184 protein-coding genes and 1 tRNA gene are annotated in these 221,148 nt (G+C 59.1%); 79 read left to right on the top strand and 106 right to left on the bottom strand.

Annotated features, from left to right (window positions below; all coding sequences use genetic code 11):
• Positions 1-462 (top strand): hypothetical protein (locus GSQ82_RS22335; protein ID WP_158794493.1); only part of this gene is annotated, 462 nt, incomplete at its 5' end.
• 65 nt (positions 463-527) lie between these two features.
• Complete coding sequence (gene cysK / locus GSQ82_RS22330) at positions 528-1,586, top strand: cysteine synthase A (RefSeq protein ID WP_158794492.1); 1,059 nt, start codon at positions 528-530, stop codon at positions 1,584-1,586.
• 89 nt (positions 1,587-1,675) lie between these two features.
• Here the strand turns inward: cysK and GSQ82_RS22325 are convergent, their stop codons facing one another.
• The gene (locus GSQ82_RS22325; RefSeq protein ID WP_158794491.1) at positions 1,676-5,074 is read right to left on the bottom strand and encodes a carboxypeptidase regulatory-like domain-containing protein; all 3,399 of its coding nucleotides are present in this window, start codon (positions 5,072-5,074) and stop codon (positions 1,676-1,678) included.
• 281 nt (positions 5,075-5,355) lie between these two features.
• On the bottom strand, positions 5,356-6,108 hold the full coding sequence (locus tag GSQ82_RS22320; RefSeq protein ID WP_158794490.1) for a DUF4386 domain-containing protein: 753 nt from the start codon (positions 6,106-6,108) through the stop codon (positions 5,356-5,358).
• A 256-nt stretch (positions 6,109-6,364) separates the two neighbouring features.
• Between GSQ82_RS22320 and fabZ the strand changes: the two genes are divergently transcribed.
• Both fabZ and lpxA read left to right on the top strand, forming a co-directional pair.
• Positions 6,365-6,844 (top strand): 3-hydroxyacyl-ACP dehydratase FabZ, encoded by a 480-nt coding sequence (gene fabZ, locus GSQ82_RS22315; RefSeq protein WP_254061914.1) that lies wholly within the window; start codon positions 6,365-6,367, stop codon positions 6,842-6,844.
• Positions 6,841-7,638: an acyl-ACP--UDP-N-acetylglucosamine O-acyltransferase gene (lpxA, locus tag GSQ82_RS22310; RefSeq protein WP_254061855.1), complete on the top strand. Its 798-nt coding sequence runs from the start codon at positions 6,841-6,843 to the stop codon at positions 7,636-7,638. Before fabZ ends, lpxA begins: the two co-directional genes overlap by 4 nt.
• Positions 7,639-7,641: 3 nt before the next feature.
• On the opposite strand, the gene GSQ82_RS22305 is transcribed toward lpxA, so the two are convergent.
• From GSQ82_RS22305 to GSQ82_RS22290, 4 genes are all read right to left on the bottom strand, one after another.
• Entirely contained in the window at positions 7,642-8,037 is a 396-nt protein-coding gene (locus tag GSQ82_RS22305) for a nuclear transport factor 2 family protein (RefSeq protein ID WP_158794489.1), read from the bottom strand.
• A gap of 163 nt (positions 8,038-8,200) precedes the next feature.
• Entirely contained in the window at positions 8,201-8,749 is a 549-nt protein-coding gene (locus tag GSQ82_RS22300; protein ID WP_158794488.1) for a DinB family protein, read from the bottom strand.
• A 65-nt stretch (positions 8,750-8,814) separates the two neighbouring features.
• Positions 8,815-9,921 carry a Gfo/Idh/MocA family protein gene (locus GSQ82_RS22295; RefSeq protein WP_158794487.1) on the bottom strand — a complete coding sequence of 369 codons (1,107 nt, stop codon included), beginning with the start codon at positions 9,919-9,921 and terminating at the stop codon, positions 8,815-8,817.
• 108 nt (positions 9,922-10,029) lie between these two features.
• Positions 10,030-10,776, bottom strand: coding sequence for a hypothetical protein (locus tag GSQ82_RS22290; protein WP_158794486.1), 747 nt, complete (start codon positions 10,774-10,776; stop codon positions 10,030-10,032).
• Between the two features lie 147 nt (positions 10,777-10,923).
• Here GSQ82_RS22290 and GSQ82_RS22285 point away from each other — a divergent pair, with 147 nt between their 5' ends.
• Positions 10,924-12,069: a Gfo/Idh/MocA family protein gene (locus tag GSQ82_RS22285; RefSeq protein ID WP_158794485.1), complete on the top strand. Its 1,146-nt coding sequence runs from the start codon at positions 10,924-10,926 to the stop codon at positions 12,067-12,069.
• 62 nt (positions 12,070-12,131) lie between these two features.
• Here the strand turns inward: GSQ82_RS22285 and GSQ82_RS22280 are convergent, their stop codons facing one another.
• Complete coding sequence (locus GSQ82_RS22280; RefSeq protein WP_158794484.1) at positions 12,132-12,491, bottom strand: hypothetical protein; 360 nt, start codon at positions 12,489-12,491, stop codon at positions 12,132-12,134.
• A 435-nt stretch (positions 12,492-12,926) separates the two neighbouring features.
• Here GSQ82_RS22280 and GSQ82_RS22275 point away from each other — a divergent pair, with 435 nt between their 5' ends.
• Both GSQ82_RS22275 and GSQ82_RS22270 read left to right on the top strand, forming a co-directional pair.
• Positions 12,927-13,793, top strand: coding sequence for an LpxI family protein (locus GSQ82_RS22275; RefSeq protein ID WP_158794483.1), 867 nt, complete (start codon positions 12,927-12,929; stop codon positions 13,791-13,793).
• Positions 13,794-13,914: 121 nt separating this feature from the next.
• Positions 13,915-14,463 (top strand): peroxiredoxin, encoded by a 549-nt coding sequence (locus GSQ82_RS22270; RefSeq protein WP_158794482.1) that lies wholly within the window; start codon positions 13,915-13,917, stop codon positions 14,461-14,463.
• Positions 14,464-14,696: 233 nt separating this feature from the next.
• On the opposite strand, the gene GSQ82_RS24805 is transcribed toward GSQ82_RS22270, so the two are convergent.
• Both GSQ82_RS24805 and GSQ82_RS22260 read right to left on the bottom strand, forming a co-directional pair.
• Positions 14,697-15,533, bottom strand: coding sequence for a hypothetical protein (locus GSQ82_RS24805; protein WP_216847157.1), 837 nt, complete (start codon positions 15,531-15,533; stop codon positions 14,697-14,699).
• A gap of 152 nt (positions 15,534-15,685) precedes the next feature.
• Complete coding sequence (locus GSQ82_RS22260; RefSeq protein WP_254061854.1) at positions 15,686-17,572, bottom strand: transglycosylase SLT domain-containing protein; 1,887 nt, start codon at positions 17,570-17,572, stop codon at positions 15,686-15,688.
• 371 nt (positions 17,573-17,943) lie between these two features.
• On the opposite strand from GSQ82_RS22260, the gene lepA reads away from it, so the two are divergent.
• Positions 17,944-19,746 (top strand): translation elongation factor 4, encoded by a 1,803-nt coding sequence (lepA, locus tag GSQ82_RS22255; protein WP_158794481.1) that lies wholly within the window; start codon positions 17,944-17,946, stop codon positions 19,744-19,746.
• Between the two features lie 397 nt (positions 19,747-20,143).
• Here the strand turns inward: lepA and GSQ82_RS22250 are convergent, their stop codons facing one another.
• Complete coding sequence (locus tag GSQ82_RS22250) at positions 20,144-20,824, bottom strand: OmpH family outer membrane protein (RefSeq protein ID WP_158794480.1); 681 nt, start codon at positions 20,822-20,824, stop codon at positions 20,144-20,146.
• Between the two features lie 150 nt (positions 20,825-20,974).
• A complete protein-coding gene (locus GSQ82_RS22245) occupies positions 20,975-21,661 on the bottom strand; it encodes an OmpH family outer membrane protein (RefSeq protein WP_158794479.1) in 687 nt (228 codons plus the stop codon).
• A gap of 1,018 nt (positions 21,662-22,679) precedes the next feature.
• On the opposite strand from GSQ82_RS22245, the gene GSQ82_RS22240 reads away from it, so the two are divergent.
• Positions 22,680-23,804, top strand: a complete 1,125-nt coding sequence (locus GSQ82_RS22240) for a response regulator (RefSeq protein ID WP_158794478.1) — start codon at positions 22,680-22,682, stop codon at positions 23,802-23,804.
• Positions 23,805-23,897: 93 nt separating this feature from the next.
• Here GSQ82_RS22240 and GSQ82_RS22235 read toward each other — a convergent pair whose 3' ends face one another.
• The 3 genes from GSQ82_RS22235 to GSQ82_RS22225 all read right to left on the bottom strand — a co-directional run bounded on the left by GSQ82_RS22235 (position 23,898) and on the right by GSQ82_RS22225 (position 26,156).
• Entirely contained in the window at positions 23,898-24,242 is a 345-nt protein-coding gene (locus GSQ82_RS22235; RefSeq protein ID WP_158794477.1) for a histidine triad nucleotide-binding protein, read from the bottom strand.
• A gap of 52 nt (positions 24,243-24,294) precedes the next feature.
• On the bottom strand, positions 24,295-25,611 hold the full coding sequence (locus tag GSQ82_RS22230) for a M48 family metallopeptidase (RefSeq protein WP_158794476.1): 1,317 nt from the start codon (positions 25,609-25,611) through the stop codon (positions 24,295-24,297).
• An 86-nt stretch (positions 25,612-25,697) separates the two neighbouring features.
• Positions 25,698-26,156 carry a DUF6249 domain-containing protein gene (locus GSQ82_RS22225; protein ID WP_158794475.1) on the bottom strand — a complete coding sequence of 153 codons (459 nt, stop codon included), beginning with the start codon at positions 26,154-26,156 and terminating at the stop codon, positions 25,698-25,700.
• A 99-nt stretch (positions 26,157-26,255) separates the two neighbouring features.
• On the opposite strand from GSQ82_RS22225, the gene GSQ82_RS22220 reads away from it, so the two are divergent.
• The 4 genes from GSQ82_RS22220 to GSQ82_RS22205 all read left to right on the top strand — a co-directional run bounded on the left by GSQ82_RS22220 (position 26,256) and on the right by GSQ82_RS22205 (position 30,780).
• Positions 26,256-26,816 carry an RNA polymerase sigma factor gene (locus GSQ82_RS22220; RefSeq protein ID WP_158794474.1) on the top strand — a complete coding sequence of 187 codons (561 nt, stop codon included), beginning with the start codon at positions 26,256-26,258 and terminating at the stop codon, positions 26,814-26,816.
• Entirely contained in the window at positions 26,798-27,193 is a 396-nt protein-coding gene (locus GSQ82_RS22215; protein ID WP_158794473.1) for a hypothetical protein, read from the top strand. Before GSQ82_RS22220 ends, GSQ82_RS22215 begins: the two co-directional genes overlap by 19 nt.
• A 138-nt stretch (positions 27,194-27,331) precedes the next feature.
• Positions 27,332-29,089, top strand: coding sequence for a metallopeptidase TldD-related protein (locus GSQ82_RS22210; RefSeq protein ID WP_158794472.1), 1,758 nt, complete (start codon positions 27,332-27,334; stop codon positions 29,087-29,089).
• A complete protein-coding gene (locus tag GSQ82_RS22205; protein ID WP_158794471.1) occupies positions 29,089-30,780 on the top strand; it encodes a metallopeptidase TldD-related protein in 1,692 nt (563 codons plus the stop codon). The genes GSQ82_RS22210 and GSQ82_RS22205 overlap by 1 nt, the downstream gene beginning before the upstream one ends.
• A 215-nt stretch (positions 30,781-30,995) precedes the next feature.
• Here GSQ82_RS22205 and GSQ82_RS22200 read toward each other — a convergent pair whose 3' ends face one another.
• Positions 30,996-31,787, bottom strand: coding sequence for a septal ring lytic transglycosylase RlpA family protein (locus GSQ82_RS22200; RefSeq protein ID WP_254061853.1), 792 nt, complete (start codon positions 31,785-31,787; stop codon positions 30,996-30,998).
• Positions 31,784-32,038, bottom strand: coding sequence for a hypothetical protein (locus GSQ82_RS22195; RefSeq protein WP_158794470.1), 255 nt, complete (start codon positions 32,036-32,038; stop codon positions 31,784-31,786). Before GSQ82_RS22195 ends, GSQ82_RS22200 begins: the two co-directional genes overlap by 4 nt.
• Before the next feature lie 235 nt (positions 32,039-32,273).
• Between GSQ82_RS22195 and GSQ82_RS22190 the strand changes: the two genes are divergently transcribed.
• From GSQ82_RS22190 to GSQ82_RS22180, 3 genes are all read left to right on the top strand, one after another.
• On the top strand, positions 32,274-33,134 hold the full coding sequence (locus GSQ82_RS22190) for a hypothetical protein (RefSeq protein WP_158794469.1): 861 nt from the start codon (positions 32,274-32,276) through the stop codon (positions 33,132-33,134).
• Positions 33,135-33,176: 42 nt separating this feature from the next.
• Complete coding sequence (locus GSQ82_RS22185; protein WP_158794468.1) at positions 33,177-34,130, top strand: hypothetical protein; 954 nt, start codon at positions 33,177-33,179, stop codon at positions 34,128-34,130.
• 282 nt (positions 34,131-34,412) lie between these two features.
• Positions 34,413-36,524, top strand: coding sequence for a radical SAM protein (locus GSQ82_RS22180; protein ID WP_158794467.1), 2,112 nt, complete (start codon positions 34,413-34,415; stop codon positions 36,522-36,524).
• A gap of 87 nt (positions 36,525-36,611) precedes the next feature.
• Here the strand turns inward: GSQ82_RS22180 and GSQ82_RS22175 are convergent, their stop codons facing one another.
• Positions 36,612-37,160 (bottom strand): hypothetical protein, encoded by a 549-nt coding sequence (locus tag GSQ82_RS22175; protein ID WP_158794466.1) that lies wholly within the window; start codon positions 37,158-37,160, stop codon positions 36,612-36,614.
• A 127-nt stretch (positions 37,161-37,287) separates the two neighbouring features.
• Positions 37,288-38,034, bottom strand: coding sequence for a DUF882 domain-containing protein (locus GSQ82_RS22170; protein ID WP_254061852.1), 747 nt, complete (start codon positions 38,032-38,034; stop codon positions 37,288-37,290).
• A gap of 330 nt (positions 38,035-38,364) precedes the next feature.
• Here GSQ82_RS22170 and GSQ82_RS22165 point away from each other — a divergent pair, with 330 nt between their 5' ends.
• The 3 genes from GSQ82_RS22165 (at position 38,365) to GSQ82_RS22155 (ending at position 44,234) form a co-directional block, all read left to right on the top strand.
• Positions 38,365-39,135 (top strand): YceH family protein, encoded by a 771-nt coding sequence (locus GSQ82_RS22165; protein ID WP_371417255.1) that lies wholly within the window; start codon positions 38,365-38,367, stop codon positions 39,133-39,135.
• A 29-nt stretch (positions 39,136-39,164) separates the two neighbouring features.
• Positions 39,165-42,212 (top strand): PAS domain-containing protein, encoded by a 3,048-nt coding sequence (locus GSQ82_RS22160; RefSeq protein WP_158794465.1) that lies wholly within the window; start codon positions 39,165-39,167, stop codon positions 42,210-42,212.
• 111 nt (positions 42,213-42,323) lie between these two features.
• Positions 42,324-44,234: a glycoside hydrolase family 2 protein gene (locus tag GSQ82_RS22155; RefSeq protein ID WP_158794464.1), complete on the top strand. Its 1,911-nt coding sequence runs from the start codon at positions 42,324-42,326 to the stop codon at positions 44,232-44,234.
• A 55-nt stretch (positions 44,235-44,289) separates the two neighbouring features.
• On the opposite strand, the gene GSQ82_RS22150 is transcribed toward GSQ82_RS22155, so the two are convergent.
• The 5 genes from GSQ82_RS22150 to GSQ82_RS22130 form a co-directional block, all read right to left on the bottom strand.
• The gene (locus GSQ82_RS22150; protein WP_158794463.1) at positions 44,290-45,702 is read right to left on the bottom strand and encodes a hypothetical protein; all 1,413 of its coding nucleotides are present in this window, start codon (positions 45,700-45,702) and stop codon (positions 44,290-44,292) included.
• 128 nt (positions 45,703-45,830) lie between these two features.
• The gene (locus GSQ82_RS22145; protein ID WP_158794462.1) at positions 45,831-47,879 is read right to left on the bottom strand and encodes a glycosyltransferase family 39 protein; all 2,049 of its coding nucleotides are present in this window, start codon (positions 47,877-47,879) and stop codon (positions 45,831-45,833) included.
• A 57-nt stretch (positions 47,880-47,936) separates the two neighbouring features.
• Positions 47,937-48,617, bottom strand: coding sequence for a Fe2+-dependent dioxygenase (locus GSQ82_RS22140; RefSeq protein WP_158794461.1), 681 nt, complete (start codon positions 48,615-48,617; stop codon positions 47,937-47,939).
• 103 nt (positions 48,618-48,720) lie between these two features.
• Positions 48,721-51,375, bottom strand: a complete 2,655-nt coding sequence (locus tag GSQ82_RS22135; protein WP_158794460.1) for a TonB-dependent siderophore receptor — start codon at positions 51,373-51,375, stop codon at positions 48,721-48,723.
• A gap of 620 nt (positions 51,376-51,995) precedes the next feature.
• Complete coding sequence (locus GSQ82_RS22130; protein ID WP_158794459.1) at positions 51,996-55,601, bottom strand: TonB-dependent receptor; 3,606 nt, start codon at positions 55,599-55,601, stop codon at positions 51,996-51,998.
• Between the two features lie 426 nt (positions 55,602-56,027).
• Between GSQ82_RS22130 and gyrA the strand changes: the two genes are divergently transcribed.
• Positions 56,028-58,904 carry a DNA gyrase subunit A gene (gyrA, locus tag GSQ82_RS22125; RefSeq protein WP_158794458.1) on the top strand — a complete coding sequence of 959 codons (2,877 nt, stop codon included), beginning with the start codon at positions 56,028-56,030 and terminating at the stop codon, positions 58,902-58,904.
• 76 nt (positions 58,905-58,980) lie between these two features.
• Here the strand turns inward: gyrA and GSQ82_RS22120 are convergent, their stop codons facing one another.
• Positions 58,981-59,403 (bottom strand): hypothetical protein, encoded by a 423-nt coding sequence (locus GSQ82_RS22120; RefSeq protein WP_158794457.1) that lies wholly within the window; start codon positions 59,401-59,403, stop codon positions 58,981-58,983.
• A gap of 117 nt (positions 59,404-59,520) precedes the next feature.
• A complete protein-coding gene (locus GSQ82_RS22115) occupies positions 59,521-59,823 on the bottom strand; it encodes a hypothetical protein (RefSeq protein ID WP_158794456.1) in 303 nt (100 codons plus the stop codon).
• A 122-nt stretch (positions 59,824-59,945) separates the two neighbouring features.
• On the opposite strand from GSQ82_RS22115, the gene GSQ82_RS22110 reads away from it, so the two are divergent.
• Both GSQ82_RS22110 and GSQ82_RS22105 read left to right on the top strand, forming a co-directional pair.
• Entirely contained in the window at positions 59,946-60,527 is a 582-nt protein-coding gene (locus GSQ82_RS22110) for a transposase (RefSeq protein ID WP_254061851.1), read from the top strand.
• A 30-nt stretch (positions 60,528-60,557) separates the two neighbouring features.
• A complete protein-coding gene (locus GSQ82_RS22105; protein ID WP_158794455.1) occupies positions 60,558-60,770 on the top strand; it encodes a DUF3606 domain-containing protein in 213 nt (70 codons plus the stop codon).
• Between the two features lie 461 nt (positions 60,771-61,231).
• On the opposite strand, the gene GSQ82_RS22100 is transcribed toward GSQ82_RS22105, so the two are convergent.
• The 3 genes from GSQ82_RS22100 to GSQ82_RS22090 all read right to left on the bottom strand — a co-directional run bounded on the left by GSQ82_RS22100 (position 61,232) and on the right by GSQ82_RS22090 (position 62,883).
• Complete coding sequence (locus GSQ82_RS22100) at positions 61,232-61,558, bottom strand: CsbD family protein (protein WP_158794454.1); 327 nt, start codon at positions 61,556-61,558, stop codon at positions 61,232-61,234.
• Between the two features lie 62 nt (positions 61,559-61,620).
• On the bottom strand, positions 61,621-61,950 hold the full coding sequence (locus tag GSQ82_RS22095) for a hypothetical protein (protein ID WP_158794453.1): 330 nt from the start codon (positions 61,948-61,950) through the stop codon (positions 61,621-61,623).
• Between the two features lie 12 nt (positions 61,951-61,962).
• A complete protein-coding gene (locus GSQ82_RS22090; RefSeq protein WP_158794452.1) occupies positions 61,963-62,883 on the bottom strand; it encodes a hypothetical protein in 921 nt (306 codons plus the stop codon).
• Between the two features lie 248 nt (positions 62,884-63,131).
• Here GSQ82_RS22090 and GSQ82_RS22085 point away from each other — a divergent pair, with 248 nt between their 5' ends.
• From GSQ82_RS22085 to GSQ82_RS22075, 3 genes are read left to right on the top strand one after another with little or no spacing between them, the layout of a single operon-like run.
• Positions 63,132-63,485 carry a YMGG-like glycine zipper-containing protein gene (locus GSQ82_RS22085; RefSeq protein WP_254061850.1) on the top strand — a complete coding sequence of 118 codons (354 nt, stop codon included), beginning with the start codon at positions 63,132-63,134 and terminating at the stop codon, positions 63,483-63,485.
• Positions 63,486-63,542: 57 nt separating this feature from the next.
• Positions 63,543-63,950, top strand: a complete 408-nt coding sequence (locus GSQ82_RS22080; protein ID WP_158794451.1) for a hypothetical protein — start codon at positions 63,543-63,545, stop codon at positions 63,948-63,950.
• Positions 63,951-63,992: 42 nt separating this feature from the next.
• Positions 63,993-64,445, top strand: a complete 453-nt coding sequence (locus tag GSQ82_RS22075; RefSeq protein WP_158794450.1) for a nuclear transport factor 2 family protein — start codon at positions 63,993-63,995, stop codon at positions 64,443-64,445.
• A gap of 83 nt (positions 64,446-64,528) precedes the next feature.
• On the opposite strand, the gene GSQ82_RS22070 is transcribed toward GSQ82_RS22075, so the two are convergent.
• On the bottom strand, positions 64,529-67,918 hold the full coding sequence (locus GSQ82_RS22070) for a S41 family peptidase (RefSeq protein WP_254061849.1): 3,390 nt from the start codon (positions 67,916-67,918) through the stop codon (positions 64,529-64,531).
• A 212-nt stretch (positions 67,919-68,130) separates the two neighbouring features.
• On the opposite strand from GSQ82_RS22070, the gene GSQ82_RS22065 reads away from it, so the two are divergent.
• Both GSQ82_RS22065 and GSQ82_RS22060 read left to right on the top strand, forming a co-directional pair.
• Positions 68,131-68,376, top strand: a complete 246-nt coding sequence (locus GSQ82_RS22065; protein ID WP_158794449.1) for a hypothetical protein — start codon at positions 68,131-68,133, stop codon at positions 68,374-68,376.
• A 148-nt stretch (positions 68,377-68,524) separates the two neighbouring features.
• On the top strand, positions 68,525-70,144 hold the full coding sequence (locus GSQ82_RS22060) for a sulfatase-like hydrolase/transferase (RefSeq protein WP_158794448.1): 1,620 nt from the start codon (positions 68,525-68,527) through the stop codon (positions 70,142-70,144).
• Positions 70,145-70,472: 328 nt separating this feature from the next.
• Here GSQ82_RS22060 and GSQ82_RS22055 read toward each other — a convergent pair whose 3' ends face one another.
• Positions 70,473-70,892 (bottom strand): c-type cytochrome domain-containing protein, encoded by a 420-nt coding sequence (locus GSQ82_RS22055; protein WP_158794447.1) that lies wholly within the window; start codon positions 70,890-70,892, stop codon positions 70,473-70,475.
• A 108-nt stretch (positions 70,893-71,000) separates the two neighbouring features.
• On the opposite strand from GSQ82_RS22055, the gene GSQ82_RS22050 reads away from it, so the two are divergent.
• Positions 71,001-72,275, top strand: a complete 1,275-nt coding sequence (locus GSQ82_RS22050) for a DUF5715 family protein (RefSeq protein WP_158794446.1) — start codon at positions 71,001-71,003, stop codon at positions 72,273-72,275.
• Between the two features lie 170 nt (positions 72,276-72,445).
• Here GSQ82_RS22050 and GSQ82_RS22045 read toward each other — a convergent pair whose 3' ends face one another.
• The 4 genes from GSQ82_RS22045 to GSQ82_RS22030 all read right to left on the bottom strand — a co-directional run bounded on the left by GSQ82_RS22045 (position 72,446) and on the right by GSQ82_RS22030 (position 78,425).
• On the bottom strand, positions 72,446-73,447 hold the full coding sequence (locus GSQ82_RS22045; protein ID WP_158794445.1) for a Gfo/Idh/MocA family protein: 1,002 nt from the start codon (positions 73,445-73,447) through the stop codon (positions 72,446-72,448).
• Positions 73,448-73,493: 46 nt separating this feature from the next.
• Positions 73,494-74,597: a SurA N-terminal domain-containing protein gene (locus GSQ82_RS22040; RefSeq protein ID WP_254061848.1), complete on the bottom strand. Its 1,104-nt coding sequence runs from the start codon at positions 74,595-74,597 to the stop codon at positions 73,494-73,496.
• Positions 74,598-74,619: 22 nt separating this feature from the next.
• Positions 74,620-75,597, bottom strand: a complete 978-nt coding sequence (locus GSQ82_RS22035; protein WP_254061847.1) for a thioredoxin domain-containing protein — start codon at positions 75,595-75,597, stop codon at positions 74,620-74,622.
• Between the two features lie 110 nt (positions 75,598-75,707).
• On the bottom strand, positions 75,708-78,425 hold the full coding sequence (locus GSQ82_RS22030; protein ID WP_158794442.1) for an LPS-assembly protein LptD: 2,718 nt from the start codon (positions 78,423-78,425) through the stop codon (positions 75,708-75,710).
• A 36-nt stretch (positions 78,426-78,461) separates the two neighbouring features.
• On the opposite strand from GSQ82_RS22030, the gene GSQ82_RS25455 reads away from it, so the two are divergent.
• Complete coding sequence (locus GSQ82_RS25455; RefSeq protein ID WP_158794441.1) at positions 78,462-80,120, top strand: RDD family protein; 1,659 nt, start codon at positions 78,462-78,464, stop codon at positions 80,118-80,120.
• Between the two features lie 16 nt (positions 80,121-80,136).
• On the opposite strand, the gene GSQ82_RS22020 is transcribed toward GSQ82_RS25455, so the two are convergent.
• The 5 genes from GSQ82_RS22020 to GSQ82_RS22000 form a co-directional block, all read right to left on the bottom strand.
• Positions 80,137-80,904: an alpha/beta hydrolase gene (locus tag GSQ82_RS22020; protein WP_254061846.1), complete on the bottom strand. Its 768-nt coding sequence runs from the start codon at positions 80,902-80,904 to the stop codon at positions 80,137-80,139.
• A gap of 673 nt (positions 80,905-81,577) precedes the next feature.
• Positions 81,578-84,550 carry an outer membrane protein assembly factor BamA gene (gene bamA / locus GSQ82_RS22015; protein WP_158794439.1) on the bottom strand — a complete coding sequence of 991 codons (2,973 nt, stop codon included), beginning with the start codon at positions 84,548-84,550 and terminating at the stop codon, positions 81,578-81,580.
• Positions 84,551-84,725: 175 nt separating this feature from the next.
• Positions 84,726-84,911 carry a CPXCG motif-containing cysteine-rich protein gene (locus GSQ82_RS22010; protein WP_158794438.1) on the bottom strand — a complete coding sequence of 62 codons (186 nt, stop codon included), beginning with the start codon at positions 84,909-84,911 and terminating at the stop codon, positions 84,726-84,728.
• Between the two features lies 1 nt (position 84,912).
• Positions 84,913-85,656 (bottom strand): hypothetical protein, encoded by a 744-nt coding sequence (locus tag GSQ82_RS22005; protein ID WP_158794437.1) that lies wholly within the window; start codon positions 85,654-85,656, stop codon positions 84,913-84,915.
• Between the two features lie 40 nt (positions 85,657-85,696).
• The gene (locus GSQ82_RS22000) at positions 85,697-86,686 is read right to left on the bottom strand and encodes a threonine dehydratase (protein ID WP_158794436.1); all 990 of its coding nucleotides are present in this window, start codon (positions 86,684-86,686) and stop codon (positions 85,697-85,699) included.
• A 263-nt stretch (positions 86,687-86,949) separates the two neighbouring features.
• Between GSQ82_RS22000 and GSQ82_RS21995 the strand changes: the two genes are divergently transcribed.
• Together GSQ82_RS21995 and GSQ82_RS21990 are read left to right on the top strand one after the other, a co-directional pair.
• Positions 86,950-87,573, top strand: coding sequence for a TMEM175 family protein (locus tag GSQ82_RS21995; protein WP_158794435.1), 624 nt, complete (start codon positions 86,950-86,952; stop codon positions 87,571-87,573).
• Between the two features lie 144 nt (positions 87,574-87,717).
• Entirely contained in the window at positions 87,718-88,188 is a 471-nt protein-coding gene (locus GSQ82_RS21990) for a DUF4440 domain-containing protein (protein WP_158794434.1), read from the top strand.
• A 27-nt stretch (positions 88,189-88,215) separates the two neighbouring features.
• Here the strand turns inward: GSQ82_RS21990 and GSQ82_RS21985 are convergent, their stop codons facing one another.
• The 4 genes from GSQ82_RS21985 to GSQ82_RS21970 all read right to left on the bottom strand — a co-directional run bounded on the left by GSQ82_RS21985 (position 88,216) and on the right by GSQ82_RS21970 (position 91,053).
• Positions 88,216-88,593: a PilZ domain-containing protein gene (locus GSQ82_RS21985; RefSeq protein WP_158794433.1), complete on the bottom strand. Its 378-nt coding sequence runs from the start codon at positions 88,591-88,593 to the stop codon at positions 88,216-88,218.
• A gap of 148 nt (positions 88,594-88,741) precedes the next feature.
• A complete protein-coding gene (gene frr / locus GSQ82_RS21980) occupies positions 88,742-89,326 on the bottom strand; it encodes a ribosome recycling factor (protein ID WP_158794432.1) in 585 nt (194 codons plus the stop codon).
• Between the two features lie 269 nt (positions 89,327-89,595).
• Positions 89,596-89,850 carry a hypothetical protein gene (locus GSQ82_RS21975; RefSeq protein WP_158794431.1) on the bottom strand — a complete coding sequence of 85 codons (255 nt, stop codon included), beginning with the start codon at positions 89,848-89,850 and terminating at the stop codon, positions 89,596-89,598.
• 3 nt (positions 89,851-89,853) lie between these two features.
• A complete protein-coding gene (locus GSQ82_RS21970) occupies positions 89,854-91,053 on the bottom strand; it encodes a pyridoxal phosphate-dependent aminotransferase (RefSeq protein ID WP_254061845.1) in 1,200 nt (399 codons plus the stop codon).
• A gap of 231 nt (positions 91,054-91,284) precedes the next feature.
• On the opposite strand from GSQ82_RS21970, the gene GSQ82_RS21965 reads away from it, so the two are divergent.
• The 3 genes from GSQ82_RS21965 (at position 91,285) to GSQ82_RS21955 (ending at position 95,788) form a co-directional block, all read left to right on the top strand.
• On the top strand, positions 91,285-92,682 hold the full coding sequence (locus tag GSQ82_RS21965; RefSeq protein ID WP_158794430.1) for a Gfo/Idh/MocA family oxidoreductase: 1,398 nt from the start codon (positions 91,285-91,287) through the stop codon (positions 92,680-92,682).
• A gap of 100 nt (positions 92,683-92,782) precedes the next feature.
• On the top strand, positions 92,783-93,112 hold the full coding sequence (locus GSQ82_RS21960) for a PadR family transcriptional regulator (protein ID WP_158794429.1): 330 nt from the start codon (positions 92,783-92,785) through the stop codon (positions 93,110-93,112).
• A gap of 12 nt (positions 93,113-93,124) precedes the next feature.
• Positions 93,125-95,788, top strand: coding sequence for an ABC transporter permease (locus tag GSQ82_RS21955; RefSeq protein ID WP_158794428.1), 2,664 nt, complete (start codon positions 93,125-93,127; stop codon positions 95,786-95,788).
• Positions 95,789-96,262: 474 nt separating this feature from the next.
• On the opposite strand, the gene GSQ82_RS21950 is transcribed toward GSQ82_RS21955, so the two are convergent.
• On the bottom strand, positions 96,263-97,606 hold the full coding sequence (locus tag GSQ82_RS21950) for a class I SAM-dependent rRNA methyltransferase (protein ID WP_371417254.1): 1,344 nt from the start codon (positions 97,604-97,606) through the stop codon (positions 96,263-96,265).
• A 74-nt stretch (positions 97,607-97,680) separates the two neighbouring features.
• On the opposite strand from GSQ82_RS21950, the gene GSQ82_RS21945 reads away from it, so the two are divergent.
• Positions 97,681-98,907, top strand: a complete 1,227-nt coding sequence (locus tag GSQ82_RS21945) for an NAD(P)/FAD-dependent oxidoreductase (RefSeq protein WP_158794427.1) — start codon at positions 97,681-97,683, stop codon at positions 98,905-98,907.
• Between the two features lie 29 nt (positions 98,908-98,936).
• On the opposite strand, the gene GSQ82_RS21940 is transcribed toward GSQ82_RS21945, so the two are convergent.
• From GSQ82_RS21940 to GSQ82_RS21875, 14 genes are all read right to left on the bottom strand, one after another.
• Positions 98,937-103,568: a choice-of-anchor D domain-containing protein gene (locus GSQ82_RS21940; RefSeq protein ID WP_254061843.1), complete on the bottom strand. Its 4,632-nt coding sequence runs from the start codon at positions 103,566-103,568 to the stop codon at positions 98,937-98,939.
• A 336-nt stretch (positions 103,569-103,904) separates the two neighbouring features.
• Positions 103,905-105,323 (bottom strand): deoxyribodipyrimidine photo-lyase, encoded by a 1,419-nt coding sequence (locus tag GSQ82_RS21935; protein WP_158794426.1) that lies wholly within the window; start codon positions 105,321-105,323, stop codon positions 103,905-103,907.
• An 85-nt stretch (positions 105,324-105,408) separates the two neighbouring features.
• Complete coding sequence (locus GSQ82_RS21930) at positions 105,409-105,744, bottom strand: cytochrome C oxidase subunit IV family protein (protein ID WP_158794425.1); 336 nt, start codon at positions 105,742-105,744, stop codon at positions 105,409-105,411.
• 41 nt (positions 105,745-105,785) lie between these two features.
• Positions 105,786-106,550, bottom strand: coding sequence for a cytochrome c oxidase subunit 3 (locus GSQ82_RS21925; protein WP_158794424.1), 765 nt, complete (start codon positions 106,548-106,550; stop codon positions 105,786-105,788).
• Positions 106,543-108,216 carry a cbb3-type cytochrome c oxidase subunit I gene (locus GSQ82_RS21920; RefSeq protein WP_158794423.1) on the bottom strand — a complete coding sequence of 558 codons (1,674 nt, stop codon included), beginning with the start codon at positions 108,214-108,216 and terminating at the stop codon, positions 106,543-106,545. Before GSQ82_RS21920 ends, GSQ82_RS21925 begins: the two co-directional genes overlap by 8 nt.
• Entirely contained in the window at positions 108,213-109,256 is a 1,044-nt protein-coding gene (coxB, locus tag GSQ82_RS21915; protein ID WP_158794422.1) for a cytochrome c oxidase subunit II, read from the bottom strand. Before coxB ends, GSQ82_RS21920 begins: the two co-directional genes overlap by 4 nt.
• 9 nt (positions 109,257-109,265) lie before the next feature.
• Entirely contained in the window at positions 109,266-110,165 is a 900-nt protein-coding gene (locus tag GSQ82_RS21910; protein ID WP_158794421.1) for an SCO family protein, read from the bottom strand.
• A gap of 47 nt (positions 110,166-110,212) precedes the next feature.
• Positions 110,213-110,896: a hypothetical protein gene (locus GSQ82_RS21905; RefSeq protein ID WP_158794420.1), complete on the bottom strand. Its 684-nt coding sequence runs from the start codon at positions 110,894-110,896 to the stop codon at positions 110,213-110,215.
• On the bottom strand, positions 110,886-112,229 hold the full coding sequence (locus GSQ82_RS21900; protein ID WP_158794419.1) for a hypothetical protein: 1,344 nt from the start codon (positions 112,227-112,229) through the stop codon (positions 110,886-110,888). The genes GSQ82_RS21905 and GSQ82_RS21900 overlap by 11 nt, the downstream gene beginning before the upstream one ends.
• A 33-nt stretch (positions 112,230-112,262) precedes the next feature.
• Entirely contained in the window at positions 112,263-113,048 is a 786-nt protein-coding gene (locus GSQ82_RS21895) for a cytochrome c (RefSeq protein ID WP_158794418.1), read from the bottom strand.
• Between the two features lie 7 nt (positions 113,049-113,055).
• Complete coding sequence (locus GSQ82_RS21890) at positions 113,056-113,598, bottom strand: DUF3341 domain-containing protein (protein WP_158794417.1); 543 nt, start codon at positions 113,596-113,598, stop codon at positions 113,056-113,058.
• A complete protein-coding gene (nrfD, locus tag GSQ82_RS21885; protein ID WP_158794416.1) occupies positions 113,598-115,040 on the bottom strand; it encodes an NrfD/PsrC family molybdoenzyme membrane anchor subunit in 1,443 nt (480 codons plus the stop codon). Before nrfD ends, GSQ82_RS21890 begins: the two co-directional genes overlap by 1 nt.
• Positions 115,040-118,255: a TAT-variant-translocated molybdopterin oxidoreductase gene (locus GSQ82_RS21880; RefSeq protein ID WP_158794415.1), complete on the bottom strand. Its 3,216-nt coding sequence runs from the start codon at positions 118,253-118,255 to the stop codon at positions 115,040-115,042. Before GSQ82_RS21880 ends, nrfD begins: the two co-directional genes overlap by 1 nt.
• A complete protein-coding gene (locus GSQ82_RS21875; RefSeq protein WP_158794414.1) occupies positions 118,252-119,109 on the bottom strand; it encodes a cytochrome c3 family protein in 858 nt (285 codons plus the stop codon). Before GSQ82_RS21875 ends, GSQ82_RS21880 begins: the two co-directional genes overlap by 4 nt.
• A gap of 520 nt (positions 119,110-119,629) precedes the next feature.
• Between GSQ82_RS21875 and GSQ82_RS21870 the strand changes: the two genes are divergently transcribed.
• The 3 genes from GSQ82_RS21870 (at position 119,630) to GSQ82_RS21860 (ending at position 124,217) form a co-directional block, all read left to right on the top strand.
• Positions 119,630-120,334, top strand: coding sequence for a DNA-3-methyladenine glycosylase (locus GSQ82_RS21870; protein ID WP_158794413.1), 705 nt, complete (start codon positions 119,630-119,632; stop codon positions 120,332-120,334).
• Between the two features lie 2 nt (positions 120,335-120,336).
• Positions 120,337-121,563 (top strand): hypothetical protein, encoded by a 1,227-nt coding sequence (locus tag GSQ82_RS21865; RefSeq protein WP_216847156.1) that lies wholly within the window; start codon positions 120,337-120,339, stop codon positions 121,561-121,563.
• A gap of 83 nt (positions 121,564-121,646) precedes the next feature.
• Complete coding sequence (locus tag GSQ82_RS21860; protein WP_158794412.1) at positions 121,647-124,217, top strand: DUF3536 domain-containing protein; 2,571 nt, start codon at positions 121,647-121,649, stop codon at positions 124,215-124,217.
• 24 nt (positions 124,218-124,241) lie between these two features.
• Here GSQ82_RS21860 and GSQ82_RS21855 read toward each other — a convergent pair whose 3' ends face one another.
• Positions 124,242-124,781 carry an N-acetyltransferase gene (locus tag GSQ82_RS21855; RefSeq protein ID WP_254061912.1) on the bottom strand — a complete coding sequence of 180 codons (540 nt, stop codon included), beginning with the start codon at positions 124,779-124,781 and terminating at the stop codon, positions 124,242-124,244.
• Between the two features lie 246 nt (positions 124,782-125,027).
• Positions 125,028-126,464: a glycerate kinase gene (locus tag GSQ82_RS21850; protein ID WP_158794411.1), complete on the bottom strand. Its 1,437-nt coding sequence runs from the start codon at positions 126,462-126,464 to the stop codon at positions 125,028-125,030.
• Between the two features lie 83 nt (positions 126,465-126,547).
• On the opposite strand from GSQ82_RS21850, the gene GSQ82_RS21845 reads away from it, so the two are divergent.
• A complete protein-coding gene (locus GSQ82_RS21845) occupies positions 126,548-127,732 on the top strand; it encodes a glycosyltransferase family 4 protein (RefSeq protein ID WP_158794410.1) in 1,185 nt (394 codons plus the stop codon).
• Here the strand turns inward: GSQ82_RS21845 and GSQ82_RS21840 are convergent.
• On the bottom strand, positions 127,709-128,902 hold the full coding sequence (locus GSQ82_RS21840) for a glycosyltransferase family 4 protein (RefSeq protein WP_158794409.1): 1,194 nt from the start codon (positions 128,900-128,902) through the stop codon (positions 127,709-127,711). The genes GSQ82_RS21845 and GSQ82_RS21840 overlap by 24 nt on opposite strands.
• A 217-nt stretch (positions 128,903-129,119) precedes the next feature.
• Between GSQ82_RS21840 and GSQ82_RS21835 the strand changes: the two genes are divergently transcribed.
• On the top strand, positions 129,120-130,520 hold the full coding sequence (locus tag GSQ82_RS21835; protein ID WP_158794408.1) for a lipopolysaccharide biosynthesis protein: 1,401 nt from the start codon (positions 129,120-129,122) through the stop codon (positions 130,518-130,520).
• Between the two features lie 37 nt (positions 130,521-130,557).
• On the opposite strand, the gene GSQ82_RS21830 is transcribed toward GSQ82_RS21835, so the two are convergent.
• Entirely contained in the window at positions 130,558-131,145 is a 588-nt protein-coding gene (locus tag GSQ82_RS21830) for a PD40 domain-containing protein (protein WP_158794407.1), read from the bottom strand.
• 38 nt (positions 131,146-131,183) lie between these two features.
• Complete coding sequence (locus tag GSQ82_RS21825; RefSeq protein WP_256370108.1) at positions 131,184-132,752, bottom strand: transcriptional regulator; 1,569 nt, start codon at positions 132,750-132,752, stop codon at positions 131,184-131,186.
• 132 nt (positions 132,753-132,884) lie between these two features.
• Here GSQ82_RS21825 and GSQ82_RS21820 point away from each other — a divergent pair, with 132 nt between their 5' ends.
• The 19 genes from GSQ82_RS21820 (at position 132,885) to GSQ82_RS21725 (ending at position 155,313) form a co-directional block, all read left to right on the top strand.
• Complete coding sequence (locus GSQ82_RS21820) at positions 132,885-133,511, top strand: carboxypeptidase-like regulatory domain-containing protein (protein WP_158794405.1); 627 nt, start codon at positions 132,885-132,887, stop codon at positions 133,509-133,511.
• Positions 133,508-133,969 (top strand): glycoside hydrolase family 30 beta sandwich domain-containing protein, encoded by a 462-nt coding sequence (locus tag GSQ82_RS21815; RefSeq protein WP_158794404.1) that lies wholly within the window; start codon positions 133,508-133,510, stop codon positions 133,967-133,969. The genes GSQ82_RS21820 and GSQ82_RS21815 overlap by 4 nt, the downstream gene beginning before the upstream one ends.
• A gap of 516 nt (positions 133,970-134,485) precedes the next feature.
• Positions 134,486-135,946, top strand: a complete 1,461-nt coding sequence (locus GSQ82_RS21810) for an amidohydrolase family protein (protein WP_216847154.1) — start codon at positions 134,486-134,488, stop codon at positions 135,944-135,946.
• Between the two features lie 66 nt (positions 135,947-136,012).
• Complete coding sequence (locus GSQ82_RS21805; protein WP_158794403.1) at positions 136,013-137,029, top strand: serine hydrolase; 1,017 nt, start codon at positions 136,013-136,015, stop codon at positions 137,027-137,029.
• 1,530 nt (positions 137,030-138,559) lie between these two features.
• Positions 138,560-138,709 (top strand): hypothetical protein, encoded by a 150-nt coding sequence (locus GSQ82_RS21795; RefSeq protein ID WP_158794401.1) that lies wholly within the window; start codon positions 138,560-138,562, stop codon positions 138,707-138,709.
• Positions 138,710-138,805: 96 nt separating this feature from the next.
• The gene (locus GSQ82_RS21790) at positions 138,806-140,638 is read left to right on the top strand and encodes a hypothetical protein (protein ID WP_158794400.1); all 1,833 of its coding nucleotides are present in this window, start codon (positions 138,806-138,808) and stop codon (positions 140,636-140,638) included.
• Positions 140,635-141,543, top strand: coding sequence for a hypothetical protein (locus tag GSQ82_RS21785; protein WP_158794399.1), 909 nt, complete (start codon positions 140,635-140,637; stop codon positions 141,541-141,543). The genes GSQ82_RS21790 and GSQ82_RS21785 overlap by 4 nt, the downstream gene beginning before the upstream one ends.
• A gap of 66 nt (positions 141,544-141,609) precedes the next feature.
• Positions 141,610-143,775: a hypothetical protein gene (locus GSQ82_RS21780; protein WP_158794398.1), complete on the top strand. Its 2,166-nt coding sequence runs from the start codon at positions 141,610-141,612 to the stop codon at positions 143,773-143,775.
• Positions 143,776-143,782: 7 nt separating this feature from the next.
• On the top strand, positions 143,783-145,588 hold the full coding sequence (locus GSQ82_RS21775; protein ID WP_158794397.1) for a hypothetical protein: 1,806 nt from the start codon (positions 143,783-143,785) through the stop codon (positions 145,586-145,588).
• Positions 145,585-147,651: a hypothetical protein gene (locus GSQ82_RS21770; protein ID WP_158794396.1), complete on the top strand. Its 2,067-nt coding sequence runs from the start codon at positions 145,585-145,587 to the stop codon at positions 147,649-147,651. Before GSQ82_RS21775 ends, GSQ82_RS21770 begins: the two co-directional genes overlap by 4 nt.
• A gap of 214 nt (positions 147,652-147,865) precedes the next feature.
• On the top strand, positions 147,866-148,855 hold the full coding sequence (locus GSQ82_RS21765) for a hypothetical protein (RefSeq protein WP_158794395.1): 990 nt from the start codon (positions 147,866-147,868) through the stop codon (positions 148,853-148,855).
• Between the two features lie 23 nt (positions 148,856-148,878).
• Positions 148,879-150,447, top strand: a complete 1,569-nt coding sequence (locus GSQ82_RS21760) for a hypothetical protein (RefSeq protein WP_158794394.1) — start codon at positions 148,879-148,881, stop codon at positions 150,445-150,447.
• A gap of 33 nt (positions 150,448-150,480) precedes the next feature.
• A complete protein-coding gene (locus tag GSQ82_RS21755; protein WP_158794393.1) occupies positions 150,481-150,813 on the top strand; it encodes a hypothetical protein in 333 nt (110 codons plus the stop codon).
• A gap of 47 nt (positions 150,814-150,860) precedes the next feature.
• Entirely contained in the window at positions 150,861-151,262 is a 402-nt protein-coding gene (locus tag GSQ82_RS21750) for a hypothetical protein (RefSeq protein ID WP_158794392.1), read from the top strand.
• Between the two features lie 356 nt (positions 151,263-151,618).
• The gene (locus tag GSQ82_RS21745; RefSeq protein ID WP_158794391.1) at positions 151,619-153,055 is read left to right on the top strand and encodes a hypothetical protein; all 1,437 of its coding nucleotides are present in this window, start codon (positions 151,619-151,621) and stop codon (positions 153,053-153,055) included.
• Positions 153,056-153,236: 181 nt separating this feature from the next.
• Positions 153,237-153,794: a DUF2589 domain-containing protein gene (locus GSQ82_RS21740; protein ID WP_158794390.1), complete on the top strand. Its 558-nt coding sequence runs from the start codon at positions 153,237-153,239 to the stop codon at positions 153,792-153,794.
• A gap of 41 nt (positions 153,795-153,835) precedes the next feature.
• Positions 153,836-154,492 carry a DUF2589 domain-containing protein gene (locus GSQ82_RS21735; RefSeq protein WP_158794389.1) on the top strand — a complete coding sequence of 219 codons (657 nt, stop codon included), beginning with the start codon at positions 153,836-153,838 and terminating at the stop codon, positions 154,490-154,492.
• Positions 154,493-154,582: 90 nt separating this feature from the next.
• On the top strand, positions 154,583-154,864 hold the full coding sequence (locus tag GSQ82_RS21730; RefSeq protein ID WP_216847153.1) for a hypothetical protein: 282 nt from the start codon (positions 154,583-154,585) through the stop codon (positions 154,862-154,864).
• Positions 154,861-155,313: a hypothetical protein gene (locus GSQ82_RS21725; RefSeq protein ID WP_158794388.1), complete on the top strand. Its 453-nt coding sequence runs from the start codon at positions 154,861-154,863 to the stop codon at positions 155,311-155,313. Before GSQ82_RS21730 ends, GSQ82_RS21725 begins: the two co-directional genes overlap by 4 nt.
• Positions 155,314-155,426: 113 nt before the next feature.
• Here GSQ82_RS21725 and GSQ82_RS21720 read toward each other — a convergent pair whose 3' ends face one another.
• Positions 155,427-156,110, bottom strand: a complete 684-nt coding sequence (locus GSQ82_RS21720; protein ID WP_158794387.1) for a helix-turn-helix transcriptional regulator — start codon at positions 156,108-156,110, stop codon at positions 155,427-155,429.
• 386 nt (positions 156,111-156,496) lie between these two features.
• Here GSQ82_RS21720 and GSQ82_RS21715 point away from each other — a divergent pair, with 386 nt between their 5' ends.
• Together GSQ82_RS21715 and GSQ82_RS21710 are read left to right on the top strand one after the other, a co-directional pair.
• Entirely contained in the window at positions 156,497-157,297 is an 801-nt protein-coding gene (locus tag GSQ82_RS21715; RefSeq protein WP_158794386.1) for a hypothetical protein, read from the top strand.
• A 497-nt stretch (positions 157,298-157,794) separates the two neighbouring features.
• Entirely contained in the window at positions 157,795-158,634 is an 840-nt protein-coding gene (locus tag GSQ82_RS21710) for a hypothetical protein (protein ID WP_158794385.1), read from the top strand.
• A 115-nt stretch (positions 158,635-158,749) separates the two neighbouring features.
• Here the strand turns inward: GSQ82_RS21710 and GSQ82_RS21705 are convergent.
• The 8 genes from GSQ82_RS21705 to GSQ82_RS21670 all read right to left on the bottom strand — a co-directional run bounded on the left by GSQ82_RS21705 (position 158,750) and on the right by GSQ82_RS21670 (position 166,940).
• A tRNA-Pro gene (locus GSQ82_RS21705) sits at positions 158,750-158,826 on the bottom strand.
• A gap of 100 nt (positions 158,827-158,926) precedes the next feature.
• Entirely contained in the window at positions 158,927-159,199 is a 273-nt protein-coding gene (locus GSQ82_RS21700) for an oxidative damage protection protein (RefSeq protein WP_158794384.1), read from the bottom strand.
• Positions 159,200-159,382: 183 nt separating this feature from the next.
• On the bottom strand, positions 159,383-162,094 hold the full coding sequence (locus GSQ82_RS21695; RefSeq protein WP_158794383.1) for a ribonuclease R family protein: 2,712 nt from the start codon (positions 162,092-162,094) through the stop codon (positions 159,383-159,385).
• A 232-nt stretch (positions 162,095-162,326) separates the two neighbouring features.
• Positions 162,327-163,163 carry a hypothetical protein gene (locus tag GSQ82_RS21690; protein WP_158794382.1) on the bottom strand — a complete coding sequence of 279 codons (837 nt, stop codon included), beginning with the start codon at positions 163,161-163,163 and terminating at the stop codon, positions 162,327-162,329.
• Between the two features lie 264 nt (positions 163,164-163,427).
• Complete coding sequence (tyrS, locus tag GSQ82_RS21685; protein ID WP_158794381.1) at positions 163,428-164,675, bottom strand: tyrosine--tRNA ligase; 1,248 nt, start codon at positions 164,673-164,675, stop codon at positions 163,428-163,430.
• Between the two features lie 33 nt (positions 164,676-164,708).
• Positions 164,709-165,374, bottom strand: a complete 666-nt coding sequence (locus tag GSQ82_RS21680; protein ID WP_254061842.1) for a class II aldolase/adducin family protein — start codon at positions 165,372-165,374, stop codon at positions 164,709-164,711.
• 47 nt (positions 165,375-165,421) lie between these two features.
• A complete protein-coding gene (locus GSQ82_RS21675; protein WP_158794380.1) occupies positions 165,422-166,447 on the bottom strand; it encodes a radical SAM protein in 1,026 nt (341 codons plus the stop codon).
• A 109-nt stretch (positions 166,448-166,556) separates the two neighbouring features.
• Entirely contained in the window at positions 166,557-166,940 is a 384-nt protein-coding gene (locus tag GSQ82_RS21670) for a hypothetical protein (RefSeq protein WP_158794379.1), read from the bottom strand.
• 310 nt (positions 166,941-167,250) lie between these two features.
• Between GSQ82_RS21670 and GSQ82_RS21665 the strand changes: the two genes are divergently transcribed.
• The 4 genes from GSQ82_RS21665 to GSQ82_RS21650 all read left to right on the top strand — a co-directional run bounded on the left by GSQ82_RS21665 (position 167,251) and on the right by GSQ82_RS21650 (position 170,097).
• The gene (locus GSQ82_RS21665) at positions 167,251-168,123 is read left to right on the top strand and encodes a hypothetical protein (protein ID WP_158794378.1); all 873 of its coding nucleotides are present in this window, start codon (positions 167,251-167,253) and stop codon (positions 168,121-168,123) included.
• A 47-nt stretch (positions 168,124-168,170) separates the two neighbouring features.
• The gene (locus GSQ82_RS21660) at positions 168,171-168,593 is read left to right on the top strand and encodes a DUF3253 domain-containing protein (protein ID WP_158794377.1); all 423 of its coding nucleotides are present in this window, start codon (positions 168,171-168,173) and stop codon (positions 168,591-168,593) included.
• A 73-nt stretch (positions 168,594-168,666) separates the two neighbouring features.
• On the top strand, positions 168,667-168,903 hold the full coding sequence (locus GSQ82_RS21655) for a hypothetical protein (protein WP_158794376.1): 237 nt from the start codon (positions 168,667-168,669) through the stop codon (positions 168,901-168,903).
• Positions 168,904-169,563: 660 nt separating this feature from the next.
• Positions 169,564-170,097 (top strand): MmcQ/YjbR family DNA-binding protein, encoded by a 534-nt coding sequence (locus GSQ82_RS21650; protein WP_158794375.1) that lies wholly within the window; start codon positions 169,564-169,566, stop codon positions 170,095-170,097.
• Positions 170,098-170,134: 37 nt separating this feature from the next.
• On the opposite strand, the gene GSQ82_RS21645 is transcribed toward GSQ82_RS21650, so the two are convergent.
• The 3 genes from GSQ82_RS21645 to GSQ82_RS21635 all read right to left on the bottom strand — a co-directional run bounded on the left by GSQ82_RS21645 (position 170,135) and on the right by GSQ82_RS21635 (position 173,891).
• On the bottom strand, positions 170,135-170,770 hold the full coding sequence (locus GSQ82_RS21645) for a YdeI family protein (RefSeq protein WP_158794374.1): 636 nt from the start codon (positions 170,768-170,770) through the stop codon (positions 170,135-170,137).
• A 22-nt stretch (positions 170,771-170,792) separates the two neighbouring features.
• Entirely contained in the window at positions 170,793-172,559 is a 1,767-nt protein-coding gene (locus GSQ82_RS21640) for a murein L,D-transpeptidase (protein ID WP_254061911.1), read from the bottom strand.
• A gap of 129 nt (positions 172,560-172,688) precedes the next feature.
• The gene (locus GSQ82_RS21635) at positions 172,689-173,891 is read right to left on the bottom strand and encodes a hypothetical protein (protein WP_158794372.1); all 1,203 of its coding nucleotides are present in this window, start codon (positions 173,889-173,891) and stop codon (positions 172,689-172,691) included.
• 127 nt (positions 173,892-174,018) lie between these two features.
• Here GSQ82_RS21635 and GSQ82_RS21630 point away from each other — a divergent pair, with 127 nt between their 5' ends.
• Positions 174,019-174,459, top strand: a complete 441-nt coding sequence (locus tag GSQ82_RS21630) for a DUF2251 domain-containing protein (RefSeq protein ID WP_158794859.1) — start codon at positions 174,019-174,021, stop codon at positions 174,457-174,459.
• Positions 174,460-174,521: 62 nt separating this feature from the next.
• Here the strand turns inward: GSQ82_RS21630 and GSQ82_RS21625 are convergent, their stop codons facing one another.
• The 4 genes from GSQ82_RS21625 to GSQ82_RS21610 all read right to left on the bottom strand — a co-directional run bounded on the left by GSQ82_RS21625 (position 174,522) and on the right by GSQ82_RS21610 (position 178,343).
• Positions 174,522-175,028: a 5'-3'-deoxyribonucleotidase gene (locus tag GSQ82_RS21625; RefSeq protein WP_158794371.1), complete on the bottom strand. Its 507-nt coding sequence runs from the start codon at positions 175,026-175,028 to the stop codon at positions 174,522-174,524.
• A 53-nt stretch (positions 175,029-175,081) separates the two neighbouring features.
• The gene (locus tag GSQ82_RS21620; RefSeq protein WP_158794370.1) at positions 175,082-175,861 is read right to left on the bottom strand and encodes a zinc ribbon domain-containing protein; all 780 of its coding nucleotides are present in this window, start codon (positions 175,859-175,861) and stop codon (positions 175,082-175,084) included.
• Positions 175,862-175,958: 97 nt separating this feature from the next.
• Positions 175,959-177,617 carry a M1 family metallopeptidase gene (locus tag GSQ82_RS21615; RefSeq protein WP_254061841.1) on the bottom strand — a complete coding sequence of 553 codons (1,659 nt, stop codon included), beginning with the start codon at positions 177,615-177,617 and terminating at the stop codon, positions 175,959-175,961.
• A 93-nt stretch (positions 177,618-177,710) separates the two neighbouring features.
• Positions 177,711-178,343 carry an FMN-binding negative transcriptional regulator gene (locus tag GSQ82_RS21610; RefSeq protein WP_158794368.1) on the bottom strand — a complete coding sequence of 211 codons (633 nt, stop codon included), beginning with the start codon at positions 178,341-178,343 and terminating at the stop codon, positions 177,711-177,713.
• A gap of 130 nt (positions 178,344-178,473) precedes the next feature.
• Between GSQ82_RS21610 and GSQ82_RS21605 the strand changes: the two genes are divergently transcribed.
• Both GSQ82_RS21605 and GSQ82_RS21600 read left to right on the top strand, forming a co-directional pair.
• Complete coding sequence (locus GSQ82_RS21605) at positions 178,474-180,138, top strand: DHA2 family efflux MFS transporter permease subunit (protein ID WP_158794367.1); 1,665 nt, start codon at positions 178,474-178,476, stop codon at positions 180,136-180,138.
• Positions 180,139-180,462: 324 nt separating this feature from the next.
• Positions 180,463-182,079 (top strand): outer membrane beta-barrel protein, encoded by a 1,617-nt coding sequence (locus GSQ82_RS21600; protein WP_254061840.1) that lies wholly within the window; start codon positions 180,463-180,465, stop codon positions 182,077-182,079.
• A 69-nt stretch (positions 182,080-182,148) separates the two neighbouring features.
• Here GSQ82_RS21600 and GSQ82_RS21595 read toward each other — a convergent pair whose 3' ends face one another.
• A complete protein-coding gene (locus GSQ82_RS21595; protein ID WP_158794366.1) occupies positions 182,149-183,180 on the bottom strand; it encodes an aldo/keto reductase in 1,032 nt (343 codons plus the stop codon).
• A 112-nt stretch (positions 183,181-183,292) separates the two neighbouring features.
• Between GSQ82_RS21595 and GSQ82_RS21590 the strand changes: the two genes are divergently transcribed.
• Positions 183,293-183,553 (top strand): hypothetical protein, encoded by a 261-nt coding sequence (locus GSQ82_RS21590; protein WP_158794365.1) that lies wholly within the window; start codon positions 183,293-183,295, stop codon positions 183,551-183,553.
• Positions 183,554-183,569: 16 nt separating this feature from the next.
• Here the strand turns inward: GSQ82_RS21590 and lipA are convergent, their stop codons facing one another.
• The 4 genes from lipA to dacB form a co-directional block, all read right to left on the bottom strand.
• Entirely contained in the window at positions 183,570-184,532 is a 963-nt protein-coding gene (gene lipA, locus GSQ82_RS21585) for a lipoyl synthase (protein ID WP_254061839.1), read from the bottom strand.
• 320 nt (positions 184,533-184,852) lie between these two features.
• Positions 184,853-185,230, bottom strand: coding sequence for a hypothetical protein (locus GSQ82_RS21580; RefSeq protein ID WP_158794364.1), 378 nt, complete (start codon positions 185,228-185,230; stop codon positions 184,853-184,855).
• Complete coding sequence (locus GSQ82_RS21575) at positions 185,227-185,568, bottom strand: cytochrome c (protein WP_158794363.1); 342 nt, start codon at positions 185,566-185,568, stop codon at positions 185,227-185,229. The genes GSQ82_RS21580 and GSQ82_RS21575 overlap by 4 nt, the downstream gene beginning before the upstream one ends.
• Before the next feature lie 27 nt (positions 185,569-185,595).
• Positions 185,596-187,248: a D-alanyl-D-alanine carboxypeptidase/D-alanyl-D-alanine-endopeptidase gene (gene dacB / locus GSQ82_RS21570; protein ID WP_158794362.1), complete on the bottom strand. Its 1,653-nt coding sequence runs from the start codon at positions 187,246-187,248 to the stop codon at positions 185,596-185,598.
• 61 nt (positions 187,249-187,309) lie between these two features.
• Here dacB and folP point away from each other — a divergent pair, with 61 nt between their 5' ends.
• Positions 187,310-188,230 (top strand): dihydropteroate synthase, encoded by a 921-nt coding sequence (folP, locus tag GSQ82_RS21565; protein ID WP_254061838.1) that lies wholly within the window; start codon positions 187,310-187,312, stop codon positions 188,228-188,230.
• On the opposite strand, the gene GSQ82_RS21560 is transcribed toward folP, so the two are convergent.
• The 3 genes from GSQ82_RS21560 to prfA all read right to left on the bottom strand — a co-directional run bounded on the left by GSQ82_RS21560 (position 188,225) and on the right by prfA (position 190,524).
• The gene (locus tag GSQ82_RS21560; RefSeq protein ID WP_158794361.1) at positions 188,225-188,908 is read right to left on the bottom strand and encodes a YukJ family protein; all 684 of its coding nucleotides are present in this window, start codon (positions 188,906-188,908) and stop codon (positions 188,225-188,227) included. The two genes, folP and GSQ82_RS21560, sit on opposite strands and share 6 nt — an antisense overlap.
• Before the next feature lie 36 nt (positions 188,909-188,944).
• Complete coding sequence (locus GSQ82_RS21555; protein ID WP_158794360.1) at positions 188,945-189,223, bottom strand: hypothetical protein; 279 nt, start codon at positions 189,221-189,223, stop codon at positions 188,945-188,947.
• Positions 189,224-189,447: 224 nt separating this feature from the next.
• Positions 189,448-190,524, bottom strand: a complete 1,077-nt coding sequence (prfA, locus tag GSQ82_RS21550) for a peptide chain release factor 1 (protein WP_158794359.1) — start codon at positions 190,522-190,524, stop codon at positions 189,448-189,450.
• 224 nt (positions 190,525-190,748) lie between these two features.
• On the opposite strand from prfA, the gene GSQ82_RS21545 reads away from it, so the two are divergent.
• A complete protein-coding gene (locus tag GSQ82_RS21545) occupies positions 190,749-192,713 on the top strand; it encodes an ATP-dependent DNA ligase (RefSeq protein WP_158794358.1) in 1,965 nt (654 codons plus the stop codon).
• Between the two features lie 59 nt (positions 192,714-192,772).
• Here the strand turns inward: GSQ82_RS21545 and GSQ82_RS21540 are convergent, their stop codons facing one another.
• Entirely contained in the window at positions 192,773-194,683 is a 1,911-nt protein-coding gene (locus GSQ82_RS21540; RefSeq protein WP_158794357.1) for a hypothetical protein, read from the bottom strand.
• A 73-nt stretch (positions 194,684-194,756) separates the two neighbouring features.
• Positions 194,757-195,437, bottom strand: a complete 681-nt coding sequence (locus tag GSQ82_RS21535; RefSeq protein WP_158794356.1) for a YoaK family protein — start codon at positions 195,435-195,437, stop codon at positions 194,757-194,759.
• A 201-nt stretch (positions 195,438-195,638) separates the two neighbouring features.
• On the opposite strand from GSQ82_RS21535, the gene clpB reads away from it, so the two are divergent.
• The 5 genes from clpB (at position 195,639) to GSQ82_RS21510 (ending at position 201,403) form a co-directional block, all read left to right on the top strand.
• Complete coding sequence (clpB, locus tag GSQ82_RS21530) at positions 195,639-198,308, top strand: ATP-dependent chaperone ClpB (RefSeq protein WP_158794355.1); 2,670 nt, start codon at positions 195,639-195,641, stop codon at positions 198,306-198,308.
• Between the two features lie 81 nt (positions 198,309-198,389).
• Positions 198,390-199,253, top strand: a complete 864-nt coding sequence (locus tag GSQ82_RS21525; RefSeq protein ID WP_158794354.1) for a VOC family protein — start codon at positions 198,390-198,392, stop codon at positions 199,251-199,253.
• Positions 199,253-200,110: a hypothetical protein gene (locus GSQ82_RS21520; protein ID WP_158794353.1), complete on the top strand. Its 858-nt coding sequence runs from the start codon at positions 199,253-199,255 to the stop codon at positions 200,108-200,110. Before GSQ82_RS21525 ends, GSQ82_RS21520 begins: the two co-directional genes overlap by 1 nt.
• An 8-nt stretch (positions 200,111-200,118) precedes the next feature.
• Positions 200,119-200,991, top strand: coding sequence for a peptide chain release factor N(5)-glutamine methyltransferase (gene prmC / locus GSQ82_RS21515; RefSeq protein WP_158794352.1), 873 nt, complete (start codon positions 200,119-200,121; stop codon positions 200,989-200,991).
• 61 nt (positions 200,992-201,052) lie between these two features.
• The gene (locus GSQ82_RS21510; protein ID WP_158794351.1) at positions 201,053-201,403 is read left to right on the top strand and encodes a DUF4440 domain-containing protein; all 351 of its coding nucleotides are present in this window, start codon (positions 201,053-201,055) and stop codon (positions 201,401-201,403) included.
• A gap of 28 nt (positions 201,404-201,431) precedes the next feature.
• Here the strand turns inward: GSQ82_RS21510 and GSQ82_RS21505 are convergent, their stop codons facing one another.
• The 4 genes from GSQ82_RS21505 to GSQ82_RS21490 form a co-directional block, all read right to left on the bottom strand.
• Positions 201,432-202,700 carry a molybdopterin-dependent oxidoreductase gene (locus GSQ82_RS21505; RefSeq protein ID WP_254061837.1) on the bottom strand — a complete coding sequence of 423 codons (1,269 nt, stop codon included), beginning with the start codon at positions 202,698-202,700 and terminating at the stop codon, positions 201,432-201,434.
• Complete coding sequence (locus GSQ82_RS21500; protein ID WP_254061836.1) at positions 202,697-203,614, bottom strand: cytochrome b/b6 domain-containing protein; 918 nt, start codon at positions 203,612-203,614, stop codon at positions 202,697-202,699. Before GSQ82_RS21500 ends, GSQ82_RS21505 begins: the two co-directional genes overlap by 4 nt.
• A 137-nt stretch (positions 203,615-203,751) precedes the next feature.
• Positions 203,752-204,138, bottom strand: a complete 387-nt coding sequence (locus GSQ82_RS21495; protein WP_158794350.1) for a hypothetical protein — start codon at positions 204,136-204,138, stop codon at positions 203,752-203,754.
• Positions 204,139-204,141: 3 nt separating this feature from the next.
• A complete protein-coding gene (locus GSQ82_RS21490) occupies positions 204,142-205,851 on the bottom strand; it encodes an NAD(P)/FAD-dependent oxidoreductase (RefSeq protein WP_158794349.1) in 1,710 nt (569 codons plus the stop codon).
• Between the two features lie 153 nt (positions 205,852-206,004).
• On the opposite strand from GSQ82_RS21490, the gene rmuC reads away from it, so the two are divergent.
• The 3 genes from rmuC to fabF all read left to right on the top strand — a co-directional run bounded on the left by rmuC (position 206,005) and on the right by fabF (position 209,162).
• Positions 206,005-207,495, top strand: a complete 1,491-nt coding sequence (rmuC, locus tag GSQ82_RS21485) for a DNA recombination protein RmuC (protein WP_158794348.1) — start codon at positions 206,005-206,007, stop codon at positions 207,493-207,495.
• Positions 207,496-207,662: 167 nt separating this feature from the next.
• Positions 207,663-207,908: an acyl carrier protein gene (locus GSQ82_RS21480; protein ID WP_020715918.1), complete on the top strand. Its 246-nt coding sequence runs from the start codon at positions 207,663-207,665 to the stop codon at positions 207,906-207,908.
• Positions 207,909-207,911: 3 nt separating this feature from the next.
• Positions 207,912-209,162 (top strand): beta-ketoacyl-ACP synthase II, encoded by a 1,251-nt coding sequence (fabF, locus tag GSQ82_RS21475; protein ID WP_158794347.1) that lies wholly within the window; start codon positions 207,912-207,914, stop codon positions 209,160-209,162.
• 121 nt (positions 209,163-209,283) lie between these two features.
• On the opposite strand, the gene GSQ82_RS21470 is transcribed toward fabF, so the two are convergent.
• The 13 genes from GSQ82_RS21470 to GSQ82_RS24800 all read right to left on the bottom strand — a co-directional run.
• Positions 209,284-210,033: a YIP1 family protein gene (locus GSQ82_RS21470; protein WP_158794346.1), complete on the bottom strand. Its 750-nt coding sequence runs from the start codon at positions 210,031-210,033 to the stop codon at positions 209,284-209,286.
• Positions 210,034-210,230: 197 nt separating this feature from the next.
• Positions 210,231-210,719 carry a biotin/lipoyl-containing protein gene (locus tag GSQ82_RS25450; protein WP_305794689.1) on the bottom strand — a complete coding sequence of 163 codons (489 nt, stop codon included), beginning with the start codon at positions 210,717-210,719 and terminating at the stop codon, positions 210,231-210,233.
• Positions 210,716-212,200, bottom strand: a complete 1,485-nt coding sequence (locus tag GSQ82_RS21460) for an acetyl/propionyl/methylcrotonyl-CoA carboxylase subunit alpha (protein ID WP_254061835.1) — start codon at positions 212,198-212,200, stop codon at positions 210,716-210,718. Before GSQ82_RS21460 ends, GSQ82_RS25450 begins: the two co-directional genes overlap by 4 nt.
• 151 nt (positions 212,201-212,351) lie before the next feature.
• Positions 212,352-213,173: a hypothetical protein gene (locus GSQ82_RS21455; RefSeq protein ID WP_158794344.1), complete on the bottom strand. Its 822-nt coding sequence runs from the start codon at positions 213,171-213,173 to the stop codon at positions 212,352-212,354.
• Between the two features lie 299 nt (positions 213,174-213,472).
• A complete protein-coding gene (locus GSQ82_RS21450) occupies positions 213,473-214,147 on the bottom strand; it encodes an ABC transporter ATP-binding protein (RefSeq protein WP_158794343.1) in 675 nt (224 codons plus the stop codon).
• Positions 214,140-215,234 (bottom strand): FtsX-like permease family protein, encoded by a 1,095-nt coding sequence (locus GSQ82_RS21445; protein ID WP_158794342.1) that lies wholly within the window; start codon positions 215,232-215,234, stop codon positions 214,140-214,142. The genes GSQ82_RS21450 and GSQ82_RS21445 overlap by 8 nt, the downstream gene beginning before the upstream one ends.
• A gap of 185 nt (positions 215,235-215,419) precedes the next feature.
• Complete coding sequence (locus GSQ82_RS21440; protein ID WP_158794341.1) at positions 215,420-215,854, bottom strand: biopolymer transporter ExbD; 435 nt, start codon at positions 215,852-215,854, stop codon at positions 215,420-215,422.
• Between the two features lie 62 nt (positions 215,855-215,916).
• The gene (locus tag GSQ82_RS21435) at positions 215,917-216,366 is read right to left on the bottom strand and encodes an ExbD/TolR family protein (RefSeq protein WP_158794340.1); all 450 of its coding nucleotides are present in this window, start codon (positions 216,364-216,366) and stop codon (positions 215,917-215,919) included.
• 147 nt (positions 216,367-216,513) lie between these two features.
• Complete coding sequence (locus tag GSQ82_RS21430) at positions 216,514-217,254, bottom strand: MotA/TolQ/ExbB proton channel family protein (RefSeq protein ID WP_158794339.1); 741 nt, start codon at positions 217,252-217,254, stop codon at positions 216,514-216,516.
• Between the two features lie 116 nt (positions 217,255-217,370).
• Positions 217,371-218,105 carry an energy transducer TonB gene (locus GSQ82_RS21425; protein WP_158794338.1) on the bottom strand — a complete coding sequence of 245 codons (735 nt, stop codon included), beginning with the start codon at positions 218,103-218,105 and terminating at the stop codon, positions 217,371-217,373.
• Between the two features lie 208 nt (positions 218,106-218,313).
• Entirely contained in the window at positions 218,314-219,276 is a 963-nt protein-coding gene (gene secF / locus GSQ82_RS21420) for a protein translocase subunit SecF (protein WP_158794852.1), read from the bottom strand.
• Between the two features lie 54 nt (positions 219,277-219,330).
• On the bottom strand, positions 219,331-220,938 hold the full coding sequence (gene secD / locus GSQ82_RS21415; RefSeq protein WP_158794337.1) for a protein translocase subunit SecD: 1,608 nt from the start codon (positions 220,936-220,938) through the stop codon (positions 219,331-219,333).
• A 5-nt stretch (positions 220,939-220,943) separates the two neighbouring features.
• Positions 220,944-221,148 (bottom strand): hypothetical protein (locus GSQ82_RS24800; RefSeq protein WP_216847152.1); only part of this gene is annotated, 205 nt, incomplete at its 5' end.

Genomic DNA, 221,148 nt, shown 5'->3' with positions numbered 1-221,148 from the left:
TACGAGATCACCTTCAAGGGCAAGAACTCGCTTCCCAAGGAGCAGGTCGAAGACTTCTACCGCCGCCGCGACCACTCCATCGAAGCCGTCATCGCCGTCTGGCTCAAGGCTCCCGACGTCGTCGTCCTCTCTGAAGGCAAAGAGATGGTCGAGCGCCGCCTAGCCGACAAGGTCACCGTCCTCAGCGCCGAGAACGACGCCGTCACCATCGATCTCGACGTCAACACCCACCTCCCCCTTCGCCGCAGCTTCAAGTGGCGCAACGAGACCTTCAAGGACTACGACGAAGACGCCGAAGAGTACGAGGACTACCACACCGTCCAGGGCCTTCCCACCGCGTACAACATCACGCGATACCATAACGGCGATATGATCAGCCAGACGTTTCTGACCAAGATCGAGTACGACGTCGACGTGCCGCCCGACAGCTTTAACGCCGACATTCTGCTGAAGAAAAAATAGCCGCGCCGCTCAGGCCCCACGCAACCGTCCATCCCGCAGCCCGGCCTAATAAAAAGGAGCAACGCATGAAACGCCAGTTCGCCAACATCCTCGAGACCATCGGCAACACCCCCGTCGTCCGCATCAACAAGCTCGCCCCGGCCGACGTCAATCTCTTCGTCAAGATCGAAGCCTTCAACCCCCTCGGCTCCGTCAAAGACCGCCTCGCCCTCGGCATCATCGAAGACGCCGAAAAGCGTGGCACCCTCAAGCCCGGTCAGACCGTCATCGAAGCCACCAGCGGCAACACCGGCATCGGCCTCGCCATGGTCTGCGCGCAAAAGGGCTATCCCCTCGTCATCGTCATGGCCGAGACCTTCAGCATCGAGCGCCGCAAACTCATGCGCTTCCTTGGCGCCAAGGTCATCCTCACCCCCGGCCCCGTGCGCGGCACCGGCATGGTCAAAAAAGCCGAGGAGCTCGCCGAGAAAAACGGCTGGTTCCTCCCACGGCAGTTCTCCAACGAGGCCAACGCCGACATGCACTCCCGCACCACCGCGCAGGAGATCCTCCGCGACTTCGAAGGCGACCGCCTCGACTACTTCGTCACCGGCTTCGGCACCGGCGGCACCCTCAAAGGCGTCTCGCGCGTCCTCGCCGAAAAGCGTCCCGAGACAAAAATCATCCTCTGCGAACCTGACGCCGCACCCATGGTCTCGAGCGGGCTCGAACAGCCTCACAACCCCGACGGTTCACCCTCCGCCAGCCATCCCTCGTGGACGCCGCACCCCCAGCAGGGTTGGAGCCCCGACTTCATCCCCAAGCTCGCCCAGGACGCCGTAGACGCCCACCGCATCCACCAGATCCTGCGCATCGAAAATCCAGAAGCCATGCGCTGGAGCCGCGAACTCGCCACCAAGGAAGGCATCTTCGTCGGCATCAGCTCAGGAGCCACCTTCGCCGGAGCCCTCCGCGTCGCCGCAGAAGCCCCCAAAGGTTCCACCATCCTCTGCATGCTGCCCGACACCGGCGAGCGCTACCTCAGCACGCCTCTCTTCGCCGACGTCGCCGTCGACATGACCCCCGAAGAACTCGAGATCTCCCACTCCACCCCCAGCGCACAGCTCCCACCACCCACCGCCTAAACGATGTCGCCCGTTGGTCGGGATCAATGATGATCCCAACCAACGGGCGTGTCAGCCGCAAAGATAATAGAGCGTGCGAACGTCCAGCGTTAGAACGTGAATCGCCCTCCCAGTTGAATAATCCGATTCGGAGCGGCGCCGGTGATCTTCCCGTCGTTTGCCGAAGAAAGAGTTGCGGTTGGAGCGTTCAGGCTGACCATATTGAACACATTGGTCGAATCGACCTTGAGCTGAAAGCCCAGCCTCTCCCGGATCTGAAAGTCGCGCTGCAGGCTCACATCGATGTCCCGATACCCAGGCGCACGAAGAAAGTCGCGTGGCGTGTTGCCGTCCGCGCCCCCTGGTCCGATACCGCCCGGCTTACCTGCACCATTCGGTGTAAAGGCCGCTTTATTGAACCAGGCTAAGGCGGACACAGAGCGCGATCTGTGCGCACTCAGGAACGGGTTGACGCCGGGCACAAGGTTAGGACGATCGTTGTTGTAGGAGTCGTCATTGTTATCCGATCCCGTCGTGATGGTGAACGGCGTGCCGCTCTGAAAGAAGCCGATCGCCGAGAGCTTCCAGCCGTTCGCCAACTGCTTCTTCCAGCCGTTCTCTCCATGGTAGTAGTCCAGGCTCCAGATGCCGGAGATGTTGGACACGTTCCTGCGATCGTTGTCCGAAGGGCCTCGTTCCTCCGCAAGATCGCTGAAGTTCTGCGCTGTTCCCAAACCGATTGCGCTCGAGTTCGCGCTCCACATCGACTTGCTCCAGACGTAAAAGCCGTTCAGCAGAAGGGTGTGCGTCAACTGTTTGTGCGCCGAGACCTGCAGCGAGTTGTAGTTGGCAGTCTGGCCGGACGTGATCAGGATCACCTGGCCAAGCACGCCAGGATCGTACGGACGCCGGGCATTGATGCTCGCCTGGCCCGTATTCGCGCCCGCTGCCCATACAGGATTATTTCCATCGATTCCAAACGGCACGTGACGTACAAAGTTAGCCACGTACGCCGTCTGCAGGCTCACGCCGCCGGGCATCTGCTGCTCCACCGCCACGTTGAACTGATAGGACACAGGCCACTTGTAGTTTGGATCGATCGCCTCCACCGACGCCGCCGGAAGGAACCGCGGATTCGCCGGGTTGTACGTGTAGGGAAATGGATCTCCATTCGGAAACGAAGCCGGATTCCCGTAGACGTTCGTCAACGAGGTAATCGAGCTGAACGTCTGCCGGACGGCGAAGGGTTGCGCATTCGCCGGCTGGTTCCATTCGTTCGCCGACGTACTTCCGTAAAAGATACCGGCTCCAGCGCGCAGCGCCGTCTTGCCATCGCCGAACGGATCGAAGACCAGGCCAACGCGTGGAGAGACGTGAGCTAACTGGTTCCCGGCAATGCCCCGCGGGATTCCCTTATCGCCCGGGTACACTACACCCTTCGGCGCACTCGGCACCACCGTGGACTGCTGCCCCGGAACAAAGCCGTCGGTAAGGTTAGACGACTCCACCGGAGACTCCTGCACGTCGTACCGCAGCCCAAGATTGGCCGTGAGCCGGGGCGAGATCTTCCAACCGTCCTGCACGAATCCCGCAAAGTAGAAGTAGTTCATCAGCCCGTGGTATGGAACGTCCTGTTCCATCGTGTTCACCTGTCCGGTGACGAAATCGGCCAATGCATTCTTGGTCGTCGTCGGCGCGGAGGTGGCGAAGGTGAAGATGCCGAAGTTGTAGAGATTGCCGACAATAGCGTCTTTCTCCAGAGAAGCCTCTCCGCCGAAGTTCAGCGTGTGCCTGCCCAGCGTCATGCTGAAGACGTCGCGCAGCCCATAAAAATTGGTGGTGCTGACCGGCCCGGCCAGCGCGCCTCCAGCGTTGAAGTATCCGGAGACCTCAAGCCACGGCAACGCCTTCGGTCCCTGGATGGTGAAGCTCGATCCAAGATCGCCGAGCGACGTAGCCGGCAGGTTCACGCGGCCGCCAGCCACACGTGTCACCGTAAACCAGACCTGATTCGCCTTGCTCCCGTTGAACGTATGCACATCGCTGATATTGAAGTCCTGCTGCCGAGCATTCGATTGGTTCACCGAGAACGGAATGTTGGCGCTCGAACTCGCGCCTCCGAATGCGCCGCTGACAGACTTCAGAGTGAAGTAGCTGGCCTGAATATGGTCGTGGTCCCCAATCGCCTGATCGTACTTGCCCAGATACTCGTCCTGGGTGGTCGGCGTCGTGTAGTTGCCGACCCAGTTGTTACCGGCCGCGTTAGGCTGCGGAACGTAAGTCTTCAGAATGTTTGCCGCAGTGGGGTCCAGCAGCGCAGCAGGAATGCAGCCTACCGTTACCCCTTGGCAATTAACCGATGTATTCGTTCCGCTAATCGGAGTCGTCGTGCCTGGGAAGTTCGGCTTCACTGCGGATTGCGTGAAGTCGCCAACACGCTCCAAAGCCGTCGGCACCACCGCGCCGTTGAGCAGCTGGCCCACCGTCTGACGAAGCCCCGCGTAGCTGAACAAGAAGAACGCCTTATCCCGCTTGATCGGCCCACCGATTACGCCGCCGAACTGGTTGCGATGATACGGCAGGTTGATCGTGGAACCCCACGACTGTGCGTTCAAATCCGTATTGCGAACAAACTCGAAAGCAGAACCATGAAACTGGTTCGTGCCCGACTTGGTCACCGCCGTCACCACCGCACCGGACATCTTTCCATACTGCGCCGAGTAGTTGCTGGTCTCCACCCGGAACTCTTCGAGAGCATCCGGATTAGGCAACGCATTTCCATAGTTGCGAAGCCCCGTCATGTTGACGCCGCCGTCCAGGTAAAAGCTGACCATCGGAACGCCGCCGTCAACCCCGCCGTTGATAATCACCTGCGTCGAAGGCACGCCGAGCACAAAGTTCGGACTGCCACCGGAGTTCGTCTGCATGCTGGAGCTGTTCGACTGCACGCCCGGAATCAGAGAGAGCTCCTGGTAGGCGTTCCGGTTCACCAGCGGCAGCTTGTTGATCTCGTCCGGAGTGACCGTTCGCCCAAGGGTCTCGGTCGTCGTATTGATCAACGGCGGCGTGTCCGTAACCGTGACCGTCTCGCTGGTCATGCCCACGCCGAGTGTAACGTTCAACGGCTGGGTCACATCGACGGCGATGATCAGGTTCTCTTGGATAAATTTCTTGAAGCCCGGCGCCGTCACAGCCACAGTGTAGTTGCCGATCGGCAGATACTGGATGGCGTACGCGCCTGTACTGTCGCTTGTGGCCGTCCGCACAAATCCGGTCTCGGTATTGGTGGCCACGATCGAAGCACTCGGCACCACCGCGCCCAGCGGATCCGCGACCGTGCCTGCGATTGCACCGGTGATCTGCTGCGCTCTTAGAAAGCCGCCTCCAAGCAACAGCATCACGACAACCAGGCTGAACAGCAGAGGACGGCGACTCGTCCTGCTTGCAACGGTACCAGCACTCTGCGGCGCATGGGCGAAGCGCGGCGGAAGACTCCCGCCACAGTTCATCTCAGAAGATATCCCATATTTGTTTGAAGTTAGAATCATTTGACTTTGCAGCCTCGTATAAGAATTTTTTGCGTCTCTTTTTTCAGTGGACTTTTTACTAATGATTGGGAACGCAGAGCAAAGTACAGTTAGCGCACCACAAAGGTCAAGAGATTATTTCGAAGGTGCCCAGCGAGCCTGGCTATCCCTGTCGATACTCACGCAGAAACTCGATACATGCAGCGAGAGGGAAGCGAGACATGCCACCTCGATATCCCTCGCGTCCATCTCCCGCGCAATCCCTAGTTGTCCGCCGGACCTTCAAAGATCTGCCCCATGCGCACCCGCTCGTCCCACTTTGCAGTGTCCAGGCCCTTCACCAGCAACCACACGCACGTCGACAACTCCCCGATAAAAGCCGGAACCAAAATAGCCGGAAACAACTTGTCCGCCAGTGAAGGAGAGAGCAGTTGAGCGAAGCTGTTGATCAGATAGCACGCGCCCGCGATGCCTTGTAAAACACCCAGAGTCTTGGGAAAGTATCCCGACCGAAACATCAGATATCCGGTGACAAGACAGCTCACTCCAAAGAAGATCAACCCAATCCCAAAGCCAGACTCATGCTGCGCCAGCGAGAGCGACGCCAGCGCCTGTAGCTGACCTGGATCGACCACCTTCAGATAACTCGTCCCGCCCAGCAGCAGCAGAACCGTAACCAGGTTCAGCTTATTGGCGCACAGAATCGCGGTCTGCAGCATACCGAACAACGCACTCAGCAAAGAAAGATCCCGACTGACCGGCCTCAGCAAAACATAGAAGATCACCGCCATCGGAACATCGGTGATGTGCATAATCAGATCGCCCGCAATGCCGAACCGAAACAGCGACTCCGACGCCATAATCCGATGCGCCGTAGCAGCAGCATCCCCCGGAACCACCAGCCTCGCTCGAACGAATAGCTCTCCGAACAGACCGTACGCGATGTTGATCAGGTACAGCACGCCCGCGATTCGCGCATACACCAGCGGAGAGATCTTTACCCTTCGGTCAGTCATTCCATCTCCCCTCGCGCTGCAAGTTAGCTACGATCTTGCCGCGATCTACAGCAAAGGCATATCGAAGACGAGCTGCGTGCGCTCACAATAGGTCGAATGCTAAGCAGTATACGAGAGCTCAAATCAGCTCAACCTCGCGATCAGCCCATTTATACTTATGCTTGCCATGACAGTGAACCAGACAGACCTACAGACCGTACCCCGCGCCGACGCCCAGCCGGGCTCCGAAGCCCCGCCCCCCGCGCATCCGCAGACCATGGACATCCTCGAAATTATGTCCCTCCTGCCCCACCGCTACCCCTTCCTCCTCATCGACCGCGTCATCGAGATCGAGCGCAAGCAGCGCATCGTCGCCATCAAAAACGTCACCATCAACGAGCCCCACTTTCAGGGCCACTTCCCCGACTACCCCATCATGCCCGGCGTCCTCATGGTCGAAGCCATCGCCCAGACCGGCGGCGCGCTCCTGCTCAACGAGATCCCCGACCGCGACCAGAAGCTCATGGTCTTCACCGGCATCGAGAACGCACGCTTCCGCCGCCCCGTCGTCCCCGGCGACCAGCTCCGCATCGAAGTCACCGTCCTCCAGTGGCGCAGCCGCGCCGTCAAGATGCTCGGCAACATCACCGTCGACGGCAAGCTCGTCTGCGACGCCACCGTCATGTGCCAGGTCGTCCCCCGCGTCACCAAAAAAGCCGCGCCCGAGGCCCCAGCAACCGAGGCCTCAGCCGAGTGAGCACGCAGCCAGGCATCCATCCCACCGCCATCGTCGCAGACGGCGCGCACATCCCCGCCAGCTGCACCGTCGGTCCCTACTGCACCATCGGCCCCAACGTCGTCCTCGGCGAAGCCTGCGATCTCGTCTCCCACGTCGTACTGGACGGACACCTCACCCTCGGCGCGAACAACCGCATCTTCTCCTTCGCCTGCATCGGCATCGCACCACAAGACCTCAAGTACGCCGGCGAACCCACCCGCGTCGAGATCGGCGACAACAACTCCATCCGCGAGTACGTCACCATCTCCAGGGGAACCACCGGCGGCGGCGGAGTAACGCGCGTCGGCAGCGACTGCCTCATCATGGCCTATACCCACATCGGCCACGACTCCCAGATCGGCACCGGCTGCATCCTCGCCAACTCCGCTACCCTCGCCGGCCACGTCATCGTCGAAGACTACGCCACCGTCGGCGCCCTCTGCCCCGTCCACCAGTTCTGCCGCATCGGCAAGTACTCCTACATCGGCGGAGGCACCACCATCACGCAGGACGTCCTTCCCTACTCCCTCACCTCCATCGAGCGCAACAACCACGCCTACGGCATCAACAAAGTAGGTCTCGAGCGCAAGGGCTTCACCCCGGAGCAGCTCAAGGAGCTCCGCGCCGCCTACCGCACCCTTACCGCCTCCAGGCTCAACATCTCCGACGCCCTCGCCGCCATCCGCGAGACCGTCACCGCAGGCACCGCCGGAGAACACGTCGCCTACCTCGCCGACTTCATCGCCAACAGCGCCCGCGGCATCATCAAGTAGCAGTTAGGATCGATGTGCGAACGCGGCCGACGGACCAGCTACTGAATCGGCCTCATCCCCGAGGTCCATCGCTGCGATAAGACCGCCCCTCACGGTGAACACATGAACAACCTCGCTGTCCGAAAGAACATCACCTTGTAGGCTCTTGACGAGTTGATGCACCCTGACCCGGACCTTGCCTCCGTCTTCCTCAGTTATTGCAAGTGGTTCGACATGAGGATCGAACTCACCCCACTGGCGAGTCCAATAGTCGCGGATCTCTTCTTTTCCGACGACCTTGCCGCCCTCCGAAGCCTTGGGCCAGCTCACATCTTGCGTCATCAGTGCCAAGGCACCGTCGATGTCCCGCTGATTGAATGCGGAGTACGCCTGCCCAAGTATCGTCTTACTGTCTGCCATTCATCCCCCTTATAACGCCTGCCGTGCACTCGATTCTCATTATCTGGCCAGTCCACATCATCGCTGACCAGCCTTAGCTAAAGTCCGTGTTAATTCTTCTTCTATCGTTCGATGCGGCAAGCCTGTAAGTAACAGGAGACACGTTCTCCGGCGGCGATACCTGCTACGACTGCAGACCTGCCGAGCTCACCCGTAGACGCGCCAACTGAAAGCCATGGTGATACAAGTGAGCGGAGAAGTGCTCGAGCACATCCGCGACCGTCATCCATCCGGCAAACGGATGACAGAAGACCCCGCAGCAAGCATCCTGAGGTGCGAGCGCCTCTACCACCGACCCAAGCTGCGTCCGGGCCTGCTCCCAACGTCCCGCGACCTCAGAAAAAGTAGTCTGCGCATTCGGATAAATCGCCTGTGCCCCCGGCGGCACCTGAAAGCTCTGATCGGAACGGAGGGCGCGATCGAGGGCAGCAATCCTCGGGCGCTCCTCACTCCCGAGAGCGTGCGGATTCTGCAGGCCAGCTCGAATGTCTCCGATCGTTCCCGCCTCCGCTCTCACGATGTGATCCAACACCTCCACCGCCGACCACGCGCCATCCGCAGGGCAAAAGCTCAATCGACTCGGCGACCACCCCGCCAACTCCGCGAGAAGCTCGGCACGTTGGGTCTCAAGCTCCCGAAAGATGCGAGAGCACTCAGACAGCTCAACCGACATAACAGTCTCCTATCACTAGGCTGACTACGTTCGAAATTGTACGGCCACCAACGCATCGCCAAACTTCAAGCGATCGGAGTACCCGCCGAGGCATAGATCGCTTCAATTGCAAGCAAATCTGCCAGACCCTCCTCACCAGGAGTCGCTGGCTGAGAGTTATGAAGGACGCAATCCGCAAAGTGGGTCGCTTCCAGGACAAACTGGTCGGGATCATAGACCGGCCCACCTCCCGACAGCTCAGTATCGCCAGCGGTGCCGGTGTACTTAAGAATCGCATCCCCATAGACGAACGCCGGCTCAAGTCGAAGATGTCCTGTTGTGCCGTTGATCGCAAAGAAGTTGGTCCCGCTCTGTTCGTAGGAGCTGCCACCGCTGGCAAGAATGCCGGAAGGAAACTTCACCATCCAATTGATGCTCTGTTCGACAGTCGCGAACGCCTGACCCTTGTCACGCGTAGCCACCAGGCCGCGGCATATCTCGGGCTCTTCACCCGTGAACCAGCGCACCGCATTCAGAGGATAGATGCCAAGATCCAGCAGAGAGCCTCCACCGGCAAGAGAACGATCAAGCCTCCACTGCTGCTTATTTCTCATCCCGTAGAACCCTCCCTGATAAGACTGGATCTCCCCGAGAGCGCCGGAGCGAACCAGCTCACGCAGCTTGCGAAAGGTCGCATCGTAGTGGATCCGATACCCGATCATCAGCTTAACGTTGGCCCGGCGACACGCCTCGATCATTCGTCGGCACTCTGCGGAGGAGATCCCCATCGGCTTTTCGCAGAACACATGCTTGCCAGCCTCAGCCGCGCGTATCGTGTACTCGCAGTGCATGCTGTTCGGAAGCGCAATGTACACGGCGTCGATCGCAGGATTGTCGCGCAGCCGGTCAAAGGTCTCATAGGTATAGATGGAGTTCCCCGGCACGTTGTAGAGCGCACCGAACTTCACTCCCTTCTCCGCAGGATGCCCCGTAACAAGGCCAGTAATTCGTGCGTTGGGGGTAGCCGTCACGGCGCGCATAAACACCTCCGCAATGCTGCCCAGCCCCACGGCGGCGATACCAACGCGTCGAGTCCCTGAAGCTGAGTTGTTGCTGTTCGATTGAGCGGAGACACGCACCTGCGTGCTGGCCAGGGCGAACGCGGAGAGTTGAGCGAAGCGGCGGCGATCCATAGGAGATGGACGTTATCCTACCCGAATGGTCCCCTAAGAATAATCAGGATCAGCGCAAAAAAAGACCTCCGCGCAGACCAGTACCGGCAAACACGCTTCTATCCACTGTCACTTCTTAGTCTCAGCCAGCACCGTCGCCAGCGTAGGCGCCGGCTTCTCCTCCTCCAGCGTCACGCCCATGCGAGATTGAAACCACGGATAAGCCGGACTCGGCCCCAGCGTCTCGTAGTTCTTATCGAAGTATGTCTCCACATCTTGCCCCGCAGGCACCGGCGAAGACGCATGATCCAGCACCCCATGAAACAGCGACATCATCAACGTCACGATCGCCGGATCCGTCTCCCGCCAGTAAGCCAGCGCAATCCGATTCGCACCATACTCAACCTGATAGTGGTTAGCCGAATAGCCTCTGCAAGCCTGCCACCAGTGCCCCAACTCATGAATAAAGATCCACCCATGCGCAGCCTTCTCAAACACCGCGCGAACAGCCGCATCGTCAGCTCCCGGTCCCGCAAGCTGCGCGAAGAACGCCTTCTCCTCAGGCCGCAGCAACGTCCACTCCGACGTGCGCAGCGTATTGCTCTCATCCAAATATTGGCCGAAGGAGGGCACATCCTCCACCACAATCGTCGGCGCCGCAATCGGACACGAGAACCCCGCCGCATGAATACGTTGAATGAACGCATCCCGCAGAGCGATAGACTTCTTCAACGTCTCAGCGCGCCCCGCCTCCTGGCTCGGAGAGAGCGGAGCCTGTGCGTACACAGCCATGCCATAGCTCATCGAAAACAAAGCAGCCGACAAAACAAGCGTGAAGCTGCGAAAATGCCTGTGTGCGCGAGCGAAGAAACTCATCGAGTAGGTCTCCTATCTGTTCCTATGGAACCCGTCTGGTTCTATCTGCAATCTTTGAAACCTTAGCCAACCTTCAATCGTTCTACAACTGACAAGTCACAATCTATAAGCCGCAAGCTAGTCCTAACACGAAGGGTCCCCATTCCAATGGCTTTTTCTCTCTCATCAAAGTTCCTCGCCTCCATCAGCCTCTTCGCCGCACTCCTCACTATCCCCGGCAACGCCCCCGCTCAAACCGCGCAGCCCATCCGCGTCGCCATCGTCGGCCTCGTCCACGGCCACGTCCAGGGCTTCCTCCACAACCTCCCCAATCACCCCGACATCTCCCTCGTCGGCATCGCCGAACCCGACGCCGCCCTCCGCCAGCACTACATCGAACGCACCCACCTCCCCGCGGACATCTTCTTCCCCACCGAAGCCGCCATGCTCAAGGCCACCCACCCGCAGGCCATCCTCGTCTACACCTCCATCGCCGGACACCGCGCCGCCATCGAGCAGGCCGCCCCCCTCCACATCGCCGCCATGGTCGAAAAGCCCCTCGCCACCACCGTCGAAGACGCTCTCGCCATCCAGGCCCTCGCGAAGAAGTACAACATCCCCGTCCTCACCAACTACGAGACCACCTGGTACAACTCCAACACCGCCGCCGCCGACATCCTCGCCTCCGGCAAGATCGGCGACCTCCGCAAACTCGTCTTCCACGACGGACACAGCGGTCCCAAAGAGATCGGTGTAGGCCCCGAGTTCCTCGGCTGGCTCACCGACCCCAAACAAAACGGCGCCGGCGCACTCTTCGACTTCGGCTGCTACGGCGTCGACCTCACCACCTGGATCATGCACGGCGAACTCCCGCTCACCGTCACCGCCGTCACCCTCCACATCAAGCCCCAGATCTACCCCAACGTAGACGACGACAGCACCATCGTCCTCACCTACCCCCACGCCCAGGTCATCGTCCAAGGCTCGTGGAACTGGCCCTTCGACCGCAAGGACATGGAGATCTACGGCGCCACCGGCTACGTCGACACCCTCTACGAGTCCGCCGATCCCGGAGCCAAACTCCGCATCCGCCTCCCCAACGAAAAAGCCGAACACGTCGAAACCGCACCCGCCCTCGTCTCCCCGCAGAACGACTCGCTCAGCTACCTCGCCGCCGTCCTCTCCGGCTCACTTCAGCCGCACAAAGACCTCAACTCCCTCGACACCAACGTCACCGTCGTCCGCATCCTAGACGCCGCCCGCCGCTCCGCCAAGACCGGCACCACCATCCACCTCGACGCCCCCACCAACTAACCCGCTCAAACAACGAGACCCACCGTGCCGCCGTACTCCCAAACGTATGGCGGCACATCTCGTTAAGCCTTCCAAAGACTCATAATCAATCCCCCCGCCACGATAAACGCTCCCCCAACATAGATCGGCCTCGTAGGCGATTGATGGAACTGCATCCTCGCCACCAACTGCGCCACCAGGAAGAACAACACAACGTACACCCCAAGAAGTTTGCCGAAGTCCACCTTCGAAGAGTTCAGAAACAGGCTGTAACAAACCAGTACAACCGCACCCGCAAGGAAGAACCCAAGGCGTCGAACTCCCGACGCGTGATACAGACCGGACTGAAAGAATGCATCGCCCTGCACCTCCAGGTACGCCGCAACCGCGAGCACGCAAAACGCTCCGACCGGAGAAGACACAAGCTGCGAAAACTGATTCATGCCAAACCTCGTGCGAAATCGACTCGCATCCTTCTATAGAACCACGAGCCAAAGAACCGGAACGCTGGTTTCACCAACGACCATCTTCCGTCCACCTAACTGCCACAACTCACCACCAAGACATCACAACTCACCACAAACCCCTAAAAATGCCGAACATCACTTTTTCCCACAGGCAAGTGGTCCGTCCACTACCCTGTTTCGCTCTTGACAAGAGACGTCCTGCCGGACGGGCCCACTGCTCGTGGGGAGGTCACTTCGTGACGTATATACCCCTTCGGTTGGTTCTCCCGTTGGTCGGAAACAAAGATGATCTCGACCAACGGGAGAGCCACCCGAAAGGTTTAAAAAGGCGTGCAAACGCCCACCCCGCGTGCAGTGGGCCCGTCCGGCAGGACATATCTTCTAAAGGGGTTAAAGAATTACAGTAAGCAGATGCCGAAACTAGGCCTGATCGCAGGCAACGGACGCTTCCCCTTCCTCCTGCTCGACGCCGCCCGCGCCCACGGCCTCACCGTCGTCGTAGCCGCCATCAAGGAAGAGACCGATCCCGAGATCAACGCCCGCGCCGCATCCGACCCCGAGATCCACGTCCACTGGCTCTCCCTCGGCGAACTCTCCCGCCTCATCGAGACCTTCCAAACCGAAGGCGTCACCCGAGCCGTCATGGCCGGCCAGGTCAAACACAAACAGATCTTCTCCAGCATTCGCCCCGACTGGCGCCTCGCCAAACTCCTCCTCAACCTCCGCACCCGCAACACCGACATGCTCCTCGGAGCCATCGCTAAGGTGCTCGGCGACGAAGGCATCGAACTCGTCTCCTCCACCGCCTACCTCGAACCCCTCCTCGCCAAACCCGGCATCCTCACCGCCCGCCCGCCCGACGACGACGAGCAGAAGGACATCGCCTACGGCCTCACCGTCGCCCGCGCCATCGCCGGATACGACCTCGGCCAGACCGTCGTCATCGCCGCCCAGGCCTGCGTCGCCGTCGAGGCCATGGAAGGCACCGACGCCACCATCGCCCGCGCCGGAGCCCTCTTCCGCACCCTCGACACAGCAGCCGACACACCTACCCCTGCCGCAACCACCCTGCGCCGCTCCTTGACCGTCGTGAAGGTCGCCAAACCCCATCAGGACATGCGCTTCGATGTTCCCGTCGTCGGCGTCGCCACCATCCACGCCATGCAGGAGGCAGGCGCGACCTGTCTCGCCATCGAGGCAGGTCGAACCCTCATGTTCGATCCCGCAGCCATCCTCGCGGCCGCGGATCGCGCAGGCATCGCCATCGTCGCGAGCTAGTCAGTTTTGTCATTAGATTGTCACCGCAGCGTAGAATGTGGCCAAACGAACCAGGGGCTGTGTCGTCCAAGCCTTACACTTGTCTACATAGAGATTCGCTTCACGAAAAAGGGGAACCACCATGCGCAAAGCAATTTGGAGTGCAGTCATCATCGCAGCAGTAGCCGTATGCGGCGTCGGTCTGAAGGCCCACGCGGCCGCAGCCGCGGACACCGTACAAGCCGGTGCCATGGCGCCCAACTTCACCCTGCCCTCGCAGGAAGACAAGCCCGTCAGCCTCAGCGACTACAAGGGCAAGTGGGTCGTCCTCTACTTCTACCCGAAGGACCAGACCACCGGCTGCACCATCGAGGCGCACAACTTCCAGCGCGACCTGCAGAAGTATGACGCGCTGAACGCCGTCGTCCTCGGCGTCAGCCTCGACACCGTCGAAGGCCACAAGACCTGGTGCTCCAAGGACACCTTCGGCTTCAAACTCCTCGCCGACCCGGACCACAAGGTCGTCGATGCCTACGGCGTGCCGGTCAAGAACTACGGCGTCATGAAGTTCGCAAACCGAGAGACCTTCCTCATCTCGCCGGATGGCAAAGTGGTCAAGGTCTGGGAGAAGGTCGATCCCAACGTCCACAGCACCGAAGTCCTGGCCGCAATCTCCGCCGAAAAGAAGTAACGCACAAGCCGAGCAGCAAAGGGTCCGGACCGGAACGAACAAGGTCCGGACCCTTTTCATTAAAGATCTGACACGAGCAGCGAAGATCGGCCCAAAGAGCAGAATCCAGGCCAGCAAGAAGAAGTACGCAGTCCGAAAAGAAGTGAACGTTACGTAAATACTTATCAGCAGACGCAAAAAGGCCCGGGCTCTCAATTGAGGAGTCCGGGCCTATTTGCTTGCCTTAAGGGTAGTTACTTCTTTACGGCCTTCTTTGCTGGTGCCTTCTTAACAGCCTTCTTTACGGCCTTCTTTGCAGGAGCCTTCTTTGCTGCTGCTTTCTTCGCAGGAGCCTTCTTTGCTGCTGCCTTCTTCGCGGGTGCCTTCTTTACTGCTTTCTTAGTTGCCAAGGTAATACCTCTCTTCATTGGTTTTTTGGTGCTTGCAGTGCCCTTGTTGCCGGCCGCCTTTTTAGGAGCGACCTTACCGCCGCGCGGAGCACTGAACTTCTTCGCGGCAGATTTCGATTTGGCTGGACCACTCTTTTTCGGAGCAGCCTTCTTCGCCAGAACTTTTTTAGCAGCTTTCTTAGCCACAACTTTCTTCGCCGCAATCTTCTTCGCTGGTGCCTTCTTTACTGCAACAGCTTTCTTTGCAGGTGCCTTCTTCGCTGGTGCGGCTTGTTTTGCGGGCACTGCTTTTTTGGCAGGAGCAGCCTTCTTCGCTGGCGTGCTCTTCTTTGCTGGTGCTGCTGCAGCTTTCTTCACCGCAGATTTTTTCACGGCCGGTTGCGCGACACTCTTCACCGGCATTCCGGACTCCCTGGTTGCGGGCTCGTAGCTATTGACGGGCGACGGTGGTGGCGTAAAGATGATTGCTTCCTCAGCGTGTGTGCCACTCAGGGTCTCATCTTCATCTTCGTTCAACTCATCGTCATCATCGGAGGTCATCGTGACCTCTTCCTCTTCATCATCGTCGTCTTCAAAGCGGCTACGGAGATCGTGGTCATCCTCTGGTTCATCGACGAAATCGTGATCTTCATCTGCTCCGGCTGCATAAAGTCTGGTCGTGTCGTCGAACATCGTCATCATTGTCCTCTCACTGCGTTGTACTTCTGCCGCTCTTTATTTCTGCTCTACCGGTAGGATGCAGACGAAATCATATTTACTTCCCGGCACGAGATTCTAGCAACAGGATGCATCCAAGCGCTAGCGATGGCAAGTACTCTTTTTTGTGAGGTAGCTCATCGTGTAGCTTTTCTCTTCGTTTTTGGCGTCGCATTTTGCTTGGTCTCACTTGCAATTTTCTTTGTCGCAGACGACGACGCTCTCTTTCCGGCGTTCGCATGATTTGCATCGGTATGCGTAGAACCCGCATGGGCAGAGGCGTTCACGCTATGCCCCGTGCTTTTGCCATGTCCCGCTCTGCTGCGAATGTGCGTGCCGGGTGCAAGCCTCACCGGCTCCGCGACGACCAAAAAAGCACCTGGCCTGACATTGTTCGACGACAGATGATTCCAGCGCCGCAACTCCTCCACCGACACGCCGAAGCGATCCGCAACTGTGACGAGCGTATCTCCGTGACGCACCGCGTAGTGCTGCGGTCGCACGGTCGCCGCAACAGTAGAGACAGGCACGACGAGCTCATCGCCGAGATCAAGGCTCGCTCCGGCAGCGAGTCCATTGGCATCGGCGATATCGCTCACGTGTGCATGGAGACCCACCGCGATGCCGTCGAGCGTCTCTCCGCTGCGCACCACGTGAAAGCGCCAGCTCGTGCGTTTGTCTTCCGGGATCTGCTTGATGCGCTCGCCGAAGACATCATGCGTCCCCACCGGAATGTGCAGATCGAAGGCCATATCGCGCGGCGTCGCCATGCGCAGGAGACTTGGATTGAGCGCAACAATCTCGGGTAGCGATGAGTTGGTGATGTCGGCCACCAGACGAAGGTCGACGGCGTAATCGACGGTTACGGTATCGGAGACGACAGGCTCATCGGGCACCAGCTTATCCAGCCCATACTGCGCAGGATTCTTCGCCATGATGATCGCCGCAATGATTCCCGGCACATAATTCTTGGTCTCCGCAGGAAGCACATTGCGTCGGTACAGCTCCCAGAAGTCGGCGTACCCTGTCTTCATCACCGCACGCTGCACGTAGCCCGGACCCCAGTCATAGGCTGCCATCGCCAGATACCAGTCGCCGAACTGGTTGTAGAGCGACTTCATATAGCGCGCGTACGCTTTGGAACTCTTGTCCGGATCGAACCGTTCGTCGAACCAGCCATTGCGCGCCAGCCCGTATGCGCCCGTCGGCATGAACTGCCACATCCCCCCTGCACCGCTCTTCGCGTTGAGAGCCTGCGGTTGAAAGCCAGACTCGGCGACCGCCAGATAGATCAGGTCCTGCGGCACACCTTGCTCGCGCAGATTCTTCTGAATCATCTCCTTGTACTTTCCCGCGCGCTCGAGCGAACGCAGCAGGTGTGCGTGGCCGCCCGGCGAGTTTGAAAAATAGCTGATGAAGCCCGCGACATAATCGTTCACGACGAGTGGAAAGTCAGACTGCGTCGTCTTCAACTCGGCTGCAACCTTTGCCGTCAATGCTGCGTTCGCCGGGAAGGTGACCTCGTCCGCAGCATCGAGTGGAGCGGCCTCAAGCGTGGGCGAAAATCCATTGCCCTGCTTCAACGCCGTCATCTCAAGCGAGTTCACAGCATTCAGAAGATGGTCGAACTCATCCGCAAGCTGAGGATCCGTCTTCAGATCCATGCCACTCGTCAGCATCTGGTCCACGGCGGAGTCGAAGTCCAGCCGCGCAGCATCCAGATGCCCGGCGCGATAGTTGTCAACGCCGCTCCGGTACGCGGCCTCCGCCTTGGCGATCAGCTGTTGCACCTTGGCGGCGTTCGCAGAGTTGTCGGCGCTCTGCGGCGCAGTTCCTGCAGACGGAGATGCCTGAACCGAAGTGCCTGCAGTGCCCGATGAGATGGCTGGCGCAGTCGTCTGTGCTGGCGCTTTCCCAGGTGCTCCCGCCTGCTCCTGAGGGCAGCCAGCAAGCATGACCAGCGGCGCACAGCCCACTATCAATGCCCAGCGCCGCACCATCTTCCCTAAAGGTCTTCGAAGCATTTGTCCCTGCTCATTGTAAGACGCGCGGAGGGTAAATGTGCTCTCAATCGCAACACTCTTGCGGCGTGGCTAAAGTTCACATCAGGATTCCGGCGGAATCTTTATGCATCTGCGTCTTTGCGAGACGTCCTGCGATGTAGTGCCGATGCCATCGCCCGAGTGCAGGAACTACGTTACGGTCTCGAAGTGCGAAGCGGTTATATGGGGAGTCGCGAAGCAGCATGTCAGCAACAACGCGAAGACAGTAGCTCGAACTCTGATCCCCGCATCTTAGGCAGCGCCCGACCGCATCGTTCCTTCACGAGAGCGCGGGCGCATACGTCTTCACCACGCGGGTGTTAACATGGATATTGAGGCCACCCAGCTACAACATGGATCCAAGTCACATCCGCAACTTTGCGATCATCGCGCATATCGACCACGGCAAGTCCACCCTCTCCGACCGGCTCCTTGAGCTGACCGGCTCGCTGACCTCCCGCGAGATGCAGGCGCAGGTGCTGGATGCCATGGACCTCGAACGCGAACGCGGCATCACCATCAAAGCCCACACCGTACGCATGATGTACAAGGCGCAGGACGGCGACACCTATCAGCTCAACCTGATCGACACGCCCGGCCACGTGGACTTTTCGTACGAGGTCTCACGTTCGTTGGCCTCATGTGAAGGCGCTCTGCTCGTCGTCGATGCGTCGCAAGGCGTCGAGGCCCAGACGCTTGCTAACGCTTACCTGGCAATCTCGAATGGACTCGAGATCATTCCGATCATCAACAAGATCGACCTCCCGAGTGCTGATATCGAGCGCACCAAGGAGATGATCGAGAAGTCCGTGGGCTTACCCGCCGACGACGCCATCGCAGTCAGTGCGAAGACCGGCCTGAACGTCGCAAGCATTCTCGAAGCCGTCGTTAACCTGCTGCCGCCGCCGCAGGGCGACCCCGAAGCTCCGCTGCAGGCACTCATCTTCGACAGTTGGTTCGATCCATACAGAGGAGTTATCGTCCTCGCTCGTATCATCAACGGTCGGCTTCGCAAGGGAATGAAGATCAAGGTCATGTCGAACGGCAAGACCTTCGACGTCGAGAGCATGGGCGTCATGACCCCGAAGCCTGTAGAGCTTGCCGAACTGAGCGCCGGGGAGGTTGGCTTCTTCGTCGCCACCATCAAAAACGTAGCCGACACCAAGGTCGGCGACACCATCACCTCGGTCGAAAATCCATGCGCCGAAGCGTTGCCAGGTTTCGAAGACATCAAGAGCATGGTCTTCGCCGGCCTCTACACCGTGGACTCACACGAGCACGCGATGCTTCGCGACGCCCTCGAGAAGCTTCGACTCAACGACGCGAGCTTCTCTTTCGAGCCGGAGTCCTCCGTCGCGCTCGGATTCGGATTCCGCTGCGGCTTCCTCGGCCTACTGCACCTGGAGATCATCCAGGAGCGCCTGGAGCGCGAGTACGATCTCGATCTCATCACCACCGCACCCGGCGTCCGCTACAAGATCACCATGACCGACGGCAGCACCCGCGAGGTAGACAACCCGTCGCGCTGGCCCGACACCACCGAGATCGAGCAGATTGAAGAGCCCGTCATCGTCGCCAAAATCCTCACCAACGAAGAGTATGTCGGCGGCATTCTGAAACTCGTCGAAGAGAAGCGTGGACGCCAGCAGAACATGGAGTACGTCTCCGACACGCGCGTCCTGATCACGTATGAGCTTCCTCTCAACGAGATCGTTCTCGACTTCTACGACCGCCTCAAAACCGTCTCGCGCGGTTACGCCTCACTCGACTACGTCCTCGCCGGCATGTGGGTCTCCCCCATGGTCAAGATGGATATCCTCATCGGCGGCGACCCCGTAGATGCTCTTTCGATCATCATTCATAAAGACTTTGCCCAGCAGCGTGGACGCGCACTCGTCTCCAAGATGCGCGAACTCATCCCGCGCCAGATGTTCGAGGTCGCTATCCAGGCCGCGATCGGTTCAAAGGTGATCGCACGCGAGACCGTCACGGCCATCCGGAAGAACGTGATTGCGAAGTGCTATGGCGGCGACATCAGCCGCAAGCGCAAACTCCTCGATAAACAAAAAGAGGGCAAGAAGCGCATGAAGCGAATCGGCAAGGTGGACATCCCACAGGAGGCATTCCTCGCAGTGCTCAAAGTCGGGGAAGAGTAACCACCACTATGCCCGCCAAAATAAACAGCTTCGCTGCATAATCGCGATATAGATTAATCGTGGGCCAGATTAGACTCAATAATTTGTAACCTGGTAGTAACGTTCATCTGTGGAAACCGTTGAAATAGCTATACTTGCCCAAATACAGGAGATCCCGAAATGGATTTCTCGATCCGCCTGAGCCAACACGCTGATTCCTCTACAGTTGCTCCTCTACCACAAAGATCGAGCGATATGCAAGAGATTGCATATCGCTTCCATTAGCCTTGAAAAGCTATAAGGAATCCACAGGTTTTTCCACAACTCTTCCGTGATGACGCCAAAATATAAGCGTGCAGGCGAAGGACGAGCACCTTACGGAAAGGTCTCCTCCTTCGCCTGATCTACGGTCGAGTGATTACTGCTTTGGTGCTGCTGTCGCGGGTCTTGGGGTCGTCGCGTGCGGACGAGCCGGAGCCGCGGAGGACGGGGCAGATGGTGCCGGCGCAGCCACACCCGATGCAGTGTTATACGCCGTGACGACGGCCTGTGTCACATCCGTATTTGGGGTCGCCCACATCACGTTGCTCTGCTGACCGCTCACGTCAAGCAGCAGCGTGTAGCCGTTCTGGCTGACATAGTTCTTAAGCGTGACCGAGACCTTCGCCGCGATCTTGCCATAGGCTTCCTGCAGGTCGGCGTTATAAGCCGTCTGCGCATCCTCGGCATCACGGTTCAACTGCTTTTCCTTGGTGTCGATATTTCTCAGGCGGGTCGCACGCTCATCGTCCGAGAGCGAAGCCGGTGCGCTCTGAAGCTGCTTCTTGAGCGAATCGACCTCTTGCGCAAGAGTATCGATCTGCGTCTTCCTCGGCTTATATTTCTCCTGCACATCCTGAACAGCGCGCTGTCCTTCGTTGGTTGCAAAGACGGCCTGCTCGAAGGCGACCAGAGCGATCTTTGCCGGAAGAGCCTGTGGTGCAACGGCAGCTTCGGCTGCGGGCTGAGGTGCAGCAGCGGCCGGGGCAGTCTGTGCCACTCCGGCGGCTGTCGTCAATCCCGCGCCAAGGGCGGAGACAAGCAATAGAGTACGATTCATGCGGTTTATGGTGCTCCTTCAAGGTTCGATAGATCGTTACAAACTTACCAGCTTGGACGTAGCCAATATGATTCTGCTGTTAATTTCAAATCACTGAGATCTCGACGGAGACCTCAGTGATCTTGAACAAGGGTCGGCAAGACGAATCGTCTACTGCTTCGGAGCGGTCGTCGGATGCGGACGAGCCGGTGTCGAAGCTCCCGGTGCGGATGGTGCAGACGGAATCGGTGCAGCGATACCCGAGGATACGTTGTATGCATCGACGATAGCCTGAGAGATATCCGTAGTGCCCGGCTGTGTCCAGAGGACGGAGAGACCGCCCTGCTGGCCGGTGTTATCCAGCAGCATGGTGTAACCGTTGTCCTGTACATATTTAATGACAACCGGACCGAGCTTCTTCGCTACTGCGCCAAGAGTCTCCTGCAACTCGCCGTTGAAAGAGGTCTGAGCATCTTCGCCATCGCGCTGAAGCTGCTTCTCCTTGACATCGATCGCCCGGGTACGTGAGGCACGCTCCGTGTCGCTCAACGTGGCCGGCGCGGTCTGTAGCTGCTTCTTCAGCGTGTCGACCTCCTGCGAGAGGGTCTGCAGCTGATTCTTCTTAGGCTCGAACTTCTTCTGGAGTGCCTGCAGGTCGCGCTGGCCCTCATTGGTAGCGGCGGCAACCTGTTCGAATTCGATTAGCGCAATCTTGGCTGGAACAGCGTGAACGGCGGGGGCGGCAGCTGCGGCGTTGGGGGCTGCTGCGGGCGTCTGAGGTCCAGCAGTCTGGGCCACTCCTGCGGCGGAGGTCATTCCCGCAGCAAGGGCGGTGACAAGAGCAAAGGTACGATTCATGCGGTGTGTGGTACTCCTTCGGGGATTGTGAGAAATTCATCCGGCCTACGGCGCACCATCGCGTGCCTTCCGAGCCGTTCCCTGCAGCCACTCGATGGGCGCCTCCATATCGAACGGAGCGCCTATCTTCCTTCTTGATCCACCGACTCCCATGCCTGAAAATCGGAAGCAAAACGAGAGGTCTGCCGGAACACATCAAATTATAGGACCCAGCCCATAAAGGGTCAATTCCAGCGGCCCCCGCAACCCTCCGATCTCTCAAGCCAGTATCCAGAAATATGGAGCATTCCATATCCAGTCTCCTGTTTTTCGGACCAGACCAGAGTCCTAATCACCAAAAGCACCCTATTTTGAATAAAACCGTTTGGCTCTCGGATTGCTCTTATGTCATCGGCACCGATGGATTGAACCGAGATTGTGCTGCGTAGTACCCCGGCTTAAAGAAGCTACATCCGAATGACGGTGTAGACGTGAGTCCGACGGTTTACTTCCTAGTCGGAAGTTTTTCAGGAGGCCAGTGACTGGCCATCAGTATCAAAGGGCCGCTCTCTAGAGCGGCCCTTTTCGCTGTAACCAATACCAGAAAGTACCGCTCTTTGAAATTCGTCAAAGAGAGTTCTTGCCAACCGGTCTCTTTGGGCGTACCTTAGTAGTTGCCTTGTGGACCGGCTGTGGGTGCCGATCACTGTGTGGCTGCCAAAGAACTTATTTTTCGCGAGTTTACGGCGCAAGACACAGGATTATAGTGGACCGGAGATTTGTCGGACTCTGTCGCAAACAGGTAGAGGGTGAATATGGTTCGCCGCTGTCAGGCGATTCCGGGCTGCGCGTTGCCGGTCGTTACTGGTTTGGTCGCAGCCAATGCATTGAAGACGTCCGTTCGAGTACAACTTGAGACCGTTTCCTCCGACGCTGCAATACCGGTTTGGTTCGTCCTCCGTGGTCAACACGGGGAAGAGAGACCGTTGCCGTGGGAGTGAACCGCTAATTGCGATCTAGTGCAATAGGAAGTGGAAGCATGACTTCAGAGCAGAATGTATCCGAGGTGGATTCCCACCAGGGTTCGACGATGTCTCCCGGCCAAAGCGACGGGGAGGCGAACTTCGCGGGATCAAACATCCCCCATGGCATGGGCCAGTCCAAGAGCAGCCGGCGCCGCAGACGCAAGCGGAAGGGCAAAGGACCCGAGGGCGTGCAGGGCACCCAGCCAGGTGGCGAGCAGAACGCCGGACAGCCTGTCGGCTCCATCCAGGGCTCTGCAGCCCAGCCCCAGGCGTTTCAGCCGCAAGGCCAGCAGCCGTTTCAAGGTGCAGGTCAGCAGCAGAACAGCAACGGCACCGGCGCAAAACGCTGGAAGAAGAAGTTTCGCGATCGCGACCGGCAGCGTGGCGGAAGCGACAATCCAGGAAACGTCGCCAGCGCGGGCAGCAATAATGGCGGCGCTGGTGGCTTTCGCGACCGCGACACCCACCAGCCCGGAAACAGCGTAGGCGGCTTCAAGCGCAAGGGCGGCGGAGGCGGCAAGCAGCAGCGTGGCCCTCGCAGCTTCGTCGGCCCCATGGACCACAGCTACCGTGTCGCCAACGGCAACTTCGCTGACGCGCCCCCTTCTACGATGGATGCGCACAACGGCAACTATCAGGGTCGCAGCAACGGCGGAGGCGGACGCGGCGGCTACCAGAGCGACTCCCAGCCTATCGATTATTCGCAGGGCCGCACCATTCCTATCCCGGAAGACGCGCCCACCAAGATCTTCTTCTTCATCGAGGATCTCTTCTTCATCGCGAAGATTCAGGAGACCGCGCGTAAACTCGGCGTCAAGGTTGGCTTTGTAAAAAACGATAAGGAGTCCATCGCGGCCCTGGTCGGAGTTGAAGAAGAAAATCGCCCAGGCCTGATCGTCTTCGATCTCAACAATGCGAACGCGAAGCCACTCACGCTCATTCCTAAGCTGAAGACCAAGCTCAAGAAGAGCACCTCCATCGTCGGCTTCTTGTCGCATCTGCAGGGAGACCTCAAGGCTAAAGCTGTGGATGCAGGGTGCGATACGGTCATGCCGCGCGCTGCCTTCTCGCAGAACCTGCCGAATCTCCTTCGCCGTTATGGCATGGAAGAAGAGGACGAGCCGAACTTCAACCAGTAAGATCTGCGCACCATCACCAGCTCTCACCGAACAAGCAAAAGCCCCAATAGAAATCCTATTTGGGGCTTTTTTGCGTTTCGCTCACTCATGTATCTAGCCCGGAGGCCATCCCATGCGCCTGCCCCCGAGCAGGTGCAGATGCAGATGATTCACGGTCTGGCCGCCTTCATCGCCGGTGTTCACGACGATGCGATATCCGCGCTCCAGCTTTTGATTGCGAGCAATCTCCGCCGCCGCAGCCATCAAGTGGCCGAACAGCGCAGTGTCTTCCGAAACCGCCTTTGCCTGCGACGCAATGTGTTGTTTTGGAATGATCAGGATATGCGTGGGAGCCTGAGGATTAATATCCGGAAAGCCAATAGACAGCTCGTCTTCATACACTCGGTTTGCTGGAATCGTGCCAGCGACGATCTTGCAAAACAGGCAATCAGGGGACATGGGGGAAGTACTACGAAGCTTATTTTTCATCTTTATATAGGAGAAGCCACTTCTAGCGCTGAAAATACTTCGGATGCTGCCCAGCCAACCATGGGTTGTAAAAAACCGCAAAAGCCGCGCGATCGGCGATGGAAGGATGGCTGAAGGTCCAGAACTCCACCAGGGGATGCGGCGTTGGATCCTCCAGCGAGGTCTCACCAAGCCGTTGGAACCCTTGCTGTGTCGTGGTTTGCGGGTCCGTTACGATACCGTGAATCGCCTCCTGGCCGTAGACATCAGCCGCATGTTCTATGGATCGGCTGAACGCATTATCGATCGGTTCGGACAAGAAATTCAGCGCCTGCAGCACGAGGACGAGCACCGCCAGGCACGCCCAATCGCCCTGCGAGCGAATACGCCACCGCCCACCGTATCTGCGCAGCAACCACTGCGTCATCTGCTGGCCCACATAGAAGCCCACCAGCAACATCCCCGCGCTGAATAGCAGGCCCTGCACAATGTGATGCAGCGCATAGTGCCCTAGCTCGTGTCCGAAGACACCCGCAAGCTCATCCGGTGTCGCAGCAGCGATCGTCGTATCCCACAACACCAGCCGCTTCGAAGGCCCAAAGCCTGTCACGTAGGCATTCATGCCAGTCACCTTCTGGCTGGCCCGCATGTAGAACATCCTGTCCGGCGGAACGCTGATGCCGCTGCGAGCCACCACCCTCTCAAGCTGCGCCACCAGTGCAGGATCGCGCTGCTGCAGAGGCTCAAACTTATCGAAGAGCGGATCGACCACAATCGGCGCGAGAAAGACTCCAAACAGCACCGCCACCATCGTCGGTATCCAGAACCAGAACCACCAGTGCCTCGGCGACCGGCGAATGATCCAGAACAGAATCATCACCAACGCTCCGGCGACGATCCAGGTCAACAAAAAGCTCTTCGCTTGATCCAGCACCCAGCTTCCCCACCCCTGCACCGACAGGCCAAACGCAAGCCCAACATCATGTCCATAGATCCGCAGCGGAGCATTCAAAAGCGTCAACAACAGCAGGAAGAGAAGCACGAACAGAAAACACTGTCCCCATCGGCTCTTCGTCACCCTCTCTGCCACATCGCGCATCCGCGCCGGAACGCCGAGCGCCAGAAGCAGAATAAGCTCCAGAATTCCCCACCCTTCCCCCACAAAATGCAGCGTCGTGCGCGCTCGAAACAGCTCTTTCGCTTGCTCCAACTTCTGCGGCGGAAGCGTATAGGCTGAGTGATCATGCGCCGCTTCCCGCAACGCCTGTGTCTCGGTAGGAGTCGTGCCCTGCACCCAGGACGGAGCCGTGGTCAGCACGAATAGAGATGCGATCAAAAGTAGGATAGTGCGAAGGCGCATGAATCAAAGGCTCCCGATACCGTGAAGCCAGTGTGCATGAGGGAGAGAGAACTTCGCAAAGATACGGCCGTCGAAGCTCAGTTCTCCTAGCGCAGTGAAGAACTCTGCGTCTGCTCCGCTTCAACCTCCAACCCGAAGCGCGACAGCTCGCGCTTCTGCAGGTTGTAGTCGATAAAGAAGCCAACGCCGATAGCGAACGGGATGAGCCCAACCGCCGCTCCTGCCAGCACCTCCCGCGTGTGAACAATAAACGCCAGCGCAATGAAGAAGAGCATCAGCCCAACCCCAACCGACACCAGCACCACTCCCGTACGCCGGGCATTTCCCAGGCTACGCAGCGGATCTCTCACCCGCTTTTCGTCCTCGCCCGAACCCAGCAACTTCTCGATCTCCGCGATGGGAATACCGCGTGCAATCATCGCCATACGCTGTTCTGCCTTGTTCCGGCGCTGCTGAGCCTCGAACCAGATACCCGAGACGATGGCGACGATACCGACAGCGCAACCCGCTACCGGCACAATAAACGGACTGAATAGAAATCCCATAACGACCTCCTCTTTCCTGCCCGCATTAGACCGAACCACCCTCGCAAAGTTTCACTCGCCTCAATGAAACTTTCGGCGCACTCTATTGTCTAACCCTGCTTGCACGCCGATCTCAACTTCGAGCAACTGGTACGCGATCATCAAGAGATGGTCTTCCGCACCCTGCTGCGCCTCACCGGAAGCCGCGAGCACGTAGACGACCTCGCCCAGGATGTCTTTCTTCGCCTCTACCGCGCCCTTCCGAGCTTTCGCGGGGAAGCCCTCATCACCACCTATCTCTACCGCATCACCGTCAACGTCGCCCAGGACGAGTGGAAGCGCCGCCGCCGCGACGACCGCTCGCACGTCTCCCTCTCCGACGACGTCTCCAACTGGGAAGACCGGCTCGCCCACCCCAGCGCCAACGCCGAGCAGCAGCTGGAGCAGCGCGAGTTCCAGCACAACGTCGAAGAGCAGCTTCAGCGCCTCAGCCAGGTGGAACGAACGATCTTGGTCCTCTATCATCAGGAGGAACGGACCTACGAGCAGATCGCCTACACACTCGGCCTTCCCATCGGCACCGTGCGAACGCATCTGCACCGCGGCCGCAAGAAACTACGAGAAGCCATCCAGCAGCGTCAAACCAACGAGAGGAGCGCGACATGCACGACGAATCGCTAAATCAGCAGCCCGACAGCCAGCGGCCCGCAGGCCAGCAGTTCCCAGAGCACGACGCTCCGTCCGCAATCGCCCATCGCGAGTTGGACCTGAGACTCATCCGCGCTCTCGAAAACGCCCCCACCCTGCAGATCCCCGCTGACTTCGCCGCCCGCGTTACCGCCGGAATCCCATCGCGTCGCCCGATCTCGGTCTCCCCCACCCGCTACGGCTACTACGCGATGTTGATCAGCATGGTGGTGCTGCTCGCAGCGATGCTGCTTCTTGCCCGCCACGCCGTCGACCACACCACGCTCGGCCTGACGCTGAACTGGATACTATGCGCCCAGTTCATCGCCATCGGCATCTGGATCAGCGCGCGTCGCCACGACATCGGCTAGCCCGCCTGGCGACCAAACGCTCCCTCGCTCGTCCAAGCACTCAGATGCAACGAAAGCTGTATCGCATCCCGCGAACCGCGGCGCATCCGATACACTCGGCATCAGGCGTAATTTGCAGGCGAAACGAGTTCCCTTTCCATGAAGAGACAAAGCGTGGCAGTCGCCGGCGTCGGCATAGCCGGTCTGGCAGTAGCAACCCTGGCCTTTACCGGCCGTACAGCATCCGCGGCGACTAATAGTCCCGCACCGGCCCCCGCAGCAGCCCTGATCGACACTATGGACTCCGAGCTGCATCGCGCCATGAACTCTCTCGGCAGCGCCGACCCCCAGCAGCCCAAACCCTACTTCCTCAGCTACGCCGTCTCCGACTCAGACAGCCTCGGCATCTCCGCCGCCTTCGGCGCCATCACCGGTACACGCGAGAGCCGCCGCCGCACCGCCGACGTCCAGGTTCGCCTCGGCACTCCCGCCGAAGACAACACCCACGGCGATCATCGCAACAGCGCCCTCACCACGATCCCGCTTCCACTCACCGACGACCGCGAGGCCATCGCGCACAGCCTCTGGTTCGCCACTAACCGCGGCTACGCCAAAGCCCTCGACGGCTACCTGAAGGTCAAGACCGACCAACAGGTACGCGCCAAAGAAGAAGATGCCTCCGCCGACTTCTCCACCGAAAAGGCCGCCACCGCGATCCTGCCGCCCTCCCCCGCACTGGTCGTAGACACCGCCGCCTGGCAGGCCCGTCTTCGCGAGCTCTCCGCCCTCTTCAAACAGTACCCCGACGTCCTCATGAACAACGTCGAGCTGCAAGCCTCCACCGAGACCGACTACTTCGTCTCCTCCGAAGGCGCAAAGGTCGCCACGCCAAACCACGTCGCGCGTCTCGTCATCGTGGCCCGCACCCGCGCCGCCGATGGTATGGACCTCTTCCGCGCCGAGACGTTCGAGGCCGACGAAGCCTCTCACCTCCCCGATCAAAAGACCCTCACCAACAAGACCATCGCCATGGCTAAAAATCTCGAGGCCCTCCGCGAAGCTCCCGTCACCGAACCCTTCAACGGTCCCGCAATCCTCAGCGGCCGCGCCTCCGCCGTCTTCTTTCACGAGGTCCTCGGCCACCGTCTCGAAGGCCAACGTCAACGCGGCGACGAGGAAGGCCAGACCTTCACCAAGCTCCTCGGCAAACCGATCCTCCCCGCCTTCCTCAGCGTCGCCGACGACCCCACCCTCGAAAACTTCAACGGCATCCCGCTCAGCGGCCACTACAGCTACGACGACGAAGGCCAGCAGGCCCGCCGCGTCGACCTCATCAAAGACGGCGTCCTCGACACCTTCCTCATGTCACGCCAGCCCATCGCCAGCTTCTCCACTTCCAACGGCCACGGCCGCGCCGAAGTCGGACACATGCCCACCGGCCGCCAGGGCAACCTCATCGTCACCTCATCCAAGACCGTCAGCGACGCCGAACTGCGCGAGATGCTGAAGGCCGAAGCGAAGAAACAAGGCAAAGCCTACGGCCTCTACTTCGAGGACATCTCCTCAGGCTTCGCCGTCACCACGCGCCGTTCGCCCCAGGCCTTCCAGGTCATCCCTCTCGTCGTCTATCGCGTCTATGTCGATGGCCGCCCCGACGAACTCGTCCGCGGTGTCAGCATCGTAGGCACACCCCAGGCCGCGCTCAACCGCATCCTCGCAACCAACGACAAGCAAGACGTCTTCAACGGTATCTGCGGCGCCGAGTCCGGAAGCATCCCCGTCAGCGCAGTCGCCCCCGCCATGCTCGTCAGCGAGATCGAAACCCAGCGCCAGGCTCAGGGAACAGCTCGCCCACCCATCCTGCCGCCACCGCCCGCGACCGATGCACCCACAGCCAGCGGAAAGGCAGGCCAATAATGCATTCGCTCCTGAATAAGTTACAAATCAAAAGCCTGCTCTCCGCGACCCTATGCGCCGCCGCACTATGTGCTCCCATCGCGATCACAAATATCGCCGCAGCCGAACCCACACCCCAGGTCGCCGATCCTCTCCTGCGCGCCATGCAGGCGGAGCTGGACCGCGAAAAGGGACTTCTCCTCCCCGGCATGCAGCGCCCGTACTTCGTCGAATATCGTCTCGACGACATCAATACCTACGAAGCCGTCGCCAACTACGGCGCCCTTACCCGCGAAGAGTCCAGCCACCAGCGTATCGTCCGCGTCACCGTCCGTATCGGCGACTACACCAGCGATAGCAGCACCAGCCGCGGCGAAGGAGTCATCGAGCTTGGCCCAACCGACGACGATCCCGCAGCTCTCCGCTACGCCCTCTGGTCCGCCACCGACGCCGCCTACAAGAACGCCCTCCGTGGCTACTCCGCCAAGCAGGCCGCGCTGAAGCAGTTTCAATCGGCCCAGTCCCAGCCCGACTTCGCCCAGGCAAAGCCCGTCGTGCAGGTCTCCCCGCTCGTCTCGCTCGATCTCGATCGCAACGAGTGGAAGAAACGCATCGTCGAAGCCAGCGGCGTGTACGCGACCGACCCCGACGTCAAGCCCTTCGCCGAGCACGTCCAGTACTCCGTCTCCAACATCCGCGCCATCGCCATGAACCGCTACCTCGTCAACACCGAGGGCACCGTCCTTCGCCAGGGATACACCGGCTACAACGGCGGCATCAGCGTAGGCGGCCAGGCTGCCGACGGCATGCGTCTCAGCCGCGACAACGGCACCGTCGCCACCACCGCGAAGGAGCTAGAAAGCGCTTCAGCATTCCGCAAGCGCACCATCGAAGATCTCAAAAGCCTCGAAGAGCTTCGCAATGCTCCAGTCGTCTCCGCCGACGACTATCACGGCCCCGTCCTCTTCAGTGGCGACGCCGCCGCCGACGTCTTCGATCGCCTCTTCGTCCCCAACGTCGAAGCCGACCGCCCCGAGATGGGAACCACCGCGCGCACCACCGGCTCCTACTCCTCCAGCTACAAGTCGCGCGTCCTACCCGACATGCTCAACATCACCGACAACCCCCTGCAGACCAAGTTCGCCGGTAAAAATCTGCTCGGTGCCTACACCATCGACGACGAGGGCGTCCCCGCGCAGTCGGTCGACATCGTCGTCAACGGCAAACTCGAGAACTTCCTCATCGGTCGCGAGCCTGTAAAAGACATCACCACCTCGAACGGCCACGGACGCGCAGCTCCCACCCAGTCCGCGCACTCCCGCTCCGGTGTCATCCTCATCAAAGGTTCGCAGCCACTATCGAAGGACGAACTCAATAAGCGCCTGCTATCCATGGCCAAAGAGCAGGGTCACGACGTCTACGAGGTCGAAACCCTCGGCGGCGAGCTCCTGCCCCGCCTGCTCTATCGCGTCCACCCCGGCGGAACACGCCAGCTTGTGCGCGGCGCGGTCTTCGACGAACTAGACAACCGCAGCCTCCGCTCCGATATAGTCGCCGTCGGCAACGATCCCTACGTCTCGAACTCGCTCGGCGCCATCCCCCAGACCACCATCGCACCCAGCATGCTCTTCGATGATGTAGGCGTGAAGCGGGCCTCCGTCGAACAGGAGAAGCTTCCCTACTACGCACCGCCTGCCCTTCCCGGCAAATAGATATGTCCTGCCGGACGGGCCGCTTACTCAGCGGGAGGTCACTTCGTGACGTGTATACCTGCCACGCCCGCGCCAAAGACATAAGTCCTCCCGATGGTCGGAATCATCATCCTGCCGACCAACGGAAGGCCCACCCAAAGGGGTACAAAAGTCACGAAGTGACCTCCCGCCGAGCAGGCGGCCCGTCCGGCAAGACAGAATCTTTTTAGAAAAAATCAATCCGTCCGAATCAAATAAGGCAGCGCCGCAGGATCCTTCGGATGGATGCTATCTGCCACCTCCGTCGCGTGGTTCCTATCCGGCTGGCCAGGATTGATCCTCACCCAATGCCCCGTCGGCCCCGGAAACTCGATCACCTTCGCCGTCGTGTAACGCCGCATCAGCTCTTCCTTCAGCTTCACCGCGTCGGACTCCTTCGCAAACGCACCCACCTGCACGCACCACCGCCCGGCCGGATCAACATTCGCCCGCACAGGCGCAGCAAACGCCTCCACCTTTACCTTCGCAACTCCCGCACGATAGACACCCGTAGCCTTCGCCGCAGCCAGCGACAAGTCGATAATTCTCCCGCGCACAAACGGCCCACGATCCGTAATTTTCACCACCACCGATTGGTTATTCGTCAGATTCGTAACCCGCACCATAGTCCCCATCGGCAGCGTCAGGTGTGCCGCAGTCAACGCATTCTGGTCGTACACCGTGCCATCCGCACCCTTGCGTCCGGCGTACGGAGGCCCATACCAGCTCGCCATTCCAACCTCAGTCGAAACCGGTCTGCCAAAGCTATTCGGCACCGGCGCAGGAACAGCCTTAGAAGCACTCTCACTATCATCCTCTGGAACCGGCCTCGACACCCGACCGCCGCGAGTTGAAGCATTCGCCGGCGCACTCCTCGTAGCTGGCGGCGGAGGCTGCTGGCGCGCCCGCACCGTCTCACGATGGCAGCCTGCGGCCATCAGCGCGAACGCCGACAGCACCGCACCGCAGACAAGCCGTCCACCCGTCACGGCTTCGGCGCACCCGGTGGCGGCGGAGGATTAGGCCCACCCTGTCTTCGCCGTGCATGATCGTCCATCCGCTGAGCCAGTCTGTGCAGCTCAGCCGCCGCAGATCGCAGTGCCTCGGACCCGTTCTTCCGCACGTCCGGCACCACCTCATCGTTGATATACTTAACTACATTCTTCAGATCAGTTTCCAGATGCGCCGCTGCATCCTTTAACTGTTGTTCCCACGGCCGTTTCGGCTCCTCGGTAGACATACACGCACCTCTACTCCTCAATTAGATGACGTGGAAAACCCACGGTCAAACCCGATTCTCGCGACGTGCCCACCTGGTAACCACGACGTAACCTAAAGAACCGGCCGAAATACAACTTGCGGTCCGCTTCTCGCGTCCGTTATACATAGGCAACGTTCACATCATTCACTATGTGATCTGGCAACCTGCCCTGCCTGGTATGGAGAGCAGGCCACCAGCCTTTAAGGGAGATCTTTTGGCTATCGAGCACGTGCACGTCTTTTCGACCTCAAAGAGACTCCTCAGAACCGGCACCACCCTGATCGCTCTCGTCGCGTTGGTATCAACCGCGCAAATCGCCTTCGCTCAAATCGATGCAAACCCGGCCGAAGCAGGTCCGGCTATAGCAACCGCCTTCGTGCCCTCACTCCCCGACTCGCCCGGCTTCACCAAAAGCACCCTCGACGACGCGTCCAGCAGCTCTGTCGATGACACTGCAGACGCAGACCCCGAATCGACCCCGGCTTCCATGCCCCGCCACAGGCTCGCAACCCACCACGATATCACTGTCGAACCCGGCCAGGTCGTCCATACCCTCTCTGCACACCAGAAGGTTCGCCTCGGTCTCGTCCAGTCCTTCACCCTCTTCTCCGTCATGGGGTGGACCGCCTCCGCCGGCTACAGCCATCTCGTCAACGGCAGTCCAAACTACGGCACGGACAGCGGAGCATTCGGCATGCGACTCGGTGCCACCGCTCTCCGCAACACCAGCCAGAACATCATGAGCAATGCCGTCTTCGCCCCCATCTTCCACCAGGATCCCCGCTACTACAAGATGGGCGACGGCCATAACTTCGCCAAACGCGCCATCTACGCCGCCACCAGGGCGATCGTCACCAAATCGGACGACGGCGCGCTTCAGCCCAACTACTCCCTGCTCAGCGGAAACCTCGTCGGCGCAGCCCTCACCAACACCTACTACCCACGGATGAATCAGGGCTTCACCGAGACTGCAAAGACCTTCGGCACCTCCGTGGGCGGCTCCGCCATCGGCTTTGTCGTCAGCGAGTTCCTCTACGATGCACTCGACTTCACCCACCTTCAAATGCTCAAGTAGGGTTCCATATACTTTTGATAAGGACAACGAGGGATCTTTAGAATGCGTTGGTCGGCGATACTGGTGCTTCTGCTGTGTGCAACATTCACTCACGCACAGGCACCCCAGCCCGCGCCCACTTTAGAACCCCAGCCTGCACCTCTCCCGAAGTCTGAGACGCCCCAACCCACACCGGCCCCATCCGCCGAGTCCACCTCCGCCGAACTTCCCGACGCCCCCGGCATGACCTCCCAGCCGCAGGATGTCGTCGCCGTCGCCCAGGCCTCCTTCAAAACCACCGGCGACGGCGTCAAGACCTGCGGCATCGTCAACGCCATGAAGGTGGTCTACCTCGACCCCACCCGCGTCGATCGCGTCCGCAAGCCCTGCACCGAACTCATCTATCCCTACCAGCGCTTCCTCACCACCAACATCGCCATTCCGATGACTTGGCAGCAGAAGGGCTACCTCGCCCTCCACGACCTCTCCGATCCCGCCAACTTCGCCACCATCGTCGGCATCTCCGCCATCAGCATCGCTGCCGACTCGCACTCCGCCTACGGCCCCGGTCTCAAAGGCTTCGGCAAGATCGCTGGCGTCAGTCTCCTGCAGGACGCCACCGGCCAGTTCTTCGGCGTCTTTGCCATCCCCTCCATCGTCCATCAGGACCCACGCTACTACCGCATGCCCAACGCCAGCATCCGCCGCCGCATCTTCTACTCCGTCTCCCGCACCTTCGTCTCTCGCCACGACGACGGCACCTCCATGCCCAACTACTCCACCCTGCTCACCTACCCCATCTCCGCCGAGATCGCCAACATCTACGTCCCCGGCATCCATCCCGACGGCCCATCCACCATCGCCCGTATCGCCACCGGCATCGCCACCGACCCCGCAAACAACCTCCTCACCGAGTTCCTGCCCGACGTCGCCAAGCGCATTCACGTCCGCGTCATCTTCGTCCAGACCCTGTTGAACAACATGGCCAGCGGAGGCGCTACCGTCGGTGCCCCGTAGTTGTCATCTTTTTGTCTAAATTGGGTGCCCCATTCGGACCCTCCCATCGCCGTTCAATGCAAATTCTCGCCGTTCGGTTACTCCTGCTTCAAAAGTGCCCCTCAAGCTGCGTACTGTTAAGTGTGAACCAAGTGGATGCGCGTCGCATCTTCTTACAAAGAATACGGATAGCGGAAGATACGATGAATACATCACCTCTTCTCTTGCATCCAACATCCGCGTGATGCAGAACGATCTCAGAAGCAAAGAACAGATATAGACGGACATTCAGGAGACAAGTAAATGCCGAAGGCCAAATTAGTCGAAAAGGCTCTCACCTATGGAGCCAGAGCAGGTTGGGTCGTATTCAACAAGCTGAACTCAATCAGCCCCAACGCCAGCTTCACCCCCAAGTGGAGCGACAAGCCCCTGCTCAAGAGCTACCAGAAAGAGAAGCCGCCCCTCGGCTGGCCCCGCACCACCGACTCTCTCTGCCCCAAGTGCATCCCCGAGATCCGTCAGCAGATCGTAGACGGCAAGCTCCCCCACGAGATCCTCCTCAACGAGAAGGTCGGCGAGATCAAAGCGCAGATCATCGAGCGCGACGGTCAGATCCTCATGGTCAAGGACTGCCCCATCCACGGCCACTTCGAAGACCTGATGTCCATCGACACCGCCTTTTTCAAGCACCTCGAAGAGGTCTTCCCCGGCCGCGACATTCGCGCCCACAACGACGAGAAGCTCCACAACCACGGCACCTCCACCGTCACCCACGGCCGCGGCTCCGTTCTCACCATCGACCTCACCAACCGCTGCAACATGATGTGCGACCCCTGCTTCATGGACGCCAACCAGGTCGGCTTCGTCCACGAACTCACCTGGGACGAGATCAAGACCATGCTCGACAATGCGGTCACCATCAAGCCCCGTCGTCAGATGTCGGTCCAGTTCTCCGGCGGCGAGCCCACGCTCAGCCCCTACTTCCTCGACGCAGTATCCTACGCCCGCAAGGTCGGTTACACCTCCGTCCAGGCCGCAACCAACGGCATCGAGTTCGCCAAGTCGAAGGAGTTCGCCAAGGCTGCCGCTGAAGCCGGTCTCCGCTACGCCTACCTCCAGTTCGACGGCATCGGCAACGCGGCCAACTCGCACCGCAAGGTCGGCAACGCGTTCGACGTGAAGCTCCAGGCTATCCACAACCTGCACGAAGCCGGCGTCGACATCGTCCCGGTGACCTGCATCATCAACGGCATCAATAACGAGCAGGTCGGCCGCATCATCGAGTTCGCGCTCGAGAACCCGAAGAAGATCAACTTCCTCTCCTTCCAGCCGGTCAGCTTCACGGGCCGCGACGAGGATATCTCGGACGAGCGCCGCATGGCACAGCGCTACACCCTCTCGCACCTCGCACACGATGTGAAGAATCAGACCGGCCTCGGCGAGCCCACACGCGACTGGTTCCCCATCTCCTTCATGTCCACCTTCTCCGACTGGGCCGACCTCGTCCACGGACCTGACCGCGACTGGGGCCAGCTCTCCTGCGGCTGCCATCCCAACTGCGGTATCTCCATGGCGCTCATGATCGACAAGGAGACCAAGGAAGCTGTTCCCGTCACCGCCTTCATCAATGCAGACCGCCTCGCCAAGGACGTCGCCCGCATTAACGACGCCGCCCGCGGCAAGTGGCTCTCCATCATCGGCGTCACCCTCGCGCTTCTCCGCAACTACAAGCCCGAGGCCGCTCCCACCCACTTCAAGATCAAGGACCTCCTGCAGAAGTTCGACAAGAGCTTCGGCGCCACCGGACGCAGCTACGGCAAGGTCACCGCAGACCGCACCATGGCCGATATCGAAAAGCGCCGCGGCGACCGTTGGAACTTCCTCTTCATCGCCGGCATGTGGTTCCAGGACCTCTTCAACTACGACTTCCGCCGCACCGAGCAGTGCATCATCCCCTACGCCACACAAGAGGGTGAGATCAGCTTCTGCGCGTACAACACCGGCGTAGGTTGGCGCAACATCATCGAGAAGATGCACATGACCTCCACCCTCACCAAGTGGTACGAGGAGCATGGACGTCACGAGATCTTCGCCGGTGGTAAGAAGGTCGGTCTCGAAGCCGAGATGAAGTACGATCTCGTCCTCAACGACGAGCACGTCAACTCCGCCGCCAACGACACCTTCGACAAGTCCGGCATCGCGAAGAACTCTCGCGAAGAAAAGATCCGCGCACGCGATGCGAAGATCAAGCAGGACGCCGAAAACGCCCGCATGGCCAAGCTTTACCGCAAGGAGATTCTCCAGGAGCCGGACGCACCCGCCGGTTTCATCTCCCTCGGCGAGATCAAGCCCGCAGCCCCCGTCGCCAAGGCCGAAGTCGTCAACAACATCGAAGAGACCGTCTCCGGCGACTAGTACCGCGTACGCCAATCGCGCTCCGCGCAAAACCAAATCACAACAATAAGAGGCCGCCAGCAATGGCGGCCTCTTTGTATATAAGTTTCATCGTCTCTCAGCTCTCGTCAACCTCTGCGTCGCAAGCCGAGCCCGGCACTTCATCGCCTTTGTCCCCTCCCGCAAAAATCTCTCCATCATCTCTTCCGCCTCATCTCTCAGACTCGCTTCTCGAACAGCCAGCAGCCCCATCCCCTCCACCGCCGAACACCGCACCACATTGCTCTCATCCTTAGCAAGTAACGACATCGTCCTGGCCACCCGCAGTCTCTGCGCCCGCGTACACGCAATCCGCGGCACCACTAATCCCAGATGCCACCGCGTCCGCGACTCTTCCACCGGCAGCGTCTCCAGCAACCCGGTAAGCTCATCCGCATAAGGCACAAGGAGCGCACCATCCCTCTCTGTCATCCGCCGCGCCACATCCGCCGCCCGCTTTCGAACTTCTACATCATCCCCAAACAGCTCCCGCACCAAAGTCCGCACCGCAGCCTTATCTCCACCGATCCGCTCTGCAACAGCCCGCGCAAGCGGCAAGCCCCACCTCGCCACTCGAAGTTCTCGCCGCAGAAGATCCATGCGGCGAAGTATAGCCAACCCCTCCACCCAAACAAAAGCCCGCTGCAGCTAACCCGTCTATTCGACCTCAACGCAAAAGGCCCCGGAAACCCGGAGCCCTCTGCACTTCTGAAATCTGCACCACTGAAATCAATCTACTCGCTCACTATTCCCCGGAAACGGTCCCCGACCCATGAGCCCGGCGAACCCGCCGTCCCGGTCGCGGAGGTGCAGCACCAAACGCCCACTCCCTCACCGGTCCCACATCCACATGCACAAACTGATTCACCGGATAGAAACCCACGCCGCCTGCGCGCAGCGAAAGTGCCGCATCCCTTACCTGCGTCGTCGACTCGCCCGGCACCCGCAGATCAATCGCATGTCCTTCCATATGCTGGCTGTGTTCTGCCACTCCAGTCCTCGGCGACCCGTGCCGCAGCGCCGCATTCGTCTCCGGCGTCCGGTATCCACACACCACGTCGATCACGCCCTCCGCCCGACCCAGCCGCGCCATCATCGCATGTAGCACGTCGAACTCCTTCGGCTCATACTCGATTACATCCTGCGTATGACGGTCCCGCAAAAAATAATTCAACTTCGCCAGCGCATCAGGAACATAGGTGTCACCGATCCGGTACACCACATCCAACGCCTCACCCGTATGCAGATTCAGCATATGCAGCGTGTAGGGTTTTGCACCCTCCGGCGCCTCGGCGGACGAGTCAACCGGCATCACCCCCGGCACAACCTCTTCGCCCGTCATCTCCACCGGATGCGTCTTCATCCGCATCGAGCTCCGAAGCCCAGCATGCACCCGCGTCCGCACCGTCCTGGCCCAGGAGAAACTGCTCGCACCCACAAGAACCATCCCCACCACCGCCGCCAAAGCGACACCTCTTCGCTGCAATCCCATTAGCACTCCTGGCCGTAGTTATCGTCGTTCTTGCGAATGGAAATCCCTAATGCGATTTACCACTACTCATTCGCTATCTTAAGTCTACCGGACCAATACGAAATAAACTATCGCCGGACTGTAACTTTAGTGTCATCCCTTCGATACACGATTGAAACACAGTACATCACAATCAAAAATCCATAAGCCTATTCACTGCAACAATTTATCCCAGATATCGACATCAAGCTACCCCGTAAACAAAAGACCAAACCACTCATCCTAAAGAGACATATCGGCTCACCCACCCCGACAATGAGCCAACCCACCAAACCACAATCACTGCCCCACATGCATCCTCTCCCCCGCGAAACCACACACCCAGGCCCAGCCTATGGCACCCTTATAGCTATGCACCTCGATCACCTCCAGCTCCGCGTCCTCGGCTCCCTCATCGAAAAAGAGATCGCCACCCCCGAGAACTATCCACTCTCCCTCAACGCCCTCATCAACGCCTGCAACCAACGCTCCAGCCGCGATCCCGTGCTCGACCTCACCGAAGACGAGGTCCGCCAGGCCATTCACTCCCTCGAAGACCTCGCCCTCGTCACCTCCGTCCGCGACGCCCGCGTCCCCAAGTACGAGCACCGCATCCGCACCGTCCTTAACCTCCGCCGCGACGAGACCGCTGTCCTCTGCCTCCTCATCCTACGCGGCCCTCAAACCCCCGGCGAACTCCGCAGCCGCGCCGACCGCCTCTACACCTTCGATGACCTCGCCGCCGTCCAGTCCACACTCGAACGCCTCTCCTCCCGTCCACCCGCCGACGAGATCGCCCCCGACAGCACGGGCCCCCTCACCATCATCCTGCCCCGCCAGCCCGGCTCCCGCGAAGCCCGCTACGCCCACCTCCTCGGCGACCCATCTGACCTATCCGTCTCCGTCCCCGAACGACTCGACCGTCCCGACCGAACCGACCCCTCCTCCTCATCCACCCAACGCCTCGCCCAACTTGAAGCGGAGATCGCCGCCCTTACCACCGCGCTGCAAGCCCTGCAGAGCCGCGTTGACCGTCTCGAATCGAGCGCCGAAATCCGTACATCCCCAACCCAGCCTCTGTAAGATGAAGCATCGCCCTTCAGCGTATCGTCATGCCCGACTCCTCCATCGATAACGCCTTCAACTCGTCGGAACAACGCACCCCCGCACGCGCCGAAGCAGAGACCAGCCACACTCGTTCCGCTAACCTGCTCGCGCATCTGCCCGAGGCCATCCTCTGCTTCGACCGCAACTGGACCATCACCTACGCCAACGCCGAAGCCGCTCGAATCAGCCGCCTCCAGCCCAGGGATATCGGCAGCAAAATCCACTGGGAGCTCTTCCCCGAGACTCTCGGCACCGACGTCGAAGACTGCTACCGAGCCGTCATGCAGACTCGTGTCCCCCAGCGGATCGAACACTTCTACAAACCCTTCGGCCTCTGGGTAGACATCCACGTCCTACCCACCGACGAAGGCATCGCCGTCTACTACCGCGACATTACCGACCGCAAGCAGGCTGAAGCCCTCCGCAACCAGGCCGACCGCAGATTCCAACAGATCTTCGACGCCTCGCCCGACTCAATCGTCTGCATCGATCGCAACTGGATCTGCACCTTCGCCAACCGCGCCGCGCTCGCCATCCTCAAGACCGACACCCTCGTAGGCGAAAACCTCTGGGAGCGCTTCCCCTCCAACCAGCAGGAGCCCTTCCGCTCCAACTACCTCGCCACTATGGAGCGTCGCGTCCCCACCGAGTTCGAGGCCTACTACCCCGCGCCCCTCGACATCTGGTTCAAGGTCCTCGTCCGCCCCCACGAAGACGGCATCGTCATCTTCTCCAGCGACGTCACCGACCGCAAAGGTGCGGAGCTTCTTCGCGACGCCTCCGCCCGTCACCTCAGCCAGGTGCTCGAGATCACCACCGACGCCGTCGTCAGCCTCAACCGCGACTGGAACTACACCTTCCTCAACCGCCGCGCCAAAGAGCTCCTCAGCCCCAGGCGCGACCTCCTCGGCAAAAATCTCTGGCGCGAATTTCCCGCCGCTCTCCAATCTCCCGAGATCCTCTTCCACTACCACCGCGCCATGGATCAGCGCATCCCCGCAGAGTTCGAGATCTTCTATCCCGAGCCTCTCAACCTCTGGCTCGCCCAGCAGTGCCGCCCCTACGACGGCGGCGTCGTCATCTTCTTCCGCGACGTCACCGCACGCCGTCAGTCCGACCTCGTCCTCAAGCAGCAGCAGAACCTCCTCGCCGCCGTCCAACACACCGCCCAGGTCGCCACCTGGGACATCGACTACGCCACCGGCAAAGCCACCTTCGGCGCAGGCTCCTATCCCGTCTTCGGCCATCCCTTCGCCGAGATCCCCGACTTCCGAGCCTTCAAAAATATCGTCGTCCCCGAGTACATTCCCATCATCGCCGCATGCGCCCAGGCCGCCATCGAGTCCGGCCAGATGATCGTGCAGGAGTTCCAGGTCCGCGCCGCCGATGGCAGCATCCTCTGGCTCGAAAGCCGCGGCCAGGCCGTCTTCGTCGACGGCGAACCCACCAGCCTCCGCGGCATGACCATCGACATCAACAGCCGCAAGAAGAACGAAGAAGCCCTCGTAGCCAGCGAAGCTCGCTACCGAGTCCTCGCCGATCTCAACCCCCAGGCCATCTGGATGGGCGCGCCCGACGGCTCCATCACCTACGCCAACCAGGGCTTCCTCGACTACATCGGCCACACCGTCGAAGAGCTCGGCGGCATGGGCTGGCTCGACGCCTTTCACCCCGACGACCACAACCGCCTCATGGAACGCTGGTCCCACTCCGTCGCCACCGGCTCCGTCTTCGACATCGAAGCCCGTATGATACGCGCCCACGACAGCCATGCTCGCTGGTGGTGGCTCCGCGCCCAGGCCGTCCGCGACGACTCCGGCAGAGTCCTCCACTGGCTCGGCGTAGCTCTCGACATCGACGACCGCAAGACCTTCGCCGAGACCCTCCAGCGCCGTCAGGAAGAGACCGAGCGCCAGCGCGCCGAACTCGAAACCGTCTACCGCACCGCACCCGTCGGCCTCGGCCTCTTCGACCCCGTCGACTTCCGCTACCTCCGTCTCAATGACCGCCTCGCCGAGATCATCGGCCTCCCTCCCGAGGAGATCATCGGCCGTCCCATCACCGACATTGCCCCCAGCGGCGTCCGCGAGATCTTCGAGCAGGTCCTCGCCACCAAAACCATGCAGCGCCATCTCATCGAAGGCGAGTTCCCCTCACGCCCCGGCGAAAAACACTTCTTCAACCTCAACTACTCTCCCGTCTTCGCCCCCGATGGCTCCATCCAGGCCATCGCCACCGCTACCCTCGACATCACCCACCAGAAAAAAGCCGAGGCCGCCCTCATCCAGAGCGAGAAGCTCGCCGCCGTCGGCCGCCTCGCCAGCTCCATCTCGCACGAGATCAACAACCCCCTCGAAGCCATCACCAACCTACTCTTCCTCATCAACCTCTCCGACGAGCTCCCCGAGACCGTCCGCCAGTACGTCCAAACCGCCCAGGCCGAACTATCACGCGTCTGCCAGATCGCCACCCAGACCCTCCGCTTCCACCGCCAGGCCGTAGGCGCAACCCGCGTCACCGCCAGAGACCTCGTCGATGCCGTCCTCAACCTCTACCAGGGACGACTCGCCAACTCCAACATCCGCGTCGAAGCCTCCTACGCCGCTGTCACCACCATCCTCTGCTTCGAAAACGACATCCGCCAGGTCCTCAACAACCTCATCGCCAACGCCATCGACGCCATGCGCCACGGCGGCCGCCTCCTCATCCGCGCCCACGACGCCACCGACCTCTCCCCCGCCTTCCCCGCTCCCCGCCGCGGCATCCGCATCACCATCGCCGACACCGGCCACGGCATGTCCCCCGCCGTACAGGCCCGCCTCTTCGAACCCTTCTTCACCACCAAGGACCTCAACGGCACCGGCCTCGGCCTCTGGATCTCCTCCGGCATCATCAACCGCCACCAGGGCCGCCTCACCCTGCGCAGCTCCCAACACCCCGTCCACCACGGGACCATCTTCTCCCTCTTCCTCCCCCTCGCCGAAACCCACACCCCAGAAACCCACCCACCACCACCCACTAAACATCACCCTCTACCATCACCACTCGCTTGAACATTCGCTCCTCCTCCAATCCCTCAAGCAATTGTTCAAAGAGCGAAGTATTATGTCTCCGAGCCTCTTTTCCGCCCCACCCACGCTCACCAATCGCACCGGAGACCACTCATGCCGCAGTCCGCAATCCGCACCCTCCTCGCCGCAATCCTCCTTGCCGCAACCGCCGCCCACTCGCAGACCCCAACCAACACCACCCTCCTCGTCGATGTAGACCACCGCACCTCCACCTCACTCGACGGCGACTGGCACGCCATCGTCGACCCCTACTCCACCGGCCTCTACACCTTCCACCAGGAGATTCGCAAAGACGGCTTCTTCATGAACGCCCCCTTCGATCCCCACGGCGAACCCCACGACTACAACTTCGCCACCGCCCCCACACTCAAAGTCCCCGGCGACTGGAACACCCAGCGCCCCGACCTCCTCTACTACGAGGGCGTCGTCTGGTATCAAAAAGACTTCGACTTCACCCCGAAGCCCGACACCCGCACCTTCCTCCACATCGGCGCCGCCAACTACCGCTCCTTCGTCTGGGTCAACACAAAAAAAGTCTGCGAGCATGAGGGCGGCTTCACCCCCTTCGACTGCGACATCACCAGCGTCGTTACCCCCGGCAAAAACTTCGTCGTCATCTCCGTCGACGACACCCGCCTCGCCGACGGCGTCCCCACCCTCCAGACCGACTGGTGGAACTACGGCGGCCTCACCCGCGACGTCTCCCTCGTCACCGTCCCCACCCAGTTCATCGACGACTACGACCTCCACCTCAGCCGCACCGACCACTCCCTCATCGAAGGCTACGTCCACGTAGAAGGCGCGCCCGCCGGACTTTCGGTTGCAGTCTCGATCCCCGAACTCCAGGCATATGTCATTGCCAAAACCGACGAACAATCCAGAGCAATAATCTCCCTGCCCGTTAAATCCATCAGCCTATGGTCTCCGGAAAATCCTAAGCTCTACACAGTTCACATATCCCACAGCTTAACTATGCAGGGCGGAGCAACAGGCGACAGCGTTCGCCCGCGCCGCACGGCTCATTACGACCTCATTCAAACCCAGATCGGCTTCCGCACCATCGAAGCCCGCGGCACCCAGATCCTGCTCAACGGTAAACCCGTCTTCCTCCGCGGCGTCTCCGTCCACGCCGAAGCCCCCTACCGCACCGGCCGCGCCTACTCCGAAAAAGACGTCGACACCCTCCTCGGCTGGGCCAAAGAACTAGGCTGCAACTACATCCGTCTCGCCCACTACCCCCACGACGAACGCATGACCCGCGCCGCCGACCGCCTCGGCATCATGGTCTGGTCCGAGATCCCCGACTACTGGGCGCTCCAGTTCGACAACCCCGCCGTCCTCGCCAAATCCAAACAGCAGCTCTCCGAGATGATCCGCCGCGACCGCAACAAAGCCTCCATTGTCCTCTGGTCCGTCGCCAACGAAACCCCCAACAACGAAGCCCGCACCAAGTACCTCACCACCCTGGCCGACCTCACCCGCCAGCTCGACCCCACCCGCCTCGTCACCGCCGCCCTCCTCGTCCGCACCGAGAAGAATCCCGACGGCACCGGCACCACCAAGATCGTCGACGACCCGCTCGGCAAAGCCCTCGACGTCATCGGCACCAACGAGTACGTCGGCTGGTACGAGCAAAAACTCGCCGGCATCGACCACACCACCTGGGACATCCACTACCAGAAGCCCCTCATCATGTCCGAGTGGGGCGGCGACGCCCGCTTCGGCAACCACGCACCCGCCGGCACCACCGACCCCGCCATCTGGACCGAGGAGTATCAGGCCGAGCTCTACAAACACCAGATCGCCATGCTCCGCCGCATCCCGCAGCTCTCCGGCACCAGCCCATGGATCCTCATGGACTTCCGCTCCCCCCGTCGCCTCAACACCGGCATCCAGGACAACTTCAACCGCAAGGGCCTCGTCTCCGACCAGGGACAAAAGAAGCAAGCCTTCTCCATCCTCCAAAAGGCCTACCAGGACAAAGTCTTCGACAAACCCGAATAACCATAACCAAACGACCGCCGCGACTCAGCATCCCACAGCCGCGGCGGTCGTCTCTTCACTCTTTATCTTTCTCTTCGTCTTTCTCCGCCGGATGCCTTCGCTTCCACCACCAAGCCACCAGCCCCGCCACAAACGCAAACCCCGCCCCACCCGGCAGCAGATACTTCACCAGCCCCACCGGATCGTTCCAGAACAGATACTTCATCCACTCCCAAACGCTGCCCACCTGCACCGAGACATGCACCGTCTTACTCGGCAGCTGAATGTCTTCTTTATTCGCCCCCTCCGGATACACAAGCACCGCTCGTATCGTCAGCGTCCCATCCTGCGCTGGCTCTCGCGGCGTCACCCTCCATCGCCACTCCGCCGCTCCATCAATCGGCACCACCTGCACCGGGTCCGCCTGGCTCGGCTCAATCTTGAACTCATCCGGCTGATCCGAACTCAGCTCCACGCGCATCCTCGGAGACACCTTCAGCCCCACCGACTGCGCCCCCGCCTCCACGTGCGCCGCCACATCCTCATACCCATGCACCAGAACACTCGCCGCAAACGCACCCGGCAACGACACCTTCGCCGGAAACAGATAGTCCATCCTCCCCATCTTCAACTGCGACTCCCACCTCTGAATCGTCAGCACCTCGGCGTAAACACCATCCGCAGCCGCATCACCCCTTTGCCCCACAGGCTTCCCCGTACCGGTCTGAGGCTTCTCCTTACCCGGCGGCGCATCATGCTTCGGCAACGGAGTCCGAGCCGCATCGTGTGGACGCCCATCATCAGTCGTAGGCCGCTCCGCATTCGATGTAGGCCCGCCCACACCCGCAGGCCGACCCTCACCACTAGGAGCACCCGGCACATTCAACGCAGCCTGCTGCGCCCGAAGCTCGTTCAGCTTGCTCTCCATCTTCATAGCCTCGCCCGGCGAGTCAAGCGACGCAGCCATCCTTGCCTCCGCCATCTCCTGCTGCAGCCTCGATATCTCGAACTGCAACTCCATCGCACGCTGCCGCCGCTGTAGCTCAGCAGCCGACAAACTCTCCGCTCCCTTCACCGGCCACGGAGCCAGGTTGATCACACTCACCGCCGAAACTTTACGCCCCTTCGCATCCGTAGCCTCGCACGTCACACGAATCGGCCCCGGCGTCATCCCCGCCGTATCCAGCACTGCATTCTCCCCATCCAGTCCAAAGACCACCAGCTTGCCCATGCTGCTCGAAAAGCTGTATCGAAACGGACCTCCGTTCTTACTCGCCACCCGAGCCTTAACAAAAGCCTGCACTCCCGGATACACAACCGTGTTCGACACATCGCACGAGATCCCCGGCGCGTCCTGCAACCCCGCTCCAGTTCCCATCCCACCACGCGCAGGCACCACCCCGACCGACGCATCACCCCGCGCCCGCCCGCACAGCAACACACCCAGAATCAAAAAAGAAAAAAGAGGGGCCCGAAGTCCTTGTCGCATAGCGGCCTCCAGATGGCGAGTTCCAACATTCTCCCCCCAACCCCTGCCCGAGTCCACACCTTTCCCACCATGCTTACCAACCCTGCCAGCACCACCTCACACAAAAGAGTCGAAGACGCTCGCGCCCATCACAAACCCGCCATCTTCTTCTGCACCACCGGAGCCCACACATCCTGCGCCTCCGGCTCCATCGTCTTCGCCACATCAAGTGCACGCGTATACGCCGCCCTTGCCTCCGCCCCGCGTCCCGCCGCTACCAGCGCATCCCCAAGCGCCACCAGCGGATCGAACCCATCCGGCGCAATTGCCACTGCCTGCTGCGCCGCCTCAACCGCCCCCGCAGTGTCCTTCGCCTTCAACCGCGCACTCGACTCCTGCACAAAGCTCAGCGACGACGCCAGCGGCACCGCAAACGTCCCCTCGTACACCATCACACCATCCTGAATCCGCGTCTCCGGCTCTACCCCCACAAACCTCTGGTAAGGATTCAGCACCTTCGATCCAAACTCAAACCCATACAGATCCCCCGCGCTGATGAACACCGGCCCCGTAATCGTCGCCGGCACCGGATGCTGCACAGTCGACACATACGAGTCATACACCGGCAGCGCCTTGCACGGAATCCCATAGTCCTTCGTCTCAAGAAAAGGATCGGCGAAGTAAGCGATCCAGCACTCCTTGATCCCATGCTCATCCGTGTACCGCTTCACCGCGAGCAACTGCTGTGCCCAGTCCGCATTCGAGTCCGTCAGATACTTATACGTCTGCTTCGGCCCACCCCACGCCTCATTGGCATACGCCATATAGTTCGGATAAGCCCACGCCGAAGACACCACATGCATCGCCAGCAGCACGCCAACCGCAATCCCCCACCCACGACTCCATCCGCCGCGTTCCACTCCGCTCCTGCCAACACTCGACTCCACCAAAGCCCAGCATCCACCCGCCGCAAACACAGTCAGAAACACATACACCGGCAGAATATGCCGCGACCCGATGTTCAGGCTCGACCCCATCGCCACTACCAAATACAGCGCCGCCGGAATCATCAAAAACAAGATCTCCCGCCACCGTCGAAAACGCCCCACCACCACCGCGCCAGCCGCAACCAAAACCATCGCCAGCCAGCCCAGCGTCGATTTGATCAACAGCACCGCCGGGAAGTAGAACCATACCCCATGCTCATACACCTTACCGAAGATGAAGCTCTGCATCCCATTCGCCATCGCCCGCACATCCGCCAGCCCATACAGATACGACTCCGGCAGAATATGAAACCGTGCGAGTAACAATATCCCCTTCGCCTCCATCGGCTTCAGCGGAAGCACATACTCCGCCAGCGTAGGATCGAGCCGCAGCCCATCCGGCCGCGCGTTGTACCTGAATCCATAGAACACCCAGAGCACCGCCACCGCCATCACGCCGATCGCAGCCAGCGCGCCAATCATCCGTACCCCACGCCTCGCCCGCGTCCCCTCCGCCGCAGTCGAATCAAACCGAAACGCCACCTCGCACCCAGCCAGCAACACCAGCATCGGCAGCAGCAACACCGCAGAGTGCTTACTCGCCAGCGCCAACCCCGCCGCCAGCCCCGTCAACGCCAGCCTGCCCACCGTCGGCACCTTGCAGTACCGATAAAACGCATACACCGAAGCAAAGAAAAAACACGAGACCCCGGTATCCGTCGTAACAAACGCCCCATGCGCCAGTATGTTCGGCTCGAATGTCAGCGCCACCAGCGCAACAAACGCCGCCCACACCCCAAACATCTCCTGCGTCGCCAGAAACACCAGCAGCCCCAGCAGAATCGCCACAATCCCCGCCGCCAGCCGCACCCGGAACGTCAGCGTCTCCGCACTGTACTGCGGCGCGTTGCCGAACAGCAGCGCCTTGCCGCTCATGTACGCCTCTTCCTTGAAGAACCGATGCTGCAGCACCGGCACCTTCAACGGCAGTCCCAGCAGAGGCACCGTAGCCAGCATCTTCATCAGCGGAGGGTGTTCAGGATTCAGCCCGTAGTCATGAGTCTTCCACGACTCATAGCCCGCGAAGATGTGGTCACCCTCATCCCACGTCAGCGACTCCTGTCGCACCGTCAGGGCAAGTTGCAATCCAAACACCAGCAGAAGAAGGCAGACTCCGGCAATCACAGTAGAACGTCGCGGTTGAGTTTTCATAGGCCGCTCCATCCTAAACGACCGCCCCGCCCTTGTGCACCACTACATCCCAAGCCACTACATCTCCGCCCAGCGCCTCAGCAGGTTGTGGTACACCCCCGTCAACTTCACCCCAGCCGCATTACCCGGCACATCCACCGCCAGCCGCTGAATCGCCGTATCCAGATCGTAGAGCAGCGTCCTGTCCGCATCGCTGCGAACCATACTCTGCACCCAGAAGAAGCTCGACACCCTCGCCCCGCGCGTCACCGGGTCTACCCGATGCAGACTCGTCGCCGGATACAACACCATATGCCCCGCCGGCAGCTTCACGCTGTGCACCCCATACGTGTCCTCCACGCGCAGCTCGCCGCCGTCATACTCCTCCGGTGCAGAGAGAAACAACGTAGCCGAGACATCCGTCCTGATCCTCTGCCCCGTCGTCGCATTCGCCCGTATCGCCGTGTCCACATGAGTGCCAAAGTGTCCTCCACCCGCATACCGATTAAACATCGGCGGAAACACCCGCAGCGGAAGCGCCGCCGACATAAACAACGGCGACTGCGCCAGCGCACCCAGCACCACCTCGCCCAGCTTCACCGCCACAGGATGACCCTCCGGCAGTTGCAGATTAGCCTTCACGCTCTGCGCCTGGTAGCCGGCCGTCACCTTGCCGTCCACCCACTCCGCGGCATCCAGCGCCGCACGCGCCTGCGCTACCTCACTCGCACTCAACACATCCGGAATCGTAATCAGCATCGCAACTATCCTCTCACCTGGAACTCACCTGCAACCGATCCTTACATGCAAAAGTAAGTCGGCCAGAGTATATCCAGCCGACTCACTCCATCCACCCACAACCTTAGAACTTGAAGTTGACACCGATCAGAGCGCTCGCTCCCGCTCCCGGAATCAAGTGACTCGGATGCGGCAGATCGATGTAGTACCGGTTCAACAGGTTATACACATTCGCCTGTAGCTCCAGCCTGTCGGTCAAAGGCCGTCGCACCATCGCGTTGAAGACCCAGTATCCAGGCACCTGTTTCATCGCCGTCGACAGCACCTCATAGCACGTCGTCACCGTCACCCCGCAAGGCGCGGAGCCAGGCGCGAACGTCTGCGCCGGTCCATAGCTCGTCGGCACAAACGGCACTGTCGAACTCGCCGTACGGCTGCCCACATAGTTCCCGCCCACGCCGCCGTTCAGATGCCAACCCAGCCGATGTGTGATGAACAGATTGAACGTCTGCTTCGGCACATTCGCCAGCGGAAATCCAACCGACGTCGGATAGAACTTCGAGAAGATAACGTCGCTGTCGAGATACGCATATCCCGCCACCACGTCCATACCCTCGGGCAGCCGTCCCACCACGCTGAACTGCACGCCCTTCACCAACTGATTTCCCGCCGCAACGATGTTGTTCGAGTTCGTCGGATCGGTCTCGCGCGCATTGTCCTTCTCCGTGTGAAAGAATGCTCCTTCCATCAGCAGCCGCTCGTTCAGGAAGCTCCACTTCGCGCCCGCCTCATACGTCTCGTTCTCCTCCGGCGCAGCCGAGCTGTTCGCCAGCCCAATGCTCAAACTAAGCGACTCCGCCGCAGGATCAAAGCTCGTCGCATAGTCGAAGTAGAAACTTCCATGCGTCGATGGCTTATACACAAACGCGGCCCGATACGTTGGCTGCTCATCGATACGGCTGATCGGCGGAACGTTCGCCGTCACCGTCGCACCCGCAGGAGGCGTTGGCTGATAGAGGTTATAGCCAGTGTCGAAGCGATCCCATCTAACGCCTCCGCTCAACTCAAACAAACGACCCAGCTTGATCGTATCGACAAAGTACAGCCCCACACTATCCGACTTCGTATGAACCACCGAAGAGATATACCCCGTGCCCCCGAACGGCTGCTGCGCATTCGGATCGATCAACATAGCCGTCGGCACCGTGTTGATCTTGTTGATGGTATAGCTGTAGCGAATCGGATTCGAGATCTCCTGTCCGCCTTCGACTCCAGCCACCAGGGCATGACGTATACCAAAGGTGTTGAATCGCGCCGTCACTTCGGTCTGGTCCCAGAGATCGCCCTCGACGCTCTTTGTCTGAATCTGATTTCGATTCACGATGATCGAACTCAGATCGCTCGCGCCCGTGTAAGCACAGGGCAACGCCGTATTCACCGCGGACGTCGGCAGGCTGGATACAAACCCGCCTACCGGTACGCTCAGCGGAGCGTTCGAGCAGATCTGCGGCTCCGTAATCTGCGCCTGCCGCGGATAGTTCGCCGCACGCGCAATCATATGCAGATTCAGATTCGGCGAAAACTCATGCTCCACCTTCAACGTCAGAATGTCATCGTTCGTCTTCAGGTAGTTCTCATCGGGAAAGCCATAGTAGTTATGCCGTATCGAACCTGGCGCAAGCTTGTTGTTGAACCAAGGTAGACCGTAGTCCGGCGTATCGCTCTCCGTAATGTGAAAGTAGCTCAGCGTCGCCCGCGTCGGCGTGTTCATGCCGATCGAGACCGAAGGCGCAAGTCCGAACCGCCTCACCTCGGCATAGTCGCGTCCCGCAACGCCGCCCTCCTGCGCCATCACATTCACGCGATACGCCGTGCCGCCGAGCACATCCATCTCCGGCTCGTTGATGTCGGCCGTAACGCGCCGCGTCAAATCAGTACCAAACTGCGCCTGCACCCGCACGAACTGCTGCGCCTGTGGAACCTTGCTCTCCTGGTTGATCACGCCGCCCGTAGCACCACGGCCAAACTCAACCCCGGCAGGCCCTTCCAGCACATCAACCTGCTCGTAGTTGAACGAGTCGCGATAGTAGCTGCCGAAGTCACGAACGCCATCGAGAAAAATATCGTTCCGCGCCGTAAATCCCCGGATGGTCAGATTGTCTCCCTGCGCTCCCGCCTCACCCGCCGCCATGCTGATGCCGGGCACATTCCGCAGCGCGTCCTTCAGCGTCGAAACACCCTCATCCTGCATCACAAACTGCGGCACCACGCTGATGCTCTGCGGCGTATCCAGCAGCGGCTCCGGAAACTTCGTCAGCGAAACCGAATTTGTCACAGAGTCCGTTACAGATATCGTGTCCTTCGACTGCACCCCGACCAGCATCGTCGCAGCATCTTCCACTCGATAGTTCAGCCCCGTCCCATCCAGCAGAAGCCGAAGCGCCTCATCCTCGCGATACAGCCCCACCACTCCCTGCGAGTTGAACCCCGCCAGCGTCCCCGCCGGAAGCACAATCTTCACCGTCAGCCCGGTAGCATGCTCATACGCCTTCACCGCCGCGTCCAACGGTCCGGCAGGGATATCAAACCGCTTCAACGGCAGCGTCGATCCCGCCCCGTCCGCAGCCGTCGGATCCGTCTTCACCGCCGATGCCAGCGCCGACTTCGTCCCACCCGCAGCCGCATACGCCGCCAGCGTCCCCACGGTGATCCATCCGCGTCCTCGTCCTAACATCGCCCGGTTCTTGCCTGCCGCCGTCTTATGAGCCTTGTGCTTCATAGCTGCGTTCTCCTCAAAGTCCATTCCAAATTCGGCAGGGGCCAGTCGCGTTCTAGGATCAAGCAAACAAATCTCAAGACAACAGATCCAGGACAACAATCCAGAACAACAATCCAGAACAACGCCAGCCCTCTACAGTCCATCCACAGCAGACAATGCGAGGCAAAAACAAACGCACCTCGTCCTTGACCGCTAACCCTCGAAGTCCGGCTGGATAATAATCTCAGCCAACAAAAACTCGAGGCACTTCCCTGATTGAGTGGAGTTTTGAACCGAAGTTGAACAGCCCGGAAGGCGAACCTTATAATGCAGGCAGCCTACGGCCTCTTCGGCTGTAGCTTCCAGGTCCTCGCGGTCTCCGCCAAGAGATAATCCGCGGGGATCTGGCCATCGCTCTCCAATCCCAAACACATATTTTTGCTGCTAAAACTGCGATAAAACGAATATACGACAGAGACGGTCGCATATCAAGTATATATCCGACAAATCCAGTCCTTTATTCAAGATCACATAAACCAAGCCCAAACCAATCTCCCAACACAATCGCACAGACCAAAAAAAGTGGAGACCGAAGTCTCCACTTTGAATAACAAACCAACTGCAAGTTAGTTGATCGTAGGTTAGAAGTTCACCTTCAGCTGGAACTCCGTCGTACGCGGGCCACCCTGATCGAAGGTACCTGAGTTACGCGTGGTTCGTGCTTCGTTGAGCACGCCCTGATTGTTCGGCCCATTGTAGTAACCCGGCGTATTGGCATCACCAGTATTCAACAGAACGCCCGTTGCATTGCCGACGATGCCATCAATAGGTCCGAAGTTGCTCATGTTGAATACGTTGTACATGGCAACTCCAGGGACGATGCTCAGACCTTCACGCACTCGGCTGAGTCTGATCGGGTAGTTCGCGCTGAGATCGAATGTACGAAGAGCAGCGTCGCTCAACGGCTTGGAAGGAGCGGCAGCTAATGGCTGCTGAACTCCACCCAAAGCGACAAGTTGCGCCTGAGTCATGAGACCAGCAGCAATCAGTGCCTGACCTGCCGGAGTCGGCGTACCGGCCATGGTGGCGTTGTAGTTATTGATCAGCTTGTTGAGGCCTCCACCCTTGATCTGGTGCATATAGTACCCAACATTGGTCCCTGGGACCAGATCGCCTACACTCCCGTCGCCGTCCACGTCCGTTTGGAAGATCTGTCCCGTCGTTCCCTGCGTTGTGTCTAGAGTAAGAGAGGTAGCAGGAGCGGAGAAGAAGTGACCAATCATTGCAACCTGTAAACCATATTTGATTGCGAGACTGCCACCAAAACTCAACTCGTTGGTATGGTCGAGAGGACTACGGCCGAGGTAACGATTGGGATCATCGTTATCGAACGAAGGAGCTCCACCGAAGAACTGATCGGAGGGGTTGGTCCCGGCGTTACCACTAACAATGCGGGAGAGATTGTAAGAGATCTGCACGTTGCTGCTTACAATGCCCGGAGCTGGATGGGACTTCTGCTGCTGCAGAACCACCTGGAGAGCATCGTATCCAGAACGTCCGATCGGGAGGATGAACTTACCTGAGCCAACGTTGGGGTTGGTACCCGGAAACGCTGCGCCCGTAGCTGGGGTGAAACCAGCGTACGAGGCTGCGACTCCGCCAAGAGAAACAGCTCCAGAATCAAGACCTCCGGAGAGAGGATTGCCGTTTGCATCATACTGAGCCTGCGCGAAGGTACCGATCTTGGCGCCTGCAGCGATGGCGCAAGTGATAGCCGCCGAAGAAGCTCCACCAGCGCATCCAAGACTCGCGGTTGTAACAGCAATCGCGTTTGTCGCGGCAGCAGTATTGAGCGTACGGGCTGCTCCGTTATGGTTGACATCCTGCGTGAGTGGAATCTTTAGCGTTGCGTTGTGGACATAATCGGCGCTTAAGATTAAGCCCTTGCTAAGCTCACGCTGAATCCCGCCATTGAACTGAATGGAGTACGGGCTCTTGTACGGACCCGCGTAAATATTATTTGCATACAGTCCACTTCCAGTGCCGATGTAAGAGGGATTGGGACCCGGAACATTCGCTACCTTCGCCTGATATTCAGCTTTGATAGCGTTAAGTTCTGGCGCCGCCTTGCCTATCGACTCGCTAAGGATCGTCGAGACCGGAGTTCCGTCTGGCGCTGCTGAGACTACGCCGTAGCCCGGCAGAGAGATGCTCGATGCCCCCTGTTGTGCGAGACCCTCATTTTGAGACGGGAAGTCCGAATTAACAGACTCGGTGCGTGAGTTACCAGTGTTGTTGAAGACGCTGCTCTCGTAGAAGATACCAATTCCGCCGCGAAGGGACGTCTTATGATCTCCGGGGCTGAAGTTGAATCCGAACTGCGGCCCAAAGTTGGCATAAGGCTGATGGGTTCTTACACCGAGGCCAGCTTGATACTGGTCAAACAGCGGAGTGTTTCCCGTGCATCCGGCAAACTGGAGCGATGGATCTACGCTCGAGCAGAGGGGTGTAGCCAGGTCCTGGTTGGCGCGGTCGGTATCGACGCTCCAACGTAGACCAGCAGTAAGCGTCAAGGACGAGGCTGCCTTCCAGGTGTCGGCAATGTAGGTTGCAAACCGCCAGCTAGGGGTAAGACCTCCAGCTAGGCCGAAGCCGGGACGCTCGGAGAAAAGGCTATTGCCGTTACCGATGTAGTAGTAGGACGCAATATAGTCAAGCGGATTAGCTATATTTCCACCCGGCGCGAGATTCTGAGTGGTAGCGCTCAGGTCAGAATAGAGAGATGCTCCGAAGAACTCAGCGAAGCCGCCGCTGGCCAGACGGTTCATGTCGAAACCGAACTTGACAGTGTGCGCTCCCTTGGTCCAGGTACCGTCATAACGGAACTGCTTGTCGGTCTGGAAGGTACCCTGCGGTGCGAGGTAATTGGGGCCAGCGTTCAAGCTGCCGGCCAGCGTGAGACTGCCGCCCACGGCGGGTCCCGAGGGATTGTAAATGGAGCTGCCAGCCGCCGCAGTACCATCCTCGAGCAGGTTATGGAACTTCTCATAACCGCCACGGAAGGAGTGCGTGAACTTACCAGTGGTGAAGTCTGCACCACCAACCAGACCCGGGACATTATCCCTGTTCTGATAGAGCTGATAAGGAGTGAGGCCGAAGGTAGCTAGGTCGGAGTTGACGCTATACACGCCACGTACAAAGAAGTGGATTCCCTTGGGCCCCTGGTAGTCCAGGCGTGCCATGCTGAAGTTGTCCGTAAACGGAGCGGGAACGAAAGGAAATTGGCTGAGAATGGGCTGAAAGACCGGGCTGGCGCCGAGTGCAACGTCCTCTTCATGCTGCAGGATGCGCTCAAAACCGCCGAAGAAGAAGAGCTTGTCCTTGATAATCGGACCGCCGACGTAGCCGCCGAACTGGTTGCGTTGGAAGGGAGCCTCTAGGCCTCCAACGTCTGCTGCGCCCGCACGCGCATCCTGAAAGTTATAGAAAGCATTTCCGTGGAATGCGTTAGTACCCGCTCGAGTCGAGACGAGCACCTGACCGGTCGAGGTTACCGAACCAGAGACGTCTTGCGTGGAGCGATTGAGCTGAAACTCTTCGACTGGACCGGATGGTACGTTGTAGATCGTGGTACCGACGGTCTCGTCGGTGATGTCCTGACCGTCAAGAAGAATACGTGTCGTACGTCCGCCGACACCGCTCACCGAGATGGCAGAGTAACCGGCCTTGGTAGGGTCGAAGCTCTGACCGGATTGAAGAACAACGCCAGGCTGAAGCTGGGCATAGTCTAGAATGTCGCGGCCGTTGACCGGAAGAGAGTCGATCTGTTCGCGGTTGACGATACCCGCAACACCGATCTGATCCGTATTCACCTGAAGCGCTCCAGCGTTGACCTCAACCGTCTCGGTCGAGGACCCTAGGGTCAGTTTGAAGCTTCCAGGTGTCGCAGTACCGGTGTGTACAGTCGTCGCGACCTCCAGCTGTTGAAAGCCGGAGCGAGAAATAGTGACAGTATATGGTCCGGGATTTAGAGGGCCGACGCTATAGAATCCAGCCGAGTCCGTAGTCGTTGTCTTCAAAGAGCCCGTATCCGTACCTTTGATGGTGACGGTCGCGCCTGGAACAACAGCTCCGCTGGGATCCGTAATGCTTCCCTGAATCGCGCCGCCGTTCACGGAGGTCGCTTGTCCGTAGCCCAGAAACGCGGTGGCGAATAACAACGTCATCAATGTCAAAAACTTCTTCATTGTCCCTGTTCTCCTGTGAGCGGCTTCGACTCTATCGCTAAATTCGAATACGTCACGTTTTGTCACGGAATATTATCTGAAAGTGGGATAGCACATGGAGGGCCAAACGGAAAGAAAGATATAAATTTTATCAAAGCCTGTTTTTATCAGTGCTTTAACAACAACAGCCAAAACCGCTACCAGGCAGACCATTCACTGTTTTATGAATTCCAAGATTCTTTATTCCAAATTTAGTATTTATCGATGAGCGCCTTGTATCGCCCGCCGATGATCCGCGTAAAGGCCGAGCCCCAACACGATCGAATCAGAATCGCCCATGACAGCCGCCGATATAACCCAATCGGACCCTGGTTTAGGGTTCAGGATCTGCCACCTCAATGCCCCGGCTCTCGCCAGCCAAACCATCTATAATAGATACATAAACCCATGGCAGACGAACAGAACCCCGGACTCCCCCTCACGCCCCCGAATAACCCCGAAAACCCCGACGGCACTCCCCCCAGCACCGTCCAGGGCCGCGGCGCCGCCTTCATGCTCTCTATCAATATTGAAGAGGAGATGCGTCGGTCGTATCTCGACTACTCCATGTCGGTCATCATCGGCCGCGCCCTGCCAGACGTCCGCGACGGCCTCAAGCCCGTCCACCGGCGCATCCTCTATGGCATGCAGGAGATGGGCCTCCAGTTCAACAAGAAGTACACCAAGTCCGCCAAGGTCGTCGGCCACGTCATGGGTAACTACCATCCCCACGGCGACTCCGCCATCTACGACACCATGGTCCGCCTCGCCCAACCCTTCAGCCTCCGCTACCCACTCGTAGACGGCCAGGGCAACTTCGGCTCCGTCGACGGTGACCCACCCGCGGCCATGCGCTACACCGAATCCCGCCTCACCCGCATCGCCAGCGAGATGCTCGCCGACATCGATTCCGACACCGTAGACTTCGCACCCAACTACGATGAGTCCACCCTCGAGCCCACCGTCCTGCCCGCGCGCATCCCCAACCTCATCGTCAACGGCTCAGGCGGCATCGCCGTCGGCATGGCGACCAACATCCCGCCACACAACCTCACCGAGGTCGTCAACGCCTGCATCGCGCTGCTCTCGAAGTCCCCGCAAGACCACCGCCCCGACCTCGAACTCGTCCTCGAGCACGTTCTCGGCCCCGACTTCCCCACGGGCGGCTTCCTCTTCGGCAAGGCCAACATCCCCAACGCCTACCGCACCGGCCGCGGTCGCTTCATGATGCGCGCCAAGGCCTCCATCGAAAACATCTCCGGCGGACGCCAGGCCATCATCGTCACCGAGATCCCCTACCAGGTCAACAAGTCCAAGCTCATCGAGCGCATCGCCGAGCTCGTCAACGAGGGCATCATCACCGACATCGCCCGCGACGAGTTCCGCGACGAGTCCGACCGCGACGGCATGCGCATCGTCATCGGCCTCAAGCGCGGCGCCGAGCACCAGATCGTCCTCAACCAGCTTCACAAGCACACCCAGATGCAGGACTCCTTCTCCATGATCTTTCTGGCCGTCCACAACGGTCAGCCCAAGGAGCTCCCGCTCGACCAGGCTATCCGCGCCTTCCTCGACCACCGCACCGAAGTCGTCCGCCGCCGCACCGCCTTCCTCCTCAACAAGGCCCGCGACCGCGAACACATCCTGCTCGGCTACCAGATCGCGCTCGATCACCTCGACAACGTCATCCGCATCATCCGCCAGTCCACCAGCCGCGCCGACGCCCGCGAGAACCTCTTCAGCTACTTCTCCAACAAGCGCATCAACCTCCGCGGCACCGAGCTCGCCGGCATCACCCTCGACCCAGCCAAGTACAACGTCGACCTCACCTTCTCCACCACCGGCACGCTCATCCTCAGCTACCGCCAGGTCGACGCCATCCTCGAGCTGCAGCTCTACCGCCTCACCCAGCTCTCCATCGACGAGCTCCTCAAAGAACTTGCCGAAGTCCGCGACAACATCGCCGAGTTCGAATCCATCCTCGCCTCTCCCGCAAAGCTCCGCAAGGTCATCGTCAAAGAGCTCACCGAGATCCGCGACAAGTACGGCGACGCCCGCCGCACCACCATCATCGACGAGACCGCCGAGCTTCAGCTCGAAGACCTCATCGCCGACGAGCAGGTCGCCGTCACCGTCTCCAACACCGGCTACCTCAAGCGCACCCCCATCTCTATCTATAGACAGCAGCGTCGCGGCGGCACCGGACGTCTCGGCATGAAGACCCGCGAAGAGGACTTCGTCGCCCAGCTCATCATCGACTCCACCCACGCCTATCTCCTCTGCTTCACCAACACCGGCCGCGTCTACTGGCTCAAGGTCTACGAAGTCCCCGACATCGGCGCCGCAGGCAAGGGCAAGGCCATGGCCTCCCTCGTCGCCCTCCAGCCCGGAGAAAAAGTCGTCACCATCCTCCCCGTCCGCGACCTCGCCGAAGACAACAAGTTCGTCCTCTTCGCCACCCGCAACGGCACCGTCAAGAAGACCCCGCTCAAGGACTTCTCCAACGTCATGGCCCGCGGCATCATCTCTATCAACATCGAGAAGGACGACGAGCTCATCACCGCCCGCATCACCGACGGCCAGCAGGTCATCTTCCTCGCCACCCACGACGGCATGGCCATCCGCTTCAACGAGACCGACCTCCGCCCCATGGGCCGCCCCGCCACCGGCAACCGCGGCATCTCCCTCAAAAAGGGAGACTACGTCATCGGCGCCGCCGTCACCCCATCCAACGAGGCACGCAACAAGCAGCGCCTCGAACTCGCCGCCTCCAAGGGCCTCACCAACCAGGTCGAAGCCGCCATCGGCGAGGCCACCGAGTCCACCTCCGCCACCCCGCTCGAGCTCTCCGGCGACCCATCCGAGCTATCCGCTCCCGTCGTCTCCGAAGAGGTCACCGCCAAACTCGAAAAGCTCGACAAGCAGCTCGGCCTCACCCCCTGCCTCGTCCTCTCCATCAGCGAGAACGGATACGGCAAACGCACCGACGTCGACGCCTACCGCCTCCAGACCCGCGGCGGCAAGGGCGTCATCAACATGAAGGCGACCCCCAAGATCGGTAAGGTCACCGGCATCAACCTCGTCGACGAGACCAGCGAACTCATGCTCATCAGCCAGTTCGGCAAGATCATCCGCATCGACACCAAATCCATCCGCGCCGCCGGCCGCAGCACCAGCGGCGTCAAACTCCTCGACCTCGACGCCGACGACAAGGTCGCCGCCGCCGTAGTCATCCCCCCGGAAGAAGCCAAAATCCAACCCGAAGAAGGCACCCTCCTGCAGTAATTCGTTTAGGAATGTTACAAAATGAAGTTATTGCGACTAACCGCTTACGACTGCCTGGGGTGGTCGCAAAAACTTCTTACTTTTCGTCCGGCAACATCTCATATTTGAGGATGTCGAAGAACTGTACTATTTTCTGGTCTCCGTCTCCACGGGCGATATAAAGTTGGTTATCCGAGGCATCAATAAAAACATGCTCCCTATCTGCATCTTTCTTCGGAATAAAAGTGCTAATTAATTGTCCAACTTGTAGGTCACAGACATCAGAGCCTTTTAAAAAATCATGGTCTCCTAATTTATAGGATTTGCAGACAACTATAAGTTTTTTCCTATGTGTTTTGTTCGTTTCGCTGTCGATGTCGGAGTCTATGATCGTCCATTCTTTTGTTCTACCGTCATAAGCAACGACACGATAACCCTGAGGTTCTGGCTTCTTGCAGCTTGTCACAAAAATAGAAACCACTACGAGTCCTATTATTAGTGATTGCCTTCTGGCTAGCACGCTAATTCTCCTAGAAATGGGTAATTGACATCATCCTGGCTATCTCACCATCATCTTGATGCACCATCTTTTTGCGGCAGCAAACATTCGCACGGTATGAATGTTTGCTGCGGGTGACTACTCAATGCTTGGGGGAACGTCAGACTGTTGCCTAAGTTTTATAGGAAGAATGGGCTGTTGGACGTCTGGGAGTTCTAGCTCGTCTCCGGCGAAAGTTGCCTTCTTTCGTTCCGTATAGAGGAATATTTCTTCACCTTGCGCCTCAATTTCTTTTTTTGCGCCGGTATACAAGTAACCGCTGTAAGACTTATCCAAAAGAATTTCAGGGTCGGCATTTCGCTGGTTCTGGCCATCTCCATCGCACTGAGTTTCAACCTCAAACATCTCACCAGTTTTTCTGACCATCACCGTGAAAACCATGAACACCTCACAATTCGAGACTTAGAGTAGCGCTAAGCGGACGAGAAACCTATACCTCGAATGGGTGTGTTTTGGGAAAGTTGAGATGGGCGACAACGTCGTCAGTACCGCCACAAAACCGGGTGCCCCATCTTCGCGACAGTCTCATCGTCGCTAAGGTGGGCAATTTTCGCGGCAGCGAAAATCCCGATACACTAAACCCACCCATGCCGCTCCACCTCAAGCGATACCAACAAGAGGGCGACGACCACTTCATCACCTTCAGTTGTCACCACCGCGAACCCCACCTCAACACCCCCGCCTCCAGAGACATCTTCGAGCACTCCCTCGAACTCACCCGCAAACGCTATCACTTCGAAGTCCTCGGCTACGTCGTCATGCCTGAGCACGTCCACCTGCTCCTCAGCGAACCTCCCGAACACCCACTCTCCAAAGCCCTCCAATCCCTGAAACTCTCTGTCTCCAAGCGCCTCACCCCGACACCCTTCTGGCAGACCCGCTACTACGACTTCAACGTCTTCACCCACAACAAGCGAGTCGAAAAGATCAAGTACATGCACCGCAATCCCGTCACCCGAGGTCTCGTCGAAAGACCCGAAGACTGGCCCTGGTCCACCTACCGTCACCTCCTCCTCGACGAACCCTCCCCCGTCCAAATCACCCATACAGGGACATCCCCAACCCCACCATCCTCATCCACCTAACTAGCACCACCGGAAAGAGGAATCGAAGACATGGCTGACGAAATCATCGCAAGCGCAGAACCCATCGAGCACTCCAAGGCTCCCCACGACCCCAAAGAGATCAACCCCAAGTTGTCCTCCGACATCCACTACTGGGCCCAGGAGTTCGGCGTCACCGGCCAACAGCTCCACGAAGCCATCCGCGTCCACGGCACCCACGTCGAAAAGGTACGCGCCGCTCTCCACCACCACAAAGCCAGCTAATCGCCACTCCCCGCCACCCAACCACCACGAAATACCGTCTGACAAATCCGTATAGAGCCTTTGGGGACCAGAGCTTGAGGTTCTGGCCCCAAGCCTTTGCTTCTAGGTACCCCAAGGCTTTAGCCTTGGGTCTCTCCACCCACCAGGAAGCGGGGCTTTAGCCCCTTGTATGCCCTCGTGCCCACGCAAAACCTGTCAAGCCCCAAACTCCGCAAACCCTTACCCTACAAAGGCTTACGCGTGGCGTACCACCCCCGCCAAACCCATATAATAGATATAGGGGGCAAAATATTCCGACACCACAACCAAACCCGCTAACCCCAATAGAATCAGATTTTTACCCGTAACCCCTCTGGAATGAAAATTTTGCGAGACGCCAAAAATCACATCTCGCACAAATCAAACCAGTTAGCACGGGTAACCCCCAGGGGGGTGGGGTACCCCCACCGAGGGAACCGGACCTACTTGTTCAGATCGTGAATCGTCTGTCCAACGGCCTGACCGACCCGGCCCACGGCGTCCTTCACGCCGCCTTCCACCCGGTCCGCCGTACCCTCATCGGCCAGATCAGCATTACCCGTAAACCGCCCAACCCCCTCCTTGATCGCACCCGCGACCGAACCCACCTTGCCCTCGGCCTGCGTCTTCGCACCCCAGCCAAAGCTCCGCCGAGCCGCACCCTCCACCCCGTCATACCCGGTGGCATACTCCGGCTCCGAGTTAAACAGCAAAATCGTAATCGCAGCACCAACGCCAACACCTGCAAGAATCCACGGAAGAGCCTTCATGTCGAACCTCCAGCAACATGAGATGCAATCTTCCCGCCTCGCGCCAGCACCGAAATCCACGCCTAAAGCGTAATCACCTTCGCCGCAATCTTCGATCCCACCGTAACAACCTCAGTCGCAATGTTGATCACCTTCGCAATATCGCCCAGACTGTTGTCGATCGTATTCAGCTGCGCAATATCCGCCTTCGCCTCCGCCACCAGCGACTGCACCACAGGATCGTCGTTATGGAACGTCCGGTCGATGCACTGCCAATAGTTCTGCCTCGCCGCAACATACTGCGACATAATCGCATCTCGATCCGCCTGCGTCTTACACGCCGCCAGCATATCCTCCAGATTAGCCTGGAAGCTGAAGTAGATACTCTCAAGCGTCCCGAGCGCGTCACCCATACCATCCTCCTGCTACTTATTAATCTCAGCCACCCACGACTTCACCTCAGCCAATGAAAACGGCTCTTGCCGCAAGCTCATCGGCTTGTCATGAGCCACCAGATTCACACGCGCATCCATCTCCTTCAACGCTGCACTCAGCGACTCTGTAGCCTTGGTCGCATCCTCCATCTTCAGCTTGTAGTCCGCATTGATCTGCGCCGTAAGATAAGGCTCCATCGCCTCCTTCGTCTGCGGTCTGCCAATAGCTGGTGACAGACCAAACGGCTGCAGCGACGACACAAACACGCCACTCGCATCCACCTGCTTCGTCTTCATCAGCTCCAGCGCGACCGTCTTCGCCGTCAGCAGATAAGCCTCGTTGATCGAGTCATACGCCTTCCTCTCAGACTCGAAGAACACCGACAGATCATGGCTAAGGATGGCAACCTGCTTCGCGGCCTCAACCTCTTTATGCTCCTCCACCAACGCAACAATGGCCTGAACCGCGACGGTAACCGCCTTCGTCTCGCCATCGTTCGCCGTCAGCCCCTTCATTGAAGCCATCTCTGCATTCAGTTTGCCGGCAGCAGCCGAAGCATCCGTCGCCGCAGACGATGTCGTCATCTTCTGGAAGAGCGAAGCCACTTCCCCCACAATATTCGCCAGCTCCGCACGCAGTCGAATCTGCCCCCGCGTCTCCGTCAGATCCATAGTTGGTACGGAGAGCAGCACATTCTGTGCCTCATACGCGTCCTCTGTCGAAGCAAGCACATGATCCAAAGCCTCGTAATAATCACACAGCGTATGCGACGTCGAAGCCATCTGCGCAGCAGCAGCCGACGCATCTTCCTGGGTCTTGCACCCGCCCACCCCAATCAACACAATGGCCACACCCACCGCAACGCAGGTTGAGCGAGATGTACGCCGCAACGATCTCAGGACACGAACCATGTTCCACTCCTGGCTCTGCACTCGATCTCTTCATGAAAGGGGACAAGAAGACACGCGAAGCATACGACCAACACCCCACAGAAATCAACATCGATAATCAACGGCTGACACCCCAGCAGATTACTATCACCGCGCAACAAGTTCTCGGCGAACCCTTCACTAAGCTATCGTCTGCCAAACCGTTATAAGACGTTGAAATTCAATATTAATCGCATCTCTCCAACCAACCGCCTGCATCTAAGCTCAACATGACCAAGCTAAGAAAAGCGGTCCTCATCGCCCCACTCCTGTTTGCGACCAGCCTCCTTCCCGCGAACGCCCAGTACAACAACTTCAACAGCGGCATGCGTCACGGAGGCCATGGCGGCAACTACTACAGCAATAACGATCGCCGCTACCACGACGACCACCGCCAGGACAACGGCATCGGGCCCGGCAAAGGCGCACTCATCGGCGCAGGTGGCGGAGCCGTTCTGGGCGCAGTCTTCGGCGGCGGACTCAAGGGAACCATCATCGGCGGCGCAGCAGGCGCAGGCATCGGCGCAGTCATAGGACAGGCAGCCCAGAACAACCGCCGCGACCGCTACGGACGCCCCTACTAGATCTTCTTACTGCGCTTCAGAGTCACCATCTCCAGAAGAAAGAAAAGGAACGATCCCATGCGCACGATCCACACTCTCGCCTTAGTCATCATTCTCGCTGTTTCCTCACTCGTCGTCTCCGCGCAACAGCCCGCAAGTTCTCCCACCGCAACCATCACACCCTCCGCAAACTCCACACCCCATAACTGGAGCACAGAGCAGATCCTCACCTGCACCGTCTCCGACTGCTGGCAGCTCGCCGGCAAAGATGAAGCCACCTTCTTCGACATCATCCAGCAGCTCGCCTCCATCTCTGCTCAGAGCCGCGGAGTCACACTCCCAGACGATGCCGCAGCCGGCCAGCGCGTAGGCAACTTTATCAAGATGAAGACCAAGGAAGATCATCAGGCCCTCCTCTACGGGGTCGTCGACTCGGCGATCCGGCACGTAGGTGACAAAGCAGCCGCCAAAGCCGCGACCAAATAACGCCACACTGCAAGGAGGAGGAACAGGCGCTAACATATCTCCATGCGCTCCATTCTCCTCCTTCTTGCAACCGTAACGATCCCTGCGTTCGCCTCAGCGCAACCGGCGAGCACCCCCCCGGCCCCTATCGACGTCGTCAAGTTGGAGCAGCATCTCTGGACCACCATGGCGGAGGGCGACTTCGCCACCGTCCGAAGCCTCTTCACCCCAGACTTCATCCAGGTCGACGAGCATATCCAGGCCTTCGACTCCCTACTCGCTCACCTCAAGCGCTGCAAGCTCCAAACCTACGATCTGCTGGATCTCCAAGTCCGTATTCTCACGCCGGACTCCGCCGCCACGGCCTATCACGTCGTCAGCCAGTTCGACTGCGGCACCGCTGCGAAACCCGATCCCAAGAGCTACGACAGCAACTCCGTCACCATCTGGGTTCGTCAACCCGGCACCGAGAAGTGGCTCGTCCAGGCCCACACCGCAACCCCCACCAAGCCCTAACGCACCACAGTCGCTACATAAAGCCGCGAGCACTCTCGAAAGAAAGCTCGCGGCCTAGCAAGTTACAGCGCTAACCAACCAACCTACTTCTTGTGATAGTTCGGATACTCCGGCCGCTTCGGCTCCGTCACCGGATGCTGCGCCAGATCCTCCATCGCAAGACTCACCGCCTTCTCCAACTGCGGATCATGCCCCTCGCTCACAGCCTTTGGATCCTGCTCCACCACCACATCCGGGTCCGCGCCATGGTTTTCGATCTGCCACTTCCCCTCCGGTGAAAAATATCCGAAGCTCGGCGAAGTTACGTTCCCTCCATCCATCAACACCGGAATCCCTCCGATGCCAACCAGTCCGCCCCACGTACGTTTGCCCACCAATGGCCCCAGCTTCGCCTGATGAAACAGCCACGGCATTGCATCTCCACCCGAGCCCGCAACCTCGTTGATGATCATCACCTTCGGCCCCGCAATCGATGCGTTCGTCGTCTTCTGAATCGCCCCATACCGATGCGCCCAGTACCCAACCGTCTTCCGCTGCATCGCTTCGATCACATAGTCCGCAACCTGACCACCCGAGTTGAACCGCTCGTCGATCACCGCACCCTGCTTATCCAGCTGCGAAAAATAAAATCGGTTGAAGTTTGTAAATCCTCCCGCAGCCGTATCCGGAAGATAGACATACGCAAGCTTTCCGTCGGAAAGTTTATCCACCTTGCGCTGGTTGTCTTCGATCCACTCATGATTTCGCAGCTCCGTCTCGCTCCTGATCGGAACCACCGTAATGTCCCGCGCACCGCCTCCATTCGCCGACGCCACATGCAGCGCAATCGCATGTCCCGCCGTGCCCTCCAGCAGACGTTGAATATCGTCCCCAGCCTTCAGCTCCTGTCCGCCCACCGCAAGAATGCAGTCGCCCACATGAACATTCAACCCAGGCTGTGCCAGCGGAGCTTTGTCCTCAGGATTCCAGCTTCCACCTGTAAAAACCTTCGCCACGCAATAGTGTCCGCCCGTAATCGTACAGTCTGCGCCCAGCAGTCCACCCGGCACACGCTTCGCCTCAGGAATCGCGCCTCCACCCCCGCGCAGATGCCCCACCGAAAATCCTCCAAGCATCTCCTGAAAGATGTAGTTCAGATCCGTGCGCGAAGCGATCGACTGCACATACGGCTCAAACCTCTTCTCCTCTGCAACCGTATCCACGCCATGAAAGTTCGGATCGTAGAAGTACGCCCGCTCCACCCTCCACACCTCGTGATACATCTGTCTCCACTCCGCAGCCGGATCGATGCGCACCTGAAGATCGCCCAGCGACACCACACCCTCGCCCGGCTTCACAGGAGCATTCGCCGCAGCGATCACATACGTCGGCTGCCCTCCACCCGGAGAATGTCCCGCCGGACTCTCCGGCATCAATCCCAGCAGCATCTTTTCGCCGTCGGCGGAGAGATCGAAGCTCGCCACCCGCTCCGCCAGCTTCTCCGTCTTGCGCGTATCGAAGACGAACCTGCTCAGCACATCTGGCCGCTGCGTGAATCGTTCGCCGCTCGGAGTCTGCAGCAAATACAACACCCCAGGCTTGCCCGCCACCAGCGCCGTATAGTCCGCAGTCGGCAACGGCAACGCAACGATGCGGCTCTCGATCCCCGCAAGATCCACCCGCACCGGCTTCGGTGGCGGCGGCGTCTTGCTCGCAGCCGGCTTATCCTTCTCACTCTCCTTCGCCTCGCCCGCCGGAGTCGAATCCGTATCTTCCTTCGCCTTCGCCTTCACCTCTTCGGGCGTCTTCTCGTCGTCGCTCTCCGGCGCAATCGGAGAGGCCTGATCCGCAGCCAGCACCAGCGCATACACGCTCCGCACCGACGTCAACAGATCGCTCGTCATATCGAGACCCGCCGAGCTTCCACCCTCATTCGTGCTCGCAGTAAAGTACAGATACTTCCCAGCACGATCAAATGTCGGAAACCGCGAGTCCGCAGACTGCGCCGTAAACTGCGTCGCCTTCCCCGTCTCCACCGAGTACAGAAACAGCGCATGCAGATGGTTCGACACAATCTGCGAGTAAGCGATCCACTTCGAGTCCGGAGACCACGCAATATCGCGATCGTTCGTCGCAAAAAAATCATTCTCGCCAACATGCGTCACCTTACCGCTCACCGTATCCAGCATCCACAGGTTCAGCCGGTTGTCGTGGAACGCAAGCAGCTTCGAGTCAGGAGACCACACCGGATCGAAGTAGTACGCAGCCTCCTTCGCCAGAGGAAACTTCCTCACCGCACCGCTTCCCGTCTGACTCGCCACATGCACGTCATATAGCCCCGACTCATCCGAAAAATAAGCGATCGACTGCCCATCCGGAGACCACGCCGGACTCCGCTCCATCACACCCGGCGTATTCGTAATATCGCGCGTCGGCCCCTTCTTCGCCGGCACCGTCAAAATCTCTCCATGCGCCTCAAACACCGCGCGCAGCCCCGTCGGCGAGATCCCTACATGGTCAATCTCCGCGCCCACACTCTCAATCCGCGGCCTCACCTCCGGCAGATCGCCCGTCACATCGATCGGCACAATGTGCGCCTGACCGCTCGCCGGGTCATACAGATAAATCTCCCCCATCTGGTCGTACACCAGTCCACCCGGCCCCGCCGCAAGCGAATGAATGTCCCGCTTCCCCTCGCCTCCATGCAGACACTCGGTCACCGCCTTCGTCGCAGGATCGTAACGAAACAGCGACACCGGCCCGTTCCTATCGGAGAGAAAATAAACCATCTTCCCCAGCCACACCGGATCGAAGTCCGACGCCGTCTCATGCGGCACCTGCACGCTCTCCAGATCCTTCAGCCCCGTAATCCAAACTGTGCTCGCCCGCCCGCCGCGATAGTTCCCCCACGACACATACCGCGTGTAGTCAAACCCGAACGAGGTACCCAGCGGCGAATAAGCGATCCTCCCACCATCCTCCGAGATCTGCCCCTGGTAAGCCATCGGCAACGGCAACACCTTCGCCAGCCCGCCTCCCACAGGAACCTCGTACAACTGCGTATATCTGTTCGTCGACTGCCTGTCCGAACGAAACACAATATTCTTGCTGTCCGGCGACCACCCCACCGCCACATCCTGCGACGGATGATAGGTCACCCGGTGCGGAACCCCTCCAGCAGCCGGAACCGTAAACACATCCACGTTGCCGTCGTACTCTCCCGTAAATGCAATCGTCCCACCATCAGGCGAGAACACCGGCGAGGTCTCGATCCCCACACCCACCGTCAGCCTGCTCGCACGGCCACCCTTACGATCCACGCTCCACAGATCGCCCGCGTAGTTGAACACAATCTGTGTCTGACTCAGCGCAGGCCGTTGCAATAAATGAGGTCCTTCACCAGGGGAAGCGGCCAGGCCAAATGTCGTCGATCCTGCAACCATCACTACGGAAAATACTGCGGAAAAAAGAGCGGCGGACGAAGCAACGCGCAAAGGATCACTCCATATCTAATATAGATTGGTGGTTCGCGGTTATCGTACACTTCTCCACCCATCGGCTGAAATTCTGCCGACTTTGATTACCTGCCTAATCCCCCACCGAAATATCGGCCGCAGAGATCAAAAACAATACAGTCGAAACTTTTGCCAACCGTTCTCGTCTTCAACCTAAGAGGCTCCCCGCTTATTTGCCTCTCGAGGAACTAATGATGCTCAAGTTGAAATATCTCGGTTCCACCCTGCTCCTCCTTATTGCGCTTAGCTTCGCCTTCGAGCGTCAGGCCCACGCATACGTCGATCCTGGCTCAGGACTTCTCATCTTTCAGGGCGTCAGCGCAGCCATCTCAGGAGCGCTCTTTTACTTTCGCCGCAGCATAAAAAATCTCTTCACCAGATCCGAGCCCAAGTCTCGTCCCACGGCTCAACCCACCATCTCCAGCCATCAGTCCTGAACCTTCAGCTTCTGAACCCCCGAACATTGATACCGAGAGAGCCGAAGCCTATACCCTCTCTCGGTGTGCCCCAGTAGATGCGATGAACAAGACGGTCGCGCCTGCTCCAAGTCCATCGCCATCCTGAGCCTGAAGTATTCTTGTGCGCATGCCTGCTGTTGGTTCTCCTGTCGTCGAAAAAAAGCGTACGCTCAAGCCGCTCACCCACCCAGCGATCGTCGCCTTCGGTCTCGCCAACCTGTATCTCCTTGACCTCACCGGCCCCGTCATCTCCACCGATCACGATCTCATCTATCACCTCATCGGTTCGGCCTCCTCCGTCATCGTTCCCATCATCGTCTACGTCCTCGCACTCACCCTCCTGCTCACCGGTCTCCTCTGGCTCGCCGAGCGCCCCGGACGTCTTCGCGTCGTCATCTGGTCAGCCTTCCTCCTCGCTCTTCCCTCCATCCTTCTCCACACCATCGCCAACTTCTCCGGCACCGAGATCCCCGACTGGATCACCAACCTCGTCGCCGCCCTCTGTCTCCTCACCCTGCTCGTAATCTCCTTCGGCTGGAAAAAATTCCTCAGGCGCTTCGACTCCATCCAGCCCGCTGCCGCCGCCATCCTCGGCATCTTCGCCTTCACCGGCCTGCTCATATTCGCTCAACTCCTCTGGAGCGCATGGCAGGCCCGCCACCTCAACCCCTCCCCCGTCCTTCACCGCGCCCAGCTCAACCAGCCGCCGCACCCCCGCATCGTCTGGATCCTCCTCGACGAGCTCTCCTACCAGCAGCTCTACGAGACCCGCTTCCCCGCCCTCAAACTCCCCGCCTTCGACCAACTCGCCGCCCAGTCCACCATCTTCACCCACACCATTCCCACCGGCGAGTTCACCCGCTACATCCTCCCCACCCTCTTCACCGGCCTTCCCTCCAAAGCCGTCGACGTCTCCGCCCGCGGCATGCTCATCGCTTTAAAAGACCCAACCACCGGCAAGTGGAACCGCTTCCACCAGCACCAGACCGTCTTTCAGGACGCCATCGACGCCGGCTACACCACCGGCCTCGCCGGCTGGTACAACCCCTACTGCCGCATCCTCCCCGAGGTCCTCGACCACTGCTTCTGGACCTACCGCGAGTCCACCCCCGCCAACCTCTCCCCCAACCGCACCCTCGCCGTCGATCTTCTGCGCCCCTTCCGCCGCCTCTGGCTCGACACCAGACACCTCTTCGGCTACGGCCCCGGCGAACCCTCCGACGAAGCCCGCGACATCCGCCAGCACACCGCCGACTACCGGCACCTCCTCACCGCCGGAGACGCCCAGCTCAGCGATCCCTCCATCAACTTCCTCTTCCTCCACATGCCCATCCCCCACCCCTTCGGCATCTACGATCGCAAGACCAAATCCTTCACCACTCACCACACCTCGTACATCGACAACCTCGCCCTCGCCGATCTCTACCTCGCCCACGTCCGCCAGCTCCTCGAGCAGCAAAACCAGTGGGACTCCACCACCCTCGTCGTCATGGGAGACCACTCTTGGCGCACCACCCTCATCTGGGAAGATTCCATGACCTGGACCGACGAAGACCAAGCCGCCAGCCACAACGGCGCCTTCGACGACCGCCCCGGCTACATAGTCAAGCTCCCCAACCAGCACACCCCCGCCCGCATCGACCACCCATTCTCCGCCGTCCGCACCCGCGCCCTGCTCGACGCCCTACTTCAGAACCGCCTCCACACCCCAACCGACCTGCAAACCTGGGCCGCCCAACCCAACTAGGGCGTATCGACCTAGTTCCAGCCCTGCTTTGTTTTGCCCTTATGCTTGTCATCCCCGCAGGGGATCTGCGGTTGTTCTTGCCGTTGCCCGTTACCCTTGCCCCTTGCACTTGAGGTAGAGCGAGGCTTCAGCCTCGCGTCTAGACCAAGCCACAAAGCACCCTCCGCTCTGCCGAAGGCCGGAGCGACAGCCGAAGCCGAAGCGACAAAATATTGCCGTTGCTCTTGTCGTTGTCGTTGCCTGTCCCTTTGTTTGTCATCCCGCAGGGATCTGCTTCTGCCTTTGCCTGTTCTTCCTCAGGTTGGATAGCGCAGCTTTGAAGGGCAACCTACCGATCCTCATCCACCGGCATAATCGCCCCCGCCCTCACCCACCGCTCCACAATAGCGATATCCGCATCCGAAAGTTTCGCCCCCTTCGGCGGCATCGGCCTCGGGTCCTTCGCCGGATACTCATGCCGAATCAACTGCACCAGCAGACTCTTCTCCGGATCCCCCGGAATCACCACCGCTCCGCTATGCCCACCCTTCAGCATCCCCGCCCGCGTCGACATACTCAACCCGCCCCGATGATTCATCGCACCATGACATCGATCGCAGTACTCCCGCATAATCGGCCGCACCCTCGTCGTATAAAACTCCGGCTTCGAAGCATCCTCCTTCGCCGCATCTCCCACACTCCCCGCCCGCGAGTCGCACCCCAACAACGCCAGCAACACCAAGCCTCCCGCCACCACCACACTGCGCATACACTCCCCTGTTAATCGAAGAGTACACGGAACCCTTCTGATTACTTACACTATATCCAGCAAGTATTTAGCGTAGAAATTGCTCTGGCGTCCGCGCCTCTTGAAATCATGATGCGCTCGAACGCTTCAATCCCGGCCCTCCTGGCGCTCGCAGGTTTGTCTCTTCTGCCAGCTATTGGACTCGCCAAACCAACGCATCGTACCGCCCGCAAGGCCGCTCCCGCAGCCTCCGCGAAGCAGCACGCCCACCAGAAGCTAGCCGCCGAGCCCCTGCACGAAGTCCGCAGCATCCACCGCCACACCCCCGCAACCGGACGCCCCACTCACCCCACCGCATCCCGCATCGCGGAGAGACAACCCGCCGAGCGCCACACCAGGCACGCCGAAGAGCGCACAGAAACCCGCATCGCCGCACACACCACCAAGCGCCGCCGCCAACGCCTCGAGCGCGTCAGCACCCCCACCCGCAACCCCGTCGAAGCAGAACCCGAGCCAATCGCCGAGACCCATCACCAGGCCACCTCCGACGACTTCCTCAAAGCCGCCTCCACCCCACCAGCCATCCCAGCCGCCATAGCCATCCACGGCACCGCCCGCCCCGACGAGCCCGCGCCAACACCCCCTCCAACCCAGCGACACACATCATCCGTCGCCAAGCCCGTCCCCGTCGTCAGCGTCATCCGCCCCACCGCCGAAAAGCCCCAGCTCGCCAGCATCGAAGAGGCCGCCTCCACCCCCGTCATCCTGCCCGAGCTATACAACAAACGCGGCCGCCTCATCGTCCCCCCACCCCTCAAAGGCTCCCACGAGATCCTCATCCACCAGAACGAAGTCGCCGACCGCGACGGACTCCACCGCATCCAGGACGACGACGACCTCCTCGACATGCGCAGCAAGCGCCTCCTCGTGGCCCTCCCCGAGAACGGCACCCTCCAGGTAGACGACCGCCTCCCCACCAACCGCCGCTTCTGCCGTCCCTGGACCGCGCAGTTCCTCGCCACCCTCGCCCGCGCCCACTACGCCCACTTCCACACGCCGCTCCAGGTCAACTCCGCCGTCCGCACCGTCGAGTTCCAACAGCACCTCATCCACATCAACGGCAACGCCGCCCCCGCAGAGGGCGACACCGCCTCCCCCCATCTCACCGGTCAGGCCATCGACATCGCCAAGCACGGTCTCTCGCTCTCAGAGATCGCCTGGATGCGCGGATACCTCCTCCCGCTCGTGCAGGAGGGCAAGGTCGACGTCGAAGAGGAGTTCCAACAGTCCTGCTTCCACATCAGCGTCTACAAGCGATACGTCCCATCCGACGCCGGCCCCGAGCGCGAACTCGCCGTCGCCCATCACGGCGGAACCTCCGCCCTGGCAACCGCTCTCCGCTAACAATCGCCCTGCGCGGGCCGCGATCACTTCGTGATAGGTATACCCCTCCGGTCGCTGCTCCCGCTGGTCGCCTGAAAGATCTCTCCGTCGACCAACGGGAGGCCCACGCAAAGCGGTATAAAAGTCACGAAGTGACCGCCGCCGCGCAGGCGCTTTAAAGCAGTGACAACCTAAACCCTCTCCCGCATCCCACTCTGCCAGCTCTTATAAGCAGCATCCAGCACCCGCATATTCGCAACCCCATCCTCACCCGAAGCCACGAAACTCCCCACCCCGCGCACCGCCTGCGCAAAGCTGTCCAGCATCAGCGTATACGCATCGCCGTTATCCATCGCAACCGTCTCCACCAGACTGCCATCCCGCCACACCGCAACCTGTACCGGCCGATCCACCGTCAACCCATTCTCGGCGATCATCACGCCATCGCTCCCGACCACCTCCACCAGCGTCCGGTACGGCGCACGCGCATTCGTCGTCATATTCGCCAACACCCCGCCCGTCATCTCCATCTGCAGCGAAGCCACCGCCTCCACGTCGCCCGAAGACTCATCCCGCCGCGCCAGCGTACTCACGCTCTCCACCTCCGCGCCCAGCACGAACCGCAGCGCATCGACGCAGTGCACCCCCACATCCCCAATCGGCCCGCCACACGCCAGCGCCGGGTCCGCAATCCACCTCCGCGGAGCCTTTGTCGCCATATAGCTGAACTGCGCATGCGCCAACTGCGGCTGCCCAATCTTTCCCGCCGCAATCTGCTCCCGCATCCACTGCACGCTGCGATTCAAACGAAAGTTCTGCGCCACCCCAAACAGCCGTCCCGCAGTCTTCGCCGCAGCCACCATCTCCTCAGCCTCAGCCGAGTTCATCGCCATCGGCTTCTCGCACAGCACTGCCTTGCCATGCTTCAGCGCCAGCAGCGTATCGTCGCAGTGCATCGCATCCGGCGACGTAATGAACACCGCATCCACCTCCGGCGAAGCGCAAAGCTCCTCCCGCGTGGCAAAGCAGTGAGCGATCCCAAACTCCGCGCAGTTCTTCGCCGCAGCCGCCTGGCCCCTCCGCCACATCCCCGTCAGCGTCGCCTCTTCGCATCGTTCAAACGCAGGCAGCAGGCGACGAATCGCATGAAACCCAAAGCCAAGAATCGCGAACCGCACCGGCGTCTGCGTCATCCATGCCCCACAAGGATCTGATTTTTACTAAAATCGTTCTTGAAGACTAGTGAGCGTCGTTCTTGAAGATCTGCTCCGCCAGGAAGTTCTCCACCTTCGCCTGATCGTGCAGCATCTCTAGGTACGCATTCTTCAACAACTGCGAACGCCCATCCCGAAGCTGTTGCCGAATCGCCTGCTGCACCCGCGGATCGTTCACATCCCTCTGTCCCGCGGGCTCGCGCGAGATCAGCTTGTAGATCACATACCCCGCCGGCTTCTTCGACTGCGCATCCAGCAGAGGCAGAATCTCTGTAATCTCCCCAGCCTTCAGCTTCGTCACCGCCGTAAACACCGCGGGATCGGCATGCAGCTGCGACTCACCCGCAAAGCCCATATCGCCGCCGTTCGGAGCCGTCGCCGGCTGCTCGGAGAAGTTCATCGCAATCGCGCCAAAGTCCTCGCCGCTGTCCAGCCGGTTCTTCAGCGCCTGGATCTTCTTCTTCGCCTCGACGTCGTTCGTCGCCTTGCTGTTCTGCAGATTTCCCGACTGCGCCGACGGCACATCCGTCACCACAATCTGCCCCAGGTGATACTGCGTCTCATTCAGATTGAACTCGTACTTATGCTGATTGAAGTAGCTCGTCACATCCGCATCCGTCACGGTGATCTTCGAGTTGATCTCTTTATTCAGCAGCTTGTTGATCGTCAGCGTACGCCGCAGGTCGTGCTTCACATCCTCCAGCGTATGGTTGCTCGCCTTCAGCCGCTCGTTGAACTGCTCCTCCGTGTAAGGAGCCTTCATCTCCGCCACCTTCGCGTCCACCTCTTCATTGGTGGCCGTCAGGTTCATCTTCGCCGCGCGCTGCTCCACAATCTCTTCATCGATCAGCTCGCGCAGAATATTCAACCGGAGAGAGTCCGCCTGCTCCTGCGAAGGCTGCTGCTGTGGCTGTTGTTGCTCGCCAAGCTGCGTCTTGAAGGCCTTGTCCAGCTCCGTCTTCATGATCGCGTGGCCGTTCACCGTCGCCACCACATCGGCGCTATGGCCACGGTCGCAACCCACGACAGGCAACAACCCAGCCGTCAGAAACAGCGCCACAGGTACGGAAAAATAACGAAAGCTACGCACTCTCAAATAACGGTTGGAATCGGTCGGCAACTTCAGCACGTCCTGTCTCTCCTGCATTTCTCTAGTTGCCGGGCTTGGTCGCCGGCGGGGTTGAGGGAAGAGCCTGGACAGGTGCAGGCGGCGGTGGTGGTGGCGGCGTCTGCCCGGAGGCAACCAGCGCGCTATCGATCATACGATACACGTCCTCCACCGGCAGCGCACCCTCCACCTTCTCTCCATTGATAAACAAGGTAGGCGTCGAATCGACACCCAGTGCCTCGCCAACCTTCGTCGAAGCCTTCACCGCCGTATCGTCCTGTTTCAGAACGCAGGCATCCAAAGCAGCTTCGTTCAACTTCAGTCTCTTGCCCTCATCACGCGCCAGCGAATCCAGCGTCTCGTTCGCCTTGGCCAAACTCTTCTCATCTCCGCCCAGCTCTGCGGCGTGCGCATGGATGTAGTCCACCAGATTCCAGTACCCCGGAGCACTCTGCGCGCCCACGCAGTTCGTATCGATCGCCGCACGCAGCGCCCACGGATGCAGCTCCAGAGGAAAGTCGCGATACACGATATGAACCTGGTTCTTGTACCGCTCCGTCAGCGCCGGAAACAGCTGCGCATGCATCTTCGCGCAGTACGGACACTCCAGATCGTCGAAGCCCACAATCACCACCGGCGCATTCGCCGGGCCGCCGCGGCCGGGCCGCCCATCCGCGCTCACCAGCAGCTTCGGATCCTGGCTGATGTCGAACTTGCTGAACTGCGCCAGCGTCTTACCATCGGTCGAAAGCAGAAACTCCGCCGGCTTGCTCGTCTTTCCGTCCGCGGTAAAAGTCACGCTGATCGTATCGAAGCCCGGCATCTCGCTCTTGGTCCGCTGCCCAACATGAATCGCATAGCTCGCAGGAATACTCGACCGCGAACGAATCAACACCTCCACCCGGCGCGCAAGCTCCGGAGAGAGCGTTCCCGAACTCGAAGGCGGCACCTGCGCATGGCATCCAAGCGTAGCCAGCGTCACGGTCATCACGGCAAGAAGCAGGGTCCGAAAGGGTTTCACGACAGTCAACACAATACCTCGATTATCTCACGCAAACCGCCGTCAACCTGCAATCGACCCGCCTGCGGCCACACCCAAAGCCCAGACTTCCCCACCCCAAAACCTCGGCCTCAAAACAGGCTCGCCGTCTTGCGCAGATTGCCCGCCGTACCGATATTCAGCAGCGTGAAGCTGAACCTCTCCGCTGTATCGCTCGGCGTCACGCCCAACTCGTACTTCCGCACCTCCACGCTGAATCCGCAGCAGTTCCAGTTATACGAGGCCTGCACCGCCTCATACTGCACCAGCGCCGAGCTGCCCGTGTTCAGATTCATCCCGATATTTCCCGCCACACCCAGCCCCGGCTTCGTCGGCGACCCATACCCCAGCAGTACCCTCAGCTGATCAAAGTCCGACACCGCCGACGTCACGCCCTCCGTATAAAAACGCCCCGGCGCATTCAACCGCGCATAACTCAGCCCCGCAAAGATGTTGTTCTCATGCACATCGACGAACACGTTGTCCGACGTAAACTTCTTCGCGCCCGTGTCATAGTCGAAGTCCCACTCCAGGTCCATATGCTCCGACGTCCGGACCCGCAACCGCGAGATCAGCGGAGAGATCGCCCGCGGCTCCGTCAGGAACGCCACTCCGGAAAAATTCAGCGTCGTGTCAAAGATATTCCGCGCCCCGTTGACCACCGCACCACCGAAGTCCTCATTAAAAAAATGCTTCTGCGCTATCTTCCAGCTAATCAACTCGCGGCTTCCGCACGTCGGCTTCCTGTCCTTGCCGTTGTTGCTGCTATCCTCCTGCCGCTGCACCTGGTCGATCTCGTTATCCAGGTTCGGATTCGTCTTCGACTTTACCGCCTCCTTGCAGGGCTTCTCCTTCACCGGCCGCAAAAACAGCCTCTGCGTCACGCCATACTCCAGCTCGTTCGTATCGCTCGCAATGTCGACATCGTCGAATCGCAGCACATTCAGAAAATTATTCACGCCGCCCACATAGCGATACGTAAACTCCGGCTCGATCGTATGCCGCAGATCGTGCCCAAACATCTTCTCCACCTTCTTCGAATCGAACGTCCGCTCCACCACCGGCGCCCGCACCTCCACCTCAACCTCGCCATCCGACCGGTTCAAGCTGCTCGGCAGCTCCACCGGTAGCGCATTCGGTCCATACGGAGCATGTCGGCTGCGGTTATACACCGTCTCCCGCAACCCCGCCGACGCCCGGATATTCCATCCCCCAAAGCTCATCGGATACGCAATCTCAGGATGAACATCCAGCCGCTGCGTCAGGCCGCCCGTCGCAAAGCTCGGCTGCACTCGCGACAACCCCGCCTGCGAAGCCTCAAAGCTCCAGAACAGTCCACTCCTGCCCAGCTCATGCTCCGTGCCGCTGAAGTCCAGCGAAGGCGCGTGGAAGATTCTTACCTGCTCCTCCGGTATCGCTGGAGTCGTCGGCGTCGCAGCCACTGCCGACAACTTCAATCCCTGGTACCTGTCCGACCGTATCGACTCCGAAAATCCATCCGCCTCATGCACGCCATAGAACACAGAAAAAATATCGCTCGACACCGCCAGGCTGAAGCCCTCCGCAAACGCCTCCCGATACGCAAACGAACTCAAATACTCTGCGTCCCCGACAATCCGCGTCTGCGCGCTGAAATCGTGCCGTCCCGAGAACGTCACATCCTCCCCGCCCTGGTTCAGATAAACGCCGTTCGTCGTAATCCCCCGGTCCAGCAGTCCGCTATAGCGAGCCTTCGCAAAGTCGTTCCCCAGCCCGCGATACCGGAACATCCCCGACTGCTCCCATCCCCGCAGCGAGTAGTACTGCGCCCCCACCGTCACATCCGCGCTGCGGTTGATCGCCCAGTAAAACTGCTCCCCCGTCACGAACCCCTTCGTCGAGGAGTGCGTAATCGGAAGCTCCGGAATCAGCACCCCGCTCTGCCTGCTCTCCGCATCCACCGGATGCGTCACATACGGCAGAAACAGCACCGGAATATTCATCAGCCGGAACACGCTCTTCTGCGCCTTCGCCTTCACGCTGTCCACCGTGAACTTCCCCGCATACAACATCCAGTCCGGGTTCGGCAGTTGGCACGACGTCAGCGTCCCGTCATAGATCTCATACTCCTCCGGCCCCGTCCGTACCACCATCCGTCCCGTAAACAGAAACGGATTGCTGTTCGCATACACCATCGCGTGCGACGCCGGATTCTTCAGCCCCACCGACCCGTCCACGTCGTAGAAGCGACCCGTTTGGTCCTTCATGTTCATCGTGCCGTGGCTCGCCTTGATGTCCTCATGGTTCCGCCCGCCCGTCACCCGCAGATGTCCCGTCGCCGTCAGCTCGCCCGTCTCCGTGTCGAACTCCACATGGTCCGCCCTCACCACCCGGTCGCCATACGTAATCACCACGTTCTCATCGACCGTGTACACCGTCCCCGTCTTGCTCTGCGGACCGTCCGACTCGATCGTCACCGTCGTCATATCGCGATCGTCCGGAATCACCTCCGCCATCGGATACCGATCCACCCCCGGCGCCTGCGGAAGCATCCCATCCACACTCGAAGAAACGCCGCCATCTTGCCCACCCGATGAAAAACTCTGCGCAGGTGCCTGAGTCGTTACCTGCTGGCCCCACAGATGTGGATGACTTGACCCCACCGAGATGATAGTTATCAAGAGGTAAACAAGGCTCACGGCGCTACCGGCCGAACCCCTTCGAACGTCGCTCCACCGAACGTCGCTCCACCGCACTACCGCCAACGGCAGCCGGCGCTGCCAGGGGCCCTTCACACCAAGTTCGTTCGGTTCGTTGCTTGTCAGACGCACCACACCTTGAGGCTAAACGATTTTACGGAAGCGAGTTTGAATTTGAGCACCAATAGCTCGGCACAGCGAGAACTTCTACCACTGGACGAAGCATCCGCCCAAACGGAAGCAGAGCAGCCCTCCGCCCTGAAAGAACAGGTCGCCCAGCGCCTCGCCGCCCACCGCGCCCGCCGCACCGGCAGCTCACCCGCAAACAACTTCGTCCACCCCATCGCCAAGCCCGCCAACACCCGCGCCGCACGCATCGCCGCCACCGTAGCCGAACGTTACGCCCACTCCCAGAGCTACCGCGCCTTCCTCGCCGCCCAGGCCGAAGCCGCCATCCGCGAGGCCGAAGCCGCCGCCGACGTAGCCGCACTCAGCGCCCGCGCCGTCGCCGACGCCCAGTACCAGCTCCTCGCCGAACTCGACCAGTGGTCTCTCACCCCTCCACCCGAGCCGGAGCGCCTCCCCGCACCGCCCCCAGCCGCCAGACCGGAACCCATCGCCGCCGCGCCCTCCGCCGCGCAAAACTCATCTCCCGGCCTCACCATCCGTCTCTACGAAGACACCCCCGCTCGCCCCCACTCCCCCACCGTCTCCAACCAGCTCCACGCCCGCCCCCCCTTAGACGAAGACGAGACCCTCGCCCTCGACGAAGAGATCGCCTTCCGCCACGCCCCCGTCTTCGAAGAGGCCTTCCCGCCCATCGACATCCCCGCCAACCTCATCGAGTTCCCCCGCCAGCTCGTCGCCGCCCGCAAGGCCCGTCCCCGCCTCGCCGAAGGCCCCCTCCGCGAAGACGCCGACGAGACCCACGCCCCCCAGACCACCCAGCTCCGCATCTTCGAGGTCGAAGCCGCCCAGATCTCCACCTCGCCCATCGTCGAATCCGTCGAACCCGAGTGGTCCAGCATCCGCCTCGCCGCCCACCCCGTCTCCGCTGCGGTCGAGTCGCCCGATGCACCCTACATCCCCGCGCCCATCCCCCAGGCCGCCCGCCTCAGCCTCCGCCTCATGGCCTCCATCGTCGACGCCTGCATCGTCACCGCCGCCTTCCTTCTCTTCACCGCCGCCCTCGTCCTCACCGTCAATCAATTCGAGAGCCGCACCTCTTCCAGCCACACAAGCACCGCACTAAATACCGCCCTCGCCACCCCAACCACCACCGACAACACCGCCGATTCCAGCCAGACGCCCACCTCCATCCCCGATCAAGCCGCCACCCTCCAGCCAGCCAGCTTCCATGTAACCAGCCGCCGCTCAGGCAGACGCAAAATATTCAGCTCCCTGCCAACTCCAACGAGCCCCCTGGCAACCAGCCCACAAGCAGCCGACTCCGACACCAGCATCTCCCAGCCATCTAGCCCCGACGCAGCCGTCCCTACCGCCAGCCAAACCAGCATCGGGATCGCCAGCCAGATCGGCGCCAAAACCGCTGCCATCGCCTCCCTCGTCACCCTCGCAATCTTCGGCCTTATCTACCAGCTTCTCTTCTTCACCTTCTCCGACGCCACCCCCGGCATGCGTTACGCCCGCATCGGCCTCTGCACCTTCGCCGACGACAACCCCACCCGCTCCGCCATGCGCCGCCGCATCCTCGCCGTCCTCCTCGCCGCATGTCCCGCAGGCATCGGCTTCCTCTGGGCCTGCATGGACGAAGACGGCCTCGGCTGGCACGACCGCATCTCCCGCATGTACCAACGCAGCTATTAGGTAGTAAGCATTATTCTCAGTCTGCGAGAACCCCGATGGTATGAAGCCACGTCTCTACCAGGATTGGCCATCCGGTCGCGGGATACTTACTTCTCCGCAGCCCGAAGGCATGACCCCCTTCGGCATAGGAATGAAACTCGACCGGCACCTTAGCCTTTATCAGCGCCGCCTCGTAGCTAAGCGAGTCCCAGATACTGTCCGTATCGTCGTTCTCGTTCTGAAGCAGAAACGTGGGCGGAGTCCGCGAGTTGATCCGTCTTGCAATATCCGGGTTGACTTCAAGAGTGTTTTCTTTGACGGATAGATGCCCGGGATAGAGAGCTATCGCGAAGTCTGGGCGGCAGCTCTGCTTGTCGGCTGCGTCCACCTCCGCGTAAATGCGCTTATTAGAATGAACGCTGGTGGCAACCACCAGATGCCCGCCCGCCGAAAAACCCAAGACCCCGATCTTATGCGGATCGATGTGCCACTCCGCAGCATGAAAGCGGGTCAATCCGATAGCCCGCTGAGCATCTTCCAGAGCCTCCGAAGAAGATGGATAAGCGCCTGATTTCGGGAGCTTGCCTTCGCCGGGTACGCGATATTTGAGCAGCACACACGTAATCCCCCGAGAGTTCAGCCAATCGCAGACCTCTGTGCCCTCCAGATCGATAGCGAGAATCTGATAACCGCCGCCAGGAAAAACAACCACCGCAGCACCTGTGTTTTTCCCGGTAGGCGAGTAGACCGTCATGGTGGGCATGGAGACGTTGTTGATGTACGTCCAGGGCCTCCCAGCCACCATGTCTTTACGTTCTAGAACTAGCTTTTGAGTCTCCGGTCCAGTGATCGGCCTCGCGTCTGGGATCGCTCCTGGCCACAAAGGAACCTGCGAATGGCCGGATGACGGCTGCCACACTTGTTGAGCTTGAAGCAGAGACGCTGCAAATAAGAGGCATATCGCTGCCAGTGCCTTCATGGAAGACCGCCTTCGTGAACTAAAAGTTGTACGGTTCTGATTCAGGGCAGAAGGCCCATAACCATCTCCAAGCCTAGCGGCTGTTCCCTGGACAAGTATCTGTGGATTCCTGGCTGAACCATAGGTGGTAACACCCGAACCAGCCTGCACTACCACGCCTTAAACCTGTCAAGCCCCACACATCCATTACCATAAAAGAATCAACAACATACCCCTGACGCACCAGTTACACCCAACCAGCTATACTTACACTCAGAGATCAAATAAACCTCGGCCAAAAGCCGAGGTTTTGCTCACTTTGAAGCAATTCGTCCATAACTCTTTTATTGAGAAGAATTTACCTGTAACCCATTTGTTTAGAAGAATTTGCGGAGATACTACCAGCCTAAGTGACTGATTTCAATACGTTTGAGCAACAATGCATGAGGAGGGGGTACCCCGCAAGAAAAGAGGGACTTGCCGACAGGCAAGCCCCTCCATGCAACACAAGAAGCAAAGACTAGAACGTAGTACTGACCGTCAGCCGGAGCGTCTTACGAGGCTCCCGAAGAATGTAGTCCGCACCGTAGAACTGAAGCGCCTGCTGGTAGCTGAACTGTCCAGCACCATTCGTCGGGAAGTAGCTCTTGAACGTATTCACAGCATCCGAGCCAGAGTTCGGTACCGCCAGCTCCTGCGGAATGTCCTTGTACAGACGGAGCGGGTTGTACGCGTAGAAGATGCGGAACGGAGCATTGACGATCGGAAGAATCACCTGAAGCTCGGCACCGTTCGACATACGCGGCACAAAGTTCGTTCCCGGCACGATCTTCAGCAGATCCGGGAAGACAACCGAACTGCCGCCGAAGCACGAGCCGTTTACGATCGTCGGGCAGCCGTACAGCGCGCCGCTGATCAGCGACTGACCCGCCGTGCTCTGTCGCAACTGTCCGTGCTGCGTATCCATGTTCATACCGAAGTCCGTGAACAAGGCAAACGTAACCTGGCTGACGATCGGAATTCTGTACTCGAGGTTCGAGACCAGACTCGTATCGCCGCCGATCGAGACCATGCGATAGATTGGCAGCGGAACCTGCACGCTTCCCTGCGCAGGATCGCTGGGATCGCGAGGCACCGGCGATCCATCAGGATTCGTCAGGATGAACTGCACCTTGTTCGGTATGAACGTGTAAGGACCGACCGACCGGATATCGAATCCGCGGATATCCGACTCGCCGCCCTCATACAGACGCCTCGTCGGAGGAGCAACCTCGCCGCCGAAGCCCGAGATGTGCGACAGCTGCACGCGATAGCCGAGAACGTTGTGGCCCTCACGGCTCACCTTCAGACCCTTCATCGGGAAGAACTGACGGTAGGCCACCGTAGGCGCCGTGTACTTCACATTGCCGCCGACGCCCGCGATCTGAATCGAGACGTTGAAGTCCTTGCCGTTATGCGGTCCAACCGCGCGATCGAGGCTCGAGAACGAGAAGCTCGGCGAGACCACCGAAGTGATGATGCCATTCAACTGGCTCTGACCCGCGACGCCGGAACGGAACGCCAGCGATTGAAATACGTTGAGCGTATTCGAGTTGAACGTCGTCACCGAAGACCGAGACAGCGAGTACGAAAGTCCAACGCGCGTCACACCGGTGTGCGCAAACAGGTGGCGCAACGGCTCGCTCGCCGTCAGCGTCAAACCGGTCGTCGACGTGTTGTAGTTGGTCAGCAGCGACTGCTGCGCCGTCGTCAGGTTTCCCGCCGCAGCGCCCGTAGCCGACTGGCTCTTCGATGGATTGAAGTCGTACTTCTGCGCAAACACCTGCGCTCCGACCGAGATCGGCTTGTCCCGCAGGTACGGCTCCGTGAATCCGAAGCTGATCTGCCGCGAAAGGTCGCCAAGGTTAGCCTGCACCGAAAGCGTCTCGCCAAGTCCGAGGAAGTTGTTGGTCTCGTAGTTCAAGCCGACAAACGTTCCCGACAGTCCGCTGATACCGCCGTTGAGCCCGATGGAGTTCTTACCCTTCTCCTTCAGCTTCAACAGCAGGTCGACCGTTCCATCGTCGGCGTTCTGACGGCTCTCGGAGTCCTGGTCCGCCTTCAGTACCTCGAAGTAGTTCAACTGGTTCAACCGCAGGATCGAAAGCTCCCAGAGTCGGCTGTTATAGACCTGGCCCTCTTCGAGCAGCAGTTCGCGCCGAATCACCTTGTCGCGCGTGATCGTATTGCCGGTAAATTCAATCCGGGAGACGTAGAACGGCTTGCCCTCATCGATATCGATGTTGAGCGTAATCGTCTTGTTCGCATCATTGATCTGCGGAACCGGATTGCCTACCATGTTGATGTAGCCCAGCGAGCCGTACTGCTTGCGCAGCTCATCCAGCCCCTTGCTGAACAGCGTCGCGTTGAAGTATTCGCCGTCCTTCTGCGCGAACTGCGCCCGCAGAGCCTTCACATTCTGCACATGCGCGTTTCCGCTGAACGTAATCCCGGCAAGCTTGTAACGATCGCCCTCTTCCACCGGCATCAGGATATCGATCCTCTTGCCCTTGGAAGGATGCAGCGTAAGCGGATTCAAACCGCCCGCATCGCGAATGTGTGTCGTCGGCTCGCTCGTCAGCGCCTTGAAGTAGCCTCGGTCGCGATAGGCCTGCCGCACGCGTTCGGTATCTTCATCCAGCTTGCTCGCGTCGAACGTCCGCGCAAACAGATTCTCCAGGACGATCGAGTGCGGTATCCCGATCGGCTTCAGGTTCTTCATCGAAGCCCGCAGGGTACGATCGTTCAAGTTGTTGTTGCCCTCGAACTCGATCTTGCCCACCTTCACCGTCGGACCTTCCTTGATGTTGAAGGTCAGCGCCACGGCAGCCGGCGGAATCTTCTTCACCTCAGGCTTGATCGTCGCAAACTGATGTCCATGCTCTGCCAGCAGGTCTTTCAAGACCACTACAGCCCGAGCCAGCTTGGTCGGGTCATATTGGCTCTCAACCGAAAGCGGAACCTTCGCCTTCTTGAACCGCTCCAGAACGTCCGACTGCGTCACCGCATTCAAACCCTTGTAGTTGATCTCCCGGATCGTCGGCTTCTCAAGCACATAGATCACAAGCTGGACGCACTTCGGTGTATCGACGCGCTCAATCTGTACGTTCTCGAAGTATCCCGTATTCCAGAGCGAGTTGAAGTCCCGCTCCACCACCTGGGGGTCGTAGAGATCGTTCTGCCGGCTGAACAGACGCGCCAGCACCGACTCCTTCGGAATGCGTCGATTACCGATCACCTGCGGCTGGCAAAGAGTCTCTGCGCCTTGCGACGACGACGCCTCATTGGAGACGCCCGGTGTCACCTGCGCCGGCAGAGCGGCCACAGCGACCATTGCAAAGGCGAAAACGTACGCGGCATAGGCGATGCGGAGGCGTCTGGAGCGCGTGCACACAGTCTTGGTCTTGCATTTCAGGGAGCTTCCGCTCTCTCGATTCACGGTAAAGATACGCACACCCTCACTGCTCTAAAAATGACGCTCGCCAGCACAGTCAGCGAAGTCCTGATTATATGGGAGCGGCCAGCCGTTAGCGAGTTCGTCCCTTGATTCAGGTCGGACCGGACAGCTTCCAACCCACAGAAAATACGCTTTTACTGTTTGACGAAGCCGCCGTCCAAACGCTTGCCCGCTAGCTTTCCAGCTCTGCTGCAATCCTAAACTCCCGCGCGGAGCTGTCCCAGCGCACCGTAAGAACATTCGGCTGGCAACACACCTGGCAGTCCTCCACATACTGCTGCTTCGAGCCCGCTGACTCATCCACCGAGGTCTCGATCCACTCTCCGCAGCCCGCACACTGAAACCCCGCCTCATACATCTCAGTACCGCCCCTGCGCCACAGCGGCAAGCTGATTCACAACCCTGCCACTCTCATCCAGCAGCTCGATCGCAGGCGTTCCATCCGGCCTCACCGCTATTCGCAACCGCTCCCGCCCCTTCACGTCCTGCAGAGTCAACCCAACGGACTTATCCCGCACCCGCCCCAGATAAGCTCGATTCGTATAAGGGGGATACTTCGCCTGAAGCTGTCGAAATGCCTCCGCACGCTCAGCCCCATGCGGCATCGCCTTGAAACGGCTCCCCTCCGCAACCATCTCCGGCGTAATCGCATAATCGCCCGTGTCATTGATCGAGATTCCCGAACTGCGGTCATCCCCATCCTGGTTGTGCTCTAAATTGATCACCTGGTCTTGATCGTAGCGATCGAAGCTCAAATGCCCATAGCTGTGCACCACGTTCTTCGAGTCCTTCAATCCCCCGAAGATAAGCCCACCATTTTCCGTGCCTTCATCATTGATAAAGATCATGCCCGCACTATCGCGGTCCGTCCGGGGAACATCTTTACCGTGGAGATACGCCCCCGGAAAGCTCGCCTTATTCGACATAATCAGCCGCGGCGTCCCATCCGGCTCCACCACATTCAACCGATGCACCGTAATCTGGTCAAACTCCGCGCTCTGCCACGGCCTCGCAAATCCCGCAAGAACCGTAACTGCAAATACGACCGTCACACATCCCGAGTAGATCGCCAGAAAGCGCCGGCTGGAAAGAAACTTAACCATCTATTCACCTCGAAATAAGCAGCGACGCCAGCCTCTTCTCTCAAAGAGTCCTGACGCCCCCGCACAGAATCTCCGCGAACGCATCGCTATCCACATTGCCTCCACAAAGCACCGTGCCCACCCGTTTGCCTCCAGCCTCGCGATCCTTCAACAAGGCAGCCAGCCCAATCGCACCCGCACCCTCCGCCACATTATGCGTGTCGACGAAGTAGGCCCGCATCGCGTCCTTCACCTCGTCGTCATCCACCATCAGAATGCGATCCATGCCGGCCATGATGATCTCCAGCGTCGAAACGTCCGGCTTCCGGCACGCCACTCCGTCTGCGATCTCAGTTCGCGTCTCATGCTCGATCACCCTGCCCGCATCGAACGACAGCGCATACGCCGGAGCGTGGCTCGACACCACTCCCACCACCTTCGTCTTCAACCCCAAAGCATTCCGCGCGGCAATCGTTCCACACACGCCCGATCCCATCCCAATCGGAACATAGACCGTCTCCAGCTCCGGACAACCGGAGAACATCTCCAGCGCGTACGTCGACACACCCGTCACCAGCCGCAGATCGAAGCTCGGCACCCGGTGCCATCCGTTCTCCCGCTCCAGATACGCCGCATGCTCGCAAGCCTCCTGAAAGTCCTGCCCGAACTCCACCAGCTCCGCACCCAGCGCACGCATCGCACGATTCTTCTCCGGACTGTTTCCGAACGGCACCACAATCACCACACGAAATCCATGCTGCGCACCAGCAAACGCCATCGACTGGCCATGGTTTCCCCGCGTAGCCGACACCACCGTCGTCACCTCGGGCCGCTCACGCCGCAGGCAATCCATATAGACCAGCCCACCGCGAACCTTGAACGCCCCCACCGGCGTGTGGTTCTCGTGCTTCACCCACACCTCGGCCCCGGCCCGCGCATTAATCAGCGGCCAACTATACTGCGGCGTCGCCGGCATCGTCTTGTAGATCAACTCTGCTGCCGCGCGGATCTCCTCCAGCCCCGGCAGTACGACCACATCATCTAACTGCATCACTTACCTTTCTAACTTCAACCTGCGTTGAATAAAACCTATCCCCGCCCCGACATCCGTCAGCATCCATCGCCGCCAGCACGCCGCACGAATCCGCGCAGTCAAGCGCCCAAACCGCATGCATCGTCCGCGTACCGCTCGAAGGCGTACCCGAAACCGCGAGGTTTTTATCCATCCTTTTATTCTAGTTCACACGCTCCTGACGCCTCTCCCGCCACCGTGTATGCTGCTGCCAGCAGCATCGACGACCCTCATCACCGCCTATGACAACCCTGATCTCCAGCCCGGCCCGCCTCGAAGCCTTCTCCGACGGAGTCATCGCCGTCATCATCACCATCATGGTGCTCGAACTCAAGGTCCCCCACGAAAACGGCCTCGCCGGTCTCCGCGCCGTACTCCCCATATTCTGCGTCTACGCGCTCTCTTTCGCCTTCACCGGCATATTTTGGATCAATCATCACCACCTCGTCCACCGCACCGAAGAAGCAGACACCACCATCCTCTACGCCAACCTCGTCTTTCTCTTCTGCCTCTCTCTCCTTCCCTTCTTCACCTCCTACGTCCTCGAAAAGGAGATCAACTCCTTCTCCGTCGCCCTCTACGCATCCTCTATGGTCGTCACCGGCTTCAGCTTTCTTCTACTCCGCATCGCCATAGGCCGCCGCCTCAAAAAAGCCGGCAGCATCCAACCCGAAGACATCGCCATCCAGCGCAAACACTACCTCTCCCTGGCTCTGTACGCCATCGCCATTCCCCTGGCCTTCTACCACCCCTACATCGCTCTCGGCATCATCGCCCTCGTCACCGTTGTCTGGATCTACCCCACCGCATCCATCCCCCACTCCAACAACCAGCATCCATACTCCACCCCACCCCGCTCTTTCTAATCCAAACACACGTCTTCGCTCTCAAAAAAGCGCAGCTATTGCGAAACCAGTGACCTCCGCTCTGGCCGAGAGCCGCCTCTACTGATAATGTCCTCCTAACCCGCCACAGCGGCGACCATAGCTTCGCAAACCTGAGGTTCCGCCATGACCTTTCTCACCTGCCTCCGCGCCACCACACTCACGTTGGCGTTGCTCTGCCCCACACTTCTCTCCGCGCAGGACACCAACCCCCTCCACACCGCCTCCCGCCAGGAGCTCGACGTCATCAAGGTTCTCATCGCCCAGGAGAACGCATGGAACAAAGGCGACCTCAACGCCTTCGCCAGCGGCTACAAAGACGCGCCAGACACCCTCTTCATCACCCATCAGGTCTCCCGCGGCTTCGCCGGCATGGTCGACGAGTACAAGCGCGACTACCCCACCCGCGCCGCCATGGGCACCCTCGCCTTCTCCGAGCTCGAAGTCCGCCCCCTCGACGAGAACTACGCCGTCGTCATCGGCAAATACCATCTCGAGCGCGGCAAAAAAGATGGCGGCAACGCCGACGGCATCTTCTCCCTCATCTTCGAAAAGACCGACAACGGCTGGAAGATCATCATCGACCACACCACCTAATCCGCAGAAGCTCCAGCAACCTCAGCCCTACACACCCTCGCTCCCACTCAACTCCGCGATCAACCCATCCAGCTGCGCCCGCGTCCTCGCATCCGCAAGCTCAAACAGAAAACCCGCACCCCTCGTTCGCACCGTCCTGCTCGTAGCCTCACACCGAAACACACGATCATCAACGCGAAAGATCATCTCCACCGGCGTCCCCGGAGCCAGCCGAAGCCGCGCCTCCGTCTCGATATAGCACCCGCCCGCGCTAACATCCAGAACCTGTCCGCGAAACAGCATTCGTCCATCCTTAACCATCACCTCGGCCCATGCGTCGACCGCATAGCGCGTGTACTGCCTCCGCTCCACGACGCCCTCGGCTACCACACCCCGCCGCTCACCCTGCCCGTCGAACTCGTCCACACCAAACTCCCGGCCTGCGCGTTCTGGCGGCTCGTGAAAAATAACCGCTCACCCCATCATCGGCACAGAACGCAAAACCTTCAGCCTCCAGCAAAAATGGCCTCAACCCAAACCACAGGCGAGGCCATCTCACGAAGCAAGGTAAAGCTCAAACCGTCAAAATCTCTTTTTCCTTCGCCTTAAACAGATCCTCAACCCGCTTGATCTCAACATCCGTCAGCTGCTGGACCTCTTCGTTCGCGCGCTTCTCGTCGTCAGCCGAGATCAACTTGTCCTTCGCAGCCTTCTTGATCTGGTCGTTTCCATCGCGCCGAATGTTGCGGATCGCCGTCTTATGGTCCTCCAGCACCTTATTCAGCTGCTTCACCACATCCTTCCGCCGCTCCTCGGTCATCGGAGGCACCGGTACCCGGATCACCTTCCCATCCGTCATCGGGTTCAGCCCCGCGCTCGACGTCCGAATCGCCTTCTCGATCGCCGACACCATTCCCATGTCATACGGCTGCACCAAAATCAGCGTCGGCTCCGGCGTACTCACCTGGCCCATCTGCGCCACCGGCGTATCCGTGCCGTAGTAGTCGACCTTGATCTGGTCGAGCATATGCACATTCGCCCGTCCCGTCCGCGCCGACAACAGATGCCCACGGAAGTCTTCCACCGTGCTCTCCATCTTCGACTTCAACTGCTGGTGTGTTCCCTTCAACGCTTCAATGCCTGCCATCGCCGATGCCATACCTTCTCCTCTGCTGCAATCGATATTTTACAGAGACGCTCCCAACCTTGCGAGGAGAGCAGGCAGAAATGTCCTGCCGGACGGGCCGCTTACTCCGCGGGAGGTCACTTCGTGACATGTATACCGGTCACGCAGCTACCATCAGCAAAGGTCCTCCCGTTGGTCGGAATCAACTTTATTCCCGACCAAGGGGAGGGCCCATCGAAGGGGTATATAAGTCACGAAGTGACCTCCCCACGAGCAGTGGGCCCGTCCGGCAGGACATATCTTCAAGACTCCTCCGGCCCCAGCCCCAATCCGCGATTCGGCTTCTTCTTCCGCGCCGGATACACCTTAGCCGCCACCGGAGGAGCCATCGCCTCCTTCACCAGTGCCTCTATGCCGTTCCAATACTTCACCGCCGCCGGCCGCTCAGACGGCACCGCCTGCCGCATCCTGCAGTACCACAGCGACCACTCCAACTCCTTCGCACTCTTATTCTTGATCGCGGCTTCAATCCGCGTCACCTCAGAAAATTGAGCCATCCACTATCTCCCCAGCGCCCGCAGTCTCCTGCAAGCCTCCGCCAAATCCTCATCCCTCTTCGCAAAACAGAACCGCAGCAGATCCTCACCCTTCCGCGGCCGTCCAGCCTCCTGATAGAAGAACGCAGACCCCGCTACCGAAGCCACACCCGTCTTCGCCAGCAGCGCCCTCGCCTTCTCCGCAGCCGTCGCTCCCGGCAGACTCTCCGCCGAAGCCAGCACGTAGTACGCTCCATCCGGAATATGTGGCTTCATCCCCGCATCGCGCAGCGCGTCCACAATCAACCCGCGCTTCACCTCATGCTCCTTCGCCAGCCCTTCGTAAAAATCCGCGCCAAGCTGCTCCACCCCATCCGCCACTCCCTGCTGCAGCGGAGCCGGCGCGCACACATACGTCAGATCGTGAAAGTACCCAATCGCTCCAATCCACTTCGCATCGGCGATCAGGTACCCGATCCTCCATCCCGTCACCGAAAACGTCTTCGAAAACCCCGACATCAGAATCATCCGCTCCCGCATCCCTGGAATCACCGCCGGGCTCACATGCTTCGCGCCCCCATAGATAAAGTGCTCATAGATCTCGTCCGTAAAGATGAAGAGGTCAAACTCCTCCGCGATGCTCGCCAATCCCTCTAGTTCAACGCGCGTAAACACTTTGCCCGCCGGGTTCGACGGCGTATTGATGATCATCGCCCGCGTCTTCGGTGTAATCGCCGCACGCACCGCGTCGATATCCAGCGCCCAATCCTCTCCCACCAGCGCAACCGGCACCGGCACCACCCGCACCGACTTCAACGTACTCACGTGATACCCATACAGCGGCTCAAACAGCAGCACCTCATCGCCGGGATTCAGCAAAGCCATCACCGTCGCCTGAAGTCCTCCGGTCGTCCCACTCGTCACCAGCACCTCGCGCTCCGGATCGACCACCAGCCCCAGCGTCCGCTCCGCCTTCGCCGCAATCGCCTTCCTCAGTCGAGCGATTCCATCCAGCCTTGTATAAATGTTCAAACCATCGCGAATGGCGCGAATCGCCCCCTCGGCCACCACTCCCGGCACCTCCGTATCGCAAACGCCCTGCGCCAGGTTCACCCCGCCCATCGCATCGCACGCCACACTCATCGCGCGAATCTCCGACTGCACCACACCCGGTGCCAGCTCGCTCAACCCCAAACGTCCCAAAGACATATCCGCCTGCGCCATCACCGAAACCTCCGTAGAAACTCGTCGAAACAAGCAGCCACAACCAGCTTCGTCCTATTATCAATCCGCCAGACTATACAGAGCCTATCGCCCCAGGCCAAAGAACACATAAACGATCGCAAACCCGCACTTTTGAGCTTCACCGGCCCGGATCACACAAATCCTGCCAGACAACCTCTCCAGGTGATAAAGTTTGAGACGGAAAAAAATGACCCAGGAGGAGCACCTCCAATGACCACGAAGCGCAACAGCGGCGTATCCCGTAGAACCTTCCTCAAGAGCTCCCTCGGAGCGGCTGCGGCAGTCGGCTTCCCTACCATCCTGCCATCCTCCGTCTTCGGGCAGATGTCCCCTAGCAACCGCATCAACATTGGCGCAATCGGTGTAGGCCGCATCTCCCGCGTCCACGACATGCCCGCCATCCTCAAGGTCGACAACACCCGCATCATGGCCGTCTGCGACCTCTACGCCCCCCGCGTCGAACAGGGCAAGAAGTTCGTTAATGACTTCTACTCAAAGAAAACCGGCAAACCATACGACGGCGTCACCGGCTACGCCAACTTCCACGACCTCCTCGCCAACAAAGACATCGACGCCATCGTCGTCTCCACGCCCGACCACCAGCACGCCATCGTCGCCGCCGCCGCCGTCCGCGCCGGCAAAGACGTCTACCTGCAAAAGCCCGCCTCGCTCACCATCGCCGAAGGCCGCTATCTCTCCAACGCCGTCCAGGCCTCCGGCCGCATCCTCCAGATCGGCAGCCAGCAGCGCTCCTGGAAGCAGTTCCACCGCGCCTGCGAACTCGTCCGCAACGGCCGCATCGGCGAGGTCAAACACGTCGAAATCGGCCTCCCCGGAGACCCCGCCGGCGGCAATCCCGACAAGATGCCCGTCCCCACCGGCTTCAACTACGACGCCTGGCTCGGCTCCACCCCCGACGTCTACTACACCCTCGACCGCACCATGCCCCTCACCGGCTTCGACCGTCCCGGCTGGCTGCGCATGGAGCAGTTCGGCGCCGGCATGATCACCGGCTGGGGCGCACACCACGTCGATACCGCCCACTGGGGCATGAACACCGAGTACACCGGCCCCGTCGAAATCTGGGGCTCCGCCGAGTTCCCCACCACCGGCCTCTGGAACGTCCACGGCAAGTTCCTCACCCACGCCCGCTACGCCAACGGCGTCACCATGGACATCTCCGGCGACTTCCCCAACGGCATCAAGTGGTACGGCACCAACGGCTGGATCTTCGTAACGCGCGATGAAATGACCACCCCCACCGCCACCCCCGGCGGTCAGCCCGTCAAGATCGAACCCCTCATGGCCAGCGACCCCAAGATTCTCGACTCCGTCATCGGCCCCGACGAGATCCACCTCTACACCGCCACCGAGCAACACGCCAACTGGATCGAGTGCATCCGCACCCGCAAACAACCCACCGCCCCCGTCGAGATCGGCCACCGCGCCTGCAGCACCTGTCTCCTCCACCACATCGCCATGCGCGCCAACCGGCATCTCCACTGGGACCCCGATAAAGAGCAGTTCATCAACGACGAAGAGGCTAACGCCAAGCTCTCGCGCCCGCAACGCTCCCCCTACACCTTCGCCCAGAGTAGCTGGGCCTAGCCTCGAAGACAAAGCAGCCGTTGCATCTCTAACCCGCTCCCCTTGACATCCGACAGGAAGAAGCCTCATCCTGTTGTCGAACGTCAAGGGGAGCAGAACCATGCCGCCATCCACCGATCTTCTCCAGGGGACCCTCGATCTCCTCATCCTCAAGACCATTGCGCTTGAGCCCATCCACGGCTGGGGCATTGCGCAGCGTATCCAGCAAGTCTCCAACGACGCCCTCCAGATCGGCCAGGGCTCGCTCTACCCCGCGCTCCACCGCCTCGAGTACAAAGGTTGGATCCAAGCCGACTGGGGCTCCTCGGACAACAACCGCAAGGCCCGCTTCTACTCGCTCACCCGCACCGGCAAAAAGCAGTTAGCCGCCGAGCTCGAAAACTGGAGCCGCCTCTCCACCGCAATCGATCTCGTACTCGCCCACGCCTAGGAGCAATCCACCATGCTCACCCAATGGCTCTCCCGCCTCCGCTTCCTCCTCAAGCGCAAGACCCACCGCGACGTCGACGACGAACTCCACTTCCACATCGACCAGCAAACCACCGCCAACCTAGCCGCCGGCATGTCCCCAAAAGAAGCGCAACGACAAGCCGCCATCGCCTTCGGCGGCATCCAGCGCACCCGCGAACAGTGCCGCGAACAACGCCCCATCTTCCCCATCGAAACCCTCCTCCAGGACGTCCGCTACGCCATCCGGGGCTTTCATCGCAACCCCATCTTTACTCTCACCATCCTTGCAACCCTCACCCTCGCCATCGGAGCCACCACCGCCGTCTTCAGCGTCGTCGACCGCATCCTCTTTCGGCCCCTCCCCTACAGAGACGCAGACCGCATCGTCTCCCTCGGCCTCGTCCAACCCCTGGAGACCCAGGAGTTCATGCTCAGCCGGTTTTATTACGATTGGAAGAGCACACAAAAGGTCTTCGCGTCGATGACCGCTGAGAACGCGGTAACAGGTGAGTGCGACCTGACGGAACGAAATCCCGCGCAACTCAGCTGTCCCCTCGTCGAGGGGAACTTCCTTCCCACCCTTGGCATCTCTCCTGTCCTTGGACGTAACTTCCTGCCGGAAGAGACTCGCCTGGGCGGTCCAGGCGTCGCCCTTATCTCATATGGCTTGTGGCTGACTCACTACGGTCTCGATCCGGGCATATTGAACAAGACAATGAATATCGACGGCTCTCCGGTTCGCGTCATCGGTGTTCTTCCGAAAGAGTTCGAGATGCCTCGGCTTCAGGCCGCCGATATCTTACTTCCGATAGCCGTCGATGAGGCCGCGGACCGAGTTGCAAATGGCGGCTTTGGAAGTCCTCGCAGGACCTTCGCAAGGCTCAACCCAGGAGTGAGCCTTCAACAGGCTGAAGCAGCACTGCAGCCACTCTTCCAGCAGACTCAAAGTCAGATCCCGTCGGAGATTCGTCACGACTTCCACTTCAAAATCCGTTCCCTGCGCGACCGCCAGATGCAGGATGTAACTCTGACTGCATGGGTTCTCCTTAGCGCAGTCTTCACCGTGCTGCTCATCGCCTGTGCCAACGTAGCAAGCCTCTTGATGGCTCGCGGTGCAATGCGGCAACGCGAACTCGCGGTTCGTTCCGCGCTCGGAGCCAGTCGAGCAAGGCTCGCCCGTCAGGCTTTGACCGAATCGCTTCTGCTCTCGTTGATGGGAGCGATAGCAGGATGCGCTCTCGCCGAAGCTCTTCTGCGTCTCTTCATCGCCATCGCACCCGCAAGCATCCCTTACTTCAGCAAAATCCATCTCGACCTTCGCATCGTCTGCTTCACCGTCGTTCTTTCGATCCTCTGCGGCGTACTCTTCGGCCTCGCGCTGGCGTTACAGAGATCAAGCGGCGGAGTGATGAGCGGACGTACTCTCACCTCAACCTCCCATGCGACCGTGCGTCAGTGGCTGGTCATCGCGCAGATCGCAGCAAGCATGGTTCTACTAGCCGGGGCGATGTTGTTGCTGCGAAGCTTTCGCAACCTGGAAGATCAAAACCTCGGCATGAGCACAGACAACACTCTTACCGCCAGCATCACCTTGGGAGAACACAGCTACCCCACTCCACAAGGCAACCTCAACTTCTATCAACGACTGGCTACGCGGCTTCGATTCGGCCCCGGCATCAAACTCGTCTCCATCAGCGACACTATCCCGCCCGCTCCCGGTCACATGGATCGCCGCTTCGAAGAGATCGCCATCGACGGAAGGCCACTCTTTACACCCGGTACCGGAGGTGTCGTGGTCTCGCGCATGGTCTCGCCCGAATACTTCCGCGCCTTGAACATCCCCATCGTGCAAGGCGAAGGCTTCCGTGAGGAAGACATGACTGCAAGCCAACGCACCATCGTCCTCAGCAAGCACCTTGCCTCTCTTCTCTTCCCAAATCAAAACCCCATCGGTCAGCGACTGAGATTCGACAGGCTCATGGCCGACGAGACCTGGGCCACAGTGGTCGGAGTCGCCGCCGACGTAAAAAACAGCGGCCTCACCAAGGAAGAAGTGCCGGAGTTCTACAGGCTCCGACGAAACCTTCCACAAGACTGGCACGGAGACGGCGCCTGGGGCAGAACCTCCGTCATCGTGGTCCGCTGCTCGCTGCCTCCTGACCAGACCTCCCGTTGGATCCGCTCCCAGGTCGCCGCGCTCGACCCCACTCTGCCCGTCGACATCGCTACCCTGCACCAGCGAGTCAGCAAGCTGGCCGACCAACCCCGCTTCCAAACAGTGCTCGTCAGCTTCTTCGCCGCCACCGGCCTCACTCTGGCGATCATCGGCCTCTACGGTGTCATCGCCTTCCTGGTCATCCAGCGCACCCAGGAGATCGGCATCCGCATAGCCCTCGGAGCCACGCACGCCCACATCCGCCGCCTCGTTCTCGGCAAAAGCCTGCGCCTGGTTGCTGTCGGAACTGCCCTCGGCCTCATAGCCGCCCTCTCTGTCTCCCGGCTCCTGTCTGCTCTGCTCTTTCAAATAGGCCCCTACGACCCGCTCACCTTCGCCTCCGTGCCCGTGCTGTTTCTGGCCGCAGCCCTCGCCGCCACCCTGCTCCCAGCCCGATCCGCAGCCAAAGTAGATCCAATCCAGGCCCTGCGCCGCGACTAGAGCAACTTTCATTGTTGTTATTGACTAGAAATGGTCGTCATACGGGACAAAATTGCCGTCAAACAGGATAGAAAAATTGTCGTCATTCTGAGCGAAGCGAAGAACCCTGTATCTTCTTGAGCCGCCCCGTACTACACCAGGAGGAAATACTCTAGCCATCTGAAACAACCTTGGCAGCCTGATGGTGTGAATCCAGAACCGTCCTTCACCCCATCATTCGCTGTCAATAGCCAACATGCACCAAACCCGCGCCAACCGGCCACTTTGTCGTGGCGTAGATATCCCATCCAAACCGATATAATAGAGATAGGGGCAAATTCAAAGATCATTCAGGAGAGCCAACACCCAGTCAAACCCTTGGCCGAGGAACCCGCACGTCTGTGAACCACGATCTTGACCTCGCCACATACCGAAGTCCAGATCTAACCGCAATGTTATGAAGACTTTGCGCAATATAAGCCGGGAGGGGGAGGGTCACCCCACCCGGCAGATCAGGCACTTCAAATAGCTCGTCTCCGGCAGCGTAAGCACCGCAGGATGATCCGGCGCAGCTCCACGCACCTCAAGCAACTGCACCCTTCGCCCGGCGTCAGTGGCAGCCGCCTGCACCACCTCGGTGAACTCCGGCAGCCCCACATGGTGGGAGCACGAACAAGTAATCAGCGTCCCGCCCGGCTGCAGCATCTTCATCGCCCGCAGGTTCAACTCCTTATACCCGCGCATCGCCCCCTCCGCCGCCCGCTTGGACTTCGCGAACGCCGGCGGATCGAGCACGATCGTGTCGTACTGCTCGCCCGCAGCCTCGTACTCCCGCAACAGCTCGAACGCGTCCGCCTCGATCCACTGCACCGCAGCCACACCCGGATTCAGCGCCAGATTACGATCCGCCACCTCGAGCGCACCGCGGCTCGCATCCACCCCCGTCACCTGCCTGCACCGCTGCGCCATATGAATCGCAAAGCCGCCCTGGTACGTGCACACATCGAGCGTAGCCCCCCGCGCATACCCAGCCGCGGCAGCATAGTTCAACCTCTGATCAAGAAAAGCTCCTGTCTTCTGCCCCGAACCCGCGTCGAAGTGAAACCGCAGATCATTGATGGTAAAGGTCGTAGTCAAACGCGGCGGTTCGCCATCGCCATCACCAGAATGAAGCGGCCCAGGCGAAGGCAAAGCCAGCTGCTCCAGCTCCCGCACCTTCGCATCCGGCCTCTCCCAGATCGTCGCCGCCGGCAGCCGCTCCCGCAGCACCTCAGTCAGAGCGGCCCTCACATCATCCTGCGCCGTTCCCTGAGTCAGCAGCTGAACGATCACCAGGTCGTTGTACCGATCCACAATGATCCCCGGCAAACCATCCGCCTCGGAGAAGATCAGCCTGCACGCGTCGTTCGCCATCGACTCCGGGGCGAGATCATCCCGCAGAGCCAGCGCCGCCACAACCCGCTCCCGCACGCTCTCAAGGTAAGCGGGACGCGTCACCGTAGCCTCTGCCGCGACCATCCGAACCGCGATCTGCGACGCAGAGCTATAGATCCCGCTCCCCAGCGGAATTCCACGGCTATCCATCACCGTAACCAGCGAACCTCCAGCGATCTCCGTCGCACCCAGCGGAGGAACCAGTGACTCCACATCCGACCGGTACACCCAGAGATGCCCCGCACGCAGCCTATCCGCAGCCCGTCGCGTGATCGCCGCCGCCGGCCCATAAGGCTCAGCCGCAACGACCCGTGGCCCCCGCTCTTCCATCTTCTTAAACATAATTTCAATGGTCGCACAATCGTCCACGAGGCGGAGCTCCCGCGCATAAACCCTGATACGCATGCTCCAAAAATCCATCCAGCAACGCAGCTCCAATCACCGCCAATAGTGCTCGGAAGCATCGACTCGAATCTAGAATGAGAGAAGCGAGCGAGACATCTCAGATTCGAACCAGACAAGGTAAACGCGTGCACCGATTTGATGTCGTAGTACTTGGAGCCGGAGCAGCCGGCATGATGTGTGCCCTGCAGGCAGGACGCCGCGGACGGCGCGTTCTCTTGCTGGATCATGCCGAACGCGTAGGCAAGAAGATCCTCATCTCCGGTGGCGGACGCTGCAACTTTACAAACATACATTGCCGGCCGGAAAACTTCCTGTCTGACAATCCGCACTTTGCAAAGTCTGCACTCGCCCGCTTCACACCCAGCGACTTTACAGCCATGGTTGAGAAGCACAGTATTCGTTACCACGAGAAGACCCTCGGGCAGCTCTTCTGCGACCGCTCCGCGCAGGACATCGTCACGATGTTGGAGCGGGAGTGTGCAGAGGCAAAGGTGACCATCGCCGTCGGAACTCAAATCCTATCCGTCATGAAAGATGGATGTTTCCTGATTCAAACCTCCGACACTCTCTTTCAAGCAAATGCTCTCGTCGTTGCCACAGGCGGCCTGTCTATTCCAAAGATGGGCGCAACGGGACTTGGATATAGCCTCGCAGAGCAGTTCGGCATAAGAAGCGTTGAGTGCAGACCAGGCCTTGTTCCGTTCGTATTCAGCGCAGAGGAACGCGAGCGATGGTGCGATCTCGCCGGCATATCCGCAGAAGTCGTCACGGCTGCGGGGAGCCGAATGAAGCGTGGTTCCTTCCGCGAGAAGATGTTGGTGACGCATCGTGGATTAAGCGGTCCGGCTATCCTTCAGGCATCGTCCTACTGGCAGCCCGGCGAGTCGGTGGTTATAGACCTCGCACCCGATGCGCAAGTATTCACGTCTCTGCTGGCCCGAAATGTACGGCGCGACCCTGCTGCTGCAGTGGCCGTTCTACGCACTGTGTTTCCAGTGCGAATGGCAGAACGCTGGAACGCATTTCATGCACCACCAGACTGGACGAATGCTTCTATCGCTGCAATGGAGCAGCAACTGCATGCCTGGCATGTAATACCCGCCGGAACCGAAGGCTATGCAAAGGCTGAGGTAACAGTGGGTGGCATCGACACCGCAGAGCTAGATGCAAAGACAATGCAAAGCCGTAAGGTGCCAGGGCTGTACTTCATCGGTGAGGTAGTGGATGTAACAGGCTGGCTGGGCGGCTACAACTTCCAATGGGCATGGGCCTCTGGGTCTGCTGCAGGCCTTGCCGTTTGAAATAGCCTCATAACGTCAGTGGATGAAGACTATTGGACAACAAGCGTGAGATTGATGGTTCGAGTGAGACCAGCACTGGCCGCACTAGCCACAACCGTATAGGTTCCCGCTGCTGTTGCGGGACCCGACGGAGTGCTAGATCCGGAGCCGCTCTCAAGAGGAATGATCCGCCCCGTACCGCATCCAGATGCCGTGATGAGAAGGCAGATCAGGCTGGCGCAGACAAGCCGCGACCACCGAGTCCTGCGCAAACGCAATACGCCAAGCGGAAGCAGCGCCGCGAGCCAAAGCACCTTGCGGCTCCTCATAGCTTCCGGCGCAGAAGACGCTGTAGTTGAAACTCCGGTAAGGACCGTCACCGAGACTGTAGTCGTACTGCCAAGCGCCACGCTGGATGGTGTGATGTTGCACGTTGAATTAGCCGGAATCCCTGAACAGGTAAACGTAACCATACCAGGAGTGTTTGGAGCAGAGGTGAGAAGAAGCGGAAAGACAGCGTTCTGCCCGCTTGTAATCGTCACGCTCGTACTTCCATCCTCACTCAACGAAAAATCGACTCCGCTCCCCGTAAGCGACAGCGTCTGAGGCGAGCTTGGAGCGCCATCGACAACGGTGATGGCGCCAATCCTCGATCCTCCGGCCTTCGGGACAAAAGCAACCTGCATGGTGCATGCCGAATAGGCAGCCAGACTGCCTGCGCAGTTATTGCTGTTGGGAAGAATAACGAAATCATCAGTGATAGCAACGCTCTGCACCGCAAGTGGCGTCGCTTCGTTATTGGTCAGCGTCACGGTCTGCGGCGCGGAGGAGATTCCAACGCCGGTCGGAGAGAAGACAAGTGAAAACAGCGGCGAAAGCGTCACTCCGGGCGGTGCAATACCGATGCCGTTCAGATTGATGATCTGAGTGCGGTACTGGTCAGACAAGGCAAATGTGCCTGTGAGCGCGCCGATATCTTTCGGCTGAAACGCCACTCCAATGGAGCACGTCGAATGCGCATTGAGCGAGTTGCCGCACGTATTGACTGCAGTGAAATCGCCGCTCGTGATCTGAGCCGCAATCAGCGTAAGTGGAAGATCACCGGAGTTAGTCAGGATGATCTGCTGCGCGGCACTTGCCGAAGTTAGCGTTTGAGCGCCGAATGTAAGCGATAGAGGCGACAGCGAGTCAGTAGCAGGCGAGGCCCCGACACCGGTCAACGACGCGGTCTGTGTGCCCGCGCCATCGGTGATGCTAAAGCTGCCGTTCCGAGTTCCCGAAGCAGTGGGCATAAACACGATCGACACCGTACAACCTGTACCTGCCCCAAGGCTTGCACCACAGGTATTAGCAGCTAATTTGAAATCTCCGCCGCTGATGGAGGGTGTCTGTAACGCTACGCTCTTTCCGCTCGTGTTCGATATGGTGATGTTCTCAGCCGGGCTGCTCGCATTGATTACTGTGGAAGAAAAAATAAGTGATATCGGATCCATAATGATTGCCGAAGCCGGACTACCCGCCCCTGAAAGAGACGCTGTAGACTGGCCGCCCGCAACATTCCCGTAAACAGTGAGGACGCCGCTGCGCGCGCCGGTAACAGTTGGCAAAAATTGCACCTGGATAGTGCAGCTACGGCTTACGCCGACAGGTGCGGTGGTACAGTCGTCCGTCTCGTTGAAGTCGCCCGTGGTCGCAATACGACCTACAACAAGCGGTGCGCTACCGGAGTTTGTAACCGTGACAGTCTGCGGTGGACTCGCCGTGGAAACTGCCTGCATATCGAATGCAAGCACCCCAGGATTGAGGCTGATTGCAGGCTGGACTGGGGAAGACGCTGTTAGCAGTGGAATCTGCCATATTCCGCGTCCGTAGGTTGCTGCGCGCAGCTCGCCAGTACGACCGTCACCGGTGGACATCGCCGGTGACGCGGCAAGCTCAATAACCGGGGAGTTCGGAAGACTGATCCCATAGACGCTCCAGCAGTTGACCGAAGTACATGTTGTGACTTGGTTCGTTACATATACCCCAGTATCCATCGCGACGTACAGAGTATTGGCATCGCTCGGATCGACGATAACGCTGTTCGCTGGAGCGTTTGGCAGATTGCTGCTGATGTTGCTCCAATCCACACCGCCATCGACAGATCGATAGATATGCGCGGCATTTATACCATTGCCAGCGAAGCCCATCACGGTGGCATAGATCGTCTGACCCGTCGCGTCATGCGGATCAGCCGCCAGGGAAGATACATCGAAGCCGCCAGGGTTGAAGACTAATCCACCATCGACAGGAGAAGTTGCGAGGTCAGTCCACGCTGTCGCACTATTCGCCAGCCCAGCCGTCGTCGTGGAGAACAGATGCCCTCCAAAATTGCCGCCACCGTCCTGCGAACCTGCCATGCCGGCATACAACACCGGCGAACCTGTAACTTGAGCGGTTGGGGCGGCATCAGCAGGAGTGGCAGCAGCCAAAGACCGAACCACTGGAGTCGTGCTTGAACAGGAGGTACTTTGCGGCTCTGCGAATACCGTACTAAGGGCGTTGGAAGAGGACCAGTCTGCTCCATCTCCCGCTGGTCCACGCCATGCGCGGCAAGTTCCAATGATGATCTCGGAAGGCAGCGCGGGATCGAGTATCCAAGGAGTGTCGATAAGCGAGTCGTCTCCATCAACCTGAGCCGATCCAATCGTGGGCGCTCCGATGAAGTCACCCGACCCACAAGACGTACCGTTACTACACTGCCTAACGCTTACTCCGGCTGCGGTCGAAACATACCAAAGAAGCGGATTGCTCTGGTCGATAGCAACACTGCCGCCCTCTCCTGCTGAGAGTTGCGGCCATGGTGGAGAAAAAGCGGCAGCAGCCGAGGTAGCGGCAGTGCCGTTCGCTCCCAGGCCGACAAGCAGCGTCCCAGTATCGATCGGATCCTGAGCGAAACTGATAACCTCCGCCAGTGAACCCAAGCCGGTATTCAGATTTTGAAAGTGCGTCGCATCATCCGCCGAGCAAGGAGTAGCCTGCTGATTGACCCCGTCAGTCGACCGCCAAAGACCGCCATCGTTACCGAGGTAAAGTAGGGGCTGTGACTGTGTCGCCAGCGTCGCGAGTGCATGTTGCGCAGGGGCAACCTGCGCGGGAGCAGCGCATCCATCCACATCATTGGTCGTATTCCGCAACAAGCATCCCGCGGCTAGCGAGCATCGATAGAGATCGATCGTGCCAATATATAACAGCGTGTCCTGCGCTGGACCGCTCGGTCCCGAAGACACAGCGGCGAGCGCCAGATTGTAGTCGGCCTGGGGAATCACTGCGCTGCCGTTACCCACCTCGATCGGAGTCGACGACAACTGTTTACCAAAGGTAATAGTCGTATTTCCACAGCTGCTTCCGTTGTAAGAGCACACGTCCTGCCAAAGACCCTGGTCGATATTATTGCTGTCGACCGTAAGTGCAAAGATGTCGCCCGTGACTGCTTGAACAGCGATGGCGCCACGAAAGATTGGGCAAGAGGGGCTACCGATCGTTCCTGGCGCAGTAGGGCAAACACTTAAGGTAAGACCAGGCCCAGGTTGGTTTGCAAGTCGCGTCCACGTCACACCGTCTGCGGATTCGTAGTAGCCGTGATAACGAACAGCGGCATAGAAGCGCTGTCGAAACTCATTCCACACAACGGCGGTTGCAGCTCTGCCACCGAGGTCCGCGCCCGAGGGCTGTGGCATCTGTACGACCTGGCTTCCATCCATAATGGTCGACATCTGCCATGTAACTCCGGCGTCGCTTGAATAATAGAGCCCCATAACGCTGTTGGTCTTATCCGCAGCGTTTACCAATGCACCCTCCGCTGCTTGGGAGACAGCGGCGACGACCGTGCCAGGAGTCGTACTGCTCCACGCAAAGCCGGCAAACCCAAGGCCGCTGAAAGAGTGATTTCCGGCAACGCTGTCCTGCGACTCCTGAATCAGCGTCCATGTAAGACCCCCATCTGCGGAACGCAAAATCCCACTGCCATAAAAAGAGTCCGAAGCATCGTTCGGGTCGCCTGTACCGGCAAGTACGACTCCCGCCTGTACGCTGATCGCTCCAATGCTCAGCGACGAAGTAGCAGAGGTCCCTGCATTTGCACTGAAGACGGGAAGCGTATCCGTCAGCGGCATAAAAGACACGCTGGATGAAGACCCGGCTGCGTTCGTTGACTTCCACACGCCTCCACCAGTCGTACCAAGATAGACCGTGTTGCCACTCGCATCCGCCGGGTCAATCGCAATCGAGCTGACGCGGCCAGTCACACTTCCATATGCGAGGCTGGCTACTTGATTCGGGCCAACTGGCTGCCAGACAGCACCCAAATTCGACAGCTGAGGAGAATCAGCAGACTGTACAAGCATGGAGGCATGTTGTTGCCGTGCTACGTTCATCGCCTGCGCAGCAGAGATGCCTCCCACAAGAGTCCGGCCACCGAGGAAACGGCGTGCTCGAGCGATGTGGGGTGAAGTGAGAGCTCCTGCATGGATATTGCTCACCCCCGAAGAGACAACCGGCGGAGATGATGTCTGACCAAAAGCTTGGATCGAGGCATGCCACATCGGATACGCGCAGCCAGCAAGCAGCAATAACTTCGCCGCTCCGTAGATGAAGCGTTGCCCTGCGGTGTGCTCGACTTGATAGGAGATGATCAGGCCCATAGCGTTTGGTTCAAAAGTAATGGCATCTAACCCTGATGCTGCAGTTTGATGTCGAATGAGTCAACGCTAGAGCAGAAGAAGAATATGGATGATCCCGGAACGATTATGAGAGATCTCTCATAACTGCTGGCGCGCTGGTCTTCGGTATAGCTCTGCGACCAAATCTGTGAGTAGTTCAAAGCTTATGCCTGGAAACTAAATCGGCTGCCTATAAGTTTCCTTGAATCTACACCAGCCGCAACCGCGCCACAATCTCCTCATAGTTGTAGATGGAGCACCTCGGAGGTAATCCGCTTAGGAAGATGGAATCGCTTGCGTGCACTGCGGGCAAAGGCCCTAGTGCAGTAGATTCTCCATCTGCTGGATGTACCTCTTCGAATCGAACTTTTTCCCTGTAGAAGCGCCGGACATGTAGCGAATCTTGCCAAAGATGGGACGTTCGCCCCACGCCCGATCGAACTTTCCCAGAATCGCCCAAGCTACCCCCGCATATCCATTCGGATCTCGCCCGTCCAGAAAATACTTGTCGTTCAGGTAGATCGAATACTTCATCGCCGTGGCAACGTCAGGTGTCCATTCGAGGATCTTCTTGGCCCAGTACATCCGCAAATAGTTGTGCATCCATCCATAGCGAACCATCTGAATTTGAGCGGCGTTCCATAGGTCGTCGTAGGTCTGCGCGCTCTCAAGCTGTCGCAGCGTGTAGAGACGTTCACGCTCGTCGCGGGCATGTTTCTCAATCGTCAACTTCGCCCAGCTCTCGGCACAGTCAGGAGAATCGTAGTTCGGCGTATAACGCACAAAGTTGATCGCAAGTTCGCGCCACGCAATCAACTCATTGAAGTAGCCGTCCCGCGCAGCCTTGAGCTTCGTGTTCGCCTTCGCCGCTTTGTCGACAGCGAGCGCGATAGTAATAGGCCCGATATGCCCGTAGTGAAGATAAGGGGACATACACGAGGTTCCATCTATCTCGGGATGGTTGCGTTGCGTATCGTAATCTTCAAGAAGATTCTGAGTAAAGTACTTGAGCCGCTTCAACGCCGCATGTGTTCCGCCCATCCACGCCTCCACGGGAGCAACACTGCGGTCCAGCTTCTTCCAGCCTCGCGTCATATCTTCGTGCACAGAATCTGCATGAAACCTATGCGGCCTCTTCCATTCACGATCAGCGTGCGCATTTTCGTAAGGCTGCAGATAATCTGGCAGCAGACGATACAGGCGGGGCCGAATCGTGTACGCGCCATACTGTGCCTTCTCGATGAGCTTAGACGGAACAACCACATCCGTATCGACTGTCCAGAATGGGATTTTGATGCGTGAGGCTAGGTGACTTCGCCATCGCTCCGGCTCACGCATAGGATTCTCGTCGCCAATCAAAAATGCCGCTCTCACATCAGCCAGAAATCGTTCGTGCGATTCATTCGGCGCACGCCTCATCACGAAGCTGATATTGCGGACCGCAAGGTCTGTCTCAATATCAGGCAACCCCTGGTTAAGAAAGACGTAGTGACGAAGATTGGCGTGAGGAAAATTCGATATTCCAGCAAAATATACAACTAACGGCAAGCCAAGTAGATTGGCCACATGTACCGCGAGGTCTACCGCATGGTTGTCGACTCCGCGCTGCGCACGCTGCATCCAGTACACAACACATCTGCCGTCAGCGTTCGGCGCTCCATCCCGCCGCACCGTAACCCGAGCATCTTGCGACAGCCTGATAAGCTGCTCTGAAACCGAAGATCGCGCCCCTGACATCTTCTCAGTGTACGAGGCAGAAACTCGGGGCCTTCACAAAAGCAAAAATGCGGCCCGAAGGCCGCATCCTGTCAAAAGAATAAACCTACCAGAGACCCCATGCTCGGCTAATATAATCCGTCATCGTCATTGTGATCAGCACAAGGAAAGTAAAGAACCCTGCCGCAACCGTCAGCTTTACCAAGTTTGACTGATACTTCACATGCATGAAAAACAGAATGACAACCACGGCTTTAAAGCTGGCAATGGCGAGTGCCACAACTGGATTGAAGATGCCGAGGTCAACATAAGCCGCTCCTACCGTAATCCCGGTAAAGACTAGCAACGTCACGAAGACAATAGCGTATACGCCCGGCGAGATGATGTGAGCATCTGCGTGCTCCGGATTAATTACATTGGATGGATCATGAAATTCGGACATTGTCTTCTCCTTCCAGCCAATACGAGCGGCTGCGGTTATGGCTACGTGCCGGGGTGTCGGTTGATGAGATAGAGCAGTGGAAACAAGAACAACCAGACAATATCGACGAAGTGCCAATAGAGACCGAAGTTTTCAATCGGTGCGACATACCCTGCCGAGAACTCCCCGCGATGAGCCCGCCATGTAAGCCAAAACAGCAGAACGATTCCGATAATCATATGGAACGCGTGCATACCGGTCATGGCGAAGTAGAGAAAGAAGAAAATTTGGGTCTTCTGCGCCATGTCAGGAGCCAGAGGCTGTTCTTTCAAGCCGTATGCATGCGGATTGATGAACTCGGAGACATCGAAGTGCGCACCTGGAATGTGATGCTTCTCCCACTTCTCGTGATATTCATCCGCCTTTACTCCAAGGAACGCCACTCCAAACAGCGTAGTGAGCACCAGGAATAGAACCAGAAGACTCTTCTTCTTGACCTCAGCTGCCCAGACGCCCAACGCCATAAAGAAGCCGGAGCTAATCAGGATCGCCGTATTCGCCGCTCCTAACGGAATGCTCAACTGGTTCGACGCAACAACAAACGCATCGTGGTACCAGTTTCGATAAAGCAGATAGGCGAAGAAGAGTCCGCCAAAGAACATTATTTCGGTGAGCAGGAACAGCCACATCCCGAAGGTCGCAGCCTCGCGCTGCTGCCCCTCTGTCTCGAAGTGGTGGCGGTGCTGCGGAAGTGCAGCGTGCTCATGCTCCGCTGCAACCGCGGTCTCATGCGTATGTGGATGCGTTGCTACGATCGCATTATCCAACGGTCGTCACCTCGTGTGCAGTCTTGTGAGCGAGCCATTCGTAGTCATAAGCCTCATGGTCCACGATGGGGATCTCTATAAAGTTTTCGGTCAGCGGCGGCGACTGAATCTGCCACTCAAGCCCTGTAGCCTGCCAGGGATTATTTCCCGCAATAGCGCCATACTTCAGCGACCACCCGAGGTACAGCAGAGGAAGCATATATCCCACGCCAAGCACAGTCGCCCCAGCTGTCGACAGTACATTCAACACCTGAAACTCCGGCGGGTAGGCATGATAGCGTCGCGGCATCCCCAGATAGCCCAGTATGAACTGCGGTAGGAACGTAAGATTGAACCCGATGAACGTCGTAACCGCAGCGAGCTTCGATAACGACTCGGGGTACATCCGTCCCGTCATCTTCGGCCACCAGAAGTGGATACCCGCTAGGAAGGCCATCAACATACCGCCCACCATGACGAAGTGGAAGTGAGCGACGATGAAATATGTCTCCGTCAGGTGGATGTCCATACCAAGTGCGCCGAGGAAGACACCCGTCATTCCACCGATCGTGAACAAGCCCAAAAAGCCGAACGCATAAAGCATCGGCGTCTCAAAGGTAATCGACCCCTTCTGCAACGTGAAGGCCCAGTTGAAGATCTTGATAGCCGATGGAACCGCAACCAGCATCGTCAGAAGAGAGAAGACGAGTGCGGAATAGTTGGAGACGCCCATAATGAACATGTGGTGCGCCCAAACAAAAAATCCGAACAGCGCAATCGCAACGGACGAGAACGCCACAGCCGTATAACCAAACACCCGCTTGCGGCTGAACGTGCTGATCACTTCGGAGATCACACCCATTCCCGGAAGAATCATAATGTAGACGGCCGGGTGAGAGTAGAACCAGAAGAGATGTTGAAACAGCAGCGGATCTCCACCCTTCGTCGGATCGAAGACTCCAATGCCGACCAGGCGCTCAAGAGCAACCAGCACAAGCGTGATTGCCAGAACCGGCGTCCCGAGAACCATCAGAATGGAAGCCGCATAGTTAGACCAGCAGAACAGCGGCATGCGGAACCACGTCATGCCCGGCGCCCGCATACGGTGAATGGTCACGATGAAGTTCAGCCCGGTAAAGATCGACGAGAAGCCGATGATAAAGACTCCGGTCGCGGCCGTAACGACATGCGTGTTCAGATAGTGCGTCGACAGAGGAGTGGTAAAGGTCCAGCCCGTATCCACACCGCCAAGCACCAGCGCAGCCAAGGTAAACAGACCGCCTACCCAGTACAGATACCAGCTCAGAAGATTGATCTTCGGAAAAGCCAAGTCCTTTGCACCAAGCATGATCGGTATTAGGAAATTCCCCAGCGTCGCCGGAACCGACGGCACCAGAAAGAGGAAGATCATCACGATTCCATGCATCGAGAAGAACTTGTTGTAAGTATCCGAGGCCACGAGATCAGGCTGCGGTGTCAGAAGCTCCAACCGGATGAGGCCCGCGAATGCACCCCCTATAAAGAAGAAGAAGGTAATCGAAATCAGATAGAGAATCGCAATACGCTTGTGGTCGCCGGTAAAAAGCCAGCTCAGCAGCCCATCCTCGTTGTTGAGGTAGTGACGCTTCGGCAGTGCTGCCGTCCTCTGATCAGGTAAATTGACGATTGTTGAGCTAGTTGCACTCATGGCTTCACCATCCCTGGCGTTGTCGGCGCCGCTTGGTTCGACTGTGACGTGGTCAGCGTTTGCTGTACACGATAGTTGTTCTGCATAGCTTTGATGTACTCAACCAAGTCGATCAAACCGTCTTCGCTGATCTGACCTTGGTAGGTAGGCATAATCGGCGCATACCCTGCCGTAATGTGCTGCGATGGGTTAAGAATGGCGTCGCGGAGATAAGCATCGTTGACCACGACCTGCGAGCCGTTCGCCAGTTGCAGCTTCGACCCATAAACCCCCGCGAGGTTCGGGCCGCGGGCAGCAGCACTTCCGGAGTGGCATGCGTTGCATCCCATGCTGGCGAACATCCGCTCCCCATTCTGAGCCAGCGACATCCCACTGGTGGACTCCTGTGTCCACTTATCGTAGTCATCCGGACTTAGAACAGTAACTTCGCCGATCATCTGCGAGTGATTGGTTCCGCAGTATTGCGTGCAGAAGATGTGATAAGTCCCCGGAATCGTCGCCTCAAACCAGACCGTCGAATAGCGTCCTGGAATGACCTCCCGCTTCACACGAAAGTCCGGAATAGAAAAGCTGTGAAAGACGTCCTGCGAGATCATCGTCAGCTGAACCGGGCGTCCGCTCGGCACATGGAGCGCATTGATCTCGTGCTGCCCACCCGGATGTTCCGCCTTCCACATCCATTGCTTGCCGACAACGTAGATGTTCATCGCGTTTGTCGGAGGGTTGTAGATACGGAAGTAGAGCAGCGCACCCCAGACAAAAACAATCAGGAACAAAGCCAGCGGAATGATCGTCCACGTCGCCTCAAGCAGTGTCGACCCCTCAACCTGAATGGCTACGGGATGCTTCTCCTTGCGGTACCGGATCGAGAAGCCAAAGATAAGGATGCCCACCAACGTCAGGCCCACGACCGTAATCAATAGCAGGAAGAAGTAGAGCGCGTCAGCGTAGGGCGCAATGGTCGATGCCTCGCGCGGAAAGAGCGCCGAAGCGTTGAGCCACTTTACCAAAAATTGCCACAGGACTGGACTGATATGCATCGTTACCCTTTATCCGTTCTCTTTCTTAGTCAGGTCGTGTTCGCGCGCGAGGTTGACATCTCTTCGAAACATCAAAAACATGAATCCGCCTAATCCCGCCACCGTCACCATCCCGCCAAACTGAACCACGCGGGCGACGATGAGAGAGTGCTTATTCGTCTGCGGATCGTAGTGATAGCAATAGGTCAAAATGTTCGCAACCGGAGAACCAATCTTATTGCCGGAGGCATCGATCAGCCCCAGCAGAATATCCTTCGGCGAGTACTCCACTCCCAGGTAGTACTGAGCGAGCTTTCCATCGGTTGTGACCAACTCAATAGAGCTGGCATGTGCAAACTGCGACAACTTGCCATCAGGCCCCGGAACCCGAACATAGCCAAATCCAACAGCATTCGTAACGGCGTCAATATCCGGTCGCTGTCCTGTCAGGAAGTGCCAGCCTGGAGCCGTCTCCGGTCGGCCATACCGCTTTACATAAAGAGCCTTCGACTTCGCCGCCTGGGCCGGTGTCTCGCTGGGATCAATGCTGATAACGATGACGTCGAAGTCTTTCCCCGGCGTCAGCTTCACCATCTCCAGAGCGCTCGAGATACCGTCCAACTCCTCCGAACACAGCATCGGGCAGTTGTAATAAACAAGTGAGAGAAGCGCAGGATGCTTGCCGAAGTAGTCTCCCAGCTTCACAGACTTACCGCTCTCATCCACAAAACCTGCGTCCAGTGGAAGCTGTTGATTCAGATGCTGCGATACCCCGACCTTCTGGAGAACCTGTGGAAGCTGATCCCCGGCGTTCTCGCCGCTCTGCTTGTCGCCGTAGCTCGAGACCTGCGCGAACAGAGGCGCACACAGCAGTGAGCAGCAGAGAGTCGCCACCTGCCACCCGCCTCGTATTGTCCGCCTGTTCTTCATTCGTCTCGTTTCCTGTCTTCTATATTAAATCTGATTCGTTATGTCGATCACTTCGCAGGGCTAAGCTCGGCATGCATCGCACCCTCGGCCTTGCCATAGCTCATCTTCTGCTCTCGCGCTTCGATCACCTCAAGCTCATATCCAGTTCTTGCGAAGCCCGCAGTCAACGGAGCCTCAACCACAGGCTTCTCATCACCAGCCATCAGCGCTACGCTGGAAGCCGCCTCCGCATTCACTGGCAGACCGCGCTGCGCGATCAACTCCATTGCGCGTGAGATAGGAATACGGACCGAGCCGGCCTCTCCAACGCTGTAGTGATCGAGCAGTAAATCTTCCCGTGCATGCAGATCGGCAGTCGCCTGGTTGCCGTCGTCGATATCAAGCCTCGGCTCCGGAAAAGTTGACGTCATCTGCTGAAATTCCTTCTGCTGCATCTCCGGATTGCTTTCAAGATCCTGCCGTTTTCCGCCGGTCGTCTCTGCGCCGGCAAACGCCGACAGCTTATTCCACTTCGTTGGCGGGCCATCCGCATTTTCAATCGCTTTATTGATGACCTTACCCATCACAAAGCAGAAGACAAAGAACACAACCACGAAGCCAAAGAGTCCAGCAAGAAACACAGCGACGCCGCCTGCGTTCACGTCCGTCGTCTCATACCCCGGATGATCGGAGTCGCGTACGTGAGGATCTTGCGCATTCGGTTGATTCAGATTGTGATCGTTAGTGGGCATGTTCAGGCTCCAGCATCTCTTCGACGTGCGGGTCGTTCACATTGATCAGCGGACGTGCTTGCAACTGGGTCAGGTAATAAGCTCCCCAGAGCGAGATCACAGCCACAGGAACGGTAATGTAGGCAAGAATTCCGATGTTGCCGGTGATGTGCAGATTTCCTGCCGCATCCGGAAAGTTCGGTTCAATCAACCAGAACATATCTAGGCAGCGAGCGAAGATCATGAAACACGTCAGCCAGATCATCTTCTCTTTGTTCCGCTTCAGGTCGCGAGACAGCAGCAGACAGAAGGGGATCAACCAGTGGCAGATGAAATCCGCCGAGCAGATATACCACCATCCCCCATGGATACGATTCAGATACCAGGGAATCTCGTCCGGCACATTGCCCGACCAAATGATCAGAAACTCAGCGAAGCTGAGATAGATGTTGAGCATCACGAAAGCAAAGGCGAGCTTGCCCAGATCGTGTTGTTCCGTTGCGCGCAGCATCGTCTTCATCGGCTCAAACCGCGACAACAAGATCACGGTCAGAATGCTTAGGGCGAGTACGGCGTATCCCTGCCCGACGAGGAACTGAAGCCCCCAGATCGAGGAGTACCAAGTGATATCGAGCGATTTGATCCAGTCGATCGCTCCGGCAGTCAGGAGAATTGCATAGATCAGAATGCCGATACCCGACAGATTCTCAAACTTGATACGCCACCGGTCGTAGCTGGGCTCGGTGCCACGCGCCGGATCAGCATCGCGTTCCAGCGACCACTTGTTGAGCAGAAACTGGAAGAACCACAGAATCGCGAAGATGATGACGGTCTGAATGATGACTGCGGTCGGGTTGAGCATCGAGCGCTTCGCATTCAGCGTCATCGCCTGTTCGAGCGTCACCTGATGGGCTTGCAACGCCTGTGCCACCGCTCCGGCAGTGGGAAATGCAGCCCACTGATACAGGTGTTTCCAAAAGAAGATAATGGGCACGAACATCAGCCCGACTACCCAGATCGTGCGCGACATTGCCTCTAGCGGGCGCCGCAGCAGCAGGCCCCACTTACCGCCGCTGACGTACTGGAGCATCAATACCACCAACCCACCGCCGGCGAAGCCGAAGCAGGTCATGAAGCCCAGCAGGTATGCGCGGAGGATGTGGTTCTTGCCCTCGTGCGTGAAGGCGAAGAAGACCGAGAGGATCGTGGCGATCACAAAGACGATCAGCGCACGCGTCCGCCATGCGGAGACAATCTCCGGCGCAGCAAGCGATGCAGGCAGCGTCTTCGGCCCATCATGGCCGTGATCGTGATGGCCGCCTGCTTCTCCGTTATGTTCGTGTCCAAATGCCATGCGTTTCAAGCCTTCGTTCGGAAGCTTCCGAGGTTACTGCTGGGGTGCGCGTTGTCCGGCGGGCGATCCAGCGGAAGTAGTGGAATTAGTGTGTGCCGGCGAGTTTGCCCCACTAGCGGGAGCCGCTGTACCTGGCACAGGAAGAACATACAAGCCGTTGTCGGATGTTCCCGTAACAGCAGTCGCCGGCAGCGTCCACGCATCGGCAAACGAGCTGGGGAGACCTTCACGTTCCGCGATGCTCGACAACGGTTCAACGTGTGCGCCCGCTGGAACATCAGCCTGCGTCGCCTTCTGGCTCAACTGCAGAGCCTTGATGTAGGCAACGATAGCCCAACGGTCAGCCGGGACAATCTGCGCCGAGTAATCCGGCATCGCGCCATAGCCATTCGAGATCACATGAAAGAAGTGGCCTAGTGGCGCAGTCTCAAGTCGTGCCGAGTGGAAACTTCCGGCCTTAGAGTAGCCACGCTGGACGATCATGCCGATACCATTACCTACACGCGAGTGGCAGGGTGTGCAGTAGACGTTGTAGCGCTCCTGGCCGCGAGCCAGCACCTGCTCCGTAACCGGGAAAGGCAGCCCGTCACCCTCTTTGCCGTTGGTAAGTCCGGTATAGAAGTAAGCGTCCTCATGCAGCTGATTTCGCGCCACCGTGTTCTCCACCTGCGGACGCACGGACCGGCCATCCGCGTAGAAGCTGGTGCCGCGCTGGGGAAAGAACTTCGGCTCGTCTTGCATATCCTGACGGCAACCGGCCGCAAACAGCGTCGAAAGAGCCGCGATGGCGAGCGTAATGTGCCGAGAGGCCTGTTTCACTTGCGTATTAATGATCCACCTCCACCACGGAGATCGCGGAGAACTGCTCAAGGAACGTCCTTGTCTCGCCGAGCGAAAACTTGGGATCGACCGCCTCAAGGCAAAGAAAAAACTTGTCTGTCGTAGCGCCATTCCGGAAGTTCGGTGCATTGAAGACAGGATGGTAGAGCTGCGGAAGACCGTTGAGCGCCAGCATGCCGAAGGCTGCAGACAGACCGGCGAATAGAATCGTCCACTCATACGCCGGAATGATGAAGGCAGGCCAGGAGAAGAGTGGACGTCCCGCGATGTTCAGCGGATAAGCCCAGACGTTGATCCAGGTCTCCATCAGAAACGCGGTCGTAACGCCCATAAGTCCACCGAGCAGGCACACCAGAGGAACCCGTGTCTTGTGGAAGTGCATCGCCTCCGCGGCCTCTTCCACCGGATAAGGCGTGTAGCACTCCATCCGGCGATAGCCGACGCGGCGCGCCTCTTCCGTAGCATGCACTAACTCACCGGGCGTATTGAACTCGGCCAGTAATCCGTATATTCCTTCGCGGGGCGGCATTAGGCTGACTCCTCACTGACTGTCTCTGCATTGGCGCCGCCGCGTTTCACCTTCGTCTGCGGCAGCATCATCCGGATCTCGGACATTGGAATCATGGGTAGGAACCGAACAAACAGCAGGAAGAGGCACGTAAACAGGCCCATCGTTCCCACGTAGATCATGTAGTCCCACTTTGTCGCCCGATACGTGCCCCAGCTCGACGGCAGATAGTCGCGATAGAGACTGGTCACAACGATGACGAAGCGTTCAAACCACATGCCCGTATTGACGATCAGCGACAGGATGAACAGGTACGTCACGTTCACCCGCAGCTTGCGCGACCATAGCGTCGTCAGCGGAATCGCAATGTTGGTCAAGATCAGAATCCAGTACGCCCAGCCCATCGGCCCGAACATACGATTCCACATCATGAAGAACTCCCAGTGGCTGGCCGAGTACCAGCTCATGAAGACCTCCATGGCGTACCCATAGGCCACGATCGAACCCGTCGCCAGCATCACCTTGGCCATATTGTCCAGGTGGCGCAACGTCACAAAGTCTTCCATGTGGTAGAACTTCCGGATCGGAATCGCCAGCGTCAGCACCATGGCAAATCCCGAGTACACCGCGCCTGCAACGAAATACGGCGGGAAGATCGTCGTATGCCATCCAGCCAGCGCTGCCACCGCGAAGTCGAAGCTGATGACCGTGTGAACCGAGAGCACCAGTGGAGTCGAAAGCCCAGCCAGCAGCAGCGAAGCCGACTCATACCGGATCCAGTGCCTGGTCGAACCGCGCCATCCCAGCGACAGCATCCCGTAAAAGTACTTCGCAGCCGGCATCGTCGCCCGGTCGCGCAGCGTTCCAAAGTCAGGAATCATGCCGACGTACCAGAACACGATCGAGATCGTCGCATACGTCGAAACTGCGAAGACGTCCCACGCCAGAGGCGAGCGGAACTGCGGCCAGACGTTCATCGTGTTCGGATACGGGAACAGCCAGTATGCCAGCCAAGGACGGCCTACGTGAATCAGCGGGAAGGTTCCGGCGCAGACCACGGCGAAGATCGTCATCGCCTCGGCAAACCGGTTGATCGAATTACGCCACGTCTGCTTGAAAAGCAACAAAATCGCGGAGATCAGCGTGCCGGCGTGCCCGATACCGATCCACCACACAAAGTTGATGATGGCGAATCCCCAGGCGCCCGGAATCGTGACGCCCCAGATTCCTACGCCCTTCAGAAACAGCCACGTGCAGCCGACCACGACGCCCATGGCAACACCGGCGCCCACGATCAGGCCGAAGAACCATCCCAGCGGAGTGTTCGACGTCAGTACAATCCCGGCGATCTTCTGCGTGACCGACTTGAAGTTATGCCCCGGGGCGATAACCGCATACTCGCCAGTACGCGGGTCGATCATGGGATCGACGATCGGGTCTTGCATGGGTCCTTTGGTCGCCATTATGCCAGCTCCGCATTCGGGTTGATGACTCCGGCCGTATAGGTCGTGCGCGGACGGAAGTTGAGGTCAGCGAGTACCTGGTAATCGCGCTCCTCAGCCTTGAGCTTTGCCACCTTGCTTGCCTTGTCGTTGATATTGCCGAAGGTGATAGCACTGGTCGGGCAGGCCTGCTGGCACGCCGTCACAATCTCGCCATCACGAATCTCGCGGTTTTCCTTATCGGCAACGATCTTCACCGCTTCGATCCGCTGCACGCAGTAGCTGCACTTCTCCATCACGCCGCGCGAACGAACCGTGACATCAGGATTGCGCATGAACTTCAGGCTCTCCGTCTCGTAGTCCGAGTACAGCAGGAAGTTGAACCGGCGGACCTTGTACGGGCAGTTATTCGAGCAGTAACGAGTTCCAACGCAACGGTTATAGACCATCGTGTTGAGACCCTCCGGCGTATGCACCGTCGCGCCGACCGGGCAGACCTGTTCGCAGCCCGCGTTCTCGCAGTGCTGGCAGGCCATCGGCTGAAAGTGTGCCTTAGGCGCATGCAGATCGCCCTCAAAATAGGTGTCGATGCGCAGCCACTGCATATTGCGGCCGACCTTCACCTGCTCACGGCCGACCACGGGAATATTGTTCTCCGCGTAACAGCTCACGATGCAGGCATTGCATCCGATGCAGCTGTTCAGGTCGATCGCCATCCCCCACGCATTCTGAATCTTCAGCGTGGACGGATCCTGTTTGTCATAGCGCCATGCATCCGGGAAGAAGGAGTTGTCGTGCGGCACCTTCTCACCCTGCGGCGAATACCCAACCTTGTCGATCAGTGTCCCGCTTGCACCACCCTCGTGCGCAAAGTTCGGATTCTTCTTTACCTCATCGACCGTCGCATAGCGAATGATCGAGCGCTCCATCGCCTCATGCCCAGCCAGCGAGTAGACGCCTTCCTTATCAGAGAGCGGCTTCTCCAGATCATGCTGCGCGAAGCTTCCGCGATGTTCGATGTTGTGGACTTTGGTGATGCACAGCTCGTAGGTTCCTGGAACCTTCTGCGCCGTCACACCGGAGACGAACAACGAACCGTCCGAGGTGCGTACCTGATAAGCATCGAAGCCGACACCCTGCGCGACCCGACCCGCCTCGACCCCGCGGCCAAATCCCAGATGAACGGTGATCGCTCCGTCAGGATGACCCGGCACCATCAGTGCAGGCGCAATAAACTCGCGTCCGTTGAAGGACACCTTGACCGGATCCGACTCTTCGAGCTTCAGGTCCGCCATCGTATTGATGCTCATGATCGCGGCGTTGTCCCAGCTCAGGTTCGTCACCTGCTTGGGCAGCTCCTGCATCCAGCCAACGTTCGCAAAGCGGCCGTCATAGATCGAAGGATCAGGCCGGAACGAGACCTCAAGCCCCTTGCTCGGAGTCTGCGGGAAGGACGCCACAGCGCTCTTACCCGAGCCGCCAGCCTTCGCGGTAAACGCCGTGCCTTCCACCCATCCATCGTGCAGCGCTTTACGCCAGCCTGCCGCGAAATCTCCCTTAATGTAGGTCTTCGCATTCGCCAGCACAGCATCGTATGCAGACGCCTGCGGATTATCGAGCACCGCCTGCAGCACATCGTGCGCCGACTTGCCGCCATACATTGGATCGATCATCGGTTGAATAATCGTGATCGTTCCGTCATACGCGCGCGCATCCGACCAGCTCTCGAGATAATGAGCCTTATTGATATGCCAGTTCGAGATCGATCCCGTCTCATCCACATGCGAAGCAAGCTGCACCGTCACCGGAACCTTGGCAAACGCATCCGGAAAGAGAAGATCCGATGGCGCTGAATAGATCGGGTTGACGCCGAGCATCACCAGCCACTGCACCTTGCTGGCGTTGATATCGGCAACCAGCGACTTCAGGTCTGCCATCTGCTCGCTTGGCAGAGGATTGACCGTCTCGGTGTAGATCACCGTCTTGCCAACCGCACCCAACGAAGAGTTCAGTGCGTAAGCCGCTGCATGGACCGCCGGGGAAGCCTGTTCGCCCGGAATCACAACGCACTTGCCACCGCTGTTCTTCAGGTCCGAACTCAGTGCCGCAAAAAACTTCTGCTGCTCGCTGTCTGCGCCCTGTGGAGCCGAACCGTTCGCTAAAGCCAGCGCAAAACCTGCGATATCGCTAGGCTTCAATCCCAGCCGATGTTCCGCTTTGAACCCGGTGACCGTCGGCATTGTCTCGACGACGTACAGCCGGTTCATCGTCTTGCCTTCTTCGTAGCGATGCCGCTCGGCATAGCCCGATGCCAGCGAAAGGAAGCCAGGATGACCGATGCCGCCCAGGAAGTCGGCGTCCAGCGAAAGAATGACGTCCGCCTCTTCCAGCTTGTACTGCGCATCGGCGTAGCTGCCGAACGCAGCCTTCGAGGCCGCGCGCGAGGAGTCCTGATTCACCGGCTCCCACTGCACCATCTTCGCCTGCGGATACGCCGCCTGCACCTGCTTCCACTGCGCCGCCAGCGTAGGAGAGGTGATCGTCTCACTCAGGATGTAGATGCCCTGACCGCCCGAGCTCTTCTTTGCCGCAGCCGCAAATGCCTGCTGGAACTGACCCCACGAAGAGACCTCGCCGCGATGCAGAACATGCTGCGAGCGGTCGGGGTCGTAGAGATCGAGCAGCGTCGCCTGCGTAAAGGCGTCCGATTTGCCTTTGGACATCGGGTGTTCCGGATTGCCGTCCACCTTGATCGGCCGGAACGAGTCCGACTTCACCAGCACTGGAATCGCCCCCGTGGGGAACGGATAGGCAGTCGCAAAGAACATCGGCTTGCCGAGAACGAGATCCTCAGGCTGCTTGATGTAGGGATAGATCGGCTCGTCGGGCTGCTTGGTGCATCCGGCAAGTCCTGCCAGCGCTAGCGATGCTCCCATCACCTTCAGGAAGCCGCGGCGGCTCACCGCATCCACCCACTCCGTCGACTGGCGCGGAAACTCTTCCGCCATCAACTCGTGGAACGCCGGCGTATCCGCCAGTTCATCCAGATTCTTCCAGAAGCGGCGCCCAGTCTTGCCATCCAGCTTGGCGCGCACCTCGTTGAGCGTCATCCTCGCCGGTGCGATCTGTGTAACTACTACGGGTTGTGCCGGTGCCTTTATCTCAGCCATCGTCTCTTCTGTTCCAATCCCCGTCGTCTTGATTCCTGCCGTTGGGTTTCCAGTCATCTCGATCATCGGTGACACGTCTCGCAACTCGACAGTTGCTCCGGATTGCGGATGTGGTACTGCGTGGTCAGATACTTGCCCAGATCGATCTGGCTGGTGAACTTCTGATAGCTCGCCGGCATCGTGATCCCCAGCGGCGGAACATCACTGGAAGTCGGGCCGTTCGCCTCGGCGGACATCTGCAGCATGGCAACCTCAGGCGCCTTGCCCGTAGGATCGGTCGTCGTGCAGCTTACATTCTGCGCCGTCGCTCCGCCCTTCACCGTGCTCGTACACCACACTGGCTTTTCGCTCGAAGGTCCAGCCCACGCCATGTTGTAGATCTCGCTGGTCGGCCGCAGATTCACCGCAGGGTTGCGATGGCAGTTCAAACACCACTCCATCTGCAGCGTGTTCTGCTGATACATCAGCGGCATCTCGTCCACGCGTCCATGACAGCTCGCGCACCCGATGCCCTTATTCACGTGAATCTCGTGATTGAAATAAACGTAGTCCGGCAGGTCATGCACCCGGATCCACTGAATCGAAGCGCCCGTCGCCCAGCTCTGACGCACCGGCTCCAACAGGTCCGCGTTCGTCCAGATCTGCGCATGGCAGTTGATACATGTCTTGGTCGGAGGAATACCGGCGTACGCGGCCTTCTCGACCTGCGTGTGGCAGTACTGGCACTGAAGGCCAAGCCCCTCGACGTGGTGCTTGTGGCTGAACGGTATCGGCTGGTCCGGCCGCTGGCCCTGCCGCGTCACCCAAGGCGATCGCTGAAGCTGGTCCAGTGTGACGCCGAGCGCGATGACGATTACGCCCGTCAATACCAGGCTGAATCGAGCCAGCGCGTTCGAACTGCGGTCAAAAACTTGCGCCATGAGTGCGTTCCTGCTTCCTCTGCATTACCTGAGATAAGGGTGAGAAGTTGCTGTCAAATGGTTGTGCTGCTTCCGGCTACTTTGCCGAACGTACCGACGTCGGCGGTTGGGGCGTCCACGATGGTGATGCCCCTAAATTTCTTACCTATGAAGCTCCGAGTATAGCAGTGGAAAAGCTCTCTCAAAACCCCACGCATACACTCACAACTGTTTTTTTACCTGCAACATCCGATTATCGAACTAGCCTACGAACGGCTGCACAACATCTCGTGCATTACCTTCCTTCGCAGGTAGATCACCACAATATCTACCCTGCCCGAAAGGTATCGCTCTTGTAAATGCGAACCAATCTAGTCCGAGTTCATCGCTCCGTCGCGCAGCGAACTTATCCACGAAACATCATCGGCACAAATTACTTCGACGTGACCACATCGACCGCGATCCCCCACACGCACCACAACCACACGCTCCCCAGCACCGATTATTTCTTCCTGATGCTCACTCTGATACGGTCAATATCATGCCGCGTCCGCACAATAACCCGCGTCCGCCCCGCTACGACGCAGTCCTCGCCTGCAGCGAACTTGCAGCCCGCGACGCAAAACTCGGCAAGCTCATCCAGCGCGTAGGCCCATTCACCATGCGCGTCTCCAGCACACAATCTCCCTTCGAAGCCTTAGTCGAAAGCATCATCTACCAACAAATTCACGGCAAAGCCGCCGCCGCCATTCACAGCCGCCTGCTCGAAAGTTTTTATCCTGTCACATCGAATGAGCACTTCGCCGCCCAGCACCTGCTCGACTGCCCCAACGAACAGCTCCGCGCCGCCGGCCTCTCCCACAACAAATCCCTCGCCCTCCGCGACCTCGCCGCCAAGACCATCGACGGCACCGTCCCCACCCTCGCACGCATCCGCCGCATGTCCGACGAAGCCATCATCGAACACCTCACCCAGGTCCGCGGCATCGGTCGCTGGACTGTCGAGATGCTCCTTATCTTCCGCCTCGGCCGTCCCAACGTCCTGCCCGTCGACGACTACGGCGTCCGCAAAGGCTTCGCTCTCACCTTCGGCAAACTCAAACCCACCGACAAAGCCACCCCCATGGACCTCCCCAAAGCAGACGTCATGCACCGCCGCGCCAAAAAATGGCAGCCCTGGTGCTCCGTCGCCAGTTGGTATCTCTGGCGCGCCTGCGACCTCGCCGCAAGAAAACTGGACTCATAGCCTTGATCTCACCGCGCGATAGAGCCCAACACACGAATAGCCCGGCACGCCCACTGCTTATCTTCAGCATCTGCAGCGCCTGGGCACTCATCTCCCTGCACCCCATCTGGAAGTACCTCTCCCACCCCAAAGCCGCAGCCGCCACCTTGCTCGGTCTTTTATTCATTGCTCTCGGCATGTATTGGCTTGACCGGCTCAACCGGAGCCAACGTCAGATCAGCACCGGCTGGATCCTGCTTCTCTTTCTTGTCCTGACGGCAGCATTCACTGTCCTCTATCCCATCTCCGTGAAACACACTCTCAACCGCGGCTCTGATCGCGAGGACGCCCTCCGTGTGGAGCTCAGTGCCGTCCGTGATCACCAATACCCCTACAACGCCCGCACCTTCCTGGGAAATCCCCCCACCCCCCTACCCGGAGCCATGCTGCTGGCCGCACCATTCTTCGCGCTCGGACACACCGCCTGGCAGAACTTGCTCTGGTACGCGCTCTTCTTCCTCTTCGCCATCCAACTCTTTCGCTATCGCGCAACCGCACTTTTCTTCCTCGCCGTCTTTCTCCTGTTCGCGCCCGCAAATCTCAGCGATTTCACCTCCGGCGGCGACTACCTCACCAACTTCTTCTATATCGCCATCGCCATCTCCCTCTTCCTCTACTCGCTCGATCGCCCGTTCCCTCTCGCGCTTGCAGCAGCACTCTTCCTTGGCCTCACCCTGTCCTCGCGCATCCTCTATCTCTTTCTTTTGCCTCCTCTGCTTGTGCTTGCCCAACAGCGCACGACACGCCTTCGCCTCTCTATTCTTTCTGCCTTCACTCTTGCCGCATGTGCCGCCATCACGCTTCCCATCTTCACCCCTCACCCCCTCACGCGCCTGTTGCTGCAGCTCTCGCAGAACTCCGCCAAGCTGCGCTACCTGCCCGCGGCACTCCATCCGCAGCTCACCCTTACCCTGCTGGCTTTTGCCGTCGCCTGCATCTCCTTCTTCGTCCGCATGGATCTTCCTCGTCTCTTCCTCCTCTTCAGCATCTCCAGCTTCGTGATCCTTGCGCCTCCTGTCCTGACTCTGGGGCTGCACTCCGGCATGCTTCCCTCCGAACTCTCCTACCTTGCAGTCACAGTCCTTTCATTCTCCCTCTGGGCGCTGTCACAATATGAGCGGACAACCCTGGCCATCCCCAGACGCCTGAATTCAATCCAAACTGGAGAGATGGACCTTTTAGGCATCTGACCTGGCAGTCTGGAGCTCTCGTAGAGAGGCTGTCCCGAACTTTCCGCTTCTGTTTACCCAGCCAGAGAATCCAATTCAAGCGAATGCCGAAAAAGAAAATATCATCGACTCAAGTTACTGCTCCCCTAGCGCCCCAACCCCAGCGCTTCGTCTGCATCCACGGCCACTTCTACCAGCCGCCCCGCGAGAACCCCTGGCTCGAGACCGTCGAAGTCCAGGACTCCGCCGCGCCCTACCACGACTGGAACGACCGCATCACCGCCGAGTGTTACGCCCCCAACGGCGCCTCCCGCATCACCAATAAAGAAGACGAGATCATCCGCATCATGAACAACTATGCGCGGATGAGCTTCAACTTCGGCCCCACCCTCCTCAGCTGGCTGCAAGACAAAGCCCCCCGCACCTACCGCATGATCGTCGACGCCGACAAGTTCAGCGCCCAGCGCTACAGCGGTCACGGCTCCGCCATCGCCCAGGTCTATAACCACCTCATCATGCCGCTGGCCAACCGCCGCGACGCTCTCACCCAGATCCGCTGGGGCATCGCCGACTTCGAACACCGCTTCAACCGCAAACCCGAAGGCATGTGGCTCGCCGAGACCGCCGTCAACCGCAGCGTCCTCGATCTCATGGCGCAGGAGGGCATCAAGTTCACCGTCCTCGCCCCCGTCCAGTGCGCCCGCGTCCGCGTCCTCGCATCCCCCAGCCCCGCCTCTGCCAACACCCCGACCGAACCCGAAAAACCCTGGACCGAAACTCCCAACGCCACAGTCGATCCCACCCATCCCTACCTCATCCGCCTCGACGAAGGCCGCAGCATCTCCGTCTTCTTCTACGACGGCCCCGGCTCCCGCGCCATCGCCTTCGAAGGCATCCTCAACAGTGGCGACGACTTCGCCCGCCGTCTCCTCGGCACCTTTCATCCCCAGTCCCCCAACGATCCCGAGACCGCTCAAATCTCCCACGTCGCCACCGACGGCGAGAGCTACGGCCACCACCACAAGCACGGCGAGATGGCGCTCTCCTACGCCATGCACTGCATCGAAGAGGGAGCAGAGGCCAACCTCACCAACTACGGCGAGTTCCTCGAAAAATTCCCACCCAGGTGGGAGGCCCAGGTAGCCGAAGACACCTCATGGAGCTGCGTCCACGGCGTCGAACGCTGGCGCTCCAACTGCGGCTGCAACGGCGGCAAACCCGGCTGGAACCAGGAGTGGCGCGGCCCCCTCCGCCAGTCCCTCGACTTCCTCCGCGACGCCACCGCACCCCTCACCGAACAGCTCGCGCAGCCTTTGTTCAAAGACATCTGGGCCGCCCGCGACGCCTACATTCACGTCGTCCTCGACCGCTCCAAAGAGGCCATCGACCGATTCTTCGGTGAGCACGCCACCCACGTCCTCACCGAAGCAGAACGCATCACCGCGCTCGAGCTCCTCGAACTCCAGCGCCACACCCAGCTCATGTACACCTCCTGTGGCTGGTTCTTCGACGAGATCTCCGGCATCGAGACCGTCCAGATCATCGCCTACGCCGGCCGCGTACTCCAGCTCGCCGCCGAACTCTTCGGCCAGCCCGGAGCCGCCCTCGAAGCCCCCTTTCTCGACATCCTCCGCCGCGCCAAGAGCAACGTTCCCGACATCGGCGACGGTGCCGAGGTCTACCACCGCTACGTCACCAGCATGAAGATCGGCCTCGAACAGGTCGGCGCCCACTACGCCATCAGCTCTATCTTCCGGTCCTATCCCGAGGACGGCGAACTCTTCTGCTTCGACGTCCATCGCGAGTCCCACGAGGTCTTCAACTCCGGTCGAGGCCGTCTCGCCCTCGGACGCTCCCTCGTTCACTCCCGCGTCACCGAGGAGACCGAAGAGATCTGCTTCGCCGTCCTCCACCTCGGCGACCAGAACCTCTCCGCCGCCGTCAAACGCTACGACTCCGCCAATCCCGCCGAGGTCGCCGCCTTCAGCACCTTCACCACTGAAGTCGGCACCGCCATCCGCCGCGCCAACCTGCCCGAGGTCATTCGCCTAATCGACCGCACCTTCGGCGAGACCGCCTACTCCCTCACCTCACTCTTCGCCGACGAGCAGCACCGCATCCTCAACACCATCCTCAACCAGACCATCTCCGAGATGGAGGACTCCCTTCGCAAGATCTACGAAGACCACGCCTCCCTCCTCCACTTCCTCACCGAGACCGGCATGGCCGCGCCACCTGCCCTCGCCTCCGCCGCACGCTTCGCCATCAACGCCGCCCTGCGCCGCGCCATCGAAGCCGAGAACTTCGACCCCTCCGAGATCGAAACCCTCCTCGCCCGCGCGCAGAACGATCAGATCACCCTCGACACCCCGATCCTCAGCTACTCCGCCGGCATCCGCATGAAACGCGCCATGATCCGCCTCGAAGCCTCCGCCGCAGGCGACTCCTCTGCCGCAGGCGCTCTGGCCACAGCCCTCATCGTCGCCGACACCATCCACACCATGCCCTTCGAAGTAAACATCTGGCAGGCCCAGAACATCTGGAATGACCTCCTCCGCCGAAGCGACATGAACTACTGGACCGCCGAGTGGAAAGAAGACTTCAAACGCCTCGGCAAAACAATGAACATCGGCGTAGACCAGCTCGTCATAGAAGAAGGCGTCAGCGCCTTCTAAAGCCCCTCGCAACTAATCCACACCCTAAAGATCACGCCCCAGCACAAGATCGTCATAGATCGTAAAGCCCATCTGAAACGTCCGCGACCCCGTCACCCGAAAACCCGCCCTCTCATAAAACGCAATCGCCCGAAGATTCCCCCCATACACCCCCAGGAAGATCCGTCTCCGCCCCATCGTTCGCGCCTCATCCATCGCAGTCTCCATCAAGCGCCGCCCTGTTCCCGTGCCATGAAACCGCGTCAGCACATAGATCCGCTTCAACTCCACATCGTCCAATCTTGGATCAGCGATCGGCAGGTCAGGCTTCGTCAGCATCGCATACCCCACCGGCCCTTCCTTCACCGCAGTCTCGGCCAGCCATATCCGGCAGTCCGGCCGCTCCAGATAACCCGCATACACCTCAGCCGCGTGATTCACCTTGCAGTGCTGCACAATCGACTTGCCCTCAAGAATCCCGGCAAAGCTATCGAGGAACGTCGCGCTACCCACCAGCGCAAGCGCCTGAGCATCCTCCACCGTACCTCTCCGAACCGAAACTTCACTCACCGCCACGTCACTCACCGCCAAACCATCCCTCCCAAAACATCTCCTGAACAGTTACCCAACAAACATCAAGATTGACTCAAATTTATCCCAAAATTTGGCGTACCACCCGCCACCACAAAACAAGCAGCGAAACACCACGAACTCACCACCCAAATACCACGTACAGCCCAGCAGAAAACCACGATTTCCGCCCAAAAATCGCAAAACCCCACCCAAATACCACCCCAGAAAAAACCACCAAAAATCGACTCCTCCTAATACTCAAAATCCCCCCTCATCCTGAGAAAGAACATCCAACCCTCTCCCGCTCTCCGACGACGTCCTCGCCAACAGAATGCGCAGATCGCGCAGGTTATTCCCCGTAGGTCCTGTAGACACAGTCAACCCCATATCCCCCAGAAAACCCCCAGAATCAAAGCCCCGCAACGCAATCCGCGCGTCTGCAAGCAGCCTCTCATTGGAAATAGTCGTCTCGTCAACAACAGCACCCGCCGCAGAACTATTTCCATCGACACCATCAGTACCCGCAGACAGCACAGCCACGGACGCATCCGAGCGCCGCAACAACGTAGCCGCATACAACACAAAGTGTTGATTCCGCCCACCAACACCAGGCTTCCCCATCCCATCAACATCACCCGCCGCATCGCCCGATAGTTGAACCGTAACCTCACCCGAAGAGATAAGGCAGACATCATCATGCTCTCGCCTCAGTTCACGCAGACGCTGAAGCAGATACTCCGCCGCAGCCGCGTAATCCCAGTCATCACACGTGTTATCGACAACAGCATAAAATCCCAACTCTTCCGCCCGCTGTTTGACGAGCTCGGATATATCTTCAGCCGCCAGAATCGTCACCGCCCGCGAGCTGCGCTGTGCAGCCTTCGGCGTCTCACGAAGCTGAGGCGACAGAAAAAACTCGCGCACCGATGCAGGAAATCTCTCCATCAATCCGTAACGCTTCAGTATCTCCCTACACTGCTCCACCGTCGATCTGTCCGGCAACGTCGGCCCCGATCCCAACGCATCCAGTTGGCTCTCCGGAACATCCGACACCAGCAACGAATAGCTCAAAACACCCTCAGCCTCCAATGCAAGCCGTCCGCCCTTCACCGCAGAAAAGTGTTTGCGAACACAGTTAATCTCTGAGATCGATCCGCCGCTATGCACGAGCTCGCGATGAAAGCTCACCGTATCTTCCTGCGAAATCGCAGGATCCAGCGGCAGCTCCATCATCGCGGAGGCGCCTCCGCTGATTAGAAACAGACACAGCGCATCCTCCATCGAGCCGTCCACCCGCAGCGCCCGCACTACCTCCAAAACTGCCCTCGCCCCATCGATCGAAGCCTGATTCGGTGTCGGATGCCCTCCGGCAAAGAACACGAACCCCGCAGGAAGATTAGACGGACGATCCCCTGCAATCAACACCCCGGAGATCTCGCATCGCGGCAATCCCCGCAGCGACGGCAGCAGCGCCTGAAGCATTGCGGACGCAGCCTTGCCAACAGCGATTACGCGAATGCGGCGAATGCATTCGAGATCGATCGTATCCTCGCCAATCGCCAATAACTCTCTGCCCCGACCGTCCGACACCCGCTTCACCTTGTCGGCAAACGCCCGCTCGATGCTGCAATCCGCAAGAGACCGCAGAAAGAGCCCACAAGCTATCTCGCGCAACTCCGCGTCCAACCTTCCCATCAGCTACACCCCATTGTGGATTAGATACATTCCCTTCCAGATTGGCAAAACTTCAAAAATGAGCAAGTATACTTTCGCTATCGATGAGAATTGTTCAGGCGACCTTTGGAGTCTTCCACCACTTTGAGCTTGCTGCCGAACTCCATCGTCGGGGGCATCTCGAGCGCATCTACTCCACCTTCCCCTGGAGACGGCTAAAACGTGAAGCAGTTCCACGCAGCCTCGTCGAGACCTTCCCCTGGGTTCACACCACCCAGATTCTTCTCGACCAAAAAAACCTTCTGACGCCCTCGCTCTCAGCCATGTTTTCGTATCGCAACGCAACCACCTTCGACCGGTGGACATATAGCCGCATCCCACCCTGCGATGCGTTGATCGCACTGTCAGGTGCAGCCCTCGCGACCGGCGCCAAAGTACAACAACGCGGCGGCAAATTTCTCTGCGACCGGGGCTCAACCCACCGCACCTTCCAATCCAAAATCCTCCGCGAAGAGCACGAGATCTGGAAGCAGGAGTACATACCGGATGGTGCCCGAGAGCTCGCTCGCGAAGAGCTCATCTATCAACAGGCAGACGCTATCGTTGTCCCATCCGAAGTCGCACGCCAGAGCTTTCTCGCCGAAGGTGTCGCCCCTGAAAAGATGCACGTCATTCCATACGGTGTCCGGCTCGAGCGCTTCAAAAAAGTAGGCTCCCCTCCATTCGGTCCAGACGCTCGCTTCGAAGTATTGTTCGTCGGCGGCATCTCGCTGCGCAAGGGCATCCCATACCTGCTCAAAGCCTTCGCCAGGCTGCGCCATCCCAACAAGCGGCTGCGCATCATCGGCGCTGTGCCACCCTCCTTCAAGCCTCTCCTCGAAACTCTCCCTTTGGACAATGTGGAGTTCATAGGCACAGTTCCGCAGCCCCAATTGGTGGACTACATGAGTAAAAGTCATGTCATGGTTTTGCCCAGCATTGAAGAGGGTCTAGCCTTAGTCCAGGGACAGGCCCTCGCCTGCGGGTGTCCCATCATCGCCACCACGGCCACCGGATCGCAAGATCTTTTTACGGACGGCGTCGAAGGATTCATCCTGCCGATCCGCGATCTCGACGGCATCGCCGATCGCATGCAGCAGTTAGCCGACGACCCCGTCCTTCGCGACCGCATGAGCGCCGCTGCATCGAACCGCGTAAGCCAAATCGGCGGCTGGACGCACTACGGTGATCTCTGGGAAGATCTCCTGCACCGCATCACCGGCAATTCAACCGGCCTCGGCGCTTCCTAATCGTTCGGCGATCAACCGAACAATCTCTTCCGCTGTCTTGTCCCAGTTCAACGTCTGCTCGAAGTACTCTCGGCCGCGACGCGCCATCTTCGTGTACGCATCGCGATCAGCCATCAGAGCCAGAATCTTTTCGACATACGCTCCTGCCGGGGCCTCCCGATCGAACAGGAACCCCGTCTCTCCATCAAGAACAACCGAAGGAAGCGCGTGAACAGATCGTGAGAGCGGAGGCAGCCCATACGCCTGCGCCTCGGCGAAGACGATACCGAAACACTCTGCGATAGTCGGCACCAACAGGAAGTGTGATCGCAAAAACAGCTCCTTCAATTGAGTGTTCTGCTCAGCGTCCCACCGATCCAGGGTGCCGTACACCGTAATGAAACCGTCCGGCCCTGTCATCTCGGCAGGCAGCACCGGACGACAGCCCACAAGATGCAACCTCACCTTGTGGCCCGCCGCATGCAGTAGCTCAGCCACGGCGACCGCCATCGGTCCACCTTTTCTCTCCCAGTCTTTTCCGACATACAGCAACTCGATCTGATCCCGCTCCCGCGCAGCAATGGCCGCCAGCAGCTCTTCGTTCGTCAGCGTCGGAACCCAGTTCGCCCCGAGAGGAGTCATATGAATTTTCTTCCGCAGAGAGACCCCATCTGCCGAATAAAGCCTCTCCGCCTCGTCGCAGGCCCAGCGCGAGCCAAAACACGATCCATCGATCCGCCGGGCTGCCTGCGCCTCTATGGCAGCAAACTCCACACCGTTTACTGGAAGCGGATCCCAACGCTCGTAGGCCTGATGCCATGTCATCCATGGCGCATCACTAAACGTGAATATCGGAATCTCAGGCCTATCGACGAAAGCTACGCACTGGCTCGAAATCGAAAGCACAGCATCGGGATGCAACCGCGAGATCTCCCGTTGCACCTCTTTCGCCGTCTGCTTCAAAGCCGCCTTGGTAAGAGACAGCGGATATCTCGGTGGATCTCCGCCATACCAAAGTCTCTTCGCGACATTCAAAGGCGTGCGCTTTGGCCGGTCAGGCTGAAACACTGAAACCCGTTCTACCTTACGCTCAAGCGCCAACCGCAGCGAGTAGACGATGCCACTCCACGACCCCGGATGATAAGCATCTTCAAGCGTCGTCATCAGCAGGTGTTTCAGCGGTTTAGACATCTTTTGGGATACTAACGCTTCATCCGGGCACCAGCAAGCCGATGACGACGCGCCTTTATTCTTAATCCGGCAACCCTATCCAGTCGCAGGATCACGGCAAAAATAGACCACGCGGCACACAAGTTACACTCTAACTAGCTACTTCTTAATTCATTTCGCTGACAGTGCGGGGCGCTCTCAACGCAATATTTACTGATTGAGGAAACAAGAACCACCGATGAATATTGAAGGACCAGTAAAGCGGCGTTTGTTGCTTGGCTTCATCACCGGTTGGGTCAGCAAAGTTGCGTCAAGCGTCATTCAACTGATTCAGGTACCGGTCTTCCTTCATTTTTGGGGCGTGCCCCTCTACGGCGAATGGATGATCGTAAACTCCATTCCCGCCTATCTCAGTTTTAGCAATGCCGGCTTCGGCACTGTAGCAGGCAACGAGATGACGATGTCGGTCGCCCGCAACGACTTCGACGGCGCGCTCCGAGTCTTCCAGAGCTGCTGGTGGCTCATCGCAGCCCTCTGCACAGCCACCATCGCACTGCTCAGCGGAGTTCTCTACTTTCTCCCCGCCCGCTACTTCCTTCGGTTCACCGCCATCAGCGAATCCGACACCAAGTGGATCATCTTTTATCTCGGCGTCTCCGTCCTGTTGGGCCAGTTGGAGCAGCTCCTCCAATCCGCCTATCGCTGCATCGGCCGATATCCCTTCGGCTCGCTCATCAAGACCATCATGTCTCTCTCTGCATTCGCGAGCATGATCGTAGCCGTCATTCTCGGATCCGGAACCCGCGTAACAGCCCTCGTCTTTTCCATCGCCAACGTCGCCGGCACCATTCTGCTCAGCATCCTCGTTCGCCGTGACATTCCATGGATTCGCTTCGGCTGGCGGTACGCCCAACTCGCCGAGATCCGCAAGTTAGTCCGGCCTGCCATCGCATTCATGGGCTTCCCCATCGGAAACGCCCTCAACCTGCAAGGCACTCTTCTCGCCGTCGGCTACGCCCTCGGACCGGTCGCCGTCGTCGTCTTCAGCACCGCACGAACCGTCTCCCGTGTAGCGCTCCAGATGGTGCAGATGATCAACAGCACCTTTGAACCCGAGATGACCATCGCCTTCGGAGCGCTCAACTACGATCTCACCCGCACCCTCTTACGCAGAGCCTGCCAGCTCGCGCTTATCTTCGCCATCGTAGTCGTCGTCATCATGATGTCATTTGGTCCCTGGTTCCTCACCCACTGGACCGGAGGACGCGTTCCACCCAGCCGGCCACTCCTCGCCATTCTTCTTCTGTCCGTTATCTCCTACTCGCTATGGTCCACAGGCTCCACCCTGATGACCTCTACCAACCAGCACCAGCGGCTCGCCGCCTACTACATCCTGGGAACCGGCCTCACCTGCGTTCTCTGCTTCATCCTCGCTCACTACTACGGTCTATTCGGAGCGGCCGCATCCCTGCTCGTATCTGAGATCGTAATGAATCTCTACGTCATCCCAGCCTGCCTGCGTATCTCCCACGACACCTTGCCGGCATTTCTGGGCAGCCTCTTCCACTATCCGCCATCACTGCTCCCCGCAAATCTGCTATCCCGCATCAGACAGTCAAGACCCACTCTGAAGAGCTGAAGATCGCCTAAGGCTGGAAGGCCTATACCGCACGCGCTTACTGCTCTATTGCCTGGATGAGAGTGACATGCCTTCCGGCGTCGTGCTGATCGGTCAACAAGACGATCTTTCCGTCCTGAGCGACAGCAAGCCCAGAGTATGTGGGAGGCATCTGCTTGAGCGCCGTGTAGAGCGATGTCACCTTTGTCTCGGGATTGAAGATGCGAATTGCGCTGGAAGAGACGCCGCGATCAAGATAGAAGATCCCCCTCGAAGTCACCTGCCAGTATCCCCAATAGCCTGCAGACGGCTGAGTCAGAATCTGCGTCTCCGCTCCGCCCGAAGGTGAAACACGCCAGATGCCGTCCTCGTTTCCGCGAGTGTAATAAAGCCATCTACCATCGGGCGACTCCTGCGGAACGATTCCATCGCCAGTGGTCACAGGCTGCGGATCCCCTCCCGCTGCCGACACGCGCCAAAGCTGCCACCGATCACCTCGATTAGAGCGAAAGTAGATGGACTGATCGTCATGCGACCATCTCGGAGTAATGTCGTTCGCATCGCCAAAGGTGAGCTGCTTAGGACGTCCGCCAGCAGCAGGTACGCAAAAGACGTGTGAGTGGCCTCCCGGACGAGAGTCAAACAAGATTTTGTCGCCATGATTGGACCACGAAGGGCTCCCAGTCAGCGGACCAGCCTGAAGGTAAGTTGCCTGAGTTGGTCTCCAGCCTGAGAGGCGATCCATATCTCCTGATTGCCCGAGCGCCTTGACTGAAAGGCAAAGTAGCTTCCATCGGGCGAGAGAGACGGCGCTGAATCCTGCTGAGTTGAGGTCAGAACCGCGTCGGACTTAACCGAACTCTCTTTGCTGGAGCCCTGCCTAAAGCGAAGGATGCTCCAGATGGCGGAGCCCTGAGTGTAGGCCAGCTCCCCGGGCTTCGGTCCAACCGCCGGCTGATAGGCGTCTTCAGTTCCCACAGGCAGGCGCTCCGGCCCCTTATCTTTCAATCCAATCTTCCAAAAACCGTACTTACCGCCGCGGTTGGAAGAGAAGATGATCGAAGAGCTATCTGCGGTCCAGGCCAGGCTGTCGATGTTCATATGGTCGTGCGTGAGCTGGTGCAACTCACCACTGGAGGTGGACATGAAGTAGATGTCCCGGACAGCGGTCTCGCTCGCCCTTGTAAATGCGATCCATCTGCCATCAGGCGAGTACGCCGGGTTCAGATCGCCCTCCCAGCCCGCAGGTGGCGTAGTGATAGACATTGTATTAAAGGTATGCAGATCGAGAAGGAAGATCGAAGAGTCGGGAGCAGTGCCGGAGTGGTCGGGATAGATCAGCGACTTGCCCGAGGGAGCCCAGGAGAGCGCACCCTGCTCCCAGTGGCTCGGCTCCTGCGGGATCAGCAGCTTACGCGGAGTCGTCTGCGAGTTCACGGACGCCACGGAGAGACTAAGACCGTCGCTTGAACTTGCCAGATAGGCAATCTGCCTCCCGTCCGGCAACCAGGCAGGGCTGAACTGCTCGTCTGAGTCGGAGGTCAGCTGCTTTACCTCTTCGGTGCCGATAGTCTTAATATAGATTCGCCGGGAGGCTGAGTTCTCGGCGATCCAAACGAATGCGATCTGCCTCCCATCCGGTGAGAACGCAGGTTGAATCTGCTCCCCGGAGTAGGAGGTGAACTGGATCGTCCGAAAGGATAGAGTAGCGCCGGCTGGCTTTGCCCTGCTTCGGTGGTAAAACCACATCGCGAGCAGCATAGCGAAGATCAGCCCTGCGACCGAGACGGTCCACCAAATGTTGCGACCAGGCCGGCGTGCCGTCTGCGAATCCACCTGAGGAAGCACAGCAGCCGGTTCAGCTCCGACGGACGGTAGATCGGCTTGAGCTTCGGCAGGAATCTCTGAGACCGGAGCCACCAGCCTGTAGCCGACTTTCGGGATCGTTTGAATGAAGTGCGGAGTATGCGGATCATCCTCGGTGATGCCCCGAAGGATCGAGATGCATCGAGTGAGGACGTCGTCACTGACAAAGGTGTCGGGCCAAACCGTGGAGATCAGCTCCTCTTTGGTGACGACCCGGCCTTGCTGAGCGGAGAGCGTAAGCAACACTTTCATGACTTTGGGCTCGATATGACGTACTTCTTCGTCCCTTGTCAGTGAATTGAGCTCCGTCTGGACTGTCCAATCTCCCACCCGGAAGTCTGCCCTGCGCTCGTCCACCCTTATGCCGCTTTCCTTCAACTTACTCATTTAAAAACATTTACTTCCCATCAGGAAAACCTCATACAAGCATCACTCTCTCTTCAGGATCATCCTGATGGCGTATGCGTAGGGTTCGGATCGTTCGTTGTTGCCTTAATTGTTTTTCTTAAAGGATGCCAAGTGAATCAACCTAAAAGATCGTACAGCTTTAATAGATTCGTTAATGACGGTTCGGGTCGCACCCGAATCCTGTCGGCTGAAGGTTCGGCCGTTCCTCCGCTTTATAAGATTGTATTTGCCGCAGTGCTCACCCTGCTATCCTTCTGCCTCCCGGCGGTCGCGCAGGTCACATCGGGTACCATTCTCGGCTCTGTTCAGGATACATCGGGAGCCATTATCCCCGGCGCCAAGGTGACCGCCACCTCACCCAACCTTGGAATCACGCGCACCGTGACCTCAAGCGAGAACGGAACCTTCTCTCTGTCGAACCTTCCCGGCGCCAACTACCACCTCACCGTAACGGCCAAGGGCTTCGAGACGCTCGAAAAAGATGGCGTCATACTTAGCTCTGCCGACAAGCTGAATGCGGGTACCTTCGTCCTGAAGGTAGGCGCCGAGGCCACCAGCGTCACCGTAACTGCGGACTCCGGCCAGCTCCAGATTCAGGCGACGAATATCCTCTCGAAATACTCTCCGATCCTACAGCCGCTCCGTTCATGGCCGGGTCCGCACTGCACTGCTACGGAGGCAAGCCGAGCGCTCAGAGCGTCATTCACGATAGGTTTCCGGACAAGGGAATATGGATGACGGAGTGCTCCGGCGGCACGTGGCAGAAGAAGCCTCCCCTCGAGGTTACGGCTCATCTGCTCATCGACTCCACTCGCAACTGGGCAAAGGCCGTGGCACTCTGGGGCATTGTGCTCGACACCGACCACAACCCACACGCCGGCGGCTGCGGGACGTGCCGTGGACTGGTGACGTTAGACACGAAACAGATGCGCGTTACCTACACCGGCGACTTTTATGCATTGGCACAGGCAAGCAAGTTCGTCCACCCCGGAGCAACTCGTATCGACTCGTCATCCCTCGGAAGTGAGAGCCTGGAGAGTGTGGCCTTTCAGAACGTCGACGGATCGATCGCCCTGCTGATCTTAAACGATCGAAACGACACAACAACCTTCGACGTGAAATGGAAGACAAAGACCTTCCAGGGCTCGCTGCCGCCAGGCGCACTCGCGACCTACATCTGGTCGCCAAAGCATTAGCCGATTTGGCAACTAAAACCGGATTGCTGTAAAAGCTCTTCCTGCAGCAAATGTTACATAGCCTACCTGATTCGTCGTGACTCTCCATTTTCCGCATCGAGATGAAGCCGATACATATTTGGCCACCTTCTCAGGTATCGAATTCATTGCTTGAGAAAGCGGATATAGTCCTGTATTTTTTTTATTGACACCCACGGAACTCTGCCCTAGAGTTGCGCATATCACTCTTGTATCAATACGCAATATTTGTTTCATTCCTGGCGACGTGACCGCGCAGAACTCCAACTCACGTCCTCCAGGGTTCTCGAGTAGATCTACGCTCGTGTCAGAAGATGATCTACGATCAGACCGAGAGCTTCTACTTTTCAACCATATGGCCTCACCTACCTGCCGATAGAGGAAGTCTCGTTGTCGGGTGCTTACACGCATCGCATGGGCGCCTTCGCCTATGCGTTCTCTCTGCAGGTTAACGTTCTCATCTATGGAAGTAGCCTTCGAGCACAGCAGGAGTTATGTATGAAATCAAACCTACCTTCCTCTGTCATCGCTATGATGGCGTTGTTGAGCGTCAGCCTACTGGCATTTGGCCAGGGTCCGACCGTCGCCTATGATCTCGTCATTCATGGCGGCCGCGTCATCGATCCGGAGACAGGTCTCGACGCCATTCGTGATATCGGGATCACAGGAAATACTATCGCAGCGGTGTCTTCAGAAGAGCTTCATGGCAAGCGGATTCTCGATGCCACCGGCTTGATCGTCAGCCCTGGATTTATCGACCTTCATCAGCATGGCCAGGAGCCCGAAGACTACCGTCTGAAAGCGTTCGACGGCGTCACCTCTGCACTGGAGATGGAGATCGGCGCGCGCGACGTTCCTACCTATCTCTCCGAACGTGCCGGCGGAACCCTCATCAACTACGGAGCTACCGCGAACTACGACTCTGCGCGCGCCACAGCCTTTCACACTCCCGTGCCGAATGGCGAGATCCTTCCGCACGCTGGTCCAGGCACGAACAACCCCGCCACGCCAGAGCAGATTCAGCAGATAGAGTCCATCCTGCGCGAACAGATTCAGGCCGGCGCACTCGGTATAGGCATGGGTATCCAATATGTGCCGGGAGCGAACCGTGCCGAAGTGATTCAGATCTTTCAACTCGCTGCGAGTTATCATCTGCCCGTCTACACTCACATCCGCAGTGCGGGCGCAGCGGACCCCGGAAGCATTGAGGCTGTCAGCGAAGTGATTGCTGCTGCCGCAGTCACCGGCGCGCCGCTGCACATCGTTCACATTAATAGCAGTTGCCTGAAGCTTGCGTCTCTATGTCTGCAAATGGTTGCTGGAGCACGTGCTCGCGGCCTCGACGTCACAACCGAGGCCTATCCATACGTAGCGGGTATGACGCAGATCAACTCCGCCCTCTTCAATCCTGGCTGGCAGGAAAAATTTGGCATCTCATACCACGACCTTGCTTTGCCTGACACTGGCGAGAGACTCACTCGCGAACGCTTCGAGCAACTTCACGCAGATCCTAAGCCCCAGGGAGTTCTGCTCTTTATGAACGATGAAACTACCGTAGACAATGACATACGCAATCCCCTCGTCATGATCGCCAGCGATGGCGAGCGTGGTCATCCTCGTGAGGCTGGAACCTACTGCCGGATTCTCGCACGCTATGTGCGTGAGCAGAAAAGTCTGACCCTGAGTGACGCCGTTCGCAAGATGAGTCTCATGCCAGCACAACGCCTTGTTGCATCCACACCCATGGGTGCGAGAAAAGGCCGCATACAACCAGGTGCGGACGCCGACATCATTGCATTTGATCTCGCAACTGTAGCCGATCGTTCTACCTATAGTCATCCCGTCGAAACCAGCACCGGAATGAAGTATGTCTTCGTTCAAGGCGTTCCAATCATCGAAGACGGCAAACTCGTCTCCAATAAGCTTCCTGGCAAACCCATCACAGCGACACAACACTAATCCCCAATCGTGTTTTCTTGCAGCTTAGTAAGTAAAACAAGAAAGAGAATAGGAGCGTTTATAAAGATGAATAAGAGCTATCGATTCTCTGTCACTTCCATTCTGCTCTTCGTATTGTCTCCCGCTATGCTGCATGGCCAGGGACCATCTTCGCCAAATACCGAAGTCTTGCAGCGACGGGTCCAACATCTCGCCGCTGGCTTCCCAGGAAAAGTAGGAATACTCGTACGGAACATCGAAACGGGCGCACAAGTTGGCATCAACGCAGACGACGAATTTCCCATGGCCAGCACATACAAAGTAGCGATCATGACCCAGGTGTTTCGCGATGTTGAAGCTGGCCGACTCTCACTCACCGAGCGAGTTCCACTCACAGAAAACGAGCTTCGCCCAGGCAGCGGCCTCTTGCGCTACATGACTCCTGGCCTGGCGCCGACAATTCACGATCTGGTGCTCATGATGATTACGGTCAGCGACAACGAAGCTACCGATCTGCTGTTGAAACGAGTAGGAGGAGGAGCGAGAGTCACGGCCACCTTGCAACAGCTTGGAATCCCCAACATCCGCGTCGATCGGCCCACGCTGGAGATTATCGGAGACTGGCTCGCCGCAGCGGAACCAAGCTCACGCGGTGCATCCGCAGCAGATCTGGTCAAGAATCGCAGTCTCTCCAAAAGTCCTCTAACTCGCGAGCAGATGGATAAAGCAGACAAGACCCTCACAGACGATCCGCGCGATCATGCTTCCCCGCGAGCGATGGGCGACCTGTTAATGAAGATATTCAAGTCAGAGGTGGTAAGCGAGAAATCCTCGCAGGATATGCTCGCGATCATGCAAAATCAGCAGCTAAAGACAAGAATTCCACGTTACCTGGAAGACGTGGCCATCGCATCCAAGAGCGGAACTATTGGCGATGTAACCAATGATGTAGGCATCCTCTATGCTGGCAATCAACATATTGTTATATCCGTCTATACCCTGAAAGCAAATTCCAAGGTGCAGACGGAGCAAGCTGAGGAGTTCATTGCCCGCACCGCCCGCGAGACTTACGACTACTTTCAAGATACAGCTCCAGTCCACTAGAACCTCGATCTCGAGAATGGAAGATACTCCGTAACGAAAGCCGAGAGGCCACGCTGTGACAACCAGATCTCTATCGAATGGCCTTCTGGATGTGAGCGTTACCTTAAGCATCAACGGTCTGCATGATTTCGGAGAGTCGAGCATCGGCAGCACCAAGGCTAACTCCCATCATCTTGTTGCCAGACCACTGCGGAACTCCGAAGCCACAGGCGACTCACCGCTGTGATACATCGATATTGAACCGGTGCCCGGAAGAAGCTGTTCAAACTGATGCTGCCACACTGATTTGGCCGCCATAAGTTCAGGAGAACTCTTGCCACTCTGCTACAGCCGACAGGAACGTTGGTGAAGACCACATAAGTTTGCCAGCGAGAAACATGCAGCAGAAGGCGACTAGAAAAGGTCGCAGTACGCCTCTGGACTCATGTGGACCTTTCTGGCCCCACAGATGTGCCCTTGAGTCCAGAGCAATACGAATAAGGAAATAAATGGTCGGGCCTAGTACACGATTTTCGAACTTTCGGGGCTAGAAAATCTTTTAGGATTTTTGAAACTCATAACTTGTTGAAATAATGGTAGGCCCTATCGGGCGATCGAGCCAATGACCTCTTCCATAATTTCGGCAACGTAACGCGACTCATTGAAACCAGATGGTACAGACCACTCTCTACGCCGCTGATTGAACGCAAAAGCGGAGAGCTCGGCCCAGCTTGAATCGTCGTTTACAGGCCCAACGCGAGGTGAATTCAGAGTTCTCGATACCACGCGTGTTGAGCATGGAGCAGTTCTTCAAGATCCGACCATGCATTCCAGGCGTGTCGTCAGACCCTGCAGCGGTGCCTTGAACTCCTTGACGGCGAGACATCAACGATACTGTCCGCGGAAGCACTGCGGACTGTTTGGCGAACTCTGCATCTGGCCAGTATTGCAAAGTTGAATCCTCTAAGAATCTCCACATTGTGCAAGACACGACTTTAGTGCAGTCCAGCTGCTTTAAGACCATGAATCCGAAACTTCCATTCGTCGGGTTGCAGCGTCATCTTTACTTCTAACGCGTAACCTGCTGCGCTCAATGAGCGCATTGGGCCTGTTCTCGCTAGTTGAAGAAGTTCCAGAGCAGGTTCGTTGGTCTGCGGACAGGTGGCTTCGGCCGACCGAATTGAGCAGGAGACGTTGATGGCCACCGGTATCTTGCGGGCGCGGTAGAGATCTGGAGGCAGGCCCTAGCGAACTTGTTGGAAATCCCAACTCATCTCAGCCACTCAAGACACTTTGCGATAGCCGCTCGCGCCGCAGACGACACCCGCGGGGGTCTCGAAGCATATACGGATCGCCCATCTGGGTGTGAGCAGGATGGAGCGCCGGAACATAAGAACATCCTGGTCCGTTTGCGGAATGCGAAGCGTGCACCGAGGCCCTAGCGTATAGAAAGTTCGCGGACAGATATACAGGAACAGGCAAAACGTGCTGTGGCACAGGGACCTGAGCTAGTCCGGCCCGCAGTAACAAACCGAACGGAGGAGACTTCGCATGGCCGCCACTTCTACAACCAATCACCCTAAGCTCTGTGGCTACATGGCCTCTACCGACCAGACTGAAAATGACTCGGATGCAAAGCGCATCTATGGCATCGCCACCAAGGATAAGGCAAGCAAGCTACCTGCCGTCCTTTGCATATAGCTCCTTCTCGCTTCCCAGTGGGAGATAGTTTCCGAAACTATCTCCCACTCGACCCCAAACTTCTGCACCAGCCAACTCGGATGACTCGTGGAACCAATGCCAGAACCTTCAGAAATCTCGGCTCAAGGAATGCCCGACTGGCAATCCACCCTCATCGCTCATGACTTCAAGCTTCTTCCCGGCTATGCAGATGCCGGCATCTTCTTCGCGCTGCCCAATGCCAGCAACCTTGCCACCCTGAAGGATGGTTCGCCTGATTTCTTCCTGGAATTCTTCTCCGACCAAAACGATCCTGACCCCGGCAATAGCCTCTACGCCATGGTCCGCATGAGCCTTGAGCAAAGCGGAGACCTCCAAGCCGCCCATCAGCTTCTCCGCCAGCAGCATCTTGGCGCCGCGCTTATGCCCATCGCCTTCACCACCGGCACCTTCTGCCACTTGGAGTGTGGCGACTCCCATGAATCCGTCCCCTTCACCTGGGAAGGCGCACGCCGTGCCACCCTCGACACCCGCATCTCAGCGCTCACGGCGCGTCTCCTTTACGCGGCACTCGACACCGGCGCAGTCACGGTGGCTCGTGCGGCCATCGAGTGCAGCCTCGCTGCCGTCCTTCCCCGCCTCGAGTGCAGCGTACGCTTTGACGCCGCGAAACTACTCCCCAGGCTCCTGGCTGCCCTCAACCCTGGCTCCAATACCGTTCCCTTTGATGCCCTGGTCAAGCTCTGCGACCGCCCTCCCACCGGCTGCTTCCAGTTTGACAACCCACCCGACCACGCCAACGGAAGCCTCGGCCTTGCCCTCGCCGGCCGTATCCGCCAGGCCTTTGGCTGCTTCGCCCCCTGCGCCAGCATCTTCGACGGCCCAACCATCACCTTGCAACTCCCCGCCGGTCCTGTCGTCAGCTATTGGGACCTACGCACTCCTCTCCTTGCGGAGGTTCCGGTCTTCTTCCGCTTCGATCCCTTCAGCTTCATCCTCAACACCACAACCCGCGACCGCGTCACCGGGTTCACCCGCGTTCCCTTCTTCCCCGACCAGCTTCGCACCCGCCACATCCAGATCGTCTCCGGCATGCCGGCCTATATCTCCAACTGTGCCGCCGTGCAACTCACCGTCAACGTCGAGAAGACCCTTTCGCTCTCCGGCCGCACCACCAGCCAGTCCATCAGGCTCTATCCCGCCCCTCCCGAAGCTTCCAGCATGAATCTCAAGTATCAGAAGATCGAAGGCCCCAAGCCCTACGTCTTTTATCTATCGGTCATCACGGAAGAAGACCAGACCGACAGCCCATGGCTGGATGGCCTCAGCGATTACCTGTTCCTCGACGCCAGTAAGCTTCCGGTCCCCACCGTCACCCTGCGCGCCACCACCGCTCTCCTCCAGCAGGCCGCTCTTTCGTTCATCTGTTCGACGGATTCGACCCTCTCCTCCACTCTCACCTCAGCCCAGCCCGCCGTCACCTTCCTCGTCCCGGCTCTCGACCCGGAGGCCCGCTGGTTTATCACCGCGCACGATCTCTCTCATCCCGACAGCCTCCTCAGGCTCGAACTACCCTGCCGCTCTCTCGATCTGGACCTTTCGTCCTTCCCGGACTATGGCACCCAGGTGGTCCGTCCCTCCGTCACGTTCCATGACGATCTCACTTCAGCCAGCCTCGAGTTCGCCGCCGAATCCCCCAACGGGAATTCGGTCATCCTCGTCTTCACACCGGACCAGCCACAAATCACGTTCGGCTATTTCGCCACCAACCTATTCGCCAGTCGCTATCGCTTTCGTCTGTACACCGGGCAGGATGACGACTCTGCCGCACCCTGGTCTACCTTCCTCCCGTCGCAAACCAACGCTCTCATCGACATTCATCGCGAAGGCACCGGGCTTGTCGCCACCCTCGAACCCAATTCCATATCCCAGGAGGAACACCCGAAATGAATGACCTACCCGAGGGCTTTACCGTCGGTTCTCTTTACTGCTTTCCCGTCGGCCTGCCGAAAGATGCCACCTTCGCCGTCATCTCCAGCACCCCTACGCTTGAAACCTCGCAGGGCAAAGCGAAGGTCACTCTGCTCTCCATGCCCACCGGTGCTGTGCTCACCTGCGAGGCCTCCTGGCAGCCGGACCCCGCCGCGCTCCTGGCTGTCCAGAAGGAAATTGCCAACCGCTATCCTGGCCTCACCAGCCCCACCGTAAACCCAGCCACGCTTGAGAATGTCACCGCCACTCTCACGGTGGCCGTTCCCGGCGCGCCTGCAGTTACCATCGGACCCAACCCCGCCTCCGGCACCTCATCCAACCGCGCCGTCTTTAGTGGAAGCCTGACCACCCCTGCTGCCCAGGCTGTGGCCCAGGCACTGACCGGCGAGCAGGGCATCTTCATCCTCAGCTACAGCGGAGCTTTGACTCTGGAGGAAAGCGCCTCCGCCACCGCAACCGGTGATCTCACAACCACCATCAAGTCCCTGGCGCCCACACCGGCTGAACCCAGCTCTGGCGGCTTCTTTAGCAGGAAGAAGCCCGATCCGCCTCCCCCCCCGCCCATCACCCAGCAGGCCCGCGTCGCAGCCTTGGAGGCCGCCATCGCGCGGGGCAGCCTCAAACTCGTCGAGTCCAACACGCCCCACGTTTCCCCGGCTCTCGTTCAGCAGGTCGCTCAGAAACTTCGCGACAAGCTCGACACGATCATCGGCGACAAACTCACCCAATTAGGCAGCGATGCTCAATACCTCAAGACCTTCCCTATCAACCTGAGTCTCTCGCTGCCTGAAAGACGCACCCTCAACTTCACCTGCTCGGTCGATGTTGCTACTCTCATCGCCCCGTCTACCCCCGGCACGTAAGCCGGGCTCTTTCACCAAAACCATCACCTCCAAGCTTGCACAACACTCAAAGGAGCAACACGAGCCATGCTGAAAATGTCACCCGCCGTCCGAGTCGCTAACATCCCCGGTGCCTTCAATAAAACCTACGACTACACCCTCTTTCCTGACGATGAAGACAAGAACATCTACTACGCCCTCGCCGACTACCCGACCTACCTCGCCGACAGCCACAACGACCCCAGCTTCAACCTCACCTGGTACTTCGGCACCGGCATCACCTCCGCCGGCGTCTGCACCATGACCGTCGCGCTCCCCATGCCGGATACCACCAACGCCGACGTCAAGTCGGCCATCCTCAGAGAGCTCACTGGTGATAAGACCGCCATCACCATCGCCCAGAAAACGCTAGAGCTTTGCAAGGCCTCGGACGCGAAAGATACCGCCAGGGTCCAAGCCCTGAAAACCGAGCTCGGGTTCAACGACACCATAGTCGCGGCCAGGGTCAGCGTATATGACAAGACAGCCGACTGGACCCAGTTCCTTCCCAATCACGATAGTCTTTCCATTCGCCCCATCCCCTTCAAGGATGGCACCGTGACCATCCAGGCCTTCCCCAGCTCGGATGCCTACGATTCGAAAGACCCGGCCTACACCGGCATCGCGAAGACCAAGCCTTCTCTCATCAACAGCAACGCCGCCGTCGTCACCTTCAACCTCACCGATCTCGGTGCCAATCTGTTCTGGCACGGCCTCGGTGGCTGGCCCCTTGATCCCTCCCTCAAAGCCCCGGAAGGCTATGACGCCGCCAAGGGTGGAAGCAGTGTCATCAGCGTCGTCTACAGCGTCACCTTTGACGCTCTCCTGCCTGAGGCGAAAGCTACTGTCACCTTCGATCAGTCCATTGTCGCCAAGCTGGAAGTCGAGCAGCGCAAGCATACCGGCTCTTGGGGCAGCCAATGGACAGAAGAGATTCCGCGTAGCAGGGAACTCGATGAGGCCATCAACGGCAACACCGTAATCGTCCTGCCTGCCGTCGCTTCAAAGGACGACAACGATAACGTGCAAAAGCTGCTCACGGATTGGGCAGCCGCGCAGATGATCGATATGGCCAAGTCCCAGCTCCCCGGCGTCGATATGTCCACCCTCGACGTCAACAGCATTCGCTCGCTGAAGCAGGCCAAAACTCAGGTCAGAACCTACAAGCTCACTCAGGCGGTCAGTATGCTTAAGTTCCCCCAGGCCCAGTTGCGCAAACTCGATGGCATCGTCCCGCCGGACGCGATCAAGAAGTTCTTCCAGCTCATCAATCTCAACGACGTTCCCTACGTCAACATCAACCTCACCGTCGCACCGCCCAGTCCCTCCTTTCTAAAAGATCGTTTCGTCGATCGCGTCGTCATCACCGATCTCACCTTTGCCGACGGCCAGCTGCTGGATGCCAGCAAGAAACCGGTCAGCAGTATCGAGTACCTCTCCGGAGGCGATCCCAAGCCAGGTCAGACCTTCACCGGTACCTTCGCCAAGAACAACCCGGACCTCAGCACGAAATACAGCTACCTGGTCACCTATACCGACGGGACAGCACCCATGAATGTCACTGATGTCGCCCAGAAAAATGCCAATTACCTCTCACTCTCCGGTGTTGATATCGGTGTCTTGAGCGTCTCCCTCAGCGCGATCGATCTCCCCTGGGACGTGATCAGCAGCGCCAGGGTTGATCTCACCTACGGTACCTGGAAACGTACCCTCCAGCTCAACCGGGACGGTGGTAATGTTCTGGTCGCCAAGCCCTTCGGCAAGCCGATCACCGACAAGCTCACCTATCAGGTCACCTTGACCCCCACCGCCGGCGCTCCCATCATCGGCGAGGCAGTCCAGGTTATTCCAGACCACGGTCAGGCCGAAATCACTCTCAGAAATCCCCTCGGCAACATAACCAATCCCATCGAGTTCATCCTGGATCCCGCCGTTACCAAGGCCCAGCTACGCGCCGAATACACCTTCCGCAACTCTGGCCCCGACCGCATCTTCAGCCAGCTCATTCAACTGGACGCCGCTAAAAATGGCGGCGCCTTCACCTGGAACGTCCCCAGCCAAAGCGAAAAGGGCAGCGCGTTCAAAATCATCAGGGCGCAAGCCACCACGGCCTCCGGCACTAACACAATCACCGACCCAAGCGGTGCCAACGCGGACCCCTTGGAGCAGCAGGCGTCCATCACTGTCTATGCCGATCACGTCAAGAAACTCTAACCCAACCATGATTATCGATAACAAAACGGTAGCGCTTCAGGGCCTCGGCAGCGTCGTAGCATTTCGCGACGCTGCCCTGCCCACGCTCTTCTACTACGCTTCCACCGTTCCTGCGGTGGCTCGGGTTCGCGGCGTCGATCAACTCACCCTCGTTCACTATGACAAGCCCTCCGGCGGTTATGCCGGCATGCTATCCATCGTCGTCACCCTGCGCCCGGACGATGCCACCCTCGCCGAGTTAACCCGTCAGCTTCAAGCCCAAAGCCTACTCCGCTATCCCGGCCAGGACATCCAGCTCGTTCCCATCCCCTGGACCGCCGGAACCGTCGCCACCGCGCTCATCGGCGGTAGCCCCATCTTCACAATTCCATCGCTCCTCGGTGATAACCAGGCCGTCGTGTCCCTTCCCCTCACCGTAGACCAGTACCTCCTGCTCAGGAAGCCAAAGCCCACCGCCGCACCCCCTCTTTCGATCGTCTATGGCCTGTCCTATGAGGCCTTCCGGCCGGAGTACAACTTCTCCATCGAGTTCGACGCCACTAAGTTCCGTGACTGGCTCCAGAAAAACTGTTCCGCCAACGTCATCTTCCTCGGCGTCGAAAAAATCGACACCTACGAAAAACTCCAGGCCAGCGGCGTTATTCGTGTCTCGCAGGAGAACCTCACCGGAGAAACCCCACCCGCCGGATTCCGCGAAGCATTCATCGAAAGCCTCCAGAGCATACTGGTCCCGCTTCCTGCCTTCGCTCCCGCGCCAGAGGCAAGCGGTAACGGCAACTGGCTCCTCGGCTTCGGCTGCAGCACCGTTCATGACCTCCAGACCATCACGCGCCGTCTTGATACCAACATGCGGATCAGCGGTGTGGTCGCTCGCAAAGTTTTCATCCAGGGCGCGCTTGCCGGTTTCACCCAGGCCCTTGCCACACGCCCCGACGTCGAGCTCGCCACTGGCACCACCTTTAAGCAGCCTCTTACCTTTCGTTGCCATGGAGACTTCAACAGCCACGTACTGGATGCCGTCGAAGTCTCCATCACCGCTGCCGGCAACAACCGCGTCAGTCATCTCTTCAAAGAGTCCGCCGACGAATGGCTTTATGACCTTGTCCGCGAGCCTGGCAACACCACCCTCTACACCTACCAGTGCACCGTCTACTTCAAGGATCGCTCAGACACCTGCACCTCCCCTGTACTTCCCATCCGCCCGGACCAGGCCTACATCGACATCCTTCCCTCCACCTTTTACACGCAACAGCTCTACACCATCACCACCGACAAATCCTTCCCCTGGTACCTGGTGAAGTCTGTCACCGTCACCCTCACCGGCCCTTCGTCTTTCCGCTTCCGGCCCGCCACCGCTACCCTCACCGGCAAATCCACAACCGCCTCTATAGAGGCCTTCATCCCTTCCCCGGACGATCTCGATGCTCTCACCTACACCGCCACCTGCACCCCGAACTCTTCCGCCCCTGTCACCCTCAACGGTCTGCCTTCGGGCCCCACCATCTATCTCAACCCCTTCACCCGTCGCGTCATAATCTTCCGTGTCAGCGACAGCTTCGACTGGACCGCGTTCCCCGAGGTCACCGTCATCATCAACCTCACTCCCGACAACCCCCAGCTTTGCGAAAAAGCCAGGCTCTCTCTCTCCGCCTCCTCCCCATCCTCGCCTTTTGTCTATTGGTTTACGGAAAGCCGAAAAATCACATACCGCGCAAGCTTCCGCACCAGCAATGGCGCCATCCAGTCCACATCAGCCAGCACCGTACAGGCTGACGTCGTCCTCGCTTTACCCGCACTGAAGGAGAACTCATGATCTACATCGACAAGAAGAAGCTCACCATCGACGGCGTGGACATCTACCCCGACCACGTATCCCCCGACCAGTTCTGGTACGTTCCCGGCACCATCAACCTCGCCCAGCGCAATAACAGGAAGCTCCTCTCCTATCTCTGGTACACCGATTCCGAATCCGATTCCGACGGCACCGGCTTCCTCAACTTTGAGGTCAACACCGCCGTCCCCAACGCCACACTCGATAGGATCAAGTCACAAATCGTCTCCCAGTGGGGAGCGAACGCCCGCAATCTCGCGCTCTCCTCCGTTCCCTTTACCGGCGGCACCGTCAACTTCTCCGTCCTCGGACCCGTCGCCGCGCAAGCCGCGGAGATGGCCAAGGACACCTCTGTCCTTTATCAGTCCAAGGAGCAACTCGTCTGGAACGCGGGCTCCTCTTCCCTGGTCGGCGATAACGCCGCTGTGTGCTCCGTCAGGTTCACCAAGGAAGGCAAGCTTGCTGCCGCGATGAAGGCCGCCATCCAGTCTAAGTCGCCCTCGATTGCTGCGACCTATCGCCTGGAGCTCCTCGCCATGCGTCCGTCGGTTACCTTCACCGTCTCCGGCACCTTTGAAAAGACCATCCAGGATTTCAAGCTCAGCATCGGCACCCAGATCCCGCTTGAGGCCTTCATTCTCGATCTCGGCATCCAGGCCCAGTGGCAGAAAATCATGCAGAAGACCGACCTCAAGATCGAGGTCGTGAACTTCACCGGCGACGACCAGCAGGATGGTCTCAAGTGGGCCCAGCAAATCCTCCTCGACTACGTCCTCAAGAACTTCTTTGAAGTTCAGCTCGGCGGCGGTGCCAACAACTGGAACCCGCTCGCAGAAGCCCCACAGGTCGATGAAGCCGTCCAGAAATCCAAAGACCTCGAGCAGGCTGCTGCCGAAAAGGTCGACCAGGAAGGCACCGCCAAAACTCCCGAGGAAAAGGACACTGCCACGAAGGAAGTGGTCAAGGCGGCCACCATGTTCATCCCCAAGGTCAATATCCGCGCCTCCTATTACCAGGGCAAGCAGGTCAACTCCATCGACTTCGTCTACTCCGAAAAGAAGGCCAAGACCTACCACGTCCTTCCCCAGGCCCTCGTGGGCCTTGAAAAGGGTGACAGAGCCGAAGACTACATCACCCAGGTCAACCGTACGCAAGACCCCTTCGGCCTGCCCTACAAAGTCATCGTTTCCGTTCCCACCGATGCCGACTTCGCCAGCATGGGCCTGCAAACCATTAACGTCCAGGCCAAATACCCTGCGGGCGCCCCAAAGGACAAACAGACCACCCAGAACCTCACCATCAATGCCGGCACCACCACCGGCGCCAATCCATTTCCCTTCCAATACGATGCCCAGGGCGACTCGGATATCGAATACACCGCCGACTTCGTCTTCAAGCCCACCAGCGACTGGCGGAGCGACAAAGATATCTTCCAGTACAGCCTCGCCGGCCGCAGCGACAAAGGCCTCATCACCGCCATGGCAGAGTCCGTTGTTGAGTTCATCACCCTCACCGTCCAGCTCGCCGCCAACTTCGTCTGGGAGGGTAACGACCAGGTCGTCGTCACCTTCACCAGCCCTAAGTGGACTGGCGAAAAGCGTGTCGTCATCCAGCACGGAAAGGAAGATCCCCAAACCCTCAAGATTCGAGGAGACGCCAAATTCGCCTCCTCGCCCATCCACTACACCGTCGACGTTCGCAAGTCCAACAAGCCGGTCTACTCGCTTCCTTCCGAGGTCCTGCTGGAAAAACAGCTTTATGTGATCGATCGCTTCGCCGACCACATCCCCGTCTACTTCACTGCCGGCTTCGAGAGCGATTCCATGGACGTCATCCTCACCTACACCGATGGCGCCTTCACCTATGAAGATCAGTTCACCCTGGAGAAAGGCCAGAAGAAGGTCGAGCGTTACATCCCCACGGTCAAGTCCTTCCCTCGCAAGACCGATGTGAAAGCCAACTATGAAGCCATCCCTGATTCGGGCGATCCCATCACCGGAACCATCAGCGGAGGCAGCACCAGGATCATCAAGCCCCAAGCCTGATCTCCGGTGATGGTCTCTTCAGCCACTCGTCCTGCGGAAGGGACGGCCACCCGCCGTGCCCTTCCCTCAGGATGCACCACGCAGCCTCAACAACTGCGTTAGATCCTTTTCCTTCAGGTCGCAGGCCCATAACATGTCGATGGGTCGCAGCCTCCAGGTCCACCTCCAATGCAGTTCCAATTCACCCGCATCATCGAACCGGCTCCGACACCCTATGCCCACCGCAAACTTATCCCTCTCCGCCCTCGCCCATGCCGAACGTGTCCTTTCCCACGTCAGCCTCAGCGCCACGGAAGAGTTCACCCGCATCACGCGCATCGTCCTTGCATACCACGCTCCATCCCACGGCCTTCTCAATCGTAACGGTGACCCCCTTGAGTTCGCCGTCAACCCCGCCACGAATGACCTCCGTTTCACCATGGAGCTTGCTGCCCAACCCGCCGCCCGTCTCCAGGGTCTCTCCTCTGTCCTCGCAGCTCTCGACACGCCCTTCCAGGGCATCGCCGCCTCCTTCTCCACGCTGCAAACCGGAGCTGCCCTGCGCTGGGGAGCATGGCTCGGCGCTCGCCTCCCCTTCCAGGCCCAGTCCCCCGTCAGGTTCAAGATCTACGCCGAAACTCCTTCTCCCTCGTCCCCCCCAACCGTCGCGCTTCTCGACCAGTACCAGGTTCCCCACCTTGCCACCGCAAGTCTCGTGATGATAGCCGCTTCTCCCGCCTCCCCGCGTTGCGAGTTCTACTTCGAGCCTGGCAGCCTCACTGCGCGGTCCCTCGTCTTACTGCTCGCGCCCTTCGGCCTCGCCCACCGCCTGGACGACCTCACCGATGCCCTCTGCCGCTTCTCCTTTCGTCGTGGCTACCACCCTGACGGCCTTCCCAAAGCCACCTACGGCTTCAGCTATTCCGTCCTCCCCGGCGGCGCCCAGCCCGTATTCTCCCTCTTTGTCCACGCTGCCCAGCTCGCCGGCGCAGACCTTTATCTCCGCAGGAAATTTCTTGCCGCCCACCCGCATCCCAACGAAGCCATCACCTTCTACGCGAACCTCACCCAGTCCCTCCCAGACCTTTCGGAACGAGCCCTCTTCCACAACATGCTCACCGTCTCCATCGATGGCGAAGCTCCACCCACCCTTCAGCTTTCGCTCTGCCCACCTCCAGCCCTGAAAGGACTGCCTGAATGCCCATCCCACAATCCATCTCTGTAGAAAGGGGCCGTGTCCGTAAAAATTTGCTTGACGGTGCCCTGCTCTTTCCCTCGACAGATCTCGCCTCAATCAACTTCCTCACCGATGTCTCCGACACAAGGTACTTTCTGCCCACCTACACCTCGGCCGCCCAGCACGCTGACGGCAAAGAGTTCTTCGCTCCCTCTCTCACCGACGACGGAACCTTCACCGTCTATCTGCAGGCCACCGTCCCGGCCAATATCGCCGGCGATCGCAATGGCGCCAAACCCATCACCGCCGGCACCTCCTTCGCGCTCGTCCTTAACCCCAGCGATGCCGCTGCCTCGCAAATCCCTCTCCACGTGACCACGCAGGGCACCAACGTCCAGCTCTCCACCAAACTCGCCGGTGACCAACTCAAGCGAACCCGCACCGCCCTCTTCGACACCAACCCCAACGTCTCCATCCGGGTCATCCAGCCAGTCAAGCTCGCCGTCCTCCAGTCAGAAGCCTTCCTCATCGCCAACTGGACAAACCCCGCGATCAAGCAGGGCATCGACAACCTCTTCAGCGTGTCTTTCGACGATCCATCCATCTTCTTCGGGATAGTCTCCAGTGGCGACCCCGACTTTCCCAACCAGTACCTCATCCTCAACTGTGTCTACGAGGCTAACGTCGGGGTTCCACCCCTCCCCGGTTACGTCCAGCGGCAGGTCAATTGGAACGACCGTGCCTATAACTATTATCAGGACAACCAGGACCGCACCCGCGTCTTCTACGTGCCTGACAGCTTCGAGTTTGCCAAAGGTCCCGACGGCTCCCCCACCATCTCGCTCCTCCAGTTTTCCGCCACCACCGGCTCCGTCTCTGACACCCAGGCCACCTTCCGGTTCTTCGGCAACCCCCTCGTCGACGCGGCGCGCATCCAGCACGCCGCCGAGTCCTTGAAAGCTCTTGTCGGTACCCTGCCCCAGATGATCTCCCTCCAGGACGGCCACGGCGTGAAAATGTCCTTCACCCAGTACCTGCCCAACGCCGAGGGGACCGGTAGCAATCTTTCCATACAGCCTCAGGCCATGATCAATCTCGCCACCGGCCTGCGCTGTGAGCTCGCCCTCAACTTCAAGCAGTTCAGCGCGCTCTGGGCCGCCATCTTCTCCACCGCGCCTGGAAACCTCGTCTTCGTAGGTTGGATCGATATCGAGCTCGCCGATGGGCGATACAAAGACCGCGTCAACTTCAATGGCCGCCTGCCCGCGAACAAGAACGAGTCCTTCTTCGACGACATCCTCGACACCACCACCAACAACACCTACCCCTTGACCTTCGAAATCAAAACGCTCCCCGCCATCTTCGCCGGACCTCCCTCCATCCACCAGCTGGACGTAAGCTTCTCGAACGGCAAGCAGGTGACGCTCACCACCGATCAGTTGTCCACCGACCTCTCCATTCAACGTTCCATACGGGACATCATCCTCGGCAATCAGCCACCCGATGCGCTGCCTTATAGCGTCCATGTCGTTCACACCGACGGCTCCGAAGCTTGTGGCAACTTTATGGTCCCAGGCAATAACCCCACACTCATGATCCTGCGCTCCACGATCCAGAAGTGCACCGATCCATGCTCGTAAACCACAACGCTCCATCAACCCAAGGAGTCACTCATGGCAGGAAGAAAACTATTCACCAACCAGAGCATCCTCACCATGGCGGTCACCCTCGTCATTCGCGCCGGGGATGATCCGCACAACCAGGCCGGCACCAAGTCCTTCACTCTCCCACCGGGTCAGTCCCAGTGGCAGGAGTACGGCGATTACAGCAACATCTATCTCAACGGAATCAAGCTCGCCGGTGTACAAAATGGCGATCTCACCAACGTGCAATACATCGTCATCCTTCGCGGCTCCCCGCTCGACAATCAGCTCAATACCAGGAATGGTGTCGACTTTACCTTCAGCAATAACAACTTCGCCATATCCACCCGTCAGGTTCACTGACATACCCCTTACCCAGCACTTACCCTCGAAGGAAAAGGAGCAACACCATGCCAGGAAAGAAACTATTCATAAACCACACCGGACATGAACTCCGTGTCATCCTCACCATCCGCAAAGGGGAAGATCCCGCGGCCACCGCCGGAACCCAGGACTTCACCCTCGCCGCCGGCCCGGATGCTGTCACCGGCGAGGACCTCAGCCAGCAGGAGATTACCTACGGCTCCGCCACCGACATCTATCTCAATGGCATCGAGACTCAGCTCATCACGGACGGAGCCGCCGTCGGCAAACGAGACCTCGTCGTCAGGCGCGGATCACCGATGGACGACCAACTCAACACCCACAGCATCGTCGACTTCCTCTTCGATGGCGAGCAAGTTCTCATCTCAGCCTCCAATCCCAACCCCACGAGCTACGCCTTCCGCTCCAACCCTCCTTCTACCTCGTGACCGGGTCCGCCCGCACGAGTCGCACGCTCTGGATCCTTCCAACGACACCCACTCTTTCAACCTGAGATACCTCGATGAGTAATATCATCAAGCCCGGCGTTAACCTGACCACCGTCGCTCCCATGGGCTTACCCTCGTCTTCTGTAGAGTGCCCATTGGTGTCTTCCGCTGAGGGAGTTTACCGGTTCCATCTCTCGAGGACGAATTTTGTGAAGCTGCGAAACGCAGCCCACAAGTGTCCCCGTTTGGGGAATGACGCAACCACCGGTACCGCTTAGCTTCGGGTCTGCCGGCTAAGATTTGCCACGTGAATTACGTTGGCAAGAGTCGATGCCGAGCTATAAGGAGCGACGGATATGGCATGGAATAGAACAGGCAGCATCTTGGGATCGGGAACCTCGGCAGAGTACGAGGCGGATGTAATCTTCACCGCAGCATTTGTCGGGCTGGCGGCAGACTTCGCAAGGAAAAATAAGCCGTGGCGAGTAGCAATGGAGCCGGAGATGACGCTCAAGCCCGTTTCGGGCGACCAGCGGCCGGCTCGCACGACCGACGACAGGAAGGCGATGGAAAAGCATAATCAGCTTTGCACCAGGGTCAACCAGGCGGTGCGAAACTACCTCACGGCTGACAACGCAAAACCACTCACGTGGGGCTTTACCCCTTCCTTCGCGGCGGGCGGAATGATTGCGGGCGGTCCAGCGGCGTCGCAGCTGGATCTGACGCTGGACGCAGCGTTCAAGCAGTTTGCGCGCAAGTACCTTACCAATGCGAAGACGCCGACAAACCGCACCGATGTGGGCGATATGTACATCGGTCGCGGCGCCTACTGCGGTCTCGTGCTTGATGAGCAGGGAGATGCCGTGAGCGCGATGAGCACCGTACGCACAACGATCAAGGAGAACAGCCAGCTCTATCCCGCACCGTTGAATGGGCAGGTAGGAGATCGCTGGTGCCCACCCTCAACCAGTCCAAAGTATGGCGAGGATTCAACCAGCGCCCAGACAGCGCCCGTGAACAAATCTTGGATCTGGGGCATGATCGGCGATAAGGCGGCGATGCAGCAGGACCTGCAGAACCAGGGCATGAAGTTTTATATGGGCAGTGACAACCGCAAAGGTACGGATCTGGTCGGCTACACGCATGGTCTGCCACGCGCGGTTTACGAGTGCGTCCGTGCCCATAAAGGTCATCCGTACGAGATGTCGATCGGAGCGCAGACCTTCAAGTTGGCATCCTGCATGGGCTGCACCTTCTTCATGATTGCGAACGGCTTCGAACCTTCCGCCTCGCATGTGGGCAGGTCCGAATCGTGGGCGCCGCTGTATCACGTGCAGGGCAACAATCCTTCACCCGTGCTGGCCCCCATCGACAAAGATCATGACCAAATCGCCGCCTTCGAGCTCGCGAACAATCGTTGGTCCGACGCTGTGGCCGGATGGATAAAAGAGGGCATAGCCGCGCTGGACCTGCTGATTGCGGATGGCTGGATAACCGACAACCACAAGCCCGCACTCGCTGCGCTGAAAATCAAGGTGGCAGATACGAATCAGACTACTCCGGCCAAACGACGTATTTGCTGCAACCTGCTACTGGACGCCTTTACCTGGCATAAGGGTGACGCCGACCGCGTGAACGACACGATGAAGATCGGCGCCCGCCCAAAGCCCGGATGCGATGGTACCAAGTTGTGGTGGGATACGGATACGACCACACGGCCCGATACCTTTCTGAACCCATACACCGATGACCAATTGAAAAAGCTCGGCGATCTGAATCAGCTGAGTCTCTAGCACGCCATGCCGGCCCTTGATGGCCGCTGCGTGATCTCTGTAGGAGGAGCTCATGTAGCGGCCATATTTGTCGCTACCTTCGTTAGAAATCCTGCCCCGTTTGCGGAATGCAATGTGCGCGCCCAGGTCCTAGCGTGTAGAGAGAGTTCGCAGACCGATGCTTGAACAAGGAGAACGTGCTATGGCACAGGAACCCGTGGAACTGGAAGCGCTGATCGATGCCGTTGCGAGCGCGGTGATCAGCGCGCAAGACAAGATTGAGGTGTATCAGGCCGGGCTGCTGTCACAATATCTGGACGCGGATCGCCGGCCGCGTACCTTGGATATTCGCGTGCCTTCCAATCGGCTGGGTGCTCCTCCCGGCGAAGAGATGCTACTGCAGGTGCCGATTCTGACGCTGGTCGGGGCTAACCGGCTCGCAATCGAGAGCATGGAGATCACGATGGATGTCGACCTTGGCGATATCCATGATGTCGTACAGGAGTATGAGCCGACGGCCGATACGCCGCGGCAATACACATCACCGGCGATGTCGGCAGTGGGCAACGAAAGCAAGCCGCGGCGAGCCATGATGGTCGACATGAACAGCCCGCGTACAGCAACCCGAGATGCCCTAGGCAAGGTGGTACTGAAGGTGACTAGCCAGGAGCCGACTGAAGGAATTCAACGCCTCATGCTGGAACTGAACAAACGCATTGGCGTTGCGGATGTGGCAGGACCTGACTCCAACCCGAGCTAGTCCGGCCCGCACTAAAAAACTAAATCGAGGAGACAAAGACAATGGCAGTTCCAGCAATGGGTGATCAGTTCAAGGGCTTGCCGATGGCAGATTTAATCGGCGGCCCTCTAATGGCGGCCAGCGATGCGCAAGTGAAGCTGGCCAACGCAACCGCGGACTTTATTAAGGTGATCGGCTTCCTTCCGCCGACGGAGGCCCAGGCCAAGACCTCGGGGGTAGGTGACGTTCGCACGGCATACTTTAAGTTCCGCCGTGCGAAGGCCCTCTTGGAGCCGTTGCCAGCGGGCGCATTGGCGCCGATGGAAGACGTGGAGATGAATATTCCACTGCTCGCGATCGTGAAGGTGCCAAGCCTGAGTATCAACTCTGTGGACGTGGTGTTCGATATGGAAGTGAAGAACTCGGAGACGTCCAAAGAGTCGTTCGACGCCTCAGCCAAGTTGGAAGCACAGGCGAAGATTGGTTGGGGTCCCGTCTCAGTTTCAGTGAACATCTCGGGTTCGGTCTCTTCGCATAAAGAGAACACGCGCTCGACCGATCAGTCAGCTAAATATCACGTGGAAGTGCATGCGGTGGACAACGGCATGCCGGAAGGCCTGGCACGTGTGCTCGACATTATGCACAGCGCGATTGTTCCGAGCACGCTGCCGGCACTCGAGTCGAGTAGCGGCACAACTGGGAATGACGGTAAGCCGTAAAGGGTCCCGGGAGTTGCATCGTAAGCAGCTCCCGGGCCAACGCACTATGGTTTTTGGCTTGCGGCCTGAGCCGAGCCGTCGGAGGACTTTGTGGCAGAAGCAGCGACCATCGACCTGAGTGAGATAGGTTTTGTGCATCGCATCACGGTCGGCTCCAACAATCCGGACCAACCCCAATTTGAAGTGAAAGCACACGCTGCGATGGCATTGCTGAACCGCTGCCTTGGTGACAGTCCCAAGGGCAGGATTCTAGGCATCGAGAAAGCGTTCACGGTGCTGAACGTAGGTGAGCACCAGGTGGTGCTGCAGGCGATGACTTACCACATCGGCTTCAGGCGCCGACCATTGTGGTTACCGGAGGCGCAGCCATGAGAACCCTGGAGCTCACGCTCGATGTGCTTGCCGCGTATGTGTGCGGGCACGTGGAACGCGCGCAGACCCGGCTCGATGCGCGCTACCAGCGCACGGCGAACCACGCCTCCGAGAACTTGCAGCAGCCTGACGTCTGTGTGGTTCTACGGAACAAAGCCGGGCAGCAGTACACACAGGATGCTGCTTTGGCCAATTGCCTTTCGACGCACGGCCGTGCCAAGCCCGTGGTGGAGAAGCTCACGCTTGAGTTGAAGATGGTGCTCAAGGAGGACTTGCCGCCGGAGCGTACCTGGTGGCAGCGCATACGATGCTTCTGGCAGCCTCACCCCGCATCCAGACAGCGTGTCGTCCAGATATCGTGCCCTGGCCGCGGCTATGGGGAAGGCGCGATTCTCATCGACGGGCACATATTCCGCACCTTCACCTTAAGCCGAGATAAGCAATGTTGAATCTACGCACCTTCTTCCGTAAGCGGCCACCGGACCCGGTGATCCTGGTCCTTTGCCTGGAGGACGAGGAGTTGCGCCGGTTGCGAGAGCTCGATGTCGCCCAGGCTCCCCAGTTAGACCTCCAGCTGAGCAGCGCCCATCATCAGGAGCCTGATGAGATCGGCCTGCCTTGAGGTGCGGGTTTTGGAGAAGATCGCCTGCAGATGCTTACGCACAGTGTCTTTCTTTACTCGCAGCAGGCCGGCCGCCTCCTCCAGGCTATGTCCTTGCATGAGGTGGATCGTGAGCTTTGTCTCTGCTGGCGTGAGGCCATAAAGACTCGCGATCAATTCCGGCGAAGACGGCTTACAGCGGTTAGGATCAAAAACATATGCGATCACGACGGTAGCTTGGGTGTTGCCAGACTCCACCCGTGGAGCGCGCTTGAGCACAACATCGATCCCGCGGTCGGAGATCCGGCACGGCACCTGCAAGGTGGTAATGAATGTGGGCTGTGTTGTCGAGGCGACTTGGCGCTCAAGATGCCGCACGGCTGAGTTCAGCATGAAGCTGTGATGGGCCGTCGAAGCACGTAGGCGACCTTTATAAATATGAAGACCATCTTCCTGATCGAGTAGCGCCGCAGCCGTAGAGTTGCGGCGCAGAACGAACGAATCGGCATCGAGCGTGATGATGCCGACCGGAATTGAATCGAGCAGCGAGCCCCAGAGCAGATCGTTAGCGTCCCCCGAATTTTGGGACATGTCGCTTCGGTGGAATACATTCTTAGGCAGGTAGTTCTCATGTGTAAGAGTCATATGTCCGTTCTACTCAGCTATGTCGTGACATTAGACCCGGAGAGAAAATCCCTTTGACGGCAGTGAGCCATCGCAAGGAAAACAGGACCTGCAAGGACCAGAGGTCGCGCGAGTGCCAGCGGGCTGTACAAATCTTTGGACCCCTGTTGAACTTCGCAACCAACGACAGGAATACTGCAGCGTCGAGTCTCATGCAGTGCCCATTTGGGGAATGTCCGCCGAGAATACGCTAGAGATCCACAGCTGCGTCGCTGGGATTGTTCAGACACAATATTCCCGTGCCTTCCCCATTCGCAGGGGGCTTTGACATACGAGGGGACCGTATGTTGAGCAAGCAATCGACAGAAGCATAGCGAATTTCTGTCGCTGCCTAAGGGAGACTTGCGATGATTCTGCGGCTGGGAGATCAAGGAGAACAGGTCCGCCAGGCACAACGGCAGTTGAACAAGATGGGCAGCCTGCTGGACGAAGATGGCATCTTCGGACGCGGCTGCTTAGCAGCCCTGAGCTCCTGTTGTGGGCAGATGAGGATTGCGCCTCGCACGGAGTACGACGACGAGCTCGATGATCTGCTGCGGCAGCAGCCCGAGCCTCTGCCGACAGTCGATATTTTAGCTATCACGTTCATCGCGCGCGAAGAAGTAGGCAGTCTGAATCTATACAAAACGCGCAATGCCTCGCCAGCGTTTCCAGGAGGTGAGAGTGGCATCACGATCGGCATTGGCTATGACCTGCGCTTTGCACGCGACAGCTTTAGGTCAGACTGGAGCGAGGTGCTTTCACAAACATCGATCGATGCACTGGCACCGTGGGCGGGCCGGCCGGGCAATGCCGATGGTGCAAGGGCGCTGTTCATGATCAGAGTGCCATGGTTGGCGGCTTGGAGTGTGTTTACACGTCTGACGCTGCCCAGAACGCTTGCAAAGGTACAGCAAAGCTTTCCGGGCCAGGAGGTGCTTTCGCCGCTATCGCGTGGTGCTCTGTTGAGCCTTGTTTACAATCGCGGCGCTGCGATGGAAGGCGACAGCCGCAAGGAGATGCGGGATATCCGCGAGGCCATTCGCGAGGGCCGGCTGAACGATGTTGCGCCGGCATTTCTGAGCATGAAGCGCTTGTGGCCGGCTTTGCCTGGACTGCAGGCGCGCCGCGAGCGCGAAGCGAAGTTGTTCAACTCAGGGCTCGCCTGAAGCGCACCGTAGGATCGATACGATCATCCACCTTGTAAAGGAGAGAAGAAATGAGAGCTAGCTGGAAAAGGATAGTGTTGGCGTCGAGCGCACTGATCCTCATGGCGGAAGCCGGAGTCAGTTCGCGAGCGCAGCACAGGCTAAAAGCCACACCTGTGCCTAAGTATACGGCTCTGGTGCGCAGAGGTGACGCGACACAAGAGTCGAATTACAGCGCTGAGAAAAGGGACGCGCAGGGTAACTTGCTAGTGGTCGATGTACTGTGCTCCCTGTGGATCCACTATCCACTCCCTCTAAAAGGGATGAAGGAGCTGATAGCGGGCCAGCCTGGCTTTGAGCATGGTGCTTCTGTTGCCGACAGCGCGTGCCTTATCGAGAATCAATACCGGGTGTGGTCTGTTCCCGAGCAAGACAAGCCACTGCGTTGTGTGGTCCAGCACGTACCGGTCTCCGTCATGCAGGGGTGCTTCAAGTTCCAGCCGGCAGAGTGAGTGTGCATGCGGATAGCGATTTTGAGGCCACAGGCACAAATTGTTGACCCGGCGGCCTCGATCAGCCAAGGGTCGGAGTTGCGTCGGCGCGTGACGGAGGAAGTGCAGGCCATGGCACTCTATGCCATGGGAGCGGGCCTGCAACTGCCCACCGGCGTGCTGCTCGCGTATGAGACACATGAAGTCAACGTGGAGCGGCTCGCACAATACCACGCGACGCTTTCGCGATCTATCTATCCCTCCACCCCGCGTGCGGTATTGGAGCTGTATCGCGAAGAGAAGCGGCATCCGCGATTGTCGCATCTGGTCCCGGTTTCGATCATGCGTCACATGCTTTTCGTGGCCTGCCTATCAACCGCCGTGCTGCTCCTTTGCTCGCTTTCGCCCAAGATTGATCAGAAGGTAATGCAGCAGGATTTGATCGAGGGCTCCGGGCTCACATTGTTGCTGTCGGAGATCTTTCTTATCGCGTCCAGTGCGGTGGGAAGCTCGTTTGCAGCATTGTTCAAGTTGAACCGGTATGTATCGGGAGGTACCTACGACCCGAGGTACGTGAGCAGTTATTGGGTGCAGCTTGTGCTGGGAGTAATCTCTGGGCTGTTGCTGTCAAAACTGTTCTTCCACTACTTGCAGAAAAATCACGCGGATCTGATGACGTCTTCGCTCAATCAGCCGCTCTTAGCCCTGATGGGCGGCTTCTCATCGTCGCTTGTGTATCGGGTGCTGACGCGTCTGCTTTCAGCCGTCGAGTCGCTATTTGGCGCGGAGTCTGCTGTGGGCGGCATCAGCGAACAACATCCGAGACGAACCACGCTAGGTGATGCGCCCGTGCCCGATAAAGCTTGACCATGGTCGGAGGGTCGTTGGTCTTATAGCATCGATGTGGATCAAGGCATAGAAATGAGGCAAATCGCTATTGGCCTTAGTGGACCCACTTTTAGATGCTAACCGATTGAAATAATGGTCGGGACGACTAGATTCGAACTAGCGACCTCACCCACCCCAAGGGTGCGCTCTACCAGGCTGAGCCACGTCCCGACTATGGTTTGCTCGTCATCCCAGGGCGGGAGACGGCGGGGTATATTGCAGTCCTAAGTGTACACGAACGTCCCACCCTCCGGTGAAACGCACGCAATCCCTAGTGGCTCGGCGCGACATACTCCTTCGGCAACTCTCCACCCTCGCCAAAGAAGAACGCGTTCATCTGCTCCACCAGAAACTCCTGCGCCTCACGCGTCCACGGCTGCAGACGATACTCATTCAACAGCATCTTTTGCCGCTCTACCCACTCGCCCCACGACTTCTTCGAGACGTTCTTAAAAATCTTCTGCCCAAAGTCCGAATCAAACGGAGGCTCGTCCAGCCCTTCCATCTCCGCCTTCAATCTCGTATCGAAAACCATATGTGCCATTCTCTTTTAGCTCCTTTGGAACTTCTATTTTACGATGCCGTACCGACAAATGCGCACCACGGAGGCATCGCCATGATATTTGCCTAAGACATCGCCGCCGCAACCCTCGCATCCACAACGGTCCGCAACGAGTTCTCAATCGCCACGCTAACTCCAAGCAGCACCGAAGCGACTGCCACATAACTACTTCCGCTTCCCCTTGGCCTTCTTATTCCGCTCCCGCGCCTTGGACTTCGTCTTCCCCTTCTTCCCCGACCGGTTCGGACTCGAATGCGTCCGCTCCCCACCCCCACCAGCCGTCGCCCCCGCAGCAAAAGGCTTCGACCTCCGCAGCGACAGCGGCGCAACCTCGACATCCTCCTCACCCGGCAGCAACGAAAATTGTAACCGCCGCTGTTGCCTATCGATCCGGTCCAGCAAAACATGCACCCGCTGCCCCATCCTGAATACTCGCCCATTCCGCGTCCCCACAATCTGCCGGTCCGTATCGCGAAACATATAGCGATCATCCTGCAACGAAGTCAGCGGCACCAGGCCTTCAATAAACAAGTCATTCAGCTCCACAAAAAATCCATACTTCGTGCAAGAGAGAATAATCGCGTTGAAGTCCTCCCCTACACGGTCCTGCATAAACTTGATCTTCTTCCACTCCATCAACTCACGTTCTGCATCGTCCGCCCGCCGCTCTGCATGGCTCGACTCCGCCGCAATCGCACCCAGCTCCTCCTCCGGAATCGGCCCCTCCAACGCCGGCCTCTCCACCCTCTCCGAACGCCCCTTCACCGACGCCTTCTCTCCCCACGGCTGCGGCCCATCCGACAAGATCGCCGCACCACGCGCATCCGCACCACTCTGAATCAGCTCCCGCAGCAGCCGATGCACAATCAAATCCGGATATCGCCGAATCGGCGAAGTAAAGTGCGTATAGCTCGGACTCGCCAACGCAAAGTGCCCTACATTCTTCTCGCTATACCGCGCCTGCTTCAACGACCGCAGCATCAGGTACGAAAGAATCCTCTCCTCCGCCTTCCCCGCAATCTTCGCCGTCAGCTTCTGGTACATCTGCGGCGTCACCGGAATCGCCTCCGCCACCTCATGCGTCTTCGCCGTCCGGTTCGTCCCCCACGCATCGCGCCGATCGCCCTTCGTCTGAATCCGCTTCACCGGCAAACTACTGAACCCCAGCGAGTATCCAAACTGGCTCGCCGTCTCCTCAAAGTCCACAATCCGCTTCGGATCGGGAGTCTCGTGAATCCGATACACACTCGCCACACCCTGCGCTTCAATCCACGTCGCCACGCACTCATTCGCCGACAGCATAAACTCTTCAATCAGCCGATGCGACCAGCCTCGCTGCGACTTTACGATCGCCTCCATATTTCCATCCGGATCGAACTGAATCACCGGCTCCGGCAGATCAAAATCAATCGAGCCCCGCCGATGCCGCTTCGCATTCAACTTCAGCGCAAGCTCATACATCCGTTCAAACTCCGGCACCAGCTCCGCAAACTCCGCGCGCGTCTCTGCATTCCCATCCAGCACACCTTGAATCTGCGTATACGTCATCCGCTTCGCACTGCGGATAATCCCCTCACACACCTCGTACCCCAGCACCTCGCCGCGCCCGTCAATCTCCATCAAACAACTCAGCACCAGCCGATCCTCATCTGGCCGCAAGCTGCACATCCCACTCGAAAGCTGCGGCGGCAGCATAGGAATCGCCCGATCCGGAAAATAAACTGAAGTCCCGCGCAGCCGCGCCTCCAGATCCAGCGCCGTCCCCGGCCTCACATAGTGGCTCACATCCGCGATATGAACCTGCAACTCCCAGTTCCCATTCACCAGTGGCGTCACCAACACCGCATCATCGAAGTCCCGCGCCGTCTCTCCGTCAATCGTCACAATCTTCAGCCCGCGAAAGTCCCTACGCTGTCCAGTCTCCTTCGCATCCAGAGTCTCCACCGTCTGCGCCGCACTCGCCGTAGCATCCGCCAGCACATTCGCCGGAAACACATGCGGCAGATGATGCTTGCGAATAATAATCTCCACATCCACGCCAAACGCATCCGGCGGCCCTAACACCTCGATCACGCGCCCCCGTGCAGCCCGCCCCACCGTCGGAAAATCCGTAATCTCCACATCCACCGCCAGCCCTTCCAGCGGACGATGCGGATCCAGCTCCTCTGACCAATGCACCTGCGAAGCCTGCGCCTCCTCCCCCAGTACGCGATGCGGCGTCGCCCTCGTCACCGACGCCGCCTCCGCACCCTCCGGAATCAGAATCGGCTGCGTCATCCGCTCATCCAGCGGCGTCACATAGTTCCCATCGATCACAGGCGCACTCTCCCACGCGCTCCGCCGATGCCCCCGCGCATAGTGAAAGATCCCCACCACCGTCGGGTTCCGCCGATTCAGCACCCGCGCCACGCGCCCCGACCGCCGCCCATCCCGTCCCGGCGGAGCCTCATCCACCAGCACCTCATCGCCCTGCATCGCGCCGTTCAACTCATTCGGTGGAATAAAAAGATCGTCTGCCCGATCCACACTCCCATTCGGCCGCACAAATCCATACCCATCCCTGTGCAGATCCAGCCGCCCCGCCACCAGATGGTCACGCGTAGCCCGATGCTCCACCGGCATCTCCACATCGCCGCGCTTCACCCGCTTCGTCTTCTCAGGGGTCGCCTCAGGCAAACTCCACTGCTCAACATCCGTCTTCACCAGCTCTCCGCGAGCCGTGATGCGCGCCAGCTGCTCCAGCAGCAATCGCCGCTCGCGCCCTCCGCCCAACCCCAGCTCGCGAATCAGTTGTTTATACCCGGCTCGATGCCCGGGCGAGCGCTCGATCAATCGCATCAGCGCACGGTCGGTCTGTGGATACGGAGTCTGTGCCATCCCCTCCGAGCATACAAGCTGTGGGAAAGATATGTCCTGCCGGACGGGCCGCCTGCTCGGCGAGAGGTCACTTCGTGACGCGTATACCTTATCGTGGCGCCACAAGCACCCTATCTCCTCCCGCTGGTCGGCACAATCATGATTCCGACCAACGGGAGGACCCACCGAAGGGGTATACAAGTCACGAAGTGACCTCCCGCCGAGCAGGCGGCCCGTCCGGCAGGACAAAAAATCACTTCAAGCTCTTAGACATCTCCGCCGCCTGTTCCAGCGTAGTTCCCACCGGCACCTGCACAAACTCCGTCTGCACCTCATCCTGCTGCTGCCCGATATTCTTAAAAAACAGCGCCTTCCCCTCGATATGCACATGGGTCTCGGTAATCTGCCAAAGCCCCGGCGCCACCTCCCGCCGCTCCACCCGGAACGTCCCACCCTGCCGCAGCCGCCCCAGCAGCCCCCACCCAATCGTCACGTCCTCGGTCAACTTCCCGCTGATCGTCACAATGCGATTCTGTCCCTTATCCACCACCAGCACCCCAGCCATCTGCCCCAGCACCCGCCCCTGCATATCCGGCGGGCTGAACTTCGTATTCGGCGCAAAAGCCAGCGTAATGTCCTTCGCATCCTCGCTCTGCACCTTCCAGTCAAACGCATCCGGAAGCATCCTCAGCAGCTCCTCCGCGTTCTTCCCATCCTGCACGCCATCTTTTTTCTGTTTCGCCAGCTGAGCCGAGTCGCGAATAAAACTCTGCACCCGCCCATCCTCCGTCTTCGCCTCATCCGCGCTTAACGGCCGCCCATTCCTGCTCACCAGCCGCTTCACCGAGCCATGGTCCGTCTCCACCACAATCGAGACCGTCTCCGTCCCATCCTTCTGCGCATCACGATACTTCCACCGAGTGTGATCGCTCAGATCCGCAGTCAACTCCGCATTCATCGCGGTCCGCACAATCTCCTTCGGCTCCCTGGCGTCTTGCCCATGAAGATCCACCGCACCGAACTGCATCCATCCTGTCAGCAGAAATCCCGCCACAACAAACAGACGAGAACAATACCTCAGATTTTTCATAGAACCCACGTCTTTAAGATGCGCATTCTTCAACAAGGTTTGTGTTTAGAACTCGAGTCATCCTATACCGTCCACTCTCGCCATCACCGTTGCTCTTGCCATTGTTCTTGCCGTTATTGTTGTTCTCCTGCCGTTGTTGCTCTTGTTTGTCCCTTTTGTTTGTCATCACCGCAGGGGATCTGCGTTTGTCGTTACAGTTGCTGTCGCCAGTCCTTTTGTTTGTCATCCCGTAGGGATCTGCTTTTGTCTTACCTCGCAACTCCACTAACCAACCCACTCCACCCGCACACTCTTCTTCCCCAGCCGCAGCGTAACCAACCCTCCCGCCTCCACACCGTCCAGCGTCTTACCACTGAACTTCACCCCATCCACACTCACCGCATTCTCCGCAATCTTCCGCGTAGCCTCGCCCGTCGAACTCGCCAGCCCCACAAGCACCAGCAACTTCGGCAGACGAACACTCGCCGCATCCACCGCCAGCCCCTCAGCCCCAAGCGAGACCTGCACCACCGGCACATCCTCACTCACCCCGCGCTGCTGAAACATCTTCGCCCAACCCTCAGCCGCAGCGTCCGCCTCTTCCTTCGAGTGAAAGTCCCGCGTAATCGCCCACGCCAGATTCTTCTTCGCCTGCATCGGATGCAGCGCACCCTCGCGCACCTGCTCTCGCATCGCCTCAATCTCGCTCCCGCGCAAATCCGTCAGCAGCGTCCAGTACCGCCACATCAGTTCATCCGAAACCGACATCAGCTTCCCATACATCTCCCCCGCCGGCTCATGCACCCCAATCGCATTTCCCAGCGACTTCGACATCTTCTGCACGCCATCCAGCCCCTCGATAATCGGCATCATCAGCACAATCTGCTGCGCCTGCCCATAGTGCTTCTGCAAGTCTCTGCCACGCATCAGGTTGAACTTCTGATCCGTCCCACCCAGCTCCACATCGCACTCCAGCGCCACCGAGTCATACCCCTGCGCAATCGGATAGATCAGCTCATGCAGCGCAATCGGCTGCTCCTCGTTGAACCGTTTATGAAAGTCCTCGCGCTCCAGCATCTGCGACACCGTGAACTGAGCCATCAGCTTCACCATGTCGTAGTACCCCAGCTTGTCCAGCCACTCGGAGTTGTACCTCACCTCCGTCGTCTCGCGGTCCAGAATCTTGAACACCTGCTCCTTGTACGTCTCCGCATTCACCGCAATCTGCTCCGGCGTCAGCGGCTTCCGCGTCACATTCCGTCCCGTCGGATCGCCGATCAGAGCCGTCGAGTCCCCGATCAAAAAAATAACCGTATGCCCAAGCACCTGAAAGTGCCTCAGCTTCCGCAGCAGCACTGTATGCCCCAGGTGCAGATCCGGCGCCGTCGGATCGAACCCCGCCTTGATCCGCATCGGCACGCCCGTTGCAATCGACTTCGTGATGCGCTCCTTCAGCGCCTCCAGCGGAACAATCTCCGCAGCACCCTTCGTAATCAAATCAAGCTGATCTTCCAGCGACGGAAACTTAGTCATATCGATATAAGTATAAAGACCCGAGCCATCGCCCTACTGCGCATTCATCAGATACCTGGCCTTCGCATCGTGAAGCTCTTTGATCTGCTCCTGCTTCAGCGTCCGAGCCGCGCCCAACTGATGCGCCACCAGCTCAATCTGCGCCAGATGCTCCACCGTCTCCATCCTCTGAAAAGCCTGCAGCAGCGTCCCCCCATAAGCCACCGCTCCGTGGTTCGCCAGCAAGATCGCATCGTGCCCAGGAATATAAGGCACCAGGCTCGCCGCCACCTCGCCCGTCCCCGTCGTCGCATACCTCGCCAGCGGCACCACCCCAAGCGTCATCACCGCCTCCTGGCACAGCATCTGCTCCAACCCCCGTCCCGCACACGCAAACGCCGTCGCGATCGGCGGATGCGAATGAATCACCGCCCCCACATCATCGCGAAAGTGATACACCGTCAGATGCATGCTCACCTCGCTCGTCACCTTCCGCGCGCCCTCCAGGTGCCTGCCCTCAAGATCGACGATCACCATATCGTCCGGCCGCAGCTGAAATTTGCTCATTCCCGTCGGCGTCACCAGCAGACGCTCCCTGTCCAACCGAACCGAAAGATTACCCGAAGTCCCCGGCATGAACCCCAGCCGATGAAGCAGCCTGCTAAACCGGCAGAGATCTCGCCTCAACTCGCCCATCGTACGGCACTCGTCGTCTACCAATGTTTACTCCTCTCCGCAACGTCACGAAACCCATTTCAGGTTCACGGTTAAAGTATCTTGAAAGGCGTCGCTTCGACAGCAAGAATAGGTTTCCGCGAAAAAGCTTCTTTGATACCCCGCCATCCCCTCCCAAAACGGTCGGACGCCATAAAGATTCCGCCCGCCGTAATCCCTCCCACCACCTTGTGATGACCCACTGCCGCCAGACCCATCGAAGCCAGACATCCGCACTGCTCGCAATCCGGCTCCCCGCCAAACTGGCACGGCGTAATCTGCGTCGTTAGGTCCGCCGAGATCGTCTTCGTCGTCCTCGCAAAGATACACTCCTCCGGACTCTTCGGCGGCGTCGCCATCTCATCGAGCACCTGCTCCGGCATATCCAGCACCGGATACTTCAGCCGCAACACCCTCAGCTCCGCAATCACCGCAGCCCTCTGGTTCGCCGTCAGTATCTCCGCATCCACCGCCCCCACCTGCGGCGTAAACAGGCTGAACCACACCTTCGCCACCTCCGCCCGTCCACTCCAGAAAGCAAGAAACTCATCCAGATACCCCGCCCTCTGCGCAATCTGCGACGTAATCGTGCAGTGCACCGTCACCTTCGAGCCCGCAATACTCTTCAGAATCCGTTCATACGTCGCAGGCTTACGCCTCTCATCATGCTCCGGCTGCAGCCCATCGATCGACACCACAACGTTCAGCTTTTTGAACTCCTTCCACGCACTCGGAATCACCCGGAACGCGCTCGTCACCACCTGCGTATGTACCCCGCGCCGCTCAATCTCCGGCAACAGCCGCTCCAGCTCCCGATACCGCACCATCGGATCGCCCCCCACCAGTGACACATGCAGCGGCCTTTCACGGTCGATCACCTCAAGCACACGCCGCACCAACTCATCCCCCTTGAAGTCCGAGAGCTCGCGCAACTGCGTCTCGCCTCCAAGATGAGCCGCATCGAACGCATAGCATCCCGGACAACGCAGCGGGCACTCTTTTGTTATCTCAATCGAAAGCGAAGGCGCCCTTCCATCCAGAATCGCCGCCCAGGCATGCAGTACTTCTGACTTCTTCATAACTCTCCAGAACAGATCGTCGAAGCGATCGCCGGTTAGCAAAGGAGGCCGAATGACCCCATCGGAGCCATCCGCAGGTTGACCCCAAACTCATCCCAGAGGAGCCGAATCAGATTCGAATAGGTAGGGTATACATCTCTAACGCCCGACTGGACACGGCAATCGCATCCCTCGTCATCGCCAAAACCCGCACGCTTCCACGCGCCGGCTGACTTCGTTCCACAAACACGCCACTCAGCCTCCGCAGCACAGCAAGGATCGACTCCACCTTCTGTCTACGCCCCTGCGAGAGCACAATCACCATCGAAAAAAACATCGCCAGCAGCAGAAGATTAAACTCGCAGTCCTGACCGCCCCGCAGAAACCGGTCGAACTGAAAGAAGTACTCCGTAAACGGCATCACCACCAGCAGCAGCGCAGTAAACGCCAGCAGCAGTCCACCCCCAAAGGCATGAGCCTGCGACACTCCATCCACAGAACCTCGTCGCGTCATGGAAAGCTGATCCAAATGCAACACTCTCTCTGGAACCGAACCTTGCGCCTCACACCTGCAAGCGCATCGACAACAAAATTCGAGGAAGATAAGCGCTCTTATCCCACACTACAAAAATTCCTCACAGAATAGACGTCTGCGGAAGCCGATCGTCTACGTATAAAGATGTCTTTGTAAGATGCGCCCTTCGCCCCGAAAGAAACAGAAAATCCGCCCCAGGCAAAAAACTTTCACAACCTCAACCGATGCCTATACTTCCAGCACACCACCAACTAACATAGGATCGTAGGACGGAACGATGAGGCCCACCATGGTGTCATCACACACGAAATCGCTGCGTTGCCTTCCACTCCTCATTGCCGCCGTCTATTGCGTACAACTCAACGGGCAAACAAGCCGGCAGGCAGACAAGCAAGCGGATCAACAAACAAAAGATCCCTCCGTCATCAGCATTGCGCCCGCCCCCTCGGCCCGCTTTCCCGCAGACTGGTACCCACCCGACAACGATGTGACCTACTCCATCGCAGAGCCGGTGGACGCCCCCTACACCGCGACCTTCGTCACCACCGTCCACATCCTCGATCCGACAAACGGCCAGGTAAAGTCGTACAGCACCAACACCCGTCAGGCCCGCGACTCAGCCGGCCGAAAACGCGATGAGACCGAGATGCCGCGCCCCGACGGCCACGGCGCAACCATCACCGCGCACGAAGTCACCGTCAACGATTCCGTCTCGCACTGTACCTTCCAATGGATGGAGCCTTGGGTCGCTCCCGGCAAGCCCACCGCAACCGTCTCCTGCCTCTCCCGCATCCTCCACTACGGCAATCAGAACATGTGGGCCGGCATCTTCACCCAACCCGTCGAGACCCACGAACACAACACCGTCGACCACACCGAACCCCTCGGCAAAAAGAACTTCGGCGACGTCGAAGCAGTCGGAGTGCTGCGCACAAAGACCATCACCAACCCGCAATCAGGCGCCGTAACAAAGATGGTGATCGAGCTTTGGTACTCCTTCGACATGAAGGAGATGATTCAGATGCGGGAGGCCCCCGGCACAAGGGTCAATCAAAGCGGCCAGATGCCCGACTACGAACTCACCAACATCCATCGCACTGAGCCGGATCCCGCACTCTTCTACCCTCCCGCCGGATACGAGTTCCGCGTAGAGCATCACTAGGCATCACATCATCTGCGCGACCAAACTCTGCCCATCATCACCGCGTCATGCCCGACCGCAAACCCAAACCCGAACGCACCACCCCGCACAAAGACAAGATCTGCAAGACCTGCGGCCGCACCTTCCAGTGTCGCAAGCAGTGGGCCCAGGACTGGGACATCATCAAGTACTGCAGCGACGCCTGCCGCGGCCACCACCCCGGCGCAGCCGACGCTGCCCTCGAAGCCGCCATCCTCTCCCTCCTCGCCGAACGCAACCCTGCCGGAGACGAAGCAAAGACCATCTGCCCATCCGAAGCCGCAAAAGCCGTAGGCGGAACCGAGAACCGCCGCGACTGGGAGGGCCTCATGGAGCCCGCCCGCGCCGCCGCCCGCCGCCTCGTCGCCAAACGCAAAATCGTCATCACCCAGCACGGAGCCGTCGTCGATCACGCCACCGCAAAAGGCCCCATCCGTTTACGACTCCGCTAAAAATCAGCCACGATTCACCAGCAAAGATCCACGAAGCGTCCACAAAGACCCCACATCTGCCCTCTAACCCTGCATGGCCACCGCAAACAAATCGTCCGCGAAAAAATCCTCCTCCACGAACAAGAAGACCCCTGCCAAGAAGTCCTCCAGCAAAGAAACCCCCTGCTGGCCCGGCTTCGAACCCACTCCCGGCAAAACTCCCGGAACCAAGGGCAGCTGCAAACCCAAACCCGGCAAACACACCAAAGCCACCAGACACGCCACCCAAAAAGCCGCCGCCGCGAGCAAACTCGAAAAGCAAACAAAGTAGCTCCACTGCCGCTACAGAACAGAAAATTACGTCTCAAGTTTTTAGACAGCTTCTGAAATTGCTCCCGCTTTTGCTTTTGCTTTTGTTTGTCCTATTGTTTGTCATCCCCGCAGGGGATCTGCGGTTGTGGTTGCTCGCCCCTTTGTTTTGTCACCCCGTAGGGATCTGCTTTTGCCCTTGCCTATCGCCTTTGCCTCTGAGGTAACCCAAGGCTTTACCCTTGGGCCTCCCAGCCTCCGTAAGAAATGGGGCTTCAGCCACTGGGGTATGCCTTCTCATCCACAGCAACGCAATAATATGTGCGAATCAGGCCACAAACCTGTCAAGCCCACATCTCGCCTAAATAAAAGAAAACATGCGAGATAGCCTTGGCGCAGTAGTTATCCCTCACCCGCTATCATTAAATCAGAGAAATAAATTCAAGACTCGAGATAGAAACCCAAAAATCTAACTCTTTTATTGATAACAGCTTGCCCATAAGCCATTTATTTACAAATATTTGTCCGTAACCCATTTGTTTAGAGAATTTTAGCGGCGCCATTTTCAGCAAGTCATTGCAAATAAGCCACTTGACATAGGGGAGGGGGGAGGGGGGAGGGGTGGGGGTACCCCAAGAGAAGTACAGCAAGGAAGCGACCCCACCCAGACTTATACTGCCCCATGGACGTCGAACGCATCCGAGCCTTTCTCCTCACCCTCCCCCACGTCGTCGAGACCGTCCAATGGGGTGGCAGCCTCGTCTTCTGGGCAGGAGACAAGGCCATCGGCGGCAAGATGTTCGCCGTAATCAACCTGAGCGCTAACAATAGCCCCGAACGAGATCAGTCCACCCGCCTCATCTCCTACTCCGCCGGCCCGGAGCGCTACGCCGAACTCCTCGAGACCGAAGGCATCCGCCCCGCTCCATACCTCGCCCGCATCCACTGGGTCGCCATCGAACACTGGGGCGTCTTCCGCAACCCCGAGTGGGAAGAGCAGCTCACCGCCGCCCACGCCCTCACCCTCGCCAAGATGCCCCAGAAGACCCGCGACCTCCTCGCCCTCCCCGCCACCCAGCAGAGACGCCTCATCGCCGATCGCAGAAAAATCCTCGCCGCAAAAGCCGCCGCAAAGACCCCCGCCAAAGCTCCTTCTCCGAAATCCCCACCCGCAAAGTCCAAGCCCGCAAAGAGCCAGAAGAAAGCCACCAAATAACCACCACCGCACCACCAAAGACCGCTCAGCAGAATAGCTAACAGTTTTGATACTTCCAGTTCCTCTGCTTCCCTTCAGCGATCCACTCAACCGCAGTAGCGATCCGCTTCTCCCGCGTCTCCGGACGCTTCGCCTCAGCAACCCAATCGATGTACTCACGTCTCGCGCTCGGACTGAACCCCTCAAATACCGCAGCAGCCTTCTTGTTCCTCTTCAGCGCCGACACCAGCTCCGCAGGAGCTTCCACCACCGGCTTCGGCGCCTTCACCACCCTTCGCCGCGCCGCAATCGGACTCGTATACTCGCCCTTGTCCACAAGCGCCGCCGCCTGACGAATCCAACCAAGCATCAGCTTGTCGGACGGCAGATCCTTCACACTGGTAATCCGACCTAGCGAACCCATCCCATCGCCCTTCAGCGCCTTAGCCTCCCGCAGCGAAGCAGCAATCTCCTCACCCCAGAAGCCGAAGCTGCAGTGCTCCTTGAACGCCGACATGTTGCCCAGAATCGCACCGTGATAGACGAAGAAGGGCCTGCTCCACTTCATCGTCTCCTCCACCCCCGGACAGCCCTTATGCACCATCTCCCGCAGATGTTCGAGCACCGGAAGCGCAAACGGCGCGACCGTCGAAAGGTACGCATCCACCCTCGGATCAAGACCAGGCTTCGTCATGGCAGACAGTCTACAAACTCCCCTACGCGGTGTCACCCTGTTTCGTCTTCGGCACCACCTGCTCCGGTTTCTGAGGGTACGGCGGTCCCTTCGAAAAAACCTTTTGCATCTCCTCGTCATACCGATAGATATCGTCGAAGAAGTGGACCTCATCGTCCTCATCCACAATCGCCGTCAGGTAGAAGATCACGATCGGCAGCGGCGTCTTCAGGCTCACTGTCTTGTTGTCCGGTCCATTGTTCATCGCCTCCTGCACCTTCTGCAGATCCCAATCTCCGCCCTGTCCTTGCAGCACCCAGGCCGCAAGATCCGCTGGCTTCTGCACTCGGATACATCCGTGACTGAAGTCCCTCCGCGTCTGCTCGAACAGCGAAACAGCTGGCGTCGAGTGCAGATAAATGTCGTACTGGTTCGGGAATATGAACTTCACCAGTCCCAGCGAGTTCTTCGGCCCCGGCTTCTCCCGTACCATCACGCCGCCCTGCCCGACCTGCCGCGCCGTATAGTCGGTCTGCACCACGCCCTTGCTGTCGGTCACCTCGAAGTTCTTGCTCGCAAGATATCCACGGTTCGCCTCGATATGAGGAACCAACTCCTTCCGCGCAATATCGACCGGCACATTCCAGTACGGCCGGAACACAAGATACTTCATCATGTGAGTAAACACAGGAGTCTCATGCTCTCCCATCACCTTGCCAACCACCACGCGCATCGTGAAGTCGAGCTTGTGGTTTGCGTCAAAGCCACGCAGCACAAACTCCGGCAGATTCACCATCAGCCGCGCATGCAGATAAGGATCGGGCAGCCAGCGCCAGCGCTCCAGCGAATCCTGCAGCTGAGCCACCCGCTCATCCATCGGCACATTCAGCGACTTGATCGTCTGCGCTGTCAACTTCCCGTCCTCTGCAATTCCATGCCGATGCTGATAGTGCTTCACCGCATCCGACAGAGCAGCATCGAAGACCGAGCTATGACTCGCCTGAGCATCCGATCCCCCATCCGGCGCGTCTCCCTCCAACCGCAGCCGCGTCAACAAAGCATCTGCCGCCGGATACTCTCCACCAACGGCAACCGCCTTCGCGACGGTCGGCAGCGGCTCAATGCCTGCCTGCCCCTGCTGCTTCGCGAGGTCGAGATAGTGCGCCAGCGCCGCCTCCGTCTTCCTGTACTCGTCCGAGTCCGGCTCTACACTCTCGATCAGCTTCGGTACATCCGTTGCATCCACCGCGTTATCAGAGACAAACTCCGCCAAGTCATACTTCTTATCCTGCACATTGATATCGAAGCTAAAGTGCTGCGGATTCACCCGCCCGATCCGCAGATCGGAGATGTAACGCATCACATTGACCGTCATCGCCACGTCGAACAGAGAGATCGCATCGGCTGACTTGCTCGTAAGCGCCTGCACGCGGTTCGCCCATCGCGAATCGTCATAGTCCTCCGGAATCAACCCCTTCACAGCCGCATCGTGAAACTGCTGAATGAAGGCCGTAGCCGTAGCCGTCGGCGCGCCGTCCCGCGTCCACGCAACCTCGTAGTTACGATCGTCGTAGAAGGTCGTCACAATCGGCTCGTAGTCTGAGAAGTTCGGCCAACGCAGATTCGGCACCTTGCTCGTATCCACCTTCTCCGGCGGCAGCGCCTTCTTCTTCACCAACTCCTGCAACTGGTCCGAGTAAGCCGTCGTATTCAGCGCGGACTTCGATTTACGATGCCGGTGGCATCCACTCACGAGCAGTAGCGCACTAAGAGCACAGGCCGTTATGGCAGGACGTAACAGAGCTTTCATCTTCACGGACGGGTCATCCTTCAGGTCGTAACTGTGTGTCAGGGGTGCCGACTTATTATGCAGCACATCCGCCAACTTCGCAGCAATCGCAGAGCGCCGCCAGTGACGACTCAGATTCAGCCGTGCAACCTACCGCGCAATCTCCGGCAGAAACGTAAGGCAAATCATCGCCTGCGTTACAAGAATTGCCCCGGAAAGAACAAGGAACATCTTGCGCTGACGTGTCTCCAGCGCATCGGCAAATACCCCGCCTACAAACGTAAACAGAAACGGAAGCGCCCAAAGCCACGGCGCAGACACTGTCTGGACCGTCACCAGCGGAAGCAGTAAAAGTGTCATCACAAGAGGAGCCGTATTGCCAAAGTAGCGACTACGGCGCATCCCTGCGAACACCAGCAGTGCCACCACCGTCGCCCCGACAATCGACGCGTTCACGAGGTTCAGGAAAAACCGCCGCGCTCCATCCAACTCAAACCAGAACCGCGCTCCACCACCCGTAAACACATAACTGAAAGGAGCCAGGCGGAAGGCATAAAACGCAAACAGGATCAGCAGCGCACCCAACGCAGAGAAGACAAGAATCTGCATCACGTAGCTTCGTCGCCGCTGCGCCAGATACATCATCCACACCGCCGCCATCACAAAACCAACCATCGCCGCCAGCAGATGCGCCGCCGCCGTCAGGCCCAGCGCCAGCGTCAGCAGCGCAATCCGCGGCCTCCACTTCCTGCGCGGTCCCTGCATCGCATGCGCCACCCCCATCGCTGCATACACCAGCCCGTAGAGTCCCCACATCGCCAGCACATCATTGTTCGGTGTCACCGCAAACCTTATAATCGCCGGACAAAAGCAGTACAATCCCAGCGCAAAAAATCCGCCCTCATTGCCAAACAGCCGCCTCGACACCCACCACAGCCCCGCACCCAGCCACAGCGCAAAAAAGATAAACGACAGGTGCAGCAGATACTTCACGCTGTACAGCTGATGCCGAGCCTCCCACATCGAGCCGCGAAGCGTCCCATCTGTATACAGCCGGTTCTCTGGCCTCCGCAGCTTATCGGCCCCCAGCATCACCAGACGCTGAACGGTCAGCGGCAGTCCCGCCACCCGATACGCAAACGTCCCATCACCATTCAAATTTCCGCAGGTTGTAAAGTAACCGGCCAGAGGCGAAGGCCGCTCCCACATCTCACGCCCGCACTCGGCATACCGATAGTCCTGCTGCGACAGCTGCTGCCTGCTCACCACCCATAGGCACTCTGCCAGAAAAACCAGCAGCAGCAGCAGCGCCATCTGCTGGGGTCGACCGATCCTGATGCGGGGAAGCCTCATTCGCTGAATTGCCGACCTTTACCTGTCATTATTCTCATCCCACATCTCGCCATCGTCCGCAGCGTCCCACAGAAACACGCTCACACACGCAACCAACAGCTTCACCTTCGAGTGTATCGTGAGATATATGCAGTCGCTCTCCTTCACTCCTGGCCGCGCCTTTCTCTCCTCCGACTCACCCATCGTTCCATGGACCGTAGTCTTTGAGGACGAAGGCGTCGCCGGCTACTTCTACGCCTGCGACCGTTCGCAGGAGCAGCACGATCACGCCATCCTCGATGCCATGCTCATCTACAACGTCGCTGCCCTCGCCAAAAGCGATGCAGAAAATCAGCGCCCCGAGCCCCAGCGCATCGCCTCCGTCGAGTGGTCCCGCGACGGCATGCAGGCCGCCCTCTACCTCGACGGCACTCCACAGGCGCTCTACGACTTCAGAGCACGATGCGGCTACTGCCAGATGAACTTCCCAAACTTCCTCGAAGAGCAGGGAGACATCTGGAAAAAATCCTCGCACGCCTGGTCCGACGACGTGTTCCAGCGCTTCGAATCCAATCTCTACGCGTCATAAAGACGCGGAAACTTCGAACCGCAGGAAACCAAACCACCTTCAGAAAATGCCACCACGCTTGCCTAGCTCAGAAACAGCTTCTCCACCTCAAGCCAGTCATTCACCCTCTTATATCCTGTCACCCCGGCGTTATGCGGCGAGCTATAAAGTATCCCCTCGCCAGAAAATCGCCTTAGCTGCCGCGGATTGTCGTCGATCAGATAGTCCGCCCGAAGAATTCCCTTATCTCCGCAGTAAACGATATGCGATGCAGGGATGAACGGAAAGTGCCGCTCCAGCCATCTGTACTTCTGTTCGAACGAAGTAGGGATCTCCATCGCAGCCGTCGCGATAAACACCTCATAATTCATCTGCAGCCGACGTATCACCCGCTGCGACTCCGGCATCACCTGCAATACGTCGAAGAAATCCTCTGACCGAAGATGAGCCTCAAGCACCGCGTGCCGATCCGTCGAGACCACATCCCACAGCCACTTCCCATGGAGATCGTCGAGCGTGATCTGCTCTCCATAGTACCGGTTATAGCGGAGCAGATGCTCACCCAACGCATCCGCCATCACCTCGTCCATATCAATACAAACTCTCTTCACACTCGTCCTGACCGCCTACAGCGAATCGTTATTCAAAGCGAACGTATGATCGATGCTGCAATACTCTCTACCGGAACCGTCTTTCGCTGCGGAGCGTCGCGTGCCGGGTCGTAGTACAGCAGCCGGCCGCAGCTCTCGCACGTCATCATCGTCTCGTCGTTGCCTCGGTCGCGCAGATCGTTCCACCGCTGGGGCCGCACCATCATCTGGCATGCTGTGCACTTCTGATTCACCGCCTCAGCCACCGCCGTTCCCTTGCCCTTCGCGATACGGTCATACGTAGACAACGCACTCTCGCCAATCTCCGCCCGCACCGCCTTGCGCTTCTCCTCGACCGCCGCCAGCAGCACCTTATCCTGCGCCACCACCTCCGCCGCACGCACCCGCTCGCGCTCCAGCGTCGCCGCCGAATCGGTCACGGCATCATCCGCCAGCAGCTTCTGCGCCTCCAGCCCCTCACTGCGCTCCATGCTCTCGATCTCGGAGTCCTCAAGCTTGCCAATCTCCGCCTGCGCAAACGCAATCTCATGCTCAAACGCGGTCACCTGCACCGTCGTCGTCGCCAAGTCCATATGCTTGCGCGTGCGTTCGATCTTCGCCTTCTGATCTTTGACATCAGACTCCTGCCGCCGTCGCAGGCTCTCTTCCTTCGCAATCAGTTCGACCACCACCGCACGCTGACCCAGGATCGCCTTCGCCTTGGTCTCTAGCGCCGCCACCTGCTTCGGCAACGCCACCATCTCATCGCGCAGGCGCTTCGCCTCGATATCATGCCCCTGCAACACAATCAGTTTTTCGAGGTCAGGATGCATATCAATCTCTCTTTCCACTCCGTTACATTGCACCAAAAGCCAAAATCAGAAGGAAAACTCGAAGTCTAGCACCGCTTCGAATCTTTGTTAAGCAGCCCTACATCCTGTTGACGTTGATATAGTAAAGCTCCGTCGCCACCTCAAACTGCTCCCTCGTCAGCGGACTCTTCATCGTCTGCCACTCCGTCGTGGGATGAATCGTCTCCCAGTGCTCCTTCAAACCTACACGCACCGGCATCGCAAACGCCTTCTCATCCGCGACCCACCGGTAAGCGACCGCACCCGGCTCATCGAACTTCAACTCCAGCGTAGGAATCGCCGTGTGCCGCAGATACTGATCGAACACCGGAGTCAGATCCATACCCGTCTGCTGGTTGAAGTACTGAACCACGTCCTCCGTCGTGATGTTCTGATACTTGAACTTCAGATAGAAGCCACGCAGAATGGGCCACCAGCGCGTATCGTCGTTCACAATGCTGCGCAGCGTATTGATAAACAGCGCACCCTTGAAGTACTGATCCTGCGGCGGCTCCGCGTTCGTCCCCCGTGCCGTAATAATCGGCCGGTCGTTCTTCACCTTCTTCTTCAGCCCATTCAGATACCGAATCGCATCGTCATAGCCCCAGTTGTACTCGACATACAGGCCCTCCAGATACGTTGTCCATCCCTCATGGATCCACATATCCGACTTATCCGCAGCCGTCACGCTGTTACCAAACCACTCATGCCCACTCTCATGAATGATGATGAAGTCGAATCGCGGACTGATCCCAACCCCCGTCCAGTCCCGTTCAAAGTAGCCGTTCTTGAAGTGGTTCCCATAAGCCACCGCGCTCTGGTGCTCCATCCCCGCATACGGCGCCTCCACCAGCTTGTACCCGTCCTTCTTAAACGGATACTCCCCCAAATAGTGGTAGTACGCCTTCATCATCCCCGGCACCTGCGCGAACTGCACCTTCGCCTTATCCAGGTCCTCCGGAAGCACATAGTAGTCCAGCGCGAGTCCCTGAAACTTATCGTCGAAGTGAACATAGTTGCCGATATTCAGCGCGACATCGTAGTTATTGATCGGGTAGTGCACCCTCCAGTCCCAGCGCGTATACCCATCGCCAAGATCTTTCTTCCCTGCAAACTTCCCGTTCGAAATATCCATCAACCCGTTCGGTACCGCGACGCTGATCTCCATCCCCTGCTGAGGTTCATCGCGCCACTGCTCTTTATTCGGCCACCACACATACGCGCCCGTCTCTTCGCAAGCCGTATTGATCCACGGATGTCCCGCCGTATCCTTCTTGAACGTAAAGCATCCAAACCGTCCCGTCTCCACCGGATGGCCTGAGTAATGAAAGTCGATCGAGTAAGTTCGTCCCGCACGCAGTCTCTTGGGAAAGTCCACATATACCGTGCCGCCATCGCGTTCATACTTCAGCGTAGTCTTACCCAACGAAATCCCGTCGATTTGCAGCGTAGGATAAAGCTCTAGCTGAACCCGCGTACCATCCTGCAGCATCTTGAACCGGATCGTGTTCGTCCCGCGAATGAACTTCTTCTCCGGATCGACGCGCAAGTCCAGGTGATAGAACAGCAAATCATTATTCGCGCGATACGGCCCATACGTCCCACGCAAAAGCTCATCATGCGCAGGCTCGACCACCGCCGAAGGCGTAGCCGCAGCAGGTGTCGCAATCGCAGCAGGAGACGCTTGCGTCGTCTGACCAAAGACTGAGACCGAAGAGGCCCATCCAAACCAGAACACTAAACTAAATTGCCGATTGCGATTCCAATTCCGAAGACCGTGCGTAAACATTATTGCTAGCCTACCGCGATTCACCCGGAATTGCCTCGCCCCTCACCTTCGCTCATCCACCAAAGCCTTCATCGCCAGACTCTCCTCCGTATCCAACTCAGCCAGGCCTCGCGCCACACCCACGCGATCCTCCTCCGAACGGTTCTGGCTCGCCTTCCACTTTCCCTCAATACGCTCAATTACCATCTCCAACCCGACAATCCCCTTCACTAGCGAAGCAACATAGCTCGCCGGAGCGTCGCTCACCTTCCACGGAACCGCCGAATCCGCCTCATGGATGTTCGTCAGACTCTCCAGATGGGCCATCAACCACTCCCCATCTTCGATCACTCTCATATACCCATAGGCATGCACCACGGCATAGTTCCACGTAGGCACCACCCTCCCCGTCTCCTGCTTCTCCGGATACCACGACGGCGTAATGTAGTGCTGTGGCCCGGAAAATATCGCAAGCGCCTCCACAGACGCAGATATATCTTTCCATTGCCCATTCGCACGCGAGAGATGCCCCTTCAATCGACCCAGCGGACCACCCTCCCGCTCCACCACCATCGGAATATGCGAAGCAAACAGCCCCAAGGAGCCCACCGTGATCAACGACGCAAACGGCTGATCTTCCATCAACTTGTGCAGTACCGGGAGGCGATCCTCCTTGTTTGCCGCGGGAATATACATAAAGCCTCCTCAAAACCGCACTCGCTACGAACCTATCACTCAATCAGGGGATACGTCCTTCCAAAGATCGCAGACTATTCCCAAACTCTCTGAATCCCGGTCCAAACCCATACAATCGAATAAACACCTCATGGCAACCACCACTGTAGAACTCCCGGGCGCGCAACTTCCCGAAGTACACGAGTCCCACACCACCGTCGAGCGTCCCTGGCGGCCGCGCATCAACCCTTGGATCGTCGCCATGACGGTCACCCTGGCCACCTTCATGGAGGTGCTCGACTCCTCCATCGCTAACGTTGCCCTGCCCCACATCGCCGGCGGCCTCGGCGCCACGCAGGACGAAGCCACCTGGGTCCTCACCGCCTACCTGGTCTCCAACGCCATCATCCTGCCCGCTGGCGCCTACATGACCACCTTCATCGGGCGCAAGAAGTTCTACATGATCTGCGTCGCCCTTTTCGGCATTAGCTCCGCCCTCTGCGGCTTCGCCCCCACCCTCCCCCTCCTGATCTTCTGCCGCATCCTGCAGGGAATCGGCGGCGGCGGCCTCGCCCCCTCCGAACAGGCCATCCTCGCCGACACCTTCCCTCCGGAAAAACGCGGTCAGGCCTTTGCCATGTACGGCCTAGCCGTCGTCTGCGCCCCCGCCATCGGCCCCACCCTCGGCGGCTACATCACCGACAACTTCGACTGGCGATGGATCTTCTTCCTCAACGTCCCCATCTGCCTCATCTCTCTGTTCTTAACCTCCCGCATCGTCGAAGACCCGCCCTACGTCAAAGCCCAGGTCGCGAAGTCCCAGAAGGGCGGCATCAAGCTCGACTTCCTCGGCTTCGGTCTCCTCGGCCTGACCTTCGGCTCCCTCGAGTTCGTCCTCGACAAGGGCCAGGAGGACGACTGGTTCTCCTCCCACCTCATCGCTTTCTTCGCCGTCACCATGGTCGTCGCCTTCGTCGTCATGATCTGGTGGGAGCTCAAACAACTCCGCGAAGGCCATCGCCCCATCCTCAACCTCACCCTCTTCAAACGCACGAACTTCGCCATCTGCTTCCTGCTGATGTTCGTGCTCGGCTTCTCGCTCTACGGCACCACCATCCTTATCCCCCAGCTCGTCCAGACCCTGCTCGGCTACACCGCAGAGCTCGCCGGTCTCGTCCTCTCCCCCGCCGGTCTCATGATGATGGCCATGATGCCCGTCGTCGGTGTCCTCGTAGGCCGCACCGATCCGCGCAAACTCATCGGCTTCGGCTTCGCCATACTCACCGTCTCCCTCATCACCATGCACAGCATGGACCTCGGCGTCAGCTACGGACGCCTCGTCTTTCTCCGTTGCTTCCAGGCCTCCGGTCTCGCCTTCCTCTTCATCCCCATCAACACCATCGCCTACATCGGCGTAAAGCAGTCGGAGAACAACGACGTCTCTGGCCTCACCAATCTCGCCCGCAACATTGGCGGCTCCTGCGGCACGGCCTTTATGGCCACCATGCTCACCCGCCGCACCGCCACCCACGAGAGCAACATGGTCCGCAACCTCACACCCGGCAACCCCGCCTTCATGAAGCAGGTCGCGATGCTCAAAGGCATCTTCGGCGGCAAGACCAGCGGCAATCCCATGACCGGCACCGGCTCCCACGCCGCCCAGGCCTATCTCTACAACCAGCTCCACCGCCAGGCAGCCATGCTCTCCTACCTCGACATCATCCAGTATCTCGCCGTCTTCTGCGCCTGCATGATACCCCTGCTCTTCTTCATCCCCCGCCCGCCAAAACACGCCAGCCCCTCCGCCGGCCACTAACCTCCAAAGCCTAATCACAAATAGGTAACTAAAAAGTGCGAACACCGCACTGCCAGCCTCGTTAGAGGCTTATAAATCAGATCCGCACCAAGGAAGAACTGATTCCGCGCCGTCCCACTGCCGAGTTCTCACATAGCCAAGATCCTCCCGCAACTCCGCAATCTCCCCTCCTCAAAAACCCATTTAATCCTCATGCGAGCCTCTCTTCTCGTTACGAGTTCTTTATGCGCTCTAGACGAATTCTTTATCCCGCCCTTGTTAAAGTCGACAGTGGTTTAGCTCGCGTGCTCAAGCCGCTGACGCTAACAGAATGGGAGAATTACCGTGGAGAAAACAATCAAGTCACCCACTAAAGGACTCTGTCGAATTGGGTTGACCCTTGGGGTCGGGCTGACGCTCAGCGTGGGAAGCTTGCTGGCGCAGACGCAGACACCCAATCTGCAGACTGCAGTAGAAAACACCAGTATGCAGACATCTCAGGACCTGAAGATTCAGCAACTGCAGGACAAATTAGAGGAGATTCAGAAGGAGCTGATCGAGCTGAAGCGGACCAATGCGCCACAGCCCGAGACCACTCACATTACAACGCCGAAGGCCTCTACGCCCGTGCCTGTGCCAGCGCCGGCAGCTGTCGTCGCCACTGAAGAGCAGCCTGCAAGCACCGACCCCGCCGATCCCCACTCGACCCCGTTCGCCTTCGCCGACTTCACCTGGCTCAACGGCAACTCCCGCACCAAGGACACTCCCTACGCAACCAAATACTTCACCCCGGAGATACGTTCGGACGTGAGTTACACCTACGACTTCCGTCACCCGCAAGACGACACCATCGTCGGCTCGAGCGAAGTCTTTCGCTCCAGCGAGGTCACACTGACGGACCTTGGGCTCGGCGGCGACTTCCACGTAAACAATGTGCGCGCCCGCTTTTTGAGCCAGCTCGGCCTCTACGCCACGGCCACGCCGCGCAACGATGCAAGCCCCGCGCGCGGGCAGTGGGACCTCGCCGACGCCTATCGTTATATTGGCGAGGCTAACGCCGGATACCACTTCAACGTGCAGCACGGCATCAACGTCGATGCCGGTATCTTCCTCTCCTACGTCGGCCTCTTCTCGTTCTATCAGTTCGATAACTGGGCCTATCAGCCGTCGTACGTCTCGTCGAACACGCCGTGGTTCTTCAACGGTGTGCGCGTGCAGTGGTTTCCCACAGCGAAGCTAAAGATCGAGCCATGGTTCATCAACGGATGGCAGTCCTACGGCCGTTTCAACGGTCGGCCTGGACTTGGCGGACAAATTCTGTGGAGGCCCACCGGCAAGTTGCAGATCATCGGCAACCAGTACGGCTTCGGAGAGGATGCGCTTGGCGTAGCAACCCGCACCCGCTTACACACCGACGACAGCATCGAGTACAAGTACTATGACCACCCCTACTCTTTGATCAGCAAAGCTGCCTTCACTGTCACCGGAGACGCCGGTTGCGAGAGTGGCGGCGGAGTCAGCTGCCATGGCAATACCAAGCAAGGCCCGAAACAGAGCTTCCTCGGTTTCATGGTCTACAACCGGCTCTGGTTTGACCGAGACAAGTTTGGCTTCACGCTAGGCGGCGGTCGCATCAATAACCCCGGCCGCTACCTCGTGCTGCTGCCGCCGATCAACGGTGCCACCGCCGCTTCTGGCACGCCATACTTCACCGAGAACCCAGGCGATCCGTTCAAAGCATGGGACGCTTCGGTCACAGCCGACTACATGCCCAGCCAGTACTTCACCTATCGCCTGGAGTACAACCACCGCGCCGCGAACGTCCCGTACTTCAGTGGACCCGGAGGTGTAACCCCGCCAGGAGGAAACACCGGAGCACCCGGATCGCTCGTCCCAGGATGGGCTCCGGATCTTCGCGAAAGCGAGAACCGCATCACCGGCGCCTTCCTCGTCAAGTTCTAACCCGCACCATCAAAGATGAAGGGCTCGCAAGCATCTGCCTGCGAGCCCTTCATCTTTCTACAAAGCCTCTTACACAGGAAACGGATTACGCTCGACAAACTGCGCCTGGTGCCAGTACGGATACGTCTTCGGCACCTCACTAGCAGCATCCAGCTTTGCCACCTGCTCCTTGCTCAACGTCCAACCGACCGCGCCGATATTCTGCCGCAACTGCTCCTCGTTCCTCGCCCCAACAATCAGCGTCGAAACCGTAGGCCGTCGCAGCAGCCAGTTCAACGCAATCTGCGGTACCGTCTTGCCCGTCTCCTTCGCTATCTCATCAATCGCATCCACAACTTTGTACAGATATTCGTCGTCCACCTGCGGACCCTGCGCCGCCGTCTTATGCAGCCTGCTCTCCGCAGGAATCGGCGACCCACGGCGAATCTTCCCCGTCAGCCGTCCCCATCCCAGCGGCGACCACACCAGCGTCCCCACACCCTGATCCAGCGCCAGCGGCATCAGCTCCCACTCAAACTCGCGTCCCACCAGCGAGTAGTACGCCTGGTTCCCCACATACTTCGACCACCCATACCGCTCACTCACGCTCAGCGACTTCATCAGATGCCAACCGGAAAAATTCGAGCACGCGATATACCGAATCTTGCCCTCTCTCACCAGATCATCCAGCGCCCGCAGCGTCTCCTCCACCGGCGACACCGCGTCAAACCCATGCAGATGGTAGATGTCGATATACTCCGACCCCAGCCGCTTCAGCGACCGCTCCACCGACTGAATCAGGTGATACCGGCTCGACCCCACATCGTTCGGCCCCTTGCCCAGGCGAAACGTAGACTTCGTCGAGATCATCACGTCCTCGCGGTCCAAATGATCGAGCGCCTTCCCCAGAACCTCTTCGCTCTGCCCATTCGAGTAGATGTCCGCCGTATCGAACAACGTAATCCCGTTCTCCACACAGATATCCACCATCTTCCGCGCCTCGGCGATATCGTCGGTCGCGCCCCAGGCCTTGAAGAACTCGTTATTGCCGCCAAACGTTCCCGCTCCGAAGCAAAGCTCCGGCACCTTCAATCCCGATCGTCCAAGCTGCCTATATTCCATGAAAACTCCTTGTACACGTCAGATGTTTTATCCCGAACAAAGCTTCACGTGTTGAAGCTCCAGAAATTCTGACGCTTCTAAACAGTTGACGCTTCTGAAGCTCGTAGGTCCTGTGGAAGCATTCCACCGCTGGTCCCGCTATCCTACAACGATGTGCTCCACGCCACTCTTCCCGGACCAGCCCACCCTCACACCCGAGATCCCACCCACTTGGCGCGAGGGCAGCAAAGTCTTCCACACCACCGAAAAGTGCAACCGTCTCCAGTCGATCCCACGCAACAAACGCGTCACTTACCTATCCGGCAGCCCCGCTCAGGGCCTCCGCCAGTGCTTCAACTGCGAAGACATCATCCGCGCCAAGCGCCTCGGCTAACCCCTGCGCAACTCTTCTAAGCCAGCCCTGTACTCTCAGCCTGCTCCTGCGCATGATAGCTGCTCCGCACCAGCGGTCCCGACTCCACATGCCGAAACCCCATCCCCACGGCCTCATGCTTCAAAAACGCAAACTCCTCCGGCGTATAGTAACGCGCCATCGGCAGATGATCTCGCGAAGGCCGCAGATACTGCCCAATCGTCAGAATATCCACCCGCCGGTCCGCCAGATCGCGAAACACCGCCAGCAGCTCGTGCATCTCCTCGCCCATCCCCACGATGATGCCCGTCTTCGTCACAATCTGATCGCCATCCCGATCATCGAACATCTCCGCCGCAAGCTCCTTCGCATGCTGCAGAAACCGCAGCGACTTCTCGTAGCGCCCGCCTGACTTCGCCACGCGATACAGCCTCGGCACCGTCTCGATATTGTGATTCAGAATCTCCGGCCGCGCCTCCACCACCAGCCGCAGCGCCTCTTCGTTCCCCTGAAAGTCCGGCGTCAACACCTCCACCCGGCACCCCGGCGCCTGCATCCGAATCTCTTCGATCACACTCACAAACGCCCGCGCTGCGCCCACATTATCGTCATCGCGATTCACGCTCGTAATCACTGCATGAGCAAGACCCAACTGCGCAACCGCATACGCCACCCGCCGCGGCTCATCGAAGTCAATCGGCTCCGGCTTGCCCTTCGGCACCGCGCAAAACCCGCATCGCCGCGTGCACAGATTCCCCAGCATCATGAACGTCGCCGACTTCTGATTCCAGCACTCCCCGATATTCGGGCACTGCGCGCTCTCGCACACCGTATGCAGGTTCAGCTCCCGCGCCATCTTCTTCAGATTGTGAAACGTCTCCCCCATCGGAGCCTTGGCCTTCAACCAGGCCGGCTTGGGCGCAGGTTTGCGCGGCGTCAGATCGATCTGCACCAGCTCTGCATTCAACTGCATTCCCGATTGCGCCACCGGAGGAGTCATCCCCTCCATTGTATCCAAACCACCCCAGACCCTACTTCAGCGAGGTTGATTTGGGCGAAAAAAAGACTCATGGCGGCGGGAGCCGATTTTGCGAATTTGCTGTGATTTTTAAGGGGGGTCGGCGAATTTGTGGTGCGCACGCGTGGTAGTTTGCTGGTGAGTTGTGGTGATTCGTATGGTGGTCGTGGCATTTTGACACCACAGCTCTGGTCACGGAAAAATACGACAGGTTTTCTGGATTTATTTTGCGCGGATTCGAATTGGGAATCCGCGTTGTATAGATATGGCGCACTGCGTTCGCAACGAACCACCCGTCAGATTCACCGCAGCCGCTCTCGAACCTCTGTCCTTACCAGATAGAGAAAGAACACAAGCGCAAACAATCCCTGCAACAGAAACTGCCCTGCGTGCGTCTTCTCAAACACGAACAGATTCCCCAGGCAAAGCGTCAAACACCCTGCCAACACCAGCGACCAGCCCCACCGCCGCAGCCGCAGCAACCCCAGCACACCCGCCGCCAGCAACGTACACAAGGTCAGCACGCCATACCTTCCCGTGCCAGTGCCGAAGCTGCCCCGCAGCGCCGCCACGGCGTTGAGTATCGTCAGCACCACCATAAACAGGCAGATGCCCGCCACACCCGGCAGCATCCCATGCGCCCGCGCCTGAAGCCTCTTTACTTCATCGGTCTCGCTCATAATGTATGCAGATACGCCAGCAGATCGTCCATATCCTGCTGATCCATCGTATTCCCCAGAGCCGGCATCAGCGCGCGTCCATGCATCACCGTATCCGTCACACGTTCATCATTGGCCGGAGCGCCGCTCGGCAGATAAGGCTTCTTGAGCACACCGATCAACGCCGGCCCATGCAGCGAAGCGTCCTTGCGGTCGTAGTGGCACAACGCGCAACGGGTCTGAAACACCGCATGTCCACGTGCCTGCTGCGCATTCAACTCCGTCAGCGGCAAAGGCGGCGGCACCGACTTACACCCAACGACCACCAACAAAAGAAGCAAGAAAGAAGCCCGGATCATCTCCTTATTCTCTCACTTCCCGGCGCATCAGTTTGCCGCGGCAATCGCCCCAACGATCTTATCCATCACATCCCTGTCAGTACTGGTCTGCGGCATATGGTTCCCCACCATGATCGAAAAGATGACCGTCTTTCCACCCGCGCACTCGACGTATCCGCTCAACGCCCGCGCCTCTCCCAGCGTTCCCGTTTTGGCAAACACCCTCCCCTTCAGCGGAGCCTTTGCAAACCGTCCTTCCAACGAACCATCCACTCCACCCACCGGAAGGCTGCTCTTCCAATCCGCAAACCAGGGCTGTGCTGCGGCATACTGCAACAATCGAACGGTGGCCCGCGGCGTCACCAGGTCATAGGACGACAGCCCCGAGCCATCGTAGAAGACGAAGTCATCACCTTGAACGCCTACGTCGATAAGAAACTGGCGGACGACGCGTGCGCCATCTGCAAAGCTTCCACTCTCTGATTCGCCATCGAGAACGAACCTACTTCCGAGTCGGCGCAACAGCAGCTCCGCATGCAGATTCAGGCTCGATTTATTTGTCAGGACAACATCTTCCAACAGGCTGGGAGAGGTATGCTCAACTGCGACTCCAGTGCGTGGAAGACTTGCAGCATCGCATGGATCGGGACACACCATCGAGCCCGGAGACTCTACCTTTTGCATTGTCTTAAGCTTTGCCAGATCCAAAGGCTCGTGCGATATCGTACGAAAACTGCGCGCATCTTCAAGCAGCACATGCTCCGCCCGCGCACTACCAGTCACGATAACGCCGTGTTGCTCAAGCAGTTGTTTGAATGCAATTGCAGCGAACTCCGGCGGATCTTCGATCGAAATAAAATCGGTCTCCGGCTTGCCCTTGAGAGCGATCCCTCCGTAGACCCGCAAAATCTTCGAGCCCTGTTTGCGCTCAACCACGATACTCGTCGGAGATCTTCGATCGACGGTCATCACATCGTTCGTGACGGTGTAGTAAGGAATTTCAGGTGTGACTTCAATGATTGCGTGGCTGCCCACTTCTACAGCCGGTGTGATCGTAAGCTTCAGTTGATTATCATTCACGCTCAGAGCAGATACCGGCGCACCATAGCCCCACGGGAGATCATCGACGCTCCAGCCCTGCGGATACGGCTCATTGCCAAAGTGATCTCCAATCGCGATCACATCCCCGTCGACCGTCTTCAGCCCCGAAGCCGCTATCTGTGCCGCCATGTCGTCGAGGTAATGCAGCGGCGAAGACGCCTCATCCGAATTCAGAGCGTAGGGCACAGCTCGTCCCGAGAGATTGGCGTCGCCGCCGCCGACCAGATAGATACTCCCCTTGACGTACTCTTTGCCGGTGAAGACGCCGTTTACCTGAACGGTAGTCTTCACGGTAGCCGTTGGCCCCAGCAGAGCCATTGCAGCCACCGTCGTAAACAACTTCGCATTACTCGCAGGCTGAAAGAGCTGCCCCTCATTCAGCGAATAGATTGGCGCACCATCCATCTCCACCACGGAGATCCCCCAGTGGTCCCGCGTCACCGCAGGATCCTCCAGCATGCCTGCGATCTTCTGCGCCAACTCAGTACACGGACCGCCTCTGCCCGCCTTGAGCGCTACAGATCCTTCGCAACCCACGCCCTGCGTCTGCGCCTGCAGCGGCGCAACCCAAACTGCCGAAAGTCCTAATATCACCGCCATGCCACATCTGGAGAGCCGTACCATCCGCGCAGTCTAGCATCCCACCAGCTAGAATCCATGCATGTCCTTCGCACCCCGCCCGCACTTCGACTGGCATCTCAAGACCCGGACCGTTCCCCTGGGCCGACGGACGATCGTCATGGGCATCCTCAACGTCACACCCGATTCTTTCTCGGACGGCGGGCACTTTTATTCTCCGGAACAAGCCCCCGAAAAAGCCATCGCCCAAGCTCTTCTCATGCTCGACCATGGTGCGGACATCCTCGACGTAGGCGGAGAATCGACGCGACCCAACGCAATACCCCTCACTGCCGAAGAAGAACAGACGCGAATCCTTCCCGTCATCGAAGCGATCCTCAAACAGAGGCCAGAGGCGATTCTTTCCATCGATACCTTCCACGCCAGCACCGCACGATACGCGATTCAGGCTGGCGCCGAGATCGTCAATGACGTGAGTGGACATCTCTGGGACGCGGACATGTCTCGCGCTTGCGCCGAACTTAACTGTGGCACTATCCTTATGCACGCCCGAGGGCTGCCGCAGGAGTGGGTGCATCTTCCATCGCTCGCGTCAGGCCAAGTGCTCCCACTTGTTCTCACCGAACTCCAGCAGCGCGTGGAAGCCGCTATTGCATCGGGCATCGCGCGAGAGAAGATCGTTCTCGATCCGGGCTTTGGTTTTGGCAAACGCCTCGACGAAAACTATCCGCTCCTCGCGCATCTCGACATGCTTCATCATCTCGATCTGCCGATTCTCGTCGGAATTTCACGCAAGGGTTTTCTCGCGCATACGCTTGCTCAAAACGCGGCCTTAGCGATCCCGCTCGAATCAACCACGGGATTAGCCGCAGATCGACTGCATGCCACCACTGCCGCCAACGTTGCCGCCATCCTGTCCGGCGCTCACATCGTTCGCACCCACGACGTCAGGCCCGCTGCCGAAGCCGCAGCTATCGCAGACCGCGTCCTTGGCGCACTATGACGTTCCGCTCGCCGGATTCCCGGATGCATCCGTGTTCCAGCTCTCCGTCTGAAACGCAATAAACACAGCCGTCCACGTTCCCTGCGATGGCAGGTGGATCAACAGCGCGCCATCCTGCCACACGCCGTTATCTCCGCCATGATTGTTCTTCGGATTCCCTTGGTTCATATGGATGTCATGAATCCCGTCCACCTTGCCGGAGTCGGAGTAGGCGCTGCCAAAGGCATAGATTACGCCGTCCTTATCCGCGATCGTCATGTTCAGCAGCGTCACCACGGCGTTTTCGAGTGCCTTCGAATGTGCGCGCTGCATCATCCGCTCCTCTTCGCTGCCGGACTTTGATACGTTCGGCTTGGGCAGAAGCATCATCTGCGCCTTTGTGATCATGGGCTGGCCGTTCACAGTGCTTCGCACAAAGTCCAGGGCCAACCCGCCCGGCTCACTCTTCAACGCGGTCATTCCCATGGGGAGTGCAAGCAATCCCTGTAGATCCGGCGGCGTAAAATTCTCGGCGATGTCGTACAGCACCTCCGACCCATCCACCGACTGAATATTCACGGCCACGGTAAACGGTCCACCCGGAGCCTGCATGGTGATCTGATAGTGCGCGCTTGATCCAGTTACGACCTTCCCCGCCGTCGGATCCCCCGCCAGCACACTGTAGTTCGAAATCGGCATCCTTGCTCCGTTCACGTTAAATTGCGATCTGCTTTATTAGACGCCTGCTTCGTCTGCTACGTCTTCTTCCTCATCTTCTTCGTCGTCCTCTTCCAGCTCGGCGTCATCATCATCCTCGTCCTCGTCCTCGTCCTCGTCCTCGAGGTCTTCGTCTTTTTCGTCATCATCGCCATCCACCGAGGTGGCTGCATTCGTCGCTTCGCTGCTGGCGTGCTCGGTGGGGTTGCTGGCGGAGTTGTCGAAGGTCGCAGTCGCATCCGGACCGATCTTGCGAAGGATCTCATCAAAGCTCTGGTTGTTGGTTGAATCAGTCATCGCCAATCTCCTGTATTGAACAAATGAGCGCTACGCACTCAGACTGCTATGGACAGCCTGAGCGGTTGGATGCGAACTAGTCGCAATCAGCGTCGTGCCTCTTTCACTTATGCGGCAGGAGAGAAAGATTCTGTTGTCGAGGGGTGTGATATGGACGGAGTATTAAAAAACGAAGGCCGCAGGAGATCTTCCTGCGGCCTTTACCGTTCTGCCTGAACAGAGGATTAAGCAGCTTCGGATTCGGCCTTGAGTTTTTCTGCAGTGTAGTGAGCGATAAGAGCGTCGATGGTGGGCTGGATCTGGCCCTCCATGACCATGGCCAACTGGTGGTTGGTCAGTCCGATGCGATGGTCCGTAAGGCGGTTCTGCGGGAAGTTGTAGGTACGAATCTTCTCGCTGCGGTCGCCGGAGCCGATCTGCTGCTTGCGGTCCTTGGCCTGGATCTGGTGGATGCGCTCGGCTTCTACCTCATACAATCTGGCGCGGAGTACACGCATTCCCTTTTCACGATTCTTGATCTGCGATTTTTCGTCCTGGCAGGAGACCACGGTATTGGTAGGAAGATGCGTGATACGAACAGCCGAGTAGGTGGTGTTGACCGATTGGCCGCCAGGACCGGAGGAGCAGAAGGTGTCGATGCGGAGATCCTTCGCTTCGATCTTGATGTCGACCTCTTCAGCTTCGGGCAGGACAGCAACTGTAATGGCTGAGGTGTGAACGCGGCCCTGAGTCTCCGTCGCGGGAACGCGCTGGACGCGGTGCACGCCAGACTCATACTTGAGCTGCGAGTAGACGTTGTCGCCCTCGATGATCGCGGTCACGTCCTTCAGGCCATGTCCGATGCCGGACTCTGTCTGGGAGAGGACCTCGACCTTCCACTTATGCTGCTCGGCAAAGCGGAGATACATGCGGAAGACCTCGGCGACGAAGAGCGCGGCCTCGTCGCCACCAGTACCGGCGCGAAGCTCCAGGATGACGTTCTTTTCGTCGTTGGGATCCTTGGGTAGCAGGAGAACCTTGAGCCCGTCTTCGATGGGACCGAGGCGCGGCTCGAGGGTATCGAGCTCAGCCTGCGCCATCTCTTTGATGTCCGGGTCAGGTTCGGCGAGCATGGCTTTGGCTTCGGCTATTCCGTCCTTGATCTTGCGATACTCGCGGAACTTTTCGACGGTAGGCTCCATATCGCGATGCTGCTTTGCGATGGACTGGAACTTCTTCTGGTCGTTAACCAGGGTAGGGTCGGACATCTGTCTGCCGAGATCTTCGTAGCGGGCTTCGAGTTGGTCGAGGCGGTCGAACATAGGTGCTCCTAAGGGCTGTGAGGTGGGGATGGTCGTTCAGTTTGAGACAGAAGACAGCGAGAAGGCGCAGCTAGGCAAAGTCGTGACGGTCGGGAGACTCGGTCACGCGGGAGGAAGACACCGGATTTGCAGTTGCGTTCATCGCTCTATTAGATGTTACTCCTGACCTGGATGATGCGGAATGCATCTTTACTGGAATAGAGGTTTTTGGAGGCTGGTCCGGAATGGCTCTGTTCAGGGTGGTGGCGGAGGTGGCGGAGAAGTTGGCTGGTGAGGCTGGACGGCTGAAGAAGCGCGCTCTGATCGCGGAGGCGATTCAATCGGTACATACGGCCGCTCCGGACGGAGAAGACGCGGGTTGGTTCGCCCTGTACGTCGCGGGCACACCATTCGCGGAGGCGGACGCCCGGAAGCTGAATGCGGGTGGCGCGTTGTTGTCGAAGGCTTTGCTACAGGTCAGTGGGGCTTCGGATATCGAGCTTACAGCGGCTTACAGACGACACGGGGATATGGGCGCTGCCGCCTTCGATCTGCTTGTGGCAGAAGAAGAACGAGGGTCCGGGCGCCAGGCATCTGGTTTGGCGGCAGAGCTAACGCTGCAAGACGTATCGGAGGCATTTTCGGGGATGGCGACCGCCAGAACGACTGCGATCCGCGCCAGTCTGGTGGAAGGGATGCTGCGGAGAGCCAGCCCGCTGGAGGCAAAGTATCTGCTGAAGCTGATGCTGGGAGATATGCGGATCGGCGTGAAACAGAGCCTGGTGGAGGAGGCGATCGCAGTTGCGGCAGGGGCTTCTGTGGAAGCGGTACGCAGGGCGGTGATGCTGGAGGCAGATCTCGCCGGCGCGGTGAGGAGAGCCTTTGCAGGAACGCTGGAAGAGGCGCGGATGAAGCTCTTTCACCCGTTGGGATTTATGCTGGCCAGCCCTGTGGAGACGCCGGAGGAGGCGGTGGATCGGTTTACGGAAAAGCCGGCGAAGAATCCGGCTGTAAAGGTGAAGAAGGTGAGGAAAAAGAAGGGGGATGAGGAGTTGCGGCGTGAGCTCGAGCTTGATTCTGAGCGGGAGACCGAGGTTTCCGTTGCCGTGGAGACTGAGGAGCCTATGCTTGCAAAGGCGGTTGAGGCTTTCCTTGAAGACAAGTATGACGGGATGCGGGCACAGGTCCATTGCGGGGATTCGGAACATCCTGGCAGAGTCGCGATCTACTCCCGGAATCGTGAGGATGTGACTGAGAGCTTTCCAGAGCTGGAGGAAGCATTTGCAGAGGTGCGGCCGGAGGTAGATGGTGCGCTGATCTTTGATGGAGAGATTCTGGGTTGGGACCTTGAACAGGCGCGAGCATTGCCGTTCGCGGTGCTGGGACAAAGATTGGGACGGAAGCGAGTCTCGAACGAATGGAGGAGGCAGGTGCCGGTAGTATTCATGACGTTTGACCTGATGTATGCGCGGGGCGAGCTGCTACTGGAACTGCCGCTGCGGGAGAGAAGAAACCTGCTGGAAGCTGCGGTGGAAGGGCTCGTGGAGCGGGTCGTGTCGCCTGTGATGGTGGACGAGCAGGCAAGGCAGCCTCAGGCTGCATTGTTTCCGGGAGCTAAGAACAAGGGTATTGAGCGGTTGATGATCTCGCCTTCGCGGCTGGTGGAGTCCGCCGAAGATATCGAACGGGCCTATGCGGATGCGCGGGCGCGGGCCAATGAAGGAGTCATGCTGAAGGCTGCGGGTTCGGTGTATCAACCGGGCCGGCGCGGGTTGGCGTGGGTGAAGCTGAAGCGGGAGTTGGCGACGCTCGACGTAGTGGTGACGGGAGCGGAGTTCGGACATGGAAAGCGAGCGGGAATTTTGAGCGATTACACCTTTGCCGTGCGCGGGGCTGGAGGTGAGTTGTTGAATGTTGGGAAGGCCTACTCGGGATTGACCGATGTGGAGATTGCGGAGATGAGCGCGTGGATGATGGAACATACGCTCGAAGATCAGGGATTCTTCAGGACCGTGGAGCCGCTGATGGTGCTGGAGGTGGCGTTCAACAACATCATGCGCAGCGGGCGTCATGCCAGCGGGTTTGCGCTGCGATTTCCGCGGATCTTGAAGATTAGAACGGATAAGCCGGTTGCAGAGATCGATACGGTGGAGCGGGTCGAAGAGGTGTACCAATCGCAGGTGGATAAACCGGCGGACAACGAGGCTTAACTCCCCCCTAGAAGACTTTGTCCTGCCGGACGGGCCGCCTGCTCGGCAGGACAATATCTTTAAGGCCGCTGGCCGTGAGTCGTAGGAGAGATCGGAGTTACTACAGGGGTCGCAATCCCGACGAACTCAGTGATGGAGTTGTAAGTGAAGTTGGTGAGCCAGACGTTTCCTGATGCGTCGATGGCCAGGCCGCGAGGACCGTTCAACCCCGGAGCCTGATAGCCGGCTGAAGGAGAGATGGCCGCTCCAGCGTTGGTGAAGGCGGATAGCGAGTTGCTGTCGCGGTTGGCGACCCAGACGCGGTTGGAACCGTCGATGGCGATCTGTGCCGGACCATGAAGGCCGCCTCCGGTGTAGCCCGCGGCAGGTGAGATCTGCTTACCGGTCTTGTCGGATTCACCCACAGCGCTGTTCTTGTTGCTGACGTACCAGATGTTATCTGCGGAGTCGATGGCGTTGGGTGTGAGGTCGTTGTTGGAGGACGAGGTTACCGATTCGGCTGTCATGGAGAGGGTAGCGGGAAGCCCAAGGCGGTAAAGGCTGCGGGGCTGGCCGATGGTCCATGCGGAGCCTATGCTGTCGATGGAGATGCCGGAGTTGGCCGAAGCGGTGGGGTACATCTTGAGGACAGCGCCCGAGGGTTGGAGGACGGCGGTGCGATCGGTGCCTGAGATCCAGAGGTTTTGCTGGGCGTCGAACGCGGGGAAGAAGCAGTTGGCGGAACAGGGGTAGGGAGTAGCGACGGCAGGGGTGCCGCTTAGAGTGAATTTAGAGACAGTGGAGGCGTTGAGAGGGCCGTAGTTGGTGACCCAAGCGTTGTCCTGGTTGTCGATGGCGATAGCGAAGGGGAGATTGAGGCCGCCGCCAGTGAAGCCGGTTGCGCCTGCGCCGGAGAGAGGAGCGCCGGTGGGGCTAAACTCGGTGAGGCTGTTGTTGGCGTAGTTCGGAACCCAGACGTTCCCGACGGAGTCGATCGCGGGGAAGTAGGGGCCGACCATGTAGTCGGCGTAGAAGGTGAAGGCTAGGGTCCAGTCGTTGGGCGCGGCGGTGAGCGTGGGCTGGAAGGGTTGGGTGCTGACGCCGTTGCCGAAGAGGTTGGTGACGTTGGCGCTGGGGTTGTGCGCGATGTTGAGGATGGCGGCGAGGGTGTCGGTGGGCGCTACGCCAGCGGGGGAGGGTGCGTTGGCGAAGAGGCTGGAGCAGTCGGAGGTGCCGTCGGAGTTGACGCACGGGACGAGGATGTCGGCGAGGGTGTCGAGCGTGGTCTGGGGAGTATCGCCGCCCGTGGGAGTTTGGCCGAGAGAGGCGCCGGTCTCGAGGCTGACGAGGTTGTGAATGTTGAGGAAAGCGTTAGCGAGACCCTGCTGGGCTACATTGGAGCTGCCGTAGCCGAGGTGCGTGGCGTCAGTCATGAATCCCGCCAGGGCGTAAGCGGAGGCGACCGTGGAAAGCTCGTTGATAAAGATGTAGGTCGGAGTGCTATCGAAGTTGGTCTGGCCGGGGGGGCAGAGCCCGACGGACGACATCAGCGCGATGGCGGGGTTGGTACCGCCGTTGGGCAGGCCGGGATTGCCGCCGAGGGAGAGCACGTAGATGAGCTGGCCGGAGGAGCAAGCGTAGTCGCCGCTGAAGTTGAAGTCGCCGAGAGTGTCGGTAAGGACGTAGCCGCCTACGGAGTCGGAGTAGACACCGGGTTTGGTCGGGTCGAGGAGGGAGATGCTGGGGGAGCCGTAGCCGGCGGGGTTGGCCGCGAACATGTAGATGTGGGCTCCGACGACGGGCTGCTGGCCGCCGTGGACGTTGCCGGAACTGTTGGAGTTAGGCTCTACGGTCGTGCCCGAAGACGGCGGAGGTGTTGCGGGATTGGTAGCGGGGCCGGACGCCGATTGCTGGGTCACGGCTCCGCAGCCGCTGAGGAGACAAGCCGCAAGAAAGGATACGGCGGGATGGAGGCGTGGCAGCCGGGGCAAAATAGTCTTCTCCAATGACGCAAGTGAAGCAAGAGTAGCAGTTAGACACAGGCCGCAAAGTACGACTTTCGCGTCAGGATGGATGGCGAAGACGGTGCAGCAGGACGGCGAGAAGGAGCGGTTCGGTGAACCAGAGAGCGCGGTTGCCGAAACGCGGGGCGGCCCAGGCCCCGATGACCGCTCCGGCGAGAAAGCAGAGGCAGATAAGGCCGAGGTCGGTCGCCTGAGCGAGACCTTTTTCGCGGACTTCGGGAGAAGTGGGCCTCAGGGCGTCGTAGAGGCCGTCGGTCATATCTCGGAGATTGCCGGTAACGAAGGTGGAGTTGAAGGTGAAGCGCTCGACGCGGCGATAGATGGAGACCTGAAAGGCCGATACGAACGCAGTAATGAGGGTAAACGCCATGTGCGGGAAGGTCAGCGGAAGCCAGCCGATGAGAAAGAGAGCGATGGTCTCGGAGGTGAGTCCGATGCGGAGAACGGCGCCTTCGCTGAGCCGAGTGCGCATGTGTTTGGAGGCGGCAACACCGGCGAGGAAACCGACAAGGGGAGCGAGGTGGGGGACGATCGTGGCCCAATCGCGGCCGATAATGGCGATACCGAGGAAGATGACGTTGCCGGTCATGGCGTTGGCGAAGACGTGACCGTGGTTGAGGTAGACGATGGCGTCCAGCATGCCCCCGGTAGCGGCCAGAAGCATGGCAGCGACAAGGGGATTGCTCTGATTCTGCGGACTCTGAGGATCGGAGGGCGGCATTGGCTTGGATTCGTGTCTGAGTGACAGGGTATCGTGGCGGGACGCTATCTGGTTGTAATGGAAAGGATAGATTTGATTTCGCATGCTGCCGGATCAGGGCCTAATGGAATATGAGTGAGTTGCTATCAGGTTTTCGCATCTTCCACCGAATTTTCGCGTCTAACTAAGTGCAAACTTTAAATTTTTGGGGAGATTCAAGTTATGGCGATCAAGTGGGATCGGTTAACGGTGAAGTCGCAGGAGGCGGTGCAGACGGCGAGCGGATATGCCGCCGAGAACGGTAATCCGGAGGTGCTGCCGCTGCATCTGATGGCCGCGCTGCTGGAGGATCGCGAGGGAGTGGTGATTCCGGTGCTTGAGAAGGTCGGGGTACCGGTGGAGCAACTATTGGCGGGAGTAAACTCCGCGATCGTAAAGCTGCCGAAGGTGCAGGGTGGAAACCAGCCGGGGATGTCCGGCGTACTGCAGAAGGTGCTGGAGCAGGGCTTCAAAGAGGCGGAGAACTTCAAGGACGATTACGTCTCGACCGAGCACCTGTTGCTGGCCCTGGCGCGGCAGAAGGGCGACGCCGTGCAGACGGCGCTTGCGGCTCTGGGCGCGACGCATGACGCAATCCTGAAGGCTCTGGCCGAGGTGCGCGGGTCGCAGCGGGTGACGGATCAGAATCCCGAGGGCAAGTTTCAGGCGCTGGAGAAGTACGCGAAGGACCTGACGGAGTTGGCACGGCGCGGGAAGTTGGACCCGGTGATTGGACGGGATGAGGAGATTCGGCGCGTGGTGCAGGTGCTGGCGCGGCGAACGAAGAATAATCCTGTGCTGATCGGCGAACCGGGCGTGGGCAAGACGGCGATTGTGGAAGGCCTCGCGCGGCGGATCTTTCTGGGCGACGTGCCGGAGATCCTGCGGGATAAGCGGGTGTGTTCGCTGGATCTGGCTTCGATGGTGGCCGGAGCGAAGTTTCGCGGCGAGTTCGAAGAACGGCTGAAGGCTGTGCTGAAGGAGATCGAGGACTCGAACGGCGAGATTATTTTGTTCATCGATGAGTTACATACTCTGGTCGGCGCAGGTGCTGCCGAAGGCGCGATGGATGCGAGCAACATGCTGAAGCCTGCGCTGGCTCGCGGCGGTCTGCGTGCGATTGGCGCGACCACGCTGAATGAATATCGCAAGTACATCGAGAAGGATGCGGCGCTGGAACGGCGCTTCCAGATCGTGTACGTCGGCGAGCCAAACGTTGAGGACACGGTTGCGATTCTGCGCGGATTGAAGGAGAAGTACGAGGCGCATCACAAGGTTCGGATCAAGGATTCGGCGATTGTGGCTGCGGCTACGCTCTCGCACCGTTACATATCCGATCGGTTCCTGCCGGATAAGGCGATCGACCTGGTAGACGAAGCTGCGGCTGCGTTGGCGATCCAGATCGGCAGCGTCCCGGTAGAGATCGACGACCTTGAACGACGTGCGACCTCACTGGAGATCGAGCGTGCTGCGCTGAAGCGAGAGAAGGATGCAGGCTCGCAGGAGCGGCTGGAGATCGTGGAGCGCGAGCTGGCCGAGGTGAAGGAGACCGCTGCCGGGCTGCGTGCGAGATGGCAGACCGAACGCGGTGCAATCGGAAAGATTGCTGCGCTAAAGGAGCAGCTTGAGTCGCTGCGCTTCCAGATGCAGGAGGAGACTCGCAAGGGAAACCTGCAGCGTGCGGCAGAGCTGCAGTACGGCGAGATTCCAAAGCTGGAGGCTGAGCTGAAGGAGCTGACAGCTTTACAGGATGCGGCTGTGTCGGCAGATGAAGCGGAGGCGAAGAGCGGGGTTGCGGCTGGCGTATCGCGGCGGCCATCGCGGATGCTGAAGGAAGAGGTCGATGAAGAGGACATCGCCGCCGTGGTGTCGAAGTGGACGGGGATTCCTGTCTCGAAGATGCTGGAAGGCGAGATGCAGAAGCTGGTGCAGATGGAGGATCGTTTGCGCGAGCGTGTGGTTGGGCAAGACGAGGCGCTGGGCGCTGTAGCGAATGCGATTCGACGTTCGCGCGCCGGACTGAGCGACCCGAAGCGGCCAATCGGCTCGTTCATCTTCCTCGGCCCTACAGGCGTAGGCAAGACGGAGACGGCTCGTGCGCTGGCGGAGTTCCTCTTCGATGACGAGGCCGCGATGGTGCGGATCGACATGAGCGAGTACATGGAGAAGCACGCCGTGGCGCGGCTGATTGGAGCGCCTCCGGGATATGTCGGCTACGACGAGGGGGGACAGTTGACCGAGGCGGTGCGTAGACGGCCGTACGCAGTGGTGCTGTTCGACGAGATCGAGAAGGCGCATCCAGATGTCTTCAACGTCTTGCTGCAGGTGCTCGACGATGGGCGGCTGACGGACTCGAAGGGCAGGACGGTGGACTTCAAGAATACCGTTCTAATCATGACGTCGAACGTTGGCGCTGCGCAGTTGTCGACGGCGTGGGCGCAGGGCGAGGACGGATTTGAAGAGGCGAAGGTTCGCGTGATGGATGAGCTGCGGAAGCAGTTTCGGCCGGAGTTTCTGAATCGCGTGGACGACATCGTGATCTTCCATCCGCTCGGCGATGAGCAGCTTACCCATATCGTCGATCTGCGGCTGAAGGACCTCCAGCATCTGCTGGCAGATCGAAAGATCACGCTGGAGATGACGGACGATGCACGGAAGGCGATCTTCAAGGCTGGGTACGACAGGGCCTACGGAGCGCGACCGTTGAAGCGTGCGATTCAGCGGATGGTGCAGGACAAGCTGGCCGTGAAGATCCTGGATGGAAGCGTTCTGCATGGCGATCACGTCGTGGTGACGGCTGGAAAGACCGGGCTGGAGTTCGCGGTGAAGGGGCGCGAGGCTGGGGCGGCGTAACGCCCCGGCTGAGCGTCCCTCAGCTTGGCAGATCTCCGCCACATCGGCGACAATCCGTAGGCAGCCCAAACGGAGCAACGCATGACAGCACAACCGGCCCCTAGCGCCCGCAGGTACCATTCGCGCACTTTTTTTGTTGGCCTCGTCATCTTCGTCGCGTCGTTGTTCTCCGGCTACGCTCGTGCCCAATCGGAGGACACGCCTACGCCACCGATCAATGGGATCGCCCACGTGGCCATTCGCGTACATGACCTTGCCGCTTCGACCGCCTTCTACGAAAAGCTCGGCTTCGAGATGTCCTTCGACCTTCGCAAAGACGATGTTCCCTACCAATCCGTCCTGAAGATCAACGACCGCCAGTTCATCGAGCTTCACGCCGCTACCGCACAGGACGCCTCCATCGGCTTCCTGCACGTGTGCTTCGAAGTAGGAGACCTGGAAGCCTTCCGCCAGGACTATCTCAGTCGCGGCATCACCTCGAAGACTGTGGATAAGCCCGCCTCCGGCGACGCTCTCTTCACGATCGTCGGGCCGGTTCAGCCATCGGGCCCGCAGACCATCGAGTTCATCCAGTACATGCCGGGCTCGCTTCACTCTGACGATGAGGGAAAACACCTCGACCCCGACCGTGTCGCCGACAAGCTGGTCGCCGTCTCGCTCGCCATGGAAGACCCCGACGCCGCCCGCGATTTCTATATCAACCAGCTCAACTTCAAACCCATCGCAGGCGATCCGATGGACCTGCACATGCCCGGAAACTCCGGCCAGGAGATCGAGATCGTCCATGCCACGCTTGGAGCCCATGCTCGCATCACGCTCAACTCGGACAACCTCGGTCGTTCCGCTCGCCACCTGCACAAGGAAGGCGTAGCCGCTGTTAAAAACGGAGCAAGCCTCACCATCGCCGATCCCGACGGCAACATCATTCTGCTCGAGAACCGCTGATGAACTATTCCTCCTCCGCGAACGTAAACTCAGACATGCACACCTCGCCACGCCGTAGACATGTGCTCTCCGTCTGCATGCTTGCTTGCTCTGCAGTGGCTGCTGCGCATGCCCAACAGTCCAAACCTGCGATCGACCAGATGCTCTCCCGCGTGGAGGCGAACACTGAGCAGTACAAGGCATCCGTACCCAGCTTTGTATGCGATGAGCACATCACGTCGCAGGAGATTCACGAAGGCAAGACCAGGCATGAGACCACCGTCGACGCGCTCTTTCGGGTCAGTCGCTCCGCATCGCAAGGCGGCGCACTCACGGAGTCTCGTGAGATCAAGACGGTCAACGGCAAACCCTCCGGCGATAAAAAATTGAATATGCCTATCGCGTTCAGCGGAGGATTCAGCGGTGCGCTGGCGAAGTTCCTCTCCGCCGACCATCATTCGTGCTTCGACTATCAACCGGATTCCTCCGCCCCTCGGCAGGCGGGAGCGGAAGCGTACACTTTCACGGCGAGGGAAGCAGCGTTGAAAGAGCCTGCCTGCTCGTCCATCCAGCCCGGAACCTCGGGCAAGTTCGTCATAGACTCTGCCTCGATGCAGGTGACTCACATCGAACGAACGGTCCCGAACCCGGTCGGCAAGGATCGCGACATTCTTGGCACAGCTGCTGTGGACTTCGCCGCTGTCACACTCAACGGCCAGTCGTTCTGGCTCCCGGTGACGATCACCGCCTTTACCACGGAGACGCCAAAGACGGATGGCTTCCGCTTCACGGCACACTACAGCAACTATCATCGTTTCGCGGCCAGCTCCGTCATCCTGCCCACCACCGATTCCCCTACCTCACCGCCATCCGAATAGCTGCCAGCATGACACTGCGCCAAGTCCTCAACGCCGCCGCCGCACAGTTCGCCGAACACGAAGACCTGCGCGCCACCTCAAACCGCGACGCCGAGCTGCTCCTGCTCCATGCGCTGCAGCTTTCGCGCGTCACTCTCTTTGCTCATCCCGACCGCGAGATCACCTTAGAGCAACAAGCGCTCTATCAGAGCCTGGTCCACCGCCGCCTGCAACTCGTGCCGATCCAGTACATCACCGGCCAGCAAGAGTTCTACGGCCTTCTCCTGCGCGTTACGCCCGCCGTCCTCATCCCGCGCCCCGAGACCGAGCATCTCGTCGAAGCCGTGCTCCATCTTCTCTCTTCGGAGAGTTCCAGTGAGCTGCTGAGCATCGTCGACGTCGGCACCGGCTCCGGCGCGATCGCAATCGCTCTCGCCGTCCACCTTCCGCACTCGGAGATCACCGCAATTGACCTTTCACCGGAGGCCCTTGCACTCGCATCCGCCAACGCCCATGAACATCACGTCTCCGGGCGCATTCACTTTCTCCACTCGGATCTTCTGAGGGCGCTGTCCGGCCAGGAGCAGACCTTCGACGCCATCGTAAGTAATCCGCCCTACATCCCGGAGTCTGACCGTTCCACGCTCCACCCCCAGGTGCGCGATCACGAGCCCTCCACCGCTCTCTTTGCCGGCGAGGGTGGTCTCGCCATCTACCGCCGCCTCATCCCCCAGGCGCTCAAGGCGCTCAAACCAAACGGTCTTCTCGCCCTTGAGATCGGCCATGGCCAGCAAGACGACCTTGCCGTACTCCTAACCGGTTGGCACGGTGTCGCCTTCGTGGATGATCTTCAACACATACCCCGCGTCGTCCTTGCCCGGCGGCCAACCGGCGAGACCTGAACATACCCGCTCCACTGAAACCCTCTGCCTCGCCATGCGTATAACAATAGGAGACGCAATCATGAAAAACCCAACGCTCCAGGACCAGCTCTTCCAGCTCGAAGAACGCCTCTTCCATCCCAACCGTGAGGCCGACCGTAACGCCCTGATCCCTCTCTTCGCGAAAGACTACAAGGAGTTCTGCACCTCGGGCCGCATCTTCAATCGCCAGCACACCATCCAAGTGCTCCTCACCAGCAACCCACCGCCGACGACTCTTCTCCACTTCAACGTTGAACCGCTCTCAGAGAATGCGGCGCTGGCCACCTACCGCGCCACCAACTCGTCCGAATCCTCGCACCGCTCCTCGCTCTGGGTCTTCCGCGACAATCACTGGCAGCTTCTCTTTCACCAGGGCACCACCGCAAGCTGAGCAGCTGCAACAACGCCAGGCGCAGCCTTTATAAGCCGGCATACCAGTCATACCCCAGCTTGGTCCAGTAGTCATCCGGCTTGCTGTCCGTATACGCGATCAGCCCAATTCGTTTGATCTGCTTGTAACCGTACTTGATCGGCATATGTAACCGTATCGGTGCTCCATGCCACTGCGCCAACGGACGGCCCGCCATCTCCGTTACCAGCAGGCTCTGGGGATGCATGCATGCCTGCAGCGTGTATCCGCAATAGTAGTCGCCATCAGGCGTCTCCATGTAGACATACTTCGGCAGCGATCCGTCCAGCCTCGGCTCCGGTGGATACTTCGCGATCAGATCCGCAAGCCGGTACCCACCCCAGTGCACGACCTGGCTCCAACCTTCAATGCACTTGAACTCCGTTACCAACTCGTGGTGCGGCAAACTCGTCAGCTCATCCATCGTCAACAGCAGCCCCGGCGTTCCTGGGTCGAGCGTACTGTCCGACATCCCCGCCTCCTCCTGCCCGCGAGGCCGCTTCTTCCCTTGCGCCTTCTTCAAATCCGCGAACGCCTTCTCGAACGCTGGTGACATCTTCGTCTCCTGCTTCGCATCACCTGTCGCGCTAACCATCGTGCTCGCCTGTCCGCCTTGCATCATCGGCCCTTCGCCCATGCCAGCGTCGCCGTTCGGATCAGCCTTCGCCTTGGGCCCGTTCCCCACCGTCGCCTCAGTCTTCGGAGCCACCTTCGTGTCGTGCTCCACCGGCCCAGCTTCTTTCTTCGCCGCGTAGCCATACTCCCACGCCGTCACATCCTCAACATACTGTGGAAGCCTCTTCGCGCCCTTCACTCCCACCATCTGCAGCCGGTAGGTCTCCGGCACCAGGTCCATCTTCAGGCCGTAGTTTCCGTTCGTCCGCAGCTCCATCGACTTCGCTACGGGAAACGTCGGCGCTAGCCCGCGTTCCTCGAAGACCGCATGCGACACCCTCGCATTGAAGTCGAGCATCTTCCGCAGAGGCCGCTGAATCAGTTGGCTGCCAGGACTGCGATCGATCCATCGATAGAAACTGTATCCACCCGCAGCCGCCAAAGCCGCAGCCAGAAAGCTCCGTCGCGTCCGCCGTCCCGACTCCGCCCGCACCGCTGCATCCAAAGCGGCGATCTCCAGGGCATCGGCCGCACGCGAATCCCTCCGCTCCTGATCCCCATCGTGTTCCCAGTCGCGTTCACGATCGTCCTCGCGGTCCTTCCGCTCCTTCTCCCACTTGCGCCTCTGCTCCTGCTCCTCCCGTTCCTCGCGTCCGTCGCTCATCGCGCTCTCCTCTCTTCTTCCAGCGAAGCCTTCGCCGCCGGCACAATCTCAACCCCGCTCACCATGGAGCGGAAGTTGTTCCACCCGGCCAGAATCACCTGTCCCACATGCACCAGGAAAAATGCGCAGAATCCCATCGTCAACCAGAAGTGCTCCCACCGCGCCATCTCGTATCCGCCAAGTAGCGTGGTCATCCAGTGCGCCTGCGTCGGCTTGTAGATAGAGAGCCCCGTGACCAACGAACCCAACCCCATCACAATCACTGCCGTATACGCGATCCTCTGCGCGCCGTTGTACTTCTTCTGCGGCGGCAAGCCCTTGCGCAGATGCAGGTCCACCAGCGTTACCTGCAACGCATCTCGCAGAGACCGCCGCTCCGGAACCAGCACCCTCCACTCGCCGGAGATCAAAAGATACGAGACATACAGGACTCCGTTGATCGCGAAGATCCACATAAAGAAGAAGTGATACCCCAGGCCCTCCGTCACATGGTACGGCGCGTTGATCGCCTTCCAGAACCACGGCGGAAACATCCGCACCAGCGTCAACGATCCGATGCCGATGCGATACACCGCATGAGGATGCCGGTAGGCATTGTCCGAGTCATTCCAATAGATCAGCAACCCGCTCCAGATCATCGTGAACAGCACCGGGAAGTTCACCCAGTGCATCCAGCGAATGGCCAGCGGATGCTTCTTCTCCAGTCGAATCGTTGCCTCGGCTGGCGGCTTCTCCTCCACAAGCTCAGCGACCGTAGCCGGTGCGACCACGACCGCCGGTGCAACAGTCTCTTCTGCAACAACTAGCTCTGTTGCCTCAGCAGCCGAATCCCCGGCGACCCCATCCATCGCATCGGCTTCAGGGACGTTCACAGAGTCCACAGGCTCTCCGCTATTCTTTGACGACTCGGGCATTCGAACCTCCTCCTGTGTGTGCGCAGGTCCGCGCAGCATCTCCGCGAGGTTAGAGTGGACACTTACTTGAAAGGTTACGAGATATCTCTGATAGAGTTCGGATCTAAAGCTTTGACCAAGGCACCCCTCCCTCGTTCCTACCGCAGCTCGATCCTCACCTCTTCGCCCCCGCCATCGAGAAACGTAACCTCTTTAGAACTCATCACCGCAGCCGCAGCGCGAGTCGGACGGTCAAGCGCAGACACTGCCGCCTCATTCGCATCCGTCCAGCATGCAAGTCCGTTCAGACACGCAAGATGCAGCGGAGCTCCAGGCGACTTGTTCCAGTTCTGCACCAGCACAAACTGATGAGCTGCATCCTCCAACAGCACATCGTTCGAGTAGTTGATATATAGCCGTGACCCGTCCTGCACCACGCCGGCCCGCTCCACCTTCCCCAGCGGATCCCGCAAAAAAACACGCTGCCGGAAGACAGTCAGGAAGACGACAAGAATCAGCACACCACTCAGCAGAACTCTCTTCAAAACTCACTTCTCCTCGTGGTACTCCTGCTCCGTGTTGATCCCCCAGAGCGCGGCCTTATCCACATGCCCAGCCACAATACCATCCACCACGGTCATCGCGGTCAACATACTATGGTCCTGGTTGTTGTACTTATGCATACCGTTCCGCCCGACCAGAAAAAGGTTCTCGAACCCATCGGTAAACTCCCGCAACTCATCAAACCGGTCATACGTCCCGAAGTACGCCGGATACGTCTTCGGCACCCGCACCACATGCCCGTCCGAGACATCCTCCGCATTCAGAATCCCTATCTTCGCCACCTCGGCGATAGCGAATTTCTTCAACTCTTCATCCGGCATCTTCCACAGATCGTCCGTGTCGTAGCAGAAGTACTCCAACCCAATCCACACCTTCGAAGGATCGGCCACAAGGTACGGGCTCCAGTTGTTGAATATCTGTAACCGTCCAAGTAACACATCGGGCTCCTGCACGTAGATCCACGTATCCTTCAGCAGACCGCCGTCCCGCTCGGTCACCTTCAGCCGATCCGCTAGCAGCCCAACCGTGATGAAGTCGCGATACTGCAACCCCTCGCTCACCTCGCGCACATTCTCGGGAACCGGAGCGTCCATCGCCTCCACCAGTTCGCGCATCGGCATCGTCGAGAAAAAGTAATCCCCCGCAAACGTCTCACGCTCACCCTGCGCATTTACCGCGTCGATCGACACCACCCGCTTCACGCCGTTCTCCACTGAGCAGTACACGCGATCCACCCTCCAACCCATGTGAATCTCGCCGCCCTTCTCGCGAATCTGGTCGGCCACATGCTCCCACAGCTGCCCCGGCCCATACTTCGGATACATGAACCGCTCAATCAGACTCGTGTCCGTTCCCTTCTGCGCAAGATCGCCCACCGTCTTCGGCTTGCCACCGAAGGCCTTCTTCAAGAAATGCTTCACTGCCGTCGTCAGGCTGAGTCCCTTGATCCTCTGCGCTCCCCACTCCGCCGAGATCTCCTCGCACGGCGTCCCCCACACCTTCTCCGTGTAGCTCTTGAAGAAGGTCAGATAAAGCTGCCGCCCAAATCGATTGATCAGAAAGTCTTCCAGACTCTTCTCCGGAGCGATCTGGCTCACCTGCGACTTCATATAGCTCACACCAACGCGAAAGGTCCTCGCCAGCCCAAGATTCTTCAGCGTCGTCGCCGTCAGCGTAATCGGATAGTCGAAGAACTTCCGCAGGTAGTAGATCCTGCTCTTCCGCGGACGAATCAGCATCACCAGATCAGGATCAGCAGACTCTGCGGTCACCAGCATCTCCACTGGCCCTTTGTTTTCTAAGCCTGCTTCGTCCTCATCCTCGGACTCATCCGCCGCATGCGGATCGATAGGCCCAGCCCCACGCAGCACCGGCTCCTCCGGCAACCGCGCAGGCACCGCAACCGTACGCCGCTTGCCCTGGTAACTGATCTCCTGCTCCGAACCCGCGCCCTCACCATCAACCTCGGGAGGCATCAGGTCCACCCACCACTGCATCACCCGGTCGCTCTTGGAAAAAAATCGATGGCCGCCGATATCCATCCGGTTGCCCTTGTATTTAATCGTGCGCGAGATTCCACCAATCTCCTCGCTCGCCTCCAGAATAATCGGCTGTATGTCCGTCCGCCGCAGCAGCTCCAGACCCGCCGTCAACCCCGCAGGCCCGGCCCCGATAACTACTGCTCTTTTTCGCATTCCATCCTGTCGAACCCTGATTCTACAAGCCAATCCCACATTATATCGACTCGCCGCATCCCGCCCTGCCGAGAGAAGATCTCAACGAACTCCAAACGAAACCCACAGCCCCAGTCCGCGTCGATGCTATCCTTTAGGCGAAGGAAAACCGAAATGCCGACGCTCCTCCTTGCCCTCCAACTCGTCATTCTCCTCGTCGTTCTCTTCCTCCTCTTCCGCAAGCAGCCGTCCGCGCAGCCACAGGATCCGCGCCTCCTCCAGATCCCCGACCAGCTCACCCGCCTCGACGCTCACTTCGACGCACTCGACCGCCATCTTCGCGGCGACCTCGCCCAACTCCGCACCGACCTCGCCGAAGAGGCCCAGCGCACCCGCGAGGCCAGCGCCGCCGACTTCGGGAGTCTTCGCACCGAGATCTCCACGATCCTCGCCACCCTCGGCCAGACCCTCCAGACCGGACTCGCCGGCTTTCGCTCCGACAACAAATCCTCCGACGAGGCCCTGCGCAACGCCGTCCAGCACCAGATGGACTCCATCACCCAGCGCATCTCCGCCTTCACCAGCGAAACCAGCACGAAACACGACGCCCTCCGCGAGTCCCTCAACACCAAACTCGCCGACCTGATGACCAGCAACACCGCCCACCAGAACCAGCTCCGCGAGACCGTCGAAGAGCGCCTCACCCGGCTTAACGAAGCCAACTCCGCCAAGCTCGAAGAGATGCGCGTCACCGTCGACGAGAAGCTCCACGCCACCCTGCAGACGCGCCTCACCGAGTCCTTCGGCCAGGTTACCGATCAGCTCAATAAAGTCCACACCGGCCTCGGCGAGATGACCAAGCTCTCCGACGGCGTCAACGACCTCAGCCGTATCTTCACCAATGTCAAATCCCGCGGAGGCTTCGCCGAGGTCCAGCTCGGCATGCTGCTCGAACAGATGCTCGCGCCCAGCCAGTTCGTTCGCAACGCCAAGGTCAAGGAAGGCACCCTGGAGGTCGTCGAGTTTGCCGTCCGCTTTCCCGGCCACGCCGGCGAGACCCTGCTTCCCATCGACGCTAAGTTCCCCCGCGAAGACTGGGAGCGCCTCGAGGCCGCCTACGAGAGCAACCTGCCCGACAGCATCGCCACCGCCGGAAGAGCCTTCGAGGCCGCCATCCGCACCGAAGGCGACCGCATCTGCAAGAAGTACATCAACCCTCCCGTCACCACGCCCCACGCCATCATGTTTCTGCCCACCGAAGGCCTCTACGCCGAAGTCATGCGCCGCGACGCCCTCCAGGCCGAGATCCAGTCCAAATGCCACGTCACCATCGCCGGCCCCAGCACGCTCTCCGCGATCCTCACCAGCTTTCAGATGGGCTTCCACATGCTCGCCCTGCAGGAGAAGGGCGATGAGGTCTGGAAGGTCCTGCAGGGCACCAAAACCGAGTTCGGTAAGTTCGGCATCCTCATGGACAAGGTCGGCAGCGATCTGTTGAAGGTCCACGGAAGGCTGACCGACGTCGGAGTCCGCACCCGGGCCATCAACCGCGCCCTCCGCGAGGTCGGCGAGTCCGACGGCCCCGCCCCGGCCAACAACCTCATCGACTTCGATAACATTCCCGGCGTAGCCCCCCTGCTCGCCGCCGCCGGGGACGAAGAGTAGACGAAGACCGTTTAAACCGCCCTAAACCCTCCGCCACCCCCCACACCAAGGGTGCGCTTTGCTTTACACTCGCCTAGGTGCTCAGTATGCTTGAGTCTGGCCGTAGGCTATTGGCTACATGACATCGGCACCCAGACTTTGATACCAGATGTGAACAGGAGAAACAAATGGCAGCAGTAGACGAAAAGGTAAAGCAGATCATTGTCGAGCAACTTCAGGTGGATGAAGCCGAAGTCACCCCCGGCGCAAGCTTTCAGGAAGACCTGGGCGCAGACTCCCTCGACGTCGTCGAACTCGTCATGCAGTTCGAAGAGGCCTTCGACATCCAGATTCCCGATGAGGATGCCGAGAAGATCAAGACCGTGAAGGATGCCGTCGATTACATCGAAAAGAACCAGAAGGCGGCAAAGTAAAAAATGGAGCATCGACGCGTCGTCGTAACCGGCCTTGGCCTGATCTGCGGGGTCGGCAAAACTGCCCCTGAGCTCTGGGAAGGCCTGATGGCTGGCCGTAGCGGCATGGGAGAGATCAAGGCATTCGATCTCACCGGCCACCCGGTCCGCTTCGCCGCCGAGGTCAAAGACTTCGACCCCCTTCTCTTTGTGGATAAGAAAGAAGCCCGCAAGATGGGCCGCTTCATCCACTTCGCCCTGGCGGCCGCCGCCGAGGCCATGGCGCACTCCGGCCTTAAGGTCACCGAAGAGAACCGCGACCGCGTCGGCGTCCACATCGGCTCCGGCATCGGCGGCTTCGACGTCATCGAGCGCGAGCACTCAAACCTCTTGAGCGGCGGACCCCGCAAGGTCTCGCCCTTCTTTATTCCCGGCTCCATCATCAACCTCGCCGCCGGCCACGTCTCCATCAAGTACGGCGCACGCGGCCCCAACGAAGCCACGGCCACGGCCTGCACCACCTCCGCCCACGCCATCGGCGACGCCTTCCGTCTCATCCAGCGCGGCGACGCCGAGGTCATGATCGCAGGCGGCACCGAAGCCTCCATCACTCCGCTCGGCGTGGCCGGATTCGCAGCCATGCGAGCCCTCTCCACCCGCAACGAAGACCCCCAGCACGCCAGCCGTCCCTTCGACAAGGATCGTGACGGCTTCGTCGTAGGCGAAGGCGCCGGTATCCTCATCCTCGAAGAGCTGGAGTTCGCCAAGGCACGCGGTGCCAAGATCCTCGCCGAGATCGTAGGCTACGGCCTCTCCGCCGACGCCTTCCACATGACCGGCATGGCCCCCGAAGGCGAAGGCTGCTATCGCTCCATGCAGCACGCCCTCAAAGTCGCCGGCATCTCGCCCGACCAGATCGACTACGTCAACGCCCACGCCACCTCGACCCCCCTCGGCGACGCCCTTGAATCCAAGGCCATCGAGAACGTCTTCGGCGAGCGCGCCACCAACCACAAACTCCTCGTCAGCTCCACCAAGTCCATGACCGGCCACCTCCTCGGCGGCGCGGGTGGCCTTGAAGCCGGCATCACCATCATGGCCATGCAGAAGCAGATCGCGCCCCCCACCATGAACATCGTGGAACTCGATCCGCAGTGTCGCCTGAACTACGTGCCCAACAAGCCCCAGCCAGCAAAGATCGACTACGCCCTGTCGAACTCCTTCGGTTTCGGCGGCACCAATGGCTCGCTCGTCTTCAAGCGCTGGACAGAATAACTCTTCACCACCAGCAACAATAGCGAAAGGGCATGGCAACCGCCATGCCCTTTCGCTTGCTCCTCGCTGCACGTCTCACGCCGTAGACCCGTAGACCCGTAGACCCGTAGAGCCGTAGAGCCTAGCTAAACGCAGCCGCAGACGCCGCGCTGACAATCAGCATCAGCACCCACCACCCCACCACCACCGCTGCCGCCTTACCCCTGCTCACCTTCGCCACAATCGACGTCCCCAGCACCAGCAGCACCAGCGTCCATATCCCCAGCACGTCAAAGAATCCCAGCGCTGCCTTCAGCCACGGAGCCGCATCCGGCAGGTAATACGCCAGATTTGTGCCCACCGGATTCTTCAGATCAAATCCCTCGGCGTTTCCCCCGAAGTAGATCATCACAATCGTCAAAAGCCCGCTAAACAGCTTCGGCAGCGAACAGTACATCCACAGGCAGAACATCTGTCCGAAAGTCGTCTGCGCCCCCAACCCAAAATTGAACGTTGCCCACAACCCCAGCGCCCCAATCACCGAAAAGATCAAAATTAGAATCGGGAACGCATAGGTTGTATAGCGGTATCCCACCGCCATCTTCTGCATCTGTCCCGTGCGCTGCTCCGGCGTCAGCCCCGATAGCTGCTCCTCCTGCTTCGGACTCTGGTGGATCACGTTCTCCACCACCCGCTCGAACCCGACCTGTTTGTCGATCGCGTATCCCACGCCCAGCGTCACCACCACGGCCAGCAGAAACGGCAGCCACCAGCTCGTGCTCCGCAGAATATCCGTGAACGTTTTGCTAGGCGCGACGTACGTATCCACCACCCGCTCCACCTGGCTCAACCCCGGCTGTGCCACTCCCCCCGCCACGGCAACCTCGCTCATATCGTCTCCTCCGCCCCTCTTCTACACAGCCAAATCCAGCCCCAGTCCGGGCGTTTCAGGATTGTAGCCCGACCCCAATCCCTCCCGGCAAAAATCTTCAGAGACACGCCTCTCCGCGCAAGCAAGCTCACTTGCTCACCCGCACTTAGAAGTCCAACAAGCTATCTACGAATCAGAACCCGCGAACACCGAACAAGCTACTCCACCACTACCAGCACATCGCCAGACCCAACCGTATCGTCCACCGCCACGGCAACCTTAGCCACGCGTCCAGCCTTCGGAGACTTCAGCTCGTTCTGCATCTTCATCGCCTCAATCACCACCAGACCCTGCCCCTGCCCCACCTCATCGCCCGCCTTAACCAGAATCCGCACCACCCGTCCCGGCATCGGAGCCTTCACCGCCCGCGGCCCATCCGTCCCTGCACCCGCGCCACGACGTCCCTGCAGCGAACGCGGATCCTCCACCTCAAACCCAAACCGCCGCCCATCGATCACCACCCCATCGCCATCGAGCACGCAGCGATACTGCCGCCCCTCCACCACCAGCGACATCACCCCCGGCCGCAGCATCCGCACATCCGCCGTCAGCGCGCGACCATCGACCTCAGCCGCGACCACCCCCTCGCGACTCCCCGGCAGACTCACCCGAACCTTCTTGCCCCCAACATCCAGCCAAACCGTCACAGACGCAATCCCTCCCGCCGTCCAGCCACAGCCCACCGGCTCTCCACCGCAACCTCCGCCACCACCGCTTCACTCTTCGTCGAAGCACTAAACAGCGCCGCCGCCAACGCCACCACATCCTCCAGCACAGCCTTCTGCGGCAGAGCCGTCCCCTCAGCCAGCAGACGCTCCAGATACCCAGTATCGATCCGCGCCGACCGAAAGTCTTCATCCATCAGAATCCGCCGAAACAGCCCAATATTCGTCTTGATCCCGCCGATGACGTACTCGTCCAAAGCACGCAGCATCCGGTCGATCGCCATCTCCCGCGTCGGCGCAAACGCCACCAGCTTCGACAGCATCGGATCGTAGTCCAGCGGCACCCTCCAGCCCTCGTACACCGCGCAGTCCTCGCGAATCCCCGGCCCACCCGGCTGCACCAGCCGCGTAATCAGCCCAGGCGAAGGGAAGAAGTTATTCTCCGGATCCTCCGCATAGATCCTGCACTCAATCGCATGACCACGCAGCACAATATCCTCCTGCGCAATCGCCAGCGGCTCTCCCATCGCCACGCGAAGCTGCATATGCACAAGGTCAAGCCCCGTCACCAGCTCGGTCACAGGGTGCTCCACCTGCAGCCGCGTATTCATCTCCAGAAAGTAAAAGTTCTCCGCCGCATCCACCAGGAACTCCACCGTCCCCGCATTCACATATCCCGCCGACAACGCCAGCCGCGCCGCCGCCGCGCCCATCCTGCGCCGCAGTTCCTCACCCACCACTGCCGACGGAGCCTCTTCAATCACCTTCTGGTGCCGCCGCTGCACCGAACACTCGCGTTCGCCTAAATACACGCACCCGCCATGCTCGTCCGCCATCAACTGAATCTCAATATGCCGCGGCCGCTCGATCAGCTTCTCCAGGTAGACCTCACCCGATCCAAAACTCCGCTCCGCCTCACTACTCGCCGCCGCAAACGCCGCCGGAAGCTCCGCCGCCCCGAACACCGCGCGCATGCCCTTGCCGCCCCCACCGGCCGCCGCCTTCAGCATCACCGGATACCCAATGCCCGCAGCCACGCGCACCGCCTCCTCCGCATCGGCCAGCCCGGTCACGCTACCCGGTACGCGCGGCATCCCAGCCGCATCCGCCGCCTGCCGCGCCTTGGTCTTCGATCCCAGCACACGCATCGCCGACGCCGGAGGCCCGATGAACGTCACCCCCGCCACCGCACAAGCCTCGGCAAAGTCCGCATTCTCCGAGAGAAATCCATACCCCGGATGAATCGCGTCCGTCCCACTCCGCCTCGCGATCTCAAGGATCAGATCGCCCCGCAGGTAGCTCTCCGCAGCCGGCGCAGGCCCAAGCCGATACGCCTCATCCGCATGCGGCACATGCAGCGCGCCCCGGTCGGCATCCGAGTACACCGCCACCGTAGCCAATCCCATCTCCCTGCACGCGCGAATCACCCGCAGCGCAATCTCGCCGCGGTTCGCAATCAGCACTTTTTTGATCGATCGTCGCAAGCGGCAATTTTACCGCACCCGAAAGACAGCGTCCCACCGCAGCGACAACACACCACAGACGCCGCACAAAAAGAAGAGGCCTCCGCAATCGAAGGCCTCTTCTCTACAACAAAGTTGAAACAGGAAGCGACTACTGCATCGTTACGCCGCCCTGAGTCTTCTCTTCCTTCTTCTTCTCGTTTTCCTTGCGAGCGCCCATCGCTTTCTGGCTCCACTCATCCGCGGTGGCCAGATCGGCCTTGCGAGCGTTGTCATCCCCGCACTCCATATCGGCCTTGCGGCGATTGGTCAGGTTCAGATACTGCATCGCATCGTCGTAGGTCGGGTTAATGTCGACAGCCTTCTGCAGGTACTGCAGACCCTCCTGCACCAACGCCGTATTCGCATCCTTGATCTTCTGGCAGGCGCCCTTGGACTTCTTCGGATTGCCGTTACCGTCGTCGGTCAGCCCGTCCGCAGCAAGAATCGTGATCGCATTCTTGTAGGACTGCATCCAGTCCACAACGCCGATCGTGTAGTAAGCTTCGGCATCGTTCGGGTCGAGCGCGATGACCTTCTTCTCATAGTCCTTGGCCGGCTCAAGCTTCTTGATGTTGCGATTGATCGACGCCATCTGCTTCAACGCAGTCAGGTCGTTCGGATTCTTATCGAGCACAGCCTGGAAGCCGTCCAGCGCCTTCTGCGCGATCGCAAGATTCTCCGGCGTGTCCAGGTTCGGCACCACCTGGTAGGAGTACGCCGTCGCCAGGTAGAGCTTCGCATCCTCAGACTTCGGATCGAGTGCTACCGCGTTTTGAAAGTGATCCACAGCTTCTTCATAGCGTGCGTTCTTGAATGCCTGCACGCCCTTGGTCAGCTGGTCCCGCGACTTCAGAACGTTGCAACCGGTTGCAGTAAGAAGCAGCAGCGCCAGCATAGCGGCCGTAACCGGAATCCGTGCGGTGAATTTCATGGGGCGAATCGTCTCCTTCAAATGGGCGCGAGGTTATATGGGACAGAAAGGCGAAAACATTAGATTCTGGTTTCCCGGCTTTCGATTGATTGTAATGGTATACGTCCCATCGTGACTAGAGGACGCATTCTTTCCTTGTCAAACTATTTCTCGAAACAATCTTCTGAAGGACAATTTTCATTCCATATTCTTCTTTTGTTCCTGAACTCGGTCCAATCCCTCTACAAATAGGATGCACCCGCGAGAAAAGTAGAGCCTTCAAACACAACAATCGTACCCTACACAATCCCAGGCAATCTTTAGACGATGCGCCCGTCGCGCATCCTGACAATCCGGTCCGCGTACGAAGCCGCGTCCGCATCATGGGTGATCATCAGAATCGTCTGCCCAAGGCGCTGGTTCAAGTCCTTCATCAGCTTCAACACGGCAGCGGAGTTCTCACTGTCCAGATTGCCCGTAGGCTCGTCCGCAAGCAAAATCGCCGGGGAATTCACGATTCCGCGCGCAATCGCGACACGCTGCTGCTGCCCGCCCGACAGCGCCCTGGGCTTGTGCTTCATCCTGTCCGCAATGCCCAGCAGCTTCAATATCTCCTGAAACGAAGCGTCGAACTCCGTATGCCGTCCGCCAATGTACTGCACCATACGGATGTTGTCCTCGGCAGAGAGCGTAGGCAAAAGGTTGTACTTCTGGAAGACAAAACCAACGGTGGTCTTGCGCAGGTCGGTCCGCTCCGTATTCGTCATGCCCGCCAGATCGCGCCCGTTGATCCGCACCGACCCCGAGGTCGTCGGCGTAAGCCCCCCGAGAATATGAAAGAGGGTCGATTTACCGGAGCCTGACGCGCCGATAATCGCCACAAATTCGCCCTTCCGGACCTGCAGATCGACCCCGCGAAGCGCATGCACCTCCACGTCGCCCACCTGGTACGTCTTCGTCAGCCCATTCACTTCGATGATCGCCGGCTCACTCATAGCAAAGAGCCTCCGTAACATCCTGCTTCACCGCCTTCACGCCCGGAACGATCGCGCCCAGCAGCGCCCCCACAATCGCAATCCCAGTCGCAATCGGCCACCATCCGTACACCGTCTCCTGCACCAGGCTCGCCGGCACCGCATGCCGCATCAACCATTGCGTTCCATACGTCAGCACAATGCCGAAGGCCGCGCCCAGCAGCGCCAGTAGCAGCGTCTCGCGAAAGAGAATATTCAGGATCAGCCCCGAAGACGCTCCCACCGCCTTCAGAATGCCGATCTCGCGCGTCCGCTCCAGCACCGCCGTATACATCGCCATAAACACCACGATGAACCCGACCACCACCGCCACCCCGATCACCACGCCGATAAAGCTCTTCAGCATCCCCACGCTGTTGATCGACAGAAGCGAAGTAAACTCCTCCATCGTGTAGATCTGGTATCCCTTGAACTTCAGCCGCATCGCATCGACCACCGCCTGCGCGCGCGAAGGATCGTCCACCTTCAGGAAGATCTGGCTCAGGTGCCCCGGATTGCCCGTCAGCTCCTGCAGCACATGCAGCTTCACGCAGATGCGCGCCAGCTTGCCGCCTTCGAAGATCCCCGCCAGCCTCCAGTCATGGTTCACCAGGTTGACCGTATCTCCCACATGCAGCTTCTTCTGCTTGGCGTAATACTCATCCACAATGATGTCGTTGTCATTGACCAGTGGACCGCCCTGCAGGAAGTGGAAACCGCCGTTCAACCTGTGAAAGTCATCCAGATCGAGACCCGTAATGGAGTCGAAGCCCGACAGCGGCTGCACCATGGTCCCCATCGCGAAGGCTACATGCGGCTCCTGCATCAGCAGCGCCGGAATCTTGTCGCTCATCGGTGCAGAACTCAACCCAATCGCCGAAGAACCCGGCGGACGAAAGATAATGTCAGCACCCACCCCGCGCGCACGTTGAGCCGTCTGATCCAGCGTGCCGTAGCTGACGCCCACCAGCGTCAGAATCATCGTCACCTCGACGGCGATGGCGAGCACGCTCAGCAGCGTGCGAACAGGCCTGTGGCCCAGGTTGGCGAATATCAGTTTATTGAGCAAGATGTAAGTCTAATGCAAATCAAGATGCGCACCGCGAAGCCTGGTGAAATCACCACCTGTGAATCTCCGGAGCGCAGCTCAATGAGTAGGCCGTTCAAAAAGTTGTGTTCCACACAAAAGTCACGGGTGGCTGACCCTGGGGCCATACCACCCGCACCGAAACTTCTACTAAAACTGAAGAATCTCTACTGTCCCGCTTCAACGCGCGGCGTAATCAAGCCGATGTTATCCACGCCAGCCTGGTGCCCGAAGTCGATCACCTCTGCGACCTTGCTGAAGTCCAGATCCTTGTCGCCCTTGACGAACATAACCTTCTCCTGCCGGGTCGCAAAGATCTCCGTCAGCTTCGGCTCCAGCTCCGTCTTGTTGAACGAGGTGTCGTTGATCTTGTACCCAGGAGCGCCAGCCCCGTTCGACAGAACCTGCACCACGATCGTACGGTCGTTCGGCTGATCCTGCTGTTTATCCTTGGGCGGCTGAGGAACCAGCGTCTCCAGCCCTCGAGGTGTTACCGGCACGATGACCATGAAGATGATCAACAGCACCAGCAGAACGTCGATAAGCGGGGTAACGTTGATCTCAGAAACCGCTCCGCCAGTATTTCCTCCACCCATTCCCATAGCAATCTCCTCAGGTACTCAGCCGCTCCAGCCCATGCGAGTCCGGCCTTCCATCGTCGTGCTTACTTCTTCGTTGTCGTCGCCGCGCCACTATCGTCGTTGCGCTCGGTCAACAGCCCAAGCTGGCTGACGCCGGCAGAGCGGATGCCATCGACCGCATCCATCACCTTGCCGTAGTTCGCCCGTGTATCGGCGCGCATGAAGACCTCTTTGCTGGTCTTGTTCTCCAGCTTTGCCGCAATCTTTGGCCCGAGATCGTCAAGCGTAACCTGATCTCCGCCCAGGAACGTTCTGCCGTCGCGCGTTACAGCGACAACCACAGCATCTTCCTTATTCGCGTCTTCCATCACTACCGCGGCATCCGCCTTTGGCAGGTCGACGTTCACCTTGTTGTTCAGCATGGGGGTGATGACCATGAAGATAATCAGCAACACCAGCATCACGTCCACCATCGGCGTCACGTTGATGTTGGAGTTTACTTTCTTGCCTTCATCCCGCTTATTGATACCCATAACGTATGCTCCGTCCGCTTGGCTGTATGTGCTATCCCCGTGGCGCCTGTCCCGCCTCCGGATGCCGTTCGCTGGCGACATCCGGAGGTTTGGGTCAATGATTCCCGCAGGGTACTGCTGCTTCTAGTAACGCTTCAGGACCGAAGCCTACCGATGGCTCTGCTTGATGAAGTAGTCCACCAGCTCGCTCGAGCTGTTGTCCATCTCGACGTCGAACGCCTCAACCTTACCGGTAAAGTAGTTGAACGTCATAACGGCCGGGATGGCGACCAGAAGACCGAACGCGGTCGTAACCAGAGCTTCCGAGATACCGCCGGCGACTGCACCGATACCAGAGGTCTTCTGTGTTGCAATCTGCTGGAAGGCGTTCAAAATACCGACCACCGTACCGAACAGTCCGATAAACGGAGCGGTGGAACCGATCGTGGCGAGACCGCCCAGACCGCGCTTCAGCTTCGCATGAACGATAGCCTCTGAGCGCTCGAGTGCGCGCTTGGAGCTCTCAATCTGCTCGTCCGTAATCGTGCCGCCCGAACCGAAGCTGCGGAACTCCTGCAGACCGGCGGTGACAACCTCGGCAAGGTGCGACTTCTTCGAACGGTCGGCAACCTTGATCGCCTCATCCAGACGGCCATCCTTCAACGCGCCGGCAACCTTCGGAGCAAACTCACGCGACTGCTTGCGGGCAGCCGAGAAGTACAGGGCACGATCGATGATCACAGCGAGCGACCAGATCGACATGATGAAGAGGAAGATAACGACGCAACGAGCCAGCCAGCCCATGTTGGACCAGAGACCCATAACACTGAAGCTGACCTGAGCCTCTTCGAAGTACATAGCGAGAGAAGCGGGGACGTGAGCGAAATTTACGACATGAGCGAGAATCACTGGAATATTTCCTCCTGGTAGAACTCTAACTTTCAAAATCTTTACCCGGGAATCCCCCAAAAGTTCGAACTGCTGGGGGAAACCTCGAGAGACGTCGTTGCACGTTCAGCCAGCGTCTAGCCGCCGCCGAAGTTGAAGTTCACAGTAATCTGAGTATCCACCTCGGTGGGCTCACCGTTCAGGAAGTAGGGCTTATAGCGCCAGCTCTGTACCGCGGATACCGCGGCGGACCGCAGCATCTCAGGACCGCTGACTACCTCGAGCTTCTCAATCGATCCGCTCTTGGAGATCACGGCATGCAGCACAACCGCGCCGGAGACGTGAGCCGCGCGTGCGATCGGCGGATAGACCGGATTCGATCCCGAGAGCTTGTTACCAGCCACAACGCCGCTCGATACACGAGCCGGACCCTTCGGCGGTGCGACCTTGACGACCGGCGACGGCGCAGTGCCGATACCGCCCATCACGCCACCCGGAACGCCGCTTCCGCTACCCATGCCGGCCATACCGGCAACACCGGCGACCTGCGGCGGAGGAGCAGCATCTTCCTTCAGCATCTTGATGTCTTTAGGAATCTTCGTAGGAGCATGAAGACCCGCGTCGATCTCCGACACCATCTTGATCGGCTTTACGATCTGTTGCGGCGGAGGAGGGGGCGGTGGGGGTGGGGGTGGAGGCGGCGCTGTCAGCATCGCGGTCATCGCCGTCTTCGGCAATGCCTCCGGATACAGCAGCGGAATGAGGATCATGGTCGCCAGGATCGCGCCGTTGAAGACAAAGGTCCCAATCATCCAGTACTTGGATTTGGTCTTGATCTGTCCGCCGGATTCCATCAACGAAGATTCAAACATATGCAGCCTCTTTACTGTGAAGAAGAGCTATTTATGCTTAGACACCGGTGCGTTTCAAAATGTTCCCGAACAAATAACATTCCTGCAACTGAGAAATCATCCGTCGAGCAACGCGAGACCCAAAGAGCCTCACCCCGCCCAGACAAGGTACAAAAGTCACAAAGGGACCTCGCGCCGAGCAGGCGGCCCGTCCGGCAGGACAATATCCTTAAGCCTTAGCCCGCTTGCCCGCAGGCAAAGAAACAGCCTTGCCACGCTTCACTCGCCAGTCCTGATACGCCACCAGCATCGGTGCCGCTACCGCGATCGACGAGTACGTTCCAATTAGGATGCCGACAACCAGCGCGAAGGAGAACCCATGCAGCACTTCTCCGCCAAAAAGATACAGCGACAGCACCGTCAGGAACGTCAGCCCCGATGAGATCACCGTCCGGCTCAGCGTCTGGTTGATGCTCCGATTGACCACATCATGCAGCGACTCCCGCCGCGACAGCGCCAAATTTTCGCGGATACGATCGAAGACCACGATCGTATCGTTCATCGAGTACCCGATCAAAGTCAGGATCGCCGCAATCACCGTCAGCGTAATCTCCTGATTCGTCAGGCTGAACGCGCCCACCGTAATCAGCGTGTCGTGGAACACCGCCACCACCGCCGCCACGCCATAGATCAGCTCGAACCGGAACCACAGATAGATCAGCATCCCGATCAGCGAGTACAGCGTCGCCAGCCAGGCCTGCTTCTGCAACTGCTTGCCCGCCGTCGGCCCCACAATCTCCACCTGCTCCACCGTGAAGCTCGAGTCGTGATAGTTCGCATTCAGCGCATTCTCCACGCTCTGCCGTCCGGCATCGTGCGACTGGTCCGTCGCAGTCGACTCCGGCAGCGCCACGATCACCTTATTCGCAGCATGGCCGCTGGGATCGCTTACCCGCTGAATCCGGAAGTCGCGCACATGCGCCTTGTCCATCGCCGCGCGGATATGGTCTTCATCCGGCGTCGACGAGAACGCCACGCGAATCTGCGTACCGCCCTTGAAGTCCACACCCATCGGGATGTGGTGCCAGAACAGCATGCTCAACACGCCAGCCACAGAAAAGATCAGGGAGAACCCAAGGAAGAACCACTTCTTCCCGAGCCAGTCAATATTCGTCGTACGAAACAGTTCCAGACTCACGCTTCAAACCCTCAGCGGCGACCCGCAGGCCCCGCAATCTCTCGAAATCTAAATAGACAGCGCAGCCCCGCGCTCTTTCTTCTGCAAAATCGCGTCAAAGATCACACGCGACACCAGCACCGCGGTAAACAGGTTGGCGAATAGACCGAAGGCCAGCGTCACCGCAAACCCGCGCACCGGACCCGAGCCGAACAGGAACAGAATCATCGCCGAAACAATCGTCGTGACGTGGGTATCGATGATCGTCACCCACGCATGCGCAAATCCCTGCTGCACCGCCGCCGCCGCCGTCTTTCCGGCCCTCAGCTCTTCGCGGATGCGCTCGAAGATCAGCACGTTCGAGTCCACGCCCATACCGATCGTCAGAATCACGCCCGCAATACCCGGCAGCGTCAGCGTCGATCCGGTAAAGCCCATGAACCCAAGCAGGATCACCAGGTTCAGAATCAGCGCCAGATCAGCATTGATCCCCGCACCCCGGTAGTACACCAGCATGAAGATCATCACCGCCAGCATGCCCGCAATCGCAGCCACCACGCCCTGATGAATCGAAGCAGCGCCCAGGCTCGGCCCAACCGTCCTCGTCTCAAGATAAGAGATCGTCGCCGGCAGCGCGCCCGTGCGTAGCATCAACGACAGGTCGTTCGCCTGCTGCTGCGTAAAGCCGCCCGTAATCTCGCCGCTGTCGCGAATCGCCGATTGAATCCCCGCAACCTCGCGCACCTTGTTGTCCAGCACAATCGCCATCGAGCCCGGCGTCGTGCTCGAAGCCGTATGCGCCTCGGTGTACTTATAGAAGCGGTCTCCCGCCTCGGTCGTCAGGTTGAACCGGATATTCGGTCTACCGTTCTGGTCCTGCGAAGGCTGCGCATCACGGAAGTCCGTACCCTCCACCTCGCTCACTCGCTTCAACAGCCAGATCTGATCCGGAGCACCCACTGAACCCGACCCGCTCACCAGCATCGAGTCCGCAGGAATCACGCCCGAGTTCGCCTGCAGCGCCTCCTGGTCAGTCGAGTACGGTCCGCCCGTCACCGCATGAATCGACAACTTCGCCGTCGACTGAATAATCTCTTCCACCCGCGCCGGATCGTCCACACCAGGCAGCTCCACCAGGATCTGGTTCTCGCCCAGCCCGTACTTCTGAATCACCGGCTCGCTCACGCCCAGCTTGTCGATGCGCTCCCGGATCGTCTCAATCGACGTATCCAGCGTGCGCGTCTCCAGATCCCGAATCGCAGCCAGCTTCATCGTCAGCGCCGCGCTTCCATCCGAGTTCGTCGACACGTCATAGGTCGAATAATCGTTGCCCTGCATCACGCCGCGAGCATCGCTCAGCTTCGCCGCCGGAATCCCCGACACCACAATCGTCTGCGGACGCGCCGGATCGGTCTTGCCCACCGTCGCCCCCACTACGCCAGCCTTCTGCAGATCCTCTTCCAGCCGCGCCACATCCCGGTCCGTCGTGGAGGCAACCGCCTCGGCGACGTGGACCTCCAGCACTAGATGCGTGCCGCCCTTCAGGTCAAGCCCAAGGTGGATTCGATCCTTGATCGACTGCGTCAGGCTGCCATGCGGAATGCCCACAATGCCGAAACAGAAGATCACCAATACCGCAACGATGAATGCCGATTTACCGGCCAGATTCTTACCCATGATCTTTATTGAGGGGTGCTGCACGCGGCGCCCTGTCTCAGCCCCGCTGCCTCGATCCCCGCTTCTTCCTCATCCGTATCTAACGGTTCAATCTCAACCTGCAACATCTCATCCGTACAACACAAACTCTGCGATCGCTCGCAATAAAACTCAGCAGTCAGAACTAAGCAGCCTGCTCTTCCGTCGTCACCGCGGCAATCGCGCTCTTCA

This window comes from Granulicella sp. L60, assembly GCF_009765825.1.
In the GTDB taxonomy this organism is placed as follows: Bacteria; Acidobacteriota; Terriglobia; order Terriglobales; family Acidobacteriaceae; genus Edaphobacter.
The sequence above is the reverse complement of the archived record's forward strand: the minus strand, read 5'-3'. Positions and strand labels throughout refer to the sequence as shown.

What these genes read in the sequence shown, in the direction of transcription:
- GSQ82_RS21660 (WP_158794377.1), top strand. Translation starts at nt 168,171, where the DNA reads ATGCCCGACCGCAAACCCAAACCCGAACGCACCACCCCGCACAAAGAC.
- GSQ82_RS21425 (WP_158794338.1), bottom strand. Translation starts at nt 218,105, where the DNA reads ATGTTTGAATCTTCGTTGATGGAATCCGGCGGACAGATCAAGACCAAA.
- GSQ82_RS22270 (WP_158794482.1), top strand. Translation starts at nt 13,915, where the DNA reads ATGCGCAAAGCAATTTGGAGTGCAGTCATCATCGCAGCAGTAGCCGTA.
- GSQ82_RS21940 (WP_254061843.1), bottom strand. Translation starts at nt 103,568, where the DNA reads ATGGGCCTGATCATCTCCTATCAAGTCGAGCACACCGCAGGGCAACGC.
- GSQ82_RS22090 (WP_158794452.1), bottom strand. Translation starts at nt 62,883, where the DNA reads ATGGTTCGTGTCCTGAGATCGTTGCGGCGTACATCTCGCTCAACCTGC.
- GSQ82_RS21690 (WP_158794382.1), bottom strand. Translation starts at nt 163,163, where the DNA reads ATGAAAAATCTGAGGTATTGTTCTCGTCTGTTTGTTGTGGCGGGATTT.
- GSQ82_RS21990 (WP_158794434.1), top strand. Translation starts at nt 87,718, where the DNA reads ATGACCTTTCTCACCTGCCTCCGCGCCACCACACTCACGTTGGCGTTG.
- nrfD (WP_158794416.1), bottom strand. Translation starts at nt 115,040, where the DNA reads ATGGCGACCAAAGGACCCATGCAAGACCCGATCGTCGATCCCATGATC.
- GSQ82_RS21505 (WP_254061837.1), bottom strand. Translation starts at nt 202,700, where the DNA reads ATGAGCGACGGACGCGAGGAACGGGAGGAGCAGGAGCAGAGGCGCAAG.
- GSQ82_RS22235 (WP_158794477.1), bottom strand. Translation starts at nt 24,242, where the DNA reads ATGTCCCCTGATTGCCTGTTTTGCAAGATCGTCGCTGGCACGATTCCA.
- GSQ82_RS21965 (WP_158794430.1), top strand. Translation starts at nt 91,285, where the DNA reads ATGACCACGAAGCGCAACAGCGGCGTATCCCGTAGAACCTTCCTCAAG.
- GSQ82_RS22050 (WP_158794446.1), top strand. Translation starts at nt 71,001, where the DNA reads ATGATGCGCTCGAACGCTTCAATCCCGGCCCTCCTGGCGCTCGCAGGT.
- GSQ82_RS21975 (WP_158794431.1), bottom strand. Translation starts at nt 89,850, where the DNA reads ATGGCTCAATTTTCTGAGGTGACGCGGATTGAAGCCGCGATCAAGAAT.
- GSQ82_RS22325 (WP_158794491.1), bottom strand. Translation starts at nt 5,074, where the DNA reads ATGAACTGTGGCGGGAGTCTTCCGCCGCGCTTCGCCCATGCGCCGCAG.
- GSQ82_RS21595 (WP_158794366.1), bottom strand. Translation starts at nt 183,180, where the DNA reads ATGGAATATAGGCAGCTTGGACGATCGGGATTGAAGGTGCCGGAGCTT.
- GSQ82_RS22240 (WP_158794478.1), top strand. Translation starts at nt 22,680, where the DNA reads ATGACTTCAGAGCAGAATGTATCCGAGGTGGATTCCCACCAGGGTTCG.
- GSQ82_RS22075 (WP_158794450.1), top strand. Translation starts at nt 63,993, where the DNA reads ATGCGCTCCATTCTCCTCCTTCTTGCAACCGTAACGATCCCTGCGTTC.
- GSQ82_RS24805 (WP_216847157.1), bottom strand. Translation starts at nt 15,533, where the DNA reads ATGATGACGATGTTCGACGACACGACCAGACTTTATGCAGCCGGAGCA.
- GSQ82_RS22320 (WP_158794490.1), bottom strand. Translation starts at nt 6,108, where the DNA reads ATGACTGACCGAAGGGTAAAGATCTCTCCGCTGGTGTATGCGCGAATC.
- GSQ82_RS21715 (WP_158794386.1), top strand. Translation starts at nt 156,497, where the DNA reads ATGATTCTGCGGCTGGGAGATCAAGGAGAACAGGTCCGCCAGGCACAA.
- prfA (WP_158794359.1), bottom strand. Translation starts at nt 190,524, where the DNA reads ATGTTCGACCGCCTCGACCAACTCGAAGCCCGCTACGAAGATCTCGGC.
- GSQ82_RS21840 (WP_158794409.1), bottom strand. Translation starts at nt 128,902, where the DNA reads ATGTCTAAACCGCTGAAACACCTGCTGATGACGACGCTTGAAGATGCT.
- GSQ82_RS21675 (WP_158794380.1), bottom strand. Translation starts at nt 166,447, where the DNA reads ATGAAGAAGTCAGAAGTACTGCATGCCTGGGCGGCGATTCTGGATGGA.
- GSQ82_RS22060 (WP_158794448.1), top strand. Translation starts at nt 68,525, where the DNA reads ATGCCTGCTGTTGGTTCTCCTGTCGTCGAAAAAAAGCGTACGCTCAAG.
- GSQ82_RS21955 (WP_158794428.1), top strand. Translation starts at nt 93,125, where the DNA reads ATGCTCACCCAATGGCTCTCCCGCCTCCGCTTCCTCCTCAAGCGCAAG.
- GSQ82_RS22105 (WP_158794455.1), top strand. Translation starts at nt 60,558, where the DNA reads ATGGCTGACGAAATCATCGCAAGCGCAGAACCCATCGAGCACTCCAAG.
- GSQ82_RS22215 (WP_158794473.1), top strand. Translation starts at nt 26,798, where the DNA reads ATGCACGACGAATCGCTAAATCAGCAGCCCGACAGCCAGCGGCCCGCA.
- gyrA (WP_158794458.1), top strand. Translation starts at nt 56,028, where the DNA reads ATGGCAGACGAACAGAACCCCGGACTCCCCCTCACGCCCCCGAATAAC.
- GSQ82_RS21935 (WP_158794426.1), bottom strand. Translation starts at nt 105,323, where the DNA reads ATGTCAGGGGCGCGATCTTCGGTTTCAGAGCAGCTTATCAGGCTGTCG.
- GSQ82_RS21435 (WP_158794340.1), bottom strand. Translation starts at nt 216,366, where the DNA reads ATGGGTATCAATAAGCGGGATGAAGGCAAGAAAGTAAACTCCAACATC.
- GSQ82_RS21795 (WP_158794401.1), top strand. Translation starts at nt 138,560, where the DNA reads ATGGCCGCCACTTCTACAACCAATCACCCTAAGCTCTGTGGCTACATG.
- lepA (WP_158794481.1), top strand. Translation starts at nt 17,944, where the DNA reads ATGGATCCAAGTCACATCCGCAACTTTGCGATCATCGCGCATATCGAC.
- GSQ82_RS21740 (WP_158794390.1), top strand. Translation starts at nt 153,237, where the DNA reads ATGGCACAGGAACCCGTGGAACTGGAAGCGCTGATCGATGCCGTTGCG.
- GSQ82_RS22225 (WP_158794475.1), bottom strand. Translation starts at nt 26,156, where the DNA reads ATGGGATTTCTATTCAGTCCGTTTATTGTGCCGGTAGCGGGTTGCGCT.
- GSQ82_RS21780 (WP_158794398.1), top strand. Translation starts at nt 141,610, where the DNA reads ATGCTGAAAATGTCACCCGCCGTCCGAGTCGCTAACATCCCCGGTGCC.
- GSQ82_RS22185 (WP_158794468.1), top strand. Translation starts at nt 33,177, where the DNA reads ATGCGTTGGTCGGCGATACTGGTGCTTCTGCTGTGTGCAACATTCACT.
- GSQ82_RS21930 (WP_158794425.1), bottom strand. Translation starts at nt 105,744, where the DNA reads ATGTCCGAATTTCATGATCCATCCAATGTAATTAATCCGGAGCACGCA.
- GSQ82_RS21890 (WP_158794417.1), bottom strand. Translation starts at nt 113,598, where the DNA reads ATGCCGCCCCGCGAAGGAATATACGGATTACTGGCCGAGTTCAATACG.
- coxB (WP_158794422.1), bottom strand. Translation starts at nt 109,256, where the DNA reads ATGCATATCAGTCCAGTCCTGTGGCAATTTTTGGTAAAGTGGCTCAAC.
- GSQ82_RS21770 (WP_158794396.1), top strand. Translation starts at nt 145,585, where the DNA reads ATGATCTACATCGACAAGAAGAAGCTCACCATCGACGGCGTGGACATC.
- GSQ82_RS22140 (WP_158794461.1), bottom strand. Translation starts at nt 48,617, where the DNA reads ATGCTGATTACGATTCCGGATGTGTTGAGTGCGAGTGAGGTAGCGCAG.
- GSQ82_RS21910 (WP_158794421.1), bottom strand. Translation starts at nt 110,165, where the DNA reads ATGAAGAACAGGCGGACAATACGAGGCGGGTGGCAGGTGGCGACTCTC.
- GSQ82_RS22165 (WP_371417255.1), top strand. Translation starts at nt 38,365, where the DNA reads ATGCATCCTCTCCCCCGCGAAACCACACACCCAGGCCCAGCCTATGGC.
- GSQ82_RS21835 (WP_158794408.1), top strand. Translation starts at nt 129,120, where the DNA reads ATGAATATTGAAGGACCAGTAAAGCGGCGTTTGTTGCTTGGCTTCATC.
- GSQ82_RS21805 (WP_158794403.1), top strand. Translation starts at nt 136,013, where the DNA reads ATGAATAAGAGCTATCGATTCTCTGTCACTTCCATTCTGCTCTTCGTA.
- GSQ82_RS22285 (WP_158794485.1), top strand. Translation starts at nt 10,924, where the DNA reads ATGGCTTTTTCTCTCTCATCAAAGTTCCTCGCCTCCATCAGCCTCTTC.
- GSQ82_RS21450 (WP_158794343.1), bottom strand. Translation starts at nt 214,147, where the DNA reads ATGAGTGAGCCGGCGATCATCGAAGTGAATGGGCTGACGAAGACGTAC.
- GSQ82_RS22280 (WP_158794484.1), bottom strand. Translation starts at nt 12,491, where the DNA reads ATGAATCAGTTTTCGCAGCTTGTGTCTTCTCCGGTCGGAGCGTTTTGC.
- GSQ82_RS21480 (WP_020715918.1), top strand. Translation starts at nt 207,663, where the DNA reads ATGGCAGCAGTAGACGAAAAGGTAAAGCAGATCATTGTCGAGCAACTT.
- fabZ (WP_254061914.1), top strand. Translation starts at nt 6,365, where the DNA reads ATGGACATCCTCGAAATTATGTCCCTCCTGCCCCACCGCTACCCCTTC.
- GSQ82_RS22230 (WP_158794476.1), bottom strand. Translation starts at nt 25,611, where the DNA reads ATGCGCCTTCGCACTATCCTACTTTTGATCGCATCTCTATTCGTGCTG.
- GSQ82_RS22295 (WP_158794487.1), bottom strand. Translation starts at nt 9,921, where the DNA reads ATGGATCGCCGCCGCTTCGCTCAACTCTCCGCGTTCGCCCTGGCCAGC.
- GSQ82_RS21670 (WP_158794379.1), bottom strand. Translation starts at nt 166,940, where the DNA reads ATGACGCGACGAGGTTCTGTGGATGGAGTGTCGCAGGCTCATGCCTTT.
- tyrS (WP_158794381.1), bottom strand. Translation starts at nt 164,675, where the DNA reads ATGACTAAGTTTCCGTCGCTGGAAGATCAGCTTGATTTGATTACGAAG.
- GSQ82_RS21970 (WP_254061845.1), bottom strand. Translation starts at nt 91,053, where the DNA reads ATGGCGCAGGCGGATATGTCTTTGGGACGTTTGGGGTTGAGCGAGCTG.
- GSQ82_RS21470 (WP_158794346.1), bottom strand. Translation starts at nt 210,033, where the DNA reads ATGAGCGAGGTTGCCGTGGCGGGGGGAGTGGCACAGCCGGGGTTGAGC.
- GSQ82_RS21720 (WP_158794387.1), bottom strand. Translation starts at nt 156,110, where the DNA reads ATGACTCTTACACATGAGAACTACCTGCCTAAGAATGTATTCCACCGA.
- prmC (WP_158794352.1), top strand. Translation starts at nt 200,119, where the DNA reads ATGACACTGCGCCAAGTCCTCAACGCCGCCGCCGCACAGTTCGCCGAA.
- GSQ82_RS22300 (WP_158794488.1), bottom strand. Translation starts at nt 8,749, where the DNA reads ATGTCGGTTGAGCTGTCTGAGTGCTCTCGCATCTTTCGGGAGCTTGAG.
- GSQ82_RS21880 (WP_158794415.1), bottom strand. Translation starts at nt 118,255, where the DNA reads ATGATCGAGATGACTGGAAACCCAACGGCAGGAATCAAGACGACGGGG.
- GSQ82_RS22275 (WP_158794483.1), top strand. Translation starts at nt 12,927, where the DNA reads ATGCCGAAACTAGGCCTGATCGCAGGCAACGGACGCTTCCCCTTCCTC.
- GSQ82_RS21665 (WP_158794378.1), top strand. Translation starts at nt 167,251, where the DNA reads ATGGTGTCATCACACACGAAATCGCTGCGTTGCCTTCCACTCCTCATT.
- folP (WP_254061838.1), top strand. Translation starts at nt 187,310, where the DNA reads ATGTCCTTCGCACCCCGCCCGCACTTCGACTGGCATCTCAAGACCCGG.
- clpB (WP_158794355.1), top strand. Translation starts at nt 195,639, where the DNA reads ATGGCGATCAAGTGGGATCGGTTAACGGTGAAGTCGCAGGAGGCGGTG.
- dacB (WP_158794362.1), bottom strand. Translation starts at nt 187,248, where the DNA reads ATGGCGGTGATATTAGGACTTTCGGCAGTTTGGGTTGCGCCGCTGCAG.
- GSQ82_RS21655 (WP_158794376.1), top strand. Translation starts at nt 168,667, where the DNA reads ATGGCCACCGCAAACAAATCGTCCGCGAAAAAATCCTCCTCCACGAAC.
- GSQ82_RS21635 (WP_158794372.1), bottom strand. Translation starts at nt 173,891, where the DNA reads ATGAGGCTTCCCCGCATCAGGATCGGTCGACCCCAGCAGATGGCGCTG.
- GSQ82_RS21905 (WP_158794420.1), bottom strand. Translation starts at nt 110,896, where the DNA reads ATGCCCACTAACGATCACAATCTGAATCAACCGAATGCGCAAGATCCT.
- GSQ82_RS22180 (WP_158794467.1), top strand. Translation starts at nt 34,413, where the DNA reads ATGCCGAAGGCCAAATTAGTCGAAAAGGCTCTCACCTATGGAGCCAGA.
- GSQ82_RS22055 (WP_158794447.1), bottom strand. Translation starts at nt 70,892, where the DNA reads ATGCGCAGTGTGGTGGTGGCGGGAGGCTTGGTGTTGCTGGCGTTGTTG.
- GSQ82_RS22000 (WP_158794436.1), bottom strand. Translation starts at nt 86,686, where the DNA reads ATGCAGTTAGATGATGTGGTCGTACTGCCGGGGCTGGAGGAGATCCGC.
- GSQ82_RS22205 (WP_158794471.1), top strand. Translation starts at nt 29,089, where the DNA reads ATGCATTCGCTCCTGAATAAGTTACAAATCAAAAGCCTGCTCTCCGCG.
- GSQ82_RS22145 (WP_158794462.1), bottom strand. Translation starts at nt 47,879, where the DNA reads ATGAAAACTCAACCGCGACGTTCTACTGTGATTGCCGGAGTCTGCCTT.
- GSQ82_RS21710 (WP_158794385.1), top strand. Translation starts at nt 157,795, where the DNA reads ATGCGGATAGCGATTTTGAGGCCACAGGCACAAATTGTTGACCCGGCG.
- GSQ82_RS21580 (WP_158794364.1), bottom strand. Translation starts at nt 185,230, where the DNA reads ATGAGCGAGACCGATGAAGTAAAGAGGCTTCAGGCGCGGGCGCATGGG.
- GSQ82_RS21960 (WP_158794429.1), top strand. Translation starts at nt 92,783, where the DNA reads ATGCCGCCATCCACCGATCTTCTCCAGGGGACCCTCGATCTCCTCATC.
- GSQ82_RS21625 (WP_158794371.1), bottom strand. Translation starts at nt 175,028, where the DNA reads ATGGACGAGGTGATGGCGGATGCGTTGGGTGAGCATCTGCTCCGCTAT.
- GSQ82_RS21535 (WP_158794356.1), bottom strand. Translation starts at nt 195,437, where the DNA reads ATGCCGCCCTCCGATCCTCAGAGTCCGCAGAATCAGAGCAATCCCCTT.
- GSQ82_RS21455 (WP_158794344.1), bottom strand. Translation starts at nt 213,173, where the DNA reads ATGAAATTCACCGCACGGATTCCGGTTACGGCCGCTATGCTGGCGCTG.
- GSQ82_RS22260 (WP_254061854.1), bottom strand. Translation starts at nt 17,572, where the DNA reads ATGCTTCGAAGACCTTTAGGGAAGATGGTGCGGCGCTGGGCATTGATA.
- GSQ82_RS21875 (WP_158794414.1), bottom strand. Translation starts at nt 119,109, where the DNA reads ATGGCGCAAGTTTTTGACCGCAGTTCGAACGCGCTGGCTCGATTCAGC.
- GSQ82_RS22115 (WP_158794456.1), bottom strand. Translation starts at nt 59,823, where the DNA reads ATGGTTTTCACGGTGATGGTCAGAAAAACTGGTGAGATGTTTGAGGTT.
- rmuC (WP_158794348.1), top strand. Translation starts at nt 206,005, where the DNA reads ATGCCGACGCTCCTCCTTGCCCTCCAACTCGTCATTCTCCTCGTCGTT.
- GSQ82_RS21560 (WP_158794361.1), bottom strand. Translation starts at nt 188,908, where the DNA reads ATGCCGATTTCGAACTACAGTGTGCTGGCGGGGGATCCGACGGCGGGG.
- GSQ82_RS21700 (WP_158794384.1), bottom strand. Translation starts at nt 159,199, where the DNA reads ATGGCACATATGGTTTTCGATACGAGATTGAAGGCGGAGATGGAAGGG.
- GSQ82_RS21650 (WP_158794375.1), top strand. Translation starts at nt 169,564, where the DNA reads ATGGACGTCGAACGCATCCGAGCCTTTCTCCTCACCCTCCCCCACGTC.
- GSQ82_RS21860 (WP_158794412.1), top strand. Translation starts at nt 121,647, where the DNA reads ATGCCGAAAAAGAAAATATCATCGACTCAAGTTACTGCTCCCCTAGCG.
- GSQ82_RS21640 (WP_254061911.1), bottom strand. Translation starts at nt 172,559, where the DNA reads ATGAAAGCTCTGTTACGTCCTGCCATAACGGCCTGTGCTCTTAGTGCG.
- GSQ82_RS21920 (WP_158794423.1), bottom strand. Translation starts at nt 108,216, where the DNA reads ATGAGTGCAACTAGCTCAACAATCGTCAATTTACCTGATCAGAGGACG.
- GSQ82_RS21845 (WP_158794410.1), top strand. Translation starts at nt 126,548, where the DNA reads ATGAGAATTGTTCAGGCGACCTTTGGAGTCTTCCACCACTTTGAGCTT.
- GSQ82_RS22305 (WP_158794489.1), bottom strand. Translation starts at nt 8,037, where the DNA reads ATGGCAGACAGTAAGACGATACTTGGGCAGGCGTACTCCGCATTCAAT.
- GSQ82_RS22155 (WP_158794464.1), top strand. Translation starts at nt 42,324, where the DNA reads ATGCCGCAGTCCGCAATCCGCACCCTCCTCGCCGCAATCCTCCTTGCC.
- GSQ82_RS22150 (WP_158794463.1), bottom strand. Translation starts at nt 45,702, where the DNA reads ATGCGACAAGGACTTCGGGCCCCTCTTTTTTCTTTTTTGATTCTGGGT.
- GSQ82_RS21510 (WP_158794351.1), top strand. Translation starts at nt 201,053, where the DNA reads ATGAAAAACCCAACGCTCCAGGACCAGCTCTTCCAGCTCGAAGAACGC.
- GSQ82_RS21825 (WP_256370108.1), bottom strand. Translation starts at nt 132,752, where the DNA reads ATGAGTAAGTTGAAGGAAAGCGGCATAAGGGTGGACGAGCGCAGGGCA.
- GSQ82_RS22020 (WP_254061846.1), bottom strand. Translation starts at nt 80,904, where the DNA reads ATGGTGGCTGGGAGGCCCTGGACGTACATCAACAACGTCTCCATGCCC.
- GSQ82_RS22085 (WP_254061850.1), top strand. Translation starts at nt 63,132, where the DNA reads ATGACCAAGCTAAGAAAAGCGGTCCTCATCGCCCCACTCCTGTTTGCG.
- GSQ82_RS22065 (WP_158794449.1), top strand. Translation starts at nt 68,131, where the DNA reads ATGATGCTCAAGTTGAAATATCTCGGTTCCACCCTGCTCCTCCTTATT.
- GSQ82_RS21490 (WP_158794349.1), bottom strand. Translation starts at nt 205,851, where the DNA reads ATGCGAAAAAGAGCAGTAGTTATCGGGGCCGGGCCTGCGGGGTTGACG.
- GSQ82_RS22010 (WP_158794438.1), bottom strand. Translation starts at nt 84,911, where the DNA reads ATGTATGAGGCGGGGTTTCAGTGTGCGGGCTGCGGAGAGTGGATCGAG.
- GSQ82_RS21645 (WP_158794374.1), bottom strand. Translation starts at nt 170,770, where the DNA reads ATGACGAAGCCTGGTCTTGATCCGAGGGTGGATGCGTACCTTTCGACG.
- GSQ82_RS22135 (WP_158794460.1), bottom strand. Translation starts at nt 51,375, where the DNA reads ATGAAGCACAAGGCTCATAAGACGGCGGCAGGCAAGAACCGGGCGATG.
- GSQ82_RS22290 (WP_158794486.1), bottom strand. Translation starts at nt 10,776, where the DNA reads ATGAGTTTCTTCGCTCGCGCACACAGGCATTTTCGCAGCTTCACGCTT.
- GSQ82_RS21950 (WP_371417254.1), bottom strand. Translation starts at nt 97,606, where the DNA reads ATGCGTATCAGGGTTTATGCGCGGGAGCTCCGCCTCGTGGACGATTGT.
- GSQ82_RS21610 (WP_158794368.1), bottom strand. Translation starts at nt 178,343, where the DNA reads ATGTATATTCCCGCGGCAAACAAGGAGGATCGCCTCCCGGTACTGCAC.
- GSQ82_RS21785 (WP_158794399.1), top strand. Translation starts at nt 140,635, where the DNA reads ATGAATGACCTACCCGAGGGCTTTACCGTCGGTTCTCTTTACTGCTTT.
- GSQ82_RS21695 (WP_158794383.1), bottom strand. Translation starts at nt 162,094, where the DNA reads ATGGCACAGACTCCGTATCCACAGACCGACCGTGCGCTGATGCGATTG.
- secD (WP_158794337.1), bottom strand. Translation starts at nt 220,938, where the DNA reads ATGGGTAAGAATCTGGCCGGTAAATCGGCATTCATCGTTGCGGTATTG.
- GSQ82_RS22210 (WP_158794472.1), top strand. Translation starts at nt 27,332, where the DNA reads ATGAAGAGACAAAGCGTGGCAGTCGCCGGCGTCGGCATAGCCGGTCTG.
- GSQ82_RS21525 (WP_158794354.1), top strand. Translation starts at nt 198,390, where the DNA reads ATGACAGCACAACCGGCCCCTAGCGCCCGCAGGTACCATTCGCGCACT.
- GSQ82_RS22245 (WP_158794479.1), bottom strand. Translation starts at nt 21,661, where the DNA reads ATGAATCGTACCTTTGCTCTTGTCACCGCCCTTGCTGCGGGAATGACC.
- GSQ82_RS21745 (WP_158794391.1), top strand. Translation starts at nt 151,619, where the DNA reads ATGGCATGGAATAGAACAGGCAGCATCTTGGGATCGGGAACCTCGGCA.
- fabF (WP_158794347.1), top strand. Translation starts at nt 207,912, where the DNA reads ATGGAGCATCGACGCGTCGTCGTAACCGGCCTTGGCCTGATCTGCGGG.
- GSQ82_RS21620 (WP_158794370.1), bottom strand. Translation starts at nt 175,861, where the DNA reads ATGCATCCTGACCTCGAAAAACTGATTGTGTTGCAGGGGCATGATATC.
- GSQ82_RS21630 (WP_158794859.1), top strand. Translation starts at nt 174,019, where the DNA reads ATGCAGTCGCTCTCCTTCACTCCTGGCCGCGCCTTTCTCTCCTCCGAC.
- GSQ82_RS22080 (WP_158794451.1), top strand. Translation starts at nt 63,543, where the DNA reads ATGCGCACGATCCACACTCTCGCCTTAGTCATCATTCTCGCTGTTTCC.
- GSQ82_RS21500 (WP_254061836.1), bottom strand. Translation starts at nt 203,614, where the DNA reads ATGCCCGAGTCGTCAAAGAATAGCGGAGAGCCTGTGGACTCTGTGAAC.
- GSQ82_RS21815 (WP_158794404.1), top strand. Translation starts at nt 133,508, where the DNA reads ATGACGGAGTGCTCCGGCGGCACGTGGCAGAAGAAGCCTCCCCTCGAG.
- GSQ82_RS22130 (WP_158794459.1), bottom strand. Translation starts at nt 55,601, where the DNA reads ATGAAGAAGTTTTTGACATTGATGACGTTGTTATTCGCCACCGCGTTT.
- cysK (WP_158794492.1), top strand. Translation starts at nt 528, where the DNA reads ATGAAACGCCAGTTCGCCAACATCCTCGAGACCATCGGCAACACCCCC.
- GSQ82_RS21765 (WP_158794395.1), top strand. Translation starts at nt 147,866, where the DNA reads ATGCCCACCGCAAACTTATCCCTCTCCGCCCTCGCCCATGCCGAACGT.
- GSQ82_RS21900 (WP_158794419.1), bottom strand. Translation starts at nt 112,229, where the DNA reads ATGGCATTTGGACACGAACATAACGGAGAAGCAGGCGGCCATCACGAT.
- GSQ82_RS21850 (WP_158794411.1), bottom strand. Translation starts at nt 126,464, where the DNA reads ATGGGAAGGTTGGACGCGGAGTTGCGCGAGATAGCTTGTGGGCTCTTT.
- GSQ82_RS21775 (WP_158794397.1), top strand. Translation starts at nt 143,783, where the DNA reads ATGATTATCGATAACAAAACGGTAGCGCTTCAGGGCCTCGGCAGCGTC.
- GSQ82_RS21810 (WP_216847154.1), top strand. Translation starts at nt 134,486, where the DNA reads ATGAAATCAAACCTACCTTCCTCTGTCATCGCTATGATGGCGTTGTTG.
- GSQ82_RS21605 (WP_158794367.1), top strand. Translation starts at nt 178,474, where the DNA reads ATGGCAACCACCACTGTAGAACTCCCGGGCGCGCAACTTCCCGAAGTA.
- GSQ82_RS21545 (WP_158794358.1), top strand. Translation starts at nt 190,749, where the DNA reads ATGGCTCTGTTCAGGGTGGTGGCGGAGGTGGCGGAGAAGTTGGCTGGT.
- GSQ82_RS21735 (WP_158794389.1), top strand. Translation starts at nt 153,836, where the DNA reads ATGGCAGTTCCAGCAATGGGTGATCAGTTCAAGGGCTTGCCGATGGCA.
- GSQ82_RS22005 (WP_158794437.1), bottom strand. Translation starts at nt 85,656, where the DNA reads ATGGTTAAGTTTCTTTCCAGCCGGCGCTTTCTGGCGATCTACTCGGGA.
- lipA (WP_254061839.1), bottom strand. Translation starts at nt 184,532, where the DNA reads ATGACTCCTCCGGTGGCGCAATCGGGAATGCAGTTGAATGCAGAGCTG.
- GSQ82_RS22095 (WP_158794453.1), bottom strand. Translation starts at nt 61,950, where the DNA reads ATGGGTGACGCGCTCGGGACGCTTGAGAGTATCTACTTCAGCTTCCAG.
- GSQ82_RS21995 (WP_158794435.1), top strand. Translation starts at nt 86,950, where the DNA reads ATGACAACCCTGATCTCCAGCCCGGCCCGCCTCGAAGCCTTCTCCGAC.
- GSQ82_RS22160 (WP_158794465.1), top strand. Translation starts at nt 39,165, where the DNA reads ATGCCCGACTCCTCCATCGATAACGCCTTCAACTCGTCGGAACAACGC.
- GSQ82_RS21575 (WP_158794363.1), bottom strand. Translation starts at nt 185,568, where the DNA reads ATGATCCGGGCTTCTTTCTTGCTTCTTTTGTTGGTGGTCGTTGGGTGT.
- GSQ82_RS21555 (WP_158794360.1), bottom strand. Translation starts at nt 189,223, where the DNA reads ATGACTGATTCAACCAACAACCAGAGCTTTGATGAGATCCTTCGCAAG.
- GSQ82_RS21520 (WP_158794353.1), top strand. Translation starts at nt 199,253, where the DNA reads ATGAACTATTCCTCCTCCGCGAACGTAAACTCAGACATGCACACCTCG.
- GSQ82_RS21755 (WP_158794393.1), top strand. Translation starts at nt 150,481, where the DNA reads ATGGCAGGAAGAAAACTATTCACCAACCAGAGCATCCTCACCATGGCG.
- GSQ82_RS22195 (WP_158794470.1), bottom strand. Translation starts at nt 32,038, where the DNA reads ATGTCTACCGAGGAGCCGAAACGGCCGTGGGAACAACAGTTAAAGGAT.
- frr (WP_158794432.1), bottom strand. Translation starts at nt 89,326, where the DNA reads ATGGCATCGGCGATGGCAGGCATTGAAGCGTTGAAGGGAACACACCAG.
- GSQ82_RS22250 (WP_158794480.1), bottom strand. Translation starts at nt 20,824, where the DNA reads ATGAATCGTACTCTATTGCTTGTCTCCGCCCTTGGCGCGGGATTGACG.
- GSQ82_RS21440 (WP_158794341.1), bottom strand. Translation starts at nt 215,854, where the DNA reads ATGGGAATGGGTGGAGGAAATACTGGCGGAGCGGTTTCTGAGATCAAC.
- GSQ82_RS21870 (WP_158794413.1), top strand. Translation starts at nt 119,630, where the DNA reads ATGCCGCGTCCGCACAATAACCCGCGTCCGCCCCGCTACGACGCAGTC.
- GSQ82_RS21725 (WP_158794388.1), top strand. Translation starts at nt 154,861, where the DNA reads ATGAGAACCCTGGAGCTCACGCTCGATGTGCTTGCCGCGTATGTGTGC.
- GSQ82_RS22100 (WP_158794454.1), bottom strand. Translation starts at nt 61,558, where the DNA reads ATGAAGGCTCTTCCGTGGATTCTTGCAGGTGTTGGCGTTGGTGCTGCG.
- GSQ82_RS22045 (WP_158794445.1), bottom strand. Translation starts at nt 73,447, where the DNA reads ATGACGCAGACGCCGGTGCGGTTCGCGATTCTTGGCTTTGGGTTTCAT.
- GSQ82_RS22170 (WP_254061852.1), bottom strand. Translation starts at nt 38,034, where the DNA reads ATGGGATTGCAGCGAAGAGGTGTCGCTTTGGCGGCGGTGGTGGGGATG.
- GSQ82_RS21945 (WP_158794427.1), top strand. Translation starts at nt 97,681, where the DNA reads ATGAGAGAAGCGAGCGAGACATCTCAGATTCGAACCAGACAAGGTAAA.
- GSQ82_RS21790 (WP_158794400.1), top strand. Translation starts at nt 138,806, where the DNA reads ATGCCAGAACCTTCAGAAATCTCGGCTCAAGGAATGCCCGACTGGCAA.
- GSQ82_RS21750 (WP_158794392.1), top strand. Translation starts at nt 150,861, where the DNA reads ATGCCAGGAAAGAAACTATTCATAAACCACACCGGACATGAACTCCGT.